Origin of the sequence: Aeromonas sp. R10-1 (assembly GCF_040908465.1) — a bacterium.
Lineage (GTDB): Bacteria > Pseudomonadota > Gammaproteobacteria > Enterobacterales > Aeromonadaceae > Aeromonas > Aeromonas caviae.
The window spans coordinates 173,015-400,554 of record NZ_JBFODT010000024.1 but is presented as its reverse complement, the minus strand read 5'-3'; the positions used below and the strand labels follow the sequence as shown (position 1 = coordinate 400,554).

Annotated in this window: 193 protein-coding genes, 5 tRNA genes, 2 other RNA genes and 1 pseudogene (2 of these 201 running past the window's edge); 105 read left to right on the top strand and 96 right to left on the bottom strand. The window is 61.5% G+C overall.

The genetic code is table 11. The features are described from left to right. Positions 1-306, top strand: the 3' portion of a protein-coding gene (gene clpS / locus AB5Y93_RS13255) for an ATP-dependent Clp protease adapter ClpS (RefSeq protein WP_005325410.1). The gene continues 12 nt to the left of window position 1, outside the view; 306 of the gene's 318 nt are visible here — the last part of the coding sequence; the start codon falls outside the window, past its left edge; the stop codon is at positions 304-306. 60 nt (positions 307-366) lie between these two features. Then, positions 367-2,619 (top strand): ATP-dependent Clp protease ATP-binding subunit ClpA, encoded by a 2,253-nt coding sequence (clpA, locus tag AB5Y93_RS13250; protein WP_010674511.1) that lies wholly within the window; start codon positions 367-369, stop codon positions 2,617-2,619. Between the two features lie 69 nt (positions 2,620-2,688). Here the strand turns inward: clpA and infA are convergent, their stop codons facing one another. The 3 genes from infA to aat all read right to left on the bottom strand — a co-directional run bounded on the left by infA (position 2,689) and on the right by aat (position 4,396). After that, positions 2,689-2,907 carry a translation initiation factor IF-1 gene (gene infA, locus AB5Y93_RS13245; RefSeq protein ID WP_005300033.1) on the bottom strand — a complete coding sequence of 73 codons (219 nt, stop codon included), beginning with the start codon at positions 2,905-2,907 and terminating at the stop codon, positions 2,689-2,691. 68 nt (positions 2,908-2,975) lie between these two features. Continuing rightward, positions 2,976-3,692, bottom strand: a complete 717-nt coding sequence (locus tag AB5Y93_RS13240) for an arginyltransferase (protein ID WP_039039006.1) — start codon at positions 3,690-3,692, stop codon at positions 2,976-2,978. Then, positions 3,689-4,396, bottom strand: a complete 708-nt coding sequence (gene aat / locus AB5Y93_RS13235; RefSeq protein WP_029314435.1) for a leucyl/phenylalanyl-tRNA--protein transferase — start codon at positions 4,394-4,396, stop codon at positions 3,689-3,691. Before aat ends, AB5Y93_RS13240 begins: the two co-directional genes overlap by 4 nt. Before the next feature lie 17 nt (positions 4,397-4,413). On the opposite strand from aat, the gene AB5Y93_RS13230 reads away from it, so the two are divergent. After that, positions 4,414-4,884: a glycine zipper 2TM domain-containing protein gene (locus AB5Y93_RS13230; RefSeq protein WP_368229566.1), complete on the top strand. Its 471-nt coding sequence runs from the start codon at positions 4,414-4,416 to the stop codon at positions 4,882-4,884. Between the two features lie 83 nt (positions 4,885-4,967). Here AB5Y93_RS13230 and AB5Y93_RS13225 read toward each other — a convergent pair whose 3' ends face one another. From AB5Y93_RS13225 to ald, 3 genes are all read right to left on the bottom strand, one after another. After that, positions 4,968-6,209 (bottom strand): diguanylate cyclase, encoded by a 1,242-nt coding sequence (locus AB5Y93_RS13225; protein WP_029314438.1) that lies wholly within the window; start codon positions 6,207-6,209, stop codon positions 4,968-4,970. Positions 6,210-6,267: 58 nt separating this feature from the next. Further along, entirely contained in the window at positions 6,268-7,218 is a 951-nt protein-coding gene (trxB, locus tag AB5Y93_RS13220) for a thioredoxin-disulfide reductase (RefSeq protein WP_048207535.1), read from the bottom strand. Positions 7,219-7,401: 183 nt separating this feature from the next. Further along, positions 7,402-8,517 (bottom strand): alanine dehydrogenase, encoded by a 1,116-nt coding sequence (gene ald / locus AB5Y93_RS13215; RefSeq protein ID WP_368229564.1) that lies wholly within the window; start codon positions 8,515-8,517, stop codon positions 7,402-7,404. Between the two features lie 150 nt (positions 8,518-8,667). Here ald and lrp point away from each other — a divergent pair, with 150 nt between their 5' ends. The 7 genes from lrp to purF all read left to right on the top strand — a co-directional run bounded on the left by lrp (position 8,668) and on the right by purF (position 17,726). Then, positions 8,668-9,159, top strand: a complete 492-nt coding sequence (gene lrp, locus AB5Y93_RS13210) for a leucine-responsive transcriptional regulator Lrp (protein WP_005300047.1) — start codon at positions 8,668-8,670, stop codon at positions 9,157-9,159. Positions 9,160-9,348: 189 nt separating this feature from the next. After that, positions 9,349-11,853, top strand: coding sequence for a DNA translocase FtsK 4TM domain-containing protein (locus AB5Y93_RS13205; protein ID WP_368229563.1), 2,505 nt, complete (start codon positions 9,349-9,351; stop codon positions 11,851-11,853). Positions 11,854-11,930: 77 nt separating this feature from the next. Further along, positions 11,931-12,539 carry an outer membrane lipoprotein chaperone LolA gene (gene lolA, locus AB5Y93_RS13200; RefSeq protein WP_368229561.1) on the top strand — a complete coding sequence of 203 codons (609 nt, stop codon included), beginning with the start codon at positions 11,931-11,933 and terminating at the stop codon, positions 12,537-12,539. A 67-nt stretch (positions 12,540-12,606) separates the two neighbouring features. Then, positions 12,607-13,944 (top strand): replication-associated recombination protein A, encoded by a 1,338-nt coding sequence (locus tag AB5Y93_RS13195; protein WP_368229560.1) that lies wholly within the window; start codon positions 12,607-12,609, stop codon positions 13,942-13,944. A 280-nt stretch (positions 13,945-14,224) separates the two neighbouring features. Next, positions 14,225-15,520, top strand: coding sequence for a serine--tRNA ligase (gene serS / locus AB5Y93_RS13190; protein WP_039039009.1), 1,296 nt, complete (start codon positions 14,225-14,227; stop codon positions 15,518-15,520). A gap of 175 nt (positions 15,521-15,695) precedes the next feature. Further along, the gene (locus AB5Y93_RS13185; protein ID WP_010674522.1) at positions 15,696-16,187 is read left to right on the top strand and encodes a CvpA family protein; all 492 of its coding nucleotides are present in this window, start codon (positions 15,696-15,698) and stop codon (positions 16,185-16,187) included. Positions 16,188-16,205: 18 nt separating this feature from the next. Beyond that, positions 16,206-17,726: an amidophosphoribosyltransferase gene (gene purF / locus AB5Y93_RS13180; protein ID WP_010674523.1), complete on the top strand. Its 1,521-nt coding sequence runs from the start codon at positions 16,206-16,208 to the stop codon at positions 17,724-17,726. A gap of 89 nt (positions 17,727-17,815) precedes the next feature. Here the strand turns inward: purF and AB5Y93_RS13175 are convergent, their stop codons facing one another. Together AB5Y93_RS13175 and ascF are read right to left on the bottom strand one after the other, a co-directional pair. Next, positions 17,816-19,246, bottom strand: a complete 1,431-nt coding sequence (locus AB5Y93_RS13175) for a 6-phospho-beta-glucosidase (RefSeq protein ID WP_368229559.1) — start codon at positions 19,244-19,246, stop codon at positions 17,816-17,818. Positions 19,247-19,277: 31 nt separating this feature from the next. Next, a complete protein-coding gene (ascF, locus tag AB5Y93_RS13170; RefSeq protein WP_368229558.1) occupies positions 19,278-20,732 on the bottom strand; it encodes a PTS cellobiose/arbutin/salicin transporter subunit IIBC in 1,455 nt (484 codons plus the stop codon). Positions 20,733-20,985: 253 nt separating this feature from the next. On the opposite strand from ascF, the gene AB5Y93_RS13165 reads away from it, so the two are divergent. Both AB5Y93_RS13165 and AB5Y93_RS13160 read left to right on the top strand, forming a co-directional pair. Continuing rightward, complete coding sequence (locus AB5Y93_RS13165; RefSeq protein ID WP_042863778.1) at positions 20,986-21,996, top strand: LacI family DNA-binding transcriptional regulator; 1,011 nt, start codon at positions 20,986-20,988, stop codon at positions 21,994-21,996. A gap of 93 nt (positions 21,997-22,089) precedes the next feature. Continuing rightward, on the top strand, positions 22,090-22,848 hold the full coding sequence (locus AB5Y93_RS13160; protein WP_368229557.1) for a tRNA-(ms[2]io[6]A)-hydroxylase: 759 nt from the start codon (positions 22,090-22,092) through the stop codon (positions 22,846-22,848). A 138-nt stretch (positions 22,849-22,986) separates the two neighbouring features. Here AB5Y93_RS13160 and AB5Y93_RS13155 read toward each other — a convergent pair whose 3' ends face one another. From AB5Y93_RS13155 to pspF, 6 genes are all read right to left on the bottom strand, one after another. After that, positions 22,987-23,772: an ABC transporter ATP-binding protein gene (locus tag AB5Y93_RS13155; protein WP_039039015.1), complete on the bottom strand. Its 786-nt coding sequence runs from the start codon at positions 23,770-23,772 to the stop codon at positions 22,987-22,989. An 82-nt stretch (positions 23,773-23,854) separates the two neighbouring features. Next, complete coding sequence (locus AB5Y93_RS13150) at positions 23,855-24,853, bottom strand: oligopeptide/dipeptide ABC transporter ATP-binding protein (RefSeq protein ID WP_010674529.1); 999 nt, start codon at positions 24,851-24,853, stop codon at positions 23,855-23,857. Positions 24,854-24,932: 79 nt separating this feature from the next. Next, positions 24,933-25,826 (bottom strand): ABC transporter permease subunit, encoded by an 894-nt coding sequence (locus AB5Y93_RS13145; protein ID WP_010674530.1) that lies wholly within the window; start codon positions 25,824-25,826, stop codon positions 24,933-24,935. Between the two features lie 89 nt (positions 25,827-25,915). Further along, the gene (locus AB5Y93_RS13140; RefSeq protein WP_010674531.1) at positions 25,916-26,875 is read right to left on the bottom strand and encodes an ABC transporter permease subunit; all 960 of its coding nucleotides are present in this window, start codon (positions 26,873-26,875) and stop codon (positions 25,916-25,918) included. Between the two features lie 61 nt (positions 26,876-26,936). After that, on the bottom strand, positions 26,937-28,532 hold the full coding sequence (gene sapA, locus AB5Y93_RS13135; RefSeq protein ID WP_010674532.1) for an ABC transporter substrate-binding protein SapA: 1,596 nt from the start codon (positions 28,530-28,532) through the stop codon (positions 26,937-26,939). Positions 28,533-28,668: 136 nt separating this feature from the next. Beyond that, a complete protein-coding gene (gene pspF, locus AB5Y93_RS13130) occupies positions 28,669-29,709 on the bottom strand; it encodes a phage shock protein operon transcriptional activator (protein WP_010674533.1) in 1,041 nt (346 codons plus the stop codon). Between the two features lie 196 nt (positions 29,710-29,905). Here pspF and pspA point away from each other — a divergent pair, with 196 nt between their 5' ends. From pspA to hutW, 12 genes are all read left to right on the top strand, one after another. Next, a complete protein-coding gene (pspA, locus tag AB5Y93_RS13125; protein WP_010674534.1) occupies positions 29,906-30,586 on the top strand; it encodes a phage shock protein PspA in 681 nt (226 codons plus the stop codon). 3 nt (positions 30,587-30,589) lie between these two features. Beyond that, positions 30,590-30,826 (top strand): envelope stress response membrane protein PspB, encoded by a 237-nt coding sequence (gene pspB / locus AB5Y93_RS13120; protein ID WP_005300084.1) that lies wholly within the window; start codon positions 30,590-30,592, stop codon positions 30,824-30,826. A gap of 106 nt (positions 30,827-30,932) precedes the next feature. Further along, positions 30,933-31,337, top strand: coding sequence for an envelope stress response membrane protein PspC (pspC, locus tag AB5Y93_RS13115; protein WP_010674535.1), 405 nt, complete (start codon positions 30,933-30,935; stop codon positions 31,335-31,337). 72 nt (positions 31,338-31,409) lie between these two features. Then, the gene (locus AB5Y93_RS13110; RefSeq protein ID WP_368229556.1) at positions 31,410-32,816 is read left to right on the top strand and encodes a YcjX family protein; all 1,407 of its coding nucleotides are present in this window, start codon (positions 31,410-31,412) and stop codon (positions 32,814-32,816) included. A 49-nt stretch (positions 32,817-32,865) separates the two neighbouring features. Further along, positions 32,866-33,909 carry a YcjF family protein gene (locus tag AB5Y93_RS13105; protein ID WP_368229554.1) on the top strand — a complete coding sequence of 348 codons (1,044 nt, stop codon included), beginning with the start codon at positions 32,866-32,868 and terminating at the stop codon, positions 33,907-33,909. A gap of 166 nt (positions 33,910-34,075) precedes the next feature. Beyond that, complete coding sequence (gene phhA, locus AB5Y93_RS13100; protein WP_368229552.1) at positions 34,076-34,870, top strand: phenylalanine 4-monooxygenase; 795 nt, start codon at positions 34,076-34,078, stop codon at positions 34,868-34,870. Positions 34,871-34,911: 41 nt separating this feature from the next. Continuing rightward, positions 34,912-35,250: a 4a-hydroxytetrahydrobiopterin dehydratase gene (locus AB5Y93_RS13095; protein ID WP_010674539.1), complete on the top strand. Its 339-nt coding sequence runs from the start codon at positions 34,912-34,914 to the stop codon at positions 35,248-35,250. A gap of 142 nt (positions 35,251-35,392) precedes the next feature. Then, positions 35,393-36,940, top strand: coding sequence for a transcriptional regulator TyrR (gene tyrR, locus AB5Y93_RS13090; protein WP_010674540.1), 1,548 nt, complete (start codon positions 35,393-35,395; stop codon positions 36,938-36,940). A gap of 198 nt (positions 36,941-37,138) precedes the next feature. Then, on the top strand, positions 37,139-37,681 hold the full coding sequence (locus tag AB5Y93_RS13085) for a YfiR family protein (RefSeq protein WP_368222647.1): 543 nt from the start codon (positions 37,139-37,141) through the stop codon (positions 37,679-37,681). Beyond that, positions 37,678-38,919 carry a diguanylate cyclase gene (locus AB5Y93_RS13080; RefSeq protein WP_368229550.1) on the top strand — a complete coding sequence of 414 codons (1,242 nt, stop codon included), beginning with the start codon at positions 37,678-37,680 and terminating at the stop codon, positions 38,917-38,919. The genes AB5Y93_RS13085 and AB5Y93_RS13080 overlap by 4 nt, the downstream gene beginning before the upstream one ends. A 33-nt stretch (positions 38,920-38,952) precedes the next feature. Next, positions 38,953-39,441: an OmpA family protein gene (locus AB5Y93_RS13075; RefSeq protein ID WP_010674543.1), complete on the top strand. Its 489-nt coding sequence runs from the start codon at positions 38,953-38,955 to the stop codon at positions 39,439-39,441. A 276-nt stretch (positions 39,442-39,717) separates the two neighbouring features. Continuing rightward, complete coding sequence (gene hutW, locus AB5Y93_RS13070; protein WP_368229615.1) at positions 39,718-41,073, top strand: heme anaerobic degradation radical SAM methyltransferase ChuW/HutW; 1,356 nt, start codon at positions 39,718-39,720, stop codon at positions 41,071-41,073. A gap of 55 nt (positions 41,074-41,128) precedes the next feature. Here the strand turns inward: hutW and xseA are convergent, their stop codons facing one another. Together xseA and AB5Y93_RS13060 are read right to left on the bottom strand one after the other, a co-directional pair. After that, on the bottom strand, positions 41,129-42,493 hold the full coding sequence (xseA, locus tag AB5Y93_RS13065; RefSeq protein WP_368229549.1) for an exodeoxyribonuclease VII large subunit: 1,365 nt from the start codon (positions 42,491-42,493) through the stop codon (positions 41,129-41,131). Positions 42,494-42,599: 106 nt separating this feature from the next. Continuing rightward, positions 42,600-43,508 carry a DMT family transporter gene (locus AB5Y93_RS13060; RefSeq protein ID WP_324041747.1) on the bottom strand — a complete coding sequence of 303 codons (909 nt, stop codon included), beginning with the start codon at positions 43,506-43,508 and terminating at the stop codon, positions 42,600-42,602. A gap of 376 nt (positions 43,509-43,884) precedes the next feature. Between AB5Y93_RS13060 and AB5Y93_RS13055 the strand changes: the two genes are divergently transcribed. The 7 genes from AB5Y93_RS13055 to AB5Y93_RS13025 all read left to right on the top strand — a co-directional run bounded on the left by AB5Y93_RS13055 (position 43,885) and on the right by AB5Y93_RS13025 (position 54,365). Further along, positions 43,885-47,091 (top strand): alpha-amylase family glycosyl hydrolase, encoded by a 3,207-nt coding sequence (locus AB5Y93_RS13055; RefSeq protein WP_368229547.1) that lies wholly within the window; start codon positions 43,885-43,887, stop codon positions 47,089-47,091. Between the two features lie 798 nt (positions 47,092-47,889). Continuing rightward, positions 47,890-48,525, top strand: a complete 636-nt coding sequence (locus AB5Y93_RS13050) for a YitT family protein (protein ID WP_010674548.1) — start codon at positions 47,890-47,892, stop codon at positions 48,523-48,525. Positions 48,526-48,790: 265 nt separating this feature from the next. Next, complete coding sequence (guaB, locus tag AB5Y93_RS13045; RefSeq protein ID WP_010674549.1) at positions 48,791-50,254, top strand: IMP dehydrogenase; 1,464 nt, start codon at positions 48,791-48,793, stop codon at positions 50,252-50,254. Between the two features lie 84 nt (positions 50,255-50,338). Further along, complete coding sequence (guaA, locus tag AB5Y93_RS13040; RefSeq protein WP_042863789.1) at positions 50,339-51,928, top strand: glutamine-hydrolyzing GMP synthase; 1,590 nt, start codon at positions 50,339-50,341, stop codon at positions 51,926-51,928. 799 nt (positions 51,929-52,727) lie between these two features. Next, a complete protein-coding gene (locus AB5Y93_RS13035; RefSeq protein ID WP_319899638.1) occupies positions 52,728-52,991 on the top strand; it encodes a hypothetical protein in 264 nt (87 codons plus the stop codon). A 128-nt stretch (positions 52,992-53,119) separates the two neighbouring features. Beyond that, complete coding sequence (locus AB5Y93_RS13030) at positions 53,120-53,767, top strand: DUF5343 domain-containing protein (protein ID WP_368229545.1); 648 nt, start codon at positions 53,120-53,122, stop codon at positions 53,765-53,767. A gap of 1 nt (position 53,768) precedes the next feature. Further along, positions 53,769-54,365, top strand: a complete 597-nt coding sequence (locus tag AB5Y93_RS13025) for a Swt1 family HEPN domain-containing protein (RefSeq protein ID WP_319899640.1) — start codon at positions 53,769-53,771, stop codon at positions 54,363-54,365. Positions 54,366-54,647: 282 nt separating this feature from the next. On the opposite strand, the gene AB5Y93_RS13020 is transcribed toward AB5Y93_RS13025, so the two are convergent. The 5 genes from AB5Y93_RS13020 to AB5Y93_RS13000 form a co-directional block, all read right to left on the bottom strand. Then, positions 54,648-55,475, bottom strand: a complete 828-nt coding sequence (locus AB5Y93_RS13020; RefSeq protein ID WP_368229544.1) for a bifunctional transcriptional activator/DNA repair enzyme AdaA — start codon at positions 55,473-55,475, stop codon at positions 54,648-54,650. 51 nt (positions 55,476-55,526) lie between these two features. After that, the gene (locus AB5Y93_RS13015) at positions 55,527-56,291 is read right to left on the bottom strand and encodes an SDR family oxidoreductase (RefSeq protein WP_264786671.1); all 765 of its coding nucleotides are present in this window, start codon (positions 56,289-56,291) and stop codon (positions 55,527-55,529) included. Between the two features lie 420 nt (positions 56,292-56,711). Then, positions 56,712-57,083, bottom strand: a complete 372-nt coding sequence (locus AB5Y93_RS13010) for a DUF6616 family protein (protein WP_368229542.1) — start codon at positions 57,081-57,083, stop codon at positions 56,712-56,714. Beyond that, complete coding sequence (locus AB5Y93_RS13005; RefSeq protein WP_368229541.1) at positions 57,080-57,862, bottom strand: HEAT repeat domain-containing protein; 783 nt, start codon at positions 57,860-57,862, stop codon at positions 57,080-57,082. The genes AB5Y93_RS13010 and AB5Y93_RS13005 overlap by 4 nt, the downstream gene beginning before the upstream one ends. Next, entirely contained in the window at positions 57,859-58,389 is a 531-nt protein-coding gene (locus tag AB5Y93_RS13000) for a MarR family winged helix-turn-helix transcriptional regulator (protein ID WP_368229539.1), read from the bottom strand. The genes AB5Y93_RS13005 and AB5Y93_RS13000 overlap by 4 nt, the downstream gene beginning before the upstream one ends. Positions 58,390-58,649: 260 nt before the next feature. Here AB5Y93_RS13000 and AB5Y93_RS12995 point away from each other — a divergent pair, with 260 nt between their 5' ends. Both AB5Y93_RS12995 and AB5Y93_RS12990 read left to right on the top strand, forming a co-directional pair. Continuing rightward, positions 58,650-60,020 (top strand): leucine-rich repeat-containing protein kinase family protein, encoded by a 1,371-nt coding sequence (locus AB5Y93_RS12995; protein WP_180907277.1) that lies wholly within the window; start codon positions 58,650-58,652, stop codon positions 60,018-60,020. A gap of 110 nt (positions 60,021-60,130) precedes the next feature. Beyond that, a complete protein-coding gene (locus AB5Y93_RS12990) occupies positions 60,131-60,778 on the top strand; it encodes a thiopurine S-methyltransferase (protein WP_039039037.1) in 648 nt (215 codons plus the stop codon). 284 nt (positions 60,779-61,062) lie between these two features. Here the strand turns inward: AB5Y93_RS12990 and AB5Y93_RS12985 are convergent, their stop codons facing one another. Continuing rightward, complete coding sequence (locus AB5Y93_RS12985) at positions 61,063-63,837, bottom strand: insulinase family protein (RefSeq protein ID WP_368229538.1); 2,775 nt, start codon at positions 63,835-63,837, stop codon at positions 61,063-61,065. A 162-nt stretch (positions 63,838-63,999) separates the two neighbouring features. On the opposite strand from AB5Y93_RS12985, the gene sixA reads away from it, so the two are divergent. From sixA to AB5Y93_RS12970, 3 genes are all read left to right on the top strand, one after another. Next, on the top strand, positions 64,000-64,467 hold the full coding sequence (sixA, locus tag AB5Y93_RS12980) for a phosphohistidine phosphatase SixA (RefSeq protein WP_368229536.1): 468 nt from the start codon (positions 64,000-64,002) through the stop codon (positions 64,465-64,467). Positions 64,468-64,600: 133 nt separating this feature from the next. Beyond that, positions 64,601-64,807: a DUF1107 domain-containing protein gene (locus tag AB5Y93_RS12975; protein WP_005324080.1), complete on the top strand. Its 207-nt coding sequence runs from the start codon at positions 64,601-64,603 to the stop codon at positions 64,805-64,807. A 185-nt stretch (positions 64,808-64,992) separates the two neighbouring features. Beyond that, positions 64,993-65,913 carry a DMT family transporter gene (locus AB5Y93_RS12970; RefSeq protein ID WP_039039040.1) on the top strand — a complete coding sequence of 307 codons (921 nt, stop codon included), beginning with the start codon at positions 64,993-64,995 and terminating at the stop codon, positions 65,911-65,913. 50 nt (positions 65,914-65,963) lie between these two features. Here AB5Y93_RS12970 and AB5Y93_RS12965 read toward each other — a convergent pair whose 3' ends face one another. Next, on the bottom strand, positions 65,964-67,580 hold the full coding sequence (locus tag AB5Y93_RS12965) for a peptide ABC transporter substrate-binding protein (RefSeq protein ID WP_368229534.1): 1,617 nt from the start codon (positions 67,578-67,580) through the stop codon (positions 65,964-65,966). A gap of 373 nt (positions 67,581-67,953) precedes the next feature. Here AB5Y93_RS12965 and fbp point away from each other — a divergent pair, with 373 nt between their 5' ends. Then, entirely contained in the window at positions 67,954-68,988 is a 1,035-nt protein-coding gene (gene fbp, locus AB5Y93_RS12960) for a class 1 fructose-bisphosphatase (protein ID WP_029314452.1), read from the top strand. Between the two features lie 599 nt (positions 68,989-69,587). Here fbp and mfd read toward each other — a convergent pair. Both mfd and AB5Y93_RS12950 read right to left on the bottom strand, forming a co-directional pair. Further along, the gene (gene mfd, locus AB5Y93_RS12955) at positions 69,588-73,052 is read right to left on the bottom strand and encodes a transcription-repair coupling factor (RefSeq protein WP_270807389.1); all 3,465 of its coding nucleotides are present in this window, start codon (positions 73,050-73,052) and stop codon (positions 69,588-69,590) included. 42 nt (positions 73,053-73,094) lie between these two features. Then, positions 73,095-73,670, bottom strand: coding sequence for a PilZ domain-containing protein (locus AB5Y93_RS12950; protein ID WP_042863798.1), 576 nt, complete (start codon positions 73,668-73,670; stop codon positions 73,095-73,097). A 76-nt stretch (positions 73,671-73,746) separates the two neighbouring features. Here AB5Y93_RS12950 and AB5Y93_RS12945 point away from each other — a divergent pair, with 76 nt between their 5' ends. Genes AB5Y93_RS12945 through lolE form a run of 3 tightly spaced genes read left to right on the top strand, consistent with a single transcriptional unit; the run spans position 73,747 to position 76,962 of the window. Then, positions 73,747-74,982: a lipoprotein-releasing ABC transporter permease subunit gene (locus AB5Y93_RS12945; RefSeq protein WP_368229532.1), complete on the top strand. Its 1,236-nt coding sequence runs from the start codon at positions 73,747-73,749 to the stop codon at positions 74,980-74,982. 40 nt (positions 74,983-75,022) lie between these two features. After that, positions 75,023-75,721 (top strand): lipoprotein-releasing ABC transporter ATP-binding protein LolD, encoded by a 699-nt coding sequence (gene lolD, locus AB5Y93_RS12940; RefSeq protein ID WP_010674567.1) that lies wholly within the window; start codon positions 75,023-75,025, stop codon positions 75,719-75,721. Further along, the gene (gene lolE, locus AB5Y93_RS12935; protein WP_103243212.1) at positions 75,721-76,962 is read left to right on the top strand and encodes a lipoprotein-releasing ABC transporter permease subunit LolE; all 1,242 of its coding nucleotides are present in this window, start codon (positions 75,721-75,723) and stop codon (positions 76,960-76,962) included. Before lolD ends, lolE begins: the two co-directional genes overlap by 1 nt. 130 nt (positions 76,963-77,092) lie before the next feature. Here the strand turns inward: lolE and yfbR are convergent, their stop codons facing one another. Together yfbR and AB5Y93_RS12925 are read right to left on the bottom strand one after the other, a co-directional pair. Continuing rightward, a complete protein-coding gene (gene yfbR, locus AB5Y93_RS12930; protein ID WP_010674569.1) occupies positions 77,093-77,683 on the bottom strand; it encodes a 5'-deoxynucleotidase in 591 nt (196 codons plus the stop codon). 84 nt (positions 77,684-77,767) lie between these two features. After that, positions 77,768-78,202 (bottom strand): YccF domain-containing protein, encoded by a 435-nt coding sequence (locus AB5Y93_RS12925; RefSeq protein WP_368229531.1) that lies wholly within the window; start codon positions 78,200-78,202, stop codon positions 77,768-77,770. Positions 78,203-78,632: 430 nt separating this feature from the next. Between AB5Y93_RS12925 and tig the strand changes: the two genes are divergently transcribed. From tig to ppiD, 6 genes are all read left to right on the top strand, one after another. Next, on the top strand, positions 78,633-79,943 hold the full coding sequence (tig, locus tag AB5Y93_RS12920; RefSeq protein WP_010674572.1) for a trigger factor: 1,311 nt from the start codon (positions 78,633-78,635) through the stop codon (positions 79,941-79,943). Positions 79,944-80,029: 86 nt separating this feature from the next. Further along, positions 80,030-80,653, top strand: a complete 624-nt coding sequence (gene clpP / locus AB5Y93_RS12915; RefSeq protein WP_005324106.1) for an ATP-dependent Clp endopeptidase proteolytic subunit ClpP — start codon at positions 80,030-80,032, stop codon at positions 80,651-80,653. Positions 80,654-80,723: 70 nt separating this feature from the next. Next, the gene (gene clpX, locus AB5Y93_RS12910; protein WP_010674573.1) at positions 80,724-81,998 is read left to right on the top strand and encodes an ATP-dependent protease ATP-binding subunit ClpX; all 1,275 of its coding nucleotides are present in this window, start codon (positions 80,724-80,726) and stop codon (positions 81,996-81,998) included. 139 nt (positions 81,999-82,137) lie between these two features. Then, a complete protein-coding gene (lon, locus tag AB5Y93_RS12905) occupies positions 82,138-84,492 on the top strand; it encodes an endopeptidase La (protein ID WP_368229530.1) in 2,355 nt (784 codons plus the stop codon). Between the two features lie 240 nt (positions 84,493-84,732). Further along, positions 84,733-85,005, top strand: a complete 273-nt coding sequence (gene hupB, locus AB5Y93_RS12900; RefSeq protein ID WP_005315375.1) for a nucleoid-associated protein HU-beta — start codon at positions 84,733-84,735, stop codon at positions 85,003-85,005. A gap of 149 nt (positions 85,006-85,154) precedes the next feature. Further along, positions 85,155-87,068, top strand: a complete 1,914-nt coding sequence (gene ppiD, locus AB5Y93_RS12895) for a peptidylprolyl isomerase (RefSeq protein WP_042016078.1) — start codon at positions 85,155-85,157, stop codon at positions 87,066-87,068. A 283-nt stretch (positions 87,069-87,351) separates the two neighbouring features. Here ppiD and AB5Y93_RS12890 read toward each other — a convergent pair whose 3' ends face one another. The 5 genes from AB5Y93_RS12890 to AB5Y93_RS12870 form a co-directional block, all read right to left on the bottom strand. Continuing rightward, entirely contained in the window at positions 87,352-88,944 is a 1,593-nt protein-coding gene (locus AB5Y93_RS12890) for an ABC-F family ATPase (protein ID WP_010674576.1), read from the bottom strand. 209 nt (positions 88,945-89,153) lie between these two features. Next, entirely contained in the window at positions 89,154-90,809 is a 1,656-nt protein-coding gene (locus AB5Y93_RS12885) for a cation acetate symporter (RefSeq protein WP_010674577.1), read from the bottom strand. Next, positions 90,806-91,117 carry a DUF485 domain-containing protein gene (locus AB5Y93_RS12880; protein ID WP_039039049.1) on the bottom strand — a complete coding sequence of 104 codons (312 nt, stop codon included), beginning with the start codon at positions 91,115-91,117 and terminating at the stop codon, positions 90,806-90,808. Before AB5Y93_RS12880 ends, AB5Y93_RS12885 begins: the two co-directional genes overlap by 4 nt. A gap of 107 nt (positions 91,118-91,224) precedes the next feature. After that, positions 91,225-91,851: a 3'-5' exonuclease gene (locus AB5Y93_RS12875; protein ID WP_368229529.1), complete on the bottom strand. Its 627-nt coding sequence runs from the start codon at positions 91,849-91,851 to the stop codon at positions 91,225-91,227. A 2-nt stretch (positions 91,852-91,853) separates the two neighbouring features. Then, positions 91,854-93,641: a putative nucleotidyltransferase substrate binding domain-containing protein gene (locus AB5Y93_RS12870; RefSeq protein WP_368229527.1), complete on the bottom strand. Its 1,788-nt coding sequence runs from the start codon at positions 93,639-93,641 to the stop codon at positions 91,854-91,856. A 157-nt stretch (positions 93,642-93,798) separates the two neighbouring features. Between AB5Y93_RS12870 and AB5Y93_RS12865 the strand changes: the two genes are divergently transcribed. Continuing rightward, positions 93,799-94,605: a crotonase/enoyl-CoA hydratase family protein gene (locus AB5Y93_RS12865; RefSeq protein ID WP_368229525.1), complete on the top strand. Its 807-nt coding sequence runs from the start codon at positions 93,799-93,801 to the stop codon at positions 94,603-94,605. 67 nt (positions 94,606-94,672) lie between these two features. Here the strand turns inward: AB5Y93_RS12865 and AB5Y93_RS12860 are convergent, their stop codons facing one another. Continuing rightward, a complete protein-coding gene (locus tag AB5Y93_RS12860; RefSeq protein WP_043156472.1) occupies positions 94,673-96,172 on the bottom strand; it encodes a sodium:alanine symporter family protein in 1,500 nt (499 codons plus the stop codon). A gap of 373 nt (positions 96,173-96,545) precedes the next feature. Here AB5Y93_RS12860 and AB5Y93_RS12855 point away from each other — a divergent pair, with 373 nt between their 5' ends. Both AB5Y93_RS12855 and AB5Y93_RS12850 read left to right on the top strand, forming a co-directional pair. Next, entirely contained in the window at positions 96,546-96,914 is a 369-nt protein-coding gene (locus AB5Y93_RS12855) for a GNAT family N-acetyltransferase (RefSeq protein WP_368229613.1), read from the top strand. Positions 96,915-96,932: 18 nt separating this feature from the next. Then, positions 96,933-97,742 carry a zinc-dependent peptidase gene (locus AB5Y93_RS12850; protein ID WP_069651179.1) on the top strand — a complete coding sequence of 270 codons (810 nt, stop codon included), beginning with the start codon at positions 96,933-96,935 and terminating at the stop codon, positions 97,740-97,742. Between the two features lie 78 nt (positions 97,743-97,820). Here the strand turns inward: AB5Y93_RS12850 and AB5Y93_RS12845 are convergent, their stop codons facing one another. The 8 genes from AB5Y93_RS12845 to AB5Y93_RS12810 all read right to left on the bottom strand — a co-directional run bounded on the left by AB5Y93_RS12845 (position 97,821) and on the right by AB5Y93_RS12810 (position 109,633). Continuing rightward, positions 97,821-98,417 (bottom strand): GPR1/FUN34/YaaH family transporter, encoded by a 597-nt coding sequence (locus tag AB5Y93_RS12845; protein WP_039039055.1) that lies wholly within the window; start codon positions 98,415-98,417, stop codon positions 97,821-97,823. A 908-nt stretch (positions 98,418-99,325) separates the two neighbouring features. Beyond that, a complete protein-coding gene (locus AB5Y93_RS12840) occupies positions 99,326-102,220 on the bottom strand; it encodes a DUF748 domain-containing protein (RefSeq protein ID WP_368229524.1) in 2,895 nt (964 codons plus the stop codon). Between the two features lie 283 nt (positions 102,221-102,503). Beyond that, positions 102,504-102,917, bottom strand: coding sequence for a MerR family DNA-binding transcriptional regulator (locus AB5Y93_RS12835; RefSeq protein ID WP_010674587.1), 414 nt, complete (start codon positions 102,915-102,917; stop codon positions 102,504-102,506). A gap of 54 nt (positions 102,918-102,971) precedes the next feature. Then, entirely contained in the window at positions 102,972-103,943 is a 972-nt protein-coding gene (locus AB5Y93_RS12830) for a hydroxymethylglutaryl-CoA lyase (protein ID WP_368229523.1), read from the bottom strand. Then, entirely contained in the window at positions 103,940-105,904 is a 1,965-nt protein-coding gene (locus tag AB5Y93_RS12825) for a biotin carboxylase N-terminal domain-containing protein (RefSeq protein ID WP_368229522.1), read from the bottom strand. Before AB5Y93_RS12825 ends, AB5Y93_RS12830 begins: the two co-directional genes overlap by 4 nt. A gap of 109 nt (positions 105,905-106,013) precedes the next feature. Then, the gene (locus tag AB5Y93_RS12820; RefSeq protein ID WP_124244116.1) at positions 106,014-106,862 is read right to left on the bottom strand and encodes an enoyl-CoA hydratase-related protein; all 849 of its coding nucleotides are present in this window, start codon (positions 106,860-106,862) and stop codon (positions 106,014-106,016) included. A gap of 9 nt (positions 106,863-106,871) precedes the next feature. After that, positions 106,872-108,488, bottom strand: a complete 1,617-nt coding sequence (locus tag AB5Y93_RS12815) for a carboxyl transferase domain-containing protein (protein ID WP_368222857.1) — start codon at positions 108,486-108,488, stop codon at positions 106,872-106,874. Further along, the gene (locus tag AB5Y93_RS12810) at positions 108,485-109,633 is read right to left on the bottom strand and encodes an isovaleryl-CoA dehydrogenase (RefSeq protein ID WP_368229520.1); all 1,149 of its coding nucleotides are present in this window, start codon (positions 109,631-109,633) and stop codon (positions 108,485-108,487) included. The genes AB5Y93_RS12815 and AB5Y93_RS12810 overlap by 4 nt, the downstream gene beginning before the upstream one ends. A 256-nt stretch (positions 109,634-109,889) precedes the next feature. On the opposite strand from AB5Y93_RS12810, the gene AB5Y93_RS12805 reads away from it, so the two are divergent. From AB5Y93_RS12805 to AB5Y93_RS12755, 11 genes are all read left to right on the top strand, one after another. Then, a complete protein-coding gene (locus AB5Y93_RS12805; protein WP_368229519.1) occupies positions 109,890-111,401 on the top strand; it encodes a CoA-acylating methylmalonate-semialdehyde dehydrogenase in 1,512 nt (503 codons plus the stop codon). Positions 111,402-111,482: 81 nt separating this feature from the next. Further along, a complete protein-coding gene (locus AB5Y93_RS12800; RefSeq protein WP_368229518.1) occupies positions 111,483-112,640 on the top strand; it encodes an acyl-CoA dehydrogenase family protein in 1,158 nt (385 codons plus the stop codon). A gap of 118 nt (positions 112,641-112,758) precedes the next feature. Continuing rightward, on the top strand, positions 112,759-113,550 hold the full coding sequence (locus tag AB5Y93_RS12795; RefSeq protein ID WP_010674596.1) for an enoyl-CoA hydratase: 792 nt from the start codon (positions 112,759-112,761) through the stop codon (positions 113,548-113,550). A gap of 78 nt (positions 113,551-113,628) precedes the next feature. Beyond that, on the top strand, positions 113,629-114,729 hold the full coding sequence (locus AB5Y93_RS12790) for an enoyl-CoA hydratase/isomerase family protein (protein WP_214004858.1): 1,101 nt from the start codon (positions 113,629-113,631) through the stop codon (positions 114,727-114,729). A gap of 27 nt (positions 114,730-114,756) precedes the next feature. After that, positions 114,757-115,677 (top strand): 3-hydroxyisobutyrate dehydrogenase, encoded by a 921-nt coding sequence (gene mmsB, locus AB5Y93_RS12785; RefSeq protein ID WP_368229516.1) that lies wholly within the window; start codon positions 114,757-114,759, stop codon positions 115,675-115,677. Between the two features lie 71 nt (positions 115,678-115,748). Beyond that, positions 115,749-116,510: an SDR family oxidoreductase gene (locus tag AB5Y93_RS12780; protein ID WP_323949836.1), complete on the top strand. Its 762-nt coding sequence runs from the start codon at positions 115,749-115,751 to the stop codon at positions 116,508-116,510. 365 nt (positions 116,511-116,875) lie between these two features. Next, complete coding sequence (gene arcD / locus AB5Y93_RS12775; protein WP_223919928.1) at positions 116,876-118,312, top strand: arginine-ornithine antiporter; 1,437 nt, start codon at positions 116,876-116,878, stop codon at positions 118,310-118,312. 92 nt (positions 118,313-118,404) lie between these two features. Beyond that, positions 118,405-119,193: a sulfite exporter TauE/SafE family protein gene (locus AB5Y93_RS12770; RefSeq protein ID WP_042014760.1), complete on the top strand. Its 789-nt coding sequence runs from the start codon at positions 118,405-118,407 to the stop codon at positions 119,191-119,193. Positions 119,194-119,295: 102 nt separating this feature from the next. After that, positions 119,296-119,392, top strand: an RNA gene (gene ffs, locus AB5Y93_RS12765) — signal recognition particle sRNA small type. A gap of 84 nt (positions 119,393-119,476) precedes the next feature. After that, positions 119,477-120,595, top strand: coding sequence for a tyrosine-type recombinase/integrase (locus AB5Y93_RS12760; RefSeq protein WP_368229515.1), 1,119 nt, complete (start codon positions 119,477-119,479; stop codon positions 120,593-120,595). An 88-nt stretch (positions 120,596-120,683) separates the two neighbouring features. Further along, positions 120,684-121,526, top strand: a complete 843-nt coding sequence (locus AB5Y93_RS12755) for an OST-HTH/LOTUS domain-containing protein (protein WP_368229514.1) — start codon at positions 120,684-120,686, stop codon at positions 121,524-121,526. A 158-nt stretch (positions 121,527-121,684) separates the two neighbouring features. Here the strand turns inward: AB5Y93_RS12755 and AB5Y93_RS12750 are convergent, their stop codons facing one another. Further along, on the bottom strand, positions 121,685-124,300 hold the full coding sequence (locus AB5Y93_RS12750) for a phage/plasmid primase, P4 family (RefSeq protein WP_368229512.1): 2,616 nt from the start codon (positions 124,298-124,300) through the stop codon (positions 121,685-121,687). Between the two features lie 815 nt (positions 124,301-125,115). Between AB5Y93_RS12750 and AB5Y93_RS12745 the strand changes: the two genes are divergently transcribed. From AB5Y93_RS12745 to AB5Y93_RS12730, 4 genes are read left to right on the top strand one after another with little or no spacing between them, the layout of a single operon-like run. After that, positions 125,116-127,092, top strand: coding sequence for an N-6 DNA methylase (locus AB5Y93_RS12745; RefSeq protein WP_368229511.1), 1,977 nt, complete (start codon positions 125,116-125,118; stop codon positions 127,090-127,092). Then, positions 127,089-128,534: a restriction endonuclease subunit S gene (locus AB5Y93_RS12740; RefSeq protein WP_368229510.1), complete on the top strand. Its 1,446-nt coding sequence runs from the start codon at positions 127,089-127,091 to the stop codon at positions 128,532-128,534. The genes AB5Y93_RS12745 and AB5Y93_RS12740 overlap by 4 nt, the downstream gene beginning before the upstream one ends. Next, positions 128,531-129,793 carry a PD-(D/E)XK nuclease family protein gene (locus tag AB5Y93_RS12735; protein ID WP_368229509.1) on the top strand — a complete coding sequence of 421 codons (1,263 nt, stop codon included), beginning with the start codon at positions 128,531-128,533 and terminating at the stop codon, positions 129,791-129,793. The genes AB5Y93_RS12740 and AB5Y93_RS12735 overlap by 4 nt, the downstream gene beginning before the upstream one ends. Positions 129,794-129,810: 17 nt before the next feature. Continuing rightward, positions 129,811-132,984, top strand: coding sequence for a type I restriction endonuclease subunit R (locus AB5Y93_RS12730; protein ID WP_368229508.1), 3,174 nt, complete (start codon positions 129,811-129,813; stop codon positions 132,982-132,984). Between the two features lie 262 nt (positions 132,985-133,246). Here the strand turns inward: AB5Y93_RS12730 and AB5Y93_RS12725 are convergent, their stop codons facing one another. Beyond that, positions 133,247-133,582 (bottom strand): hypothetical protein, encoded by a 336-nt coding sequence (locus tag AB5Y93_RS12725; protein ID WP_201968993.1) that lies wholly within the window; start codon positions 133,580-133,582, stop codon positions 133,247-133,249. A 272-nt stretch (positions 133,583-133,854) separates the two neighbouring features. Here AB5Y93_RS12725 and radC point away from each other — a divergent pair, with 272 nt between their 5' ends. From radC to AB5Y93_RS12695, 6 genes are all read left to right on the top strand, one after another. Next, positions 133,855-134,322, top strand: a complete 468-nt coding sequence (radC, locus tag AB5Y93_RS12720) for a DNA repair protein RadC (protein WP_073350485.1) — start codon at positions 133,855-133,857, stop codon at positions 134,320-134,322. Continuing rightward, positions 134,319-134,687, top strand: a complete 369-nt coding sequence (locus AB5Y93_RS12715; RefSeq protein WP_216992233.1) for a DUF2787 family protein — start codon at positions 134,319-134,321, stop codon at positions 134,685-134,687. Before radC ends, AB5Y93_RS12715 begins: the two co-directional genes overlap by 4 nt. A 5-nt stretch (positions 134,688-134,692) precedes the next feature. Next, positions 134,693-134,833: a hypothetical protein gene (locus AB5Y93_RS12710; RefSeq protein ID WP_164470740.1), complete on the top strand. Its 141-nt coding sequence runs from the start codon at positions 134,693-134,695 to the stop codon at positions 134,831-134,833. 717 nt (positions 134,834-135,550) lie between these two features. Further along, a complete protein-coding gene (locus AB5Y93_RS12705; protein ID WP_201912428.1) occupies positions 135,551-136,108 on the top strand; it encodes a recombinase family protein in 558 nt (185 codons plus the stop codon). 138 nt (positions 136,109-136,246) lie between these two features. Then, the gene (locus tag AB5Y93_RS12700) at positions 136,247-137,695 is read left to right on the top strand and encodes a hypothetical protein (RefSeq protein WP_368229505.1); all 1,449 of its coding nucleotides are present in this window, start codon (positions 136,247-136,249) and stop codon (positions 137,693-137,695) included. A gap of 82 nt (positions 137,696-137,777) precedes the next feature. Continuing rightward, positions 137,778-138,956 (top strand): hypothetical protein, encoded by a 1,179-nt coding sequence (locus tag AB5Y93_RS12695; protein ID WP_368229503.1) that lies wholly within the window; start codon positions 137,778-137,780, stop codon positions 138,954-138,956. A gap of 287 nt (positions 138,957-139,243) precedes the next feature. Here AB5Y93_RS12695 and AB5Y93_RS12690 read toward each other — a convergent pair whose 3' ends face one another. Further along, the gene (locus AB5Y93_RS12690) at positions 139,244-139,426 is read right to left on the bottom strand and encodes a hypothetical protein (protein ID WP_021230269.1); all 183 of its coding nucleotides are present in this window, start codon (positions 139,424-139,426) and stop codon (positions 139,244-139,246) included. Positions 139,427-139,695: 269 nt separating this feature from the next. On the opposite strand from AB5Y93_RS12690, the gene ffs (AB5Y93_RS12685) reads away from it, so the two are divergent. From ffs (AB5Y93_RS12685) to AB5Y93_RS12660, 6 genes are all read left to right on the top strand, one after another. Further along, positions 139,696-139,789: signal recognition particle sRNA small type (ffs, locus tag AB5Y93_RS12685), an RNA gene on the top strand. A gap of 97 nt (positions 139,790-139,886) precedes the next feature. Continuing rightward, on the top strand, positions 139,887-140,396 hold the full coding sequence (locus AB5Y93_RS12680; protein ID WP_368229501.1) for a hypothetical protein: 510 nt from the start codon (positions 139,887-139,889) through the stop codon (positions 140,394-140,396). A 408-nt stretch (positions 140,397-140,804) separates the two neighbouring features. Further along, positions 140,805-141,986, top strand: a complete 1,182-nt coding sequence (locus tag AB5Y93_RS12675) for an efflux RND transporter periplasmic adaptor subunit (RefSeq protein ID WP_368229500.1) — start codon at positions 140,805-140,807, stop codon at positions 141,984-141,986. Between the two features lie 76 nt (positions 141,987-142,062). Next, the gene (locus tag AB5Y93_RS12670; RefSeq protein WP_368229498.1) at positions 142,063-145,230 is read left to right on the top strand and encodes an efflux RND transporter permease subunit; all 3,168 of its coding nucleotides are present in this window, start codon (positions 142,063-142,065) and stop codon (positions 145,228-145,230) included. Positions 145,231-145,273: 43 nt separating this feature from the next. After that, on the top strand, positions 145,274-146,734 hold the full coding sequence (locus tag AB5Y93_RS12665; protein WP_368229496.1) for an efflux transporter outer membrane subunit: 1,461 nt from the start codon (positions 145,274-145,276) through the stop codon (positions 146,732-146,734). Positions 146,735-146,915: 181 nt separating this feature from the next. Further along, on the top strand, positions 146,916-147,962 hold the full coding sequence (locus AB5Y93_RS12660; protein ID WP_368229494.1) for an AraC family transcriptional regulator ligand-binding domain-containing protein: 1,047 nt from the start codon (positions 146,916-146,918) through the stop codon (positions 147,960-147,962). A gap of 273 nt (positions 147,963-148,235) precedes the next feature. Here AB5Y93_RS12660 and AB5Y93_RS12655 read toward each other — a convergent pair whose 3' ends face one another. Then, positions 148,236-148,913 carry a nitroreductase gene (locus tag AB5Y93_RS12655; RefSeq protein ID WP_088822002.1) on the bottom strand — a complete coding sequence of 226 codons (678 nt, stop codon included), beginning with the start codon at positions 148,911-148,913 and terminating at the stop codon, positions 148,236-148,238. A 255-nt stretch (positions 148,914-149,168) separates the two neighbouring features. On the opposite strand from AB5Y93_RS12655, the gene AB5Y93_RS12650 reads away from it, so the two are divergent. Continuing rightward, the gene (locus tag AB5Y93_RS12650) at positions 149,169-150,038 is read left to right on the top strand and encodes a LysR family transcriptional regulator (RefSeq protein ID WP_368229492.1); all 870 of its coding nucleotides are present in this window, start codon (positions 149,169-149,171) and stop codon (positions 150,036-150,038) included. A 199-nt stretch (positions 150,039-150,237) separates the two neighbouring features. Here AB5Y93_RS12650 and AB5Y93_RS12645 read toward each other — a convergent pair whose 3' ends face one another. Continuing rightward, positions 150,238-150,738, bottom strand: coding sequence for a DUF1993 family protein (locus tag AB5Y93_RS12645; protein ID WP_088821982.1), 501 nt, complete (start codon positions 150,736-150,738; stop codon positions 150,238-150,240). Positions 150,739-151,225: 487 nt separating this feature from the next. Next, a pseudogene (locus AB5Y93_RS12640) lies at positions 151,226-151,336 on the bottom strand (IS5/IS1182 family transposase); the annotation flags it as partial. Positions 151,337-152,223: 887 nt separating this feature from the next. Between AB5Y93_RS12640 and AB5Y93_RS12635 the strand changes: the two are divergent. Further along, positions 152,224-153,252 (top strand): MBL fold metallo-hydrolase, encoded by a 1,029-nt coding sequence (locus AB5Y93_RS12635; RefSeq protein ID WP_368229490.1) that lies wholly within the window; start codon positions 152,224-152,226, stop codon positions 153,250-153,252. 182 nt (positions 153,253-153,434) lie between these two features. On the opposite strand, the gene yjfF is transcribed toward AB5Y93_RS12635, so the two are convergent. From yjfF to AB5Y93_RS12610, 5 genes are all read right to left on the bottom strand, one after another. Further along, entirely contained in the window at positions 153,435-154,442 is a 1,008-nt protein-coding gene (gene yjfF / locus AB5Y93_RS12630; protein ID WP_010674604.1) for a galactofuranose ABC transporter, permease protein YjfF, read from the bottom strand. Next, positions 154,435-155,454, bottom strand: coding sequence for a galactofuranose ABC transporter, ATP-binding protein YtfT (gene ytfT / locus AB5Y93_RS12625; RefSeq protein WP_010674605.1), 1,020 nt, complete (start codon positions 155,452-155,454; stop codon positions 154,435-154,437). The genes yjfF and ytfT overlap by 8 nt, the downstream gene beginning before the upstream one ends. A gap of 1 nt (position 155,455) precedes the next feature. After that, positions 155,456-156,964, bottom strand: a complete 1,509-nt coding sequence (gene ytfR / locus AB5Y93_RS12620; RefSeq protein WP_201972167.1) for a galactofuranose ABC transporter, ATP-binding protein YtfR — start codon at positions 156,962-156,964, stop codon at positions 155,456-155,458. Between the two features lie 85 nt (positions 156,965-157,049). After that, positions 157,050-158,009 carry a galactofuranose ABC transporter, galactofuranose-binding protein YtfQ gene (gene ytfQ / locus AB5Y93_RS12615; RefSeq protein ID WP_368229489.1) on the bottom strand — a complete coding sequence of 320 codons (960 nt, stop codon included), beginning with the start codon at positions 158,007-158,009 and terminating at the stop codon, positions 157,050-157,052. Between the two features lie 283 nt (positions 158,010-158,292). Next, on the bottom strand, positions 158,293-159,258 hold the full coding sequence (locus AB5Y93_RS12610) for a LysR family transcriptional regulator (RefSeq protein ID WP_368229487.1): 966 nt from the start codon (positions 159,256-159,258) through the stop codon (positions 158,293-158,295). 117 nt (positions 159,259-159,375) lie between these two features. On the opposite strand from AB5Y93_RS12610, the gene AB5Y93_RS12605 reads away from it, so the two are divergent. Further along, positions 159,376-160,227, top strand: a complete 852-nt coding sequence (locus tag AB5Y93_RS12605; RefSeq protein WP_368229486.1) for a type 1 glutamine amidotransferase domain-containing protein — start codon at positions 159,376-159,378, stop codon at positions 160,225-160,227. Between the two features lie 62 nt (positions 160,228-160,289). Here AB5Y93_RS12605 and AB5Y93_RS12600 read toward each other — a convergent pair whose 3' ends face one another. Further along, positions 160,290-161,168 (bottom strand): LysR family transcriptional regulator, encoded by an 879-nt coding sequence (locus AB5Y93_RS12600; RefSeq protein ID WP_336581152.1) that lies wholly within the window; start codon positions 161,166-161,168, stop codon positions 160,290-160,292. Positions 161,169-161,329: 161 nt separating this feature from the next. Between AB5Y93_RS12600 and fdhD the strand changes: the two genes are divergently transcribed. After that, positions 161,330-162,115 carry a formate dehydrogenase accessory sulfurtransferase FdhD gene (gene fdhD / locus AB5Y93_RS12595; protein ID WP_045524794.1) on the top strand — a complete coding sequence of 262 codons (786 nt, stop codon included), beginning with the start codon at positions 161,330-161,332 and terminating at the stop codon, positions 162,113-162,115. Continuing rightward, positions 162,099-164,396 (top strand): FdhF/YdeP family oxidoreductase, encoded by a 2,298-nt coding sequence (locus AB5Y93_RS12590; RefSeq protein ID WP_368229484.1) that lies wholly within the window; start codon positions 162,099-162,101, stop codon positions 164,394-164,396. The genes fdhD and AB5Y93_RS12590 overlap by 17 nt, the downstream gene beginning before the upstream one ends. Before the next feature lie 81 nt (positions 164,397-164,477). Here the strand turns inward: AB5Y93_RS12590 and AB5Y93_RS12585 are convergent, their stop codons facing one another. Beyond that, a complete protein-coding gene (locus AB5Y93_RS12585; protein WP_368229483.1) occupies positions 164,478-166,052 on the bottom strand; it encodes a diguanylate cyclase in 1,575 nt (524 codons plus the stop codon). Positions 166,053-166,153: 101 nt separating this feature from the next. Further along, the gene (locus AB5Y93_RS12580) at positions 166,154-167,071 is read right to left on the bottom strand and encodes a LysR family transcriptional regulator (protein ID WP_128297473.1); all 918 of its coding nucleotides are present in this window, start codon (positions 167,069-167,071) and stop codon (positions 166,154-166,156) included. A gap of 163 nt (positions 167,072-167,234) precedes the next feature. Between AB5Y93_RS12580 and AB5Y93_RS12575 the strand changes: the two genes are divergently transcribed. After that, positions 167,235-168,668 carry a glycoside hydrolase family 1 protein gene (locus AB5Y93_RS12575; RefSeq protein WP_368229481.1) on the top strand — a complete coding sequence of 478 codons (1,434 nt, stop codon included), beginning with the start codon at positions 167,235-167,237 and terminating at the stop codon, positions 168,666-168,668. Between the two features lie 95 nt (positions 168,669-168,763). Here the strand turns inward: AB5Y93_RS12575 and AB5Y93_RS12570 are convergent, their stop codons facing one another. Next, on the bottom strand, positions 168,764-169,522 hold the full coding sequence (locus tag AB5Y93_RS12570; RefSeq protein ID WP_368172818.1) for an SDR family NAD(P)-dependent oxidoreductase: 759 nt from the start codon (positions 169,520-169,522) through the stop codon (positions 168,764-168,766). 130 nt (positions 169,523-169,652) lie between these two features. Here AB5Y93_RS12570 and AB5Y93_RS12565 point away from each other — a divergent pair, with 130 nt between their 5' ends. Further along, the gene (locus AB5Y93_RS12565) at positions 169,653-170,588 is read left to right on the top strand and encodes a LysR family transcriptional regulator (RefSeq protein WP_043156112.1); all 936 of its coding nucleotides are present in this window, start codon (positions 169,653-169,655) and stop codon (positions 170,586-170,588) included. On the opposite strand, the gene AB5Y93_RS12560 is transcribed toward AB5Y93_RS12565, so the two are convergent. Further along, on the bottom strand, positions 170,568-171,578 hold the full coding sequence (locus AB5Y93_RS12560; RefSeq protein ID WP_368229480.1) for a helix-turn-helix domain-containing protein: 1,011 nt from the start codon (positions 171,576-171,578) through the stop codon (positions 170,568-170,570). The two genes, AB5Y93_RS12565 and AB5Y93_RS12560, sit on opposite strands and share 21 nt — an antisense overlap. Positions 171,579-171,809: 231 nt before the next feature. Here AB5Y93_RS12560 and AB5Y93_RS12555 point away from each other — a divergent pair, with 231 nt between their 5' ends. The 3 genes from AB5Y93_RS12555 (at position 171,810) to AB5Y93_RS12545 (ending at position 175,886) form a co-directional block, all read left to right on the top strand. After that, positions 171,810-173,846, top strand: coding sequence for a glycoside hydrolase family 3 N-terminal domain-containing protein (locus AB5Y93_RS12555; RefSeq protein WP_319872727.1), 2,037 nt, complete (start codon positions 171,810-171,812; stop codon positions 173,844-173,846). 169 nt (positions 173,847-174,015) lie between these two features. After that, positions 174,016-174,873 (top strand): deoxyribonuclease IV, encoded by an 858-nt coding sequence (gene nfo, locus AB5Y93_RS12550; protein WP_041215226.1) that lies wholly within the window; start codon positions 174,016-174,018, stop codon positions 174,871-174,873. Positions 174,874-174,908: 35 nt separating this feature from the next. Then, positions 174,909-175,886, top strand: coding sequence for a Gfo/Idh/MocA family protein (locus tag AB5Y93_RS12545; RefSeq protein ID WP_368229479.1), 978 nt, complete (start codon positions 174,909-174,911; stop codon positions 175,884-175,886). Positions 175,887-175,971: 85 nt separating this feature from the next. On the opposite strand, the gene AB5Y93_RS12540 is transcribed toward AB5Y93_RS12545, so the two are convergent. Then, positions 175,972-176,856, bottom strand: coding sequence for a LysR substrate-binding domain-containing protein (locus AB5Y93_RS12540; RefSeq protein ID WP_039039086.1), 885 nt, complete (start codon positions 176,854-176,856; stop codon positions 175,972-175,974). Between the two features lie 103 nt (positions 176,857-176,959). On the opposite strand from AB5Y93_RS12540, the gene AB5Y93_RS12535 reads away from it, so the two are divergent. From AB5Y93_RS12535 to AB5Y93_RS12520, 4 genes are all read left to right on the top strand, one after another. Next, positions 176,960-177,940 carry a TDT family transporter gene (locus AB5Y93_RS12535; RefSeq protein ID WP_368229478.1) on the top strand — a complete coding sequence of 327 codons (981 nt, stop codon included), beginning with the start codon at positions 176,960-176,962 and terminating at the stop codon, positions 177,938-177,940. A gap of 220 nt (positions 177,941-178,160) precedes the next feature. Continuing rightward, a complete protein-coding gene (locus AB5Y93_RS12530) occupies positions 178,161-179,150 on the top strand; it encodes a lipid A biosynthesis (KDO)2-(lauroyl)-lipid IVA acyltransferase (protein ID WP_045524804.1) in 990 nt (329 codons plus the stop codon). A gap of 154 nt (positions 179,151-179,304) precedes the next feature. Next, positions 179,305-180,300 carry a lauroyl-Kdo(2)-lipid IV(A) myristoyltransferase gene (locus AB5Y93_RS12525; RefSeq protein WP_368229611.1) on the top strand — a complete coding sequence of 332 codons (996 nt, stop codon included), beginning with the start codon at positions 179,305-179,307 and terminating at the stop codon, positions 180,298-180,300. Positions 180,301-180,394: 94 nt separating this feature from the next. Beyond that, a complete protein-coding gene (locus AB5Y93_RS12520; protein WP_029314478.1) occupies positions 180,395-181,255 on the top strand; it encodes a PA4780 family RIO1-like protein kinase in 861 nt (286 codons plus the stop codon). Positions 181,256-181,315: 60 nt separating this feature from the next. Here the strand turns inward: AB5Y93_RS12520 and AB5Y93_RS12515 are convergent, their stop codons facing one another. Continuing rightward, positions 181,316-182,194 carry a pirin family protein gene (locus AB5Y93_RS12515; RefSeq protein ID WP_266139658.1) on the bottom strand — a complete coding sequence of 293 codons (879 nt, stop codon included), beginning with the start codon at positions 182,192-182,194 and terminating at the stop codon, positions 181,316-181,318. A gap of 243 nt (positions 182,195-182,437) precedes the next feature. Here AB5Y93_RS12515 and AB5Y93_RS12510 point away from each other — a divergent pair, with 243 nt between their 5' ends. Continuing rightward, entirely contained in the window at positions 182,438-184,840 is a 2,403-nt protein-coding gene (locus AB5Y93_RS12510; protein ID WP_124244738.1) for a DNA polymerase II, read from the top strand. Positions 184,841-184,971: 131 nt separating this feature from the next. Here AB5Y93_RS12510 and AB5Y93_RS12505 read toward each other — a convergent pair. The 7 genes from AB5Y93_RS12505 to AB5Y93_RS12475 all read right to left on the bottom strand — a co-directional run bounded on the left by AB5Y93_RS12505 (position 184,972) and on the right by AB5Y93_RS12475 (position 187,476). Further along, positions 184,972-185,048: transfer RNA gene (locus tag AB5Y93_RS12505), tRNA-Val, on the bottom strand. Between the two features lie 39 nt (positions 185,049-185,087). Then, a tRNA-Val gene (locus tag AB5Y93_RS12500) sits at positions 185,088-185,164 on the bottom strand. A 121-nt stretch (positions 185,165-185,285) separates the two neighbouring features. Next, a tRNA-Val gene (locus AB5Y93_RS12495) sits at positions 185,286-185,362 on the bottom strand. 17 nt (positions 185,363-185,379) lie between these two features. After that, a tRNA-Val gene (locus AB5Y93_RS12490) sits at positions 185,380-185,456 on the bottom strand. 11 nt (positions 185,457-185,467) lie between these two features. Next, positions 185,468-185,544 (bottom strand) — tRNA-Val (locus tag AB5Y93_RS12485). Between the two features lie 194 nt (positions 185,545-185,738). Beyond that, positions 185,739-187,118, bottom strand: coding sequence for an MATE family efflux transporter (locus AB5Y93_RS12480; RefSeq protein ID WP_029314480.1), 1,380 nt, complete (start codon positions 187,116-187,118; stop codon positions 185,739-185,741). Between the two features lie 151 nt (positions 187,119-187,269). Then, entirely contained in the window at positions 187,270-187,476 is a 207-nt protein-coding gene (locus AB5Y93_RS12475; RefSeq protein ID WP_010674629.1) for a YaeP family protein, read from the bottom strand. Positions 187,477-187,609: 133 nt separating this feature from the next. Between AB5Y93_RS12475 and AB5Y93_RS12470 the strand changes: the two genes are divergently transcribed. Beyond that, a complete protein-coding gene (locus AB5Y93_RS12470) occupies positions 187,610-188,221 on the top strand; it encodes a riboflavin synthase (RefSeq protein WP_039039091.1) in 612 nt (203 codons plus the stop codon). Between the two features lie 102 nt (positions 188,222-188,323). Then, complete coding sequence (locus tag AB5Y93_RS12465) at positions 188,324-188,614, top strand: YciI family protein (protein ID WP_029314482.1); 291 nt, start codon at positions 188,324-188,326, stop codon at positions 188,612-188,614. A gap of 77 nt (positions 188,615-188,691) precedes the next feature. Here the strand turns inward: AB5Y93_RS12465 and AB5Y93_RS12460 are convergent, their stop codons facing one another. The 4 genes from AB5Y93_RS12460 to AB5Y93_RS12445 form a co-directional block, all read right to left on the bottom strand. Then, positions 188,692-188,895 (bottom strand): CPXCG motif-containing cysteine-rich protein, encoded by a 204-nt coding sequence (locus AB5Y93_RS12460; RefSeq protein WP_005336871.1) that lies wholly within the window; start codon positions 188,893-188,895, stop codon positions 188,692-188,694. A gap of 136 nt (positions 188,896-189,031) precedes the next feature. Beyond that, complete coding sequence (gene hxpB / locus AB5Y93_RS12455) at positions 189,032-189,691, bottom strand: hexitol phosphatase HxpB (protein ID WP_010674632.1); 660 nt, start codon at positions 189,689-189,691, stop codon at positions 189,032-189,034. Positions 189,692-189,819: 128 nt separating this feature from the next. Next, positions 189,820-190,998 (bottom strand): formate-dependent phosphoribosylglycinamide formyltransferase, encoded by a 1,179-nt coding sequence (purT, locus tag AB5Y93_RS12450; RefSeq protein WP_041211381.1) that lies wholly within the window; start codon positions 190,996-190,998, stop codon positions 189,820-189,822. 73 nt (positions 190,999-191,071) lie between these two features. Further along, positions 191,072-191,962 (bottom strand): DMT family transporter, encoded by an 891-nt coding sequence (locus tag AB5Y93_RS12445; protein WP_041211382.1) that lies wholly within the window; start codon positions 191,960-191,962, stop codon positions 191,072-191,074. 226 nt (positions 191,963-192,188) lie between these two features. Here AB5Y93_RS12445 and AB5Y93_RS12440 point away from each other — a divergent pair, with 226 nt between their 5' ends. Beyond that, complete coding sequence (locus tag AB5Y93_RS12440; protein WP_368229476.1) at positions 192,189-192,776, top strand: FMN-dependent NADH-azoreductase; 588 nt, start codon at positions 192,189-192,191, stop codon at positions 192,774-192,776. Between the two features lie 91 nt (positions 192,777-192,867). Here AB5Y93_RS12440 and AB5Y93_RS12435 read toward each other — a convergent pair whose 3' ends face one another. The 4 genes from AB5Y93_RS12435 to AB5Y93_RS12420 all read right to left on the bottom strand — a co-directional run bounded on the left by AB5Y93_RS12435 (position 192,868) and on the right by AB5Y93_RS12420 (position 195,247). After that, a complete protein-coding gene (locus AB5Y93_RS12435) occupies positions 192,868-193,047 on the bottom strand; it encodes a hypothetical protein (RefSeq protein ID WP_182953690.1) in 180 nt (59 codons plus the stop codon). Positions 193,048-193,208: 161 nt separating this feature from the next. Then, on the bottom strand, positions 193,209-193,397 hold the full coding sequence (locus tag AB5Y93_RS12430; RefSeq protein ID WP_043155974.1) for a DUF4250 domain-containing protein: 189 nt from the start codon (positions 193,395-193,397) through the stop codon (positions 193,209-193,211). Next, a complete protein-coding gene (locus AB5Y93_RS12425) occupies positions 193,394-193,864 on the bottom strand; it encodes a MarR family winged helix-turn-helix transcriptional regulator (protein ID WP_010674639.1) in 471 nt (156 codons plus the stop codon). The genes AB5Y93_RS12430 and AB5Y93_RS12425 overlap by 4 nt, the downstream gene beginning before the upstream one ends. A 150-nt stretch (positions 193,865-194,014) precedes the next feature. After that, positions 194,015-195,247: a UPF0149 family protein gene (locus AB5Y93_RS12420; RefSeq protein ID WP_368229475.1), complete on the bottom strand. Its 1,233-nt coding sequence runs from the start codon at positions 195,245-195,247 to the stop codon at positions 194,015-194,017. Positions 195,248-195,518: 271 nt separating this feature from the next. On the opposite strand from AB5Y93_RS12420, the gene AB5Y93_RS12415 reads away from it, so the two are divergent. Further along, the gene (locus tag AB5Y93_RS12415) at positions 195,519-196,388 is read left to right on the top strand and encodes a S1 RNA-binding domain-containing protein (protein WP_042014378.1); all 870 of its coding nucleotides are present in this window, start codon (positions 195,519-195,521) and stop codon (positions 196,386-196,388) included. A 1-nt stretch (position 196,389) separates the two neighbouring features. Then, the gene (locus AB5Y93_RS12410) at positions 196,390-196,701 is read left to right on the top strand and encodes a DUF1289 domain-containing protein (RefSeq protein WP_368229473.1); all 312 of its coding nucleotides are present in this window, start codon (positions 196,390-196,392) and stop codon (positions 196,699-196,701) included. Positions 196,702-196,746: 45 nt separating this feature from the next. On the opposite strand, the gene AB5Y93_RS12405 is transcribed toward AB5Y93_RS12410, so the two are convergent. The 6 genes from AB5Y93_RS12405 to minC form a co-directional block, all read right to left on the bottom strand. Then, the gene (locus tag AB5Y93_RS12405; RefSeq protein ID WP_010674643.1) at positions 196,747-197,070 is read right to left on the bottom strand and encodes an HI1450 family dsDNA-mimic protein; all 324 of its coding nucleotides are present in this window, start codon (positions 197,068-197,070) and stop codon (positions 196,747-196,749) included. A gap of 284 nt (positions 197,071-197,354) precedes the next feature. Next, positions 197,355-198,062 (bottom strand): monofunctional biosynthetic peptidoglycan transglycosylase, encoded by a 708-nt coding sequence (gene mtgA, locus AB5Y93_RS12400; protein WP_080767838.1) that lies wholly within the window; start codon positions 198,060-198,062, stop codon positions 197,355-197,357. Between the two features lie 53 nt (positions 198,063-198,115). Further along, entirely contained in the window at positions 198,116-198,442 is a 327-nt protein-coding gene (locus AB5Y93_RS12395; RefSeq protein WP_029314491.1) for an HI1450 family dsDNA-mimic protein, read from the bottom strand. A gap of 180 nt (positions 198,443-198,622) precedes the next feature. Next, positions 198,623-198,892, bottom strand: a complete 270-nt coding sequence (minE, locus tag AB5Y93_RS12390; RefSeq protein WP_010674646.1) for a cell division topological specificity factor MinE — start codon at positions 198,890-198,892, stop codon at positions 198,623-198,625. Positions 198,893-198,894: 2 nt separating this feature from the next. After that, positions 198,895-199,707 (bottom strand): septum site-determining protein MinD, encoded by an 813-nt coding sequence (gene minD, locus AB5Y93_RS12385; protein WP_010674647.1) that lies wholly within the window; start codon positions 199,705-199,707, stop codon positions 198,895-198,897. A gap of 18 nt (positions 199,708-199,725) precedes the next feature. After that, entirely contained in the window at positions 199,726-200,451 is a 726-nt protein-coding gene (gene minC, locus AB5Y93_RS12380; protein WP_042863824.1) for a septum site-determining protein MinC, read from the bottom strand. 106 nt (positions 200,452-200,557) lie between these two features. On the opposite strand from minC, the gene AB5Y93_RS12375 reads away from it, so the two are divergent. After that, a complete protein-coding gene (locus tag AB5Y93_RS12375; RefSeq protein WP_151028228.1) occupies positions 200,558-200,836 on the top strand; it encodes a YcgL domain-containing protein in 279 nt (92 codons plus the stop codon). Then, the gene (locus tag AB5Y93_RS12370; RefSeq protein ID WP_368229471.1) at positions 200,833-201,795 is read left to right on the top strand and encodes a lytic transglycosylase domain-containing protein; all 963 of its coding nucleotides are present in this window, start codon (positions 200,833-200,835) and stop codon (positions 201,793-201,795) included. The genes AB5Y93_RS12375 and AB5Y93_RS12370 overlap by 4 nt, the downstream gene beginning before the upstream one ends. A gap of 166 nt (positions 201,796-201,961) precedes the next feature. Here the strand turns inward: AB5Y93_RS12370 and AB5Y93_RS12365 are convergent, their stop codons facing one another. The 3 genes from AB5Y93_RS12365 to AB5Y93_RS12355 form a co-directional block, all read right to left on the bottom strand. Then, positions 201,962-203,332, bottom strand: coding sequence for an L-serine ammonia-lyase (locus AB5Y93_RS12365; protein ID WP_039039104.1), 1,371 nt, complete (start codon positions 203,330-203,332; stop codon positions 201,962-201,964). 284 nt (positions 203,333-203,616) lie between these two features. Then, on the bottom strand, positions 203,617-204,999 hold the full coding sequence (locus tag AB5Y93_RS12360) for an L-serine ammonia-lyase (RefSeq protein WP_010674652.1): 1,383 nt from the start codon (positions 204,997-204,999) through the stop codon (positions 203,617-203,619). Between the two features lie 156 nt (positions 205,000-205,155). Then, the gene (locus AB5Y93_RS12355) at positions 205,156-205,440 is read right to left on the bottom strand and encodes a pyrimidine/purine nucleoside phosphorylase (protein ID WP_162624626.1); all 285 of its coding nucleotides are present in this window, start codon (positions 205,438-205,440) and stop codon (positions 205,156-205,158) included. Between the two features lie 268 nt (positions 205,441-205,708). On the opposite strand from AB5Y93_RS12355, the gene AB5Y93_RS12350 reads away from it, so the two are divergent. Beyond that, positions 205,709-206,953, top strand: a complete 1,245-nt coding sequence (locus AB5Y93_RS12350) for a dicarboxylate/amino acid:cation symporter (RefSeq protein WP_041215213.1) — start codon at positions 205,709-205,711, stop codon at positions 206,951-206,953. Positions 206,954-207,061: 108 nt separating this feature from the next. Here the strand turns inward: AB5Y93_RS12350 and AB5Y93_RS12345 are convergent, their stop codons facing one another. After that, positions 207,062-207,460 (bottom strand): MerR family DNA-binding transcriptional regulator, encoded by a 399-nt coding sequence (locus AB5Y93_RS12345; protein ID WP_010674655.1) that lies wholly within the window; start codon positions 207,458-207,460, stop codon positions 207,062-207,064. A gap of 132 nt (positions 207,461-207,592) precedes the next feature. On the opposite strand from AB5Y93_RS12345, the gene AB5Y93_RS12340 reads away from it, so the two are divergent. Continuing rightward, positions 207,593-208,759, top strand: coding sequence for a thiolase family protein (locus AB5Y93_RS12340; RefSeq protein WP_109112698.1), 1,167 nt, complete (start codon positions 207,593-207,595; stop codon positions 208,757-208,759). Between the two features lie 61 nt (positions 208,760-208,820). Here the strand turns inward: AB5Y93_RS12340 and AB5Y93_RS12335 are convergent, their stop codons facing one another. The 11 genes from AB5Y93_RS12335 to AB5Y93_RS12285 all read right to left on the bottom strand — a co-directional run bounded on the left by AB5Y93_RS12335 (position 208,821) and on the right by AB5Y93_RS12285 (position 221,117). Beyond that, positions 208,821-210,062, bottom strand: coding sequence for an EAL and HDOD domain-containing protein (locus tag AB5Y93_RS12335; protein WP_368229470.1), 1,242 nt, complete (start codon positions 210,060-210,062; stop codon positions 208,821-208,823). 116 nt (positions 210,063-210,178) lie between these two features. Continuing rightward, on the bottom strand, positions 210,179-211,435 hold the full coding sequence (locus AB5Y93_RS12330) for an outer membrane protein transport protein (RefSeq protein ID WP_324040488.1): 1,257 nt from the start codon (positions 211,433-211,435) through the stop codon (positions 210,179-210,181). 251 nt (positions 211,436-211,686) lie between these two features. Further along, positions 211,687-212,958 carry an outer membrane protein transport protein gene (locus tag AB5Y93_RS12325; protein WP_041211385.1) on the bottom strand — a complete coding sequence of 424 codons (1,272 nt, stop codon included), beginning with the start codon at positions 212,956-212,958 and terminating at the stop codon, positions 211,687-211,689. Positions 212,959-213,366: 408 nt separating this feature from the next. Next, entirely contained in the window at positions 213,367-214,110 is a 744-nt protein-coding gene (locus AB5Y93_RS12320; RefSeq protein ID WP_368229468.1) for a DUF3379 domain-containing protein, read from the bottom strand. Next, positions 214,103-214,693 (bottom strand): sigma-70 family RNA polymerase sigma factor, encoded by a 591-nt coding sequence (locus AB5Y93_RS12315; protein WP_080769901.1) that lies wholly within the window; start codon positions 214,691-214,693, stop codon positions 214,103-214,105. Before AB5Y93_RS12315 ends, AB5Y93_RS12320 begins: the two co-directional genes overlap by 8 nt. A gap of 30 nt (positions 214,694-214,723) precedes the next feature. Further along, positions 214,724-216,202 (bottom strand): hypothetical protein, encoded by a 1,479-nt coding sequence (locus tag AB5Y93_RS12310; RefSeq protein ID WP_368229610.1) that lies wholly within the window; start codon positions 216,200-216,202, stop codon positions 214,724-214,726. A gap of 62 nt (positions 216,203-216,264) precedes the next feature. Beyond that, positions 216,265-217,725 carry a tetratricopeptide repeat protein gene (locus tag AB5Y93_RS12305; protein ID WP_368229466.1) on the bottom strand — a complete coding sequence of 487 codons (1,461 nt, stop codon included), beginning with the start codon at positions 217,723-217,725 and terminating at the stop codon, positions 216,265-216,267. 21 nt (positions 217,726-217,746) lie between these two features. Further along, positions 217,747-218,709, bottom strand: coding sequence for a VWA domain-containing protein (locus tag AB5Y93_RS12300; protein WP_368229464.1), 963 nt, complete (start codon positions 218,707-218,709; stop codon positions 217,747-217,749). Beyond that, the gene (locus tag AB5Y93_RS12295; RefSeq protein ID WP_368229463.1) at positions 218,706-219,263 is read right to left on the bottom strand and encodes a DUF4381 family protein; all 558 of its coding nucleotides are present in this window, start codon (positions 219,261-219,263) and stop codon (positions 218,706-218,708) included. Before AB5Y93_RS12295 ends, AB5Y93_RS12300 begins: the two co-directional genes overlap by 4 nt. After that, the gene (locus tag AB5Y93_RS12290) at positions 219,248-220,138 is read right to left on the bottom strand and encodes a DUF58 domain-containing protein (RefSeq protein WP_368229462.1); all 891 of its coding nucleotides are present in this window, start codon (positions 220,136-220,138) and stop codon (positions 219,248-219,250) included. The genes AB5Y93_RS12295 and AB5Y93_RS12290 overlap by 16 nt, the downstream gene beginning before the upstream one ends. A gap of 28 nt (positions 220,139-220,166) precedes the next feature. After that, complete coding sequence (locus AB5Y93_RS12285; protein WP_221437004.1) at positions 220,167-221,117, bottom strand: MoxR family ATPase; 951 nt, start codon at positions 221,115-221,117, stop codon at positions 220,167-220,169. A gap of 183 nt (positions 221,118-221,300) precedes the next feature. On the opposite strand from AB5Y93_RS12285, the gene fadI reads away from it, so the two are divergent. The 5 genes from fadI (at position 221,301) to AB5Y93_RS12260 (ending at position 226,803) form a co-directional block, all read left to right on the top strand. Next, the gene (gene fadI, locus AB5Y93_RS12280; protein WP_039039117.1) at positions 221,301-222,611 is read left to right on the top strand and encodes an acetyl-CoA C-acyltransferase FadI; all 1,311 of its coding nucleotides are present in this window, start codon (positions 221,301-221,303) and stop codon (positions 222,609-222,611) included. After that, the gene (gene fadJ, locus AB5Y93_RS12275; protein ID WP_368229460.1) at positions 222,611-224,758 is read left to right on the top strand and encodes a fatty acid oxidation complex subunit alpha FadJ; all 2,148 of its coding nucleotides are present in this window, start codon (positions 222,611-222,613) and stop codon (positions 224,756-224,758) included. The genes fadI and fadJ overlap by 1 nt, the downstream gene beginning before the upstream one ends. Positions 224,759-225,020: 262 nt before the next feature. Next, entirely contained in the window at positions 225,021-225,161 is a 141-nt protein-coding gene (locus tag AB5Y93_RS12270) for a TIGR02808 family protein (RefSeq protein ID WP_010674670.1), read from the top strand. 188 nt (positions 225,162-225,349) lie between these two features. Continuing rightward, on the top strand, positions 225,350-225,907 hold the full coding sequence (locus AB5Y93_RS12265; RefSeq protein ID WP_010674671.1) for a YaeQ family protein: 558 nt from the start codon (positions 225,350-225,352) through the stop codon (positions 225,905-225,907). An 11-nt stretch (positions 225,908-225,918) separates the two neighbouring features. Continuing rightward, positions 225,919-226,803, top strand: coding sequence for an AEC family transporter (locus AB5Y93_RS12260; protein ID WP_368229459.1), 885 nt, complete (start codon positions 225,919-225,921; stop codon positions 226,801-226,803). Between the two features lie 200 nt (positions 226,804-227,003). Here the strand turns inward: AB5Y93_RS12260 and AB5Y93_RS12255 are convergent, their stop codons facing one another. Beyond that, positions 227,004-227,540: the 3' end of an MFS transporter gene (locus tag AB5Y93_RS12255; RefSeq protein WP_319905261.1), read on the bottom strand. 693 nt of this gene lie beyond the right edge of the window; 537 of the gene's 1,230 nt are visible here — the last part of the coding sequence; the start codon falls outside the window, past its right edge; it ends in the stop codon at positions 227,004-227,006.

Below are 227,540 nucleotides of genomic sequence, written 5' to 3'. Positions count from 1 at the left end.
AAAGAACTCTTTGCTAATGAAGAGATTGCAGAGGCAGAGAAAACGAAGCTGCAACCGCCACCCATGTACAAGGTCGTCCTGAACAACGACGACTACACACCGATGGAGTTCGTGGTGGAGGTGCTGCAAAGGTTCTTTGGTATGGATCTGGAGAAGGCCACTCAGGTGATGCTGAGCGTGCATTATAGTGGTAAGGGAGTCTGCGGCACATTTACCGCCGAGATTGCCGAGACCAAAGTGGTCCAGGTCAACACCTATTCACGTAACAACGAACATCCACTGCTATGTACCATGGAAAAGGCTTGAATCTGATGACTTGATGGCGATAACGACACCGCATTGTTGCTGTACTGAGGGGAGGTGCCTATGTTGAACAAAGATCTAGAAAAGACGCTGAACGAGGCTTTCAAACTGGCCCGTGACGAGCGCCACGAATTCATGACCGTCGAGCACCTGTTGTTGGCCCTGCTGGATAACAGTTCAGCCCATGAGGCGCTGAGTTCATGTGGTGCGGATGTGGAACAGATGCGCAAAGAGATCCGCGCCTTCATCAATCAAACGACCCCGCTCATCCCCCGTGACGACGAAGACAGGGAAACCCAGCCGACGCTGGGCTTCCAGCGCGTGCTGCAACGTGCCGTCTTCCATGTCCAGTCGTCCGGCAATACCGAGGTGAGCGGTGCCAATGTCCTGGTTGCCATCTTCAGCGAACAAGAGTCCCAGGCCGCCTATTTCCTGAAAAAAGCCGAAATAAGCCGCCTGGATGTGGTGAACTTCCTGTCCCACGGGGTGCGCAAGGACAACAAGCCCGAGAGTGGTGGCAACAATGCGGAATCTGATGACGAGGTATCCTCTGCCCAGATAGAAAGCTTTGCCACCAACCTCAACCAGCTGGTGCTGGAGGGGCGCATCGATCCGCTCATCGGCCGTGATCAGGAGCTCAATCGCACCATTCAGGTATTGTGCCGCCGCCGTAAGAACAACCCCTTGCTGGTCGGGGAAGCCGGTGTGGGCAAGACCGCCATCGCCGAAGGGCTTGCCTACCGTATCGTCAAGGGGGATGTGCCCGAGGTGATTGCGGGTAGCACCATCTACTCCCTGGACATGGGCTCCCTGCTGGCGGGCACCAAGTATCGTGGTGACTTCGAGAAGCGCCTAAAGGTGCTGCTCAAGCAGATCGAACGTCAGGAGGGGGCCATCCTCTTCATCGACGAGATCCACACCATCATTGGCGCTGGTGCGGCTTCCGGTGGCCAGCTGGATGCGGCCAACCTCATCAAGCCGCTGCTCTCCAATGGTTTGCTGCGCTGCGTGGGCTCCACCACCTACCAGGAATATGCCCAGATCTTCGAGAAGGACAGGGCCCTGGCTCGCCGCTTCCAGAAGATCGACATCGTCGAACCCACAGTAGACGACACCACTCGCATTCTGATGGGACTCAAGAGCCGTTATGAGTCTCACCATGGCGTGCGTTACACCGTCAAGGCGATCCGGGCGGCGGTAGAGCTTTCCGCCAAGTACATCAATGATCGCCATCTGCCTGACAAGGCCATCGACGTCATCGACGAAGCGGGTGCAGGGCAACGCCTCTTGCCCGTCAGCAAGCGCAAGAAGGTGATCAATGTGCCGGAAATCGAGGCCATTGTTGCCAAGATTGCCCGTATACCAGAGAAATCTGTCTCCTCCTCCGACAAGGAGGTGCTGAAGAATCTGGAGCGCAATCTCAAGATGGTGGTGTTCGGGCAGGACAAGGCCATCGAGGTGCTGACCGATGCCATTCGGTTGTCACGTTCAGGGCTTGGCAACGAACGCCGACCTGTGGGCTGCTTCCTGTTTGCCGGCCCGACCGGGGTGGGCAAGACCGAAGTGACCCAGCAACTTGGCAAGGCGCTCGGGGTCGAGGTATTGCGATTTGACATGTCGGAATACATGGAACGCCATACCGTGTCCCGGTTGATCGGGGCTCCTCCCGGTTACGTGGGATTCGAGCAGGGAGGGCTGTTGACCGACTCCGTCCTCAAGCATCCGCACTCCGTCGTGCTGCTTGACGAGATCGAGAAGGCGCACCCGGATGTCTTCAACCTGCTGCTGCAGGTGATGGACAACGGCACCCTGACGGACAACAACGGGCGCAAGGCAGATTTTCGCAATGTGATCCTGGTGATGACCACCAACGCAGGGGTTCAGGAAACCCAGCGCAAGTCCATCGGCTTCCAGCAGCAGGACATGAGCCACGATGCCATGGCGGTGATCAACAAGACGTTCAGTCCGGAGTTCCGCAACCGGCTCGATCACACCATCTGGTTCAACCATCTCGACATGGGAGTGATCCATCAGGTGGTCGACAAGTTCATCGTCGAGCTGCAGGTTCAGCTGGATGCCAAGGGCGTTTCACTGGAGGTGTCTGAAGAGGCGCGCCACTGGTTGGCAGAGAAAGGGTATGACAGGGCAATGGGAGCAAGACCCATGGGCCGGGTCATTCAGGAGCACCTCAAGAAGCCCCTGGCCAACGAGATCCTGTTCGGTTCCCTGGTCGATGGCGGCATTGTGAAGGTCGAGCTGGTGAACAACAGCCTCAGCTTTGATTTTCAGGTCAACGTTGAAGCTGTCTCTCACTGACTGTGAGCAAGGCCGGAAATGACAAAAAACCCCAACCGAGAGGCTGGGGTTTTTTGCTGAATTCCTGGCTTAGCGAGAGCGGAAAACAATACGTCCCTTGGAGAGATCGTACGGAGTCAGAGCCACCGTTACTTTGTCCCCAGTCAGGATACGGATGTAGTTTTTGCGCATCTTGCCGGAAATATGAGCGATAACCACGTGACCATTTTCCAGTTCCACACGGAACATGGTATTGGGCAAGGTTTCGAGAATGGTACCCTGCATCTCAATACTGTCTTCTTTAGCCATTGAATCCTCTTGATAAGCCACAACAAAAAACCGCTGGATCATGCCGGATTTAAGGCTATGTGTAAAGTTTACTCGGGCTTGGTGTCGATTTTTTTCCATTCGCCCTGTACCAGCAGCTCATGGGGCAGGTATTGGCGCTTGTAATTCATCTTGCGGCACTCCTCCACCAGATACCCCAGATAGAGCCACTGACGACCGGTACGTCTGGCCAGTTCCAACTGGCTCAGGATGGCGAAGGTGCCGAGCGACCGGTCGGCATAGTCGGGGTCGAAGAAGGTGTACATGGCGCTCAGAGAGTGGGGAAGCAGGTCCGTGGTGGCCACGCCGATGAGGCGTGCCTCCTTGCGCATCTCCAGATAGAGGGGGGGCATCCAGTCGCAGTGCAGGAACCCCTTGTATTGGGTCCGGCTCGGTGGATACATGCTGCCATCCCGATGACGCTCACGGATATAGCGTTCATAGAGCTGGTAATACTCGGGCTTGTCGTCATAGCTCAGTACGAGTTCGAGATCCCGGTTCAACTGGCGGATGCGTTTCTGCCCACGGCTCGGGGTGAAGCGTTCACTGTGTATGCGCAAGGATTGACAGGCGCTGCAGGCGGGGCAGTGAGGACGATAGATGTCGTTGCCACTGCGCCGGAATCCTGCCGTCAGCAGCCGTTCGTACCCGGCGGCGTTGAGCAGTTCATGGTCCATCAGGACCAGCAACTGCTCCTGCTCGTGACCGAGGTAGCTGCACGGGTGCCTGGGGGTCAGCCCGACCTTGAGGATCACTTCTTCACTCATAGGCTGATTCTCCTCGGTTGCCAGCATCCCTCTTGCAACGGTTGCCGGGTCAGGGTGGCCAGGGTGGTCAGAAAGCGCTGCCTTGGCCACTCCTGAACGCCCAGTGTGGCCAGAAAGTCGTTTTGCATCTGGCAGTCGATGAGGGCACCGCCGTGCCCTGCAAAGTGGCGACAGAGGGCCACCATGGCCAGTTTGGCGCCATTGTCGATGCGGCTGAACATGGATTCACCACAAAAGAGTCGGCCCAGGGAGAGGCCATAGAGACCTGCCTGCAACTGATCATCCTGCCAGATCTCGATGGAGTGGGCATGACCGAGGCGATGAAGGCGCCGATAGGCGTCGATCATGGGGGCACTTATCCAGGTGCCGCTGGCGGTGCGACGGGGTGCGGCGCAGGCTGCAATGACGTCATCAAAGGCGCGATTGATGTAAATCTCGAAGGGGGTGCGGCGCAAACACTTCTGCAGGCTGCGGCCGATGTGGAGTTCCTCGGGCACGATGACTCCCCTGGGATCCGGTGACCACCACAGCAGTGGCTGATGGGGTTCATTCCATGGAAAGATCCCGCTGTGGTAAGCTGCCAGCAATCGAGTGGGGGAGAGGTCTCCCCCAATCGCGAGCAGCCCGTTGGGCTCTTCCAGCGCATGGCTGGGGGAGGGAAACCAGCACAGCTCATCATCCAGTTCGGTAAGATAGCGAGACATAAGGCAGAGGTTCATAGATGAAGGCCATTATCCTGATAGTATCCAGCTTGCTTGGCTTTGTCACGGCACCGGCCTGGAGTGCGGTGTATGAACGCAACACGGCGCGTCCGGTGGAGCAGGTGGTCTTCGGCCAGGTGGATGCGGTGCGCAACATCACCCAGCGCCAGATGGTGGAATCAGAGCATTCCGGCTGGAAAACGCTGGGAGGGGCCGTGCTTGGCGGGCTGCTCGGCAACCAGTTTGGCGGTGGGCACGGGCGGGAGATTGCCACTGCGGTCGGGGCACTGGCGGGAGCGGCGGCGGTGCAGCAGTTTCAGTCAGGGGGCAGCGTGGTGGATAACAAGCTGGTGGAGCTGCTGATCCGCAACGAGCAGAACGGGCTCATCAACGTGATCCAGGATTACGATCCGGCCATGGTCTTTGCGCAGGGCGACAAGGTGCGCATCCTCTATTTCAGCGATGGGGTGCGAGTCGATAAGACCTATTGAACGGTGAAGAAGGGATTGACCCGGCGGCCGCCACACAAGGGGCGCCGGGCGGTACTACACGGAGTGCCTCTGCTGATGCTTGCTCAGACGTCCTGACAGACTATCTTGTCTCGCCCGGTATTCTTTGCCTGATACAACTGGCGATCTGCCTCGCTCAGCGCCTCGTCCATGGAGAGCCGCCCGACATTGATGACGCCGAAACTGGCGCGTACAAAGAGCGATATCTCCCGCGACAGCGGTTGCTGGCGCATTTGCAGACGAAGCCCTTCCAGCCGCTTGAGCAGCACGGGTACGGGGCAGTGGGGCACCATCAGGGCAAATTCTTCGCCACCGAATCGGGCTATCATGGCATCCGGGAAGAACTGGGTGAGCAGCCTGGCCAGGTGACAGAGCAGCTGATCGCCGATGGCGTGCCCCCAGTGATCATTGACCTGCTTGAAGTGATCCACATCGAGCACGCACAGGGAGAGCTGCGCCTGATGGCGCTGATGCTCCTCGAACCACTTTTGACCCTCGTTGAACCAGTAGCGTCTGTTGTAAAGCCCGGTCAGGTAGTCTCGGTTGGCCGATTCCTGGATGTTGTTGAACTGCTCAAGGGCCTCCAGGTTGTGGCTGACCCGGCACTGCAGCTCCTCGGGTTCAAAGGGCTGATTGAGAAAATCATTCGCCCCTTGCTTGAGGTAGCGTGCCGAGAGGCCGTGTTTGTCCGACACCGAGATGCCGATGATGGCGAGCTGCTGCTTGCTGTAGCGCTCGCGCAGCATTCGCACCAGGCTGATGCCATCGATCTCCGGCATGTAGTAGTCCACCAGCATCAGGCGAATGGCGGGGTGCTGCTCGAGCTGCGCCAGCGCATCGCGGGCTGAATTGGCCTCGTGCACCTGCAACAACTGCTTGCGCAACTGGGCCGCGGTGCGGTGACGGGAGGTGCGTGAATCGTCGACCACCAAGACTTCGATGGCCTGGTTGAGGTAGAGGCGGTGCACCAGACCGACGGCATATTGCAGGGAGTGACGTGAATCCTTCATCACATAGTCCAGCACCCCGGCCTCCAGCCAGGCTTCCCGCTTCTCTTCGCTGATGTCGGCCGTCAGGATCACCACCGGCAGCCCACGCTCCCTCAGCACATTGACAGCTTCTCCGCCGGGGGCGTCCGGCAGGGTGAGATCCACCAGGGCGACCACATAATCTTCCCCATGGCAATCGCGAGCCCCTTCAAGGGTATCGAAGGCGTCGATTTCCAGCCCGGTCTGCTGCGCAATGGCTTGGGTCAGCATGCGGCGTACCGTCAGGCTGTCTTCCACTATCATTATTTTTCGTTTCATCCTGCTCCTTGCAATAAAAAAGGGCATGCCAACTGGCATGCCCTTTATATCCTTCCGATTATTGTGCGTCCAGATATCGCTCTGCATCGAGGGCGGCCATGCAGCCGGTTCCTGCGGAGGTGATCGCCTGGCGGTAGACGTGGTCGGCCACGTCGCCGGCGGCGAACACGCCCGGGATACTGGTCTGGGTGGCGAACCCTTCCAGTCCGCCACGCACTTTCAGATAGCCGTTTTCCATCGCCAGCTGCCCTTCGAAGATCTGGGTGTTGGGCTGGTGACCGATGGCGATGAAGACCCCCATCAGCGGCAGCTCGGAGGTGGTGTCATCCCGGGTGCTGCGCAGGCGCACACCGGTGACGCCCATGTCATCACCCAGTACTTCGTCCAGGGTCTGATGGGTGTGCAGGACGATATGGCCGCTCTCGACCTTGTCGTTGAGGCGCTTGATCAGGATCTTCTCGGCGCGGAACTCGTCGCGGCGATGGATGAGGTGCACCTTCTTGGCGATGTTGGCCAGATAGAGTGCCTCTTCCACGGCGGTGTTGCCGCCACCGACCACGGCCACTTCCTGGTTGCGGTAGAAGAAGCCGTCACAGGTGGCGCAGGCGGAGACGCCGCGGCCCTTGAAGGCCTCTTCGGAGGGCAGACCCAGGTATTTGGCGGAGGCGCCGGTGGCGAGGATCAGCGCATCGCAGGTGTATTCACCGTTGTCGCCCTTGAGGCGGAAGGGACGCTCGGTCAGCGTCACTTCATTGATGTGATCAAAGAGGATGCGGGTATCGAACTTCTCTGCATGCTCTTTCATGCGCTCCATCAGGGCCGGGCCGGTCAGCCCTTCCGCGTCCCCTGGCCAGTTTTCCACTTCGGTGGTGGTGGTCAGCTGACCCCCTTGCTGCATGCCGGTGATGAGCAGGGGATTGAGGTTGGCGCGAGCGGCATAGACGGCCGCAGTGTAACCTGCCGGACCGGATCCCAGGATCAGCAGTTTGCTGTGAGTGACTTGGCTCATGATGTGATTTCCGAGACGTGATGAGTTTGCGCGATTGTAGGTAATTCGTGATCAGTGGTCAAAGGCCAGCGCATCGATTGGGGCAATCGCCAACAAGAGGGGTGAGCCGGGGATGGCAGGCATAAAAAAACCGCCCATCGCGGGCGGATTTTCACTCATCTACCTCCCTTTGCGGGGACGCGATCAGTTCAGCAGGGTCAGGGGATCCGTGTAAGCCAGGTTGTGGGCCACGGCAACCTCCTTGCAGGTGATTTTGCCCGCCATAACGTTCAGGCCGTGCAACAGGTGGGAATCGGCGAGCAGAGCGTTGCGATAGCCCTGTTCGGCCAGCTTGATGATGAAGGGGAGGGTGGCGTTGTTCAGGGCCACGGTGGAGGTCCGCGCCACGGCCCCCGGCATGTTGGCCACGCAGTAGTGCACCACCTCGTCGACGATGAAGGTGGGATCTTCATGGGTGGTGGCATGGGAGGTCTCGACACAGCCGCCCTGGTCGATGGCCACGTCCACGATGGCCGCACCGGGTTTCATGCGAGCAATGTGGTCACGGCTGACAAGTTTTGGCGCAGTGGCGCCAGGCACCAGCACGCCGCCGATGACCAGGTCCGCCGCCAGCAGATGGCGCTCCAGGGTCTCGCGGTTGGAGTAGACCACCTTGGCAGCCCCTTGGAACTCGCTGTCGAGACGGCGCAGGGTATCGACGTTGTTGTCGAGGATGGTGACGTCGGCACGCAGGCCGACGGCCATGCGGGCTGCGTTGGAGCCCACCACACCACCACCGATGATCACCACCTTGGCCGGTTCCACGCCGGGCACACCACCGAGCAGCACGCCGCTGCCGCCACGGGATTTCTCCAGTGCCTGGGCACCGGCCTGAATAGACATGCGTCCGGCCACTTCCGACATGGGGGCCAGCAGGGGCAGACCGCCACGACTGTCTGTGACGGTTTCATAGGCGATGCAGACGGCACCACTGTCGATGAGATCCTGGGTTTGGGCCAGGTCCGGCGCCAGATGCAGATAGGTAAAGAGGGTCTGGCCGGGACGCAGCATGGCCCGTTCCACTGCCTGGGGTTCCTTGACCTTGACGATCATCTCCGCCTTGGCGAAAACTTCGGCAGCGGAGGCCAGGATCTCGGCTCCGGCAGCCAGATAATCTGCGTCACTGAACCCAATGCCATTTCCTGCGCCGCTTTGGACGAAAACAGTATGGTTTCGTGCTGTCAGTTCACGTACACTGGCCGGAACCATGCCTACGCGATATTCATGGTTTTTTATTTCCTTAGGTACACCGATAATCATGCTATCCCTCGTCTATCGATTGGTGGTTTATGTTGCCTAGATGTTAAGCGACATTTGCGCCTAGTATATTCAGGTATTGACAGGATTTGTGACCATTATTATAAAATGACTGGTGATTCTTACCAAAAAATAGCCAAAGGATGGAATTAAATGATGGAAGCTAAGAGTCGGCTAAAGGATTTGGACAGGATTGACCGCAACATTCTGAATGAACTGCAAAAGGATGGCAGGATTTCGAACGTTGAGTTGTCCAAACGAGTTGGCCTGAGTCCCACACCGTGTCTGGAACGGGTTCGTCGCCTGGAGCGACAAGGGTATATCGAAGGATATGCCGCCATTCTGAACCCTCATTATCTGGACGCGTCTCTGCTGGTGTTCGTGGAAATTACCCTCAATCGTGGCGCCCCCGATGTGTTCGAGCAGTTCAACAAGGCTGTTCAGGTGCTCGAAGAGATCCAGGAGTGCCATCTGGTGTCCGGTGATTTCGACTATCTGCTCAAGACCCGCGTCAGCGACATGTCCGCTTACCGCCGCCTGCTGGGTGAAACCCTGCTGCGTCTGCCGGGCGTCAACGACACCCGCACCTACGTGGTGATGGAAGAGGTCAAACAGAGCAGTCGTCTGGTGATCAGCACCCGATAAGCGGGGTTGTGCTGTGACTTGCAAGTTCCATGACGAGTCACGATAGTCAGAAACGAGCGGCCGGTCCGCTCGTTTCTTCTTATAGAGAGTTTCAGGCCCGCCCTCAGGCACTGGCTGACAATCGGTGGGCTTTTCAGGGATACTAGGCCCCCTATCCCCGCATTCATGTTTTCACAAAGGAGCCGGAGTTTGGCCGATAAAAAGCTGTTTACTCCTTTATCAGGTACACAACGGATCTTCGAGGCCGTCTTGATCGCCATCACCCTGATGGCTGCCTATCTTTTGCTTGCCCTGCTGACCTACCATCCCGCCGATCCCGGCTGGTCGCAAACCTCCTGGCAAGGGGAGGTGAAGAACCTCGCGGGCAGCGCCGGTGCCTGGCTCGCCGACATCACCATGTTTACCTTCGGGGCCTTCTCCTATCTGGTGCCCCCTCTGGTGGTGCTGCTTGGCTGGAGCCTGTTCTGGCGCCCGAGCAAGCTGCTGGAAGTGGATTACCTCACCCTGTCGGTACGGATCATCGGCTTCGTGCTGACGGTGCTTGGCATGTCCGCCATCGCCAGCATGAACTTCAACGACTTGCAGAACTTTTCCGCCGGCGGCCTGGTGGGGGATGTGATCGCCTCCGCCGTGGTGCCGCTGTTTGGCGGCGTGGGGGCCAACCTGATGCTGCTCTGCTTCGTGGCGACCGGCATCACCCTCTTTACCGGCTGGTCCTGGCTCACCATCGTCGAGCGCATCGGTGCAGCCTGCACCGGCTCTGTCAGCGCCATCTACCATTTCCCCACCACTCTGGGCCGCTGGCTCACCGGTGGCTGGCGCCAGCCCCGCTATGAGGGGCCGGATCCCCTGCTGGAAGGGGGCGTGGGCAGCTTCGATCAGGAAGAGGATGACGAAGACCCCCACGGCAGCTGGACACGCAACCCCAAGGCGAAGAATCGCGCTCAAAAGACAAAAGCTGACGAATGGCTGCCGGAGCTTGACGAAGACACCTTCCAGTTCGATCCGCAGTTTGACGACGAAGAGGACGAGGCTCCGACGCCTGCCGCCAAGGGCAAGCGCGTGGCCAATGGCCGTCCGCGTCCCGCCGTGCGCCAGGAAGAAGATGACCTCGACTTGCCCTGGGCGGAGGGGGATGACGAACCCGATGCTCCCGTTGCCGCTGCGCCGGTGAAAGCCAAGCGCCGTCCCCAGCCCGGTCTGGCCCCTTTGCCGAGCATCGATCTGCTGGACAGGCCGCCCGCCAAGACCCAGATGATGAGCAAGGACGAGCTGGAGCGCATGGGCCGGCTGGTGGAGGCGAAGCTCGCCGATTACAACGTGCAGGCCAAGGTGGTGGGCGTCTATCCCGGTCCCGTCATTACCCGCTTCGAGCTGGACCTGGCGCCGGGCATGAAGGCGAGCAAGATCACCAATCTTTCCCGGGATCTCGCCCGTTCTCTCTCTGCCAGCAGCGTGCGGGTGGTAGAAGTGATCCCGGGCAAGACGTTCGTCGGGATCGAGCTGCCCAACCGGGTACGCCAGACCGTCTACCTGCGGGAAACCCTCGACTGCGAGGCGTTCGCGGCCAGCCGCAATCCGCTCACCATGGGGCTGGGTCAGGACATCGCGGGGGAACCCGTGGTGGTGAACCTTGCCAAGATGCCTCACCTGCTGGTGGCCGGTACCACGGGCTCGGGCAAGTCGGTGGGGGTGAACACCATGATCATCTCCATGCTCTACAAATCCTCCCCCGAGGACCTGCGCTTCATCATGATCGACCCCAAGATGCTGGAGCTCTCGGTCTACGAAGGCATTCCGCATCTGCTGACTGAGGTGGTCACCGACATGAAGGATGCCGCCAACGCCCTGCGCTGGTGCGTAGGCGAGATGGAGCGTCGCTACAAGCTGATGTCCGCGGTCGGGGTGCGCAACCTCAAGGGGTACAACGACAAGGTGCTGGCCGCCATCGAGGCGGGAGATCCCCTGGTCGACCCACTGTGGCGTCCGGGCGACTCCATGGATCAGATGCCGCCGGAGCTGGAAAAACTGCCCCACATCGTGGTGGTGGTGGACGAGTTCGCCGACATGATGATGATCGTCGGCAAGAAGGTGGAGGAGCTGATCGCCCGTATCGCCCAGAAGGCGCGGGCGGCTGGTATTCACCTTATCCTCGCGACCCAGCGTCCGTCGGTGGATGTCATTACCGGCCTCATCAAGGCCAACATCCCGACCCGTATCTCCTTCCAGGTGTCGAGCAAGATCGATTCGCGCACCATCCTGGACCAGGGGGGCGCCGAATCCCTGCTCGGCATGGGTGACATGCTCTACATGCCTGCCGGCACCTCCAACCCCACCCGTGTCCACGGTGCCTTCGTCGATGACCACGAGGTACACAAGGTGGTGGCGGACTGGAAACTGCGTGGGGAGCCGGATTACATCGACGAGATCCTCTCCGGCGAGTCGGACGGCGAGGGCGGCGGTGGCGACTTCGGCGGGGGCGGCGATGAAGAGCTCGATCCCCTGTTCGACGAGGCGGTGGCCTTCGTGGTGGAATCCCGCCGTGGCTCCACCTCCAGCGTCCAGCGCAAGTTCAAGATCGGTTACAACCGGGCGGCCCGTCTCATCGAGCAGATGGAAAACCAGGGCATCGTCAGCGCCCCGGGCGGCAACGGCCAGCGCGACGTGCTGGCACCGCCGCCGGTTCGTGACTAAGCCTAACTCCTGTATCATTCTGGCCATGCCCTCTGCGGGCGTGGCCTTTTATCGAGAACCTCCCTATGAAGAGCCTGATGAAAAAACAACTGTTGATGGGTTCCATTCTGCTGGTCGCCAGCAGCCAGGTGTGGGCCGATGCGGCCAGCGATCTCAAGGAGAAGCTCTCCTCCGTCAATGTCTTCTCCGCGACGTTTGCCCAGACCGTCTATGACAGCAAGGGCAAGGAGCTGCAAAAGGCGAGCGGCTCCCTGCTGGTGCAGCGACCCAACCGCTTCAACTGGCACACTACCTCCCCGGACGAGAGTCTGATCGTGGCCGATGGCAAGGATGTGTGGGTGTACGACCCCTTCGTCGAGCAGGTCACCGCCCTCAAGATCAAGGATGCGGTGCTCAACACCCCCTTCGTGCTCATCGCGGGCAACGACAATAGCCTCTGGAAGAACTATGACGTGATCCAGGAAGGGGATGTCTATACCGTCACCAGTCGCAACAAGGACGAGCTGATCGCCTCCTTTCGCATCACCTTCGACCGTCAGAACAACATCAGTCGCTTCGACGTGAAAGAGGCCCAGGGCCAGTGGAGCGAGTTCACCCTGAGCAGCTTCAACCGCAAGCCGGTGCTCAAGGGCAACGAATTTGTCTTCAAGATCCCGAAGGGGGTCGAGTTGGACGACCAGCGCTGATGAGCCAGCCGTTACCGGCGTTATCGTCTGACCGGGCGTCATGGACGATCGGTCAGATGCAAGGTCAATGCAGATGAGCAATTTATCCCTGGATTTCTCCTCGGACTTTCGTCCGCTGGCGGCCCGGATGCGGCCGCAAACCCTCGAGCAGTACATCGGCCAGCAGCATATCCTGGGGCTGGACAAGCCCCTGCGAAAAGCGATCCTGGCGGGGCACTGCCACTCCATGATCCTCTGGGGCCCCCCCGGCACCGGCAAGACCACACTGGCAGAATTGGTTGCCCACTACTGCCAGGCGGAGGTGGAGCGGCTCTCGGCGGTCACCTCCGGCATCAAGGAGATCCGCGCGGCCCTCGACAAGGCGAAGGAGAACGGCTGGCGCGGGGTGCGCACCATCCTGTTCGTGGATGAAGTCCACCGCTTCAACAAGAGCCAGCAGGATGTCTTCCTGCCCCACATCGAAGACGGCACCATCACCTTCATCGGCGCCACCACCGAGAACCCCTCGTTCGAGCTCAACAATGCGCTGCTCTCCCGGGCCCGGGTCTATCTGCTCAAGAGGCTGGAGGAGCAGGACATCCTCGCCATGATCGATCAGGCGATGCAGGACCCGCGCGGTCTCAATGACCCTAGCCTGCGCTTTGCCCCCGGGGCCAAGGAGGCGCTGGCGAAAGCCGTGGACGGGGACGGGCGCAAGTCTCTGAACTACCTGGAGCTCCTGGCCGACATGGCCGAGGCCGACAGCTCAGGGGCGCGGGTGATCGACAGTACCCTGCTCGCCGCCGTGGTGGGGGAGCACGTGGCCCGTTTCGACAAGGGCGGCGATCACTTCTACGACCTCATCTCGGCGGTGCACAAGTCCATTCGCGGCTCGGCGCCGGATGCGGCCCTCTACTGGTATGCCCGCATGGTGAGCGCCGGCTGCGATCCCCTCTACATCGCCCGCCGCTTGCTGGCGATTGCCTCGGAAGACGTGGGCAACGCCGATCCCCGTGCCATGCAGGTGGCGCTCTCGGCCTGGGACTGCTTCCATCGCATCGGTCCGGCGGAAGGTGAGCGGGCCATCGCCCAGGCCATCGTCTACCTCGCCTGCGCCCCCAAGAGCAATGCGGTCTACACCGCCTGGAAGGCGGCGCTTCACGACGCCAAGAACCTGCCGGACTTCGAGGTGCCGCCGCACCTTCGCAATGCCCCGACCAAGCTCATGAGCGAGCTGGGCTACGGCGCCGAGTATCGCTACGCCCACGACGAGCCGGGGGCCTATGCCGCCGGCGAGCAGTACTTCCCCCCGGAGCTTGCCGGCAAGCAGTACTATCAGCCCACCGAGCGAGGCCTTGAGAAGCAGATAGCCCAGAAGCTCGACTATCTGCACGAGCTGGACAAGCAGAGCCCGCGCAAGCGATAGGAAAGACCTTCAAGCCCCTTGCCCGGAAAGCGCACGGCAAGGGCATCAGGGGAGGGGGGCCCGGCAAAAACGGGCGCAATAGTCCCTGTTCGGGCGGGGGGGCGGTCTGCTACACTGCCCGTCTGACCCCGGTTGTCTTGGCCTTGCACCATCTTCTTGATTTCGAAGGCCCGATTCCGAAGGCAAAGGGGTGCGCCAACCGATGTTAACTTCCGGATCTGTTTTCCAACCCGGTCACGATGACCCGGGCCCAGATCCCATTAAAAAAAGTAGGTAAACCATGCTGGATCCCAAATATCTGCGCAGCGACATCACCGAAGCTGCCGCTCGTCTGGCGACACGTGGCTACGTTCTGGACGTAGCGGCGGTCAATGTTCTGGAAGAGAAACGCAAGGATCTGCAGTCCCGCACCCAGGAGCTGCAGGCCGAGCGCAACGCCCGCTCCAAGTCCATCGGTGAGGCTGCCCGTCGTGGTGAAGATGTTGCCCCCCTCAAGGCCGAGGTGACCAAGATCAACGACGAGCTCGAGACCAGCAAGGTCGAGCTGGAGGCCCTGCTGGCCCAGCTCAAGGGGATCGCCGACGCCATCCCCAACCTGCCGAGCGAGACCACCCCGGTGGGCCGTGACGAGAACGACAACGTGGAGGTCCGCCGCTGGGGTACCCCGCGTGAGTTCGATTTCCCTGTGCGCGATCACATCGATCTGGGTGAGGCGGCCAAGGGGGTCGACTTCAAGAACGGCGTCAAGCTCTCCGGTGCCCGTTTCGTGGTGATGAAGGGCCAGATTGCCCGTCTGCACCGCGCCCTGGCCCAGTTCATGCTGGACCTGCACACCCTGCAGCACGGCTACACCGAGTGCTACGTGCCCTATCTGGTCAACCCGGACAGCCTGTACGGTACCGGCCAGCTGCCCAAGTTCTCCCAGGACCTCTTCAATACCGGCATCGAAGGGGAAGGGGAAGACGAAGGCAAGGTGCGCAAGTTCTCCCTCATCCCGACCTCCGAAGTGCCGCTCACCAACATGGCCCGTGACGAGATCTTCGACGAGCAGGAGCTGCCCATCAAGATGACCGCCCACAGCCCCTGCTTCCGCTCCGAAGCGGGCTCCTACGGTCGTGATACCCGTGGCCTCATCCGCATGCACCAGTTCGACAAGGTCGAGATGGTGCAACTGGTGCACCCGGAAAAATCCTGGGATGCCCTGGAAGAGATGGTGGGTCACGCCGAGAAGGTGCTGCAACTGCTGGAGCTGCCGTATCGCGTGATGGCGCTTTCCACCGGTGACATGGGCTTCTGCGCCGCCAAGACCTACGATCTGGAAGTGTGGCTGCCGGCCCAGAACACCTATCGCGAGATCTCCTCCGTCTCCAACTGCACCGACTTCCAGGCGCGCCGCATGCAGGCTCGCGTGCGTATCGACGGCAAGCCGCAGCTCATTCACACCCTGAATGGTTCCGGTCTGGCGGTGGGTCGTACCCTGGTGGCCGTGCTCGAGAACTACCAGCAGGCAGATGGCCGCATCGCCATCCCGGCTGCGCTGCAATCCTACATGGGCGGCCTGACCCACATCGGGTAAGCGCTCGTTGCAGACGACAACGCCATGGCATGCCATGGCGTTGTGCATTCTGGGCCCGGGAAACCCGCCGCAAGGGGAAGGGATAGCTCCCTTCGGGCCTGTAACACAATTTTATCAAGCATTGCGCAATCGTTTTTGTTAGACTGCGCCGCAATTTCGCAGGACATCTTTTTCTATGGTCTGGATTGATTACGCCATCATCGGCATCGTCGGTTTCTCCGCCCTCATCAGCCTGGTGCGCGGCTTTCTCAAGGAGGCCATGTCTCTGGTCACCTGGTTCGTCGCCTTTTTCATTGCCAGCCATTTCTATCCCGATCTCGCCGTCTATTTCACCTCTTTCTCCGATGCCATGGTTCGCAACGGTCTGGCCATCGCCGCCCTGTTCGTGGCGACCCTGATCCTCGGCAGCGTGGTGAACTACGTGGTGGGCCTGCTGGTGGAAAAGACCGGGCTTTCCGGCACAGACAGGGTGCTCGGGGTCTGTTTTGGCGCCATTCGCGGGGTGCTGATCGTCAGCGCCCTGCTGTTTTTCATGGACACCTTCACCAGCCTCTCCCAGAGCGACTGGTGGGTGGCGTCCAGGCTGGTGCCGGAGTTCAAGCCGGTGATCCAGTGGTTTTTCGGGTTCATGATGAACTCGTCCAGTTTTCTTCAACAGGTACAGTGACTTCGAGGTAGCAAAGACATGTGCGGTATTGTCGGTATAGTTGGCACCACCCCCGTCAATCAGGCCCTCTACGACGCCTTGACGGTGTTGCAGCACAGGGGACAGGATGCCGCCGGGATCGTGACCATTGACAGTGGAAACTTCCGGCAACGCAAGGCCAACGGTCTGGTGAAGGATGTGTTTGAAGTGCGCCACATGCAGCGCCTGAAAGGGAATATCGGCATCGGACACGTCCGTTATCCCACCGCAGGCAGCTCCAGTGCGGCAGAGGCACAGCCGTTTTACGTGAACTCTCCCTACGGCATGGTGCTGGCCCACAACGGCAACCTCACCAACGCCAAGGAGCTCAAGGAGCAGCAGTTCAAGGTGGCCCGCCGCCACATCAACACCACCTCGGACTCCGAAGTGCTGCTGAACGTGCTGGCCCACGAGCTGGACTTGTGCGACAAGATGGCGCTGCGCCCGGAAGATATCTTCTCGGCGGTGCGCAAGGTGCACCAGCAGATCCGCGGCGCCTATGCCGTGGTCTCTCTGGTGATCGGCCACGGCCTCATCGGCTTTCGCGACCCCAACGGCATTCGCCCGCTGATCCTGGGTCGCCGGGTCGACGAGCAGGGGCAGGTGGAGTACATGCTCGCCTCCGAGAGCGTGGCCCTCGACGCCATCGGTTTCGAGACGGTGCGTGACGTCGCCCCGGGCGAGGCCATCTATATCACCGAGCAGGGCCAGCTCTTCTCCGAGCAGTGTGCGGAGAACCCGCAGATGAACCCCTGCATCTTCGAATACGTCTACTTCGCCCGTCCCGACTCCTTCATCGACAAGGTCTCCGTCTATGCCGCCCGCCTCAACATGGGTCGCAAGCTGGGCCAGAAGATCGCACGGGAGTGGGATGATCTCGACGTGGACGTGGTCATCCCCATCCCCGAGACCTCCTGCGACGTGGCGCTGGAAATCGCCCACACCCTGGGCCTGCCGTACCGTCAGGGCTTCGTGAAGAACCGCTACATCGGCCGTACCTTCATCATGCCGGGCCAGACCCAGCGCAAGAAGTCGGTGCGCCGCAAGCTCAACGCCATCAGCTCCGAATTCAAGGGCAAGAAGGTGTTGCTGGTGGACGACTCCATCGTGCGGGGCACCACCTCCGAGCAGATCATCCAGATGGCCCGTGAAGCGGGGGCAGCCAAGGTCTACTTCGCCTCGGCCGCACCGGAAATTCGCTTCCCCAACGTCTACGGCATCGACATGCCCACCGCCAACGAGCTCATTGCCCATGGTCGTGAAGTGGAAGAGGTGTGCAAGCTTATCGGTGCCGACGGCCTCATCTTCCAGGATCTGGAAGATCTGGAAGAGGCGGTGCGGGAGATCAACCCCGAGCTGCGCCACTTCGAGACCTCGGTCTTCAACGGTCACTATGTGACCTCCGACGTGGATCAGGGTTATCTGGACCACCTGAACGCCCTGCGCAGCGACGACAACAAGGCCGTGCGCGAGTGGCAGGAAGGGACCAGCAACCTCGAGATCTTCAACGAAGGCAGTTAAACGTTTTCAGATTGCCAGCGTGATGAACAACAGGGGGGCCTCGGCCCCCCTGTTGCATGGATGCGCCTTGCGGCGAAACTGAGGGGGCCTCAGGCCAGATCCTCCCCGTTGCTCGCGATCACTTTTTGGTACCACCAGAACGACTTCTTGCGCCGGCGGGCCAGGGTGCCATGGCCGGCGTCGTCCCTGTCCACATGGACGAAGCCATAGCGCTTGCTCATCTCGCCGGTGGAGGCGGAGACGAGATCGATGCAGCCCCAGCTGGTGTACCCCATCAGGGGCACGCCGTCCTCGATGGCGTCCCCCATGGCCTCGATGTGGGCGCGCAGGTAGTCGATGCGGTAGTCGTCCTCTATCTCCCCTTGCTCGTTCATTTCGTCCACCGCCCCCAGGCCGTTTTCCACCAGGAAGAGCGGCTTCTGGTAGCGATCGTGCAAGGTGTTGAGGGTGATGCGAAGGCCCAGGGGATCGATACCCCAGCCCCACTCGCTCACCTCGATGTGGGGATTGCGCAGGGACTTGACCACGTTGGCCTCGCTGGTGTTGCCCGCATTCATGTCGGCGGCGGCGCAGCGGGAGGCGTAGTAGCTGAAGGAGACGAAATCCACGGTGTGCCTGAGGATCTCGTCATCTTCCGGCCCCTTCACCAGGGTGACCCCCTTGTCACGAAACACCCTCTGCGCATAGGCCGGATAGGCGCCCCTGGCCTGCACGTCGATGAAGAGGAGGTTCTCCCGATCTTTCTGGAGGGCGGTCCAGACGTCGGCGGGCTTGCAGGAGTAGGGGTAGAAGTTGCCCCCCGCCAGCATGCAGCCCACCTGGTTGGCCGGGTTCACCTCGTGGGCGATCCGGGTCGCCAGGGCGCTGGCCACCAGCTCGTGGTGGGCGGCCTGATACTTCACCTGATCCTGGTGTTCCCCTTGCTCGAACACCAGCCCCGCCCCGGAGAAGGGGCTGTGCAGCAGGATGTTGATCTCGTTGAAGGTGAGCCAGTACTTCACCAGGCCGTCGAACTGCTCGAAGCAGGTGCGGGCGTAGCGGGTGAAAAACTCCACCATCTGGCGGTTGCGCCAGGAGCCGTACTCGGTCACCAGGTGCATGGGCACATCGAAGTGGCACAGGGTCACCAGGGGCTCGATGTTGTACTTTCTGCACTCCTCGAACACCGCGCGGTAGAAGGCGATGCCCTCGGCATTGGGCTCGCGCTCGTCCCCCCTGGGGTAGAGACGGGCCCAGGCGATGGAGGTGCGAAACACGGTGAAGCCCATCTCGGCCATCAGGGCGATGTCCTCCTGATAGCGGTGATAGAAGTCGATGGCCCCGTGGCTTGGGTAGAACTCGTCATCTTGCAGGGTGATGCGCTTCTCCTGGCCGAGTTTGACCGCCATGCGGCGCGGGCCATGGGGGATCATGTCCACCGTGGTCAGCCCCTTGCCCCCCTCGAGATAGCCGCCCTCCGCCTGATTGGCGGCCAGGGCACCGCCCCAGAGAAAGCCCTCGGGAAATCTTGTTAACGACATTGGTTACCTCTTGTCATGTCTGAATGGGGTGTCACAGCCCGGCCTGCGCCTGGCTGGTGGCGACGGGTTGCACGGGCTCGGCGCGGGGAGCCGGGCTCTCGACCGGGATGTCCTCGAACCCCATCACCAGGGTCAGCACGAAGGAGAGCACCACCGAGAGGGCCATCACGCCGAACACCCAGGCGATGGTCATGGGGTTGGCCGGATCGAAGAACTGCACGCTGGTAAAGAGCCCGGGGGCGGCCATGGAGTGGCTGGCGAGCCCCGCCATGCCGGCGACGGCGCCGCAGACAAAGCCGCTGATGAGGCTCGCGATGAGCGGACGCTTGAGGCGCAGGGCCACACCGTAGAGCGCGGGTTCGGAGATCCCCGCCATGATGGCGGAGGCGGCCGCCGCGAGCGCCGTCTGGCGCAGTTCCGGGTTACGGGTGCGCCAGGCCACCGCCAGGGACGAGCCGCCAAGAGAGAGATTGGCGCCGATTTCGGAGGGCATGACCATGCCTTCCTTGCCGGTCTCGGCGATGGTCTGGATGATGGTCGGGGTGAAGACGCGGTGCATGCCGGTCATCACCAGCAGGGGCCAGAGCGCCCCCATGATGGCCACCGACAGCCAGCCCAGGTAGTCGTGGACCGTGTAGACCAGGCCGGAGATGGCGGTGCCAATCCAGATGCCGACGGGGCCGATGAAGAGGATGGCGAGCGGTGCGGCGATCAGCACGATCAGCATGGGTTTGAGGAAGTTCTTGGTGACCGCCGGGGTGATGCGGTCGACCCAGCCCTCGATGTAGGAGAGGCACCAGGTCATCACCAGCGCCGGAATGACGGTGTAGGTGTATTTGACCGCGGTCACCGGGACCAGGGCGAAGGTCACCTGCTCCCCCTCGGCGGCTCTGGCCATCAGCTCGATGAAGCTGGGGTGCACCAGCACGCCAGCGATGGCGATGGCCAGGGACATGTTGGTCTTGAACTTGACGGCGGCGGAGGCGGCCACCATCAGGGGCAGGAAGAAGAAGGCCCCATCCCCGGCCACCGTGAGGATGGTGAGGGTCGAGGAGCCTTTCTCCAGCACGCCGGTCATCTCCAGCACCATGGCCAGCAGCTTGAGCATGGAGCCGCCGATGATGGCCGGGATGAGGGGGGACATGGTGCCAATCAGGGCGTCGAGGATGGCAGCGCCCATGCGGCGCAGGCTCCAGCCAGCGGAAGCCTCCGCAAGCGGAGTCTGCCCGCCGCTCTGGGGCAGCAGGGCCAGCACCTCGCGATAGGCGTGGGAGACGGTGTTGCCGATGATCACCTGACACTGGTTGTCCGCCTGCACCACCCCGAGCACGCCCGTGATGGCCTTGAGGGCAGGGCCATTGACCCGGGCGGGATCGCCCAGCACAAAGCGCAGCCGCGTCATGCAGTGGGTCACGGCGACGACGTTGTCGGCGCCGCCGAGTGCGGTGATGACGGTACCGGCCAGAGCCGCATAGTTTTTTGACATCGAGGTAGATCCTTTTCACCAAGTGGGCCTGCTCGCCCCCGCCGCCGCGAAGGGCGGGAACGCGCATGAAACCGAATGTGGAACCGGTTCCACATAGAGTGCGCGGCCTGAGCGCGGGAGACAAGCACCTTGTGCAGCGAGCGTCCGGATCCGTGAATGGGATCACTGAACCCGGGCCAGCACACCATTCGTGCGACGACAAGCCGGGGGCGGTGCAGTACACTGCGCCCCGTAACGAGCAAGGGAGAACACAATGACGACGATGCTGGAGGTGGCAAGGCGGGCAGGGGTGTCGAAGGCGACGGTCTCCCGGGTGTTGTCGGGCAATGGTTACACCAGCCAGGAGACCCGGGACCGGGTGCAGCAGGCCATCGAGGAGTGCGGCTATCGCCCCAACCTGGTGGCGAGGCAGCTGGCGACCAGGCACACCCGGACCCTGGGACTGGTGGTCACCAACACCCTCTACCACGGCGTCTACTTCGGCGAGCTGCTCTCCCAGGTGGCGCGGATGACCGAGGATCGGGGGCGCCAGCTCATACTGGCGGACGGCAAGCACAGCGCCGACGAGGAGCGCCAGGCAATCCAGTATCTGCTCGATTCCCGTTGCGATGGCGTCATCATCTATCCGCGCTTTCTTGGGGTGGAGGAGATGGACGAGATCATCGAGCAGCATGAGCAGCCCATCATGGTGCTCAACCGGCGTCTGAGCCGCCATCCGGCCCACTGCGTCTATGCGGACCAGCAGGCGGCGGCGGAGGCGGTGGTGGACAAGCTGGTGGCCATGGGGCACAGGGAGATCGCCTTCATCGCAGGCTCTGCGGATTCCCCCACCGGCGCCGAGCGCCTGGCCGGTTACCGACAGGCGCTGATCCGGCACGGCATCCCGGTGCAGGAGACCTTGATCGCCCCCGGCAAATGGACCCCCGCCTGTGGCGCGGCCGCCGTCTCGACCTTGCTGGCGCGAGGCGCTCGCTTCAGCGCCCTGGTGGCCAGCAACGATGACATGGCGATCGGGGCCATCAAACGGCTGCACGAAGCCGGTGTGATGGTGCCTGACGAGGTTTCGGTGGTGGGGTTTGACGACATTCCCCTGGCCCCTTACGTCATTCCCGCGCTGTCGAGCGTCAAGATGCCGGTGAACGGGATGATCCAGGAGACCATCAACCGCCTGATCACCATGGTGGAGGAGGGGAGCCGGGACGCACTGCCCGCCTTCAGCGGCACCCTGATCCGCCGCGACTCCCTCAGGCGTCTGACGGGCTGAGCCATGATGGCGGTGGGCAGGCCGGGCGGGATCCGTTAGCATAGGCCCCCCGGCGCCAGGCGCCGCGTGTCGTATCAACAGATGAGAGTTCAGATGGATGACCTGTTAGCCCCCGTTCGCCAGTTCCTGTATTGCGAGACCCCGGATGAGTGGGTGGAAATGGCGCGGGATCCCGCCCAGTTGCCGACCCTGCTTATCGATCACGCCAACTGCGAGAACAAGGCGGCACTCACCGCCCACAGCCTGGTGCGCCGCTACTGCCTGCCCAAGGAGAAGCGTCACCTGCTGCCCAAGCTGACTTTCTACCGGGAGCTCGATGCCTTGCCGGAGAAGGCGGAGATCCTCGGCAAGCGCACCATGGGCGAATCAGACAGGAGCGTGTTTGCCGAGCTGGAGCGCAATCCCCTGCTGTTCCCCATGGTGCGCCTCATCCAGGAGGAGCTGCACCACTTCGAGCAGGTGCTGGAGATCATGGCCGCACGGGGCATCCCCTATGGTCCCGTCACCGCCTCCCGCTATGCCCGCAGCCTGCTGACCCATGTGCGCACCTACGAGCCGGCGGCCGTGGTGGACAAGATGATCATCGGTGCCTATATCGAAGCGCGATCCTGCGAGCGTTTTGCCAGGCTGGCCCCTCATCTGGACGAGGAGCTTGGCCGCTTCTATGTCTCCCTGCTGCGCTCGGAGGCGCGTCACTATCAGGACTACCTGGCCCTGGCACAGACGTTCGCAGACGAAGACATCAGCGAGCGGGTGGCCTTCTTCGGTCGCCTGGAGGCCGAGCTCATCTATTCGCCGGATCCGCAATTCCGGTTCCATAGCGGACTGCCTGTCAGATCTGACAGTTGTTGAGGTGACGGGGGCTGCCTACCATTCCCCTGTTCCTACTACGAGCGACGCAATCACTTTTTGAGCGCAATCCCCCGGCGACTGATGAGACATCAGGCCGGGTTTTTTTATGTCTGGCGCAAGGGGAAACGCGCCGCGGGATCAGCGGCGGTATTCGTTGTTGTAGTTCTGAATGAGGCGGCGGGTGACGTCGTGCTGGGGATCGGCGAAGACCCGCAAGGTCTTGCCGCGCTCCACCACACGGCCTTCGTGCATCACCAGCACCTCGTCGCTGATGTGGCTCACGATCCCCAGATCGTTGGCCACCAGCACATAGCTCAGCCCCATGGTCTCCTGCATCTCCAGCAGCAGGTTGATGATCTGGGAGCGTACCGAAATATCCAGGGTCGAGAGTGCCTCGTCCGCCACCACTATCTTGGGATTGAGGATGAGCGCCCGTGCCAGCCCCACCCGCTGCTGCTGGCCGGCGGAGAGCATCTGGGGATAGAAGAGGGCGTGGTCGGGCAGCATGCCCACCATGCGCAGGGTCTGGATCACCTTCTCCCGGCGCTCCTCCTCGCTCAGGGCCGTGTTGAGGCGAAGGGGGGTCTCCAGGATCTGGCCGACCCGGATTTTCCGGTTGAGGGAGGTGTTGGGGTCCTGGAAGATCATCCGCAGCAGCTTGCAGCGTGTCTGGTAATCGCCGTGGACCATGGGTTGCCCCTCGATGGCGATCTCCCCGCCACTCGGTTCAATCATGCCCGCCAGAATGCGGGCCAGGGTGCTCTTGCCCGAGCCCGCCTCCCCGACGATGGCCAGGGTCTGGCCCACCTCGAGATCGAACGAGAGGGGCTTTATCGCCTCCACCGCGCGGCGCCTGAACAGGCCGGTGCGGTTCTGGTAGGTCTTGCACAGGCCCCTGACCTGCAACAGGGAAGGTTCGGTCACGACGTGGTCTCCTTGGGTGCGCTCGCCGGATAGAGGGGCTGACAGGGCGGGCAGGTGCCCCGGATCAGGGTCTGGTGCCGGTTCATTTCTTCGGTTCTTCCATGTTGAGGGGGAAGTGGCAACTGAACTGATGCCCCTTGACCTTGCTCATCAGCGGCGTCTGCACGCACTGCTTCTGGGCGTAGGGGCAGCGTGGGCCGAGGCGGCAGCCGATGGGCAGATGCTGCAGCGGCGGTATCACCCCGGGCAGGGTCTCGAGCCGGGACTTGTGGCGCACCAGTTTGTCAAAGTCCGGGATGGACTTGAGCAGGGCATCCGTATAGGGGTGGTGAGGGGATTCCAGGATCTGGTCCCGGGTCCCCACTTCCACCATCTGGCCGCAATACATGATGTTGAGGGTGTCGGTCAGGTTCGCGATGGCGGCGATGTCGTTGCTGATGATGAGGATGGTGGTATTGCCCAGCTTGTTCATCTTGTCCAGCAACCGCAGGATCTGGGAGTGGGTGGTGGACTCCATGGCGCTGGTGGGCTCGTCCGCCACCAGCAGGCGCGGCTGGTTGGCGATGGCCATGGCGATCATCACCTTCTGGCACATGCCGTCTGACAGCTCGTGGGGATAGGCCCGCATTACCTTGCGGTGATCCTTGACCCCGACCCGGTGCAGCAGGGCGATGGCCCGCTTCTTGCGCCACTGGAAGCGCTGCCAGAACTTGCCGGTGAAGGCGCTGGTGGGGATGGCCTCTTCGAGCTGGGTGCCTATCTCCTCCGAGGGGTCGAGGCAGCTGATGGGGTCCTGGAAGATCATCGCTATCTCCCGCCCCATGATGCGGCGCCGTTCCTTGGGCGCCATGGTCAGCAGATCCATGTCGTTGAAGCGCATCCGGTCGGCGCGCACCGTCCAGTTGTCCTTCTGGATGCCGACGATCACCTTGGCCACCAGGCTCTTGCCCGAGCCGGATTCCCCCACCAGCCCGCGGATCTCCCCCTCGTTCAGGGTCAGGCTGACTCTGTCCACCGCCTTGACCTTTCCCTGGGGGGTGTCGATTTCGATGGTGAGGTTGCGTATGTCGAGCAGGGGCATCAGCAATGTCTCCCGTTCAGGGCGCAGCCGGGTCGCTCAGGGCGTCCGGGGGCGGGGATAGATAACAAGGCTGGCAACATCAGTCGTTCCCCTCTTTGAGTGCTTCGCGAATGCCTTCGCCCACCAGGTTGGTCACCAGCACGCTGAACAGGATGGCCATCCCGGGCAGAGTCACCGTCCAGGGGGCCAGATAGATAAGATCGCTCGAATCGGCCAGCATGGCACCCCACTCCGGCTGAGGAGACTGGGCCCCGAGACCGAGGAAGCCCACCGCCGAGATGTCCAGGATGGCGGCGGAGAGGGTGCGGGTGGTCTGGGTCACCAGGGTCTCGACGATGTTCGGCAAGATGGCCAGACGCATGATCCGCTGGGGCGGAGAGCCGTCGAGGCGGCTTGCGATGATGTACTCCTTCTGCATCTCGGCGTGGACCGCGTTGTAGGTCGCCCGGATGAAGGGGGGGATCAGCGCTAGGGTGATGGCGATCAGGGTGTTGAACAGACCCGGCCCCAGGATGGCCACGACGATGATGGCCAGCAGCAGGGACGGGATGGAGAGCAGGGTATCGAGCAGGTGATGGAGCACGCTCGACTTCACCCCCTTGCTCATGCCGCCGAGGATGCCGATGGCCGAGCCGATGACCAGCGCGATGAGCACCACCAGCAGGGCGTTGCCGAAGGTGAGCCTAGCCCCGGCCACCAGACGGGAGAGGATGTCGCGCCCCAGATCGTCGGTTCCCAGGAAGTAATCGATGTTGCCACTGTTGGCCCAGGAGGGGGCGAGCAGCAGGTGGTTGCTGTGCTGATCGTCGATGCCGTAGGGGATCACCAGGGGACCGATGAGGGTCACCAGCAGCAGCAGCCCGAAGCACCAGAGCCCCGCCATGGCCAGCGGGTTGCGCCGGTAGGAGGCCCATGTCTGCTCCAGGGGGGAGAGGATCTTGAGCTCCGGATAGATGTTCGATTTATCGTGCATGATGCAGGCTCCCGTGCTGGTCGCAAGGGGATGGGCACGCCTGTGCGCCGGTGGCCCATGGGCCGCCGTGGTTTATCCACAGACCGCAATCAATCTTGTCTTGCATAGAGTTCTTTACGCCGTGCCGGATACATGATGGTGGTCAGCAGATCGGTGCTGACGCTGATGAAGATGACGAAGCTCGCCACCACCAGGAAGGCGCCGCGGATGGCGGCATAGTCCTGCAGCGCGATGCTGCTCACCAGCCAGCGGCCGATGCCGGGCCAGTCGAACACCACCTCGGTGATCATGGCGGAGGTGAGCACGCTGCCAAGTTGCAGCCCCAGCAGCGGCAACACCGGGGGCAGGGCGTTCTTGAGCCCGTGACGCCAGACGATCTGGCGGCGGGAGAGTCCGCGGCTGGCGGCGGCCTTGATGTAGTTCTGTTTCATCACGTCGATGAGGGAGCTGCGCACGTGGCGGATCACCTCGGTGGTGGGCACCACGGCCAGCACCAGGGAAGGCAGTACCAGATGGCGCAGGGCGTCGTGCAGGGCCGCCTCCCGCCAGGGCTCCTGGCTCATCAGCACATCGACGATGGCGATCCCGGTGATGGAGGGCACGTCGTAGAGCAGGCTGATCTGGCCGGAGGAGGGGAGCCAGCCAAGATCCAGGGAGAAGAACATCACCATCAGCAGCCCCAGCCAGAAGACCGGGATGGCATAGCCGACGAGGCCGGCGGCCATGATGGAGAGGTCCGGGCTGCGCCCCTGATAGAGGGCCGCGAGGGTGCCCAGAGGGATGCCCACCAGCAGCGAGATGGCGAAGGCGGCGAGGCAGAGGGTCAGGGTCGCCGGGAAGTAGTGACGGATCTCGTCGAGGACCGGCTGGCCGGAGACGCTGGAGAGCCCGAAATCCCCGGCGGCGATGCGCTGGAGGAAGTCAGGATAGCCGTGCCAGAAATCCAGCACCTGGGTGATGAGGCGAAACTCCAGGAGGTAGGCCCCCAGAGTCAGCACCAGGAGGGTGATCACCAGCAGGGTGATGCGGCGCAGGATATAGAAAAACATGCTTATGCCTCCTGGGGACGGTGCGCCGATGGCCCGACGATGGAGTGGTTATCTGTCATGGTCACTCCCGATGGGCCTGGTTGAAGGTGGTGCCGCCAAAGGGCATCAGGGTCAGCCCCTGAATGTCGCTGCGACTCACCTGGGTTCTCAGGGCATGGGCCAGGGGAATGAGCGGCAACTGCTCGTTGAGCAGGGACTGGGCATAGTAATAGTTGCGCAGGCGGAAGGCGAGCTGCGGGGTGGTCACCGCATCGTCCAGCAGCTGATCAAACGCCGGGCTGCACCAGCGGCTGTAGTTGTTGCCCCGCTCGACGGCGGCGCAGCTCAGCAACTGGCGGAAGAAGTTGTCCGGATCCGCGTTGTCGGCGATCCAGCCCGAGAGCAGGCTGTCATATTGTCCATGGGCGAGCCGGGTCTCGATGACCGGCCAGGCCTGCTGCACTATCTTGAGGCTCACCCCAATCTTGGCGAAATCGCTGCGCATCAGTTGCGCCGTTTTGAGGCCGTCCGGGTTGTAGGGACGGGCGCCGGGTTGCACCAGCACCTGCATCTCGAAGCCGTTGGGGTAGCCCGCGTCCTTGAGCAACTGGCGAGCGAGCTTGAGATCCGGCTTGCGCTGGGGCAGGGAGGGGTTGTAGCCCCATGAGAGGGGCGGCAGCAGGCTGGCGGCGCTCTGGCCGGTCTCGAAATAGACCGCCTGCAGCAGATTCTGCACATTGATGGCGCTGGCGAGGGCCTGGCGCACCTGCACCTTGTTGAAAGGGGCCTTGCGGGTATTGAGGGCGAGGAAGGCGACGTTCATCCCCGACTGCACCGACAGATCCAGGTGGGAGTCTTTGTCTATCACCGACAACTGGCTGGCAGAGGGGGTGCTCATCACGTCGCACTCGCCGGTCAGCAGCTTGGCAAGGCGCTTGGAGGATTTGGGGGTGATGTCGTAGATGAGCTGCTCCATTCTGGCCTCGCCGCCCCAGTAGCCGGGGTGACGCAGGTAGCGCACGAACTCGTTGTGGCGATACTCCTTGAAGCTGAAGGGGCCGGTGCCGATGGGGCGGCTGTCCAGCAGCGCCGGAGTGCCGGCCTTTAGCATCTGCTCCCCGTACTCGGCGGAGAGCACGATGGCGTAGTCGCTGGCCAGGGTGGCGAGGAAGGAGGCATCGGGGCGGTTCAGCTCGAACACCACCTCATAGGGCCCTTTCTTGTAGACCCGCTTGATGAGGTTGCCGAGCCCCAGGCTGTAAAAATAGGGGTACTCGCCGCCGGAGACGGCGTGGAAGGGGTGGTGTTCGTCCAGCAGACGCTGCCAGGTGAACAGGACGTCGTCGGCATTGAAGTGACGGGTCGGGCTGAACCAGGGGGTTCGGTGGAAGGTCACTCCCTTGCGCAGGGTCAGGGTATAGGAGAGGCCGTCCTCGCTGCTTTGCCAGCGGGTGGCGAGCCCCCCTTCGATGCCGAGGGTGTTGGCATTGACCTCGAGCAGGCGATCGTAGATGGGGCGGGCACTGGCATCCAGGGTCGCATCCGAATTGGCAAGCTGCGGGTTGAAGGTTCGGGGTGCCCCTTCGGCACAATAGATGAGCCCGGTTTTGGAGGCTTCATCGCGTTTCTGACAGCCGCTGACCAGGACCAGGAGACCAAGCAGCAGGGGGGTGAGCATTCTCATGTTGGAACCATGTTTTCAGACAAAGTTGCCCGCCAGGGGGCGGGCGCGTTGCGGGGGGCGGCCGGGCAGGCGCTCCCGTCGGGGGTGACGTGCGCCGCGTTATCCGCGCGCACAGACCCGGTGCCAGGCATCAGCCCGCCTCCTGGTTGCCACTGTTGTCATCCCCGTCCAGCAATTGATATTTGCGCAGCATCCCCCGGAACTGGTGATAGCTCAGGGCCAGCAACTGGGCTGCTTTGCGCTGATTATACTGGGATTGCTGCATCGCTTGCTTGAGTAAATTAATCTCGTACTCCGCCACCGCCCCTTTGAGATCCAGCGGCAGGGTCGGGGCCGTCTCTGCCGAGGTCGGCGCGTCCGTGGAAGGGGCGGCGTCACCTCGGGCACGGGGGCGCCAGGGGGAGTCAAAGGGATTGAGCACCAGCTCCGCCAGCGGCAGCTGGGGGTTGCCCTGGCGATAGAGGCTGCGCTCCACCACGTTCTTGAGCTCCCGCACGTTGCCCGGCCAGGGGTAATCTTGCAGCAGCTGGGTCGCCTTGCGCGAGAAGCCGGCAAAGAGCGGATACCCCAGCTCCCGGGTCATGCCGTGGGCGAAGTGCTCCGCCAGCATCAGGATGTCCTCGCGCCGCTCCCGAAGGGGGGGCAGGGTGATGACGTCGAAGGCGAGCCGGTCCAGCAGGTCGTGACGAAACCGTCCTTTCTGTGCCAGTGCAGGCAGATCCTCGTTGGTGGCGCACACCAGCCGCACATCCACCTTGAGGGGCTTGGCGCCGCCCACCCGCTCGAACTCCCCGTACTCGATGACCCGCAGCAGTTTTTCCTGCACCCGGGCGCTGGTGGTGGCCAGTTCGTCGAGGAACAGGGTGCCGCCGTCGGCCCGCTCGAAGCGCCCCTGATGACGCTTGGCGGCGCCAGTGAAGGAGCCCGCCTCGTGGCCGAACAGCTCGGTTTCCAGCAGGCTCTCGCTCAAGGTGGCGCAGTTGATGGTGACAAAGCTTTGATCCCAGCGATCCGAGAGATAATGTAGGCGGTGGGCGATGAGCTCCTTGCCGGTCCCACGCTCGCCGATGATGAGCACGGGCTTGCGCAGCGGCGCGAGGCGCGATGCCTGCTCGATGATTTCTAGAAATGCGTTGGATTCACCCAACAGACTTTCCGTGGCCGTGGTCATCCCTGCCCCTGTGAGTTGAAAAATCTGGTTAATCTTACCAAAAGTTGGTTATTTTAATCATCACTTGTTTCCCCGGGACTTGAACTGCATTCTGAGTGCCCATATAAATCAACTAGTTAAATGTTGTTCCAGATTGGCACACAAGTTGCCATTGTCAATGGAGACACAACCCGATGCCTATCACAGGAGTACAATCATGAGCATTTTTTCTCGCCTGGCCGACATCATCAATTCCAATCTGACGGCCCTGCTCGACAAGGCGGAAGATCCCCAGAAGATGGTGCGTCTGATCATCCAGGAGATGGAAGATGAACTGGTGAAGGAGCGCTCCAATCTGGCCCGCTTCCTCGCGAATCAAAAAGAGATCGGCCGTCAGGTGAGCCGCCATCAGGAGCGGGTCGCCGAGTGGCAGGGCAAGGCCGAGCTGGCCTTGACTAAAGGGCGCGAAGATCTGGCCCGTGCCGCCCTCATCGAGAAGAGCAAGCAGGCGGAGCTTGCCGACGCCCTGTCTCGGGAACAGCAGGCGGTGGACAGCGGCATCGAGAAGCTGGGGGAGGAGATCCGTCAGCTGGAAGCCAAGCTGGAAGACGCCCGTGCCCGCCAGAAGGCGATGGCCATTCGCAGCGAAGCCGCCAGCAGCCGCCTCAACGTGCAAAGCCAGGTGGCCCGTGGCGACAGTCAGGCCGTGGTGAGCAAGTTCGAGCGCATGGAGCGCCGCATCGACGAGATGGAAGCCCGCGCCGATCTGGGGCAGTCCGACAAGGCGCTCGCCCAGCAGTTTGCCGAGCTGGAAGCGGACGACCAGATCAGCCGCGAGCTGGAAGCCATGCGCCAGAAGCTGGGCCAGCACAATCCGGCACCGAAACAGGGAGAGTAACAGATGGAAGATCTGCTGGGTGTATTGATGGTTCCCATGGTGGTCTTCATGGTGGTGGTGGCCCCCATCTGGCTGGTGCTGCACTACCGCGCCAAGGGACGCATTGGCGCCGGTCTTGCCGATGGTGAGCGTGAACAGCTGCAGGGCTTGCTGGTGCGTGCCGAGAAGATGCAGGAACGGGTCGGCGCCCTGGAGTCGATTCTGGATGCCGAGGTTCCTGGTTGGAGAAACAAGGTATGACGGTTTTCAATGAGAGATGTCATGACTGTGGCAAAAAGCCGGAGCGGGCCGAAACCGTATTGGCGTCGATTCTGGATGCGGAAGCCCCCGGTTGGAGGAACAAGGTATGAACAGTGTCAGTCGTGAAGGGCGCAACTTGTACCGGGATCCCCAGCGGGGCAAGATTGCCGGGGTCTGTGCCGGTCTGGCAGAGTACTTCGGGGTGGAGACCTGGATCGTGCGGCTGCTGGCCATCAGTGGTCTCATCTTCGCCGGTTTCATTACCTTCACCGCCTATATTGCCGCCTGGTTCTTGCTCGACAAGAAGCCGGTCACCCTCTACTCCCAGGAAGATGCCGAGTTCGCAGAGGTGCGGATGAAGGCGCGCAGCTGGCAGGCAGGCGTCACACCTCATCAGGCCCTTGCCCGCATCGGCCAGGAGCTGGATGCACTGGAGCCCAGGGTGCAGCGCATCGAGAAGCTGGTGACCTCCAAGGAGTTCACCCTGCAACGGGAGTTCAGCAAGCTCTAGTCGTGCCGGGCCGCGAGGATACCGCCTCACGGCCGTCTCTCTGATGTGATCACAAGGAGAAGAAGACCCGCCTTGATACGCAACAAACTCGAACACTCCTGGTCGGTGCTCCAGCACAAGGCCGTTGACGCGGTGAACCGGGCTCGGGATCGCCACATCAGGCTGGCGGTCACCGGCCTCTCTCGCAGTGGCAAGACCGCGTTTATCACGGCGCTGGTCAATCAACTGGAGCACGCGGCCATCGACGGTCGTCTGCCACTCTGGGACGCCCAGCGCCAGGGACGCATCCTCGGTGCTCGCCGGGTGCCCCAGCAAAACGCCCACATTCCCACCTTTCCCTATGAACGGGGCCTCGATGCCCTGTTTGGCGATCCGCCCGCCTGGCCCGCGCCGACCCGGGGGGTGGCCGAGGTACGCCTCGAGATCCGTTATCGCACCCGCCATCCGCTGCGTCGGCACCTGGGGGAGATCTCCACCCTCTATGTGGATCTGGTGGATTATCCCGGGGAGTGGCTGCTGGATTTGCCGCTGCTGGATCTGAACTACGAGCAGTGGAGCGAGCAGGTGCGGGAGCAACTGTGCCGCCCCGAGCTGCAAGCCCTGGCGGCAGGCTGGTTGACGCCGCTCTGGCAGGCAGATCAAGCCTTCGAGGAGCGGGCCGCCAGCGAACTGGCCGCCCGCTACACCGATTATCTGCACGCCTGCAAGCAGGGGCTCGGGCTTCACCTCATCCAGCCCGGGCGTTTCGTGTTGCCCGGCGAGTATGCCGGTGCGCCGCTGCTGCAATTCGTGCCCTGGGTCTGGGAGATGCCCACACACTCCCCCGAAGACGGCACCCTCTACGCCACCTTCAAGCAGCGCTTCGAGCAGTACAAGCAGCATCTGGTACAGGGCTTCTATGAGCAGCACTTTGCAGGCTTTGATCGCCAGATCGTGCTGGTGGACTGCCTGGCGCCCCTCAATGCCGGTGCCGCGAGCTTTGGTGACATGCAGCAGGCCATCGCCCGCATCATGGAAAGCTTCGCCTACGGCAAGAGCAACTGGTGGCGCCGCCTCTTCTCCCCGCGCATCGACAAGCTGCTGTTTGTGGCGAGCAAGGCCGATCACGTCACGCCGGAGCAGCACGGGCCTCTGGTGTCGCTCCTGCAGCACCTGGTGAGCCGTGGCCGGGGTCAGGCCCGCTTCGAGGGGATAGAGACAGAATGCCTGGCGCTGGCCGCCATCAAGGCCACCGAGGTGGGCAAGGGGGTGGCCGACGGACGGGAATTTCCCGCCATTCGTGGCACTACCCTCTCGGGCGAACCCTTGCTGCTCTTCCCGGGGGAGGTGCCTGCCCAGATCCCGCCTGCGCAGTGGTGGAAAACTCAAGGGTTTGATTTTCAGGCCTTTCGCCCGTTGCCCATGAGCGCCCATCAGGCGCTCCCCCATATCCGGCTCGATGCGGCGCTGGAATTCCTGCTCGGGGATCACCTCGAATAACGGGTGGGTGGCCCGCTGTGCTCGAGGGGCGCCCACAGGAGAGAATGCGATGAACGATCAGACAAGATGGCGCACCGATGACGCCGCTCCCCTGCAAGGCAAGGTGACGCTGGAGCCCGCGCCCTCGGTGGCAAACGAAGCGCAGCCACCGGCCCCGGCCCGGCGGCTGGAAGTGGAGAGCTTCGAGCCTCTGGACGCGCTGGACGAGCTCACCGTGGTGGAACCCGCGCTTAACGTCAGGCCTCGGCGCCGCCATCGTCTGCTGGCCTGGGGGCTGGGTGGGGTGGGGCTGTTGTCCCTTGGCCAGTTTGGCGCTTTTCTGGTGGATCAGTTTGCCGCCTCCCCCTTCTGGGGCGGCGCTTGGTTGCTTGCCTCCGGCCTGGTGGCGGTGGGCACCGCCGGGGTGGCGGGGCGCGAATGGCTGCGGCTGCGCACCTTGAAGCGGCGCCAGGATGTGCGCTCAAGAGCCGAGGATCTGCTGTCCCATCAGGGGGTCGGTCAGGGGCAGGCCTTCTGCGAGGCCCTGGCCGAGAAGAGCGGTGACAAGGGGCGGGAAGGGTATCGTACCTGGTTATCCCAGCTTGACGAGAGCCACAGCGATCGGGAAGTGCTGACCCTCTACAGCCAGCTGGTGCTCACCGAGCGGGACAAGCTGGCCCAGGCCCGCGTCGCGAAATGGTCGGGGGAGGCCGCCGTGCTGGTGGCCCTGAGTCCGCTCGCCACCGTCGACATGATGCTGATGCTCTGGCGCAACCTGCGGATGATCGAGGACATCGCCGATGTCTATGCCATCGAGCTCGGCTACTGGAGCCGCATCCGCCTCATTCGTCAGGTGTTTCGCAACATGCTCTATACGGGGGCCACCGAGCTGGTGACCGAGGTAGGGATGGATCTGCTGGGCGCCGAGCTGACCGCCAAGCTCTCCGCCCGCGCCGCCCAAGGGGTCGGGGCCGGGTTGCTCACCGCGCGCCTCGGGATGCGTACCATGGAAGCCTGTCGTCCGCTCCCCTGGTGTGCCGACGAGAAGCCGAAACTGGGCGAGCTGCGCAAGCGGCTGATCGGCCAGTTGGCGGGTTATCTCAACAAGTCGTGAGGTGGCTGGCACCCGACATGGATGTCACAAATTATTTACAATTGTCAAAAGTAGCCGACCCCGGGGTCGGCTGCTTTTTTGAGGGGCAAACCGTTACAGTGATCCCATGACTCAACGGCCAGTGACCGCCCGGATGGCGGCTGGCACCCGAAGGATGGGAGCACTCATGGCAAGTCTCTACACGGCCCGCCAACCGGATGGGCAGGGCCGGGTCCACTACACGTACGAGGAGCACGGCACCTGGCGGATCCTGATTGGACGCCAGCTTGCGGTGCTCGATGGCAAGGCCTGCGACGAATACCAGACCGGGTTGGCACGCCTCGACCTGCCTCTGGACCGCATCCCCCAGCTGGGCGAGATCAACGCCGCCCTGATGCCCGCCACCGGCTGGTCGGTGGCGGCGGTGCCGGCCCTCATCTCCTTTGATCACTTCTTCGCGCTGCTCGCTGATCGCCGTTTTCCCGTCGCTACCTTCATTCGCCGCCGGGACGAGCTCGACTACCTGCAAGAGCCCGACATCTTCCACGAGATCTTCGGCCACTGCGCCATGCTGACCAACCCGGCCTTTGCCCACTTCACCCACCTGTATGGTCGGCTCGGACTCCATGCCAGCAAGGAGGAGCGGGTCTATCTGGCGCGGCTCTACTGGTTCACGGTGGAGTTCGGTCTCCTGCAGGGGGAGGAGGGGCTGCGCATCTACGGCGGCGGCATTCTCTCCTCCATCGGCGAGACCGCTTATGCCCTCTCGGGAAAGCCCGAGCTGCAACCCTTCGATCTGCTGGAGATCCTGCGTACCCCCTATCGCATCGACATCATGCAGCCGACCTATTTCGTGCTGCCTCGTCTCGATACCCTCTATGGTCTGGAGGGGCAGGGGATCATGGCGGCCGTGGCCGAGGCCCGTCGTCTTGGCCTGCGTCCACCCCGCTTTGCCCCCGTTGCCGGCAAGCAGGCGAGCTGACCCGTATTCATTCCCACGATGTTTCATGAAAGGAGTCCCGAATGACTGAACTGGCGAGTCAACGATGCGAGGCGTGCCGCGCCGATGCCCCCAGGGTGAGCGATCAGGAGCTGGGGGAGCTGATGCACCTCATCCCAGACTGGCAGCCCCTGGTGGTCAACGGCGAGCTGCAACTGCGTCGTGAATTTGTGTTTCGCAACTTCAAGGAGGGGCTGGCGTTCACCAACCGCCTCGGAGAACTGGCGGAGGCGGAGTTCCATCATCCGGCGATCTTGCTCGAATGGGGCAAGGTGACCGTGAGCTGGTGGACCCACAAGATAGGCGGCTTGCATCGCAACGACTTCATCATGGCAGCCCGCACCGACGGGCTGATGAAGTAACCGCCGTCTGGCGCCAGCACAGACAGGGCCTGCCCGGTGAAAGCGGGGCAGGCCCGCATTTTTGTGGGGGAGCGCTCGCACTGGCGGGATCGAGTCTGTATTATCCCGTTATTCAGAATGTTAGCTAGGAAGTGTGTGCCGAATGCGTCTTGAAGTCAGCTGTGAAGACCGTCTGGGCCTGACCCGGGAATTGCTCGACCGACTGGTGGAGCACAACATCGATCTGCGCGGCATCGAAATCGATACCTCAGGCATCATCTATCTCAATTTCCCCGAGCTGGAGTTCCGTGACTTTCAGCATCTGATGCCGGAAATTCGCCGCATTCCCGGCGTCTATGACGTCAAGACCATCCCCTACATGCCCTCCGAGCGGGAACACCACGAGATAGAGGCCCTGCTCAAGGCGCTGCCGGACCTGGTCTTCTCCCTCGACAGCAAGGGGCGGGTGACCCAGGCCAACCAGGCCGCCCTCACTACCCTGGCGTTGCCACCGGACGAGGTGCGCGGCGTGGCGATCGCCTCCCTGGTCAAGGGCTTCTCGTTTGGCCGCTGGCTGGAGTCGGGGGAGATCAAGCCCCAGACCTGCAAGCTGAGCCTCGGTGGCGAAGAGTACCTGGGCGATCTGATGCCGCTGTTCGTGGCCGAAGAGAAGGGCAAGCAGGCTCTGGCCGGCGCCGTGGTGGTGCTCAAATCCGCCCGCCGGGTCGGCATGCACTTCAGTGCCCTGCACGCGGTGGAAGTGGGGGGCTTTGAGCACCTCCAGGCCGAGAGCCAGAAGATGAAAGAGGTGCTGGCCCAGGCAGCCAAGCTCGCGATGCAGGACGCCCCCTTGCTCATCGTGGGGGAGACCGGCACCGGCAAGGAGTTGCTGGCCCGGGCCTGCCACGGCGCCAGCCTGCGCTCCAGCCACCCCTTCATGGCGCTCAACTGCGCGGCCATGCCGGACAACGTGGCCGAGAGCGAGCTGTTCGGCTATGCCCCCGGCGCCTTTGGCAACAACACCGAGGGCAAGCGCGGAGTGCTGGAGCTGGCCAGCGGCGGCACCCTGATGCTGGACGAGATCGGCGACATGTCCCCCCATCTGCAGACCAAGTTCCTGCGGGTGCTGCAAGATGGCGTGTTTCGCCGGGTCGGTGACGAGCAGGAGGTGAGGGTCAACGTGCGCTTCATCTGCACCACCCAGAAGCAGTTGCTGGATCTGGTTCATGAAGGGAAGTTTCGCGAAGATCTCTACTACCGCCTCAATGTGCTTAGCCTCAATCTGCCGCCGCTGCGCGAGCGCAAGGCGGACATCATGGCCCTGGCCCAGCAGTTCGTGTCGCGCTTTGCCAGCGAACTGCAGCGCCCGCGTCCGCGCTTTACCCGCAACATGGCCGAGTACCTCACCGCCTACCGCTGGCCCGGCAACGTGCGCCAGCTGCGCAACTGCCTCTATCGGGCCATGACCCTGCTGGAAGGGGACGAGATTGGACCCGAGCACGTGGACTTGCCGGTGGCGGCCGATGCCATGCCGCTCATCGACGAGTGGTTCGAAGGGGGGCTCGACGAGGCGGTGAAGCGTTTCGAGAGCCGCCTGCTGGAGCGGCTCTACCCGGCGTTCCCCTCCACCCGCCAACTGGCCAAGCGGCTCGGTGTCTCCCATACTGCCATCGCCAACAAGCTGCGCGAATATGGGATTGGCAAGAAGTAGTGTCGATGGACGGTGTCTGCCTGGGGCATTGAGCGCCTTGCAGGCACGGCTGCGACACCTGGTGACGCAACCGTGCCACTTGCCTCTGGGGGCTGGCCACCCGGCTGGTAAGCTCGGTGCGGTGCCATGCAGGCACTCTCATCATGGGCGTCGGGTGACCCCGGCGCCGACCTGGACACTCTCGCGGGCACCATGCAGATGTTTTGTTACCTCCGGTTACTGATGTGGCTGGCGCCACTGTGCTGCATGCTGATGCTGGCAAACCAGACCATGGCGGCAACCTCCGCCGAGGCGCGCAGTGACATGGTGCGCCAGACCGTGCTCGATATCCTCAGTTACACCCGCTGGCCCAGCGAGCCCGCCAGACTTCGGCTCTGCATCACGGCACCGACGGAATATGCGTCATCCCTTCTGACCATCGAACGGCAGGCCAATGGCCGACCGGTGGAGGTCCATCGCTACGACATGGACGACGAGTCGCTGATCCAGCGCTGCGATGTCATCTATCTGGGGGTGCTGGCACCGGCGCAGCGCCTCTCCCTGTTCGAGCGCCTGCGCGGTCACGCCATCCTCAGCATCAGCGAGCAGAGCCGCGAGTGCATCGCCGATGCGGTCTTCTGTCTGCAGGCCGGGGAGGAGAGGGTGCGTTTTCGGGTCAATCTGGATGCGCTGGCCCGCAGCGGCGTGCGAGTGCACCCGGCCGTGCTCAAGCTGGCGCGAGCCGATGAGGAGGTGCGATGACGGTCCATCACGCCACTCCCCGGCTTACCCTGCGACAGAGTCTGGGGCGCACCCACATGATGATCTCCCTGACTGCCGTCTGCATGGCCGGGCTGTTTCTGACCGTCACGGCGCTGCTGGCGCTGCGCCTTTATGCGGATCACAACCTCAAGCTGGTGGCGCGGGCCATCAGCTACACCACTGAGGCGGCCGTGGTCTTCCATGACAAGGAGGCGGCACTGGATGCCCTGGAGACCATCACCTCCCGGGAAGACATAGCCAGCGCCAGCATAGTGCTGCCGGACGGCCAGGTGCTGGCGAGCTGGCGCCGGGACATCACTACCCCCTGGACCACCCTGGAGCAGCACCTGGCCCGTCTGATCCTGCCGGGGCCCGTGGCGCTCCCCATGGTGCGCGAGCACAAGGAGATAGCCAGGGTGCATCTGGTCGGTCACGGCCAGTACCTGTTGCGATTCCTGTTGCAGACCTTGCTGGCTACCCTGGTGTGCCTGCTCATCAGTATTCTCGGGGCACTCCATGTGGCGCGCCGGATGCAACGCTCCATCACGGCACCCCTCAAGGCCCTGACCGAGGTGGCTTACAATGTCAGCCGCCAGCGGGCCCTCAAGGAGCGGGTGCCGGCGGCCAATATCGCCGAGCTGCACGAGCTGGGCGAGGATTTCAATTCGCTGCTCGATGAGCTGGAAGCCTGGCAGGCCCACCAGAAGCGGGAGAACGCCAGCCTGCTGCATCAGGCAACCCATGATCCCCTGACCGGTCTGCCCAACCGCGCTCTGTTCGAGGCTCGCATGGAGCAGGCCATCCAGGCAGGCAACAAGGGGCATGAAGGTTTTGCCCTGCTCTATCTGGATTGCGATCGTTTCAAGCAGATCAATGACAACCTGGGCCACAGCATCGGCGACGAAGTGCTGATCGCCGTGGCGCGGCGGGTGCAGCATCAGCTCAGGCCCCTGGATCTGGTCTGCCGGCTGGGGGGAGATGAGTTCGTCATCCTCCTGACCCCGATCCATGGGGAGGACGAGGTGCGCGAGGTGATAGGGCGAGTGCAGCAGGCCATGAACACCCCCGTGGTATTGAGTGACGGTCGCCATCTCGGGGTGGGGATCAGCATCGGCTCTGCCCGCTATCCCGAGCAGGGGAAGACGGCGGATGCCCTGCTGCAATGGGCAGACGACGCCATGTATCAAGCCAAACGACAACGCAGGGAGGAGAGAGAAACACGAAAAACGAGCACGTGAAGTTGAACCGGAAATAGTGAAAGGATGATAAGAATGCGCATGTTGAACCCGATCAAAGCGGGCCTGGTGGCACTGTTGCTGAGTGTGCTGGCGGCGTGCCAGAGCCCTCCCCAGGGGCTCACGGCGGAGCAGATCGCCGCCTTGAAGGAGCAGGGATTTCACCTGACCGACGAGGGATGGACCCTGGATATCTCCAACAAGGTGCTGTTCGCCAACAATGTGGGGGCCCTCAACCCCGAGACCCGCCAGGTGGTGGAGAAACTCGGCAAGGCCCTGATTGAGGTAGGACTGAACCGGGCCCGGGTGGACGGTCATACCGACTCCAACGGTGATGAGGCCTACAACCAGCAACTCTCCCTCAAGCGGGCACGGTCGGTGGCCGATGTCCTGGTGTCGGTGGGTATGCCACAGGGGAACCTGGATATCCGCGGCCGCGGAGAAGAGGCGCCCATCGCCGACAACGCGACCGCTGCCGGGCGAGCGGAAAATCGCCGGGTTGCCATCATCATCGGCAATGGCTGACCCCCGTCAGCCGGTATCGGCGCGGCGCTCCCGTCAGGAGCCTTGAATCAACCGCCTGATCCTGTGTGTGCCACCACTCTCCAGTGGGAGAGTGGCTCTCTTCCCTTGTTGTTTCACGCTTTCCTTGCCTGACGCGCTGTTGCCCTGATGGGGACAGAGTGACGGCTCAATCCTTCCCGACTTGATCCAGCACAAATACCTACAACTGATATTCGTTATCATTTGCGTTATTTACGCAGGGTAACCCCAGTGACGACTCTCCAGCTTTCTTCGACCATGACGGGGCTTTGCACCCCGGATCCCCTCAAATTCGCCTTCACCGCCAAGACGTCGGCCCATGCCAGCCGGGGAGGGACCGCCCCCCTGATGCTAGACGATACCGGCTGGCAAGCCTGGTGGCAGCTGGAGAGCGAGGCCAAGGCCCGAGCGCTCTATATCCATATCCCGTTTTGCCGCAAGCGCTGCAGTTTTTGCAACTTCTTCGAAAATGGCGCCAATCCGGCGCGCATGAGCCGCTACATGGAAGCACTCTGTGGGTCGCTGCACCTGGCAGCCGAGACGCCGCTCGTCCAGAGCCAGCCTTTCTCGGCGGTCTATGTGGGGGGCGGCACGCCGACCGACATGGCGGCGGGCGATCTCGCCCGCCTGGCCAGCGCCATCCGCCGTTTTCCCCTGACCGTGGATGCGGAGCTGACCCTGGAAGGGCGGCTCAACGGCTTTGATGACGAGAAGTGGCAGACGGCCCTGGCGGGTGGCTTCAATCGCTTCTCGTTCGGCGTGCAGAGTTTTGATACCCGCGTGCGCCAGCAGGCGGCCCGCTTCGATGACAGGGAGACCTTGCTGGCCCGGCTGGCGGCGCTGACCCGCCACAACGAGGCGGTGATCGTGGCGGATCTCATCTTCGGTCTGCCGGGTCAGTATGAGGCCGTGTGGAGCCAGGATATCGCGGATGTGATGGCGAGCGGGGTGCACGGGGTGGATCTCTATCAACTCATCTCCATGGCGGGCACCAACCTGGCGCGCGCCGACGAGAAAGGCACCCTGGGCTGGGCCGCCGATGGCCAGCAGCGGGCAGTCATGTATGCCGACGGGGCCCGGACACTGGAGGCGGGGGGTTGGGAGCGGCTCTCCTGCAGCCACTGGCGGCGCACCGATGCCGAGCAGAGCCGCTACAACCAGATGGCCAAGTGGGGCGCCGAGATCCTGCCCTTCGGCGCAGGGGCGGGGGGCAATATTCACGGCCACGGCCTCATGTATGGCCGGGATCTGGCGTCCTGGCATGAGGCGCAGGCGAAGGGCGTGCGTGCTCCCGGCATGGTGATGAGGCCCAATCCCGATGCCCGTCTCGACGGGTTGCTGCGAGGTGGGCTCGACACCGGATGGCTGGCGTTGTCGCAATTGCCACAGGGGCTGGTCTCCCACCTGATGCCGCTCTTTGAGGCCTGGCAGCGACACGGGCTGGCACGGCTCTCGGCCGAGCGTCTCGCCCTCACCCTGGCGGGGCGTTTCTGGAACGTGAATTTGCAGGCCGGGTTGTTCGAGTATCTGAGGTGCAATCCACCGGGGGGGAGCAAGGGGGGCGAGAAACCATCCGGCCACCCGGGCAAGATGGCCGGTCATGCCCTGGTATAACGGGCTATCGGAGCACAGAAAGGTGGCGGGGGCCTGGTGCAAGCCCCCACTTTTGTCAGCAGTTGTCGACCTCGTCCACCCGCACCCGCAGCGCTCCCTCTGCGAGGGTGGTGATCAGGGTCTGGCCTGCATTGACCTGGGATGCGCGGCGGATCACCTCCCCGGAGGGGGTGCGCACGATGGCGTAACCGCGCCCCAGGGTGGCCAGCGGGCTGATGCCGTCGAGGCGGGCTCCCAGCATGGCGAGGCGGTGGCGGGCGAGATCCTGGCGTTTTGCGATGAGGGCATGGAGGCGCTCCTCGGCAAGCTGGTGACGACGTTTGCCGATGGCCAGCCGCTTTTCGGGGCTTCTGGCCTGCAGGCGCATGGCGAGGCCCGCGAGGCGCCGCTCCCCCTGGTGCAGGCGATCACGCAGGTGCTGCTGCAAGCGGCGGTCGAGCTCGTCGAGGCGCTGGGACTGCTGCTCCAGCCGTCGCTTGGGATCCTGATGATCGAGCCGCTTCTGCAGCAGGACGAAGCCATGGCGGGCGGCGACCTGGTGACGGCTCATGGCCTGGGTAAGCCGCTGGCGCAGGTGCACGAGGCGCTGGGCACGGGTGCTCCTGTCAGGCGCCACCAGCTCGGCGGCGGCAGAGGGGGTGGGGGCACGAAGGTCGGCGGCAAAGTCGCTGATGGTGACGTCCACCTCGTGCCCTACGGCGCTCACCACGGGGATGGCGGAGCCTGCGATGGCCCGTGCCACCGCCTCTTCGTTGAAGCACCAGAGATCTTCAAGGGAACCGCCGCCGCGTCCGACGATGAGCACATCCACCTCGGCGCGGCGATTGGCAAGCATGATGGCCGAGACGATCTGGGCGGTGGCGGCGCTCCCCTGCACCTGGGTCGGGTAGATGAAAACGGGCAAGTCCGGGGCGCGGCGTTCAAGCACCGTCAGCATGTCGTGCAGGGCGGCGCCTGTGGCGGAGGTGACCAGCCCGACGGCGCGGGGTTCCCGGGGCAAGGGGCGCTTGCGCCCTTCGTCAAAGAGCCCTTCGGCCCCGAGGCGGCGCTTGAGCTCCTCGAAGCGCAGGGCCAGCATGCCATCCCCGGCGGGCTGCATGGACTCGATGATGAGCTGGTAGTCGCCCCGGGGTTCATAGAGGGAGACTCGCGCCTGCACCAGCACCTGCATGCCATCCTGGGGACGGAACGGCACCCGGCGGTTGTTGCCCTTGAACATGGCGCAGCGCACCTGGGCCGACATGTCCTTGAGGGAGAAGTACCAGTGGCCGGAACTTGGCATCGCGAGGTTCGAGAGCTCGCCGGTGAGCCACACCAGCCCCAGATCCTGCTCCAGGATCATGCGCACGGCGCTGTTGAGGCGGGTGACGGTGAAGATCTGCTGTTGTCTGCTCTGACTGGCGGGTTCGAGGTGATTCAAGGCTGGCCCTGCTGTGGTGTCCGCCGGGGCGGGAGAAACGATGGGGGTCATCTTACCCCAGTTGCGCCCATCTGCCGAGCCATGGGCCCGGCAGATGACGCGGAGCCTAGGCTTGTGCCTTGGCCGACTTGACGGCTTTGGCGGGGCTGGTCACCAGCCAGACCGCGAGACAGACGATGGCGCCGCCTGCCACGAAGCCGCCGGTGAGGGTTTCGCCGAGCACCAGGTAGCCCCACAAGATGCCAAAGGGGGGGATGAGGAAGGTGACCGTGAGGGAGCGCAGGGGCCCGATGTCGGCGATCAGCCGAAAATAGATCAGGTAGGCGAAGGCGGTGCAGAGGAAGCCGACCGCCAGCACGCTGGCCCAGACGTCAGGTTGGGCCCAGTCGACGGCGGGGCAGGTCACCAGGGTGTAGCCGAAGAAGGGGAGCAGGAAGAGGCAGGCGCCGAGCTGGCTGCCAAAGGCCACCAGCTTGGCATCCAGCCCACCCCGCTCGGTGATCCAGCGCCTCGTCAGGAAGCCGGCGCAGCCGTAGCAGGCGGTGGCGATGAGGCAGGCCAGCACCCCGATGATCAGATTGCCGGAGAGGTTCACTTCGCCCGTGGTAGTGATGAGGGTGATCCCCATCAGGCCCAGCATGACGCCAGCCCATTTGCGCCAGGTCAGCGTCTCGCTGAAGAAGGAGAAGCCGATCAGGGCCCCCATCAGCGGGGTGGTGGCGTTGAGGATGGCGGAGTAGCCAGCGGGCAGCCAGAGGGCGGCGATGGCGTACATCAGGAAGGGGACGCCGGAGTTGATGATGCCAAGCACCATGGCGGACTTGAGCTTGCCCTGGAACCGCATGGGGGTGCGCAGCAGAAGCAACATGGCGGCGAGGCCGATGAGGGCGAAGAAGACCCGCAGGAAGGTGGTGTTGACCGAGCCGAACGCCGGCGCCGCGATGCGCATGAACAAGAAGCTGGCACCCCAGATGGCTGCCAGCGCGAGCAATCTCCCGTAATCCGATGGTCTCATCGTTTCTCCCTGAATGAACCGCCCTGTTGCCCGAGATGGCAAGAGGGATTGCATCATGGGGGCAAGTGTCCCCGATGGCAACGGCGCCGTGCAGGAGGCAGGGGCTGACCCTGTGCCCGAGGTGGTCGCGGAGGGCGGCCATCTTGCTCTCCCCGATGGGGGTGCCCCTCACTTCTGCGCCAGGAAATGAAAGCGCTATCAATCACATACAGCCCATGACGAGGTCGACAGTGGTCACATTTTGCGCGTGTTGGCCATGAATTGGCCATGGGGGACTCTAGACTGGTCGGGCTCATCTGAAGGCGGGACGTTGCGGATGGGGGAATGCCGGGACACACCGGCATCACACACAAACAATGAAAATAAAGGACTATCAATGGCTAGATGGATACTCGCGGCCGGATTGTTGGGAACCCTGATCACGGCGCCGAGCACGGCGGCGGAGTGGTTCTTCCGGGGCACTGCGAATGGATGGGCGGCGACCGCCATGACGTCGACGGACGGCGTCAATTTTGATACCTGTCAGCGCTTCGTGAGCGGGGATGCCAGCGGCGGCCCGCGCTTCAAGATAGACAGGTACGGCAACTGGCAGCAGAGCTACCCGGCGGCCGACTACGGGGTCAATGCCAACACGGCGTACCAGATCCGCATCAACGCGAGCACCCAGGCGGTGAGCGCGACGGCGGTGGCCAGTTGCGAGGCCTCGGGGTTTGCCAGCACCTTGCCGCAGCTCAACGTGCGCGGCACCTTCAACGGCTGGGCCAGCCTCCCCATGACCCTGGTAGGGGATCACCTGTGGCAGGTGGAAGCCTACATGGATGGCAAGGCGAGCCAGCGCCTCAAGTTTGATCAGGCTGGCGACTGGGCCGTCAACTTTGGCGACAGCAACGGCGACGGCGTGCTGGAGAAAAGTGGCGGCGACATCTTCTGGAGCGCCGTGGGCACGGTGCGCATCCAGGTCAACGACCAGACCCTGGCCTACAGCATCACCCCCCTTGGGGATGACAACCAGCCGCCGCTCGCGGTCATCACCCCGGGGGGGACGGTGAACGTGACCCAGGGGGCGTCACTCACCTTGAGCGGCAGCGACTCCACGGATCCCGACGGCCAGATCGCGAGCTATCTGTGGAGCAGCGGCGAGACCACGGAGAGCATCGTCGTCAACACCACCCAGACCGGCACCTTCACCTATGGCCTTACGGTCACCGACGATCAGGGCGCCAAGGGCAGCAGCAGCGTGAGCGTGGTGGTCGGGGCAGGACAGAGCAGCGACAGCTGGTACTTCCGGGGCACGGCCAACAACTGGGGGCTCACCCCCATGACCAGCGAGGATGGCACCACCTTCTGCACCGAGCAGGCCTTTGGCAGCAACAACCCCCGCTTCAAGATTGACCACAAGGGGGACTGGACCGAGGCGTATCCGGCCCAGGATTACCTGGTCAGCGCCAACACCAGTTATCGCATCTGCTTTGACAGCCTGCGCAAGGCCATCGAGGTGGAGACGCTGGCCGGGGCCGATCTGCAGGCCCCCACGGTGACGGCCACCCCGTCCCCGGGGAGTTATGTGGACAGCCAGTCCATCACTCTGGGAGTGAGCGACGATCAGGACAGCGCCCCCGCCGTGCATTTCACGACGGACGGCAGCCAGCCCACCACGGCATCGGCCCGTTATGCAGGCCAGCCCCTGGTGGCGAGCGACAAGGGGAGCGGCACCGATCTGGTGATCCGCACCCTTGCCATCGACGCCAGCGGCAATCAGCGCGAGCAGCGCTTCGAGTACCGTATCGGCGAGCAGGGGGTGGCGAGCGGCGATTTTCGCGCCGAGAGCATCTACTTCCTGCTGACTGCCCGCTTCTATGATGGCGATGCCAGCAACAACTACTACAACCGGGATCGCTACAAGGCGGGGGATCCCCAGTGGCGTGGCGACTTCAAGGGGTTGATCGCCAAGCTCGACTACATCAAGGATCTCGGCTTCACCGCCATCTGGGTGACGCCGCCGGTGGAGAACCGCTCCGGCCTCGACTACCACGGCTACCATGCCTACGACTTCTACCGGGTCGATCCCCGTCTGGAGTCGCCGGGGGCGGGTTACCGGGAGTTCATCCAGGCGGCCCACGCCAAGGGGCTCAAGGTGATCCAGGACGTGGTGCTCAACCACTCGAGCCAGTACGGCCTGCGCGGCAAGACCTGGATCGATCGCCTGCCCGTCAAATACTACGTACCGGCGGGGTCGAGCCAGGGACTCATCAACAATGGTCCCTATCAGGGCAATCTTGGGGACTACGCCAGTGCCAACCGCTGTGACGACGACAACCCGGCGGCGCCCGACTGGTACAAGGCCCGCTGCCAGTCCGATCCGGCGGGCACCCAGCCCCTGGTGGACCCCAAGACTGGCGCCACCGTGCCGAGCGCAGGCTACAACCCCAACCGCTTCTTCGGCATCGACGCCCAGACCCTGGATCCCGCCTGGTATCACCTGGACGGTTTCATGTCCGGCGGTGACTGGGAGAGCCCGCTTGCCCTGCAGCGCAAGCACATGGCGGGGGACTGCATCGACTTGGCCACCGGCAACCAGAACGTCAAGGACTACCTCAACGGCGCCATTCGTCAGTACCTCGACATGGGGGTCGATGCCATCCGTATCGATACCTTGAAGCACATCGAGCGGGACGAACTGCTGACCTATGTCCACGACTGGCAGGCCCACAAACCGGGGCTGTTCGTCTTTGGCGAAAACCTGGTCAAGGGCACCGGCTGGGGCTCTGAGCTGGCCAACGACAATGCCTCGGCGGTGATCCGCCCCTGGTGGTATACCCGCACCACACCGAACCCGGCCGATCCCCGTGCAGGGGGCGATTCCGGCCTCTCTGTGCTGGACTTCTCCCTCTTCTCCACCTTCCGTGACAACGTCACCCGGGGGAACTTTGGCGGGGTAGGGGGGATTTTCGCCATGGACTGGGTCTATGGGGATGCCACCAAGCTCATCACCTTCTTCCAGAACCACGACGTGGGGCCGGACAACGACTTCAAGTACCGCTACGGCGGGGAAGAGGGCAATGCGGCCATGACCTACAACCTGCTCTGGACGGCGCGGGGGATCCCGACCCTCTACTACGGGGAGGAGGTGATGTTCCAGGCGGGCAAGCCCCAGGACATCGACGGGGCCACCATGACGGTGGATCAGACCGGTCGTGCCTACTACGGAGATGTGCTGGACAACCCCGCTACCCCGAGCCACCCGCTCTATCAGCACATCAAGCGCCTGAACCAGATCCGCAAGGCGGTGCCCGCCCTGCAAAAAGCGCCCATGAGCCAGGTGAACGAGTGGGGGAGCGGCATCAGCTTCGTGCGTGATCTGAGCGCCCAAGGGAGCTACGCCGCCGTGGGCCTTGCGGCCAACTCGGCCCAGCAGATAAACCTGAGTGGCCTGAAGAACGGCACCTACACGGACGCGGTAACCGGTGCGAGCCAGAGCGTCAGCAACGGCAGCCTGAGCTTTGCGGTGCCCGCCTATTCGGCGCGGGTCTGGGTACTGAACGGCCCGGGCAAGGTCGGTGCTGACGGCAAATACCTCAAGTAAGGAAGCCCTGTCACAGGGTGCAGCGAGTCGGCCTTCGGGCCGACTTTTTTATTCTGCCTTCTGCCTATGCCTGAATGGATGCCCCATCCTGATGGGACTCTGGCTGCGGAGGGGCTGGTGAATGGGCAGACCTGTGGACTCGCGACCAGCACACTCATGGGCAGGGGGCTAGAGGGAAGGGAAGTGGTGCATCCGCCGCCCGAGTCACTCCATGCTCTGCATATTGCAGTGTTCGTGGCAGTGAGCAAAGCGGTGCCCATGTCGCCTTTGCGCCGCGGTGCAAGGCAAACTGTGCCACTCAGTTGCTCTATGATGGTGCAAGCGCACTTGATTGGTGCGTTCCATCCACATCCCCCCCTGGAGCCCACCCCGAAGAAACACGCCGTATCGCCCCCGGATTTCCCCCATGACAAGCATCATCCATGCTGAAAAGCGGCATCGTATCGACATGATCTGCCGAAAAACCGGGCTGTGAAGGGGATACCACGAGGCCTTTCTCGGTGACTCGGGTAAACATGCTGCGCCACTGTGGTGACCGATCACTGAAGTGGTGCATTCGACCTGCATATTGCGCATTTATCGGAATTTAAATCCGATTATTTATGGTATCGCGGACTCTTGTTTTGATTGGCGCTCTTTTTGCTGTGCCTTGTCATCCCCATGATGGCGAGATCAGGGGGCGGGGGACGCAAGATTGGGGGTGGGGAGGGCAAGGTGAACGGGTCGCCGCCATCAGCCCCAATGCGGCCTGGTTGTCGGGCAACGGATGCCACCATCAAATCGGATCTAAGGAGTCATATGGAAGGTGAAATGACCATGCAGCCAGCGGCCGCGGGCAGGGGGCTGGCCCATACCCTCAAGGACGATGTCTACGGCATGGTGCTCGGGGTCATGTTTATCGCCGTGGGGCTCAATCTGCTCAAGTGTTCCGGCATGATCACCGGCGGCATCGCGGGCATCGCCCTGCTGATCGCCCATGTCAGCACCCTGCCCATCGGCGTGCTCTTCTTCCTGGTGAACCTGCCCTTCATGGTGTTCTGCTACGTCACCATGGGGCGCGCCTTCACCCTCAAGACGCTGATCGTCAACGTCGCCCTCTCGGCGGCCACCCAGGCGGTGCCGCTGCTGCTGACGGTGAGCTATGTCCATCCCCTGTTTGCCGCCCTGGTGGGGGGAACCTTCCTCGGCATGGGGGTCTTGTCTCTGGCGCGCCACAATGCCTCCGTGGGGGGCACCGGCGTGGTGACGCTCTGGCTACAACGGCGCACCGGCATCAATGCGGGAAAGAGCCAGATGGTGCTGGATGTGCTGGTGTTTGCGCTCTCTCTGCTCACCCTGCCGCTTCCCCTGCTGCTCTGGTCAACCCTGAGTGCGCTGGCCATGAACGCCATGCTGATGAACTGGCACAAGCCGGGCCGCTATCAGGGGAACTGACCGCCGGTCTGGCTGACGGCTGTGAGGGGAAAAAAGGCCGTTCCGGGAGACTGGCAGCAGAAAGGGGCTCAACGGCAAAAAAGATCATCTTGTCGGGAAAAACGGCATGGTTACGGCTGAATTTATTGGTTTTTTGCCCTGTTGGTGGCGTTAAATCGGGCTACGCCATAAAAAATTCAAAAAACTTCTTTACCACTGCCCAATGCATGAGTAAAATTTGTCGGCAATATTTTACACCCCCACTCCTCAACGGTGAGATATTGCCATGCTCAGGATTGCCAAAGAAGCGCTGACCTTCGACGATGTACTGTTGGTTCCAGCCCACTCCACTGTTCTCCCCAATACCGCCGACCTGCGTACCAAGCTCACGTCTGCGATCACGCTGAATATCCCGATGATCTCCGCTGCCATGGACACAGTGACCGAAGCCCGTCTGGCTATCGCACTGGCCCAGGAAGGCGGTATCGGCTTCATTCACAAGAACATGTCCATCGAGCAGCAGGCTGCCGAAGTGCGCAAGGTCAAGAAGTACGAGAGCGGCGTGGTCAGCGACCCCGTTACCGTGCGCCCTGACATGACCATCGCCCAGATCAAGGAGCTGAGTCACAAGAACGGTTTCGCCGGTTACCCCGTGGTGACTGACGGCAACCAGCTGGTGGGCATCATCACCGGCCGTGACGTGCGCTTCGTCATCGATCTCTCCCAGACCGTCGAACAGATCATGACCCAGAAAGATCGTCTGGTGACCGTGCGTGAAGGGGCCCCTCGTGAAGAGGTGGTGGCCCTGATGCAAAAGCACCGCATCGAGAAGGTGCTGGTGGTCAACGGCGACTTCAAGCTCAAGGGCATGATCACCGTGAAGGACTTCCAGAAAGCCGAGCGCAAGCCCAACGCGTGCAAAGACGAGCGTGGCCGTCTGCGGGTCGGTGCCGCCGTCGGTGCCGGTGCAGGCAACGAAGAGCGCGTCGCCGCCCTGGTGGAAGCCGGTGTGGACGTGCTGCTGATTGACTCCTCCCACGGCCACTCCCAGGGCGTGCTGGATCGCATCAAGGCGACCCGTGAAGCCTATCCTGACCTGCAAATCATCGGCGGCAACGTCGCCACCGCCGCTGGCGCCAAGGCGCTGGTGGAAGCGGGTGTCAACGCCGTCAAGGTCGGTATCGGCCCGGGCTCCATCTGTACTACCCGTATCGTGACCGGCGTGGGCGTGCCCCAGATCACCGCCATCTCCGACGCCGTCGACGCTCTGGAAGGCACCGGCGTGCCGGTGATTGCCGATGGCGGCATCCGCTTCTCCGGTGACGTGGCCAAGGCCATCGCCGCGGGCGCAAGCTGCGTCATGGTGGGCTCCATGTTTGCCGGTACCGAAGAGGCGCCGGGCGAGATCGAGCTCTATCAGGGCCGCTCCTTCAAGTCCTACCGCGGCATGGGCTCTCTGGGTGCCATGTCCAAGGGCTCCAGCGACCGTTACTTCCAGACCGACAACGCCGCCGACAAGCTGGTGCCGGAAGGGATCGAAGGGCGCGTGCCGTACAAGGGCCGCCTCAAAGAGATCATCCACCAGCAGATGGGCGGCCTGCGCTCCTCCATGGGTCTGACCGGCAGCGCGACCATCGACGACATGCGCACCAAGGCCGAGTTTGTGCGCATCTCGGGCGCCGGGATGAAAGAGTCCCACGTTCACGACGTGACCATTACCAAAGAAGCCCCCAACTACCGGATGGGCTGATGAAACGGGGCTCTGCGCCCCGTTTTTCCACCCTTTTTTTATCCCGTGCTTTTTGTGACAACATCAGCCTGATGCAGGAATAAAATGACTAAAGACATTCACGCCCACCGTATCCTTATCCTGGATTTCGGTTCCCAGTACACCCAGCTCATCGCCCGTCGCGTCCGTGAAATCGGCGTCTACTGCGAGCTGTGGGCCTGGGATGTAACCGAAGAGCAGATCCGCGAGTTCAACCCGAGCGGCATCATCCTCTCCGGCGGCCCGGAATCCGTGACCGAGGCGGGCAGCCCGCGCGCCCCCGAGTACGTGTTCAACGCCGGTGTGCCGGTGTTCGGCATCTGCTACGGCATGCAGACCATGTCCGAGCAGCTCGGCGGCAAGGTGCAGTCCTCCAACCTGCGTGAATTCGGCTACGCCCAGGTCGAAGTGCTGGGCCAGTCCGGCAAGACCAGCGCTCTCTTGCGCAACATCGAAGACGCCATTGCCGACAACGGCAATGCCCTGCTGGATGTCTGGATGAGCCACGGCGACAAGGTCACCGAGATCCCCGCCGGCTTCACCACCATCGCCCAGACCGCGACCTGCCCCCATGCCGCCATGGCCGACGAGGCCAAGCGCTTCTACGGCGTGCAGTTCCACCCGGAAGTGACCCACACCCGTCAGGGTGCCCGTATGCTGGAGCACTTCGTCAAAGACATCTGCGGCTGCGAATGCCTCTGGACCCCGGCCACCATCATCGATGACGCCGTCGCCCGCATTCGCGAGCAGGTGGGTGACGACGAGGTGATCCTGGGCCTCTCCGGCGGCGTGGACTCCTCCGTGGTCGCCATGCTGGTGCACCGCGCCATCGGCGATCGCCTGACCTGCGTCTTCGTCGACAACGGCCTGCTGCGCCTGAACGAAGGCCAGCAGGTGATGGACATGTTCGGCGATCACTTCGGCCTGAACATCATCAAGGTCGATGCCGAAGAGCGCTTCCTCTCCGCCCTCGCGGGGATCGACGAGCCGGAAGCCAAGCGCAAGACCATCGGCCGCGTCTTCGTCGACGTGTTCGACGACGAGTCCAAGAAGCTCAAGAACGCCAAGTGGCTGGCCCAGGGCACCATCTACCCGGACGTCATCGAATCAGCTGCCAGCAAGACCGGCAAGGCCCACGTCATCAAGTCCCACCACAACGTCGGCGGCCTGCCGGAAGAGATGAAGATGGGTCTGGTGGAGCCGCTGCGCGAGCTGTTCAAGGACGAAGTGCGCCGTGTCGGCCTCGAACTCGGCCTGCCCTACGACATGCTCTACCGTCACCCCTTCCCGGGTCCGGGTCTGGGCGTGCGGGTGCTTGGCGAAGTGAAGAAAGAGTACTGCGACTTGCTGCGCAAGGCTGACGCCATCTTCATCGAAGAGCTGCGCAAGGCTGACCTCTACAACCAGGTCAGCCAGGCGTTCGCCGTCTTCCTGCCGGTGCGCTCCGTCGGCGTCATGGGTGATGGCCGCAAGTACGACTGGGTCATTGCGCTTCGCGCCGTCGAGACCATCGACTTCATGACCGCCCACTGGGCCCACCTGCCGTACGACTTCCTCGGCCACGTGTCGAACCGCATCATCAACGAGATCAACGGCATCTCCCGCGTGGTGTACGACGTCTCCGGCAAGCCGCCCGCAACCATTGAGTGGGAATAAAAGGCGTGGGAATAAGCGGCTAACGCCTCTCCCTGCGATCACGCAAAACTGTCAAAAAGGCGCCCTTGAGGCGCCTTTTCTTTTTCCAATCGTTTGCGAGAAAATTTTGCTCCTGGCGAAGGGGATAGAGGCCCTGTTGCCAACGTTGTCGTGGTGAGTGCCCGAGTCGATCGGAAGAGCGCCATCCATCGCATCCACACAAGGCGGCAGGCTGTGGTTTCTCCGGGCAGGGGAGCATGCCCTGTCCGTCAGGAACTGCGCGGGCAATTGGAGCCGGATACCCGCCGTTTCGATACTCCATCTTGATGCAAGAGGGTGATGCGAGCGGCTGATACGCCCCCCCCAAGACGGGGTCATTTCTTGATCTGGCTTGGGAAATGCCCACCTTCCGCTTTTTCTTGTCGCTCTCACTCGCTAGGATAGCCGTCTGGGTATGGCCTCTTTGGAGTCACCTATGAGTCAAGCCAGAGCAACAGTGCAGGTCAAAGGCAGCAAACTGGAGGCTGCCGGGCGGTAGCTTGGCTGCTATTCAGGAATGGCACGGGCACGCAGAACGCCTGTGGGGGGCGTAGTGAATTAAAGTGGATAGTACCAACAGGACTCTTCTGTGCGGATGTTGTATTGATGCAAGCGCATCACACTTCAGGCCTGTTCATGAAGGCGGAGTTATGCGGGAGTCTGTTATTGGCTTAGTACCGTCTCCTATCTAATCGCTGTAGGGCTTCTTAACCTATGCGCACTTCAGCCAGCCGTTGGAGCAACAAAAATTGTTTTTTTCCATTAACATAACGGAGAAGTCATGGAGCATTTTGCAATTGGTATTGTTTCAGTGGCGTTCGCGGTACTATTTCCTGCCATGTATTACATCAATTTTCAGGTCCGCCGTTTAGGCGCTTGGTCAAAGCGTGAGCAAGGCCCTAAGGATCGCATAGGCTTCTTTCTACTCATTGGCACAATTTTGGGGTTTATCATTGGTTGCTTCACTCAGCCGCTTTGGAATAAAGGTATCGAGTGCAAAGCTGCCGGTCAGCCTGTTGTGTCATGTGTCTTCGTTCTAAAGTGAGAATACAAGTATCGATCTGTGGTTTCGGAACATCCTTCAGAGGTCCAACTCGGTAGTTAACATGGGCTCTGTGCGATCAAGCAATGTAGCGCTGGTTACCTATACATTAGAGGTTTTAGGAGATTTCTATGGCTGAAAATTTACCTTATAGCAATTCTGTTGGCACTTTAGAAAAAATGTTAGAGAAAATTAAGTCAGCATCTGTTCCTGAGAGATTTACGCAAGACTTTGTTAATACGAAACTAGCTATGAAAGGTGGGTCGGCGAATGCCTGTATTCCTATTTTAAAAAAGATGGGGTTGGTAAATAGTGATGGAACCCCAGCAGACTTATATAAGGAATTTAGGAACCCTAAAAAATCACGGCATGCAGTAGGAAAAGCATTCAGACGACTCTATGAACGCCTTTATGAAATGAATGAGTATATTCATGACTCGGAAGATTCCGATGTGCTTGGATTGATAGTTGAATGCACTGGCGGAGAGAAAAACTCAACGGTGACAAAACAAACATTAGCCACCTTTAATATGTTAAGAAAACATGCTGACTTTGAAGGGGAAGATAATGAAAATGACGTTGAGTCTACGGTAAATAACATTCAGCCGTCAATTGAAAAAGCGTTGATTGATGTGCAGTCAAACCCCCAGCGCTCACATTCTCAGAGCCGTGGAATTAATCTCTCATACACCATAAACCTAAACTTGCCTGCTACCAAAGATATTGAAGTTTTTAATGCAATTTTTAAAAGCTTAAAGCAACACTTACTGGATCAGTGATATGGCATTTGAAGATAAAGTTAAGTCTTTCGGCATGACTAACATGTTGATTGAAGCTGATTTGGAGCAAATCGAGAAGAGGTTTAATGTTGTTTTAAATGAAAAAATAAAAAATCAAAAAACAGAAACAACAGAAATAGAAATTTCATACTTTCCTCAATTCGAGGAGAACTTAAGAAAAGAGGCTGGTGAAATGGCCAGGAATTATGAGCTATTTTATTGTCTTGAAAAAACAATCCGAAAACAAATATCGGAAATGCTTGAGTCATACCATGGAGATAAATGGTGGCATGATAAAGTAATACCTCAGCATATAATTGGTGAGGTGAAAAAGAGAATTCTTCGTGAAAGAGAATCTGGTATAACACCCAGATCGTCCGATGAGCTCGACTATACAAATTTTGGTGAGCTTGGTGAAATAATAAAAGCTAACTGGGGTGTTTTTGCTAGTGTATTTAATAACATAAAGGCAGTGGAGAAAATAATGTTCAACTTAAATACATTACGAAATCCAATTGCTCATTGTAGTTTTTTAGCTGAAGATGAAACGCTTAGGCTAGAACTTAGTTTACGCGATTGGTTTCGATTGGCAGAATAAATTTTATGGCAAAAACCAGGTGCGATATTTCTATGCAACCTTACAAGTAAAAGTTAGATTGTTTTAGAAAAAATTGTTTTAGAAAAATAAGAACACTTCACTCCTATGAGCGACAGCACGGTTGGTCATCATACCCCGTTGCAGAGTCAGCAAAGGGGGGCTATCACCGCTTCACATCTTTTATTGAACCACCGTTTAATCCCTGTACAGCTTCCTGAGCAGTCTGGTGGTTTGTTATCTCATGGCCAAGACGGTCCTGTTTTCCGCATAACGGGCAGGTGCTCACTCATACCTCGCCGCTTCCCAGGCGTGTATCGCCTGTTTGCGGGTCTCGCCCCAGTGATAGCCGCCGAGTTTGCCGTTTTGCTGGATGACTCTGTGGCAGGGGATCATCAAGGCGACGGGGTTGGCGCCCACCGCCAGCCCCACGGCGCGGGCAGCCTTGGGGTTGCCGACGGCGCTTGCCACCTGGGCGTAGCTCACCACCTTGGCGGGCGGGATCGCGAGTAGCGCCCGCCAGACGCTGATCTGAAAGTTGGTGCCGCTCACGTGCAAGGAGATGGGGCGATCCGGCGCCTTGCTGCCATCGAACATGGTGTGGATGACGCTTTGGGTGCGTGATGGCGCCTCCCTCAGTTCTGCTTCGGGCCAGCTGTGGGCGAGGGCGGTCAGCGGCGCCTCTGGGGCTTGGTCATCGAGAAACGAGAAGTTGCACACCCCTCGCGGGGTCAGGGCGACGAACGCCTGGCCGAAGGGGGTGTCGTGCACCCCGTGATCGATCACCAGCCCGGCCCCGCGCTGCTTGTACTCCCCCGGCGTCACCGCTTCGAGCTGCACGAAGTGATCATAGAGCCGCGAGCCGCTGCTCAGGCCCAGGGTATCGGCCACCTCCAGCAGCGGGCGCGACTCCTGCAGCAGCGCCTTGGCCCGCTCCAGAGTCAACACTTGTAGATAGCGTTTGGGCGTCACCCCGGCCCAGCGGCTGAAGAGCCGCTGGAAGTGAAAGGGGCTTAGGTGAACGTGCGCCGCTATCTCGTCCAGGGTGGGCTGGCGCGCCACCTGGCTTGCGATAAAACGGATGGCATCGGCGATGCGGGCGTAATCAGACATAGGGCGCTCTCACGATAGGTTGGCAGCCGCAGGATCTTGGGTGCGACAAGGTCATGTGCGACAAATAGATACCCCACCATCGGCCAGCAGGGCAATGCCGGTGGTAAAGCTGGATGCATCGGAGGCGAGATAAAGTGCCGAGCGGGCGATCTCCTCCGGTTGGGCCAGCCGTTTGAGGGCGTGGAGTTGTTGCACAAAGGCGAGACTCTCCGGTGTATCGGTAAAGGCCCGCCCCATGGGGGTGTCGGTGCCCCCCGGCAGCAGGGCGTTGACCCGCACCCCTTGTGCCCCATATTCGGCGGCCAGCACCTGGGTCAGACCGATGAGGCCCGCCTTGCTCGCGGCATAGGCCGCCATGCCGGGCAACCCCAGGGTATGGCCGACGAAGGTGGAGGTAAAGATAAGGGAGCCGCCCCCGCGTGCCTGCATGGCGGGGATCTGGTACTTGGCCCCCACAAAGGCACTGGTGAGGTTGGTATCCAGGGTCTCTTGCCACTGCGCCAGTTCAAGCCCCGGCACGCTGCCCGGTGTCCCCGTGGTGCCGGCGTTGTTGAAGGCGATATCGAGTCCGCCGAAACGGGTCAGCGCAAGATCCACCAGGGCGCGGGCATAGGTTTCGCTTTTCACATCCCCCGCCAGGCTCACCGCCTGGCCCCCCTCATGGCGGATCTCCTCCACCAGCGCATCCAGCTCGGGCTGGCGGCGGGCACCCAGGACGACGCTGGCCCCCTCCCTTGCAAACAGGATGGCGCTGGCGCGACCGATACCGGAGCTGGCTCCCGTGATGATGGCGACCTTGTTGGACAGTAATGACATGGCAGTTCCCTCGCGAGATGTGCATGGCGCCAGGTGGCGACGCTCATGCAGGGTTGGCAGACAAGTGGATGGGTTCAACCCCCTCCTGGTTCAAACCTCCTTTGGTTCAACCCCCTCCTGGTTCAAAGCTTTGGGGGGGTTGAAAGCACTGTTGGTTTGAAAGCACTATGGCGGCGAACCTTTGTCACGACGACCCGGATCTTGCTCACTTGTCCCATCGGCGATGGCTCATCAAGGCATCAGGAGATATCAGCGTTTTTTAAAGGGAGTGGGAAGGAAGTGGGAAGGGAGCGGGGCTGTGGCGCCGCTTTCCCAGGTGGTGGTGACCTGGGTTTGCAAGGGCTGGGCATGGAAAACAGTGCCACCGGTGTCGGCGGCACTGACGCAAGGCCTGATGGGATAACGCTCTTTTAGGGGTTATCAGGCCAGGGCGGGGCTGGATGTGGCGGCGCAGGGCAGGGCGGCCAACTGTGCAAGGTGCTCGCCCAGGGAGACACCGGCGCCGGTGGCGTTGACCGTCTCGAAGTAGTCGTGCCAGCCCGATGCGGCTATTCCCTGGACGAGGGCATCGATGGCTGCGGCATCCGGCCCGCGCCAGATGGCGAAGAAGGGGTGGGGCGCGCCATGGAGGGTGGCAGCATCGGTCTCGCCCAGGGCGATGGGCTCCACCCCGAGGGCGGCGAGGTTGGCCATGCCTGTGCCAATGGCCTCGAAGAACTGCTGACGAGCCGTCTGGCTCAATGCCTGCCAGGCGGGAGTGGGGGTGTAGAGCTCTGCCAGATAGTGGGTCATAGGGGTTCCTTCGGGAGTTGGCCCTTGCGCAAGGTGCGCAAGGCGCGTTGACAAATCCGGGTTGTCGCGGGACTGGGGCTTTCGCGAGACCAGCGCGCGCAGAGGTCAGTGACCCACTGTGGCCTGTCTTTGCTCGCATCGTTCAGCCAGTTGGCAACGGAGTCCTGCACATAGGGGGCGGGATCGGCCTTGAGGGGCTCGAGCAGCATCAGGGCTTGCTCCGGCGCTTGTCGCAGGGACGCAAGATGGGTACACCAGACGCCGCGGGGCCGGGTCGCTTCGCTTGCAAAGCGTCGCAGTCGCTCGGACGGCTCCGCCGTCCAGGGCACCAGGGCGGCAATGGCCACCTCGAGCTGCGCAGCAATGGTCGTTCGCATTGCGAGCCAGGCCCACTCGCGCACCCCAAAGTGCGGGTCATCGGCGAGGGGGCGAATGAGGGCCAGGCGGTCGCTGAGCGACAGCCCCTCGCTCGCGCCCACCATGAAACAGGCCCAGCCCCGCACGGTATCGGAGGGATGACGGCTGAGCGCCGCAAGATCCCTCGTGCCGCTCTCGGTCAGGAGCAGCCTGGCGGCCAGCGCCATGCGCCGGGTAATGCCCTCCCCGGATGCGGCGTGCATCGATGCCAGCGCCTGGGGCCCGAGCGAAGGCAGGGTGCACTGCATCAGGGCGGCAAAATCCACCGCCAGGCATTCGGTCAGGTTGCTTGCCTCAGCCTCTCCCCGGTTGAGCTGGGCGAGGCGTGAGGGGGCGATATCCGTGATGCGGCTGCGTGTCATGGGTGCTCCTCTGTGGCGGCCTCAGTGCAGCCTGTCCGGGATGAGAGGACATTGAGCCAGGCCCGCTTGAGCAGGGCGCTCAGGGTCTCTCGCTCTGCCTGATCGAACCCGGCAAACAGGGAGCCTATCCACTGGCTGTGCTCATCGAGCAGGTGTTGCGCCAGGGCCTGGCCCTGCTCTGTCAGGCGCACCGAGATCTTTCGCCTGTCCTGGCTGTCGCTGTGGCGACCCAACAGGCCGTCCCGTTGCAGCCCGTCGAGCAGGCCGGTGATGGTGGCCCGTGTGACCCCCGCCTTGTCGGCAAGCTCGTGGGGAGCCAACCCTTCTGGCAGGTCGCGCAGCAAAAACAGCAGCACGAACTTGCCTTCGGAGAGGCGGTGAGGGGCCAGGCGCGCCGCGCACGCCTGATCGATGGCAGCGGCGAGGGTCAACACCTCAAAGCAGACGCGCATGTTTTGGGTGTCCGCGTGTCCGCGGCGCTCTGCATCCTCGAGCAGGGCGAGGTGTTTCTGTTCCAGCGTGATCATGATGGTGAGTCTCGAATGACTTTGTATGGCGCCATACTATATGGCACCAACCAAATGTTCAACCACCCAAGCGCGCGACCGGAATGGTCCATGGCAACGGGGAGCGGGAGTGTGGCGATGAGGGGCCCTTGCAAGAGCAGGCGTTGCAAGAAAATCGGCCATCTTTGGCCGTCATTCCCTATAATGCCCCTCCTTTGTGGTCTGGGGGGAGTGCCCCGCAGTGAGCCACCGCAAGCCCGAATGTTGATAGAGACGATCCCATGCATACCCTGGAACAGCTTCGCGCAGGCGAACTCTGCGGCGCCCGCCACCTCAAACTTGCTGAAAACCTCGCGGTGTTCCCTCCCGAGATCCTGAGCCTCAAGGAGACCCTGGAGGTGCTGGATCTCACCGGCAACCAGCTGAGCGAGTTGCCTGACGCGCTGGCCGAATGCAAGAAGCTGCGCATCCTCTTCTGCTCCGAGAACAACTTCACCGAACTGCCCGAGGTGCTGGGGCGCTGCCCAGCGCTCACCATGGTGGGCTTCAAGGCCAACCGCATCGCGACCGTCCCGGCCGCCTCCCTGCCCACCAGATTGCGCTGGCTGATCCTGACCGACAATGCCATCGAACGACTGCCGGACGAGCTGGGGCAGTGCGACGCCCTGCAAAAGCTGATGCTCTCGTGCAACCGGCTCGCTGGGCTTCCCGAGACTCTTGCCGGTTGCCACCGTTTGGAGCTTTTGCGCATCGCCGCCAACCGCCTGCCAGCGCTGCCGAGCTGGCTGCCCTCGATGCCGCGTCTGTCCTGGCTGGCCTTTGCGGGCAACCCTTTCTGTGATGAGCAGGTGTGTCTGAACGGCACATCGGAGTTCACTACCGAGATCCTCTGGCAGGCGCTCTCACTGGGGGATGTGCTCGGGGAGGGAGCATCCGGCGTCATCTATCGCGCCGAGTGGGCGAGTGCCGAAGGGCCCGGGGCGGTGGCGGTCAAGCTCTTCAAGGGGGCCGTCACCAGCGACGGCTTGCCCCTGAGCGAGATGACTGCGTCCCTGGCCGCCGGTCGCCATCCAAACCTGGTCGGGGTGATGGGGAGAGTGAGCGATCATCCCTCCGGCATCCCGGCACTGGTGATGCCCCTGATAGACCCCGCCTTCGCTACCCTGGCGGGGCCCCCGAGCCTGGACTCCTGTACCCGGGATGTCTATGGGGAGGATCTGAACTTCACCCCGGCCCAGGTGATGGTCATGGTACAGGGGGTGGCTGCGGCCGCCCGGCACCTGCACGAGCGGGGCATCCTCCACGGCGATCTCTACGCACACAACCTGCTGTACTCCTTGCAGCCCGCGATGCCTCACTCGCCGCAGGAGGCGCCGGGCCGGGTGCTGCTCGGTGACTTTGGTGCCGCCTCCTGTTACGACCGCGCCGATGAGGTGCTGGCCGGGCGGCTGGAGCGCCTGGAAGTGCGGGCCTTTGGCTGCCTGCTGGCCGAGCTGCTGGCGCGCTGTGATGGGGGGGACGCCGACCTCGACCCCCTTCATCGACTGGCCGGGGAGTGTGGCTTTGAAGTGCCTTCCCGGCGACCCACCTTCGCGCAGATCCTGACCCGGCTGGCAGCGATGGCGACAAGCCTGCCTGGGGTCGTGGCCTGAGGCCTGCCCATCGTGGGCTTTCTCGTGCACAGGGGCGGGATCATGGGGCTTGCGCCACTTCGGTGAAGTTGTGATAGTGATGCACCATTGCAGATGACGAGAGGAAGATGATGGAAGCTGCATTTTGGCACCAGAAGTGGAAAGAGAACCGGATTGGCTTTCATCAGGCAGATTTCAACCGCTGGCTGCAATCCTGGTGGTCGGCCCAGCAAGGGAGCGACCCCGTGCTGGTGCCCCTTTGCGGCAAGTCCCGGGACATGCTCTGGCTGCGTGAGCAGGGGCATCCGGTGGATGGCTTCGAGCTCTCCGAGCTCGCCATTACCCAGTTTTTTGACGAGAACAACCTGAGTGCAGAGAGAAGCGAGGTGGGTCCCTATCAGTGCCACCGGCACGAGGATCTGCGCATCTATCAGGGGGACTTCTTCGCCGCTCCGGAGCTTGGTCAGCGTTATCGCCTGGTCTATGACAGGGCGGCCCTCATCGCCTTGCCGGGCGCCATGCGCCGCCAGTATGCCGCCCTGATGAGCCGCCTGGTGGAGGCGGGGGGGCAGGTGTTGCTGGTGACCCTCGAATATCAGCCCGAGCAGCAGCAACAGCCGCCGTTCTCGGTGGGGGAGATGGAGGTGCGCACCCTGTTTGAGCGCGACTTTGGTGTCGAGGTACTGGGCCGGGGGGCGGAGCTGGATCACCCCAGGGTGCTCTCGGGGCAGCTCTCCTATTTCGACGAGGTGGCTTACCGGCTGATCCGCCGGGGCTGAGAGGGCGCGAGGCCGATGCCAAGGAGGGAAGTGGCGCTTGTTTTACCTCCTTTGACATAGATCAACGTGGAAAATCAGGGAAATGCCTAAGATGAGGCTGTTTCTCAATCACTGCTGGTGCCGACCGGTGAGCTCTGGTTTGAACGCCGGTCGAACATCAACCCAGTGTCTGATTTTCACGCTCATGTTCACTTTTGGCGGCTCTGGTCGCAATTGATTATGGTTTTTCCAGCCGACCCCACGGGGTCGGCTTTTTATTGCCTGCGCGTTGCCAACAGGGGAGGTCAGCCTTCGAAGGTGGCGGCGTTGAGCCGAAATGCCCTGGGATCGTCGACAAACTGGCCGGTGATCCGCTCGTCGTGCTCGTGGCCCAGGCCATAGCTGCAGAGGATGAGGCGATCCGAGGTGCGGGATCTCAGCTGGGTGATGAAGCGCACCAGATCGGCACGGCTGAGCCTGCCCACCTCCTCGCGTACCCGTTCGCGCTGATCAAAACCCAGATCCTTGTTGCCGATACTGACCCAGAGCCGCTGGCCGCGGCTGCGCAGGTTGGCATCCCGCTCGCTGAGCTGGGCCTGCAACCCCGCCTTGCTCTCCTGCCACTGCTGCTCGGTGAACTCCAGCATGGCCAGCGGGAAGAGATCGATGAACTCCTCCACCGCATCCAGCAGGATCTGCGGCCCTGCCACCGGCGACTGGATATAGAAGATGAGACCGGGATGGCGGTTGAGGGGCAGGTTGCCGGCTCCCACCACGTAACCGAGCTGCTGGCGGGTGCGCAGCTCGTGGAAGAAGGTGGATGACATGATGTGGTTGGCCAGGGTGAAGCAGGCGAGATCCCGCGCTCGGGTGGTGCGCGACTGGTAGTAGACCAGCAGCGCCGAGTCCTCGTGATCGCACCCCTGCTCGCGAATGAGGGTGCCTCTGTCCTGGATGGAGATGAGGGGGCGGCGGGTCTCGGCGCTGGGCTGGCTGTTGGCACCGAGGTGGCGCTCCAGCAGGGCCGCGAGTTCGAGGGCTTCGGCGGCCGTCCAGTCTCCGTGTACCAGGGCCTCCAGATGCACCCTGGCAAAGAGCTCGGAGACGAAGCCGGGCATCTCCCCGAGTTCGACGGTGCGCAGGTGGCGCAACAGCTGCTCGAAGGGCGGGTTGTTGGGTTGCAGCAAACTGGTGAGCTGGTTGAACAACTGGGAGATGGGGCGGGTCTTGGACTGGTTCTCCCAGTTGCGGATAAGCTGCTCCTTGATCTCGCTAAAGCGGGCCGGATCCGGATACCCCAGGGTGCGGTTGCCGAGGATCATGTCGAGCAGCAGCGGTTGCTTGTCGGCAAAGCCGCTGAGGTTGATGGTAAAGCCCCCCTGATGGGCATAAATCTGGTAGCCAAGGCCCGCGAGCTCCGCCGGGTAGGTGAGGGCGTTGAGGTGATCCGTGAGCAGTTCCACGGCCAGACGCGCCATGGCGATGTGACGCGGGCTCTTGACCGCATGTTCGCTGTCGACGGAGATATAAAGGCTGCCCTTGGGCACGCTGAACTGATGCTCGTGCAGGTGCCAGAGCCGGAAACCGGGCCTGTCGATGAGGCAGGACGGCATGTCGGCGGGCAGCGCCGGCAGACGGGCGTCGAGGCGGGTGCTGATGAAGGGGTTGGGCGCCGGCAGGTGCAGGGCGGGATCCGGTTCACTCTGCTGCCAGCGGATCTTCTCGGCCTCGCTGATGCTCTGGACGCTGTAGGGTGTCTGGTACCAGCGGGCGAGGCGATCCGTACTCACTTCCGGGGCCTGGATGGTCACCCGCAGGTTGTGGGGGGTCAGCTTGGCGAGGAAGCGCCGGATCAGCGGCTCATCGAACTCGCGCATCATGTAGTCGCCGTAGAGCAGATCGTCCGGCCCGTAGCTGAACAGGTTGAGCACGAGGCCGGAGACGGTGTCGAGGGCCCGGCCCCGCTCCTGGAAGCGGAAGGCGGATTCCAGCACGCTGCGCTTCTCCTCATAGCGCCAGGCCTGCACCCCGTCGCGCTCGATGAGCTTCAGATAGCCAAACAGAGCGGCGATGATCTCGTCCACATGCTCAAGCCCAAGGGGGGTGAGGCCAAAGCTCACGCCAAAGTCCTTGAAGTTGGCGCCGCTGATGCCGCCGCCGGCGGCGAGCTGATTGACCCAGCCTCGCCCCTTGAGCAGAGAGAGCAGGCTGCCTTCCCCCTCATAGCCGATGAGGTGGCTCAGGAAGGTGAGGGGTTTTTTGTCGTAATACTCATCCACGCACGGCAGCGGGAAGGTCAGCGCCAGCTTGCGGGTCTCCTTGACCGGGGTCAGCTGGATGCGAATGCCGAGATCATCGAGCCGATAGAGAGGATGGCTCAGTACCGGAGGGCCGAGGCGGCGATCCGGAATGGCACCAAAGAAGCGATCACACCATGTCAGCTGGGTCTCGATGGGTGCCGGTGAAAGCATGACCAGCGCCATGCGATCCGCACTGTAGTGGGTTTCGTAGAACGCAATGAGGTCCGAGCGCAGATCCCGGCCGGGGAGATCCGCCAGGGTATCGAGGTTGCCCACCGAGAATTTGGAGAAGGGGTGGTCCGGATTGACCGTCTCCTTGTGCACCTGGTAGCTGCGGCGCACATCGTCCTGCAGCTTGAGGCGGTACTCGGAGTCCACCGCGTTGCGCTCCTTGTCGACCCACTCCGGTGCAAAGGTGGGGCAGATGAAGAACTGGGAGAACCGGTCGAGCCCCGCCTCGAAGAAGCCGTTGTCGATGTCGAAGAAGAAGTTGGTGAACTCGGTACCGGTCCAGGCGTTGTTGCTGCCCCCGTGACGGCTCATGAATTGCTGGTATTCACCGGGTTTTGGGTAGGTGCGGGTACCGAGAAACAGCATATGCTCGAGGAAATGGGCCATGCCCTGGCGATCCGCAGGATCGTCGAAGTGGCCGGTATTCACCGCCAGGGAGGCGGCGGATTTGTCGGTCTCGGGATCACAGATCAGCAAGACCCTGAGCCGGTTTGCCAGCTCCAGATAGTGATACCGCCGATGGTCATTGGGACTGGCATATGGGCTCATTGGGGAGGGGCTCGCGGTGAATTTATTTGAATTTAAACATGATTATCGACCCCGCTATCTTGCGAGGCAAACCCTTTTCTGAGAGGTGGCGCAATTGTTTCCCCCGGCATGGCGGGGTAAGATTCCCCCGCTATTTAAACAGGCCCCCTGGGCGAGGTTGTAATGAAAATCTACATCATGCGTCATGGCCAGGCTGGCATGAACGCAAAGACTGATGAACAGCGTCCACTGACCGAGCAAGGCATCGAAGAGTCCATCCACATGGCGGGCTGGCTGGCTCCCCAATTGGCAGGCTCCCTGAACCTGGTGATCCACAGCAACTATCTGCGTGCCAGACAGACCTGGCAGGCCATCGCACCCGCGTTGCCCAAGGCCCTCAAGGTCGAGGAGAGCGGCGACATCACCCCCTACGGGGATCCGGCTTTCGTGGCAAGCTACCTCACGGAGCTGGCGGCGGAGCATGACAACATCCTGATGGTCAGCCACCTGCCGCTGGTGGGGTATCTGGTCCAGAGTCTCTGCCCGGCGGCAGGGGCCCCCATGTTCGCGACGTCCGGGCTGGCCTGCATCGAATGGCAAGATGGCAAAGGAGTCTTGCTCTGGCTGGAAGGACCGCATACAATACGGTAAAAGTTAATAATAAGTTACAGTTTGGTTTTTTGGGGAAGAGAGAGTCGAATTTTCCGGTTTTTTATATAAATTTAACGGAATTATTTCGCATAAGCTGCTGTCATACGGATACAACTTCAAGAGGTTGCAAACGATGAGAGTGTTCAAGAAGTACCTGCCACTGATGGTGGCAAAACATGTCAAAACCTTCTTCAAAGGGCGGATTTACATCCACGGCAGGGGGCGCTTCGATTTCCAGTCGGGCTTGCTGATGATGCCATTGCAAGCCGACATTCCCCATCGCCAGACGGTGCTCGAGGTCAATGAACTGATTTCAAGGCTCCACATGGATGCCGCCTGAGGCGCCTCAGGCTGACCCTGGTCCCTCTCATGCCCGCCCCTGTGCGGGCATGATTGTTGATGGCGCCTGGGCGCGGCGCCAACCGTTCGCGTCATGGCGCTTCTTCCTGCGTTGGCAGGCTTGCTTATCCTGATTGCCTCTCTATACTCGCGCGCAATACCCGCCTTTTTATTCTGGATATCGCAATGCCCCTTGCCTTCCTGTTTCCCTTCTCCTGCATGGCCATCTGGGCCGGCAATGGCATCGTCAGCAAGCTGGCGGTCGGGGTGTTGTCTCCTGCGGCGCTCGCCTGGTCGCGCTGGATGGTGGCGGCCCTGGTGCTGACCCCGTTTCTGGCTCACCGGGCCTGGCGCGAGCGCCGCAAGCTGCGGGCCGGTTTCTCGAAGCTGGCTGTGCTGGCCCTGCTCGGGATGGTCTTGAACCAGACCTTTGGCTATTACGCGGCCCAGACCCTGGGGGCCACCGAGATTGGCCTGATGATGGGGCTGACCCCCTTGATGACGGTACTGCTCAGCATCTGGTTGCTGCGCGAGCGGCCCACCTGGGGGGCGCTGCTGGGAGGCGCCATCTCCATTCTGGGGCTGGCGATTTTGCTGGGGCAGGGGGATCCGGCCCGGCTGCTGACCCAGGGCATCCATATCGGTTCCGTTTACATGCTGCTCTCGGCGGCCACCTATGCGCTCTACAGCGTGCTGCTCAAGCGCTGGGATCTGGGGCTGGACAACTGGTCCATGCTCTACGGTCAGGTGCTGTGCAGCCTCCTGTTCCTCACCCCCTTCTATCTGCTGGTGGACGGGCACTGGCCCGATGGCAGCGCCCTCTGGCTCATCCTCTATGCGGGGATCCCGACCTCGGCCCTCTCGCCCTGGCTCTGGATGCAGGGCATTGCCCTGCTCGGGGCGAGCCGCACCGCCATCTTCATGAACCTGTTGCCGGTGATGACGGCCGCCCTTGCCATCAGCTGGCTCGGGGAGCGGCTCACCAGCTATCACCTCATCGGTGGCGGCATGACCCTGATGGGGGTGCTGCTGGCGCAGTTGCTGGTGAGGCCCGTGACGGTGCGAAGACGCGCCCGGCTCGCGGTGGCGGGCTGTCAGGAAAAGTAGGATAAAAAAAGACCGCCCTCGAGGCGGTCTTTTTGGTTCGGTGCTCAGCGTCACTGCGCCGTCAGATAGAGATCCTTGGCATAGACCAGGTCTTGCGGGTTCTGGTAGGGGTAGCCCTTGACGTTGGGTTTGAGCAGCCGTGATTTCACGTAGAAGTAGACAGGGGCAATGGGGGCCTCCTCGTCGATCAGCACCTCGGCCTGCTGATAGAGGCGGTTGCGCTCGGCGGGGTACTTGGCGTCATGGGCCTTGGCCAGGAGGGCGTCGTACTCCTTGTTGAACCACTTGCCGCTGTTGGCGCTGCTGCTGGAGGTCATGATGTCGAGGAAGGTGGAGGCATCGTTGTAGTCTCCGTTCCAGGAGTAGCGGCTCACCCCGAAGTCACCCTCGTTCAGGGCTGACACCATGGTCTTCCACTCCATGTTGTTGAGCTCCGCCTTGACCCCCAGGTTGTGCTTCCACATGGAGGAGATGGCGAGCGCTATCTTCTTGTGCCCCTCGTTGGTGTTGTAGAGGATGTCCACCGTCAGCGGCTTGTCAGGGCCGTAACCCGCCTCGCCAAGCAGCGCCTTGGCCTGCTTGATGCGCTCTTCCTTGCTCATCAGCTCGCTGGCGGGGCGTTTGAGCTCGAAGCCGTCCACGCTCGGCGGGGTCAGGCTGAAGGCGGAGAGCTGCCCCTGTCCCAGGATCTTCTCCGTGATGGTGTCCCGGTCGATGGCAAGAGACAGTGCCTTGCGCACCCTGACGTCGTCAAAGGGTTTGCGCTGGGTGTTGAAGACGTAGTAGTAGGTGGCGAGCATGGGGGCGCTCACCAGCTCCTCCGGGCTCTGGCGCTTGATCTGCTGATACTGCTCCAGGGGATAGGTGGTGTAGTGCAGCTCGCTCGCACGATAGCGGTTGTAGGCCGCGGTATCGGAGACGATCTCCAGATAGATCACCTTGTTCAGCACGGTGTGCTCGTTGTCCCAGTAGTGGGGGTTGCGCTCGGCGATGAGGCGCTCGTTCGGGGTCCACTCCTTGAGGGCGAAGGCGCCGTTGGAGACGATGTTGGCCGGTTTGACCCACTCATGACCGAACTTCTCGATGGTGGCCTTGGGCGCCGGGAAGGTGGTGTAGTGGGAGAGGGTCTTGAGGAAGAAGGGGACCGGGTTTTTCAGGGTGATCTGCAGGGTGTAGTCATCGAGCGCCTTGATCCCCAGGGCATCCGGGCTCTGCTTGCCCTGCACCACGTCGCTGGCATTGGCGACGCCGGTCAGCTCGATGAACCAGGCGTAGTTGGAGGCGTTCTTGGGGTCCGCCGCCCGCTGCCAGCCATAGACGTAGTCCGCCGCCGTCACCGGCTCACCGTTGGACCATTTGGCATCGGGTCTGAGCTTGAAGGTGTAGACGGTGCCCGTGGCATCGAGCTCGTAGCCAAGGGCGCCCGCCGCCTGCAGCTTGCCGTTGCCATCCAGGGTATAGAGCCCCTCGAACAGATCGTTGACGACGTCGCTGCCCGCGCTCTCTTCCACCATCTGGGGATCGATGGAGGCAGGCTCGGTGCCGATGTTGCGCACTAACACTTGCTGGGCGGCTGGCAGAAGCTGGGTGCCTTCAGGCACCTGGGCGGCGAGGACGGGGAGGGTGAGCAGAGCGGCAACCGCCCCGGCGATAAGCGACTTTTTCATTGAATATCCTTATGTTTTTTTGCTTCCAAAGCGCAGCCAGTGTGCGGGATTGGGGGGCAGATCTCAAGAGGGGAGCCTCTGGCGCAACATTGCCGGGCGCCAGGGGGAGCAAGGCGGGCAGCCGCGTCGGCCCGGATGCATTCTTGTCACGAATTAACCCCCAAAAAGATGCCGGATGACACCCTTGTTTCACGCCGAAAGCCCGTGGTGGCGCGGTTTTCTGGCGATTTAAAGAACGGCTTAATTCGCTGCAAAAACAAAAAACAGGCGTTACATTGGGTTACAAAACAACGCTGCCGGGGATCGGCACTTTTTTTGCCGACACTTGCAAACGTTTTCAACGGCCAACGGAAACGATCTTAAAGGAACAAGAATGCGAAACATGATCACCATGGGCGAGTTCATCGTCAAAAAGCAGGCGGACTACCCGACCGCGACCGGCGAGCTGACCTCCTTGCTCAGCTCCATCCGCCTGGCCGCCAAGGTGGTGAACCGGGAGATCAACAAGGCGGGTCTGGCGGACATCATCGGCTCCATCGGCGCCGAAAACGTGCAGGGCGAGGTGCAGCAGAAGCTGGACGTCTATGCCAACGAGCGCTTCAAGGCGGCGCTGGAGGCCCGTGGCGAGGTGTGCGGCATGGCCTCTGAGGAGGAGGAGGACTTCGTCTCCTTCGATTCCGAGCTCTCTCGTCACTCCAAGTACGTGGTGCTGATAGACCCCCTCGACGGCTCCTCCAACATCGACGTCAACGTCTCGGTCGGGACCATCTTCTCCATCTATCGCCGGGTCAGCAAACCGGGCGCCGGGGTCACTCTGGAGGACTTCCTGCAGCCGGGTCACCGTCAGGTCGCGGCGGGCTACGTGGTCTACGGCTCCTCCACCATGCTGGTCTACACCACCGGCTTTGGGGTCAACGGCTTCACCTATGACCCCTCCATCGGCTGCTTCTGCCTCTCCCACGAGAACATCCGCATTCCGGAGGAGGGCAAGATCTACTCCATCAACGAGGGCAACTACATCAAGTTCCCGGACGGGGTGAAGAAGTACCTGAAATACTGCCAGGAGCGTGACGAGGCGACTCACAGGCCCTATACCTCCCGCTACATCGGCTCCCTGGTGTCGGATTTCCACCGCAACCTGCTCAAGGGGGGCATCTACATCTATCCGTCCGGCACCAACTCCCCGAACGGCAAGCTGCGCCTGCTCTATGAGTGCAACCCCATGGCCTTCCTGGTGGAGCAGGCCGGTGGCAAGGCGTCCGATGGCTTTGGCCGCATCATGGACATCCAGCCTACCGCTCTGCACCAGCGCACCCCCTACTTCGTCGGGTCCACCAGGATGGTGGAGCGGGCCGAGGCCTTCATGCGGGAGTTCTCCGCCCACGAGGATCCGGCCAACCAGGGCTGAGCCCGGGCCAGCGTCCCTTCGTCACGGGAGCCGTCAAGGCTCCCGTTTTTATTGGCGTGCAGGTGGGTTGAATCAGGTTGATATGCTGACGGGCTGACGGGCTGACGGGCTGACGAACTGACGAACTGACGAACTGACGAACTGACGAACTGACGAACTGACGAACTGACGAACTGACGGACTGACGGACTGACGGGCTGACGGGCTGACGGACTGACGGACTGACAGACTGACACGGCGCCTCGGTTGTCGCGGTGCAATGGCTGGTGGCCCCCTTGCCGGGATACCTGGTCTGGATACGTGGGCGGGATAAATACGGCACGGGCTATCTGTGGGGTTCGCGAGGCGCGTGGAGCCTGTCTGTTGCCCACAATCATCCCCACATCCATCTGTTTTTCAGATGGGTGATGACTCAATGTATCGCATCAGTGGATGGGTTTGGCGGTAAAATGGTGCTGCCAGGAGGGCGAACCGAGGCGTCGGGGACAAGAAGGCGGGCCGGGGGCGAGATGCCGCCCCTTGCCAGCAACGAAACGGGAGCCCTGGGGCTCCCGTTGTTGTAGGCGGCAGGTCGCGCCCTGCTGACGTCATGCTTCCCCTCAGGGGGTGGCATGGCGGGCGAGATCCGCCAGCAGGCCGTCCACCAGTTTGAGGCGCATGGCCCTGTCCTGGGTCGGTACCTGGAAGCGCAGCCGGGTCGGCCCGTCCATCTTGTAGATGCGCGGCTGCTCCGAGAGCAGCTTGACCAGATAGGCCGGGTTGACGCGGGTTTCCTGGGTGAAGTCCAGATAGCCGCCGCGCTCGCTCATCTCCACCCGGCGAATGCCCAGCGCCGTGGCGCGCTGGCGGAAGGCGGCCAGCTCCATCAGCGTCTTGGTCGGCTCCGGCAAGAGGCCGAAGCGATCGATGAGCTCCACTTTGAGCTCCCGCAGCTCCTGCTCGTCGGCGGCACTGGCGATGCGCTTGTACATGGAGAGGCGCATGTTGACGTCCGGGATGTAGTCGTCCGGGAGCAAGGCGGGCAGACGCAGCTCCACCTCGGTATGCTGGCTCATGAGCTGCTCCAGCGACGGTTCCTTGCCATGTTTGAGCGCCTCCACCGCTTGCTCCAGCATCTCCATATAGAGGGTGAAGCCCACCGATTCGATCTGGCCGCTCTGATCGTCGCCGAGCAGCTCGCCCGCGCCCCGGATCTCCAGATCGTGGGTGGCGAGCGCAAAGCCGGCACCGAGATCTTCGAGGGACGCGATGGCCTCCAGCCGCTTGGCCGCATCCTTGGTCATCAGCTTGGGATGGGGGGTGAGCAGGTAGGCATAGGCCTGGTGGTGGGAGCGACCGACCCGGCCCCGCAGCTGGTGCAGCTGGGCCAGACCGAGATGATCCGCCCGGTCCATGATGATGGTGTTGGCGCTCGGCACGTCGATGCCGGTCTCGATGATGGTGGTGCACACCAGCAGGTTGAAGCGCTGGTGGTAGAAGTCCGACATCACCCGCTCGAGCTCCCGCTCGCGCATCTGGCCGTGGGCGATGCCGATGCGCGCCTCCGGCACCAGCTCGGCAAGATCGGCGGCGCACTTCTCGATGCTCTCCACGTCGTTGTGCAGGTAGTAGACCTGGCCGCCACGCTTCAATTCCCGCAGTACCGCCTCGCGCACCACCGCAGGTTCGTGCTGGCGCACGAAGGTCTTGATGGCGAGCCGCTTGGCGGGCGGGGTGGCGATGATGGAGAGATCCCGCATGCCGGACATGGCCATGTTGAGGGTGCGGGGAATGGGGGTCGCGGTGAGGGTGAGGATATCCACGTCGGCGCGCAGCGCCTTGATCTTCTCCTTCTGGCGCACCCCGAAGCGGTGCTCCTCGTCGACGATGAGCAGCCCCAGATCCTTGAAGGTGAGCTCGGCGCCCAGCAGCTTGTGGGTGCCGATGATGATGTCCACCTTGCCCTCGGCCATCTCCTTCATCACGGCGCTCTGCTCCTTGGCGGAGCGGAAGCGGCTCAGCACCTCCACCCGCACCGGCCAGTTGGCGAAGCGGTCGCGGAAGTTGTCGTAGTGCTGCTGGGCGAGCAGGGTGGTGGGCACCAGCACGGCCACCTGCTTGCCGCCGTGCACGGCCACAAAGGCCGCCCGCATCGCCACTTCGGTCTTGCCAAAGCCCACGTCGCCGCACACCAGCCGATCCATGCTCTTGGCCTGGCACATGTCGCCGAGCACGGCGTTGATGGCATTGAGCTGATCCTCGGTCTCCTCGAACGGGAAGCTCGCGGCAAACTGGCGGTAGGCCTCCCGGTCGTGTTTGAAGGCAAAACCGTGACGGGCTGCCCGCATGGCATAGACATCCAGCAGCTCGGCCGCCACGTCCCGCACCTTTTCCGCCGCCTTGCGCCGCGCCTTGACCCAGGCCTCGCCGCCGAGCTTGTGGCTGGGCGGGTTGTCGGAGCCGGTGTAGCGGCTGATCAGGTGCAAACTGGTGACCGGCACGAACAGCTTGTCGCCGCCGGCGTATTCCAGGGTCAGAAACTCGGTGGGCAGGCCGCCTGCGTCTATGGTCTCGAGCCCCAGGTAGCGACCGACCCCGTGATCCAGGTGCACCACCGGCTGGCCCTGGGTCAGCTCGCCCAGGTTTCGGATCACCGCATCCGAGCTCAGGTTCTTGTTCTTGTCCCGCTGGCGCTTGCTGCGGATCTTGCCGCCGAGCAGCTCGGCTTCGGTGATGAGGGCAAGGGGCGTCTGGCCGGGCTCTTGCAGCAGGAAGCCCCGCTCCAGGGGACAGACCAGCAGCCCGTGGCGCGCATCGCTCACCAGGAAGGCGTCGAGGGAGGCAAACTCCCGGGGTTGCAGGTTGATCCGTGCGAGCAGATCCCCGAGCCCCTCGCGCCGCCCCTCGGACTCCACCGCAAACAGGGTGCGCCCGGCAAAGCCTTGCAGGAAGCCGTCAAGGGCCAGCAGGGGCTGCTCCTTGCTGTGGTCGAGCTGCAGATCCGGCAGGGGGGCGAGGGGCAGATCGTGCTGACCCGCTCCGCCGTCAACGGTCGCCTCCTGCAGACGCACGGCGCCATAGTCCCCGAGGGCGGCGAAGAGCTGCTCCACCGGCAGATAGATCTGCTGGGGCGGCAGCAGGGGACGGGTGTTGTCCCAGCGTCTGTCTTCATAGCGCTGGCCGATGTCGTTCCAGAAGCGCTGGGCCGCGGGGTAGATCTCCCCCACGGTGAGCAGCAGGGTGTTTTCGGGCAGGTAATCAAACAGGCTGGCGGTCTGCTGGAAGAAGAGCGGCAGGTAGTATTCAATGCCGGCGGGCCAGCGCCCCTTGCTCACCTCCTGATAGACGGAGCCCTCGGCGCGGGAGATCTCGAACTGTTCGCGATACTGGCCACGAAACAGCTCGATGGCCCCCTCGTCGGTGGGAAATTCCCGTGCGGGCAGGAGGCTCACCGACTTCACCGGCTCGCTGGAGCGCTGGGTCTCGGGGTCGAACGGGCGGATGGAGTCCACCTCGTCGTCGAAAAAATCAATGCGATAGGGGCGGCTGCTCCCCATGGGGAAGAGATCCAGCAGGGAGCCGCGGGCGGCGAATTCGCCGTGCTCCAGCACCTGTTCCACCGCCACGTAGCCCGCCTCCGCCAGACGCCCGCGCAGCTGCTGCAGGTTGAGGCGCTGGCCGCTTGTGACCATCAGGCTGTATTTGTCGAGATAAGCCTGGGGCGCCGTGCGCAGCATCAGGGTGGAGATGGGCACGATGAGCACGCCGTGGCGCATCTGCGGCAACTGGTAGAGGGTCTCGAGGCGCTGGGAGATGATGTCCTGGTGGGGAGAGAAGCTGTCGTAGGGCAGGGTCTCCCAGTCCGGGAACAGCAGCACCGGGCAATCCTGATCCGCCAGCAGGAACCCCAGTTCCTGTTCAAGGCGCAGGGCGCTCGGGGTATCGGCGGTGACCAGCAGGACGGGTCTTCGGGCTTCCCGGGTGAGGCGGGCGGCAACCAGAGCCAGGCTGCTGCCGACCAGCTGGCCGAACGTTGTCTTCTGGCCCGCTTTGGCGGGCAAGGCGGGGAGGGTCATTGGCATCATCGGAGTCTTTTACTGTTGGCGTTCTTTTGACATGGACCTGGGTTAGCGCTGACGTTCCTGGGCACGCAGCTTGAGCTGTTTCGACTGCACATGCAGGCTGGCGCGCACCAGCAGCTCCCGGTCATCCTCGCGGATGCGCACGTAGTCGAGCACCACGTGGGTGCCGTGCTCTCCGGCGTCCCGCTGCACGACCTCGCCGTAGCAGTAGACGGCGGAGGCCTCTTCCCGCAGGAAGATCTTGAGCCGCACGATCTGGTGCAGGGCGGGGGCCTCCCCGTGCCCCTGGTGGGGGTGCAGGTAGGTGAGCTGCCCGGCGCCAAAGCGCAGGGTGTGGAAGCGGTGCTCGGGGTGATCCTGGGCCGCCAGCACATAGCCCATGATCATGTCGATCTTGCGGGACTGCTGGTTGATGATCTCCACCAGATCGTGCATGGACTCGTTCTGACTGCGCAGCAACCGGCTGCTCACCAGATCGATGGAGGTAATGGCGGAGGCGATGCGAAACGGCTCGGGCAACTCGGCCTCCAGGGCCTCCAGCGTCGGCAGACGAAAGTCGGCCGGCATGGGGATCACATTGACCGGCGTGGCATGGGTGACGCTGAAGAACTGTTCCTGCATGGAGGCTATCCCTTGTTGTCATAGACGGTTTCCCTTTATTATCCGGTATCTTATTTCGTTGGCAACGTAGATATCCTTGAAGACCGGACTTTTTCAGCCACTGTCGCTGGCCATCGGCCTGCGTTATGCAGGCTCGCGACGCAGTAACCGCTTCGTCTCCTTTATCTCCCTGTTCTCCACCTTTGGCATCGCCATCGGGGTCGCCGCCCTGATGGTGGTGATCTCGGTGATGAACGGGTTCGAAGGTCAGCTCAAGGGGCGCATCCTCGGGGTGATCCCCCATGTGGTGGTGACCAATCAGGCCGGACGCATCGAGGCCGAGCCCGAAGGTCTGCCCGATCTGGCCCGCCTGCCCTACGTGGTAGCCACGGCCCCCATGCTCGACAGCGAAGGCATGCTGCAAAGCCCGGGCCAGCTCACCGGCGTGAGCGTGCAGGGGATCGATCCCGCCCGCTGGCCAAAGGATGACATCCTGCACGCCCAGATGCTGGGAGGGCGCCTTGACAGCCTGCAGGCCGGTGAATACCACATCGTGCTGGGGCAGGGGGTGGCCAGCCGCCTCAAGGTCTCTATCGGCGACCAGGTGCGTCTCATCCTGACCGAAGGTACCCGCTTTACCCCCTTTGGCCGGGTGCCGGCCCAGCGTCTTTTCACCGTCTCCGGCATCTTCGGGGTCGGCGCCGACGTGGACAGCCAGGTGGCCCTGATTGCCCTGGGGGATGCCCAGCGCATGCTGCGCCTGCCCGCAGACAAGGTGGGCGGCATTCGCCTCTGGCTGGACGATCCCTTCGCCGCCGACGAGGTGGTGAAGACCGCGTTGCCGGACGGGCTGGAGTGGCAGGACTGGCGCCGCGAGCGCGGCGAGCTGTTCCAGGCGGTGGCCATGGAAAAACGGATGATGGGGCTGATGCTGGTGCTGATCATCGCGGTTGCCACCTTCAACATCCTCTCCGCCCTGGTGATGGTGGTCACCGACAAGGAAGGGGAGGTGGCCATCCTGCGTACCATGGGCATGAGCGAATCCGGCATCGTCAAGATCTTCATGGTGCTGGGTGCGTCGAGCGGCCTCATCGGCGCCCTGTTCGGGGGGCTGGCGGGGCTGGCGCTCTGCTTTGGCCTCAATCCTCTGCTCAATGCCCTTGGGCTCAACCTCTATATGGCGGCGGGGGGCAGCGGTCTGCCGGTCATCGTCGAGCCGGGCCAGGTCATGACCATCCTGCTGGGTGCCGTGCTGCTGAGTTTCAGTGCCACCCTTTACCCGGCCTCCCGCGCGGCCCGGGTCAAACCGGCGGAGGCGCTGCGTTATGAATAATTCATCTTCTGTTGTTACTGGTGCAAGTGGAGCCCCCGTTATGAATCAATCCGTCTCCTGCGAGCCGCTGCTGCGCTGCCAGGCCCTCAACCATGTCTACAAAGAGGGCAATCTGGAGACCCAGGTACTCAAGGGGATCGAGCTGGACGTCGCCCCCGGGGAGATGCTGGCGGTGGTGGGGAGCTCGGGCTCCGGCAAGACCACCCTGCTGCACCTGATGGGGGCGCTGGACAACCCTTCCAGCGGCGCCGTGCTGTTCAAGGGGCAGGACATCCATGGCTGGGACAGCCGCACCCAGGCGAGATTTCGCAATCAGGAGCTGGGTTTCGTTTACCAGTTCCACCACCTGCTCTCGGAATTCAGTGCGCTGGAAAATGCGGCCATGCCGCTGCTGATCGCCGGTGAGTCGGTGGCCAGCGCCACCGAGAAGGCGAGCAAGATGCTGGGGCGGGTGGGGCTCTCCCACCGTCTCAACCACAGACCGTCCGAGCTCTCCGGTGGTGAGCGCCAGCGGGTGGCCATCGCCCGTGCCCTGGTCAACGAACCCAGCCTGGTGCTGGCGGACGAGCCCACCGGTAACCTAGATCATGCCAGCGCCACCGCCGTCTATGAGCTCTTGTGCGAGCTCAACCGCGAGCTTGGCACCGCGTTCGTGGTGGTGACCCATGACTTGAGCCTGGCCGCCAAGCTCCACCGCCGGGTCACCCTGGTGAGCGGCATCATGGCGGAGGTCGCCTGATGTTCAAGCCGCTGCCCCTGTTCCTGGGCCTGCGTTACAGCCGCTCCCGCCGCCGCAACGGCTTCATCGCCTTCATTTCGGCCTCCTCCCTCATCGGGATCGCCCTCGGGGTGATGGCCCTCATTCTTGGCCTCTCCGCCATGAACGGGTTCGAGCGGGAGCTCAAGAACCGGGTGCTCTCCGTGGTCCCCCACGGCGAGCTCATCGGCATGGAAGCGCCGCTGCCTGACTGGCCGCGGCTCAGGGACTACCTGCTGGCCCAGCCCGGGGTGGAGGCGGCTGCCCCCGTCATTCGCCTGGACGGCCTGCTGGAGCACGGCTCCGCCCTCAAGGGGGTCCAGCTGCGTGCGGTGCTGCCGGAGCTGGAAGCCAATCTCTCCGATGCGGGCAACTTCATGACGGGTCGGGGTCTTCGCGAGCTGCAGGCGGGTGAACACGGGGTCATCCTCGGCAAGATCATCGCCGACAAGCTGGGGGTCAAGACGGGAGACACCGTCACCCTGCTGCTGCCCCAGGCGGGTGATGCCGCCGGCATCAAGAACCCGAAACGGGAGGTGCTCACCGTGGTAGGGCTGCTCGAGATCGGTGGCCAGCTCGACGGCCTGCTCGGCTTCATGCACCTGGCGGACGCCCAGGCCATCACCGGCATGGGCAGCGCGGTGGAGGGGTTCAGCCTCAAGGTGAGCGACGTGCTCAAGGCCCAGTCCATCACGGTGGCGGCGGCCCAGAAATTCCCGCACTACGTCTATATCAGCAGCTGGATGAGCCGTCAGGGTTATCTCTATCAGGACATCCAGATGGTGCGCACCGTGATGTACGTGGTGATGCTGATGGTGGTGGCGGTGGCCTGCTTCAACATCGTCTCTACCCTGGTGATGGCGGTGAACGAGAAGCGCAGCGAGATCGCCATCTTGAAGACCATGGGGGCGAGCCCGGGCCAGATCCGGCTTACCTTCGTCATCCAGGGGATGGTGAACGGGGTGGCGGGAGCCTTGCTAGGCGCCCTGCTGGGCGGCCTGCTCTCCAGCAAGCTGACCCAGATCCTGAGCGCCATCGAAGGGGTGATCGGGCACCGTTTCCTCAATCCGGACATCTACTTCATCGACTTCCTGCCGACCGAGCTGCACATGCAGGACTTGCTCATCGTGACCGGCGCCGCCATCCTGATGAGCCTGGTGGCGACCCTCTATCCCGCCTGGCGGGCGAGCGGCCTGGTGCCGTCCCGGGAACTGGGGCATTGATGCCCATGGATGTGATAACGGGCCCTGCGGGGCCCTTTTTATTGTCACTCTTTTGTGGGGACACCCCCGACGTGGCGGTTATCGAGGCAATACGCAGGAGGAAATGATGCCTGGTGCCGTGTTGATGGCATCAATGGGCATTCAACTCATCGAGAGGCAGTGAAAAACTCCCCACGAAGACATCGATGAAGTAGCGCATGGCGGGGTTCATCCTGGCGTCCAGCATCTGCTCGAGGCGCTTTCGCGCGGGCTCGAACTCCCGGTTGCCGACGCTCAGCTCCTCCAGACACTTGGTGTAGGCACAGAGGGTGTCTGCATCCTTCACCAGGCTGGTGAGGGCCTCGTCCTGGGCGCCGGAGTCGAGCAGGGGGCGAAAGTCCTCGACCAGCTCAGGCGGCAACATGCCCAGCAGGCGCTGCTCGGCGGCAAGCTCAATCTTTTTGTATTCGCGGGCGATTTCGGGATTGAAGTACTTGACCGGGGTGGGCAGATCCCCGGTCAGCACCTCGCTGCTGTCGTGGTAGAGGGCCATGACGGCGGCCCGGTCGGCATCCACCTGAGCGCCGAACAGGCGATTGCTGATAAGGCCGAGGGCGTGGGCCACCATGGCGACCTGCAAGCTGTGCTCGGCGATGTTTTCGGGCTGGATGTTGCGCATCAGGGGCCAGCGGTAGATGAGGCGCATACGGGCGAGGTTGGCAAAAAAATGGCTGGGCAGCATGGAAGACCTCGAATGGGGCAATGAAAAAGGGCAGACCCTAGTCTGCCCTTTTTTCCACCCGCAAGGATAGCCTGAGATGGGCCGTCAGCGGATGTAGCGGCCCGATTCGGCCTCGTGGTTGGTCACTATCATCTGGCCGATGGGGGCCAGGCTGATGAGGGCCAGCTTGAGGTGCTGGATGCCGAACGGGATGCCGACGATGGTGACGAAACAGGCCAGCGCCGAGGCGATGTGGCCGATGGCCAGCCAGACCCCGATGAGCACAAACCAGAGAATGTTGCCAATCAGCCCCAGGGCGCCGGTGCCGATGTCGCTCTGGCCCGTCATGCTCTTGCGGCTCACCGCCTGCTTGCCAAACGGGAAGAAGGTGAAAGTGCCGATGACGAAGCAGGCGCGTCCCCAGGGGATCCCGATGAGGGAGATGAAGCAGAGCAGCCCCGCCAGCCACCAGGCCAGCCCCATGAAGACGCCTCCCAGCACGAACCAGAGCAGATTGAAGAAGAAGCGGAAAAAGGACATGTGGGTGACTCCAGCAGCACGTGAATTGGCTGTCACCATAGCGAGCCCTGCCGGGGGACGCAATGGCACAGGCGAGAAGGTGGACAATTTGGGTCGCAGCACGCCATTTTTGTGCCTGATTGGCGGCGGATGGCGATCAAAATGGCCCGTTCGCCGTGAAAAAGAGTGAGCCAGTGCAAATTATTGCGGATGGAATGCTTGAACTCGGTGCAAGGCTTCCCCATATAGGAGAAAGTCTTGCGCAAATTGTGCTGTCTGTGCCCCGGATGGGGGATGTGCGGCTCGACGCGACCACTGCACGCCGCTATAATGTCGCGTCATATTTTCTCATCACAAAGACAGTCGTTGTCTTTATAAACAGGAAGACTCCGGGCTTGCCCGGGGGCAATAAAGGGTCAGCACTCAGTGCTGAGTTGAACGAGGTAAAAGAATGCAAGTTTCTGTAGAGACAACCCAGGGTCTGGAACGCCGTCTTACCATCACTGTACCGGCCGCTACCGTTGACGCCGCCGTGCGCAAAGAATTGAATGGCCTGGCCAAAACCCGTCGCATCGACGGTTTCCGTCCTGGCAAGGCTCCGGTTGCCATCATCAAGAAGATGTTCGGTGCCATGGCTCACGCCCGCGTTGCCGATGAAATGATGCAGAACAACTTCATCAAGGCCATCATCGAGAACAAACTGAGCCCGGCTGGCGCCCCGACCATGGATCCGAAAGAGATCAAAGAAGGTCAGGATTTCGAATTCACCGCCACTTTCGAAGTGTATCCGGAGTTCGAAGTTGCCGGTCTGGAGAGCATCAAGGTCGAGAAGCCGGTTGCCACCGTGAAGGACAGCGACCTGGAAAACATGATCGACACCCTGCGCAAGCAGCACGCCACCTGGACTGAAGCCGCTGTGGCTGCCGCCAATGGCATGCGTGTGACCATGGACTTCGTCGGTTCCATCGACGGTGAAGAGTTCGACGGTGGCAAGGCTGAAGGCTTCACCCTGGAACTGGGCGCTGGCCGCATGATCCCGGGCTTCGAAGACGCCATCCTGGGCAAGAAAGCGGGCGACGAGTTCACCATCGAGGTGACTTTCCCGGCTGACTACCACGCCGAAGCCCTGAAGGGCAAGGCTGCCAAGTTTGCCTCCAAGCTGCACAAGGTTGAAGAGCAGGTGCTGCCCGAGCTGACCGAAGAGTTCGTCAAGCGTTTCGGCATCGAGAGCGGCAGCGTTGAAGAGCTGAAGGCAGAAGTGCGCAAGAACATGGAGCGCGAACTGGCCCAGGCCCTGAAAAACAGCGTGAAAGAGCAGGTACTGAACGGCCTGGTTGAAGCCAACCAGATCGATCTGCCGAAGGCTGCCGTTGCCCAGGAAATCGACACCCTGCGTCAGCAGGCTCTGCAGCGCTTCGGTGGCTTCCAGGGCGGCAACGCCCCCGAGCTGCCGGCCGAGCTGTTCCAGGCCCAGGCCGAGCGCCGTGTCCGCGTTGGTCTGCTGCTGGGTGACGTCATCCGCACCAACGAGATCAAGGCTGACGACGCCCGTGTGACCAGCATCATCGAGTCCATGGCCACTGCCTACGAAGATCCGAAAGAAGTGATCGAGTACTATCAGCAGAACGAGCAGATGCTGAACGGCGTGCGCAACCTGGCCATTGAAGATCAAGCCATCGATCTGATCCTGTCCAAGGCGCAAGTCACCGAGAAAGAAGTTGCCTTCGACGAAGTGATCAACAAGTCCGGTGCCGCTGCCTAAGAACATTTGACTTAAGGTCAAAACTGTTAAGTATAATGGCTCGTGTGATCTCCACTCGGGCCATTTTATTTTAGGGACAATGCCTTATGTACAAGAACTATAACGATGTGACTGAATCCCCACGCAATGCGCTCATCCCGATGGTGGTAGAGCAAACCGCGAAAGGGGAGCGTTCCTACGACATCTATTCCCGTCTGCTGAAAGAGCGGGTGATCTTCCTGACCGGTCAGGTCGAGGATCACATGGCGAACCTGGTGGTGGCCCAACTGCTGTTCCTGGAGTCCGAGAACCCGGATCAGGACATCAGCATCTACATCAACTCGCCGGGTGGTGCCGTCACTGCGGGTATGTCCATTTATGACACCATGCAGTTCATCAAGCCGGACGTGAGCACCGTCTGCATGGGGCAGGCCTGCTCCATGGGGGCCTTCCTGCTGGCCGGTGGCGCCAAGGGCAAGCGTTTCTGCCTGCCCAATGCCCGAGTGATGATCCACCAGCCGCTGGGCGGCTTCCAGGGGCAGGCTTCTGACATCCAGATCCATGCCCAGGAGATCCTGAAAATCAAGAATACCCTGAACGATCGTCTGGCGTTCCATACCGGTCAGGACATGGCCACCATCGAGCGCGACACCGACCGTGACAATTTCATGTCTGCCGAGCAGGCCGTTGCCTATGGTCTGGTTGACGGCATCCTGAGCCAGCGCGGCTGAGCAGGGTACCCCGTCCTGTTGTAAACTCAACAGGACGATCCATCCTCTATTGATAAAACGAGGTCGCTGAATGACAGAGAAACGCAAGGGTGAGGGCGACAAGCTGCTGTATTGCTCTTTCTGCGGCAAAAGCCAGCATGAAGTGCGCAAGCTGATCGCTGGCCCTTCCGTCTACGTATGTGATGAGTGTGTCGAGCTGTGCAACGACATCATCCGCGAAGAGATCCGCGAGATCTCTCCCAAGCGCGATGGTAGCGAGCTGCCGACCCCTCATGAAATCCGCGCCCATCTGGACGACTACGTGATCGGTCAGGAGTACGCCAAGAAGGTGCTGGCGGTGGCTGTCTACAACCACTACAAGCGTCTTCGCAGCGGCAGCGAGTCCGGTGGCGTGGAGCTGGGCAAATCCAACATCCTGCTGATTGGCCCCACTGGCAGCGGCAAGACTCTGCTGGCCGAGACCCTGGCTCGTCTGCTTGATGTGCCCTTCACCATGGCCGATGCCACCACCCTGACCGAAGCCGGTTACGTGGGCGAGGACGTGGAGAACATCATCCAGAAGTTGCTGCAAAAGTGCGACTACGACGTGGAGAAGGCCCAGCGCGGTATCGTCTACATCGACGAGATCGACAAGATCTCCCGCAAGTCGGACAACCCCTCCATCACCCGCGACGTCTCCGGGGAAGGGGTGCAGCAGGCCCTGCTGAAACTGATCGAAGGCACCATCGCCTCCGTGCCGCCCCAGGGCGGTCGCAAGCACCCGCAGCAGGAGTTTTTGCAGGTCGACACCTCCAAGATCCTGTTCATCTGTGGTGGTGCCTTCGCGGGTCTGGACAAGGTGATCGAGCAGCGCTCCGTCAAGGGCACCGGCATCGGTTTTGGCGCCGAGGTGAAATCCAAGAATGCCAAGGCTACCCTGAGCGAGAACTTTGCCAAGGTGGAGCCGGAAGATCTCATCAAGTACGGTCTCATCCCCGAGTTCATCGGCCGTCTGCCGGTGGTCGCGACCCTGACCGAGCTTGACGAGGCTGCCCTCATCCAGATCCTGAAAGAGCCGAAAAACGCGCTGACCAAGCAGTATGCCGCGCTGTTCGCCCTGGAAGAGGTGGAGCTGGAGTTTCGTGACGACGCGCTCAATGCCATTGCCCGCAAGGCCATGGAGCGCAAAACCGGTGCCCGGGGTCTGCGTTCCATTGTCGAGGCCGTACTGCTCGACACCATGTATGACCTGCCCTCCCTGAAAGGGGTCAGCAAGGTGGTGATCGACGAGACGGTGATCAAGGGAGACTCCGCGCCTCTGATGATCTACGACAATCCCGAGACTCAGGCCGCAGCCTCAGAGTAACTGTCTGATTTTTAATCACATAAAGGGGCTTTTTGCCCCTTTCATGCTTTTTACGGCCAAGGCGATTGAATCTCATCTTTGCGCCCCCATATACTCAGCCAAGCCTTTGCCAACGGTATAACAAGCCGAGAGGACATATATGAACCTAGAGCGTTCAGAACGCATCGAGATTCCCGTCCTGCCTCTTCGTGACGTGGTGGTCTATCCCCACATGGTCATTCCACTCTTTGTGGGGCGGGAAAAATCCATTCGCTGTCTGGAAGCGGCCATGGAGCAGGACAAGAAAGTCCTGCTGGTGGCCCAGAAGGATGCGTCGACTGACGAACCGACGGTGGAGGAAATTTTCTCCGTCGGGACAGTGGCCAATATTCTGCAGATGCTCAAGCTGCCGGACGGCACCGTCAAGGTGCTGGTGGAGGGGGGCCAGCGTGCCCGCCTTGAGCGGATGATCGACGATCGCGACTTCTTTGTCGGGGAGGCCCAGTACATCGCGTCCGCCCCCATCGAGGAGAAGGATCAGGACGTGCTGGTGCGCTCTGCCATCGGCCAGTTCGAAGGTTACATCAAGCTCAACAAGAAGATCCCGCCCGAGGTACTCACCTCGATTTCGGCGATTGACGATGCGGCGCGCCTGGCCGATACCATGGCTGCCCACATGCCGCTCAAGCTCGAAGATAAGCAGAAGGTGCTGGAAATCGCCTCCGTGTCCGAGCGCATCGAGTTTCTGATGGCCATGATGGAGTCGGAGATCGACCTGTTGCAGGTCGAGAAGCGCATCCGCTCCCGGGTCAAGAAGCAGATGGAGAAGAGCCAGCGGGAGTATTACCTCAACGAGCAGATGAAGGCCATCCAGAAAGAGCTGGGTGAGCTGGAAGACAGCCCGGATGAATTCGAAGCCCTCAATCGCAAGATTGAAGAGGCCGGGATGCCGGAGGATGCCCGCGAGAAGGCCCAGGCCGAGCTCGCCAAGCTCAAGATGATGTCCCCCATGTCGGCGGAAGCCACCGTGGTGCGCAGCTATGTGGACTGGATGGTGCAGGTGCCCTGGAAGACCCGCTCCAAGGTCAAGAAAGACCTGGGCAAGGCCCAGGAGGTGCTGGATGCGGATCACTATGGCCTGGACAAGGTCAAGGATCGCATCCTCGAATACCTGGCAGTGCAGGCGCGTGTGAACAAGCTCAAGGGCCCCATCCTCTGCCTGGTCGGGCCTCCCGGGGTGGGCAAGACCTCCCTGGGCCAGTCCATCGCCAAGGCCACCGGCCGCAAGTATGTGCGCATGGCCCTGGGGGGGGTGCGTGACGAGGCGGAGATCCGTGGTCACCGTCGTACCTACATCGGCTCCATGCCCGGCAAGCTCATCCAGAAGATGGCGAAAGTCGGCGTGAAGAACCCGCTGTTCCTGCTCGACGAAATCGACAAGATGAGCTCGGACATGCGTGGCGATCCCGCTTCCGCCCTGCTGGAGGTGCTGGATCCCGAGCAGAACAGCAGCTTCAACGATCACTATCTGGAAGTGGATTATGACCTGTCGGACGTGATGTTCGTGGCCACCTCCAACTCCATGAACATCCCGGGTCCGCTGCTGGACCGGATGGAAGTGATCCGTCTGTCCGGTTACACCGAGGACGAGAAGCTCAACATTGCCAAGCAGCACCTGGTGGCCAAGCAGATCCAGCGCAACGGCCTGAAGCCTTCCGAGATCGCCATCGAGGATTCGGCGCTGATCGGGGTGATTCGCTACTACACCCGCGAGGCGGGTGTGCGCAGCCTGGAGCGTGAAATCTCCAAAATCTGTCGCAAGGCAGTCAAACGTATCCTGCTGGACAAGAGCATCAAGCATGTTCAGGTCAACCAGGAGAACCTCAAGGAGTTCCTGGGGGTACAGCGCTTTGACTATGGCAAGGCCACCGACCAGAACCAGATTGGTCAGGTGTGCGGGCTGGCGTGGACCGAAGTGGGGGGCGATCTGCTCACCATCGAGACCACCAACATGCCGGGCAAGGGCAAGCTCACTTACACCGGTTCCCTCGGTGACGTGATGCAGGAGTCCATCCAGGCGGCCATGACAGTGGTGCGGGCCCGTGCCGAGAAGCTGCGTATTAACGGCGACTTCTACGAGAAGCGCGACATCCATGTGCACGTGCCGGAAGGGGCGACCCCGAAAGACGGCCCGAGCGCCGGTATCGCCATGTGTACCGCCCTGGTCTCCAGCCTCACCGGCAACCCGGTGCGTGCCGACGTAGCCATGACGGGTGAAATCACCCTGCGTGGCGAGGTGTTGCCCATCGGTGGTCTCAAGGAGAAACTGCTGGCGGCCCACCGTGGCGGCATCAAGCGTGTGCTGATCCCGAAAGAGAACGAACGTGACCTCGAGGAGATCCCGGCCAACGTCAAACAAGATCTTGAAATCTATCCGGTTCGCTGGATTGATGAGGTGCTTGCACTGGCGTTGCAGGACAATCCGCAAGGTTTCGAACGCGTTTCTGTCGTGTAAATGTTGATGCGCCGCAAATTTGGCGCATTCGGGGGGTGGTTAAGGCTTGCATGCACCGGACAACGGAAGTAGCCTTGACCACCGATCGGGTACTCATGATGAGTCGCAATGCGTGATGTGGCGCGGGTTTGCGCCAGATTGTCACTTGCAACTGATCAGGAGGCTTGTTATAAAACCTCCACTTGTTGTGGCCAGGGAAATCAGCGCCGCAGCGATGTTCGATAAAAGGGGAATATAAGAGTGAATAAATCTCAACTGATTGACAAGATTGCAGACGGTGCTGATATCTCCAAAGCTGCCGCTGGCCGTGCGCTGGATGCCTTCATCGATGCCGTGGGCGAAGCCCTGAAAGAGGGTGACCAGGTTGCTCTGGTTGGTTTCGGTACTTTCGCCGTTCGCGAGCGTGCAGCCCGTTCCGGCCGCAACCCGCAAACTGGTGCGACCATCGAAATCGCTGCCGGTAAAGTTCCTGCCTTCAAAGCCGGCAAGGCCCTGAAAGACGCGGTCAACTAAGCCGGTCGCTGATATCTATCGGCACCGTCCTTGGTCTCTGACCAGACAAGTGAGAGGGCTCTCCCTCATACTGCTTGACCAAGGCGCATCGCAATCGGTGCGCCTTTTCATTATTTACGCCCATCGAGTTCGGGAGCATAAGTACAAACATGATGTTGGATAAACTACGCGAAGGGGCGCAGGGCAAGGTAGCCAAGGTTATCTTGGGCCTGATCATCCTCTCCTTTGCCTTGGCCGGCGTAGGCAGCTACCTCAATGGCCCGGCACGTACCGCCCCCGCCACCGTCAACGGCAATGACATCAGTGCCCCCGCACTGGAGAATGCCTACCGCAATGAGCGGGCCCGCATGGAATCCCAAATGGGTGAGGCCTTCAACCAGCTGGCCGCCAATCCCGATTACATGAAACAGTTCCGCCGTGGCGTGCTGGACCGTCTGATCGATCAGGCGCTGATCGATGACAAGGCCCGCTCCCTGGGTCTGCGCGTCAGCGATGAGCAGATCAAGCAGGCCATCGTCGCCATGCCCGAGTTTGCCGAGAACGGCAAGTTCAGCAATGACCGCTACCTGCAGCTCATTCGCCGTGCCGGCATGACCCCCGAGATGTTCCGCGACTCCCTGCGCCAGGACATGGTGCGCCAGCAATTGATGGGCGCCGTGCTGGGATCGGAGTTCGCCCTCAAGGGTGAAGCCGAGCAACTGGATCGTCTCTACAACCAGACCCGTGACCTGCGCCTGATCCGTCTGGCCGCTTCCGCCTATGTGGACGGAATCGAGGTGAGCGATGCCGAGGTGGAGCAGTTCTACAAGGCCAACAGCGCTCGCTTCATGAACGACGAGACGGTCAAGGTCGACTATCTACTGCTCGATGCCGCGAACCTTGGCAAGAACATCAAGGTCACCGAGCAGGATGCCCAGGATTACTACGACCAGCATCAGGATCTGTTCCAGCGTCCCGAGCGCCGTCAGGTGGCGCACATCCTGATCCCGTTTGGCAAGGATGAAAAGGCCGCCGAGCAGAAAGCCGAGGCCGTGCTGGCCAAGGCCAAGGCAGGTGACGATTTCGCCGCGCTGGCCAAGGCCGACTCCTCCGATACCTTCTCTGCGAAGAAAGGCGGGGAGCTCGACTGGTTCGAAAAAGGGGTGATGGATCCTGCCTTCGAGAAAGCCGCGTTCGCGCTGGCCAAGGCCGGCGATCTCTCCGCCGTGGTGAAGAGCCCGTTCGGCTTCCACATCATCAAGCTGCTGGGAGTCGAGCCTGCCAAGACCAAGCCCTTCGTGGACGTGATGAGCGATACCATCGCCCGTCTGCAGTCTGAGAAGGCCAAGGAGCAGTTCTTCGCCGAACAGCAGAAGATGGCCGACAGCAGCTTCGAGAACCCGGACTCCCTGGACTTGACCGCCGAAGCCATGGGCCTCCAGGTGCAGTCCACCGGCTATTTCAGCCAGGCCGATGCGCCGGCACCGCTCAATGATCCCAAGGTGCTCTCCGTGGCGTTCTCCGAACAGCTGCGCGATGACAACACCAACTCCGACGTGATCGAGCTGGCCGACGGCAAGGCGCTGGTGCTGCACATCATGGGTCACCAGCCGAAGGCGGCCAAGCCGCTTGCCGAGGTGAAAGAGCAGGTGATCACCGCCATCAAGCACGACAAGGCCAGTGAAGTGGCCCGTGGCAAGGCCCAGGGTCTGCTGGACAAGCTCAAGGCCGGTGAGAACGTTCAGGCCGACCTGACCGCGCTGGGTCTGAAAGTGGATACCCATACCGGCGTATCCCGTTTCGCCCAGGAGATGGATCAGAACCTGGTGACCCAGGCGTTCCGCATGCCCCATCCGACCGATGGCAAGCCGAGCGTCGAGCTGGTGACCGAAGCCAACGGTGATCGTGTGGTGGTGGCGCTGGACAAGGTCAACGTCATCAAGGAGCCGTCCCAGATGGTGAGCCTGCTGCAAGGTCAGCTGGGTCAGGGCAAGGCACAGGCCGACTACAAGTCGCTGATCGACGAGCTGCGCAAGGCGGCCAAGATCGAATACTTCACCGACGTGGAAGCCACTGTCGAGTAAGTCAGCCTCACGGCCCCAAGTGTGAAAACGGCTCCATGATGGAGCCGTTTTTTTGTGCCATCGACAGCCCGGCAGAGCGGGCGGGCGCAGGAGGGAAGGGGCCAGGCACGGGCTTGTGCTGCCTATCCTGGCTGGGGATGAGCGGGACAGGTGTATGACAGCGCGCTGTACTCTTGCTCTCCTTATCCCCAATCCTTCTCTTGCTGTGGGGCGTGATAAAGGAGGCATAAAAAAACCGGCGCACGAGGCGCCGGTTCTGATCGCTTTGCTTGAAGGCGGGGGATTACACCACACCCTGGGTGCGCAGGTAATCCTCGTAGGTGCCGCCGAAGTCGCGGATGCCGTCTTCGGTCAGCTCCAGGATGCGGGTCGCCAGGGAGGAGACGAACTCGCGGTCGTGGGAGACGAAGATCAGGGTGCCCTTGTACATCTCCAGCGCCAGGTTCAAGGATTCGATGGATTCCATGTCCAGGTGGTTGGTCGGTTCATCCATGATCAGGATGTTGGGGCGCTGCATCATCAGCTTGCCGAACAGCATCCGGCCCTGTTCACCACCGGAAAGCACCTTGACCGGCTTCTTGATGTCGTCCTGGGAGAAGAGCAGACGACCCAGCACGGAGCGCACCGCCTGCTCGTCTTCGTTCTCCTGCTTCCATTGGGCCATCCAGTCGAACACATTGAGATCGGTGTCGAAATCTTCGGCGTGATCCTGGGCGTAGTAGCCGATCTGGGCGTTCTCGGACCACTTGATGGTGCCGGTATCCGGTGCCAGGGCACCGACCAGCGTCTTGATCAGGGTGGACTTACCGATCCCGTTGGTACCCAGGATGGCGACCTTCTCGCCCACTTCCAGCATCATATTGAGCCCCTTGAACAGGGGACCGTCGCCATAACCCTTGGAGACGCCTTCGATCTCCAGGATGTTGCGGTAGAGCTTCTTGTCCTGCTCGAAGCGGATGAAGGGGTTCTGACGGCTGGATACCTTTACTTCCTCAATCTTGATCTTGTCGATCTGCTTGAGGCGGGAGGTAGCCTGGCTGGACTTGGAGGCGTTGGCGCTGAAGCGGGAGACGAAGGATTGCAGATCGGCGATCTGGGCCTTCTTCTTGGCGTTGTCGGCCAGCAGGCGCTCGCGGGCCTGGGTGGCTGCCAGCATGTACTCGTCGTAGTTGCCCGGGTAGACCCGCAGCTCGCCGTAGTCCAGATCCGCCATGTGGGTGCAGACGGAGTTCAGGAAGTGACGGTCGTGAGAGATGATGATCATGGTGCTTTCACGATCGTTGAGCACCTGCTCCAGCCAGCGAATGGTGTTGATGTCCAGGTTGTTGGTCGGTTCGTCCAGCAACAGGATGTCGGGGTTGGAGAAGAGCGCCTGCGCCAGCAGTACCCGCAGTTTCCAGCCCGGGGCCACTTCGCTCATCGGGCCGTTGTGCTGCTCGATGGGAATACCGGCACCCAGCAGCAGCTCGCCTGCGCGGGATTCGGCGGTATAGCCATCATATTCGGCGACCAGGCCTTCCAGCTCGGCGGCCTTCATGTAGTCGTCGTCGGTGGCTTCCAGGTTGGCGTAGATGGCATCGCGTTCGGCGATGGCGGCCCACAGCTCGGTGTGGCCCATCATGACCACGTCCAGCACGCGCATCTCTTCGTAGGCGAACTGATCCTGGCGCAGCTTACCGATGCGCTCGTTGACATCCAGGCTCACATTGCCGCCGGTGGGTTCGAGATCGCCGCCGAGGATCTTCATGAAGGTGGACTTGCCACAGCCGTTGGCACCGATGAGGCCGTAGCGGTTGCCGCCGCCAAACTTGACGCTGATGTTCTCAAACAGCGGCTTGGCGCCGAACTGCATGGTGATGTTGTTGCTTGAAAGCACTGGAATGTCCCGGTTGGTCTGTCAAATGGCGCGCATTATGGCACAGATCCCCCGAAAGTTTTAGCAGGAACTGTGATCTGGCTCCATTGCGGGGGGGAAGGTTTCACGACCAGGCCGGCAACGGGCTCCGGCTTCTCTTGCAGAGGGGAGGCGAGGGGCGGTCATGAAAAAAGCCGGCACTGGGCCGGCTTGGATGCGTGGGATGCCACTTAGTGGGCGGAGGCGCCGGAGGCACCGAGCCCGGTCTGGGATCTGACGAACTGCGGGAAGAACTTCGCATGCTCGTCGGAGGCTGCCTGGGACTTGTCAGTGACCGAGAAGAACCAGATCCCGATGAAGGCCAGCCCCATGGAGAAGAGCGCCGGGTATTCGTAGGGGAAGATCGCCTGGGCATGGCCCAGTACTTTCACCCAGACGGTGGGGCCCAGGATCATCAGGGTCACGGCGCTGATGAGACCGAGCCAGCCGCCATAGACGGCGCCACGGGTGGTCAGGCGGGACCAGAACATGGAGAGGAAGAGCACCGGGAAGTTGCAGCTCGCCGCGATGGAGAACGCCAGGCCCACCATGAAGGCGATGTTCTGCTTCTCGAACAGGATGCCAAGGCCGATGGCGACCACACCCAGTACCAGGGTGGTCATCTTGGATACGCGCAGCTCGTCGGCCTCGTTGGCCTTGCCTTCCTTGATGACGCAGGCATAGAGGTCGTGAGAGACCGCGGAGGCCCCCGCCAGGGTCAGCCCGGCCACGACCGCCAGGATGGTGGCAAACGCCACGGCGGAGATGAAGCCCAGGAACAGGCTGCCGCCCACCGCATCGGCCAGATGGACCGCCGCCATGTTGGTGCCCCCCAGCAGGGCGCCGGTGGCGTCCTTGAAGTCCGGGTTGGTGCTGACCAGCAGGATGGCGCCAAAGCCGATGATGAAGGTGAGGATGTAGAAGTACCCGATGAAGCCGGTGGCATAGAACACCGATTTACGGGCTTCCTTGGCATCGCTCACGGTAAAGAAGCGCATCAGGATGTGGGGCAGACCTGCGGTACCGAACATCAGGGCCAGCCCAAGGGAGATGGCGGAGATGGGGTCGGCGACCAGGCCGCCCGGGCTCATGATGGCCGCACCATTGGCATGCACCTTGACCGCTTCGCTGAACAGGGTACCGACGTCGAAGTTGACGGACTTCATCACCATGATGGCCATGAAGGAGGCACCGGAGAGCAGCATCACCGCCTTGATGATCTGTACCCAGGTGGTGGCCAGCATGCCGCCGAACAGCACGTAGAGCACCATCAGGATGCCGACCAGCACCACGGCCACGTGGTATTGGAGGCCGAACAGCAGTTCGATGAGCTTGCCGGCACCGACCATCTGGGCGATGAGGTAGAGGGCGACCACCACCAGGGAGCCGCTGGCGGAGAGGCTGCGCACCGAGGTCTGCTTGAGGCGGTAGGAGGCCACGTCGGCAAAGGTGTACTTGCCGAGGTTGCGCAGCCGCTCCGCGATCAGGAACAGGATGATGGGCCAGCCCACCAGGAAGCCGATGGAGTAGATGAGACCGTCGTAGCCCGAGGTGTAGACCAGGGCGGAGATGCCGAGGAAGGAGGCGGCGGACATGTAGTCACCGGCGATGGCCAGACCATTCTGGAAGCCGGTGATGCGCCCGCCGGCGGCGTAGTAGTCGGAAGCCGAGCGGTTGCGCTTGGAGGCCCAGTAGGTGATGAACAGGGTCGCGGCCACGAAGATCACGAACATCACGATGGCCGAGATATTGAGGGGTTGGCGTTGCACCTCGCCGCTGATGGCGTCGGCCGCCAGCAAGGGGGTGGAGATCAGACCTGCCAGCGGCAGTAGAAACTTGCCTTTCATGATTGCGCTCCCTTGAGGATCTTCTGGTTCAGTTCGTCGAACTCGCCGTTGGCACGAAATACGTAGATACCGGTCAGCACGAAGGCCGATACGATGAGACCAATCCCGACCGGGATGCCACGGGTGATGCTGGAGCCTTCGCTCAAGGGGGTGCCAAGCCAGCCCGGTGCAAAGGCGATGAGCAGGATGAACGCCAGGTAGAGCCCCAGCATCAGGATGGAGAGGGTCCAGGCAAAACGCTGGCGTTTGGCGACCAGTGCCTGGAAGTTGGGATCTTGCTGGATCCGAAGATACGGTTGCTGTTCCATTGCAGTTCTCCATGACAGTGAATGTCAGCGGTGGATGAGGGGTTCCCTACCGGACAGCACGGCTGTCCATGTAAGCAAAATGTGAATTAAATGTTATTTCCGAACAATTAGACTTTGGGATAAGCCAGCGGGCCGCCCTGATGCAGGCGTACAAAGACAAGGGCGGCGGTGACGGCATCGCTCAGGGCGTCGTGGGGGGGCAGGGCTGGCAGCGCCAGATGGCGACAGATCGCGGCCAGGTGCAGATCGATGGCGGCATCGGGATAGCGGCGATAGAGGTGATCGTGATAGAGGCGGCTCACCTCGATGCCGCGCTGGGGCAGGGTGAGCCCCCACAGCCGTTGGCAGGCGAGGTTGAGAATGCGCAGGTCATAGGCGATGTGATACCCCACCAGCTCACGGGGGCCGATGAACTCCAGCAGCGCGCGCAGCGCGGGCTCCAGTGCCATTCCCAGTTGCAGATCCTGATGGCGCAGGCCGTGGATCACCACGGACCCGGCGCTCAGGCTGGCGGGAGCCTGGACCCGGATGGCAAGGGCATCGCCCGTTTCTATCCGGTTGCCCCGGATGCGCACCGCCCCGATGGAGACGATCTCCGCCAGCGCCGGATCCAAGCTGGTGGTCTCGAAGTCCAGCGCCACCCACTCGTCGTCAGCAGGGCGGGCAAAGAGCGGGGCAAACACCCCCTCCCGAAACGTCCTGCCAAGCCAGCGGCGGCGCCAGTGCATCCACATCGCTATTGCCTAAGACGAAAGTGCAAGGTGAGCCATTGCTGGAACTTCTTCACCTGGTGCAGGGCATGGCGCAGCAGATCCCGCTCTGCGGGGCCGAGGTCTGCCACCCGCACCCGTCCGTCTCCCTCCTGCAACTGGCTGCGCAGCCGAAGCCGCATGAACAGCCGGAAGGCCTCCGCCAGATTGGTGCCATAGTCCCGGCTGAGGCGTCCCTGGCCCACCAGGGCCTCGATGCGTCCTGTGGTCGAGGTCTCCAGGATCCCCGCCTCCAGGGAGAGTACCCGGACGCCGTGGACAAGGGGGAAGAGGCCGCCCCGCTTGAGATCCAGCCCCTCCGGGGCTTGCTCCAGTCTGCCAAAGAGGGTGAGGGGGGCGTGAAAGGCGACGGCGGCCCTTGCCATCTCCGCCAGCAGATCCGGCCGGTCGGCGAGGCAGGCCCGCAGGTGGCGGGCGACGGGGGCGAGCCGGGCGCGATCTCCCGTGATGGCCTGGGCATCGGCCAGGGTGGCGAGCCAGAGCAGATCTGCTTCGCTGGCGCGCACACAGGCCTGCTCTATCCCTTGCAGCCAGCCGTCAAGCGGCTTCACCCAGGCCGGGTTGTTGACCATCACCCTGCCCGGGCAAGGGGGATAACCCAGGCGCGCCAGCAGGGCGCTGAAGGCGGCCAGATCCGCCGACTGGGTGGGCCACGGCAGGCCATCCGGCAGGATCAGGGCATTGTCCTGATCGGTTTTCTGGATCTGCTCGCCACGCCCCTCCGACCCCAGCATCAGCAGGCACACCTGCTCTTGCTGCGCCGCGGGGATCACCAGGGAAAAGGCCTTGGCGATCAACTGCTCGTTGATGGTGGCGATGAGCTTCATCAGGAACAGGGTGTGGATCCCCTGGGCAAACAGGGAGCGAATGAGTTGCTGCTGCTCCCGGGCGACCGCCTCGAGGGCGGCCGGGGAGTCGGCGCGGGCGATGCGCAGGGTCAACACATGGGAGTGGGTGGAGAAGAGCCCGAGCACCTGGGTCAAATGCAGGATGCCTGCCACCTCCTGCCCCTGCCAGATGACCAGGCGCTTGATGCGGTGGCGGGTCATCAGCAGCAGGGCATCGAACAGATAGCTCCCCAGTGGCAGACCCGTCAGCGGGGTGGGGGTCAGCACCGCCAGCGGCGCACTGAGCGGCAATCCCTTGAGGGTGAGGGCGTGGAGCAGGGTCTTGCGGGTGGCCAGGCTCAGGCTGCCGTCTGCTCCGGGATAGAGCAGGCAGTCGGTGCCCCTGGCCACCATGGCCTCGGTGGCGGCCAGGAGCGAGAGGCTGCTTTCCACGATGAGCGGCGCCTGCAGATGGTCGGGAGCGATGCGGGTCAGGATGAACTCCGCCAGGTTCTGCTGCCCGAGCTGACTGCGCCGCTCCTGCTCCCGCTGGCGCTCCGCCAGGGTGGCGGTGAAGTAGCGGGCGATATGGGGGTGCGCGTCGCACAGGGCCAGAAAGACGGGGCGGGGAATGAGCTGGCAGAGGGTATCTTCCAGGGCGGCGAAACGGTGGCGGCAGTGCCCGTCAAACTGGGCACGGACGTCGAACATGTCCCCCTCGCCATAGTCCCCAAAGGATTGATGGGGGGCAGACTCTTCCACGGCCCCCTTGATGATGAGGTAGAGCCCGGCGGGCTCCTCCCCGGCGTGCTGCACCGTCTGGCCCGCGCGAAAGTAGCAGATGCTGAGGTGCTGACCGAGCCGCTGGCGTGCCTCCTCGTCCAGGTCGTCGAACGGTGGACGGGCAAAATTGAACAGAAGTGACATGACAGGCTCCACCGTGACCATGGGGCCAGTCTGACAAAGGCTCCACCACCGGGCCAGCCGACTTTAGTCGCAGGCCCGGGGCGGCCTCCCTGTACCTGCCCATAACACTCTGGTAACGTTGTGGTATGACCAGTTGAATCAAAGGACGAAGACGAAGATGGAAAAGCCAAGGGTCAAATGGGGGTTTCAGGAGGGGATCGCCGAGGTGATGCTCTGTCGGGGGGACAAGCTCAACGCGCTGGATCGGGCCATGTTCGACGCCATCGACGAGACGCTGAACGCAGTATCCCGGCAAAAAGGGCTGCGGGCCGTGATCCTGCACGGGGAGGGGCGGGCGTTCTGCGCCGGGCTGGATGTGAAATCCATGCTGAGGCAGCCGGTGGCGGCGCTGGAGATCCTCAAGCGCGAGGCGGACGAGGCGACCAACCTGGCCCAGCGGGTGGCCTATGGCTGGCATCAATTGCCGGTGCCCGTGATTGCGGTGACCCAGGGGGTCTGTTTTGGCGGCGGCCTGCAGATAGCGCTCGGCGCCGATTTTCGCTTCAGCACCCCGGATTGCCGCTTCTCGGTGATGGAGATCAAGTGGGGCATCATCCCCGACATGAGCGGCAGCGTCACCCTGCGCAACCTGATGGGGATGGATACCGCCATGGAGCTTGCCATGAGCGGGCGCGAGCTGGAAGCCAGCGAAGCCAAGTCCCTCGGCCTGGTGAGCCGGGTGTGCGCGGATCCTCTGGAAGAGGCGCGGGCCTTTGCCCGGACCCTGATCACCAAGTCGCCGGATGCGCTGGCGGGGATCAAGCAGCTCTACACCCAGGCCTGGGCTCGCAGTGACGAGGCCATGCTCAAGGAAGAGACCCGGTTGCAGAGGCAGATCCTGGGGCGCCCCAACCAGTGGCGGGCGACCCTCAACAGCCTGCTTCGCTGGCGCCTGCCATTCGGACCCCGCCGCAACGCGCTTTGAACCCCTCACCCATGCAACGCAAATGAAAATGGCAGCCGAAGCTGCCATTTTGCATTGTGCCGTCTGATTACTTGGCAACGGTATCCGGGTCCGCCTCGAAGGGGTGGCCGGTTTGCTCGCGCATCAGGTTCACTTCGGCGCGGTTTTCAATCCAGTAGTCCGCGTTCTTGATGCCGAGCTTTTCCGGGTGGAACACGGGATCCAGACCCTTGGCCAGCTGTGCCTCGTAGTCCTTGAGGCAGGCGAAAGCCGGCTTTTGCAGCATCAGGATGGCACCGATGTTGAGCCAGGCCATCAGGCCGACCCCGATGTCACCCAGGCCCCAGGCCAGATCGGCGGTCTTGACGGTGCCGTAGACGGTGGCAGCCATCAGCGCAATCTTCAGCAGGAAGGTGAGCCAGGGGCGGTTAATCTTGCGGTTGACAAAAGCGATGTTGGTTTCGGCGATGTAGTAGTAGGCCACGATGGTGGTGAAGGCGAAGAAGAACAGGGCGATGGCGACGAAGTAGTTGCCAAAGCCTGGCATCATGCTTTCCATGGCGGTCTGCACATAGCCGGGGCCTGCCGCGATGCCGGCGATGCCGGTGTAGAGGGCGGCACCGTCCGGGCCCTGCACGTTGTACAGGCCGGTGATGAGCAGCATGAAGCCGGTGGCGGAGCAGACGAACAGGGTGTCGATGTAGACGGAGAACGCCTGCACCAGGCCCTGCTTGGCCGGGTGGCTCACCGCCGCGGCGGAGGAGGCGTGGGGGCCAGTCCCCTGGGCGGCTTCGTTGGAGTAGACCCCGCGCTTGACACCCCACATGATGGCCAGACCCAGAATGGCGCCGAAGCCGGCTTCCATCCCGAAGGCACTCTTCCAGATGAGCAGGATCACGCCCGGCAGTTGGCCGATGTTCAGGGCGATGATGACGCAGGCGACGATGATGTAACCCAGTGCCATGAAGGGCACCACGGTACTGGCGAAGTTGGCGATGCGTTTGACGCCGCCGAAGATGATGAAACCGAGCAGCAGCGCCAGACCGGCGGCGGTGACGTTCGGATCGATGTCAAAGGCGGTCTGCAGGCTGGAGCCGATGGAGTTGGCTTGCACGCCCGGCAGCAGCACGCCGCAGGCGAAGATGGTGGCGATGGCGAAGGTCCAGGCATACCACTTCATGCCCAGGCCCTTCTCGATGTAGAAGGCCGGGCCGCCGCGGTATTCACCGTTGATCTTCTCCTTGTAGACCTGACCCAGGGTGGACTCCACGAAGGCGGAGCTGGCGCCGAGGAAGGCGACCATCCACATCCAGAACAGGGCGCCCGGGCCGCCGAAGGTGATGGCAGTGGCCACACCGGCGATGTTGCCGGTACCGACGCGACCGGCCAGGGTCATGGAGAGTGCCTGGAAGGAGGAGACACCGGCATCGTTGCCCTTGCCCTGAAACATCAGGCGTATCATGCCTTTCAAGTGACGCAGTTGCAGGAAACGGCTGCGCAGGGAGAAGTAGAGGCCCACCCCCAGACACAGATAGATGAGCGCAGGGCTCCAAATCACGCCATTGATGGCATTGACGATCTCATTCATGTACAACAACTCCTTTGTTGCGCTGTCTTGGCGAGGTCTGTGCCTCGCTGCCCTAACATTGAATTATATGGTGACCAAGGGGGTCACTCTGGGTTGTGCGGGACTTTCGACTGGTTAGTCCGCGGGATTTAACATATCGGTTTGTTCAGGGCCTTCCTAGTGAAAAGTGTTGTGACTTTGTTAATTTGTGAATTGACATTAACAAATGGTGAATGGAACTGGACAAGATTCGGTACATACCCATCATCTGCCGCTTTGCCATGCCCAGAGGGCTGATTGAGGTAATGCAAATAGGAGGCCAGGAGTGGCAACAAGGGAAAACAGATACATCATTCGCCTCGCCGGGGAGGCGGATGGGGCCGGATTGACGGGGTTGTTTGCCCAGCTGGGCTACCCCAACCCTGACGGGGCGGTCAGCGCCAGGCTGGCCCAGCCCGATCCGGCGCGGGAGGTACTGGTGGCCCTGTGCGAGGGGATCCCGGTGGGGGTGCTGGTGTGGCATCGCCTGCAGCCCATGCACCTTGCACCAGCCTGGGGCCTGATCTCGGCGCTGGTTGTCGATGAGGGTGCAAGGGGAGGGGGCATCGGGGCCCTGCTGCTGGTGGCGGCAGAGCAACGGGCAGCCGCTATGGGGTGCGGCCAGCTGGAGCTCTCCAGCAGCCTCAAGCGCGAAGGGGCGCACCGATTTTATCTGGCGCAAGGGTATTGCGAGCGTCCGAAACGTTTTGTGAAAGCTGTCTGATTGGCAAGAGGAGTCCGTGTGTTCTGGTCCAGGTTGAAAGAGGTATTGGGTGGTGCATCTCCCCGGGAGCCCCGTCTCCCAGAAGAGCAGGAGTGGCGCGAGGCGCTGGCGGCGGTGCCCATCTTGCAGGGGCTTGAAGAAGAAGAGGCGCAGAAGCTGATGGAGCTGGCGCGCCATTTTCTCTCGCGCAAGACCCTCACCCAGATCGGGGTGGAACTGACGCCCCGCCAGCAGGGGGTGCTGGCCCTGCAGGCAGTGCTGCCCATCCTGCACCTGGGGTTCGATTGGTATCGAGGTTTCCACGAGGTGATCATCATCCCCGAGCCCGTGACCCGTCGTCAGGAGGTGCAGGACGAGTTCGGGCTGGTGAGCGAATTTGAAGAGGAGAACGCCGGTGAATCCTGGCCCCAGGGGCCACTGGTGCTGGCCTGGAGCGAATTGCAGCAGGACGGGGACTGGGACGGATTCAACCTGGTGATCCATGAGCTTGCCCACAAGCTCGACATGCTGGGAGGGGATGCGGACGGTGCACCGCCCCTGCCGCGGGGCATGGATCCCCAGCAATGGACCCGGGCGCTGCAAGGTGCGTTTGACGAGATGAACGATCAGTTGACCAGAGAGGAGGTGACCGAGATAGACCCCTACGCCGCCTCGCACCCCGCCGAGTTCTTCGCGGTGTGCAGCGAGAGCTTCTTCACCGATCCGTTGCGTCTGCGTGCCGTCTACCCCGCGGTCTATGACCAGTTCGCCCGCTTCTATGGCCAGGATCCCGCAGGCCGCTACCCGGCCACCCGATTGCTGGCTGGGGATCCCGGGGCGCAGGGCTGACCGGCACTGTGTCCGGGCGGCAGAAACACAAAAGGCACCCGAGGGTGCCTTTTTCGTGACAGCGATGTCGCCGGGTGCTTAGGCAGCGGCTTTGAGCTCGACGGGAGCGGCTTTCTTCTGCTCGCCGATGGGCAGCACGGTGCGACCGAACTGCTCGTTGATCACGGTGGCCATGGCCAGGTAGATGGCGCTGGCGCCGCAGATGATGCCTTCGAAACCGGCGATGGTGCCGATCAGGGTGCTGCCGGTGAAGTCACGGGCGGCCAGCAGGAAGAACAGCACGGTCAGGGAGGCGAACACGAACTGCTTCACGCGGGGGAAGTTGACGGTCCCGATCAGCATGAACAGGGTGAACATGCCCCACATCAGCAGGTACCAGCCCATGTAGGCGTGGGGGGTGGCCTCGGCCAGACCCATCGTCGGCATCACCAGCAGGAACACCAGGCTCCACCAGAAGGTGCCGTAGGAGATGAAGGCGGTGACACCGAAGGTGTTGCCACGCTTGTACTCCATGATGCCGGCGATGATCTGGGCCAGACCGCCATAGCACAGACCCATGGCCAGGATCATGGCGCTGATGGGGAAGAAACCTGCGTTATGGATGTTCAGCAGAATGGTGGTCATACCGAAACCCATCAGACCCAGAGGGGCAGGGTTGGCCAATTTTTCGCTCACGTGGTGTTCTCCAACAATAGAGGTGGGGTTGATAAAAGACGCGCGATTTTAGGCAGGCTCAGGGTCCCGGGCAAGGGGGGGACACACAGAAATGGTAAAAAAAGAACACGAAAGTTTAAGTGGCCAACCATTCGTGCCATTCAGGTAGACGAGCGGTGAATGAAAAACGTTTTCAACGTTGCAATTTTGTATAAAAGGCACCTTGGCATGAAAGTCGGCAACGATGATGGTGACTGGGATTGGTGAGGGAAACGCGCCCCGGATGGTCGCGTCATGGCGGCTTGATTGAAAAATGAGTTCATATGCCATCAGACAGGAGTGTTTACCTCCTGTTTGTAGCCCATCGGCCTCCCGTATCGCTTGCCATCGCAGTGTCCGTTGCGCTCCCCATTTTCTCGTCAACCCCGCGCTCGCCACCGTGTTCCCTACATAAGGGCGGGGCGCCAGAGAAACTCGCAAGCGCGCCGTGTTGACTGCCACGGGCGAAAGGGGCGCAAGATTAACGGGCAGGATCAGAGGCTGCCCTTGTCAAAAAGCCAGAGGCGGGATGGGCCATGGGCCCAGATGACAAAAACCGAGACGCAAGAGGTTGGGCCAAGGGATTGCCCTGTGGCCGGAGGCTTCAACATGCAGACACGGCAGCTCCTGTGAAGACGCTTCGAAATGTAAGGGGGGCGCGGGGTTGGCCCTGTGGCGTGCGCGAGAGGGTGTTCAGGATTGGCCCGATTAGACACTGTCTATCTGATCGGGCCATCTATTTTGACATGCCGACATGCTGGATAAAGGGATAACCGGATTGTTCGGGACGGCTAGCGAGAGACATATCCTGATGGAAGGGGTCAGGGGAGGGAGCCCCTCGGGCCATGTGCCGTCGGGGCAAACAAGAGGGGTATCCGGCGGGCGCCGGATCAGTTGTCCAGGGTCAGCACCACCTTGGCTTCCTTGTCCGTCTCCTTCACCTGGCTGTCGAGCACGAAGAGGCGCTCCGGCGCGATGCCCTGGGTATCCACCAGATACTCCTTGGTGTTCTGGGCGCGGCGCATGGCGAGGTTTCGCAGGGACTTGGCGGTGATGAGCTGCTGATCCCGCAGTAGGAGCACCGCCTGGGCGCGCAGGGCCTCGCTCCCTTCATCGAGTTGCAACCGGTTGGCCAGATCCCCGAGATCTTCGTTGAACTTGGCTTCATAGGCCTCTGCCAGTGCGGATTGCATGGCGGGATCCTGCTCCAGCAGCGTCAAATCCACCGGGCTGCCGGTGGTCTTGGCCAGCAGCCGCTCAAGCTTCTGGCGCTGGAGGATGGGGCGCTCTTCGTTGAAGTTGACCTTGCCGCGGATGTTCATGCTGAGCTTGGGCCTCTCCTTGAGGGCCTGGGCGAGGGTGGTCAGCTTGGTCTGCTGGGTCGGGGTCAGGGCGGGATCGCCAGGCAGGAAGGGGAGCTCGTCGAGATCCTTGGTGCCCCCCGTCAGGGACGCAAGCAGGGAGAAGGGGGATGTGATGGCCTTGCCGAGGGTATTGCCGAGCACGTCCCAGAAGATGTTGCCCAGGCTGAAATCAGGCTGATCCAGATTGCCCTTCACCTTGAGGTTCATCTTGATGACGCCGTTCGAATCGCTCAGCAGGGCGATGGCGAGGCCGAGGGGCAGATCCTTGGCCTGCTCGCTCTTGACCTTCTCCCCGAGTTGCAGCTTCTTGATGGTGATGTCGTTGTCCCCCTCCAGCCGGTTGCCCTGCAGCTTGTAGTTGAGCTTCATGGAGAGCTGCCCCTTGTCGATGGCATAGCCTGCATAGGTGCTGGAGTAGGGGGTGAAGGTGGTGAGCTCCAGATTGTTGAAGGCCACGGCCACGTCCAGCACGGGATCCTCGATGAGCAGGTTGGCGCCCCCCCGGATGGTGACGGGGGCATAGCGGTCCACCTTGCCGTTGAAGGCGAGCTCGGAGCGCTGCCCCGGGGTGTTGCTGATATGGCGGCTCTGGCCGTCAAGGGAGGCGATGTCCACCACGAACTCCGGGCTCAGGCTGCGATCGGCGAAGCGCAGGTTGCCTTGGGCGGTACGGATCTGATCGATGACGATGTGCGGGGCGGGGGCGCTCTCCCTGGCGTTCGCGGCGGGTTGCGGCAGCAGCAGTTGCTGCACGTTGGTGATCCCCTCTTCGTTGATCTCGATGCGGGCATAGGGTTTGCTGAGCAGGATGTCGGCGATACGCAGTTGCTGGCTAAGGCCATCATAGTGCAGACCGCTCAGTTGCAGATTCTCTATCTGGAGCAGGCGCTGGTTGTCGGCCCGATCCAGCACGTTGAGCCCCGCGACCTCGAGTCCACCGCTTATCTCCAGCTTGCTGATGGCCCCCTGGCGGTCGGTGGCCAGGTCCAGCCTGGTGCGGCTGGCAAGCTCGCCGTCCCGCACGCTGATACGCAGCAGATCCTGCAGGTAGGGTTGAGCCAGGGTCAGCGGCAGCCCCTGCTGGCGGATGGCGCCGTTCAGGGTGAAGGGGGTCAGCCCCAGGGTGCCGTCAAACGCCACCGTCGTCCTGGTGTCGAGGGCTGCGTTGAGGGTGAGGGGGCTGGGTTGGGCGGCCTGGCTGCCAAGGGGCCCCAGGGTGAGGGCGAGGGCGGAGATGGCCCGTTTCAGGGGCTTGCCGCTGGTGGCTTCGGTCAGGGTGAGGCTGCCCTGGTCGATGCGGGTCTGCTTGAGGGCCCATTGCCAGGGCTTGGCGGGGGTGGCCGGTTGTTTGCCCCCCTTGGGGGTCTTCTGGGGGATCAGCAGGTCCGCGAGATCCAGTTGTTGCTGGTGGTCGAGGACGGCGGTGATGGCCGGGCTCTTGAGGATGGCGGCATCGAGCTCAAGGCGCTGCTTGTTGCCATCGATGCGGATCCCGGTCAGTGCCAACTGCTTGAAGCGGGCAAATTCCTCCCCCTTGTTGCGTGTGAGCTGCCAGTTGGCCAGGGTCAGCTTGCCCTTTGACAACTGCCAGTCCAGTCCCTGCTTGCCCTGGGTGAGGCGATAGGCGAGCTCGGCGCTGGCCTCCCCTTTGGCGAGGGTCGCCTTGAGATAGGGGGCCCAGAGGGGGGCGAAGGGGGCGATGGCCACCTTGCCAAGGCTGAGGTTGCCCTTGCCGGCGCCGCTCATCATGTCGAACTCCCCTTCGGCCTTGAGGGGGCTCTTCTCGTTGACGGTGGCGTTCAGGCGATAGGGGTTGAGCACCCCCTCTGCGGTGGAAAAGCCGGGCAGGTGCAGGGTGAGCTTGTCCAGGGTGAGGGGCGGCACCCACCCCGGGCGGTTGGGCTTGCGGCTGTCCCGGTAGCTGAGCCGGCCCTGCTCGACGGACAGCTTGCCGATGGTCACCAGCACGGGCTCGGCGCTAGCTGGCGGCGTTTGCTCCGGCGCAGGGGCGAGCAGGGAGGCCAGTGCATCGGTCAAGTTGAAGCGTGCCTCCCCCTTGAGATCCTCGAGGCGCACCAGATCTGCCCTGGGGGCGGTCAGGGTGGCCTCTTCCAGTACCAGGGCGCGCTGCTGCCAGCTCGCTTTCAAGGCGGGAATGAGCTTCAGCTCTTCAAATGACACCAGCGTTTGCTGCTGGTCATCGAGCAGGGCGCTGGGCCCCAGCACGAGGGAGGGGGAGCGGATCCCCACCTCTATCTTGCCAAGGGAGAGGTGCAGACCGTAATGGGTGGCAAGCCAGCCGGGGAGATGGCGCTGGATGAGGGTCGGCGCCTGCCAGAGCAGGATGGTGATGCCGATGAGCAGGAGCGCGAGAAGATAGAGGGCATAGCGCAGCAGACGAGCGGGCAGAGGCTTGAGCATGATGGTCTCCATTTGATGCGCATATGGTAGCAATTAATCGTGCCCGGTTCATGGGAAGGACTCATGAGGTGCGCCGCACTCTGACCGGGCTGGGGAATTATTGTGCGACCAAGGCCGGATTTTCCCCGTTTGCCCCACCTCGCCGCTTGCCCAAACCGCCCAGTCTGTCCGGCATGCCGTGACGGGCGATGTGGGGAACAAGGGGGTTGCCGGGTCAGGGCCTGCCACTGCGGATATCCACTGGAAAACCGGGATACCGGGGGCGAGATACCCCCAGAGTCTGTCAATCCCCGTCGGTTTTCAAGCCGCCGAGGGAGTGGATGCAGCGCTGCTCGGCGGCATCGAGCTCGGCCATCACCATCTGGATGTCCTCCAGTTGCTGGCGCAGGGAGTGGCGTCTGGCCTCGATGAGCTGGATCATGGAGTGAAGCTGCATCCGGCTGGAGCGGTCGGTGTCGTACATGTCGAACAGCTCGCGGATCTCCGCCAGGCTGAACCCGAGGCGCTTGCCGCGCAGGGTCAATTTCAGGCGGATCCTGTCCTTGTGGCTGTAGATGCGGGTCTGCCCCTCCCGGGTCGGGGTGATGAGCCCCTCGTCCTCGTAATAGCGGATGGTGCGGGGGGTGATGTCGAACTCCTGGGCCAGCTCCGAGATGCTGTAGGTCCTCTCCTTGCCACTGGCGTGTCTGGCTCTCATGGTGCGCCCTCCTGATGAGCTGGCGGGGTCCTGGCCCCGCGGCAAGGGCCGGGGTCATGATGCATGATGGCCTCCCGGGGTGCGCTGCTCGCGCTCTTGTGCTAGGCGCCGTCCCCTCCCGTGCAGTGCCTGGCCGACCCGGGAGCCGTTGGGGCGCCCCAGCAGCTCGCTCACCCACTGGCCGGTGGCGGCCAGCTGGTCGAGATCGACGCCGGTGCTCATGCCAAGGCCGTGCAGCAGATAGACCACCTCTTCCGACGCCACATTGCCGGAGGCGCCGGGGGCATAGGGGCAGCCGCCGAGCCCGGCCACCGAGCAGTCGATGGTGCGGATGCCGCGCTCGAGCGCCGGCAGCAGGTTGGCCAGCCCCTGGCCATAGGTGTCGTGAAAATGAACAGCAAGCCGGCCCGCCGGGATCTCGTGCAGTACCGCATCCAGCATGGGAGCCACGGTGCCCGGGGTGCCGACGCCGATGGTGTCGCCGAGGGATATTTCGTGGCAGCCCAGATCCAGCAGCCGCTCGGCCAGGGCGGCGACCCGTTTCGGGCGGGTCGGGCCGTCGAACGGGCAGGCGATGACGGTGGAGAGGTAGCCGCGCACCTTGATGCCGAGGCTGCGCGCCTCCTGCACCAGGGGAGCGAAGCGCACCAGGGACTCCTCCACGTTGATGCCGATGTTGGCTCGGGTGAAGCCGTCCGAGCAGGCGGTGAAGAGACCTATCTCGTCGGCGCGTGCGGCGACGGCGGCCTGCAGACCCTGCAGATTGGGCACCAGGGCGCCATAGCGGGTCGGCCCCCTGCGCGGCAGGGCGTTGAACAGTGCGGCGGAATCCGCCATCTGCGGCACCTTTTTGGGCGACACGAAGGCCCCCACCTCGATGCGCTGCAACCCGCTCTCGGCCAGGCGGGCGATGAGCGCCAGCCGCTGCGCCAGGGAGAGGGTCGCAGCTTCATTTTGCAGGCCGTCCCGCGGCCCCATCTCCACCAGGCTGACCTTGTCGTCCCGGTTCTCGTGCGTGTGGCTCATGAGCGCTCCTCCTGCGCGGTATGGTCCTCGGCAAAGCGCACCAGCACGGCGCCCTGGCTCACTTGTTCCCCCTGGCGGCACTGCAGGGCCTCAATCACCCCGTCCCGGTCGGCCTTGAGGACGTGCTCCATCTTCATCGCCTCCAGTACCAGCAGGGGTTGCCCCTTGCTGACCGGCTGGCCGGCCTCGACCTGCAGCGCCACCACGATGCCGTGCATGGGGGCCAGGATGCCCGGGACATGGCTCGTGTCGTGATCATGGTGGAGCTGATGATGCTGATCATCGAGCAAGAAGCGGATGCGTCTGCCCGCCAGGTGCAGCAAATAGGCGCCCTCGCCGAGGGGCTGCACCGGATAGCGCTGCCAATGTCCACTCTGGCACAGGCGGATCTGATCTGACCCGAGTTCAAACGGGATCTGCTCGCCCTGCCAGAGCAGGGCGCCCCCTCGCTCGGCGAGGGTGAGAGTGCGGGTCTCCTCGCCGATGCGCACCGTGGCGCAAAAGCGGCGGGTGGGGCCCAGCCGAAAGCCTGCGGCCTGCTGCCAGGGGGAGGCATCGCGCTCGCAAGTGGCGAGCCAGAGGGTGGCGAGGGGCCAGGCGAGCGCCGGAACGGGCAGGGTGTCGGTGGGAATGGGCCACTGGGTGTGGTGGCGCATCGCCAGCACCTCTGGCGCTTCGCACAGGCGCTGCAGGAGCGGGCCGTTGTGCACCAGAGGGCCAAGATCCAGGGCTGCCAGGGCATCGGCCAGGGTGGCAAAGGCTTCGCTGCGGCTCGGTGCGTGGGCGACGAGCTTGGCGATCATGGGGTCGTAATAGGGGCTCACCCCATCGCCGGCGGTGACGCCGGTGTCGATGCGCACCCCCTTGGGCCAGGTGAGCCAGTGGATGGGGCCGCTCGCTGGCAGAAAACCGGCGGCCACGTCTTCGGCGTAGAGGCGCGCCTCCACCGCGTGGCCACGCAGCACCACCTGTTCCTGGGTGAGGGGCAGCGGTTTGCCCTCGGCCACCGCCAGCTGCCAGGCCACCAGATCCTGGCCTGTGATGGCCTCGGTAACCGGGTGCTCCACCTGCAACCGGGTGTTCATCTCCATGAAGAAGAACTCCTCCCCGCATAGCAGAAACTCGATGGTGCCGGCCCCCCGATAGGCGATGGCCTTGGCCGCCGCCACGGCCGCCTCGCCCATGGCGCGGCGCAGGGCAGGGGAGATGTCGGGGGCGGGGGCCTCCTCGATCACCTTCTGGTGGCGGCGCTGCAAGGAGCAGTCCCTGTCCCCCAGATAGATGGCGTTGCCAAGGGCATCGGCAAAGACCTGCACCTCCACGTGACGGGCGCGGGGGAGATAGCGCTCCAGCAGCACATGGTCGTCGCCAAAGGCGGCACTCGCCTCCCGCTTGACCGCCGCCAGGGCGTCGTCAAAGTCGGCCAGCTGATCGACCCGGCGCATCCCCTTGCCACCGCCGCCACTGGCCGCCTTGATAAGGAGCGGGAAGCCCACCTGGCTCGCCTGATCGCGCAAAAAGTCGGGATGCTGATCCGCGCCGTGATAACCGGGCAGCACGGGGACGCCGGCTGCCTGCATCAGCCCCTTGGCCCCCGACTTGTCCCCCATGGCGAGGATGGCGGCGCCGCTTGGGCCGACAAAGCGCACGCCCCGCTGCTCGCAGGCGGTGGCAAAGTCGCTGTTCTCGGACAGGAAACCGTAGCCCGGGTGGATGGCGTCGGCATTCGCCTCTTTGGCAATCTTGAGCACCTTGCCGGTGTCGAGGTAGCTCTCCCGGGCAGGGGCCGGCCCCAGATGCCAGGCCTCGTCGGCTTCGCGCACATGCATGGCACGGGCGTCGGCGTCCGAGTAGAGGGCGATGGTGTGAATGCCGAGGCGCCGTGCTGTCTTGATGATGCGCACGGCGATTTCACCGCGATTGGCGATCAGCAGGCGCTTGATGGGAGTGTGATGGGTCATGCTGACTCCCTGCTGTTCAAGGTGCACAAGTGCGAAGCGTGTTGATCCACACTGCAGTTATATTGACCACCGCTGGCGATCAGCAGGTGCTTGATGGGGTGGTATTGAGTCATGCTTCGTCCTTGAAACGGGGGCGCCAGGTTGGGGGGCGTTTGTCGAAGAAGGCCTGGATCCCCTCCTGGGCCTCGAGGCCGACCCGTACCCGGGCGATGGTCTCGACGGTCTGCTCTTCGTGCTGGTGGCCTGGGCGCCCTTCGAGGGCGGCCAGCAGCCGCTTGGTCTCCTTCATCGCCTGGGGGCCGTTGCGACACAACCGCAGGGCCATGGCGCGTCCCTCCGCCAACAACTGATCAGGCTGGCTGAGCCTGTGCACCACGTTGAGTCGGCAGGCGGTGATGGCATCGAAAGGCTCTGCGCTCAGCATGTAGCGGCGGGCCTGGCGCATCCCCATGGCGCGCACCACGTAGGGGCTGATCACCGCAGGCACCAGTCCCAGGGTCACCTCGGAGAGGCAGAAGCGGGCATTTTCGCTGGCCAGCACGATGTCGCAGGCGCAGACAAGGCCTAAGGCTCCGCCGTAGGCGGCCCCCTGCACCAGGGCCACCGTGGGGAAGGGCAGCTCGTCCAGTGCCTGCATCAGGTGGGCCAGCACCCGGGCGTCCTCGCGATTCTTGTCAAAGGCGCGGGGGTCGAACGCTTCCCCTGCCATCTTGCGCATCCACTCGAGATCGGCGCCCGCGCAAAAATGCGGCCCCTCGGCGCGCAGCAGCAGCACGTGGGGGCGGTCGGCCAGCGGCTGGCTGTGGGCCAGCTCGTCGAGGCAGTCGAGCAGCCCCTGCATCAGGTCGGCATCGAGGGCGTTGTGACGGGCCGGGCGGGCGAGCACCAGCTCGATCACCGGGCCGTGGCGCTCAAGGCGAAAATGGGCAAGGGGATCGTTGAAGAGCGGGTCTGACATATGAACTCCTTACATCCGGAAGATGCCGTACTGCAGAGGGCCCGGCTCGGCCCCCTGGCAGGCCGCCAGCGCCAGGGCCAGCACGGTGCGGCTCTGGGCCGGGTCGATGACGCCGTCATCCCACAGGCGAGCACTGGCGTAATAGGGGTGACCCTGGCGCTCGTATTGCGCGATCACCGGGGCGCGAATGGCGGCCGCCTCCGACTCGCCCAGAGTCTTGCCCTCGGCGGCGAGCTTGTCCCGGCGCACCTGCACCAGCACCCCGGCCGCCTGCTCGCCCCCCATGACGGAGATGCGGCTGTTGGGCCAGCTGAAGAGAAAATCCGGTTCATAGGCGCGCCCGCACATGCCGTAGTTGCCGGCGCCGAAGCTGCCGCCGACGATCAGGGTGATCTTGGGCACCCGGCTGCAGGCCACGGCGGTCACCAGCTTGGCGCCGTGCTTGGCGATCCCCTCTTTCTCCGCCGTACTCCCCACCATAAAGCCGGTGATGTTTTGCAGAAACAGCAGCGGGATCCCCCGCTGGTTGCAGAGCTGGATGAAGTGGGCTCCCTTCTGGGCGCTGTCGCTGTGCAGCACGCCGTTGTTGGCGAGGATCCCCACCTGCATGCCCTCAATGCGGGAAAAACCCGTCACCAAGGTAGTGCCGAACAACGCCTTGAATTCGTCAAACACAGAGCCATCCACCAGCCGGGCGATCAATTCTCGTGCGTCAAAGGGGCGCTTGAGACTGGTGCCCACCAGGCCGTAGAGCTCCTCGATGGGGTAGTGCGGCTCATCATAGGAGGGAGCGGATGGGGCGGGTGACGCCGCCGTCTGGTTGTCCCCCAGGTTGCTTACCAGGGTGCGGGCGATGGCCAGGGCATGGGCATCGTCCCTGGCCATGTGATCCGCCACCCCGGAGTGGACGCAGTGCACCTCGGCGCCGCCCAGGGCTTCTGCGCTGATCTCCTCGCCGGTGGCGGCCTTGACCAGGGGCGGGCCCGCCAGAAAGAGGGTGGCCTGTTCCCTGACCATAATCGACTCGTCCGCCATGGCGGGCACGTAGGCGCCCCCGGCGGTACAGAGCCCCATCACCACCGCCAGCTGGGGGATGCTCTGGGCCGACATGCGAGCCTGGTTGTAGAAGATGCGGCCAAAATGCTCCCGGTCGGGGAATACCTCGTCCTGCATGGGCAGGAAGGCGCCGCCGGAATCCACCAGATAGAGGCAGGGGAGGCGCAGCCGCTCGGCGATGGCCTGAGCGCGCAGGTGTTTCTTCACCGTGAGCGGGTAGTAGGTGCCGCCCTTCACGGTGGCGTCATTCACCACCAGCATGCACAGGCGCCCCGAGATCCGGCCGATGCCGGTGATGAGGCCGGCGGCGGGCACCGGTTCGTCATAGACCTGCCAGCCAGCCAACGCCGACAGTTCGAGAAAGGGGGAGCCCGGGTCCAGCAGCTGGTCGATGCGCTCGCGGGGCAGCAGCTTGCCGCGGGCCTGATGGCGGGCGTTGTTGGCCGCGCCCCCGCCCTGGGCTATCTCCTCCAGGCGGGTATTCAGATCGTCGACCAGTGCCTGCATGGCGGCCCGATTGGCCTCATAGTCGGGGCTCGCGGTGTCGAGGCGGGAGTGGATCCTGCTCATGCGCTCTCTCCCATCAGCTCGCGGCCGATGAGCCAGCGGCGGATCTCCGAGGTGCCGGCGCCGATTTCGTAGAGCTTGGCGTCCCGCAGCAGGCGGCCGGTGGGGTATTCGTTGATGTAGCCGTTGCCGCCGAGCAGCTGGATGGCATCGAGGGCCATCTGGGTGGCGTTCTCGGCAGCAAACAGGATGGCGGCGGCGCAATCCTTGCGGCTGGTGCGGCCCTGATCGCAGGCGCTCGCCACCGAGTAGACCAGCGCCCGGCTGCTGACGAGGCGGGTATACATGTCGGCGAGCTTGCCCTGCACCAGCTGAAACTCGCCGATGGCCTGGCCGAACTGCTTGCGCTCGCGCACATAGGGGAGCACCACGTCCATGCTGGCCTGCATGATGCCAAGGGGCCCGGCCGCCAGCACCACCCGCTCGTAGTCCAGACCGCTCATCAGTACCTTGACCCCGCCGTTCAGGGGGCCCAGCAGGTTCTCCTGCGGCACCCGGCAGTTGTCGAACACCAGCTCGCAGGTACTGGAGCCGCGCATGCCGAGCTTGTCGAGCTTCTGGGCGGTGGAAAAACCGGGAGTTCCCGCCTCGACGATAAAGGCGGAAATCCCTTTGGGCCCGGCGGCGGCATCGGTCTTGGCATAGATGACGAAGGTGTCGGCATCGGGCCCGTTTGTGATCCACATCTTGTTGCCGTTCAGCACGAAGTGATCCCCCTCGCGCACCGCGGTGAGGCGCATGCTGACCACGTCGGAGCCGGCACCCGGCTCGCTCATGGCCAGCGCCCCCACGTGTTTGCCGCTGACCAGATCAGGCAGATATCTCGCCTTCTGATCAGGGGTGCCGTGGCGGTGGATCTGATTGATGCAGAGATTGGAGTGGGCGCCGTAGGAGAGGCCGACCGAGGCGCTGGCGCGGCTCACCTGCTCCATCACCAGCACATGGGCCAGATAGCCGAGGTTCACCCCGTCATACTCCTCCGCCACCGTGATGCCGTGCAGCCCCAGCTCACCCATCCGAGGCCAGAGATCCCGGGGGAAAGCGTTGCTCTGATCGATCTCGCTGGCGCGCGGTGCGATCACTTTCTGGCAGAAAGCCTCGACCTGTTCGGTCAGGGCCTGGAGGGTTTCATCCATCAGGGCATGCATCCGTGCTCTCCTTGGTGCAGTGGACTGCCGATTTCCCCTGCCATCAGGGTGATGACTGGTCAGTCCATTCGTGATTCAAGTTTACGTTAGCGTAAACGTAAATGAGTTGTTAGTCTAAGGTAAATTCGATGGCAGCCCGTCGCAAGGGCTACCCGGGCAGAGGAGCGCAAGGAGTGAACAGGATGTGCAACAGCAACATGGATGTGGCCGGCCTGCAGTGGCCTGCCATCGCCTGCCAACGGGCTAGGAGGGGGGCATGAGCCAGCATCACACCCAGTACGGGGATCTGCCGCTCTACATCGGTGGCGAGGCGTGTCCGTCCGCAAGCGACGAGTGGATCGAGGTGACCGACCCGGCGGACCAGCATCTGCTGGCGCGGGTGCCGAAAGCTACCTCTGCGGAAATTGAGCTGGCGGTGCGCACCGCTCACGACGCCTATCTGCTGTGGCGAGAGGTGCCGACCTCCGAGCGGGCCCGGGTGATGTTCAACTACCAGCATCTGTTGAAAGTGCATCACGACGAGCTGGCGACCCTGCTGGCCCAGGAAACCGGCAAGAACCTGGCGGACGCCAAGGGGGACGTCTGGCGCGGCATCGAGGTGGTGGAGCAGGCCTGCGCCATTGCGAGCCAGACCCTGGGGGAGACCATGGGCAACGTGGCGCGCAGGGTCGACGGCCACTCCTGGGTGCAGCCTCTCGGGGTCTGCGTCGGCATCACGCCGTTCAACTTTCCGGCCATGATCCCGCTCTGGATGTTCCCGCTGGCGGTGGCCTGCGGCAACGGCTTCGTGCTCAAGCCCTCCGAGCAGGATCCTCTCACCCCCATGCGCCTGGCCGAGCTGTTTACCGAGGCGGGGGCCCCCAGGGGCATTCTGTCGGTGGTGCATGGCGGCGCCGAGCAGGTGGATGCGCTGCTGGCCCATCCCGATGTCAAGGCAGTCAGTTTCGTGGGCTCGGCCCGGGTCGGCGGCCACGTATATCGCAGCGCCACGTCGCAGCTCAAGCGCGCCCAGTGTTTTGTCGGCGCCAAGAACCACATGGTGATCATGCCGGATGCCAACAAGGCGCAGGTACTCGGCAACCTCGTGGGAGCGGGAGTCGGCGCCGCCGGTCAGCGCTGCATGGCCATCAGCGTGGCGGTGTTCGTGGGGAACGCCAGGGAGTGGATCCCCGAGCTCGCCGCCGAGTTCGCCAAGGTGAAACCCGGCGTCTGGCACGACCCCGAGGCGGCTTATGGCCCCCTCATCAGCCCGGAGGCGAAAGTCAGGGTGGAGGGGCTTATCGAGGCGGGGATTGCCGAGGGAGCCGAGTGCCTCTTGGACGGCCGTTTTTGCGACGTACCCGGCTACCCGGTGGGCAACTGGGTGGGACCGACCCTGTTTCGCGGCGTGACCCCCGAGATGCGCATCTACAAGGAGGAGATCTTCGGGCCCGTACTGGCCTGCCTCGAGGTGGAGAGCCTCGACGAGGCGCTTGCCCTCATCAACGCCAACCCCTACGGCAACGGCACCTCCCTCTTCACCGGCTGTGGCGCCGCCGCCCGCAAGTTTCGCCACGAGGTGGCGGTGGGCCAGGTGGGGATCAACGTGCCCATCCCGGTGCCGCTGCCGTTCTTCTCCTTTACCGGTTGGCGCGGCTCCTTCTACGGGGATCTGCATGCCTACGGCAAGCAGGCGGTGCGTTTTTACACCGAGACCAAGACGGTGACGGAGCGCTGGTTCGACGAAGACATTCCCAGCGGCCCCAATATGACCATTCAGCTGCGCTGACGGCAGGGGTTGCCCACTTTGCCCGGGCGCCCCTATTGACAGCAACGGATCGACGGAACAAGTACAAAGGAAGCGAACAAGATGGATTTTACCCTGACCGAATCCCAACGGGCCTGTGTCGAGTCGGCCGGCGCCTTCGCCGATCTGGCGCTCAAACCCCATGCCGCGCACTGGGACAGGGAGCACGAGTTCCCCATCCCCACCATCAAGCAGGCGGCGGCGCTGGGCCTGTGTGGCCTCTATACCCCGGAGCAGTATGACGGTCTGGGCCTGAACCGGCTCGATGCCAGCCTCATCTTCGAGCGCCTCGCCATGGGCTGCACCTCCACCACCGCCTATCTCACCATCCACAACATGGTGAGCTGGATGCTGGGCAGCTGGCTGCCTGCCGAGGTGGCCGAGGAGTGGGTACCTCGGCTGGCCAGCGGCGAGCTGCTGGGATCCTACTGCCTCACCGAGCCAGGGGCGGGCTCCGACGCTGCGGCCCTCAAGACCCGCGCCGTGCGCGATGGCGAAGAATACCTCCTCGACGGCAGCAAGGTGTTCATCTCGGGCGCCGGCAGCACAGACGTGCTGGTGGTGATGGCCCGCACCGGTGGCGAGGGGGCCAAGGGGATCTCTGCCTTCATGGTACCGGCCCAGACCCTCGGCGTGAGCTACGGCAAGGCGGAGGAGAAGATGGGCTGGAACAGCCAGCCGACCCGGGAGGTGAACTTCAATGCCGTGCGCATTCCCGCTCGCTTCCGGCTGGGGGAGGAGGGGGAAGGGTTCAAGTTCGCCATGCAGGCGCTCGATGGGGGGCGCATCAACATCGCCAGCTGTTCTCTGGGCACAGCCCAGCAGGCCCTGGACGACGCGTTGGAGCACGTGCGCCAGCGTCAGCAATTCGGGCGTCCGATCAGCGAATTCCAGAGTGTGCAGTTTCGCCTGGCCGACATGGCCACCGAGCTCGCCGCCGCCCGCCTGCTGGTGCGCCAGGCGGCCGCCAAACTCGATGAGGGCAGCCCGGACAAGAGCGCCTGGTGCGCCATGGCCAAGCGTTATGCCACCGATGTGGGGCACCGCATCTGCGACGACGCCCTGCAACTCTTTGGCGGCTATGGTTATATCCGCGAGTATCCGCTTGAGCGCTATCTGCGCGACACCCGGGTGCACCGCATTCTGGAAGGGACGAATGAAGTGATGCGGCTCATCATCGCCCGCCGCCTGCTGGCCGACCCCGGCCTGTCGCTGGAGTAGCGGGAGGGGCCTGCTCTGAGGACGCAGTCGGCGCGTCCTCAGGCTTTGTGAGCCAGGTGCAGGTTGGCTCCATTCAACCCTGTCATCATGGGGCAGTTTTTTTGACAAGGACAACGCAATGACAAGGATCAGGCTCGAATATCACGGCCACGTGGCCTACATCACCCTCGATCACCCACCCGCCAACACCTGGACGCTCGCCAGCCTGAAAGCCTTCTTGCAGATGATGGTGGAGCTGGATGGTCGCCCCGACGTGGTGGCCCTGGTGATCCGCGGTGCCGGAGAGAAATTCTTCTGCGCCGGCGCCGATCTCAAGATGTTCGCCGACGGCAGCCTGGCGCATGCCCGCGAGGTGGCCGAGGCCTTTGGCCACGCCTTCGAGGCGCTGGCCCGCTTTCACGGGGTCAGCATCGCCGCCATCAACGGTTATGCCATGGGAGGGGGGCTCGAAGTCGCGCTGGCCTGCGACATCCGCATCGCCGAGCAGCAGGCCAAGCTGGGGTTGCCGGAGGCCTCGGTGGGCTTGCTGCCCTGCGCCGGCGGCACCCAGCGCCTCACCGAGCTGGTGGGGCCGGGCTGGGCCAAGCGGATGATCCTCTGCGGCGAGAAGGTGAGCGCCACCCTGGCCTACGAGATGGGGCTGGTGGAGGAGGTGGTGACCGAGGGGCACGCCTGGGAGGCGGCGCAGCAGATGGCCCAGCTGGTGGAGCGCCAGAGCCCGAGCGCCCTGCGTGCCTGCAAACAGCTCATCAATCAGGGGCGAAGCACCCACAGGGACGCGGCGCTGCCACTCGAGCGCAGCCTCTTTCTCGCCCTGTTTGACGATGCCAACCAGCGCGAAGGGGTGGCGGCCTTCCTGGAGAAGCGTGCCCCGCGCTGGCGTTACGACCAATCCAAACCGAAAGAGTGAGGGAGTGAAGGATGAATGAGGTAATGATGGCGACCCGCCATGTCGCAGGGGCAGATACCCGGTCTGCGGGGGCTGCCCATGAGTGAGCCCGTGCGCATCGAGACCCGCCCCACGGCGGATGGCCGCCGCATCGGCATGCTGACCCTGGACAGCCCCGCCTCCCTCAACGCCCTGAGCCTTGAGATGATCCAGTTGTTGCAGGCTGCGTTGACCCGCTGGGAGCAGGATCCGGCCATCGTCTGCGTGCTGCTGCAAGGGGCTGGCGAGAAGGCATTCTGCGCCGGTGGTGACATCCGCTCCTTTTATTACCGCAAGCAGGAGGCGAGCCACTCTGAATTGTTCGGCTATGCCAGCGACTTCTTCCTGCAGGAGTACCAGCTCGATCACCACATCCACTGCTACGGCAAGCCCCTTGTCTGCGTGGCGGACGGCATCTGTATGGGGGGCGGCATCGGTCTCTTTGCCGGGGCCGGTTTTCGGGTGGTGACCGAAAAGAGCCTGTTCGCCATGCCGGAGGTGACCATCGGCCTCTATCCGGACGTGGGGGCCAGCTGGTTTTTGAGCCGGATGCCGGGGCGGCTCGGGCTCTGGCTCGGCCTCACCGGTGCCCGCTTCAACGGGGCGGACGCCATCGGCCTGGGGCTCGCGGATCATGCCATGGCGAGCCGCGAGCGGGCGGAGCTGCCGGCGCGCCTCGCCGCCCTCGACTGGTCCGCAGGCGACCCCGGCGAGCAGATCGAGGCGCTGCTCACCGATTTGCAGGAGGCCCCTGGTCAGGCATTGCCGCCTCCCGTACTGCTGCCCCACCAGGAACGCATCGATGCGCTGTTGGCCGGCCGCTCCCTGCAAGGGGTGCTGGCACGCCTCGAGGACGCCGAGCTGGACGAACCGGGGCTGGCTCAGGGGCGGGAGACCTGCCTTCGCGGCAGCCCCATCAGCCGTGCCATCCTCTGGCGCCAGTTCTGGCAGGCACGGCGCCAGTCCCTGGCCGAGGTGTTCGCCGACGAGTTGGCCCTCTCGGTCAACTGCGTACTCAAAGGGGATTTTGTGGAAGGGGTACGGGCCCTGCTCATCGACAAGGACAAATCACCCCGCTGGCAGGCCCCGCAGGTAGGGGAGGCCTGGCTGGATGTCTTCTATCGCTGGCCCGAGGGTGACAACCCCTTGCGCCCCCGCTGACGTGCGATCACACACAAGGAGCACACCATGACAAGGATTGGGTTTATCGGGCTTGGCAACATGGGGGGCCCCATGGCCGCCAACCTGGCCAGGGCGGGGCACAGGGTGCAGGTGTTTGATCTGGTGCCCGAGAGCCTGACCCGCGCCATCGAGGCCGGCTGCATTGCCGCCGGGAATGCCCGGGAAGCGGTGAGCGGCTGCGAGCTGGTCATCAGCATGCTGCCGGCGGGGGAGCACGTGCGCAGCCTCTGGCTGGGGGAGAGTGTCGGTGAGCGGGGCGGCCAGGATCTGCTGGCGGCCCTGTCGCCCGGTGCCCTGGTCATCGACTGCTCCACCATAGACGTGGCCTCGGCCCGTCAGGTGGGGGCGGCGGCGCAGGCGCGCGGCATCCGTTTTCTCGATGCCCCCGTTTCGGGAGGGGTGGCCGGTGCGGCGGCGGGCACGCTTACCTTCATCGTCGGCGGCGAACAAGCGGATTTTGAAGCGGCCAGACCCGTGCTCGCCTGCATGGGGCAGAACCTGTTTCACGCCGGGGCCCTCGGCGCCGGCCAGATCGCCAAGATGTGCAACAACATGCTGCTCGCCATCCACATGGCCGGCACCGCCGAGGCGCTGGCGCTCGGGGTCAAGGAGGGGCTGGATCCCGCCGTGCTCTCCACCATCATGGGCAAGAGTTCGGGCAACAACTGGAGCCTCGAGCGCTACAACCCCTGGCCCGGGGTGATGGAGAACGTGCCGGCATCCCGTGGGTATACAGGGGGCTTTATGACCCGGCTGATGGTCAAAGATTTGGGGCTCGCCATGGCGTTGGCGGAACATGCCCACAGCGCCGTGCCCATGGGGGCCCTGGCCCGCAACCTCTTCAACCTGCACGCGAGCCTGGGCCAGGAGAACAAGGATTTCTCCAGCATCCTCGAGCTCTATCGGGACAAAACAGCGCCGAGTTAAGGGCCGCTATCTACCTATTTACCCGATAGTCTTTGACTCGACAGTCACCGGCCATCTCACCAGGAGCATTTATGGATATCACACGGAAAGTCATCGCCATCACGGGGGCGGGCAGGGGGCTAGGCCGCGCCATCGCCCTGAGTCTGGCGGAGCAGGGGGCGCAACTTGCGCTCATCGACGTCAACCGCACCGATCTGGAGGTGACCGAGGCGGAGGTGCGCAGCCGTGACGGCCGCTGCGCCCTGTTCGTCTGCAACGTGGCAAGCGAGCCGGAGGTCGAGGCGACCTTCGCCGCCATCAAGGATCAGTTCGGCGCCCTGCACGGCCTCGTCAACTGTGCCGGCATCCTGCGCGACGGTATGCTGATCAAGGTGAAGGAGGGGGCACTGACGGAGAAGATGAGCCTGGCCCAGTGGCAGTGCGTCATCGACGTCAACCTCACCGGCACCTTCCTGTGCGGGCGCGAGGGGGCTGCGCTGATGGCCACCGGCGGGGAGGGGGGCGTCATCATCAACATCTCCTCCATCGCCCGCGCCGGCAACATGGGCCAGAGCAACTATGCCGCCAGCAAGGCGGGGGTGGCCTCTCTGGTGGTCACCTGGGGGAAGGAGCTGGCCCGTCACGGCATCCGGGTGATGGGCATCGCCCCCGGCGTCTTTGCCACCGACATGACGGCGGCGATGAAACCCGAAGCCATGGCCCGCATGCAGCAGGCCATCCCGGTGGGCACCCTGGGGCAGGCGGCGCAGCTGGCCCAGACGGTGCAGTTCATCCTTGCCAACGACTATCTGTCGGGGCGGATGATCGAGCTGGACGGCGGCTTGAGGCTCTAGTCCCCCCTGCATATACCCTCTCTGACGCCCCTCCTGCAGGGGCGTTTTTACAGGGGACAGGCCCCAGTGCAAGGGTGCATAGCCATGCAGGTCCGGCTTTTGAAAAGCGTGGCGGCATCATGAAAAGTCGTGAAATATCAACGGGTCTTTCTTAATTTGAACCAGCTCACAGGCACCCCGGGTCAGTGCTGTAAAATTGCGCGCGGTCAAGGCGGCTCATGATTGACGGCAAGAGGGATTGCGGCCGGCATAGTCATGCAATATAGTTGCCGCCTTTTTCACGGGGTACGGATTTCTAGCCCCTCCCATGTCGCGCGCTGTATGAATACGGATGCTCAGCCGCCGCCTAATAAAACAGGTTTGAGATGGACAAGAAACTGGGGCTGGGTGCCCTCATTTCGCTGGTGATCGGCTCCATGGTCGGTGCCGGGGTTTTCAGTCTGCCGCAAAACATCGCAGCGCACGCCAGTGCCGGGGCCGTCGCCCTGGGATGGGCCATCACGGGGATCGGCATGATCTGCCTCGCCCTGGTCTACCAGAATCTCTCCATGCGTCGACCGGATCTCGATGGCGGCATCTTCAGCTACGCCAAGGCAGGGTTCGGGGATTTCGTCGGCTTCAACGCCGCCTGGGGTTACTGGCTGTGCCAGCTGCTGGCCAACGTCTCCTACGCCATCGTGGTGTTCAGTGCGCTGAGCTACTTCTTCGACACGCCGGACAAGGTCATCTTCGGTGACGGCAATACTCCGGTCGCCATCACGCTCGCTTCCCTGCTCATCTGGTCGGTGCATGCCCTGGTGCTGCGCGGCATCCAGGTGGCGGCGCTGGTGAACATCGTCACCACCATCGCCAAGATGGTGCCCCTCATCGTCTTCTGCGTAGCCATCCTGCTCGCTTTCAACATGGAGACCTTCACCCTGGATCTCTGGGGGCAGGGGAGTCCCGAGCTCGGCTCCGTGATGGATCAGGTCAAGTCCACCATGAAGGTGACCCTCTGGGTCTTCATCGGCATCGAGGGGGCCGTGGTGGTCTCCGCCCGTGCCCGCCATCGCAAGGACGTGGGCCGCGCCACCGTGCTGGCGCTGCTCGGCGCCCTGGCGCTCTACGTCATGGTGACCCTGTTCTCCCTGGGGGTCATGAACCAGCCGCAACTGGCGGCCCTCAAGAACCCCTCCACCGCCATGATCCTGGAAGCCGTGGTCGGCCCCTGGGGCGCCTGGCTCATCAACATCGGCCTGGTGATCTCGGTGATGGGGGCCCTGCTGAGCTGGACCGTGCTGGCGGCGGAAGTGCCCTACATCGCGGGCAAGACCGGGGTCTTCCCGGCCTGGTTCGCCAAGGAGAACAAGAACGGCTCCCCCAAGGTGTCGCTCTGGTGCTCCACCTGCCTGGTGCAGATCTTCCTCATCATCATCTACTTCCAGAACAGCACCTATCTGGCGTTGGTGAACATCGCCACCTCGGCGGCCCTGGTGCCCTATGTCTTCTCCGGTGCTTACGGCCTCAAGCTGGCGTTGAAAGGGGAGACCTACGCGGGCCAGCCCCATCAGCGCAAGCGCGACCTGCTGCTGGCCCTGGTGGCCACCGTCTATGGCTGCTGGCTGGTCTATGCCGCCGGGGTGGAGTACCTCTTGCTGGTGGCGCTGCTCTACAGCCCGGGGATCTTCATCTACTGGAAGGCGCGCCAGCACCACGGCCTGCGCAGCCTCAATCGGCTGGAGCAGGGGATGACGGCAGCCCTGCTCGGCTGCGCCGTGCTGGCGTTCTACAAGGTGATGGACGGTACCATTCCCCTGCATTAATCGGCACAATAAAGGGATGGCAAGATGCCATCTCTTTTTTTATGGGCAATGGCGGTCAAGTTGACCGCTGTTTCGTTATTGAAGGAATGTTTATGCTGTTTGTGGGCTATCTGGTGTTGGGGGCCTTCGCGGGCATGCTGGCCGGGCTGTTCGGTATCGGCGGCGGACTCATCATCGTCCCCGTGCTGGTCCTGAGTTTTCACGCACAGGGCGTGGCGCCGGAGATCATCACCCATCTGGCCCTCGGCACCTCGCTGCCCACCATGATCTTCACCGGTTTCAGCTCCCTGCGTGCGCACCAGGAGGCAGGAGCGGTGGACTGGGGGATGATTCGGCGCCTGGGCGCCGGCATGCTGGTCGGTGCCTGGCTCGGCGGCATGACCGCCAACCTGCTCAGCGCCAGCACCCTCAACATCATCATCGGCTGCTTCGCCTGGACCATGGCCCTGCAGATGGGGCTCAATTTGAGGCCAAAAGCGGAGCGACACATGCCGGGCCCCCTTGGTACCGGGATCGCCGGCACCGTCATCGGCTGGATGTCGGCCTTGTTCGGCATCGGTGGCGGCTCGCTGACCGTGCCTTACCTCACCTGGAATTCGGTGCCCATGCGCAACGCCGTGGCCGCCTCCGCCGCCTGCAGCATGCCCATCGCCCTGGCAGGCAGCCTCAGCTACCTCTATGCCGGTTGGGGAGACGCCGATCTGCCCGAGTGGAGCGTCGGATTCATCTATCTGCCAGCCCTGCTTGGCATCGTGCTCACCAGCACCCAGTTTGCCCGTCTGGGCGCCAGACTGGCACACAGAATGTCACCCCGGCGGCTCAAGCAGGCCTTTGCCCTGCTCATGTTGCTGGTGGGTGCCAAATTCATGCTCTTTAGCTGAACCCTTGGCCAGATTGTTGAAAAATAAGGCGAACGGCTCGTGGTGCGGTAGAAAGCCATTGCATTGAGGGGCCAGTTTGCCTATTCTCCTCGCCGGTGGTCCTATTGGTCCTCTCGCATTGATAACCCGTCGACCTGGTCAGGACCGGAAGGTAGCAGCCAAGGCGGGGGACTCGAGTGCCGGGATGTGGCTGGTAGGGCCACCACTTGTTTCTGCAATTCAATAAGTTAGCTTCCTAAAGCCCTTGGTCATCCACTTTGTGTGGACGACGAGGAGCTCATCAATGAATCTCTGGCTCAGTCCCCACGGCATCTGGTATTACCGGAAAGTCACCACGCTCCCCTGTGGTCGCCGCAAAGAGATCAAAAAATCCCTGCATACCCGAGACAAACTTTGTGCACGTCACAAGGTGACCCAGCTGCTTGCCTGCGTGCGTTCCAGACCGAAATCTGGCGTTGAGCCTGCTGAGGCATCAGAGACCCCACCAAATCAATCGAGCACCAAGCCGGTGGCTCGGGCGGTTAAACCACTTGCTCCGCTCCTGTCAGTCCTGAGTGACCGCTATCAGAAGGAGAAGGCCCTATCCTGGGCTCCCAAAGAGCGAAAGAACCAGAAAAACTATCTCGGCTCCTTTATCGAGGCACTGGGGGATCGCCCTGTGACCGGCTACAGGAAGGCTGACGTGGTCATGTTCAAGGATGGGCTACTGAACTCGGGTAAGAGTCCGGCCACCATCAACAAGTACCTCCAGAAGCTCTCCCTGTTGTTTAGCTGGCTGGCTAACCATCAGGAGGGGATCGTCAACCATTTCGCTGGGCTCAAGTTGCAGCGGGTCAAAGAGACCAAGGCCAGAAGTGGTTACACGATGGAGGAGAGGCAGAGGTTCGTCCAATGGGCGAAAAGGCAGGAGCCCTATCGCCGCTGGATAGCCCTGTTGGGGCTCTACACGGGGGCCCGAGCCAACGAGATCTGCCAGCTCTATGCCGATGATGTTGTGCTGGTGGATAACATCTGGTGTATCAAAGTGCAGGCAGGTAGACCAGACCAGAAGCTCAAGACAGACAACAGCAAACGGCTCATTCCGATCCATTCGGCGGTGCTGGAGGCTGGCTTCCTGGCGTTTGTGCAAGAGAGGGTGGGGGGAAGGCTCTTCGTCGAACTGCCCCATCGCCAAGACGGCTACAGCCACCTTTGGGGGCAGTGGTTCAGCCGCAACCGGCCGGTGCCTAAAGATTTCCACAGTTTGAGACATACGGTAGCGACAATTCTGAAAGATAAAGGTATTCCTCTTCAATTTGCTGCCGCGATCTTGGGTCATACCAATGGTGCCATCAGTTACGACAGATACGGTGGTGGAGTAGCAGTCGAGAAGTTACATGCCGCTATCGAAGCTGCACTATGAACGCGTTACATTGGTGAACATCTAGTAGGTACTTCAATTCAAATAGCCACGGTTAGCTGGATGCTAATGAGAACAAGGAAGAGCTCCGTTGGAACACAATAGGCCTGATACGGCACAATCTGATTTGAATGACTTGAAAGAGCAAATTGCGTTGGAGTACGGGCGATGTCTCCTCCAGCTACAGCAGTTTGAATTGATGCTCAAAGCAGCCCTGCCCACTATGAAGGTGAGCGGATTTTCGGATGAGCTGGTTGGCAACATTGAACGCTATCGCCAGTTTTTAGTTGGAAAGACGCTGGGGCATTTGGTTGGTCAGTGGAGCCAGAGAATTATGCTGGGCGATGAGCAAGAAATTGATGATGCCCTACACAACCGAGCGTACATCAGCATCAGCGTTGGTCTGGAGGACGGGGAGTGGATGAGCGAAAAGCTCAAACAATTGGTCGAGTTGCGAAATGAGCTGGTGCATCATTTCCTGTCACGCTTTACGTTGAACTCGGAGGCCAGTTGCCAAGAGGCAATAAGTTATCTGTCTACTGCAGCCAGTACCATCAAGAGCAATAGGGATACGATACAATCCCTCCTGATCGCTTTTGAAGAAAGTAAGAAGAGACTGCTTGAATTTATTAACTCACCAGTCGGAGAGAGTCTCTATTTGTACGGCATCATCCCGGGTGAATCTGTCGAGAATTGGGAAAATACCACCATTATCCAACAGCTGAAATTTGAAGAGCATTCCTTAGCCAAGAACGGCTGGGTACAGTTAAACGAAGCCATTTATAGCATTGGCCAACGGTGGCCAGACTTATCTCCAAAGCTGTACGGATGTAGTAGTTGGCGGGAGGTCATTCATTGTTCCCAGCTCTTCGAAGTAGACAAGCGGCTATCTCCCACAGGTGGAGTGACTTGGTATCGCACACGCCGAACCTAAATTGATACAGCATGATGCTTTAGCAACCATCATTCCATCGATACCGATTTCCACAGCTTACGTTATGACGTTGAAGGTGCACAGAGTACCGCCTCAGTATGGGGCAGTGATGTGGGCCATAACCGACAACGAAAAGGGGCCCGCAGGCCCCGAAAATGTTATTGATTTGATGCAAGACGGAGCGTAGGGGATGCACTTGGATAAGCATCAAATGCATCATCGCGTAACACAATCCCAATAATTGCAGCCTTGTTACGGTAGCGTGTTGCTTCGAAACCCTTATCCACAAGTTTTTTCTTCAGGATGATTTTACTCATGGTCCACTCTCTGTCCTGCTGAGCCCAGCGGCTAAAAGCAGCGTAGATCTCATCCATGGTGCATTTGTAGTTACTGCTTGGCTGAGTGCACTCTTCCAAAAAGCGTCCCACCAGATCGGATTCGGCACGGTAGCTCTCGACATCGGCTTTAATGCTGGCTGGCATCGACCGTTTCAGCCCTTGTGCCAACCACATCTGGGTGCCTTGGATGGCCCAGTTCAAGATACCTGGCAGTTCATCCTGAAGCTTCTGCATCAAGTACGGATCTAATTGCTCTCCTGTGAACGCTGCATTGAAGGGAATCATCATCATTCGTCGCCACATGCCTGGGCTGGTATCCCGGATCACAGGCTTGTGGTTCCCCACCATGACAAGTGAGAAGCGGGGACGGAACTCCATCTCGCTCTTGGCATAAGGGGCCCTAGCGACAATGATGTCGTCACCCGTCATGGCTTTCACTAGGTTCTCATCCATGCGAGATCCCTCTGGTAGCTCATTAGCTACTACCAGTCGGGCGTCCACCAGCTTGGTCAACGATGGGTTCGGGCCGGTACTGGCATTGCGGTTAAACAGCAAGACGTTACTGTTGATCTGCCGACTATAGTCCCCGAGCAGTTGCTGGATGACCGACATGAAGGTGCTCTTACCATTACAGCCATTACCATAGAGGAAGAACAACAATTGCTCGTCGGTACGGCCCGTTATCCAGTAGCCCACACAGCGTTGCAGGAAGGTGGCCAGTTCGGCATCTCCACAGGTGATTTCACTGATGAATTGCTCCCAGCGTGGACAAGTAGCCCCCGAGATATAGACAGCAGGGCTGGCACTGGTCAGCAAATGGGCTCGACGAGCAGCAAGGAAACATCCAGAGTTCAGATCGATAACCCCGTTACCGACACCAAGTAGCATGGGGTTGGCGTTGAGCTCGGCGAGTTTTATCTGCAGCATCGGTTTGGCTAACTCCAGCATGTTCTGGATGCTCGCCCGACTGAGGCAACGGGTGCCATAGCTGCGAACCATCTTGCCCCATTCCATAGCCTTCTCGTCATCCTTCTCTTTGGCAGTATCGAGTAGCTGCTTTGCAATCTGGTGGAGTTCTTCTCCTACTTGTTTGGCCATGAGCAAAGGGGTTTGGTTGTCCAGTTCCCAGTAGGTCCCATTGAAGCAGAGGAAACTGCCAAACTCGGGCACATACTTGAGGTCATGGCCGCATAGTTCAACAAGCCGTTCAGCGTTTCGGCTGTCATGGAACTCGACTGCCAAGATGGACTGACGGGGGACAATTGTGACGGATTCTGGTTGCAGAGCATCATCTTGTGTACCCGTGGCTTCAACTACAAGTTCTCTCAGAGTAAATGCTGCTACCAGCTCCTGCAGAGGGAGTGGATTGTCGCCGTGCAGATACTCGTCGATGTCCTTCACACTATCTGGCAGCTTGACCTGAGTCAGTTTGAGGCCGAGCCGAGCCACCTTGGTGCGGTACTTGTCGCCAGCTTCGTCAGTGTCGAAGAAGGTCATGACATCTCGGTCGGCCAGTTCACGTCCAAGCCACTCCAACTGGGCCTGTGACAGTGTCCCGATGGTTGCTAGTGCGGGACCTGGCCAACCGGCATCCACCAGCGACAGCCGGTCATTCTCTCCCTCGACCAGGGCGACAGGGCCGGGGGCATTTAGACTCTCTTCCCCGTAAAACTGAACCCCGTTAAGCCAGTTGCGGCTCGGCAGTTGGAACTGGTGCTGCTTGTTTGGGTCCTTGAAGGTGAAGCGACTGACTTGTCCGTTGCGGTCGAAGTGCGGGAACACATAGACACCGCTCGGAAAGAAGTCATGAAGTTGGTCAGGGGCATTCTTGCGGGGCTTGACCAGACCGGATGCCAGCCGTTCTTCTTGGGAAAAGCCAGCATCCCGCAACGCTTTGTTCAGGCCACCGGAGAAACCGATGTCCAGCCCTACTAGCACCTCCTCAGAATGGCCACGGAGTTCCACCAGCTCCTCAATGTCCAGACGAGTTTGATAGTGGCGGGCAGCCAGATTGAATAGCTCCTGCAGGCGAGCTGGTGGAGCTGTGTAGACCGGTTGTTCCAAAGGTACGACCTTGGGTGTAGTGGGACTAGCCTCCAGTTCTCCCAGTAGCAGCAGGCGAGCAGCATCGTAGACATTTGGGGCTTGCTTGTATTTGACGATGAGGTCGAGGACATCACCATTCTCTTCACAGCTAAAACAGTGAAAGCTATTTGTTTCAGGATATAAGGTGAAACAATCGTTATGTCCGCATAGTGGGCAACTGCGATCATCCAGTCGATAGATCTCACCAAGTTGTTCTACGTCTTGCCCTGTAAGGGCTGAAGTGACATCAAGAATAGAGAATTTAGTCTTGATATCGGCAAGTTCGAAGTTGAGCGGGTAGCCTGCTTCGGCCAAAGCGAACTCGAGATCGCAATTTGTATGTTGAGACATGATTTCTCTCCAGTTTGACAATCAATTAATAACTCATTGTTTGACTGGCTAGATCTGCCATCTCAAAGGCTGATCGGCGGTCCGTCTACGTTCGAACAAAGGGTTGCCAGATGCTGAGGTAGTGGCCACCAGGAATCCATCATGGGAGCTGGCTTCATGGCCACGGGGACGTAAATTACCCAACACAAGGTCGAAATATACTCAGGGATGGATACACAACAAGAGTGAAAGCATTGCTTTTGCTGCCTTTATACTGTTTTTGAGATCAAACCTCAGAAACGGAGGGTTTGCAATTTGAGGTCAGATTTGATAATCCTAGCCTTCTTCGCTCGGCTTCAAAAAAGCTGCATATACAAAAACGAGATGCAGCGTTCTAGTTAGGGTAAGGGTTTAGCCGTAGAAGCCCCTCAACTTACACCTATGAGTCCCTTCTGCTTTTTCCATGTATTCGACACTTTCCCCGTGCCAAAACGAGATGTAAGCCCTCAGGTTTACGTGCCAGTTTTTTAGCATATTTATTAACTTTTTCATGTGGTTAACTAAATGAAAGGTTCTCTTAATTAGCCCGAAAATCGGCAGCGGGTATGTCTTTTAAGGCTGATTTCGCTTTGTTAATGGGGATGTAGGTCAGCACAAAATCGGCGTGTCAGTATGAAAATACGGCAGGGTGTTCGGTTTGGTGGTCAAAGTGGGGAAGAAAGGGTTGAGGATAACGGTTGGGATCACGCCCATAGCTAGTCCCCTGTGGTAAACTGCCCGCATTTCCGTTTGGTCCTGAATATGCCTCGGCAGTTCCCCGTATTTTGAGAATTCCAATGACTACCAATATCTCTTCCCTGGCTAGCCTGATCTGGTCGGTTGCCGATCTGCTTCGCGGTGATTTCAAACAGTCCCAGTATGGCCGCATCATCCTGCCTTTTACCGTACTGCGTCGTCTTGAGTGTGTACTGGCACCGAGCAAGGCCCAGGTGCTGGCCATGGTAGATACCACCAAGGCCATGCCGGAGCTGGCCAAAGAGAAGCTGCTGCTCAATGCCAGCGGCCACGCCTTCTACAACAGCTCTCCGCTGGAGCTGGCCAAGCTGGGTGAAACCCATGTGGGTGATAACCTGGATGCCTATGTGCGGGCCTTCTCCAAGGATGCTCGTGAGATCTTCGAGCACTTCAACTTCGATGCCAGCATCAACCTGCTGGAAGATGCCGACCTGCTCTACAAGGTGGTTCGCTCCTTTGCCAACGTGGATCTCTCCCCAGAAGCGGTAGATAACTACCACATGGGTCTGGTGTTTGAAGAGCTGATCCGCCGCTTTGCGGAAAGCTCCAACGAGACAGCCGGTGAGCACTTTACCCCTCGCGATATCGTGCGGCTCACCACCTCCCTGGTGTTTGCCGGTGATGATGAGGCTCTCGGCAAGCCGGGCATTGTGCGTTCCATCTATGACCCCACCGCGGGGACCGGTGGTTTTCTCTCTTGCGGCATGGAGTATCTGCATGAGCTGAACCCCGCCGCACGGCTGGCCACCTTCGGTCAGGAGCTCAACCCCGAGTCCTACGCTATCTGTAAGGCCGACATGCTGATCAAGGGGCAGGAGATCAGCAACATCAAGCTGGGCAATACCCTCTCTGATGATCAGTTGCCCTACAAGACCTTCGATTACTGCCTCTCTAACCCGCCATTCGGGGTTGACTGGAAGAAGGTTGAAAAGCAGGTGCGGGATGAGGCGGCTAAGTTGGGTTTTAACGGCCGCTTTGGCCCAGGCTTGCCACGGGTATCTGACGGCTCCTTGCTATTTTTGATGCACCTTATCGCCAAGATGCAACAACCCACGGCCGAGTGTGTGGGCTCCAAGATCGGGATTATCCTTAACGGTTCACCGCTCTTTACTGGTGGCGCGGGCAGTGGCGAGAGCGAGATCCGCCGTTATATCCTCGAGCACGACCTGCTGGATGCGCTGGTGGCCTTGCCCACCGATATGTTCTACAACACCGGCATCGCCACCTATATCTGGGTGCTATCCAACCATAAACCGGCGGAGCGTAAGGGCAAGGTGCTGCTGATCAACGCCAGTGACCTGCACAGTCCTATGCGTAAATCATTGGGCTCCAAGCGCAAGCAGCTGAGCGACGAGGCGTTAAGCGAGATTGTCAGTCTCTACAGCCGCTATGAAGAGAGCCCGATTGCCAAGATCTTCCCTACCACTGCTTTTGGCTATCGCCGTCTGACCATCGAGCGACCGCTGAAGCTGGCTTTCTATCCGCAGGATGCCGAACGTCTTGCCAGCCTTACTGCCGATAAAGGGTGGGCCAAGCTCGATGACTCCCTGCAATCCGCAATCCTGACTGCCTTGGGCCAGTTCCCTGAGGCCAAGTTGCTTTCTCGCGACAAGTTCAAAAAGCAGCTGACCAAACTGCTGGGTGAGGTCAAGCTGCCTGCTCCGGCCTTTAAGCTGCTGGTGAGCCATCTGGCCGAGCAGGATGATGCCGCTGAAGTGTGTAAAGCCAAGGGCGAGCCGGAAGCCAACCCGGATCTGCGGGATAACGAGAATGTTCCGCTTGGCGAGGACATTCACGACTACCTCAAACGAGAAGTGTTACCTCATGTGCCGGATGCTTGGATTGACACCAGCAAAATTGATCCATTGGACGGTCAGGTGGGTTATGTCGGCTACGAGATCCCCTTCAATCGCTACTTTTATCAGTATCAACCACCTCGTGATCTGGCGGCTATCGATGCCGATCTCGATGCGGTGGCTAAGGAGATTATGCAACTGTTGTCAGAGGTGCATTCATGAGCGAAAAAGTTGCAATATCTCTGCAGGGGCTAGCGGGTAAATATCAACCCTATCCGGAATATAAGGGTTCTGGCGTGGAGTGGTTAGGGAATATTCCTAGTCATTGGCAAACTAGTAAATTGCGCTATATGTTTACCTTTGGTAAGGGGCTGTCTATTACCAAAGAAAATCTGCATGATGATGGAATTCCTTGCGTTAACTATGGTGAGATACACTCAAAATATGGGTTCGAAGTTGACCCAACACAGCATCTGTTAAAATGTGTCGATGAGAGTTATTTAAAGACATCCCCCAAATCATTGCTGAAAATTGGTGATTTTGTTTTTTCAGATACATCTGAAGATCTCGACGGCTCTGGTAACTTTACTCAGTTAACCAGCGATGTTATGACTTTTGCTGGGTATCACACTATAATAGTTCGCCCAATTGATAGACACGGTTATCGTTTTTTTGCCTATCTCTTTGACTCAAAAGAGTTCCGCACAGCTATTCAACATGCAGTTAAAGGTGTCAAGGTTTTCAGTATAACACAGGCGATTCTTCGAGGGGCAGATATTTGGTTACCATCATCTGAAGAAAGACAACAAATAGTAACTTTCCTCGACCACGAAACTGCTCGGATTGATCAGTTGATTACCAAGCAACAACAGCTTATAGAATTGCTTAAAGAGAAGCGACAAGCGGTGATCACCCAAGCTGTGACTAAGGGATTGAACCCCAAGGTTCCTATGAAAAATGCTGGTGTCGAGTGGCTCGAACAAGTGCCAGAGCATTGGACGGTGACTACACTACGTAATTTGATTCGAGCAGAGGCTGTAATCCTTCAAGATGGTAATCATGGTGAGCTACATCCCACAGCTTCAGAATATGTCGATGATGGAATTCCATTTTTAATGGCGAATAATGTTCGAGATGGAAGAGTAAATCTTACTGATTGTAAACGAATCTCAAAGAACAGAGCTGATATGCTTAGAATTGGCTTTGCTAAAGCTGGGGATATGCTATTAACCCACAAGGGTACTGTGGGTGAGGTGGCAATGATTCCTGCAGATATATCAGAGCCGTATTGGATGCTTACTCCACAAGTAACTTATTACCGGTGGACTGAAGATAAATTTGATGCGGCATTCTATATGTACCAATTCCAGTCGAAATCGATATTGACGCAGTTAGATATTATCGGTTCTAAGCAATCAACCCGAGCATATGTAGGACTTATAGCTCAAGGAGATCTAGTCGTCACAGTTCCTCCCATAATGGAACAAAGAGCAATCCGAGAGGCGCTTAGAAAACATGCAGAACGATTCGACAGAATGTTCGCGAGAGCAACTGGTCTGATTGAGTTATTACAAGAACGCCGCACCGCCCTTATTTCTGCCGCCGTGACCGGCAAGATCGATCTGCGTGGCTGGACACCGCCAGCAGAAGAGGCTGCAGCATGAGTTCAATGCCGCAAACCGAGGCGACTGATGCCATTGCTCCAGCCAGCAATGACGAACAGTACCGCTGGCTAACCGAGCTGATTTTCGATAGCAAGGAACTCGATAAGCTGGGGGGCATGGTCTCCGAGTTCAATCTGTTTGAAGCGATGGGGATGGTGCGTCAGGAGATCCGCCACTCCCATTTTCTCGGCACCCTCTTCAATCCCCGCGAGCCCCATGGCTTGGGCTCCCGCTTCTTTGAATCGCTGCTTTCAAGGTTGCTCTATGACTTGCCGGATCGGCGTAGTGGCGAAGTCTCTCTGCTCGATATCGATCTCTGCGATTACGACGACCTGCAGGTGTTTCGCGAGCAAGATCGTATCGATCTGCTGCTGGTGAGCGAGCAAAACCGTCAGGTCTTTGTTATCGAGAACAAGATTGATGCCGGTGAGCACGGCAATCAGCTGGAACGGTATGAGCAGGCCGTAAACCGCCGCTACCCCGAGCATCGCAAGGTCTTTGTCTTTTTGACCCTAGATGGCAGTGAGGCCAGTCGCGATGGCTGGTTAAACCTGAGCTATGCCCAAGTGATTGAATGCCTGAGTGAACTGGTCACCGATTATGGCCACCAGATCCCGCCATCAGCCCGTATCGGCATTGAGCACTACATCACCCTATTCAAGCGATATTTTATGGAAGATACCGAGATTGCGGAGCTCTGCCGCCGCATTTACAAGAAGCACCAGAAAGCCCTGGATCTGATTTTTGAGCACAGACCTGCGGATGGTGATGGCCGAACCGAGCGCCGAGATTGGGCGAAAGATGTTATCGCTCTTGTCGCAGAGCCGCACGGTTGGGAGATCGATAGTGAGACAAGAACCATGGTTCGTTACGCCCATTTGCCGTGGGATGACGGGAAGGGGATGCGTTCTTCAAACTGGACCAAAAGTGGCCGCGTTGTGCTGTTTGAAATCCAGAGCAATACCGACAAGCTGGAGCTGAAACTGCTGATTGGCCCAAGCAGTGATACTGCGTTGCGTAACCATTTGTTTGGCTGTGTTGAGCAGAGTGGTGTTGCAGCGCTGTCAACGCGAAAACTGCGGCAAAGCCCGCAATGGAGCCAGGTCTACTCACTGCGTCTGCTCGATAAAAAACACACTGTCGATGAGCCTGAGGAAGAGGCGTGCAAAAAACAGATCGACAAGAAGCTACAGCATTTCTGGTCACACGACTGGCCCCTGCTGAAAGAGACCATGGACAAGGCGATTGAGACCTTGTAGCGAGGATGGCGATAACAATGGATAACAAAGCACGGGAAAAGGCATTTCAAGACCATATCATCGCGCAGCTAGCCGCTTCGGGTTGGCTGGTGGGCGAGTCGTCTCACTACGACAAAGAGCGAGCCCTCTATTCGGAAGACTTGATCGCCTTTGTGCAAGAGAGCCAGCCTGAGGGATGGCAGAAATACTGCAAGACCTACGGCGAGCAGCCGGAACGCCACCTGCTGGATGGTGCGGTGCGTCAGTTGAAACGCAGTGAAGGGGGAACCCTGTGGTTGCTGCGTAATCAGATTGAAGATCGCGGCCATCGGCTCAAGGTGGCCAGCTTCAAGCCTGATCATGACTTGAATCCCGAACTGCTGGCTCGCTATCAAGCCAACCGGCTGCGGGTGGTGCCCGAGTTGGTCTATAGCCCCCATGGCTATGATGGCCGTATCGATCTGACCCTCTTTTTGAACGGCATCCCGGTAGCGACACTGGAGCTCAAATCTTGCTTCAAGCAGTCGCTGGAGAATGCCAAGAAGCAGTATCGGGAAGATCGCTTGCCCAAGACCAATGGGCGTGATGAACCACTACTGAGTTTTCGCCGCGGGGCGCTGGTGCACTTTGCAGTGAATCAGTTCGAGGTGGCGATGACCACCAAGTTGGCGGGCGACTCGACTTTCTTCCTGCCATTCAATCAGGGCACCCGTGAGGGTGGTGCGGGCAATGATCAGCCCTTGCCAGTGAATGGTGAGGAGGGCATTGCTACCGGTTATCTGTGGCAAGAGATTCTGCAACCGGATAACTTCCTGCGGATACTGAGCCGCTATCTGCACCTTGAGGTCAAGGTGGAAGAGGATGAGCTGGGGCGGCAGAAGAAGAAAGAGACGATGATCTTCCCTCGCTATCACCAGTGGAAAGTGGTTCAGAATTTGTTGACCACTGTGGGGCAAGAGGGGGCTGGTCAGAAGTACCTGATCCAGCATTCGGCGGGGTCTGGTAAATCCAACTCGATTGCCTGGTTGACCCATCAGCTGGCCTCGCTATACCTGGATAAAGGAGAGAAGCTGTTCAATTCGGTGATCGTGATTACCGATAGAACGGTGCTCGACAGTCAGTTGCAAGAGACTATCGCCCAGTTTGACCATGCTGATGGGGTGGTGAGCCGCATCAATCGTGAAGAGGGAGATGGCTCCAAGTCAGCACAGCTGACCGATGCACTGGCCAGCGGCACGCCCATCATCATCGTCACCATTCAAACTTTCCCGCACGTACTCAAGGCTATTCAGGAGTCGACCACGCTGAAAGGCTCTCGCTTTGCGGTGGTTGCCGATGAGGCTCATTCAAGCCAGACCGGCAGCACGGCGCGTCAGTTGCGTGAAGTCTTGATGGCCGAGCAGCTGGATGGGGAAGAGGAACTCAGTGGCGAAGATGTGATGAACATGACGCTGGCCGCTCGCGGTGGCAGCCAGAACATCAGCTACTTCGCCTTTACGGCAACCCCGAAGGGTAAAACGCTGGAGCTGTTTGGCCGCCCAGCGAACCCGGCGATGCCGCTTGGCCCGGATAACAAGCCCAAGCCATTTCATGTTTACTCCATGCGTCAGGCGATCGAGGAGGGTTTTATCCTCGATGTGCTGAAGAACTACACCAACTATTCGCTTGCTTACAAACTCGCCATGAAGGCAGAGGAGGCTGATAAGGAAGTGGATGCCAAGAAGGCTCGCATCAGGCTATCCAAGTGGGTGCGGCTACACCCGCACAATATCGGCCAGAAAGTGGCGATCATCGTTGAGCACTTCCGCACCAACGTGGCCAATCTCCTTGGAGGGCAGGCCAAGGCGATGGTTGTGACGTCGAGTCGACTGGAGGCGGTTCGCTACAAGCTGGCGTTCGACAAGTATGTAACAGAGCAAGGCTATGGTGCTATTCGTGCCATGGTGGCGTTCTCTGGCGACATCGAAGAGGAAGGGCAGAGCTTTAACGAGCGGAACATGAACCCCGAGCTTAATGGGCGGGACATGCGTAAGGCATTCGATACCCAGGACTATCAGGTGATGCTGGTGGCCAACAAGTTTCAGACCGGTTTCGATCAGCCCAAGCTGTGTGCCATGTATGTGGACAAGAAGCTGACAGGAGTGGATTGCATCCAGACCCTTTCTCGCCTCAACCGCACCTATCCCGGCAAGGAGAGCACCTTTGTGCTCGATTTTGTGAATGATCCGCAGGATGTGCTGGAGGAGTTCCAAAAATATTTTGAGACAGCCACCCTCGATACCGTCTCCGATCCCAATCTGGTCTATGACCTGTTCCACAAGCTGAAAGCGACGGGCATCTTTACTTGGAGCGAGGTGGAGGCGTTTAGCGATGCCTATTTCGATCCCAAGCGTGGGGCCGAAGCCTTGCCTGGTTATATCAAACCGGCAGTCGAGCGGTTCACCAAGCGTTACAAGCTGGCCAGTGAAGCTGTGCGGGAGTGTCGCCAGATGCTCAAACGCATCGAGCGTGAAGGCGGGTCTGCGACTGACAAGGTAAATGCCGAACGGCGGGTCAAAGAAGCGACCGAAGCCAGGGGCGAGCTGGATCTCTTCAAGAAAGATCTCAACAGCTATGTGCGGTTCTATGAGTTTGTCTCCCAGATCACCGCCTTTGATGACGAATCATTGGAGCGGCTCTGCGTGTTCGCCCGCCACCTGCTGCCGATGTTGCGTCAGGAGGTGCTGGAGGAGGACGAGATTGATCTCTCTCAAGTGTTGCTGAGCCATTACAACCTCAAGGCCAAGCGAACTCAGGATCTCAAGCTCAAAGCTGATGCAAGCGGCAATGGTTTGCAGGGCATCTCGGCGCTCGGCAGTGCCAAAGCAAAAGAAGAGAAGAAAGACTTCCTCTCTCACATCTTGGAGCAATTGAACGATCTGTTCGGTACAGAGGTGACTGATGGGGACAAGCTGGATTGGCTGCAGGGGATGGCCAGCAAGATTGCGGAAAACCAGCCCTTGATGGATCAGGTGCGAAATAACCCCCGCGACGCCATCATGCTGGGTGACTATCCCAAGGCGGTTGATGCGGCTGTGATCGAGCGGATGGATATTCAGAACGGCATGTCGCTGGACTACCTCTCTCGACCCGAGGCGGCCAACCGTATCCAGAGCCTACTCCTGGATATCTTGCTCAAAGGCTTGCAGGGGGGATTGAGCCATCAGAATTAAGTGGGGTTAATTGGCACCATGGTTCCCCAGCCTAATAACAGGAGGGGGAAGAGGTGATTATGGTCAACTGCCGATTTTGAGGCATATCTATGAACTTTTCTTATCATCGGTAGCATAGAGAAGATCGTATTAATGCATAGAAATCGGCAGATTAATTACCTCGCTTAGTGTTGCAATCGGTTGGGTAATCTTAACTGTTGAATGAACAAGGGGTCCCGAAGGACCCCTTGTGGTTATAGCAAGCAGCTCAAGTAATTTGGCGTTATCTGACGCAATGATAGATAGTATCTGCAACGCATCTCAATACCGGTAATGGAGCCATATCGGTAGCCATCGTATTCTGGGCAACACCGCCATCAACGCCATAAAAGTCCATGATTTCATGGATTTTGGCAATCTGCTGCGGTGTTACGTTTAATTCACCGAATAGACGGCCCTGAATCGGATTTTCATCACAAGGCACAATCCACAATGCTTGTGTGCCAGCATGGTCACAATCTGAAAAAAGAATATTCAGCTTGTGTTGGCCGGGCAAACTTTGCGCCAGTGTGCGACTCATTAACAAATAGCTGCTGTGTGCTTCGTGTTGATAACGCATAGGTGTTTCCTCATGGTTGGTTTCGTTTGGCTTATATCGATTGCCGTAAGTCGAATGTGTTGCCAAACACCATGTGGATTAAACAGAACCCTGTTTTACCTGGAATTATCAACCCAAGTAATTAATAACATTGCTTGAGGTATATTGACAAGAGGGTGCTGGGTGAGTCATCACTGGGCTTATACCTGAATGTCCAGTATTTAATTTATCAATAATGCGGAGTGTTCTTGGCATAAGTAACTCGTGTATCCAAACGACGCGAGGTTACTGTTATGACACACCACTATGATGATCACCCCGGACAGGGCGATCACATCATTAATCAAGCTTTGGCCATTCTGGAGAGCCGACAGCGGCATCTGGGCCATGCCTTCACTCAGCCCAAAGCGGCCGCAGACTTCCTTCGGCTCAAGATGGGTGAATACGAGCGGGAAGTGTTCGCCGTCATGCTGCTCGACAATCAGCATCGGCTACTCGATTACCAAGAGCTGTTCTTCGGCACTATCAATGCTGGCACCGTTCACCCCCGTGAGGTGGTCAAGGCGGCTCTCAACAAAAACGCCGCAGCGGTCATTCTGGCCCATAACCATCCCTCTGGTATGGTCGATCCCTCGGATGCCGACAAGGCTGTCACAGCTCGTCTCAAGGAGTTGCTCGAGATGGTTGACGTGCGAGTGCTCGACCACTTTGTGGTGGGACAGCACGACATCGTCTCGTTTGCCGATAGGGGGCTGCTATGACCCCATCCAAACAGCTACAGGCTCTGTTTGACAAGATCATCGGCAGCTACCCCGATGCCACTGCCCTGACCCTCAACTTCCGAAGTCCCGATTATTCCGCCGACACTGGTGGTTACCGTCCGGTCGAAATTCGTCTGGAGAAACGGACTGGGAGTTGGGGGCTCCTCTATGTGACGGAGTTCTGCTATGTCACCGATGAGCTGACTAAGTCGCTGGATTTCGACTTCGCCGCCGGGGTGTTCTACGACCCCTGGTGTGGAGAACGGCCGTTGGCCACAACCATGGACCTCTACCGGATCTGGGAGAGGAACTTTCTCACCTATTACCGGATGGAGGTTTACCACTTGGATATTTCCCAAGAGTGACTGTTATGAACGACTTCACGAAAGCCCTGCTGCTCGATGCCTTGAAAGCGGCATTGACGGCATTTGCATCGGTCATCGTCAACGCGATGATGGCTCGCTATATGCCACCACACTTCTACAACATGAATGGAGATGAATACCAATGAAGAAGATGATCCTGAGTTCCTTGGCCCTGGCAGTATTGACCAGTGGCACTCTGTTTATTCACCAGCAACGTAAGGTCAAGAAGGCTGAATTGGCTAAGGTATTGCGGATGCCTGGTAGCACAACACATCATTAAGTCGAACCTGCAACCTACATATGTACCATTCAGATCATAACGAGTCCGTTAATTCGTCAAGATGGGGCGAGGCTACCTGCATGGTACATATGTACCATTCAGATCATAACGAGTCCGTTAATTCGTCATGATGGTGCGAGACTACCTGCATGGTACATATGTACCATTCAGATCATAACGAGTCCGTTAATTCGTCATGATGGTGCGAGACTACCTGCATGGTACATATGTACTATTCAGGTCATAACGAGTCCGTTAATTCATCATGATAGTGCGAGACTACCTGCATGGTACATATGTACCATTCAGATAAAAATGAGTCCCTTTGTCATTAGGCTCCTCGGCGAGTAGCTCTAACATATGTAGTAAACAGATATCTCTGGCCCTTGATGGGCACCAAAAAACCCCTTGCGGGCCCTCCATCACGGAGTGGCCCGTTTTCATTTGTATCACTGGCACAGGTCAATAGACCAAGCCCGTGTGACGCGAGCGAAAGTGCCACTTTTTGCCGGTCATATGGGTTCCTTTCGACCTTCTGACCGGTCGCGTCAGTGTACCTTGCCCTATTGACCAGGAGGAGACCATGGCACTGGTGGGATATGCACGTGTCAGCACTGTGGGGCAGAGCCTGGATGCCCAGCTTCAGGCACTGGCCGAGTGCAGCAAGATATTTCAGGAGAAGGTGAGCGGGGCCAAGGATGATCGCCCGCAGCTCTCGTTGATGCTGGATTTTGTTCGTGAGGGAGACGTGGTGATGGTGACCAAGCTGGATCGCTTGGCTCGCAACACTCGCCACCTCTTGGAGATCTCGGAGTACCTGCACGCTAAGCGGGTTGCTCTGAGGATTTTGAATCTGGGTATCGATACCTCGACACCTACCGGAAAACTGATGCTGACCATGATCGGTGCCATCGCCACGTTTGAGCGGGAGTTGATGCTGGAGCGTCAGGCAGAAGGGATCGCTATGGCAAAACAGCGTGGGGTCTACAAAGGTCGCAAGCCGACCGCCATGGCTAAAGGGGAGGAGGTGCTGTCACTCGCTGAACGGGGAATAGCCAAGGCAGAGATAGCACGTCGAACGGGGATCAGCCTATCCAGTGTGCAAAGAATACTCAGGCAGTTAGAGGGAAGATCAATGTAATCAACAAGATAAAGTCATCATTAGTGCGTGAAAGCGCTATCAATCACACAAATCTTAGCTGCGATTTATTAGCATGCCTCCTTTGGAGTCAAATAGTGCTCGGTGTGCTGATAATAAAAAAGACAAGGAGAGAAATAGATGTCAGTTCGTTCACTGGTGAGTATGGGTGTATGCATAGCTCTGACTGCTTGTGGCGGTGGTGGTGGAGATAGCGGTGGCACCCCGACCCCTCCTAAACCCAAGGCTGCGATCTCGGGGAAGGCGATCGATGGGTATGTCCAAGGGGCCTCTGTCTATCTGGACCTGAACTTCAATCGGCAATGGGATGAGGGAGAACCTAAGAGCACCACATCTGGGGCAGGTGATTATCGTCTGGAGCTGACAGAGGCTCAGCAAGCGTGTGCTCAATACGTGCCCTTGGTTGTCGATGTGCCTGTGGGGGCCGTGGACCAGGATCTGGGGCCTGTTGAGAAAGCTTATCAGATGGTACTACCGCCAAAGTTCAAGCCGATCACGCAAGATGATTTCTATCATGTGACGCCGCTGACCACTGTGCTGTGGAGCTCAGTAGAAAAGGAGTTGGCTGCTGGTGGGGCTCTGACTTGCCAGAGTGTGATGGAAAATCAGCAAAAGCGTGAGCAGCTGATGCAGTCACTGAAACAGGCTGTGGATCGGGTGGTGTATCACTACAACATCCCCGAGAATAAACTGTTTGATGACTTTATCGCTACCGGTGATGACGAGACGGCGATCAAGGCCCAAGAAATCGTACGCGGGCTACAGAAGTCATTCAGCGCCAGTGAAGAGCTAAAGCATGCCCATCCTGATGCGTTCTATGCCTACGTGGATTACCACCAGGGGGATTATAGAGACCACGATAATGCCTATCCGCAGGCTTGGTATCGTGATCAGGGAATCTATTGGACCAACAAGAGCCGGACTGAACTGGTCAAGGTCAGCGATGACTTCAGCCAAGACATCAGAACCATCATCTATGGCGAGAAGACCAGCGTAACGGGCAATGGTTATCGCTATAGCAACAGCTACGAGTTTGAGTCTCGTGGTGGTGACGACGCGCCCTATACTTGCGATATCAAGGAGACCGTTTCCACGACGGCAGATGGGAAGGAGTATGAGCTGGTGAACTTGGCCGGAGGTGAGGCAGGCATCTTTGCCGACTGCATCCCTGAGAGTTTGGCTGGAGCGATTACTGGCCGCTATGCGACGGTCGGTTACAAGGATGCCGAAGCTGACTATGGCAGCCAGTTTGTCTATTTCCTCGGTGGCTCTAACAGCTTCCCCTTCCTGAACGATTGGGTAGGGATGGCGGATGATCATGCAACCCGCAACATGAGCGAACTGGTCGCTGCCTTTGAGAAACTACCGTACCGCTATGATGACAAGACGCCGGAGCCGGATGCTGGTGCTTGGTTCAAGAAACAGACCGTGACTGACAGCAACAAGGTCACCACCACTATCAGCTATGACAACCAAGGGCGTTACCGCAAGTTCACCGTCTTTGCTGATGGGACGCACAAAGAAGAGTGCGGCACTGATGGCGTGACATGGGGGGAATGTATTAATTGACGTTTAAATATGAGCCCGCCAAGGGCTCTTTTTGATGATTGAAAGGTTGTGTTGTCATAATGCAAGAAGGGTATTTCACTAAATGAAATCTAAATTCATACTATCATTTTTATTTATTACTTTTATTCCCATGGCCTATGCTACTAAAGAATCAGAAGAGTTCATGAGTGCCAAATATGAATGGGATAATTGTGGTGATGCGAGTAGTGATCAATGCATAGATGCCTTTCAACGGTATCAGGCTGCCAGCAATGCACTAAGCCATTCAGTTTTAACTAAAATGCAGGATGCAAATGAGAGAGCATTACAGGCCCAAGTAGATGATAAGCTACAACAGATTTTAGTTAGTGAGAATATCAAAGTATCTCAAGTAACAGAGAAGCCTAATGGTGATAGTATTAATCAGCCAGACCATGGTGAAACAGGAAAAAGCGATCGTGATTCTATAACTACAGTAGATAAATCTACGGAAAAAGATAATGTTGATAGAGTTGTTAAGGGAGGAAGTGATCCTGCTTTAGTGTTGACTCATGAAATTCAAGGGCGGCTTTTTGATCTTTTTGGTGATGAAGGGGAGTTTATTTATTTTGATTCCGATCTCAGGAAAGCTCTAGAATCGTCAAGTTTAGATCAGTTATCTACAATGATTAAATATCCGTTACGCATTACTGGAACTGAATGGGGGGCGATTGCTATCACTAATCCAAATAGCTTAAGGGATAACTATTCTCGTATTTTTACTAAAGAGGTTGTTAATGCTATTTTGAAAACAAATCCTAATGGAATTGTATCGAGTAGTGATGGTATCCATTATTCTGACGGTAACAACTCTAATGCGAGTGTCGGAGTCATAGCGTTATATGTTGACAAAAAACTAGCGTATAAAATTGGTTCTATAAATCTACCACTTACAGCAGAACGTAAGCATTCAAAGGATGAAACAGGCATCACATATCAATGTGAGACTAAAAAGCACATGATATTGATCGACTCGATGCCTAACAACTTGTATCGATATCGCTCTTGGAATAAACCAAGAAAAATTACAGAAAAACCAGATGTAGAGATAAAAGATCCAAAAGCATGGCGCCCTCAAGGCACAGGGGCTTGTAGTTATACACTATGGGATTTTTCTCGGGGTAATATAAGCTACCAAATTGACGAAGGCTCTCCATGTGGAGAACAATCCATCCCCGATAAAAAGGGTTCTGTTAGAGTCTATATTGGTGGGGCAGAGAAACTAAGTCTTCCCTGCCTTTGATATAGCGAGTTTATCCTGAAGGGGCCTTGATGGGGCACCTTCAGATTTACAAGTTTGTATTGGAGTAAGGATGTAACGATGCTTGGCTCGGCAACCACGGCACTATGATTGTATCCTGGTTACGCCAGCCATCCGCCTGAATCCAAACTCTCCTGCTCGATAGAACACATGAACGCCAGCCTGTTCTGAACAGCTCGGGCAGCTTTTGAGTTTCTGCCCGTTTTGATGGAACACAACTGAATGGTTGAGGGGCTGGCCACAAGAACACTGGTCGGTCATCGATGAACTCACTTCCGGCGGTTGTCGGTTTCTTTGGCTACCCCTTTGAAGGGCTCCCCACCTTGTTTCTGCTCGATAAACTTGCCGCTATCCGTATCACGTTTCGTCCAGTTCCCATTAACCGGGTTCTGAACTTGGGTACGGTCGTTGACGGAACCTTGTCGATAGCCTTTGCCTGTGTTCGTAGCCATATGTCACCTCGGGTTTAAGTGAGACCCAAAGTTACCATTAGATTTCATTTTGCTCAATATTGGGTTGATTGTTGAGCTGTTGAGGGAGGGGATGGGGCCTGTAATGAGGTGCTTGCAGTGTACGGGAGAGGGCGGGTAGGATTGGCCTGTTTGTTACCAATTTAAGCATGTCCACTTGATGTGGATGACCGTACTTCCGGCGGATTCTCGCTTGTTGAGGTTTCAGAACACTATGATGGCAATCAGTTCCATCCCCAAGTGCCTGATTTATTTGGGCTCGCATTGATAACTCGTCAACCTGGTCAGGACCGGAAGGTAGCAGCCAAGGCGGGGGACTCGAGTGCCGGGATGTGGCTGGTAGGGCCACCACCTGTTTCTGAAGATCAATAAGTTAGCCTCCAATACCCCCTTCAGACCTCTTGGTAATCCACTTTATGTGGATGGATCAGGAGTCTTCATAGTGAATCTCTGGCTCTCTCCGCAAGGTATCTGGTACTACCGCAAGGTGACAGTGCTTCCCTGTGGTCGCCGCAAAGACATCAAGAAATCTCTCCGTACTCGGGACAAGCTGGTCGCACGTGAACAAGTGGCTCAGTTGCTCATCTGTGCGCGTTCTCGGGTAAAGCCTGAGACTGTCCAGCCAGAACCTCAGCCAAGCTCCCTGCCGGAGCCTCAGCGGCTACAGCAACAGACACCATCTGCGACCAAGCCAGCCCCTCAGTCAGTCCCTGCGGCTCCTTCTGCCATTGCATCCCCTGTACTTTCAGAACTCAGTGAGCGTTACCTGAAAGAAAAGGCGTTGTCCTGGGCACCAAAAGAGCTCAGCAATCAGAAGAACTACATCGGTTACTTCATCAAGGCGCTGGGGGATAGACCTCCCACGGCATACAGCAAGGCCGATGTGGTCAAGTTCAAGGACGAATTGCTGAATTCAGGGAAGAGCCCGACGACTATCAACAAGTATCTCTAGAAATTCTCTCTGTTGTTCGTCTGGTTATTGAACCACCACGAGAGGATCGTCAATCACTTCGCTGGACTCAAGCTACAGCGGGTCAAAGAGACCAAGGCCAGAAGTGGTTACACGATGGAGGAGAGGCGGAGGTCCGTCCAATGGGCGAAAAGGCAGGAGTCATATCGCCGCTTGAATCGCCCCTGCTTTTCTAGCTACTCGGCAGTTTCTATTAACGCAATCTTAATTTAACGCAATCTTAATTGTTTGGCGCGTTTGGCAAGTAAATTGGCGCGTTCTGCATATAGGTTATGTCTTGCCCCTTGTATTGTTCTGTTCTGCCTCAATTTGTGACCAATCTCCCGTTTTGGTGGCGATTTGGCCATCGGACATCACGTTTTTTCCTATTCCACAATTGGAATCATCTATATGAAAAACATACATATTTTACGGTATGACGCATCGCCTTTGTTGGTAGTGTTGACCTTGGGTACCCTGTTGCTTGCCGGTTGCAACGACAAGTCCGTCCCAGTATCGATGGCACCGCCCGAGGTGAGCGCGGCGCAGGTTGTGGTCAAACCGGTGACCCAGTGGGATGAATACAGTGGCCGTATTGAAGCGATTCAAAGCGTCGAACTGCGTCCCCGTGTATCTGGGTATCTCGAGAGCGTGAACTATCGGGAAGGTCAGGAGGTGAAACAAGGCGATGTGCTGTTCACTATCGATGCCCGCAATTATCGCGCCGAACTGGCGCGGGCCAATGCACAGTTCGCACGTGCGACCAGTGTGGCGGCGCAGAGCCGCAACGAAGCGCGCCGCGCCAAGGTGCTGGTCGCCCAACACGCCATTTCTACCGAGCTGTGGGAGCAGCGCAACGCTGCCGATAAGGCGGCCCAGGCCGATATGATGGCAGCTCAAGCTGCGGTCGATACGGCAAAGCTCAATCTGGAGTGGACCCAGGTACGCGCACCGATTGTCGGTCGGGCAGGGCGCGCGCTGGTGACCAAGGGCAACCTGGTTACGGCAGACGGCGCTGCGAGCGTGCTGACCACCTTGGTGTCGCAAGACAAGATGTATGCCTATTTCGACATCGATGAGAATGCCTTCCTGCGTTACACCCAGCGCGCCCGCACTGACCTCGGTGGCAACAGCGCCACGATCCCGGTTCAGGTTGGGCTCTCCAATGAGGAGGGCTTCCTCCATACCGGCGAGGTCGACTTTCTCGACAACCGGGTGGAGCGCAGCAGCGGCACCCTTCGCGTTCGCGCCATTCTGGATAACAAATATCGCTATTTGACCCCTGGTCTGTTTGCCCGTGTGCGCCTGCAAGGTGGCCGCATTCCCGATGCCGTGCTGATCGACAACAAGGCCCTGCTGACTGATCAGGACCGTAAATATGTCTATGTGGTCGACAAAGATGGCAAGGCTCAGCGCCGTGATGTGGTGCCGGGACGGGAAGCCGAGGGGCTTCGCATCATCGAGAAAGGATTGGTGGCTGGCGATCGCGTGATCATCGAAGGCTATCAGAAGGTGTTCATTCCGGGCATGCCGGTGAACGCCAGAGAGGTGCCGATGCAGGGCGCTTCAGCATTGACGGCGGCGATGAAATGACCACCCCAATGTCCACTGCGGCGCGTGTGCTGACGCGCCTGGTCTCTCTCGAACAGTCTGTTTAAGGACCTATTCCATGGACTTTTCCCGTTTCTTTATTGATCGGCCAATTTTTGCGGCTGTGCTGTCGATCGTGATCTTCGCTGCCGGATTGATCACCATTCCTAACTTGCCGGTGAGCGAGTATCCGGAAGTGGTGCCGCCGTCGGTAGTGGTACGAACCGTCTATCCGGGCGCCAACCCCAAGGTGATCGCTGAAACCGTGGCCACGCCGCTGGAAGAGGCGATCAATGGCGTCGAAGGCATGATGTATTTCAAGTCGGTGGCTGGCTCTGACGGCGTGCTGCAGATGACCATCACCTTCCGTCCGGGCACTGACCCCGACGAGGCCGCGGTCAAGGTACAAAACCGTGTGGCGCAGGCACAGGCTCGTCTGCCGGAAGATGTGCGCCGCCAGGGCGTGACCACCCAGAAGCAGTCTCCGACGTTTCTGATGGTGGTGCATTTGACTTCGCCAGGCGGCAAGTACGACACCCTGTACTTGCGTAACTACGCGCGTCTGCATGTGAAAGATGCGCTGGCGCGGATCCCGGGGGTGGGGGATGCCCAAGTGTTTGGTGGTGGTGACTATGCCATGCGCGCCTGGCTTGACCCGGACAAGATTGCCTCTCTGGGCCTGACGGCCAGTGATGTGGTCAGCGCCATGCGCGAACAGAACGTGCAGGTGTCGGCTGGCCAACTGGGTGCCGAGCCGATGCCAAACAGCCAGTTCCTCACGCTGATCAACGCCCAGGGGCGTCTGCGCAGCGAGCAGGAATTCGGCGATATCGTGCTGAAAAATGGCGATAACGGAGAAGTGGTGCGTCTGGCCGATGTGGCCCGCGTTGAGCTTGGAGCCGGCGATTACACCCTGCGCTCCCAGTTGGATGGCAAGAATGCGGTCGGTATAGGTATCTTCCAGTCGCCGGGCGCCAATGCGCTCGAGATCCGCGATGCGGTCATCAATGCGATGAACCAGATGCAGAAGACCTTCCCGTCTGATGTGAAGTATGAAGCTGTCTACGACACCACCATCTTTGTGCGTGATTCGATCAGTGCCGTGGTGGACACCCTGCTCGAAGCAGTATTGCTGGTGGTGCTGGTGGTGATCCTGTTCCTGCAGACCTGGCGTGCCTCGATCATTCCGCTGATTGCCGTGCCGGTGTCGGTGGTGGGGACCTTTGCTGCCCTCTATGTACTGGGTTTTTCCATCAACACCCTGAGCCTGTTCGGTCTGGTGCTCGCCATCGGGATTGTGGTGGACGATGCCATCGTGGTGGTGGAGAACGTCGAGCGTAACATCGAAGAGGGGCTCTCGCCGGTGGCTGCGGCGCATCAAGCGATGCGTGAAGTCTCCGGGCCGATCATTGCGATCGCGCTGGTGCTGTGCGCCGTGTTTGTGCCGATGGCGTTTTTGTCCGGTGTCACCGGCCAGTTCTACAAGCAGTTCGCCGTCACCATCGCCATCTCGACCGTGATCTCGGCCATCAACTCCTTGACCTTGTCGCCGGCGCTGGCTGCCCGTTTGCTCAAACCGCACGATGCGCCCAAGGATGGTCCGAGCCGACTGATTGACTACCTGCTGGGATGGTTGTTCCGTCCGTTTAACCGGGTCTTCAAGTCGAGCTCCGAGCGCTATGAGCGCAGCATCTCCCGTATCCTTGGTCGCCGTGGCGCCGTGTTTGTGGTTTATGCCCTGCTGCTCGGCGCGACCGGTGTGATGTTCAAACAGGTTCCGCCCGGATTTATCCCGACCCAGGACAAGCTCTACCTGATTGCCGGGGTAAAACTGCCGGAAGGTTCGTCGATTGCCCGCACCGACGAGATGTTGCACAAGGTCGCCCAGATCGCACAAGAGACCGACGGGGTGGCGCACACCATTTCGTTCCCGGGTCTAAATGCGCTGCAATTCACCAACACACCCAACACCGGGGTGGCGTTCATACCGCTCAAGCCGTTTGCTGAGCGTAATGGCCGCACTGCGGCACAGATCAATGCCGAGATAAACCAGAAGATCGCTGGTCTGCAAGAGGGCTTCGCCTTCTCGATGATGCCGCCTCCGATCCTGGGGCTCGGCAGCGGTAACGGCTATCAGATGTTTATCGAGGACCGTGGCAATTTCGGTTACGGCAAACTGCAAGAAGCCGTGCAGGCGATGCAGGGCACAGTAGCCCAGACACCGGGCATGGCGTACCCAATTACGAGTTATCAGGCCAACGTGCCGCAACTCGATGCCCATGTGGATCGTGTCAAAGCCAAGGCGCAAGGGGTCGCACTGACCGAGCTGTTCGATACCTTGCAGACCTATTTGGGCTCGACCTATGTGAACGACTTCAACCAGTTTGGTCGTACCTGGCAGGTGATTGCGCAGGCGGACGGGGCGTTTCGCGATAGCGTGGAGGACATCGGCAAGCTGCAAACCCGTAATGCCCGCGGTGAGATGGTACCGATCGGTTCGATGGTGACCATCAAGGAAACCTACGGTCCGGACCCGGTGCTGCGTTTTAACGGTTACCCCGCGGCCGATCTGGCCGGTGAGGCCGATCCGCGCATGCTCTCGTCAGCGCAGGTGATGGGCAAATTGACCGATATCGCCGGGCAGGTATTGCCGGTGGGGATGACCACCGAGTGGACTGACTTGAGCTATCAGCAGGCCACTCAGGGCAATGCCGCCTTTATTGTCTTCCCGGTGGCAATCTTGATGGTGTTCCTGGTACTGGCGGCACTGTATGAAAGCTGGACCCTGCCGCTGGCGGTGATCCTGATTGTGCCGATGACGCTGCTCTCTGCACTGTTCGGGGTCTGGATGACAGGTGGTGATAACAACGTCTTCGTTCAGGTGGGGCTGGTGGTGCTGATGGGGCTGGCGTGCAAGAACGCCATCCTGATCGTCGAGTTTGCCCGTGAGCTTGAGATGGACGGTCGTGGCATTGTCGAGGCTGCGCTGAAGGCATGCCGGCTGCGGTTGCGCCCGATTGTGATGACATCAATCGCCTTTATCGCCGGCACGGTTCCGTTGGTGCTCTCCACGGGCGCCGGGGCGGAAGTGCGCTCAGTGACCGGTATCACGGTCTTTGCCGGGATGCTGGGGGTGACGCTGTTTGGCCTGTTCCTGACCCCGGTGTTCTACGTGGCGTTGCGTAAGCTCTCCGGCCGGCCCTTGGTCCAGCATGGCGAGTCGACCTTCGTGGGCGATCCGCTCTGAATTCGGGCGCATTCCAACCTCTTTTTGGACGAGTGACTTTGCTATGTATGTGAACTCGAAAGCCAATCCATCCCGTCGCGTGCTCACAGTGAGCCTCGCCGCGCTGTTGTCAGCGTGCAGCGTCGGACCGGACTTTGAACGTCCGGCCCTGCCGGCCGTGAGCAGCTATGCCCGTTTGGATGCCACAGTGCGTCAAGAGCCGGCTCCTGATGCGGGGCCGGCGTTCTGGCGCGGATTTAACGACCCGGAGCTCACCAAACTGGTTGAGCTTGCCCTGCGTCATAACCACGATGTGCAGCTGGCACTGGCCAATTATCAGCAGGCCAATGCCATGCTGGGTAGCGCAAAGTACGACTTGCTGCCTACGCTCACCGCCAGCTCGCAGGCAAGCAATGAGCGCAGCAGTGCGAGTCAGCAGCCCGGCGTCGCGGCTGCCGATCGCGATTATCACCAATATCAGGGTAGTGTCGGCTTTAGCTGGGAGCTGGATCTGTTTGGCCGCGTGCGGCGTTCCGTGGAAGCGCAGCGCGCCGACACCCGTGCCAGTGCCGATGATATGGCTGCCATGCAGGTGGCGGTGGTGGGGGAACTGGCCCAGACCTACTTCCAGCTGCGCGGCTGGCAGGAGCAGCTGGGCATCGCCCGTGACAACGTCGCCAACCAGGCGCAAACCCTGTCGCTACTGCAACTGCGGCAAGGGGCGGGCATGGCCAGCGCGTTTGATGTGGATAGAAGCCGTGCCCAGCTCGAATCAACCCGCGCCAGCATCCCGCCACTGGAGGCGCAAATTGCGCTGGCCACTCACCGGATTGGCGTGCTGACCGGTAATGTGCCGGAGTCATTGATTAGCGAGCTGGCGGCGCCGGCAGCGCTGGCGCAGTTGCCTGCCAATGTGCCCATGCAGGCGCCCGGCGAGCTGCTTCGCCGCCGTCCGGATGTGGCTGCTGCCGAGCATCGCCTGGCCGCGTCGACAGCGCGCATCGGTGTGGCCACTGCCGATCTCTTCCCCCGATTTACCCTGGGGGGCTTGATCGGTACTCAGGCATTGGATGCCGGCTCTCTGTTTGCACGGGACAGCGAGACCCGGTCGCTGACACTCGGTGTTGATGGCTCATTCTTGAATGTTGGCCGCGTTCGCGCGCGTATCGCTGCCAGCAATGCGCAGGCAGCCGGTGAGCTGGCCAGCTATCAGAAGGCTGTCCTCACCGCGCTGGAAGAGACCGAGAATGCACTGGTTCAGGTGTCACGCAGTGAGCAGCAGCGCCAGCATCTGGAGCAGGCTGCTGCAGCCAGCATGCGTGCCGCCGAGACGGCCAAGGTGCGCTTCGACCAGGGCGCCATCGATCTGCTGGCGTTGCTGGATGCCGAAAACGTGCGTCTGCAAAGCCAGGATGCGTTGGCACAGAGTCGGGTCGGATATACCCTGGCCGTGGTGTCGCTCTACCGAGCCATGGCCGGCGGTTGGCCGGAATATGTGGCCGATGAGGCATCCAACAAAACCTGAGCAATGGGCCCTTGGGTGAGCCGATGACATGGCACCTTCACATATCAAGAACGTGAATGACAGCATGGTGTGATGTCAGATATTTTTTTGCTAAAAAGCGGCATTGGCCCACCAATGCCGCCAAGCGGTATCAGCGACCAGACAAGGTCACGTTATCTACTTTGATTGAGTACACCACACGATGATCGATCGTTTTCGAATTTCCAAACAGTGGATGCTGCGCATTGCAGAGCGGGGTCTCTCGTTAGAGATGTTGCAGCGCAAAGCCGGACTGCCTGAGCTGTTTTTCCAGCAAGAGAAAATCTATGCCTCCACGGCAGAGTTGTTTTCCCTGTGGAGCACGATCTCAGACCATTGTGGCGATGTGGCATTTGGTCTCACGTTGGGTGCAGATATGCGACTCGAGCGCAATCATCCGATGGCGATTGCGGCGGTGTGCAGCAGTTGTTTACGAGATGCTCTGCAGCGTCTGGCCCGTTACAAACGGGTCGTCTGCCCGGAAGAGATCCGTGTCGAGGTAAACGGCGATGAGGTGATCATTGACTCCCATTATCTGGCAACCAGTGAGCAACCGCCCCATATCATGATTGATATGGGCTTCTCTTGGATGACGGCCATGGCACGACACAGCTCTGACGGGCATATTCGCCCGCTGCACGTCGAATTGACGCGTGGCCCCGAACATCGCGCGTTGCTGGAGGGGCACTTTGGCTGTCCGATCACCTTCAATGCGTCGCGCAATGCGCTGGTGTTTCGCTCCAGCGATCTGGATTTTCCCTTTTATACCCACAACGAAGAGCTGCTCGCCGTGATTGCCCCGCAGCTCGATGCCGAGTTGCAGGAGCATGACCAAAACACCAGAATCACCTACGCGGTGAAACAGGTGCTGAAACGCACTCTCGCAGGTCGGCGTCCGACGCTGCAATCGCTGGCCAAGGAACTGGCGATGAGTACGCGAACTCTGCAACGGCGGTTGACCGATGAGGGCATCACTTTTCAGCAACTGGTGGAGGAGACCCGCCGCGAACTGGCGCGATCCTATTTGCAGACTGGCGCGATAGAGCCCAACGAGACGGCGTACCTGCTCGGCTACGAAGATTCCAACTCGTTTTATCGAGCGTTCAACGGCTGGGAGGGGGTATCTCCCGGTGAGTGGCTCGAGTTGCAGCGCAGAGTCGCCAGAGGTGCGGTAGTGTATGGTTCTGGAAGAGGGGCGTTTGAGGCTTAAAACGAACCGGCGTTTTTAGTCCAGGTAATGGTGAGACACTCGTATCGCGGCTTAGCGGCCGAATGAGTCGCTTTGGCCGCGCAGCTATCCAGAGTCCATAACAAGATCATCCTGGCCTTCTCGGTCTTTTGAAACGCACCTCCCTCCTCAATGACTGACAATATTCTCAACGGCCATTGGCTTCTACGTCTCCGACGAGCTTTCTCTATATTGAAAAATTCAGCCCACGAGTCCTGACGGAAAAGTGGGCTGAGCAATATAAAAACACTTCAATTACTGATGAAAAATGACACTCTCACTAAGGGGGGCTTTATTAATCCTGTATTGATTTGCGGGGTGAGTCATGTCGGGGTAACCCAGAGAGATGCCAAACAACAATTTCGATGACGTTTCAATACCGAGTTCTTTGCGAATGGTTTCGCCGTAAAAACCCAGCATAGTCTGAGGAACACCGCCTAAGCCGTGAGCAGTCAGAGATAGCAGAAGCGTCTGAGCGTACATACCTATGTCTCCCGCTACACGAACGTTATCGCCCACTTCTGGCATAAAAAGCAGCGCAACATGTGGCGCACCAAAGAATTCCAGGTTACGACGTGAGGCATGGCGACGCTGATCATAAGCATCGCGTTTAATGCCGATAGCCTGATAATAGGCCGCGCCTTGCTCTTTGTAACGTTCACGATAGACGCCAGGGAAATCATTGATGCCAAAACTGAAATCCGGCGTCAACTGTCCTGCGTCATCCGCCGCTAACATGGCCTTGCTCAGTGCATCTTTTTTTGAACCTGAGACAATATGCGTTTGCCATGGCTGAGTATTACAGTTTGAAGGTGAGAGCTGTGCATCCTCCAATACCGAACGGAGAATGCCTTCCGGTACAGGTTGAGGAAGAAAATGACGCACTGAGTGACGTTTACGCACGACATCCCGAAAAAGCATTGATTCAGACATAATGTACCTCTTATAAAAGTCAGGCATAAAAAATTTCTCTGTCTGACTAATGAATTTGACAACGAAAAATCCCGTGCCGGTGGACACCATATTCTCGACATGATTGCCGGGCCTCACAGTCTGCTACTGCGGATGGATGCCATTAATCACTTTAAAGTGTTCTGTTCGTCTAGCGTATGTCCGATATTTTACCCTTTGCAAAATGGAATGGAATGGCTAAAAATAAGAACTTAATGACCAAGTATGGAAAGAACAATGGATTTCAACGCAACCAAATTGTTCATCGCGGTAGTGAATGCAGGTAGTTTTTCCGCCGCAAGTGAAAGAACATCAGTTCCGATAGCAACTTTAAGTCGTAAAATTAATGAGTTAGAACAGGAGTTGAAAGTCCAACTCCTGGAGCGCTCGCGGCAAGGCGTTAAACCCACCTACAAAGGGCAACAATTCTTTGAGCAGGCCCGTCTGGGTGTGGAGTTACTGGAGGATGCACATAAGTCCGTCACTGCTGCCCACTCACTGCAGGGGAAATTGCGCTTGTCTATCCCACCAAATTTTTCATTGTGGTGGGATTTATTGATTGAATTTCAGCAACGTTACCCTGATATCACCGTATTCTGTCATTCCAGCGAAAGGGTCGTTGATTTGTTCGGAGACAGTATTGATGTTGCGCTCAGGCTTGGCGACCTGAATAGCGATGATGTCATAGCCAAATTACTTATGAATCTGGAAACGGTGTTTGTAGCAAGTCCTAAATTATTATCTGAACGCGGTACTCCTGAGACTCTCACAGAAATGGCCCAGCTTCCAGTTGCTGCCTGGGAGAGTCTGAATTATGGTTTTTTTGAATGGGCTTCTGGAGCCGAAAAAGTTAAATACGCCCCCTTCTTTTCCACTAATCATTTGCAGGCCATAATTCATTATGCTCTGAACGGTAAGGCTGTTGCTCAGTTACTGGATTTTTCAGCCAGGCCCTGGTTAGAAAGCGGTGAACTGATACAACTTTTGCCAAGCATAGCTACTCAAAAAATTCCGCTACACCTTGTATACTCTCGTCAAAAACATCCTTCAGTATTGGTGCGAGCATATATTGATTTTTGTACAGAATGGATTGGTAAGCTGGCCTAAAGTTATTGCTAACCCTGATTAACTATCAGAGTAACCTGCCATAATTACTTGTAAGTAGGTTTGGCGTAGAATGTTTGCAATATTACAAAAAGACCTATGGAAGACCTGAGCGCAGAACATAGGTAGAATGTGCTGACAAAGCTCCGGAGCATAGCTTTTCCGGAGCTGGGTTGATAATGAAACAGCGAGTGTTATTCCATTATCTTAGGAAAGGCAGCTTTCCGATATAATCCATCTTCCCGATCTTGACACCTTTATGTCGAAGGATCGCGTATGCTGTCACCATGTGAAAGTAAAAGTTGGGAACTGCGTGTTGGTAGAAATAATCTATACCAAGGAAAGCTCCGGCCCATCCCGGAGGGGCAACTATTCTTTCTTCCCAGCCTGAGAAGTCGCTTTCTTTCATCGATGTGACATATTCGATGGTCTTTTCAATGCTAGCTTTGAGATCCTGGATCGTTTCGTCAGCGTCTTCAAAAACCGGAGCCTGTTTACCGGTTAAGACTGAGGTGGCTAGTCTCGCAGTATCACACGCCATGTGTACCTGACTCGTGAAGGGTAACATATCTGGTGAAAGACGGGCGTTCAAAAGAACGTCTGGTTCAAATTTATTTTCCTCAGCATGCTTTTGTGCCTTATTGATAAGAAGTGATAGATTGCGGAGCGTTTTTGTGAACTGCGTTATTTGTGCATACATCATGAATGTCCTTTTGTATGTAGTGATGTGATGGCGCCCCAGCTTTTCGTAGATAGTTTGGAGCCCGATGGAATTAGTAGGTATGGGATCTAACCTTATATATCCACTCTCGGTTTTTTACCAAGGAATGTTGAAGCTTATCGCTGGTAGCGCATAGCTAGATATATAGTGTTGCATCAACGAGGTTCATTTTTAAATTCTGCTCCAATTCGAATGGATAAATTTAACCACTCTAAAAATTGAATGGAACCACTAAAAATAAAAACCTAATTCTCAATAATGGAAATTAGAGTGGGTTTTACTGCAACATAATTGCTCATCATGGCAGTGAATGTCGGAGGGCTGTTGATCAAATTCTTCGTGGGGTATCTGTTCCCCAAGCCTTCGTGAACACTTGTTCCAATAACTGGTGAGCAGGTAGACCAAGCCCTTTCATCTCGTTCATTTTCTCACACCTGTTAGGTGTCTCGCTCACCTGAGTATTGTTGTCGACGGTCTTGGCGCGCGTGCTGATACAGCTATAGTCCAGCGATTGCAAAGGCCCCGCCATCAATTGGAACAAGGTGTTGATGAAGTCTTCCATGGTTCGCAGCGACAACTTGAGCTGACTGCAATATGAAGATGCGATAACCATGTGTGAGCAATGGTAGGAGCGATTCAGTACGGTTGATGCAGTTAAGTGCTTGCTGTGTATCTCGAACAGATTTCTGAGGTGGTAAAATAACAACACCGCAGGGGCAGGGCGTAGGGGTTGATGTCACTCTATGTCAGCTTATGGGTAATTTTTATGTCAACTTATGGGTTATAAAACACTCGTAAGTCACTGATTTATGGTTGTGCGTTATGTCAACTTATGGTTTAGACGACATATTCAACAAGTTACAGCTAATACCCCCTTCAGACCTCTTGGTAATCCACTTCATGTGGATGAATCAGGAGTCTTCAAAGTGCATTTTCAGCTCTCTTCACATGCTATTTGCTCTACCGCAAGGTGAGCCTGTGCCCTATGGGCGTTTATCAGGCTTCAGACCGCGCCTGGCTCAAACTTCCTCTTGATCTTCAGCACTGTCCCCTTGAGATCATGCTTTCCCTCAGTCACCTCCCGTGGCCTCTATGGCCCAGCCATCTTCTGACTTTCAGCACTGCAAGCTCTTGCAGTACGCCATCTGACGCCTCCTTTTGTTGGCGCTGGCAGAGCAGGTGAGGCCATTTGCGTGACGCGACACCATGCCGGGGCCACGCGGCAACGCGAACCCCTCTGGTGGCGGGAGCCCGGGCAGGCTATCTTGCCGTTATTGGAGATGTCGGGAACCGATTTCATACCGTGCGACTCTCCCGTTCTGTTTTATGGATGGTGCGGCCCCGTGCAGGGGTTGCTCCCGACTCACCAGAGACCAGGCTGACAGGCGTGTCAGAATGCAGAACCCGTCAGCCTCTTTTCGCGCCCCTGAGGGGCGTCGTTTTCTGTGGTTGCTCAAAGGAGCCCTGATGATTGGCATGATCGCATCTCTACTCAAACCGGGCCTGCCCGAACACCCGGACTCCTCGCAATATCAGGGGGGGCGGTTCAACAATGCCGTGACACCCCAGGCGCGAAGCCTCTGGGAAGGGGCCAGGCTCTGGTGGGACTTCCTGTTCGCCAAGCCTGAGGGTACGGTGCCGGATCGCGCCATTCCGGTACAGGTCATAACCCGGGAGGGGCTCATCGCGGCGCCGGACAACAGCGTGTGGCGCCTCGGCCACTCCACTCTGCTGCTGAAGTTGCAGGGCACGTTCTGGCTGACGGATCCCGTGTTCAGCGAGCGGGCCTCACCGATGCAGTGGTTCGGCCCCAAGCGCTGGCATCAGCCGCCCATCACCCTGGAAGCGCTGCCCCCCATCGAGGGGGTGATCCTCTCCCATGATCACTACGACCATCTCGATCACGGGGCCATACTGGCGCTGCAGGAGAAGGTCGGCCACTTCATCACGCCCCTCGGGGTGGGGGCGCGCCTCATGGCCTGGGGGATTGCGAAGGAGAAGATCCGCGAACTGGACTGGTGGCAGCAGACCCGGGTGGGCGGTGTCACCCTGATAGCGACCCCGGCCCAGCACTTCTCCGGCCGGGGCCTTGGGGACGGCAACCAGACCCTCTGGGCCTCCTGGGTCATTCGCGGCGAGGGGGTCAACCTCTTCTTCAGCGGTGACAGCGGCTACTTCGACGGTTTCAAGGAGATTGGCAGGCGCTACGGTCCGTTCGACGTGACCTTCCTCGAGACCGGGGCCTACGACAAGCGCTGGGAGCTGGTGCACATGCTCCCGGCTCAGACGGCGCAGGCGTTTCACGATCTTGGGGGGAAATGGCTCTATCCGGTGCACAACGGCACCTTCGATTTGGCCATGCACCGCTGGAACGATCCGCTTGAGCAGATTGCCCGCCTGGCTGCGGAGCAACAGATCCCCCTGACCACGCCTGTCATGGGGGAGCCTCTGGATGTGCTGAACCCCCATGAGGGCAGCGCCTGGTGGTGCGATTGACCTGAGTGCCCTCCAAGGACGGTATCACCCCTCAAAGGGGCGCACGGGAGGTTGGGGCCGGGCCCTGTGAGGGCCCCCGCTGCCTCCCCATCCTCTGTGCCGGACCCGCGACGACCAGGCGGGGAGGGCGCACGGGAGCGCCTTGCCGCGTTATCTTCTGCCACCAGAGTCTTGCTGATACCTCACTCGGGCTGGGCGGCAACCTGGCGCTTGAAAGGACCTGGCTTGTTGGCCTTGCGGTGCTCCGAGACCAGGATCAGCAGGCGCTGCAGGGCGATGAAGCTGAACAGCAGCAGGCCGATGATGATCTTGGTCCACCAGGAGCTGAGGGTGCCGTCGAAGTTGATGTAGGTCTGGATCAGCCCCTGGATCAGCACCCCGAACAGGGAACCGAAGACGGTGCCCACCCCGCCGCTCAGCAGAGTGCCGCCGATGACCACGGCGGCGATGGCATCGAGCTCCACCCCGACGGCGGCGAGCGGATAGCCCGCCGAGGTATAGAGCGCGAACACGATGCCTGCCAGGGTCGCCAGGGTGGTGGAGAGCAGGTAGATGCGAATGGTGGTGTGGCGCACCGAGATCCCCATCAGGGCTGCCGAGGTGGCGTTGCCGCCGATGGCGTAAACGTTGTTGCCAAAGCGGGTGCGGTTGGCGAGCAGGATGCCGAAGACCACCACCGCCAGCATGATGAGGGCCAGCAGGCTCAGGCGACCGCCCCCCGGTATCTTCCACGACAGGCTCGACAGGTAGGTGAAGGTGGGGTGATCGATGGGCAGGGACTGCTCGGAGATGAGAAAACTGGCCCCCCGCAGGAAGAACATGCCCGCCAGGGTGATGATGAAGGCGGGGATCTTAAGGGTGTCGATGAGCCAGCCCATGAGGGCGCCAAAGCCTGCCCCGAGCACCAGCACCAGGGGGATAGCCAGCACGGGGCTGACCCCCAGCTTCCCGATGAGCGTTGCCAGCAGCACGCCGGTGAAGGCGATGACGGCCCCCACCGACAGATCGATGCCCCCCGAGAGGATGACGAAGGTCATGCCCACCGCCACTATTCCCAGAAACGCGTTGTCCGTCAGGATGTTGCAGATGATGCGGGTGGACATGAAGGCAGGGAAGGAGGCCAGGCAGAGCAGATAGCCCAGCACGAAGACCATGATGGTCACCATCAGGGGGAGGTTGCGTTTAAACATGGCGAGTCCCTCGCTGGAAGAGGTGGTTGAGGGCCGGTGACTGCATGACCAGCACCGCCAGCACCACCAGGGCCTTGACGATCTGGTTCCACTGGGGCTGGTAGCCGGAGAGCAGGATCCCGGTGTTCACCCCCTGGATGATCAGTATGCCGATCAGGGAGAGGGCGAGGTTGAAGCGCCCCCCCATCAGGGAGGTGCCTCCTATCACCACCGCCAGAATGGCGTCCATCTCGAGCCAGAGCCCGGCGTTATTGGCATCGGCACCCCGGATGTCGGCGGCGACTATCATGCCGGCGACGGCGGCCATCATGCCGCTCAACAGGTAGGTGGCGATCACCACCATGGGGGTGTTGAGCCCGGCGTTCTTGGCGGCCTTGATGTTGATCCCCACCGCTTCGATGAAGAGGCCGAGGGCGGTGCGCTTGGTCAGCAGCCAGAGCAGCAGCGCCATGCCCAGGGTGATGATGACCGGGGTGGGCAGATAGAAGAGGGAGCCGCTGCCGATCCAGGCGAGGGCGTCGTTGTTGAAGGTGATGATCTGCCCCTCGGTGATGAGCTGGGCGATGCCCCGGCCCGCCACCATGAGGATCAGGGTGGCGACGATGGGCTGGATCTTGAACACCGCCACCAACAGGCCGTTCCACAGGCCACACAGAAGGCCCACCCCGATGACGGCGGCGAAGATGACCGGCAGGCTGTGACCGCCGGTGGCCAGGCTGGCCATGGTGGCCCCGCTGATGGCCATGACGGCGCCCACCGACAGGTCGATGCCGCCGGTGGCGATCACCAGCGTCATGCCGAGGGAGAGCAGGGCCACCGGGGCACAGCGGTTGAGGATGTCGATGAGGCTGCCAAACAGCCGCCCATCCTGGATGTGGATGGCGAAGAAGTTGTCGGCGACCAGGGCATTGATGAGCAGCACGCACACCAGGGCGGCGCACTGGGCCGAGCCCGTGGGCCACTCCCTGCGGGCGCGCGACCCCTTGGCGAGGGGGAGAATGGATGACGTCATATCAGGCCTCACATGCAATGGCGTTCATGATGGCAGGGACGCTCAGGGCGTCCGTCGCAAGCTCTGCCACCTGTTTTCTGTCACGAAGGACGATCACCCGATCGGCATAGCCCACCAGCTCCTCGAGCTCGGAGGAGATGACCAGCAGGGCCAGCCCGTTGGCGCAGAGGGATTCGATGAGGCGGATGATCTCGGCGTGGGCCCCCACGTCGATGCCCCGGGTAGGCTCGTCCAGGATCAGGAACTGGGGTTTGGTAAGCAGCCAGCGGGCGAGCAGCACCTTTTGCTGGTTGCCCCCGGAGAGAAACTGGATGGGCTGCTCCGGTCCCGGGGTCTTGATGGCCAACTGCTCGATGAGGCGGGCGGTGATCTCGTCCTGTTCCTTGCGAGACAGGGGATGCAACCAGCCCCGCTGGGCTTGCAGGGCCAGCACCATGTTCTCCCGCACCGAGGCCGAGGCGATGATGCCGGCGCTCTTGCGATCCTCCGGGCAGAAACCAAAGCCGTTGGCGGCCGCCTGGCGTGCAGAGCGGATGGTCACCGGCTTGTCCCGCACCCGGCACTCGCCGCTGTCGCTCGGCACTATGCCGAACATCAGCTCGGCGGTCTCGGTACGACCGGACCCGAGCAGGCCGGCGAGGCCCACTATCTCCCCGGGCATGACGTCGAGACTGAAGGGGGCGATGACTCCCCGCTTGCCATAGTCCCTGAACGACACCATGGGCTGGTTGCTGCGCAGTGTCTTGCCCGCCCGCTTGAGGGCATTGTCGTCCAGCTCGCGTCCCAGCATCATCTTGACCAGCTCCAGTTGTGGCAGTGCCTGGGTGTCGCGGGTGCCGACCAGCTCGCCGTTGCGCAGCACTGTGATGCGATCGCTGATGGCGTAGACCTGATCGAGAAAATGGGTGATGAAGATGAGGCTCACCCCCTGATCCCGCAGGCGCGTCATCAGGGAGAAGAGCATCTGGACTTCGCTGGCATCCAGGCTCGCGGTGGGCTCGTCCAGGATCAGGATCCTGGCGGAGAGGGACACCGCCCGGGCGATGGCCACGATCTGCTGCATGGCGACCGAGTAGTGGTCGAGGGGCAGGGTGACATCCATCTCGAAGCCGTGGCTGGCCATGATGGCGCTGGCTTGCCGGGTCATGGCGCCCCGGTCGATGAAGCCGAAACGGCGGGGCTCATGGCCGATGAAGAGGTTGTCCGCCACCGACATGTTCGGCAGCAGGTTGACCTCCTGATAGACGGTGCCTATCCCCAGACGCTGGGCATGGGCGGTGTCCGTCGGGGAAATGGGGACGCCATCGAGTTCGATACGGCCGGCGTCTCGCTGATAGACACCGGTGAGGGTCTTGATCAAAGTGGACTTGCCGGCCCCGTTCTCGCCGAGCAGCGCCATGATCTCTCCCCGGCGCAGGGAGAAGTCCACCTGATGCAGGGCTCGTACTCCGGGAAACGTCTTGCATATTCCGCGGGCATTCAATACGACATCGTGAGTGTTCTCTGACATGAACATTGGCTCTCCGATATAGCGCGCCATACAAGTTCAATCACTTATATGGCGCGCTATGTGACAGTCTGGCGGGGGAGCGGGATTAATAACCCATGTCTTTTTTCAGCTCGAGCTGCGCCTCGGCACTCCCGGGCTCAAACAGTTTGGACTCTGTCTTGATATGTTTGGGGGGCAGGGTGCCATCTTTCTTATAGGCCAGCAGGGCATCGAAGGCCGGTCCCGCCATATTCGGCGTGAGCTCCACCGAGGCATTGGCTTCGCCTGCGATCATCGCCTTGAAAATATCCGGCACGCCATCGATGGAGATGATCTTGATATCCTTGCCCGGTTTCAGCCCGGCCTCTTTAATGGCTTGGATGGCGCCGATGGCCATGTCATCGTTATGGGCGTAGACGGCACAAATATTCTTGCCGCTATTTTCCGCCTTGATGAAGCTCTCCATCACTTCCTTGCCTTTGCTGCGGGTGAAATCGCCGGACTGCGTGCGGATGATCTTGATGGTGGGCACGGCCGAGACGGTGTCGAGGAAGCCCTTCTTGCGATCCAGCGCCACGCTGGCACCCACCGTGCCCTGCAATTCAACCACGTTGCACGGTTTGCCATCCTGCTGCTTGATGAGCCACTGGGCTGCCACTTCCCCTTCGTGGACGCTGTCGGCGGCGACCCCGGTCATGAAGAGACCGTCATCTTTTACCGTGATATTGCGATCCAGCAGGAAGACCGGGATCTCGGCCTCTTTCGCCTCTTGCAATACCGGCTCCCAGCCAGTCTGTACCACGGGGGCAATAAAGATGGCATCCACTCCTTGGGCAATAAAGGAGCGAATGGCCTTGATCTGGTTCTCCTGTTTCTGCTGGGCATCGGCAATTTTCAGGATGATGCCGCGTTTTTGGGCCTCGCTCTTGGCGACCGATGTTTCTGCAGCTCGCCACCCGGATTCAGAACCAATTTGCGAGAAGCCCACGGTCATCTCTGCAGAATATGCAGTGGCCGAGAGAATAAGGGTGCTGATAATGCTCGCCAGTTTCACATTTTTATACATATGACACTCCTTTGTGATGCATAGTGAAATAAACCGAAACACGTCAGGTTTTTATTGTACGGGTCAAGGTTATAGGCTCTTGAATTAAACGGCGGGAGGTGGCTCACAGAAAATTTTCAGCAGCACGATGCTTCATACAAACAGCAGAAGAGTTCATATATCGAGCCCTGCCTGCATTGTTTTTTATGCATATTTATTTAATTAGGCAACCATTGTGTCCAGAGTGCCACCTGCTTTTTGCCCCCGTTATCGGGGGCGCAGGCACGCAGATGAGGGGCCCTCGTCAACGAAGAGGGGGATATTCCCCTGGCACAGGCGACCCCTCTGGGCGCACCGCTGCCAGCAGATAATCCACGAAGGCCCGGACCCGGGCCGAGAGGTGACGGTGCTGTGGATAGAGGGCGTAGAAGGGGCGGGATCGCCCCGCAAAGGGGGTCATCACCTCGATCAGCTTGCCTTGCAACAGCGCCTCGGTCGCCACGAAATGGTAGATCTGGAACAGACCGCCCCCAGCCACCGCCCAGCCCAGGCCAGCCAGCACATCGTCAAGCACCCGCTGTCTGCTCTGAACATGAAGGTCGACAGGGTCCCCCTGCTCGTTCACGAACTGCCAGGGGAAGGGGCGACCCGTGCTCGGGGTGATGAACTGGATCAGATCATGTTGCGACAGCATCTCCAGGGCGGTTGGCGCGGGGCGGCGGGCGGCATAATCGGGGGCGCAGAAGACCCCGAGGCTGGCATCCTCCAGCTTGCGGGCGATGATCCGCCCATCGCGCGGCTCCCCCAGCCGGATGGCCAGATCGTAACCATCCTCCACGAAGTCGATGTTCCTGTTGGAGACATTGAGCTCCAGTTCGACCTCGGGATAGGCCGCCATGAAGCCCGGCAGCAGGGGCACCAGACGGTGGTGGGCATAGACGGTGCCCACGCTGATGCGCAGCACTCCTTTGGGGTGGTGCTGGCGACCGGTGATGGCCCGCTCGGCCTCGGCGATCTGCTCGAGCGCCTGCTGGCACTGCTCCCGATAGAGCTCCCCGTCATGGGTGAGGCGCACGCTGCGGGTGGTGCGATGGAAGAGTTTGACGCCGAGCCTGGCCTCGAGACGCTGGATGGAGCGGCTCACCGAGGCGGGCGTTACCCCCAGCATCTGAGCCGTGGCGGTAAAGCTGCCAAGTTCGGCTGCCTTGCAAAAGAGCTCTATGGTGCCGAGCTGGACGGGGTCGAAGGCACGGGACATATGTTCATCCATGTAAATAATCAAGTTCAATGGTGTGAGTTTATTCATCCTTGGGTAATCAGTAAATTGCTCATCGCGGGCGGCCCGGTGGCCGCCCGATCGATCACTGCCATCAAAAGGAAGATCACGATGAAGAACACCCTCAAGGCCGTGCTGGCCTCACTGCTGCTGGCGACCACCGCTGCGGCCAGCGCCGCCCCGAAAGGCGAGATCCTGGTGCTGCTCTCGAGCGAGACCGAACTGCCGCTGCAAGGGGGCAAGAGCCTGACCACCGGCTTCTACCAGAATGAACTGGGGGTGCCTGCCGCCGCCCTGCTGGAGGCCGGTTATACCCTGACCCCGGTGACCCCGAGAGGGAACCGGCCCGTTGTCGACAAACACTCCGTCGATCCCCAGTACTTTGGCGGCAACCCGCAGGAGATGGTGCGAATCGGCGCCGTCGTGGAGGGGCTGCTTGGCGCCGGCAAGGTGCTCTCCCTGAGGGAGGTGCTGGCATCCGGTCCCGAGCGCTATGCCGGCCTCTTCATTCCCGGTGGCCATGCGCCCCTCATCGATCTTGCCAAGGATCCCGAGGTGGGGACCCTGCTTCGCCACTTCCATGACAACCACAAACCCACGGCCGCCATCTGCCACGGCCCCATCGCGCTGCTGGCGGCGCAGGCGGATCCGGCCGGGTTCGAGCAGTCGGTCATTGCAGGCAAGGCGGACGGCGCCAGAGAGTGGATCTACGACGGTTACAGGATGACCATCTTCTCCGACAAGGAAGAGGCGGTGTTTGAAGGCTCCCTTGGGGGTGACACGCTGCGCTACTACCCGGCGAAGGCCATGGCCCAGGCCGGTGGCAGCATGCAGTTCGTGGCACCCTGGCAGCCTGGCGTTGTGATCGATCGCGAGCTCATCACAGGCCAGAATCCCTTCTCCGATCACGCCCTGGCGAGCGCCTTCATCGCGGCGCTGGACAAACAGCAAGGGGCAGGCTGACGCCAGGAGAGGCGCAAGTTCCCCCCTTGATCAGTGCAGGCAGCCCCCATGGGCTGCCTTTTTCATGCCCCAGCCTTGGCGAGAAACGCCTTCATGGCGGGGGTGACACTGTGTTTTCGGGTGATGAAGGCGATGGTGCCTGCGCTCGCATCGCTCAGGGGATGGCAGGGCAGTTTGAAGAGCTGCTGGGCGGTGGCGGCGATGCCGGCGCTGACCACGGCGCAGCCGAGGCCGTGGCTCACCCCGTTGACCAGGTGGAACAGGGAGTCGGTCTCCAGCACCACCCGCAGGCTGATCTGCTGGCGGGCGGCGGCCTCGTCCAGGTAGCGGCGAAACTGCATGGTGGTGCTTGGCAGGATCAGGGGGAGATCTTGCAGGTCCGCCAGGGTCAGCGGCCCGGTCGGGGCGCAGTGGGCAGGCAGGGGGCCCAGCAGGGCCATGGGGTTGGGGTGGCGAAGCTGGACGTCGAGGGCCCGGCGCTGATGCTCGGTGAGCAACTCGTCAAAGCCGAGCCCGATGTCGATGCGATGCAGATCCAGCTGCTCCATCAGGGTGGCATGGGTCATCACGCAGAGGTGCAGGCCCACCTTGGGGTAGGCGTCATTGAACCCCTTGAGCAGCGGCATGATGTCGATGCTCGACTGGGGCACGACGCCGATGCGCAGCGCGCCCGACAGCCCGCCCCGAAAGAGGCTGAGCTCCTGGCGCATGGTATCCTGTTCCTGAAGCATCCGCTCGGCGTGGTGCAGCACCACTTCCCCCGCCTGGGTCAGGGCTACGAACTGGCTGTTGCGCACCACCAGTTCGGTGCCAAGTGACTTCTCCAGGGCGGTGATGCTGGCCGACAGGGTCGGCTGGGTGATGAAGCAAGCCTTAGCCGCCTTGGCGAAGTGACGGTGCTGGGCCAGCTCATAGAAATAGTGCAACTGCTTGATATTCATCGTGGTAATGGCAGCAGGAAAAGGCAATGAGCGACAAATTTAATCAATCGACATCCCGATGGCAATAGAAGTTATCTATTGGTGAATAGATTTGTTTCATTGGTTTTGGCGCGGCGGCTTATCTAAACTTGAGGCCCGAATACAGCTTATAAGCGTCTCGCATGATCCCTTTCAATTCACGGTTGCCCAGTCTGGATGAGCTGGTGGAGGAGGTGGCCGTGTCCGTCAACATCAACGGCATCAACCATGCCGTCATGATGGCCACCCCGGACGATCTCGACGATTTCGCCATCGGTTTTCTGTTTGGCGAGGGGATCATCGGGGGCAACCACGATGTACACGATATCCAGAGCACCCCGTCCGAGCACGGCATCGTGCTCGATGTCACCATCGCCAACCGCTGTCTGGCTGTGCTGGGTCAACGCAAGCGCCGCCTGGCCGGTGCCAGCGGCTGTGGCATCTGCGGCGTGGAGGCCATCGAACATGCGTTGCCCGTGCTCACCCCGCTGACCCCGGGCGCCCCCTTCGACACCGCCTCTTTGCAGGATCTGCGGGAGCGCATCGTCCCCTGGCAGAGCAAGGCCCGCCAGAGCGGCGCCCTTCATGCCGCCCTGGCGCTGGATGATCGCGGCGAGATCCTGGCCTGCCGGGAGGACATAGGGCGGCACAACGCCCTGGACAAGCTCATCGGCATGCAGCTGCGCCAGCCGGTGCAGGCCGCCACCCTGGTGATCACCAGTCGCTGCGGCAGCGAACTCATTCACAAGGCGGTGCAATTTGGTGCCGCTCACCTCATCAGCCTTGCTTCCCCCAGCCAGCTCGCGGTGCGACTGGCCCTGAAGTACAACCTGACCCTGATCCATGTGCCCCGATCCGATGCCCCGGTCTGCTATGCCAGCCCCCGCGCCCAGGATCACGTTGGAGACTCCCATGTCCAGTCATATTGAAAAACCGGCCAAGGCCGGCGGCTTTTCCTCCTTGCAGTCCACCTTCAAGCAGGTGCTGCGCAGCCAGAAGACCCGCCAGAACATCAAGAACCTGCTGCGGGTCAACCAGACCGACGGCTTCGACTGTCCCGGCTGCGCCTGGGGTGACAACAAGCAGGGGGCCTTCCAGTTTTGCGAGAACGGCGCCAAGGCGGTGGCCTGGGAATCCACCGGCAAGACGGTGGGGGCCGATTTCTTCGCCGAGCATTCGGTGCGCCGTCTCGCCACCCAGAGCGACTACTGGCTCGAATATCAGGGGCGACTGACGGAGCCCCTGCGCTACAACCCGGCCACCGATCACTACGAGCCGGTGAGCTGGGATCAGGCGTTTGCCCTCATCGCCGACAAACTCAAGAGCCTGGCCAGCCCCGACGAGGTGGAGTTCTACACCTCGGGACGCGCCAGCAACGAAGCCTCCTACCTCTATCAGCTGTTTGGCCGCCTCTATGGCACCAACAACTTCCCCGACTGCTCCAACATGTGCCACGAGGCGAGCGGGGTGGGGCTTATCCAGTCCGTCGGGGTGGGCAAGGGCACCGTGGTGCTCGATGATTTCGACGCCGCCAAAGCCATCTTCGTCTTTGGCCAGAACCCGGGCACCAACCACCCGCGCATGATGAACGCCCTGCGCAAGGCGGCACGCCAGGGGTGCCAGATCGTCACCTTCAACAACCTCAAAGAGGTGGCCCTCGAGCGCTTCGCAAGCCCCCAGAGCCCGGCGGAGCTCCTGACCCCGGCGGCCACCACCATCAGCCACCAGTACCTCACGCCAAAACTTGGCGGTGACATGGCGGCCATTCGCGGCATGGCGAAATACATCCTGGAAGAGGAGGGGGGGCGCATCGATCTCGCCTTCATCGAGCAGCACACCGCGCACTTTGACGACTACCTGGCCCAGGTGAAGGCCACGGAGTGGACGCAGATCGAGGCGCAATCCGGCCTCGGTCGGGAGGCGATCACCCGGGCGGCGCAGATCTTCGCAAGCAGCGAGAGCGTGATCAGCTGCTGGGCCATGGGGATCACCCAGCACAAGCATTCGGTCGACACCATTCGCGAAATCGTCAACCTGCACCTGATGTGCGGCCAGATTGGCAAGCCGGGGGCCGGACTCTGTCCGGTGCGCGGTCACAGCAACGTGCAGGGCAACCGCACCATGGGGATCAACGAGAAACCCAGTGCCACCTTCCTCGATCGCCTGGAGCGCCGCTTCCCGGTGGGCTTCAAGCGCACGCCGGGGCACAACGTCTACGAGGCCCTCAAAGCCCTTCATGGCGGCAAGAGCAAGGTGCTCATCTGCCTTGGGGGCAACCTGGCAGCCGCCGCGCCGGATACCGAGTTCACCTATGAAGCGATGCGAAGGAGCGAGCTCAACGTGCAGATCAGCACCAAGCTCAACCGCAGCCACCTCATGGTGTCAAAAGATGCCCTGATCCTGCCCTGCCTGGGCCGTACCGAGCTCGATCAGCAGCGCACCGGGGTGCAGAAGATCACCGTGGAGGACACGTTCAGCATGGTGCACGCCTCCACCGGGATGAACGAGCCGGTCTCGCCGCTCTGTCTCTCCGAGATAGACATCGTGGCCCGCATGGCCGAGGCAACGCTTGGCTGCGATCGGGTGGACTGGCTGGCGCTGCGGGATGACTACGGGCTGCTGCGGGATCTCATCGAGGAGACCATCGCGGGCTTTGGCGACTTCAACCGCCGCATCGAGGAGCCCTGCGGCTTCCATCTGGAGAACAGCGCCGCCCTGCTGCGCTGGAACACCGCGAGCGGGCGCGCCGAATTCAGGGCGAGCCGTTTGCCGGACTCCATCCTGCCCGAGTGCACCAGCCACGCGGAGCAGATGGTGGACCAGCCCGTGCTGCTGCTTCAGAGCCTGCGCTCCCACGATCAGTACAACACCACCATCTATGGCATGGATGACCGCTATCGCGGCATCAAGGGGCGACGCAACGTGGTCTTCATGAACGAGGAGGATGCCAGGAGGCTGGGGCTCGCCGAGGAGCAGCGGGTGGACATGAGTGCGGTGTGCAACGACGGGCGCGAGCGGGTGGTGCGGGGCTTTAGCGTCATCTTCTACGAGATCCCGAAAGGCAACATCGCCGCCTACTACCCGGAGACCAACCCCCTGGTGGCCATCGAGAGCATAGGGGAGGGCTCTTTCACCCCCACCTCCAAATCGGTGCCCGTACTGGTGACCCCGAGCGCCGCCTCGGTCGAGAGCCTGGCCGTCACGCTCTGATCCCTCATATGGATACCGTCCGACCCCTGCCATGGCAGGGGTTTTTTATGGCCGGGCGGTGCCCGGCAAAGCCTGGGCCGATCAGCCCAGGGCCACCACCACGCAGTTTCGGCCCTGGTTCTTGGCATCATAGAGCGCCTTGTCCGCCTCCTTGAGCACGGCGGCGATGCTGGTGGCATCCGCTCCCCAGTGGGCGACGCCGAGGGAGATGGTGATGTGGCCAGCTACCTCCATGTCGTGGCTCGCCACCCGGGTACGCAGGCGCTCGGCGATCTTCTGCGCCTGTGCAAGGGAGACCCCGGGCAGCAGCAGCAGGAACTCCTCGCCGCCGCTTCGACACAAGGCGGCATCGGAACGCAGATCCTGCTGCATCAGGGTGGCGAGGGAGACGATGACGGCATCCCCCACGTCGTGACCAAAGCGGTCGTTGATGGCCTTGAAGTGATCGATGTCCAGGGCAATCACCGTCAGGGGCTGACGCTCGACCTCGTACTCGTCCAGCATCTGCTGCATGGCCCGGCGGTTGAACAGGCCCGTCATGGGATCGGTGTGGCTGTCGGTGTGCAGCTTGTCGATCTTGGTGTTGAGCAGCCCCAGCCCCTTGAGGATGGCCTGCTTCAACTGGGCCGCTTCGAAATACCAGGCGCGGATCCCCGAGATGCTGGTGGCGGCCCCCTGCTGATCCATGAGTCCGGCCCGGTTGGCCAGTTGCCGCAAGGGCCTGGCGATGATGGTGGCCGAGAGCCAGATGACGAAGAGAATGAAGAGGGTGACCGGGATCATCCCCTTGAGGATCTCCAGCATCTGTTCATCCAGACCGGCCAGGGTGGCGCTGCGGGGGCGCTGGGCCACCACCCCCCAGCCTGCGTCCGCCACCGGGGCAAAGCCTGCCAGCATCTCGCTGCCCCGGGAGTTGAGTACGCTTTGCGCGCCATCCTGCCCCTTGAGCACCGCATCCACCACCCGGTTCTTGCCAATCTTCTGGCCGATGCGCTCCGGGTTCGGGTGGTAGATGAGGGTGCGCTGGCGGTCCACCACATAAAGATAAGAACCATCCTGGTAGTAGTGCTGCCCCAGCAGGCTGGAGAGCACGCTGGCGGACTCCAGATAGATGGTGCCGGCGACATAGCCGAGGTAGCGCTTGTCTGCCGAGAAGATGGGGTGGGAGAGGCTGATGAGGTAGTTGCCAGTGAGGGAGACCAGGGGATCCGCGATGAGGGGCTGCTGGCTTGCCAGGGTCCGGCTCGCATTGGCTGAGGTGAGCTTGACCCCTTTCACATGCAATGCCTCGGGAGAGACGGCGACGATGACGGAGTCGGTGTTCACGATGGCCACCGAGTTGAAGGTGTTGGTCTGCTGGCGCAACTGGCCTGCCACCTCCTCGAGTCCATGGAGGTCGTTGCCCTGCAGCAAGGGGGCGAGCCGGGCCGCGCCATAGGCCAGCTGTCCCTGGGCCGAGCGCAGCATGGTCTCGGTGGAGGCGGCGAGCTTGGTGGCATAGACCCGGTTTGCTTCCAGGGTGCTGTCGATGAGCAGTTGTCTTTGTGCCTGATAGATGGCGTAAAAGCTGTTGCCAAAGGTAGCCAGCACGCCGATGACGGCCAGCGCAAGGATGAGGCGATGCAGATCAAACCTCAGCAGCCAGTGAGAGTGCATGAACGAAACGGATCCTTGTCGTGGCGTCGGGGCAGTGCGGCAATTTTAAGGGGGGTGACCGCCCAATGCCATCGTTAATGTGATTCTCGAATGGTTCCCTTTCATGGGGTATCCCGGGCGGCAGCCCCGTCCCCTGTCGTCATGAGGCCGGTGAGGGCGGGATCCGCCAGCTCCGCCACCGTCTGCCAGAAGGGGGCGACGAGGGGATTGTCGTTGCCCGGCGGGCGAATGAGCCCGATGATCCAGCTCGCGTCGGCCTCCCCGAGGGGCAGGGTCAGCACATCGGGATGCTCAATGGTGGTGGAGGAAGGGACCAGGGTCCAGGCGATGCCGGCCGCCGCGGTGGCGATGCCGGCGGCGAAGTCGTTCACGTACTGGATGTCCTGAAAGCGCAGGCCGCTCTGGGCGAGGTAATGGATGAACTGATCGTAAAAAGAGGGGGCCTTGTCCCGGCGCAGGATGGCGAGCGGCTTCTCCTGCAGATCGGCGAGCCCCGCTACCCCCTGATAGCCTGCGGGCAGCACGGCGACGAAATGGGCGCGCACCACGGGCAGTACCGGCCAGCCCTTGGGGGCGGGCAGGCGGCAGAAGCCGAGATCCAGGCGGCCCTCCGCCAGCGCCAGCAACTGGTGATGGGTGGAGAGATCGTTGAGCTCGATGGCGACCCCGGGGCGGCTGGCCCGAAAACGGGCGATGGCGGCGGGCACCAGCAGCTTGGTGGCGACCCCGAAGCCGATGCGCAGGGTACCCGCGTGGCCCGCCAGCACGTCGCGGGCGCTGCGGGCGAGCTGCTCGCTCTGGGCCACCAGGGTGCAGGCGTCGGCGTAGAGGGCGCGCCCGAGCACCGTCAGCCGGGTGCTGCCGGCGTTGCGCTCGAACAGCTCGCCACCAAGGTCCGCCTCCAGCCGGCGGATCTGCTTGCTCAGGGCCGACTGGGTGACGTGCTGGCGCGCCGCCGCCTGACCAAAGTGCAATACCTCCCCCAGGGTGACGAAGGCTTTCAGGTCTCTCAACTCCATGGTGCCTCGCTTGATTCCAGATGGGAATGATAGGTGGCCATAATTGTCATTGGACGGAATTCTAGAAGTGTTGGATGCTGGTGCCAACTCATTTCGGGCCCCTGTACGGGGCCGACGTATCACGGGATGGCCCCCGCCATCCGCGCAGAAGGAGCAACACCAGATGCATCATCACAAGTTCAATGACTTCCCGAACGGTTTCCTCTGGGGCGCCGCCTCCGCCGCCTACCAGGTGGAAGGGGCCTGGAACGAAGACGGCAAGGGCCCCTCGGTGTGGGATCTGTTCACCAAGCTACCGGGCAAGACCTTCGAGGGCAGCAACGGCGACGTGGCGGTGGATCACTACCACAGGGTCGAGGAAGACGTGGCGCTGATGGCCGAGATGGGGCTCAAGGCCTATCGCTTCTCGGTGAGCTGGCCGCGCATCTACCCGACGGGGCGTGGCGAGGTGAACGAGGCGGGGCTCGCCTTCTATGACAGGCTCATCGACGCCCTGCTGGCCCACGGCATCGAGCCGGTGCTGACCCTCTATCACTGGGATCTTCCCCAGGCCCTGCAGGATGAGTATGGCGGCTGGGAAGACAGGCGGATCATCGACGACTTCGAGCGCTATTGCGTGACCCTCTATCAGCGCTTCGCCGGCAAGGTGAAGTACTGGGTGTCGCTCAACGAGCAGAACTACAACCTGACCAACGCCTACCAGCTTGGCACCCATCCTCCCGCCGTGCAGGACAGGAAGCGTTTCTTCGCCGCCAACCACATCGCGTTTCTCGCCAATGCCCGGGTCATCAAGGCGTTTCGCCAGCACGTGCCAAACGGCCTGATCGGGCCGAGCTTTGCGTACTCCCCCGCCTATCCGGCCTCCTGCGCCCCGAGCGACATGCTGGCGTTCGAGAATGCCGAGGAGTTCACCAACCTCTGGTGGCTGGATGCCTACTGCTTCGGCCGTTACCCCCAGGCGGCGCTCGCCTATCTGCGGGAGACCGGCGAGGCGCCGGAGATCCTGCCGGGCGATCTCGAGCTCTTGCGCGAAGGCACCCCCGACTACATCGGGGTCAACTACTACTACACCCTGACCTTCACCGACAACCCCCTCGGCGGCCAGACGATGCAGCGCATCAACACCACGGGCAAGAAGGGCACTACGCCCTCCAGCGGCATTCCCGGCCTCTACAAGACGGCCCCCAATCCGCACCTTGAGACCAGCAACTGGGACTGGGCCATCGATCCCACCGGGATGCGCATCGCCCTGCGTCGGCTCTCCTCCCGCTACGCCCTGCCGCTGATGATCACCGAGAACGGCCTGGGGGAGTTCGACAAGCTGGAAGCCGGGGACAAGGTGAACGACGACTACCGTATCGCCTATCTGCACAGCCACCTCAAGGCGTGCCGGGAGGCGATGCAGGACGGGGTCGAGCTGATTGGATATTGCGCCTGGTCCTTCACCGATATCCTGAGCTGGCTCAACGGCTACCAGAAGCGCTACGGCTTTGTCTACGTGGACAGGGACGAGCAGGGAGGGTCTCTTCGTCGCATCAAGAAAGAGAGCTTCCACTGGTACAGCCAGGTCATTGCAAGCGGTGGCAAGACCCTGTAACGGACCCGGTGCGCCGCACCTCGTCTGCCCAATGCCGGAAGGCCCCCTCATCGGAGGGGGCCTTCCTTGTTTGTGCAGCTGACAACCATGACCGCCTAGATAAACATGCCGCCCGAGGCTTCGATGCGCTGGGCGGTGATCCAGCGGCAGTCATCGGAGAGCAGGGCGGCGATGGCGCCACCGATGTCGTCGGGCTGACCCACCCGGCCAAGGGCGGTCTGGCTCGCGAGAAAGTCGTTGACTCCCTTGTTGTCGCGCACCACGCCGCCGCCAAAATCGGTCTCGATGGCGCCGGGGGCCAGCACGTTGACCGCGATGCCCCTGGGGCCCAGCTCCTTGGCCAGATACTGGGTGAGCACCTCGACGCCCCCCTTCATGGCGGCATAGGCGGCATAACCCGGCATGGCGAAGCGGGTGAGACCGGTGGAGAGGTTGAGAATGCGACCGCCGTCTGCCAGGAGGGGCAGGAGCGCCTGGGTCAGGAAGAAGGTCCCCTTGAGGTGGATGTTGAGCAGGGTGTCGAACTGCTGCTCCGTGGTCTGCTCGAAGCTGGCATGAATGCCGATCCCGGCGTTGTTGACCAGGAAGTTGAAATGGGTGCGCTGCCACTCCCGGGCGAGCAGTTGCGTCACCTCCTCTGCAAAGGCCGCGAAGGTGGCGCTCTCTCCCACGTCCAGAGCCAGGGCATGGGCCCGAACGCCGAGGGCGCGGGCCTGGGTCACCACCGCCTCCGCCTCTGTGGCCTGGCTGCGATAGGTGATGATGAGGTCGACGCCTTTGGCGGCGAGGGCCAGGGCCCCGTGCTTGCCAAGGCCGCGGCTGGCCCCGGTGATGAGGGCTATGGGTCTGGTCATGGTATGACTCCTGTCAGGGTGGCGGACACAGGCTCGATACGAGCCGACCGGATCACTGTATTGTTCCTTTTAAACTGGATAAATAGCGTGATAATAGAATCACTGTTCCGTTTATCGAGACAATCAGACCATGGATCAACTGGATGCGATGAGAGCCTTCGTGCGGGTTGCCGAGCTGGAGAGTTTTACCCGCTGTGCCGAGCAGACGGGCATCCCCAAGGCGACCCTCTCTGCCGCCATCCGCCGGCTGGAGGAGCGCATGGGGACCCGGCTCCTGCTGCGTACCACGCGGCGGGTGCAGCTCACCACGGACGGCCAGCTCTGCTATGCCAGATGTCGGGAGCTTTTGGCGGACATGGAGGAGTTTGACGGTCTGTTTCGCCAGGGGGGGCAGATCTCGGGACAACTGCGGGTCGACATGCCAAGCCGGATGGCCCGCCACCTGGTGATCCCGGCCCTGCCGGACTTTCTGGCGCAGCATCCCGCCCTGCAACTGATGCTGAGCAGCACGGACAGGCGGGTGGATCTGGTGCGCGAGGGGTTTGACTGCGTGGTGCGGGTCGGGGGGCTTGAGCCCTCCAGCCTGGTGGCCAGGCCCCTTGGTCACTATCGCCAGATCAACTGTGCCAGCGCAGGCTACCTGGCTCGCCACGGGGTGCCCCGTACCCTTGGGGATCTGGCGGGCCACCGGCTGGTGCACTATGGTCCCGGGTTTGGTGCCGGGCAGGGGCGCAGCGAGCCCGGCTTTGAATACCTGGCGGAAGATGGCCGCCGCGCCCTGCTGCCCATGGCGGGGGCCCTCATGGTCAATGACAGCGAGACCTACCTGGCGGCGGCGCTGGCGGGGCTTGGCATCATCCAGATGCCGCGGGTGGGGGTCGAATCCCTGCTCGCGGGGGGCGAGCTGGTGAGCATCCTGCCCCAGTGGCAGCCGCCACCGCTCCCCATCCACGCCCTCTATGCCCATCGCCGCCAACTGGCCCCCAGGGTCCAGCTCTTCATCCACTGGCTGGCGGGGTTGCTCGCCGCCCATCTCGGGGGCGCCTCAGAGGCGGCTGCGCCTTGAGCGAAACTCCCTCGGCGAGAGGGCAAACGCCTCCCGAAAGAAGCGGGTAAAGCTGCTCTGGCGGGCAAAACCCAGGCGCTCCCCCACTGTCTGCAGGGGGAGGGCGGGATCCTGCAACAGGCGGCAGGCCTCCTCCCGGCGCACCCGCTCCAGCAGGCCCGAGAAGTGGCACCCTTCCTCCCGCAGATGGCGGTTGAGGGTCCAGCGGGTCAGTTTGAGGTGCTCGCACACCCCATCGAGCAGAGAGGAGGCCTCGGCGCTCTCTTGCCACAGCTGCTGGCGGATGAGTGCCATCACCCTGTCCCGGTAGCGGCTGCTTGGGCGAAGCTGGGCCATCTGCCGGTCGAGCTCCCCGAGCAGCAGGGGTTGCAGGGGCAGGTTGCACTGCCCGTGGGCGAGATCGAGCAAGGCGGCGGGAAAGCGCAGCTCGAAGGCCGCCCCCTGTTGCAACCGCCCTTCCAGCCAACCTGCCAGCTCACGCCACAGCCTGGGGCGTACCGGGGTGGGCAGCACCAGCAGCCCCTGGCCCGGGTGGTAGAACTGGAGCAGGGCATAGAGGTGGCAGAGGTTGGCCAGGCTGCTCAGGGCGATGACGTCCGGGTGATCGGACTCCGAGTGGTAGCTGATCCTGGCCTGTCCTTCTTCTTCTTGCAGGCGGATCTCGTCGCTCTCGCCGATGAGGGGGCGGTAGGCGAGGAAGAAGTGCAGGGCCTGGCGAAGGGTGGCGGCGTTGCAGCACAGGCTCGCCAGCGACATGAAGTCGGCAAAGAGACCCGAGAGCGAGGGGGGCGTCCAGTCGAGGGCCAGATCCACGTGGGGGGCTGCCCCGGCCAGCAGCCGGAAGTGGCGCTGGGCGTCGATCCTCCCATGGGGGAGCAGCAACTCTTCTCTGGCAATACCGGCTTCTTGCAGGAGCTGGGCCGGATCCCGTCCCTCTCTCTGACAGTGGTTGAGGCAGTGCAGGGCAATCCGGTTGGAGACGGTCTTCACGGCAAAAATCCTTGTCAGCGGTGGCCCACCATCATCGGCCAACGGCGGCGGATTGCCGTGAGCCAGCGCCGCTTTCATGTTTCAGATTTGTAACCAAGGGTAACCCTGCAACCCTTTTCACACTTTTCAATCCTGCTCCCAACCGGCAACTTCCTGCACCCGACGGGCAAGTGAGAGGGGCCGCTTTTGCATAGAGTGGCGACTCCTACACACACAAGGAAGATAACAACAATGAAACACCACTCGCTCTCCCGAACCCGTGTCGCCCTCGCCATCGGGGCCCTGCTGCTGGCAGGGTGCAACGACAACGACTCCACCCCCAAGCCCGAGCAGCCCGTTCTGGGCCACCGCACCGTCACCCTCATCGAGCAGGACGGCCTGCAATTCAAGGATCTCGATGGCAGCGGCACCCTGACCCCCTACGAGGACTGGCGCCTCGGCGCCGCCGAGCGAGCCCGGGATCTGGTGGGCAGGCTCACCCTGGCCCAGAAGGCAGGGCTGATGATGCACGGCACCCTGGTGCTGGACGGGGCGGGGCGGGTGAACCTCGCGGCCATGGACAAGATGCTGCGCGAGGACGGGGTCAACACCTTCATCACCCGCATGGCCGGTGATCCGGCGGCCATCGCCGCGGACAACAACACCCTGCAGGCCCTGCTGGAAGGGGTGGGATTCGGCATCCCCATGACGGTGAGCACGGATCCCCGCAACCACTTCACCCATGATCCCAACGCCACCAGCATCGGTGCCGGGGCCTTCTCCCAGTGGCCCGAGACCCTGGGGCTGGCCGCCATCGGTGATGCCGCCCTGGTACAGCGCTTTGGCGACATCGCCCGTCAGGAGTACCGTGCCGTCGGCATCCACGAGGCCCTCTCGCCCCAGGCGGATCTCGCGACCGAGCCGCGCTGGGGCCGCATCAACGGCACCTTCGGGGAAGACAACCTGCTCGCCAAGTCCCTGGTCAAGGCCTACATCGAGGGCTTCCAGCAGGGGAGCGAGGGGATAGGCAAGGAGAGCGTGGTCACCGTGGTCAAGCACTTCGCCGGGGCCGGTCCCCAGAAGGACGGGCTGGATGCCCACAACCCCTGGGGCAAGGAGCAGATCTACCCCGGCGGCCAGTTTGCCTACCACCTGGTGCCCTTCGAGGGTGCCTTCGAGGCCAGGGTGGCCGCCGTGATGCCCTATTACGCCATGCCCCTGGGCCTGACCCAGGATGGGCAGCCCGTCGAGGAGGTGGGGTTTGGCTTCAACCGACAGATCATCACGGATCTGTTGCGGGGCCACTTCAAGTTTGACGGCGTGGTGCTGAGCGACTGGGGCATCGTCAATGACTGTGACAGCCGCTGCGAGCAGGGGTTGACCCAGGATGAAGTCAATGCCGGGGTGAGCCCCTGGACCGTGCCCTTTGGCATGTCCTGGGGCGTGGAGAAGCTCACCAAGGCCGAGCGTTATGCCAAGGCCATCGACGCCGGGGTGGATCAGTTCGGTGGCGTGGAAGATCCGGCGCCCCTGCTGGCGGCGGTGCAGAGCGGTCTGGTGACCGAGGCGGCCATCACCACCTCGGCCGAGCGGATCCTGGAACAGAAGTTTGCCCTCGGGCTCTTCGAGAATCCCTATGTGGATGCCGAGGCCGCGGTGGCCCTGGTGGGCAAGGCCGAGTTCCAGCAGGAAGCCCAGGCCGCCCAGGCGGCGTCCCACGTGCTGCTGAAGAACGAGGGGGCCCTGCTGCCGCTGAAGGCGGACGGCAAGCGGGTCTATCTGCACAATGTCAACGCCGAGGTGGCCAGGGCCAACGGCTATACGGTGGTGACGAACCTGGCCGACGCGGAGCTTGCCATCGTGCGGGTCAACGCCCCGGGCGAGCAGGATCCCCGCTTCCCGTTTGGCAGCATCCACTTCGGTCAGCTCGGTTTTGCAAGCAATGATCAGGTGGTGCAGGAGACGGCCCATGAAGGGGTCTACCGCGGCGCGGATGACTATGCCGCCATCCAGGCCATCGAGCAGGCCGGGGTGCCCCTGGTGCTCTCCGTCTATCTGGACAGGCCCGCCATCCTGACCGAGGTGGCCCCGGCGGCCCGGGTGCTGCTCGCCAACTTCGGTGCCCTGGATCAGGCCCTGTTCGATGTCATGAGCGGCACCCAGAAGGCACGCGGCAAGCTCCCCTTCGAGCTGCCCTCGAGCTGGCAGGCGGTGCTGGCCCAGTCCCCGGACGTGGCCAAGGACTCACAAAGCCCGCTCTATCCCTACGGGGCCGGTCTGGCCTATTGACGGACAGGGATGTTCTGTCTCTCATCAAGGCGCCTGCGGGCGCCTTTTCCATTGCGCCCATCGACAATCCCGGTTTGGCGCAAGGGGTTGGCTTGGGCATAATGGCGCCCCGGCAACGGGTGCGGTGGCCAGCGCGGCAGGCACCCGGTCACAGTGCACAGGAGATGAGATGAAATTTATCGGAGCCCACGTCAGTGCGGCGGGCGGGGTGGAAAACACCATCGCCCGGGCCAAAGCCATCGGGGCCAACGCCTTCGCCCTGTTTACCAAAAACCAGCGCCAGTGGCAGGCGGCGCCCCTCTCCGAGGCCAGCATTCGCGCCTTCAAGGCCGCCTGCGAGAAGGAGGGCTTTCGCCCCGAGCAGATCCTGCCCCACGACAGCTACCTCATCAACCTGGGTCATCCCGACCCCGACGCCCTCGCCAAGTCCCGGGATGCGTTTCTGGACGAGATGAAGCGCTGCGAGCAACTGGGGCTGTGCTACCTGAACTTCCACCCGGGCAGCCATCTCAAGCAGATCCCCGAGGCGGTGAGCCTCAAGCTCGTGAGCGAGTCCATCAACTGGGCGCTGGAGCGCAGCGAAGGGGTGACGGCGGTGATCGAGAATACCGCAGGCCAGGGTACCAACCTCGGCTGGTCGTTCGAGCACCTGGCCACCCTCATCGACGGGGTAGAGGACAAGAGTCGGGTCGGCGTCTGCTTTGACACCTGCCACGCCTTCGCCGCCGGTTACGATCTGCGTACCCCCGAGGGGTGCGAGGCGGTGTTTGCCGACTTCGACCGCATCGTGGGGTTCGAGTACCTCAAGGGGATGCATATCAACGGCGCCAAGTGTACCTTCGGTAGTCGGGTCGACCGTCACCACAGCCTGCGGGAGGGCAACCTCGGCGAGGCGGTGTTCCACCACATCATGAACGACGACCGTTTCGACGGCATCCCGCTTATTCTCGAGACCATCGATGAGTCCATCTGGGGCGAGGAGATAAGCTGGCTGCGCAGCCTGGCCGGGAGCCCGCGCCCGGCGTGATGCCGGGGTCCACCATTGGGTAGCAAGGAGAGACGATGCACGACGAGACAAGGGCGCCCCTGCGCTTTGGCATTGCCGGGGCGGGGGCTATCGCCCGGCGTTTTTGCCGCGATGTGAACGGGCACGCCAGGGGAGCCGAGGTGGTGGCCATCGCCGCCCGGGACCAGGGACGGGCGAACGAGTTCGCCCGGGATCTGGGGCTGCCCCACGCCTATGGCAGCTATGAGGCCCTGGCCGCCAGCCCCGAGGTGGAAGCCGTCTATGTGGCGGTCATCCACCCGGAGCACGCGGGCCTGGTGAGGCAGATGCTGCTGGCGGGCAAGCACGTACTGGTGGAGAAACCGGCGGTGACCCGGGTGGCGGATTGGGACGCCCTGGTGGCGCTCGCCCACGCACGGGGCCTGCTGCTGCTCGAGGCCATGAAGGTGATGTGCTTTCCCGCCATGCGCGCCCTGTTGCAGCGCCTGCCCCTGCTGCCGCCGCCGCGCGAGCTGCGGGCGGCGTTCGGTTCGACCCAGCCCAGGGTGGGCAAGCTGTTCGATCCGGCGCTGGATGGCGGCGCTGCCTGGGACGTGGGGGTCTATCCCCTCTGGCTCCATGCCGCCCTCTGCCATCGGCTGGGGCTGGGCTGCCCCGCCCCCGAGGTGACGCTGACGCGGGCTCCGGGGGAGGTGGATCTCGTCGCCAGCTTCACGTTCGATGAGCCGTTTCGGGCCGAACTCGGGGCCTCCATCATCGAGGATCTCGAGCGGGAAGCGTCCTTGTCCGGGGAGGGTTGGCGCCTGGTCATCGAGGGCAAGTGGTGGAATCCCCAGCACATTCGCTGGCAAGGGGGGCCTGCCCCCGTCATCTGGCCGGCGGACATCTACCTGCCGGTGGAGGGGGGCGGCATGCAGCACGAGGCGGATCACTTCGCCGATTGCCTGCGCCACCGGCTGCTGGACTCCCCCTGGGTGCCCCAGGCCGTGACCCGGCAGGTGCTCGGCTGGATTGAAGGGGGACTCGCCGGCTGAGGCCGGGGAAGGGCTGAGGGCCGAGGGGAGTATCGGCTGAACGACAAGGGCGCCAATGGCGCCCTTGCTGCATCCGAAGGGCTTCTCACGCCAGGGTCTGGGCGCGGCAGAAGGCCAGGAAGCGGCGCAGGGCGGCGGAGTGGAACTTCTGCTTGTGCCAGACGAGGGAGAGCTGGCGGGGGAAGCGGCGACTCGGGGTGAGGGCCACCAGGCGCCCCTGTGCCAGTCGGTCCGCCACCGCGAGGCGGGAGATGAAGGAGATGCCGAGCCCCTTCTCCACCGCCAGCATCACCGCCTCCAGGGTATTGAGCTCTATCCCCGCCTGCCAGCGGGGCAGGTGGGGCTGGAGCTGCTGCTCGAACTGCTCACGGCTGCCGGATTGCGCCTCGCGCAGCACCCAGGTTTCCCCGGCAAGCCGGCGCAGGGGCAGCTCGAGCTGATCCGCCAGGGGGTGACCGGGGGCGGCGATGATGAGCATCTCGTCCTCCAGCCAGGGTTCGCTCACCAGGTCCGGGTGGTGGTTCTCCCCCTCGATGAGGGCGAGATCCAGTTCGAAGTGGGCGAGGGCATGGCACAGGAGGTGGGTGTTGGCGATGGTGACCCTGGGGGCGGCCCCCAGCTCCTGGGCCCCCTCCGCCAGCAGGGCGGGCAGCAGGTAGTTGCCGATGGTCTGGCTGGCCCCGAGGTGCAGCTGGCCGCTCGGCTCGGCATCGGGGCTGAAGAGCTGCTCTATCTCCTGCATCCGGGTCAGCAGCTCCTCGGCGGCCGGTTGCAGGAGGCGCCCCTCGCTGTTGAGCTGGAGCCTCGGGTGCACCCGGTCGAACAGGGGCGTGGCGAGCTGGCGCTCCAGCTCCTGCAGCGACTGGGAGACGGCCCCCTTGCTCAGGCAGAGTTCATTGGCGGCGCCCCCCAGGTTGCCGTGGCGGGCGATGGTGGCAAACACCTTGAGTTGTTGCAGGGTGAGCTTCATATCGTTTGATTTTCCTAAACGCTAAGTTCAATTCATTTAGATATCGTAAACGATAGACCCCCTTTATCCTATGCCCATCGTCATCATCAAGAGGGTATCCGCCATGATCGCAAGAACCCGCCGCTCCCTGGCCGCCGCCCCGACCCCCATGGCCGGTCTGGCACTCGGGATCGCCAGCCTCGGCTGGTGCTGGGAAAATGCCGGTCAGTTCGATGGCCGTCTGCAACTGCTGGGGGCCGCCATCGCCGCCGTGCTGCTCCTCGTCCTGACCTTCAAGTTTCTGATCCACCCGCGCCTGCTGTGGCAGGATCTCGCCCATCCCGTGGTGGGCAGCGTGGTGCCCACCTACGCCATGGGGACCATGGTGGTCTCCAAGGCGGTCGGCCTGCTCGCCCCGACCCTGGGGCAGGGGCTCTGGCTGTTTGCGGTCGTCGTCCACCTCGTCTTCCTCGCCACCTTCGTCTGGCACAGGGCCAAAGCGTTTGAAATCCATCACATGGTGCCGAGCTGGTTCGTGCCGCCGGTGGGGATCATCGTGGCTGACGTGGCCTACCCGGGCGGTCCCTTCGCATCCCTGGCCACCGGCCTGCTCTGGTTCGGCATGGCCTGTTACGGCCTGATGCTGCCGCTGATGCTCTATCGCCTCATCTTCAGCCACGAGGTGCCGGATGCCGCCAAGCCCACCATCGCCATCCTGGCCGCCCCGGCGAGCCTGTCGCTGGCCGGCTACCTCACCGTGAGCCAGGATCCCTCCCTGCTGCTGGTGGCGGTGCTGCTCGGGATCGCCGTGCTGATGACCGGCATCATCTACCTGGCCTTCATCAAGCTGCTGCGCCTGCCGTTCTCGCCGGGTTACGCCGCTTTCACCTTCCCCCTGGTGATCGGGGCCACCGCCCTGTTCAAGGTGAGTCACCTGCTGTCGCAGTGGCCACAGGCGGCCCGCTATGCCGAGCAGCTCCATCAGCTGGCCTATCTGGAGCTGGGTGTGGCCACCCTGGTGGTGGGTTACGTGGCCCTGCGTTACCTGATGTTCTTCCTGCCGGTCGTGCAGAATGACCTGCCGGGGCAGCCTGCACGCCGCTAGGCACAAGGTTTTCATCCCCCCTCGTCATCGACCCCGCCCGTGCGGGGTCTGCCGTTCGTGATGCAGTGACACAGAGGGGAATCAAATGAAGCAGATTGTTTTTGTCAATCCGTGAAGTGGCTTAAATAGTTGCCCATACAGGCGACATTCAGTTGGCGTTAACTGGTAATACCTGTCACGATGCGCGCCACTTTATCTTCCCACTGTTTTGTCGTGCCCCATGTCCTCATCTGATCCCGTGTTTGACGCCCGATTCCAGCCTCGTCTGCTGCACCCCCGTTACTGGTTGAGCTGGCTCGCCCTCGGCGCCATCGGTGTGCTCGCCTTCGTTCCTCCGCGCTGGCGGGATCGCCTGGCCGATGCTCTGACGCCCCTGGTATGCGCCATCTCGAAGAAGCAGATCTACATCGCCAGGACCAACCTCGCCATCTGCTTCAAGGAGAAGAGCGAGGCCGAGCGGGAGGCCATCCTGATGACCTCCATCCGGGTCGGCCTCAAGAGCCTGCTGGGCTTTGGCGAGTTCACCTGGCGCAGCCCCGCCCACGTGATGGGGCGGATCCAGGTCAGCGGCTGGGAGCATATCGAGGCGGAGCAGGCCGCTGGCCGACCGGTGATCCTGGTGGTGCCCCACAGCTGGCCCATCGACGCGGCGGGCTACTACTTCGCCCAGCGGGGCCTGCCCATGTGCACCATGATGAAGAGCGCCCGCAACCCGGTGTTCGACTGGCACATCAACGGCGCGCGGGCCCGGCACGGCTGCCGCGTCTATGAGCGCAGCGCCGGCATCAAGCCGGTGATCAAGGCGGTGAAATCCGGCCTGAGCTTCTTCTATCTGCCGGATCAGGATCACGGCCGGGAGGCGAGCCTGTTCGCCCCCTTCTTCAACCACCCCAAGGCGACGTTGCCGGCCCTGCCACGGCTGGTGAAGCTGACCGGTGCCCGGGCCCTGCCGGTGCTGGCCTGCTATGACGAGCAGGCGCACGGCTACCGGCTGGAGGTCGAGGCTCCCTACGCCGACTACCCGAGCGCGGATCTGATGGCGGATACCTGCCGCATGAACGACAGCGTGGAGCGCCAGCTCTGCCGCCACCCGGGCCAGTACATGTGGTTCCTCAAGATCTTCGACACCCGTGAGGATCAGGTGGGGCCGGATGGCCTCTACGAAGAGGGGATCCGGCGCATCCGCCGGGGCCTTGCTCCTCATCCCTGAGCCTTGCGCTCACCCGGTGCAAAAATGTGGCCCCAAGCGGGCCACTTTTTATTTCTAACTTGTCTGATCAGTGACTTGGCGCGGTGGCGCTGTGCAGGGCAGGGTAGAAAAAGTTGTCAGGATCACTAAAATGACGGTCTGTTTTGATGATTCGATGGCGACCATGTCCGCACAAGATCCGGTGTTTGATACCTCTTTTCATCCGCGCCTGCTGCACCCCCGCCTATGGGGCAGCTGGCTGGCCGTCGCCCTGCTCTCCCTGCTGGCCTGGGTGCCGGCAAGGGCACGGGACAAGCTGGCCGACTACCTGGCCCCCCTGCTGCTGCGCGTCTCCAGGAAGCAGGCCTACATCGCCGACACCAACCTCAAGATCTGCTTCCCCCATCTCGACGAGGCGGGCCGTCAGGCCCTGCTGCTGAAATCCATCCGGGTGGGGCTCAAGACCTTCCTGGGCTTTGGCGAGCTGACCTGGCGCAGCCCCGACTTCCTCAAGGGGCGCGTCAAGGTGAGCGGCTGGGAGCACGTGGAAGCGGAGCGGGCAGCCGGTCGCCCCATGATCTTCGTGGTGCCCCACACCTGGGCGGTGGACATGATTGGCCGCTACTTCCCCCTCCAGGGGATCAAGATGTGCACCATGATGAAAAGCCCCAAGGATGCGGTGTTCGACTGGTATATCAACCGCGAACGCAGCAAGGGCGGGCGTATCTACGAGCGCAGCGTCGGCATCAAGCCCGCCATCAAGGCCCTGCGCAGTGGCGACAGCTTCTTCTATCTGCCGGATCAGGATCACGGCCGGGAGGCGAGCCTCTTCGTGCCCTTCTTCAACCACCCCAAGGCGACCCTGCCGGCCCTGCCCAAGCTGGTGAAGCTGACCGGTGCCCGCGCCGTGCCCATTCTGGCCTGCTACGACGAGGATCAGGGGTGCTACCGGCTGGAGATCGAGGCGCCGTTCGATCCTTATCCCACCGAGGATCTGGTGGCGGACGTCAACCAGATGAACCGCATGGTGGAGCAGCAGCTTGGCCGCTTCCCCGAGCAGTACATGTGGTTTCTCAAGATCTTCGAAACCCAGGAGCACGATCAGGGCGAGGACGGTCTCTACGAGGCGGGGATCCGCCGCATCCGCCAGGGGCTGCCACCGGAACCTTGATCGACACGGCCCCCTTGCGGGCCGTTTCTGACAGGGGTGGCAGGCCACCAGCAAACAGGTGCAAACAAGGTGCAAATAGGGTAAAAGGGCGGTCATGAAAATTCCAAATCGAATCCAACCTCTGGTTGATGACGGCCTGGTGGACGATGTCATCAGCCGGCTGATGAGCGGCAAAGAGGCCGACGTCTATGTGGTGCGCTGCGGCGACGAGATCCGCTGTGCCAAGGTCTACAAAGAGGCGTCAAAGCGCAGCTTCAAGCAGGCCGTGGTCTATCAGGAAGGGCGGCGGGTACGCAGCAGCCGCGATGCCCGCGCCATGGAGAAGGGCTCCAAGTACGGTCGCAAGCAGCACGAAGAGGTGTGGCAGAACACCGAGGTGGATGCCCTGTTCAAGCTGGCGGCGGCCGGGGTGCGGGTGCCCAGGCCCTATGTCTGCCTCGATGGCGTGCTGCTGATGGAGCTCATCACCGACGCCGACGGCAACGTCGCCCCCCGTCTCAACGACGTGGCCCTGACCCGTGAGCAGGCCCTGGTGGATCATGGCAAGGTGATCCGCTACGTGGTGCGCATGCTCTGCGCCGGGCTCATTCACGGGGATCTCTCGGAGTTCAACGTGCTGGTGGATGAAGAGGGGCCCGTCATCATCGACCTGCCCCAGGTGGTGGATGCTGCCGCCAACAACCAGGCCAGGGCCATGCTGGAGCGGGATGTCGACAACATGCGCAACTACTACGGCATGTATGCCCCCGAGCTGCTCAAGACCCGGTATGCCCGGGAGATGTGGTCCTTGTTCGAGGATGGCAAGCTGGGCCCCGAGACCGAGCTCACCGGCCTGTTCGAAGAGAGCCGGGAGGCCATCGATCTGGATGGCGTGCTGCACGAGATAGAGAGTGCCCAGGAGGAGGCCATGGCCCGCCGGGCCAGGTTGCAGGCGGAGCAGGAAGAGGAGTCCTGACGGGCCTTCATCCCAATCAACAAGAGCGCCATGGGCGCTCTTTTGTTTTGGAACCCTGGCTCAGAGCCCGGTCAGGGGCGGCGCCTTGAGACGAGGCCCCTGGTAACCCGTCACCTCGCCAAAGCGCGGATGACCGCTCTCCCAGTCGGCGGCGGCGGTGCGAATGGCCTCCTTGTCGACGCTCACGAAGTTCCACCAGATCTGCAGCGGTCTGGGCAGGGGCTCGCCGCCGATGAGCAGCAGCCGGGCACCCGGGCGCAGGGTCAGCACCACCTCCCGGTTGCCGGGGGGCAGGTAGAGCAACTGCTCCGGGGCCAGGGCCTCCCCTGCGACGATGGTCTCCCCTGCGAGGGGAAAAAGGCCGTGCTCGAAGGCGGGATCCAGGGGGAGGGTGATCTCGCCTCCCTCGGGGGCGTGCAGATCCAGCCCCAGAATGGGGGAGAAGTGCAGGGTGGGGGCGCGCTGGCTGCCGTGCTCGCCGATGAGCAGGGTGAGGGTGATCTCCCCTTGCTGCCAGCGGGGGAGCGTCGGGTAGTGATCGAAGCGGGGCGGGGTATGCTGATCCGCCTCGGGCAGGGCTATCCAGAGCTGGGCGGCGTGCAGATCGGGCTGGTTCGGGACCGACTCCTCGGTGTGGGCGATGCCCCGTCCTGCGGTCATCAGGTTCACCTGGCCCGGACGGATCACCTGCTTGCTGCCCAGGCTGTCCCGGTGGAGGATCTCCCCCTCCAGCATCCAGGTGAAGGTCTGCAGGGCGATGTGGGGGTGGGGCCCCACATCCATGCCGGGGGCGCCGGGGGCAAAGCGGGTCGGGCCGATATGGTCGAGAAAACACCAGGGCCCGATGGTGCGCCGCTCCTTGACCGGGATGGCGCGAGCCACCGGGATGCCGCCCACATCGGTGAGGCGGGAGGCAATGCGTTGCCACTGTTGTGTCATGGGGTGCTCCTTGTCGAGGAAAAGGTTGGCGTACGTGCGCGCAGGTGGCTGCGTCTGCAGGGGGACGGACATGCCGTCTCGCCCGGTGCCGGTGAGTGATGCCGAGGTTACTATGCCCCAATCCGGCGCCGGATGGCAAAGACGGGGCACAGCGCCTGCCCTGAGGGCCCAGCCCGGCAATTGCAGCCGGGTACTGTATGAACGTACAATAGTCCCATCCCACTCTTGAGCCCGACCATCTGCATGACCGACATCCAGCCCCTCCCTCCCGTGACCCCGCCGCTCGACGGCTTCATCCTGACCCGCCATGGTCGGGATGTGCAGGGGCGTACCGAGATCGTGATGTGGCTCTGGAGCGCACAGGGACCGGTACGGGTGGTGGTGCCGGGGCAGGAGCCGGTCTTCTTCCTGCCGGAGCGCCACCTGGAGGAGGCGGCAGAGCTCTTCAAGGGGGCCGGGGTGAGGGGGCGTTTTCGCCGCCTCCCCATGCACACCTTCGAGGGGAGCCGGGTGGTGGGCTGCTACTTTGCCACCCTGAGCGCCTTCCACCGCGCCATCGAGCTGCTGCTCATCCGCGGATTGGAGCACTTCGAGGCGGATATCCGCCTGCCCGAGCGCTTTCTCATGGAGCGCTTCATCACCGCCGGGATGCGCTTTGACGGCAAGGCGAGGCGCAAGGGGGGCAGGCAGGGTTACTGGGAGGTAAACGAGGCGCGCTGTGCGCCGCAGGCGGTGACGCCGACCCTCTCCTGGGTCTCCCTGGACGTGGAGTGCGCCATGGATGGCACCCTCTTCTCGGTGGGGCTTCATAGCGAAGAGGACGCGCGGGTCATCATGATTGGTGCCCCGGAGCCGGACTCGCAGGACTGGGAGACCCCCGTCGAGTGGGTGGCGGACGAGCCAGCCCTGCTCGCTGCCCTGGAGGGCTGGTTCAGCCTGCACGATCCCGATCTCGTCATCGGCTGGAACGTGGTGAATTTCGACTTTCGCCTGCTGCTGCGCCGCGCCGAACTCCACAAGCGGCGGCTGCGGCTCGGGCGCGGGCGGGAGCTCTGCTTCTGGCGCTCGTCCCGAAACGACCCCCAGAGCGGCAACGTCATCATCCCGGGGCGTATGGTGCTGGACGGCATCGATACCCTCAAGAGCGCCACCTGGCAGTTCCCGAGCTACAGCCTGGATGCGGTGGCGAGCGAGCTGCTCGGGCGGGGCAAGGACATTGAGGACGTGGCCAACCGGGGGGAGAAGATCACCGAGCTGTTCCACTCCGACAAGGAGGCGCTGGCCCGCTACAACCTGGAAGATTGCAGGCTGGTGTGGGAGATCTTCGATTTCTGCCACCTCATCCCCTTCGCCATCGAGCGCGCTTCCCTCACCGGTCTTGAGCTCGACCGGGTGGGCGGGTCGGTGGCGGCGTTCACCAACCTCTATCTGCCACGGCTGCACCGCGGTGGCTATGTGGCGCCCAACCTGCCGGCAGACGGCGGGCTCGCAAGCCCCGGCGGCTATGTGATGGACTCCAAGCCGGGGCTCTATCGCCACGTGCTGGTGCTCGACTTCAAGAGCCTCTATCCCAGCATCATCCGCACCTTCTGCATCGACCCCATGGGGCTGGTGGAGGGGCTCAAACACCCGGATAACGCCATTCCAGGCTTTCGCGGCGCCCTGTTCTCCCGAACCCGCCACTTCCTGCCGGATCTCATCGCCACCCTGTGGGCGGCGCGGGATCGGGCCAAGGCCGCCAGTAACAAGGCCCTCTCCCAGGCCATCAAGATCATCATGAACTCCTTCTACGGGGTGCTGGGGTCGGGGGGCTGCCGCTTCTACGACCCGAGGCTCGCCTCCTCCATCACCTTGCGGGGCCACGGCATCATGCAGCAGACCCGGGAATGGATAGAGGCAGAAGGGTTCGAGGTGATCTATGGGGACACCGACTCCACCTTCGTGCACCTGGGGAGCGATATCCGTCTCGAACAGGCGGACGAGATTGGCCAGCGACTGGCGAAGATGATCAATGACAACTGGGCCGCGCTGATCAGGCGGGAGTTCGACCTGCCGAGCCATCTGGAGATCCAGTACGAGACCCACTACCGCCGATTCCTGATGCCCACCATTCGCGGGCTGGAGAAGGGGAGCAAGAAACGCTATGCGGGACTGGTGGGCGAAGGGGAAGGGGAGCATCTGGTGTTCAAGGGGCTGGAGACGGTGCGCACCGACTGGACCCCCCTTGCCAAGGCATTCCAGACCCGGCTCTACGAAATGGTGTTCCACGACCAGGATCCCAGCAGCTATGTGCGCACCATGGTGGACGAGACCCGGGCCGGCCGTCACGACGATCTGCTCATCTACCGCAAGCGGCTGCGCCAGAAGCTCGAGGAGTATCAGAAGAACGTGCCACCCCATGTGCGGGCGGCGCGCCTGGCGGACGAGGAGAATCTGCGCCGCGGCCTGCCCCAGCGCTATCAGCACAGGGGCACCATCGCCTACCTGATGACCCTGAACGGCCCCGAGCCTTTGGAGTACCGGCGCAGCGCCGTCGACTACGAGCACTACATCGACAAGCAGCTCAGGCCCATCGCCGACGCCATCCTTCCCTTTGTGGGGGAGTCGTTCGAGCGGATCTGCGGCCAGCAGCTCGATCTCTTCTGACAACGCGAGGTAAACGCGGAAGCCATGGCACGACAATGGCGGCCCGCAGGCCAGGAGGCAGATGACGGGGGAGAGCGGGGGTCTGAGCCGACCAATGCAAAAAGCCCGCTATCAAGCGGGCTTTTCAAATCTGGTGCGTCCTAGTGGATTCGAACCACCGACCCCCACCATGTCAAGGTGATGCTCTAACCAGCTGAGCTAAGGACGCAGGGTGCGCAAGGCGACTTTGTGTGTCATTGCAGGGGAGTGGTGGGTTTAATTGGATTCGAACCAACGACCCCTACCATGTCAAGGTAGTGCTCTAACCAACTGAGCTATAAACCCACATCTGTGTTCAACCGGATTCGAACCAACGACATTGCCTACGCCATGTCAAAGTACTGTTCTAACCAACTGAGCTATAAACCCACATCAAATTCATATCTGCAATTTATTCAAACTGTTATGGTGCGTCCTAGTGGATTCGAACCACCGACCCCCACCATGTCAAGGTGATGCTCTAACCAGCTGAGCTAAGGACGCATAACAGAGTTTCGTGATGGTGCGTCCTAGTGGATTCGAACCACCGACCCCCACCATGTCAAGGTGGTGCTCTAACCAGCTGAGCTAAGGACGCATCACGAAAAGTGGTGGGTTTAATTGGATTCGAACCAACGACCCCTACCATGTCAAGGTAGTGCTCTAACCAACTGAGCTATAAACCCACTTCATAAACCGGGCTGAAGACCCGTTTTATCACGCCAGCACTGCTGGCGTGGTCGGCATACTACCCATGGCCCCCAAGGCTGTCAACAAGGGACATGCACAAAGGAGACTGTTTGCCCAGTTCTTGTGCAGCCTGTTGATTTTACAGGCGAGCCGTCCCAAAAGTGCGGCTCCCCGTGCCCCTGGCCGCGCCCTATTGCGCCCGGGAGAGGGCTGTGCAGGCCGCGGGGCTGGCGAAGCGGCCGTAGATGACGCGCAGCCGCGCGCCCAGCATCAGGGCGGCGGAGGTGAGACCGACGATGAAGCCTATCCAGAAGCCCTGCGGGCCCATGCGCGGTACCACCCAGTCGGTCAGCCCCAGGATCATGCCGGTGGGCAGACCCAGCCCCCAATAGGCGACGATGGTGACGTAGAAGATGGCCTGGGTATCCTTGTATCCGCGCAGGGCCGCCGCGGCCACCACCTGTACCGAATCGGAGATCTGGTAGATGGCGGCGAAGAAGAGCAGGGTGGCGGCGAGGCCGATCACCTGCAGGTCGTCGGTGTAGATCCCCGCGATGGGGTCGCGCAGCAGCACGGTGAGGGCGGCGGTCGCGGCGGCGACTCCCATGCCCAGCATCAGGCCGGTGCGGGCGGCGACCCTGGCCTGATCCGGTTGACCTTCCCCTATGTTGTGACCGACCCGGATGGTCACGCCGACACCGATGGAGAGGGGCAGCATGAAGACCAGGCTGGAGAAGTTGAGCGCAATCTGGTGACTCGCCACCGTCTCCGCACCGAAGGGGGCCAGCATCAGGGCCACCACGGTAAACAGGGTCACCTCGCAGAAGATGGCCATGGCGATGGGAAACCCCAGGCGAAACAGGCGCCAGATCCGGCTGCCGTTGGGGCGTGCCAGCTGGGCGAACAGGTTGATGCGCTTGAAGTGGGCAGAGCACTTCACATAGACGATCATCGCCAGCAGCATGGCCCAGAGCACGATGGCAGTGGCCACGCCGCAGCCGACGCCGCCGAGTTTCGGCATGCCGAAGTGGCCGTGAATGAAGATGTAGTTGGCGGGGATGTTGACCGCGAGCCCCACGAACCCGATCACCATGGTCGGCATGGTGTGGGAGAGCCCCTCACTGAAGTTGCGCAGCACCTGGAACATCACGAAGGCGGGCAGGCCCCACAGGATGGCGTGCAGGTAGCCGGCAGTCTTGGCCGCCATGACGGGATCCACGTCCATGAACTGCAGTGCCAGGGGGCTGAAGTAGAGTGCCACCATGGCGATGGGCGTGACGATGAGGGCGAGCCAGAAGCCCTGGTGCACGGCGGGGCGTACCTCGTCCTGCTTGCGGGCGCCGTTGAGCTGGGAAACGATGGGGGTGAGGGCCATGATGATGCCCTGCACCAGCAAGATGATCGGCAACCAGAAGCTGGACGCCACCGACACGGCGGCAAGATCCACGGCGCTCACCTGTCCCGCCATCACGGTATCGACGAAGTTCATGGCGATCTGGGCCACCTGGGCGACCAGAATGGGGCTGGCTAGACGAACGAGCTGCTTCGCCTCGGACCAATAACGTTGCACTGACACCTCCGAGTGGATCAGATAAAAGAGAAAGAGCGGACAAGAGAGATGGGCTTTTGCCTCCTCGTCCTGAGGAGACAAAATGCGGGGGTGTCATTCTAGCCTGAAAAACCGCCAACGGGGAAGGTCGGCGGCAGATTTGTAGCCGGGATCAGGCGTCTTCGTGATCGCTGATCAGCAGGTTGGCCGCGGCATAGGCCGCCTGCTCGCGCAGATCCGCTGGTACCCGCTCGTCGGAGGCCACGGCGTTGAGCGCCCGTATGCTGGCGGCAATGGCCTGGGGCACATAACCCTGCTCACCGGAGCCAATCTGGTTGTAGGCGATGCGAATGGCTTCACAGCATTGATATACCTGCATTTTTGTTTCCTCGTTCAGTCTGGATTGATTGGGGTCACTATAGCGATCGCGCTTCTCCTTGTCAGCCGGCACCCTTGTCTTGCAAGGTGGCCGGGGGTAACCTGCCGACAATTTTCACAGTCTGGAGAGACTCATGTTCACCGGCATCGTACAAGGGACCGCCGAACTGGTGGCCATCGATTCACTGCCCAATTTTCGCACCCACGTGATCCGCATGCCGAGCCCGGCCTGGGGCGAGGGGCTGGCCCTGGGGGCCTCGGTGGCCCACAACGGCTGCTGCCTGACCGTCACCCGGGTGGAGGGGGATCTGGTCAGCTTCGATCTGATGCAGGAGACTCTGCGCCTCACCAACCTTGGGCAACTGGTGGTGGGTGACAAGGTCAACGTGGAGCGGGCCGCCCGCTTTGGGGACGAGATTGGCGGCCATGCCATGTCCGGCCACATCATGGGGACGGCCGAGGTGACCTCGGTCATCGACACCCCCAACAACCGCCAGGTGTGGTATCGCCTCGATCCTGCGCTCATGAAGTACGTACTGACCAAGGGCTACATCGGCATCGACGGCATCAGCCTCACCGTGGGCGAGGTGCGCGCCAGCGAGTTCTGCGTCAACCTGATCCCCGAAACCCTGGCCCGCACCAACCTGGGCTGGGTCAAGGCCGGCTGGCGGACCAACATCGAGATTGACCCCCAGACCCAGGCCATCGTCGACACCGTGGAGCGGGTGCTGGCGGCGCGCCAGTAACCACCTGAGCGCTGCCCCCAGGGTTCGAAGAGGAGGGCGGCATCACGGGAAAGGCGCCCTCTTGTGGAAGAGGCGCCGCCCCAGAGCCTTGGAGACTTCCCTATGTTTGTCGTGACATTGACCTATGTGAAACCGCTGGCGGAGATCGATGCCCTGATCCCGGCCCACATTGCGTGGCTGGAGCGGCAGTATGCCGCAGGCCATTTTCTGGCATCCGGGCGTCGGGTACCCCGAGTCGGGGGCGTCATACTGGCGCAGGGCGTGAGCCGAGACGCCCTGGAGGCGATGCTGGCAGAGGATCCCTTCAAGCAGGCAGAGGCGGCCGATTATCAGGTGGTGGAGTTTGTTCCGACCATGACGTCGGCGAAGGCGGCGTGCTTGAGGGAGGCGTGATCCAGCCTGACGATGGCACCAGAACAAACGGGACCCACAGGGTCCCGTTTGTTTTTGTCTGTGTCTGGACAGGGGATTCAGAACAGCTGCTCGTCGTCGGCATCCACGAAGAGTTGCAGGCAGTCGCGGGCTTCATCCCGGTGCAGCCGCAGGTGGATGGGGTTGCAGCAGGCCATGCAATCTTCGTAGAACTCCTGATCCCCCTGGCTGGCATCCAGCTCGACCCGGGTGTGGTGGCCGCAGTGGGGGCAGACGATACGCTTGCTGGTGTATTCGATCATGGTGACCTCCTCGGGCCCGTGGGCCGTCTCTGTGCTCCTGCTGATTCTAGTCGCCACAGGGCGGCGCAACCGCGAGCAAGCGCACGTTTATGAGCGGGATAAAGGGAGGCTGGAGGTCAGTCCGCCAGGGTGTTGCCTACTTGACCCAGCCGGCCAGCATCTCTGCGTTCAGCTCGGCAAGAGAGCGCAGCTCGTGGTTGGCGATGGCCAGACGGGGATCGCCGACCAGCGCCGGGTCCGGCACGATCAGCGCCGTCATGGAGGCTGCCTTGGCCGCCAGCAGGCCGGTGAAGCTGTCCTCAATGGCGAGACAGTGCACAGGCTCGACGCCGAGCTTCTCGGCGGCGTGGATATAGACATCCGGGTGGGGTTTGCCAAAGCGCTCCACCTCGGCGGAGTGGACCGCCATGAAACGGTCCTGGATGCCGAGTTTGCCGAGCACCGCCTCGACCATGGCAAACGGGGAGGAGGTGGCGAGCCCGATCTTGAGCCCTTGGGCCTCGATGAGGTCGAGCGCTTCCAGCACCCCGGCCTTGGGTTGTCCCTCTTGCAGGATGAGCGCGATCACCTGATCCAGGATGCGCTGTACTACCTCTTCCTGGCTGGGGCTGCTCCAGGGGCGGATCCGGTACCAGTGGGCCACCAGCTGATCGATGCGCACCCCTATGGTGGAGTTGCAGTCCTCCTCGGTGTGGAAGTGGCCCAGTTCGGCGAAGACGGCCATCTGTGCCCGTTGCCAGAAGGGTTCCGAGTCGATCAGAACACCATCCATATCGAAGATCACGGCAGTTAACATCTTGTACTCCTGACATAGGTGAAGGGGGGATTATAAGCCCGGTGCTTCAATGGGAAAGGGGCAGTCACCTGCCCCTTGCGCCGGATCACGCAGATAAACGTTTGTTTTTGCGTGGTAAAGCGGATTGCCTAGAACAGTACTTCTACCCGGGCTGCCACCGTCTTGGCCTGCTCCACGGCTTCCTGGCAATCCTGCCCACGGGCGAGCGCCACCCCGAGGCGACGACGACCGGCGATCTCCGGCTTGCCAAAGAGACGCAACTGGGCACCGGGCACCAGGGCCAGTGCCTCGCCAATCCCCTGATAGCGGATATCCTGGCTGTGGCCTTCCCGCAGCACCACGGCAGAGGCGCTCGGACCGTACTGGGTGATGGTGCCGACGGGCAGCCCCAGGATGGCGCGCACGTGCAGGGCGAACTCGGAGAGATCCTGGGAGATCAGGGTCACCATGCCGGTGTCGTGGGGGCGGGGGGAGACTTCGCTGAACCACACCTCGTCACCCCTGATGAAGAGCTCGACCCCGAACAGACCGTAGCCGCCAAGGGCTTCGACCACCTTGGCCGCCACCTCCTTGGAGCGGGCCAGGGCCAGCTCGCTCATGGCCTGGGGCTGCCAGGATTCGCGGTAGTCGCCATCCTCCTGACGATGGCCGATAGGCTCGCAGAAGTGGATGCCATCGACCGCGCGCACCGTGAGCAGGGTGATCTCGTACTCGAAAGGAACGAAGCCTTCGACAATCACCTTGCCACGACCGGCACGGCCCCCCTCCTGGGCATAGGTCCAGCTTTCATCCAGCCTGGCGAGGTCGCGCAGCAGGCTCTGCCCCTTGCCGGAGGAGCTCATCACCGGTTTTACCACGCAGGGCAAGCCGATGGCCTCGACGGCGGCCACAAACTCCTCCTTGCTCTGGGCAAAGCGGTAGGCAGAGGTGGGCAGCCCCAGGGTTTCGGCGGCGAGGCGACGGATCCCCTCCCGGTTCATGGTGAGCTGGGTGGCGCGGGCATTGGGCACCACCTTGACCCCTTCCTGCTCGAGGGCGGCCAGGGTGTCGGTGGCGATGGCTTCAATCTCGGGGATGATGAGGTCGGGCTTGACCTCGGCCACCAGGGCGCGCAGGGCGGCGCCATCCAGCATGTCCAGCACGCGGGCCTGGTGGGCCACCTGCATGGCGGGGGCGTTGGCATAGCGGTCGGCGGCGATCACCTCGATACCGAGCCGCTGCAGCTCGATGGCGACCTCCTTGCCGAGTTCGCCTGATCCCAGCAGCAGGGCGCGGGTCGCAGTGGGGCGGGTGGCGGTTCCAAACATCTGATCTCTCCTGAGGTCGGTGGTCAGCAGGGCTGATCCGGGTGAGCAAAAAAAGAGGCACGCATGGCGTACCTCAGGAAGTGGGTGGGTGGGCGCGCTGCTCCAGATGGGTGAGCAGGGTGATGGCGCCGATGATGATGGCCGCCCCCAGCCACAAGCGACCGGGGGGCGCCCAGCCAAATACCAGCCAGCCGGCCAGCACGTTCATGGGCAGCTTGGCAAAATCGAAAGGTTGCACGAAGGAGGCCTCCGCCACGCTGTAGGCGCGGGCGATGGACATCTGGGCCAGTGCCGACAGTACGCCAGAGGCGGCCACCAGCAGCCACTGGGTTTCGCTCGGCCACTGCCATTCAGGGATCGCCAGCATGGCGTTGAACGGGGTGCTGAAGACGAGCAGGTAGACGACGATGGTGTGGGACGACTCGCTGGCTGCCTGATAGCGCACCAGCAAGGAGTAGCCTGCCCAGAAGAGGGCGGCCGCCACCGGCAGCAGGGAGGCCAGGGTGAAGTCGTCGGTCCAGGGGGCCAGGATCAGCATGGCGCCGACAAAGCCGGCCAGGGTGGCCAGGATGCGGGCCCGGCTCACTTGCTCTTTGAGAAAGAGGGCTGATCCCAGGGTGGCAAACAGGGGGGAGGTCATCAAGAGCGCGATCCCCTGCCAGATGGGGACGGGGACCGCCAGTGCCCAGAGCCAGAACTGGATGCCGGTCACCGCAAGGGCGACCCGCAGCAGGTGCAGGCGCAGCTGGTTCGTCATCAGGGACTGGCGCAGACCGTGGCGCACCAGCCAGGGCAGCAGGCAGACCAGGGCGATCAGATATTGGTGAAAGGCGACCTGGGTCGAGGGGAGGCCGAGCGTGAAGCTGACATACTGGCTCAGGCTGTTGACGGCGGCGAAGCAGAGGCCTGCCACCATCATCCAGACGGCGCCGGCAAAGGGGGAGTGCCTGCGGGAGGAGGTCATGAGATCCGGATCACGTACAAAAAGTGCGGCGGATCATAACGGCAATCGTTTGTCATGCCAAGGGTATGGAGTTTGATGAGCCCCTCTCTGCCGAGGAAATGCACAGACATCAAATTTTTTGAATGACTTGAGCATCTATTTTCGCTATCAGGCTTTAATGCCAGTCTTTATAGTGACCTCCATCGACAGCCTGGCTGTTCAATTGACAATCAAATGGAGTTTCACCATGGCCAATATCCTCGTTCTGAAGTCCAGCATCCTGGGCCAGTATTCCCAATCCAACGCCCTGATCGACGGCTACTTGGCCGAGCGCAAGGGTGACACCATCCAGGTACGCGATCTGGCGACCCTGAACCTGCCGGTGCTGGACGGCGAGCTGGCCATGGGCCTGCGTGGTGGCGAGAACCTGAACGAGCGTCAGCAAGCGGTGCTGGCCCAGTCCGACGAGCTGGTCGCCGAGCTCAAGGCGAGCGATCTGGTGATCATCGCGGCCCCCATGTACAACTTCAACATCCCGACCCAGCTGAAAAACTGGATCGATCTGGTGGCCCGTGCCGGCGTGACCTTCCGTTACACCGAGACCGGTCCGGTCGGCCTGGTGGAGAACACCCGCGCCCTGGTGGTCAGCCCCCGTGGCGGCATGCACGTGGGCAATGCCACCGACCTGGTGACCCCCTACATGCGTACAGTGCTGGGCTTCATCGGCATCACCGAAGTGGACTTCATCTATGCCGAAGGCATGGGCATGGGTCCGGAGGCGCAAGCCAAGGGGATCGAGCAGGCCAAGGAGCAGCTGGAAACCCTGGTTTACTGATGCGACTCGGGGCCTCCCCAGTATCCTGAAACAACAACGCAGCCCTCGGGCTGCGTTGTTGTTTTTGCGCAGGCATCACGCTCTGGCGTCGTTATTCGCGCAGGAAGTGGCGACAGCCGCTGCCTACCATCAGAAAGACCGCCACCAGGGAGGCCAGCAGCAGGGTGGTGAGCCACTGCTCGGCGCTGCTGGGGACCTGGGGAAAGAAGAGGCTGATCACCAGCAATGTGCAGAGGGTGATCAGGCTGGTTGGTCGAATGAGGCGCATCATGGGTCATCCTTGGCTGCGGGTGGTGAACAAGAGGCTAACCGCGGTCTGTGACAACAAGATGTATCCATACCTCTTGCGAACATCAACTGACCGGGTAGCCACCACCTTAGCAGCTTTTGCCGACGGAGCCAGCGGCATGGGTCGGGTTGTGATCCGGATCCCTATCTGAACTGCTTCTGATCTTCCTGATAGTGGAAATCGCCGCTGGCCAGCCTGGCGACCAGGGCCTCCTTGTCGAGATCCTGCGCCCGGCAAAGATCATCGAGATCCTCGTAGTGATCACGCAGCTGCATGTTGACCAGGCTCAGCAGCATGTTGACATCCATGGTGGCAAAGTTGTTCAGCTTCATGAGGGTTGCTCGTTGTCCAGCAGGTGAAGTTGTTCGATGGCATCGCTGACGCTCTGCAGGTGCAGGCGAATGCTCTGACGCGCCTCGGCCGGCAGATAGTCGGTGAGGGTGTGCTGCCAGCTTCCCGCCTCCGTCTTGAGCTGCTGGAACAGGGTGAGCCCCGCCGGGGTGAAGGAGACCAGGCTGATGCGCTTGTCCTGCACGCTGTTCTCGGTGAACAGGATGCCTTTCTCCACCAGACGATGGATCTCGCGGGAGATCCGTACCTTGTCCATGCCGCTCGCCTCCACCAGCTCCTTCTGGCTGATGGGGTAGTGGGGGCCGAGCACCATCATCAGGCGCCACTGGGGCACGGTGAGTTGGTACCGCTGCTGATAAAACTGTTCAAAGGTATCGCGCACCATCTCAGCGGCGTGAACCAGCTGATAAGGAGGGTAGTGCGCGAGCAGCTCAATGATCTTCGACATATGACATCCTGCTGTGGCGGCTGCATCGGGTGCAGTTTCTCTTGATACTTTGGCCTTGATGATACGTAACACAGGGGCATTTGTCTGACCAGTCACCAGAAAAATGTGCGTTTGCGCACGTGTTCTGTCATCGAATCGGCAATTGGGGTCTCAACTGGCCTGCTTGCCCGCACTCTTTCGCAGCCATATCAAGGCGTTGTGGGTCAGCCAGGCCTCGCGACTCTGCAAGGCGTAGAGCGCCGCCTCGTCACGGCTGCCTCCCTGCCAGCGGCGAGGCTCCTGCTTGGGCAAGCGGCGCTGGCCCAGCAAAGTGGCGGGCACATGGGGATTGACCTCCATTGCCGCCGCCAGATGAGGGCGCGCCGCCGCTTCCCCTTCGCAGACAAAGCTCATCAAGGCCTTGTTGTAGAGCAGCCAGCAGGAGGCTTCATCAAAGCGCACCAGCAGTTGTTGCAGGGCATCCCATTCCCCTTGCCAGGCATAGAGGGTGGAGAGGGGGTGGCGGCAAGCGGGCTCGTCGGCGCGACAGAGGGCGAGCAGGGCCAGGTACTCATCCCGAGCCTGCCCAAGCTGCCCAAGTCGCAGCAGACAATCGGCTCGACCGGCCCTGGCCGCGATCAAAGGGCGTGCCTCAGGGACCTGCCAGCCATGGCCCGCGTGGGCTTGCCAGAATGCCTCATCGAACAGGAGGTTGGCATCGGCAATGATGCGCTCGAACCAGCCAAGGCGAGGGAGGGGATCGCGGCTCTCTGCCGCCAGCTCGAACCACTGCTGCCACTGGCGAGTCTGCTCGTTGTCCAGGGTCGGGCTCTCTTCAGGCTCGGCCTCGTAGTGATCCTGGCCGAGCAGGAGGTTGAGGGCCGTCTTCATCTGCTGGCGTTGACGCTTGCAAAAATCGAGGAAGGGGAGCTCGCTGGCCGCAGCCTGGTGCAGCATCATGGCCATGGGCTTGTCGCGAAACAGGCAGAGCTCGGCCACCAGGCTGAAGCGATGGCGGGTCGCCGGATCGTTCAGGTCGGTCGGCGCCGGCCAGCAGGCTACCCCCTGACTGAAGCCATAGCTCCATTGGCCCAGAGGATGGCGCTTGTCAAACACCTGCTCCGGGTTGTCGGTAGAGAGGCGACACTGGCTCGGCAGGGCTAGCTGCGCGTCGTCGGCCTGGGCTTCCAGCTCGGCGATCAGGTGATGCAGCGCCTCGGCACTCTTCTCGTCCAGCGCCGTATCATGAGGCAGCAGGCCGGCCAGCGGATCTTGCCAGTCGGGGGCTACGGGCCCCGTCAGACGGGCGCACAGGAAGCCGTGCAGGGCGGGGTAACTCATCTCCTGCTGGCTGTGGGTCTGGATCCATTGATTGAGATGACGGGTTCGAGTGGCTGGGTTCATCGACGCTTCCTCTGGATTTGACGGCCGCGAAGTCTACCTAAAAGTGGGGTTATTTGCAGCAAAGGGGGAACTGAATGCTGCTAATATCGTCAATCTGGCCGCCCGGGAGCGGGAAAAGAGGTCAGACACAGGGGGGAGGGGCTAGGTCCTGCTGCCGCTCTGGGGTAACATGCGCGCCTGCATGACATAAATCGGCCCCGTCCTCTCTCATCCGACGGCGGCGATGCACCTCTATATGACGGGTCTTCCATGAGATGGGCCCATCCGGATATTGAAAGAAGAGATCACCATGTTACAGATTGGCAAGATGAACACCCTGACCGTCGTCGAGATCGAGGAGCGCGGCGCCTGGCTGGCGGCGGGGGAATACGGCGAGCTGCTGCTGCCCAGGCGCCAGTTGCCGGAAGGCGTCGCCGAGGAGAGCGAGGTGTCCGTCTTCCTCTATCTGGATGCGGATTGCGAGCCGGTGATCACCACTGACAAGCCCTTCGCCATGGTGGGGGACATCGTCGGTCTCAAGGTGGTCAACGCCAACAAGATTGGTGCCTTCCTCGACTGGGGCATGAAAAAGGATCTCTTCGTACCAAGCCGCGAGCAGAACAAGCCGATGCAGGTGGGCCATGTCTATCTGGTGCATCTGATGCTGGACAACGAAGGGCGCATGGTCGGCACCAGCCGTCTGGAGCGCTTCCTGCGCATCGACCCTCCTTTCAAGAGCGGTGACGAGGTGACGGTGCTGCCGGGGGAGCACACCCCCCTTGGCATCAAGGCCGTGGTCAATGGCCAGTACGCCGGCATGCTGTTCAAGAACGAGGTGTTCGGCCGCGTGATGACGGGCCGACCGCTGACCGCCTGGGTCAAGCAGGTGCGCGAAGATGGCAAGCTGGACCTGACCCTGCAAAAGCCGGGGCTGGCCCGGATGGATGACGCCGGCGCACGCATTCTGCTGCGCCTGCAAAAGCAGGGGGGCAGCCTTGCGGTGGGAGACAAGAGCGATCCTGACGTCATCTACAAGATGTTCAGCATGAGCAAGGGCACCTTCAAGAAAGCGATTGGCGGCCTCTACAAGCAGGGCAAGATCGTCATCGAGGAGCACAGCATCCGCCTCGTGGGCTCCGACACGCCGGCAGGGGACGAATAAGTTGCCGAGTCCCTGCATCGGTGACTGCCGGGCCAAAGAGGGGCTCTGCCTCGGTTGTGGCCGCACCCTGACCGAGATAGGCCAGTGGTCCGTCATGGACAGCGAGGCCCAGCTGACCCGCATGGCCGAGCTCGATGGCTCGAAGAGCACCCATGCCTGCCCGGGCTGCGGCGAGCCGGCGTTCTGCGCCGTGTCGGCGGGGGAACCCATCGAGCGCTGCTGGTGCAACCAGCTTCCCGCGTTGCCCATGAGCGATGCCAGCGCCTGCTGGTGTCGCCGCTGTCTGGCCAAGGCCATCGCGGCACGCCCCTGACTCGGGCATCGCAAAAAACGAAAAAGGCGCCTGGGGCGCCTTTTCTTATGCCTGTTGCTGGCGGTGCCAGCGGATATGCACGTCGTGCTCGCTCTGATCCCGGGGGAGCAGGAAGGTGGCGTAGATCACCTCGAACTCGTCCTGATGATCCAGCAAGCCGACCCAGACCTCGGCCCAACGTGCCATGTCCACCGGCTCGCCGAGTTCGGTTGACCAGTCGGCATTGGGCAGGGTTGCCTCCACCGCGCCACGTTGCTCGAACTCGAGGGTGATGTCGACGATTTGTTCGGGGGCCAGCATGTCGGCGGCCTGCTCCAGAAACTGATCATAGGCCCACTCGACCAGCTGATCCGGGCTACGTTGTTCCATGAAATCACTCCAGATACGTCCAGGTTCGCCACTTTAACAAGTATTGGGATGGGCAGCCAGCCCGGGGGCGGTGACGCCGTGCTGTCAAATGGCGGGATCAGGGGATAAGGTTAACAGAGCCGCCAGCAGGGGCGGCGTGACGGGGCGGCCTGGCAAGATGAAGCGACGACAGTACAGAAGGCAGATCAAGCGGCGGCGCGAAACCTGGTGGTGGCACTATCTGCCCCTTCATCGGGAAACCGTCGGCGGCCATCTGGGGCCCGCCTCTGATCCGCAGGATGGCGCTACTCTGTGCCGTGGACCCGGTTCAGGGTGACTTGCCCGAGTTGACCCATCTGACGACGGATCCAGGCCGAGCGCTGTTGCACATAGGGTGAGGGGGGCTTGACCCGATAACGCCAGGGATTGGGCAGGGCGGCGGCGAGCAGGGAGGCCTCGTAGCGGGTGAGGCGTATCGCCGGTTTGCCGAAGTAGTGCCTGGCGGCCGCCTCGGCGCCATAGATGCCGGGTCCGAACTCCACGATGTTGAGATACACCTCGAGAATGCGGGACTTGTCCCAGCCCAGCTCCATCAACAGGGTGAACCAGGCCTCTATCCCCTTGCGCAGGAAGCTGCGATCGCTCCACATGAAGAGGTTCTTGGCGGTCTGCTGGCTGAGGGTGCTGGCACCGCGCACCCGCCCGCTTTGCTGGTTGTGCCTGAGGGCCGAGCTGATGGCATCCATGTCAAAACCGTGATGTTCGGCAAAGCGCTGATCCTCGGCGGCGATCACCGCCAGTTGCAGCTCCCGGGAAATCTGCTCAAGCGGCACCCAGTCGTGCTTCACCTCGGCCACCTTGGCAGGGGGAAACAGGGCGCGTTCGAGGCGCCAGGTCCACATGGGAGGGTCGATGAAGCGCAGCAGCGCGACCGAGACGATGGTGCTCGCAAAGGCGGCCAGCAGCAGCTTGCCGAGCCAGCCCAGCAGTCGCCGTCTGCGCGAAGGCCTCACGGGCTCGGGCCCGCCGTCCCAGTCATAGTGGCCAGGATCATCGGGATCCGGAATTATTGGGGCAGCCATTCGATGTGGCAGAACTTCTCGTCGACACGGCGGGAGAGCAGCATGCGGGCAAACAGGTGCTCGTACTCTTCTTGTTCGTTGCCAAGGCCGACCCAGATCTCGGCATAGTCGGCGTCGCTCACCTCAAATCCCACGTCGGCCGCCCAGTCGTCGGCGGGATCGGTCTCCGCCAGCAGGCCGCGGTCGTTGAACTCCTGATTGAAGCGGACGATCTCCTGCTCGGGCAAGTTGTCGGAGGCCAGCTCCATGAAGAGTTCGAGGGCGGTGTCGAGCAGTTCCTCGACGCTGTGCATTTCGTCATTCAAAGACATAAAAGCCGTGTTCCAGATAAGGGGGGAGGGAAAGTCCGTCGGCAGCGCCTCGGGGTGCGCGGTATTCTAGCTGGCCCTGATGCCCTTGGCGAGATGCCGGGACGCCAGGCATTAAAAAACCGGATCCTGGGAAAGGATCCGGTCTTCATTGGGGGAAGGGGTCGCGCATGGTGCGTCAGCTCATCCCTTCTTCTGGTCGTCGGCAAAGGTGATGTTGAGCTCCAGCACCGACAACTCGTCACTCTTCTGATCAAGCTGGACGGTGATCTTGTCCGGGTCGATCTGCACGTATTTGCGGATCACGTCGAGGATGTCCTGCTTGAGCTGGGGCAGGTAATCCGGCCCCCCTCTGGATGAACGCTCGTGAGCCACGATGATCTGCAACCGCTCTTTGGCCAGTTGTGCGGTGTTCTGTTTCTTGTTGGAACGAAAATAATCCAATAATGACATGCTTAACTCCCGAACAGTCGGCTAAAGAAGCCTTTCTTCTCTTCTTCCAGAAAACGGAAATCCTTGGTGTCACCCAAGAGGCGGGCGACGGCGTCCTCGTAGGCCTGACCGGCATCGGACTCCTTGTCCAGAATGACCGGCTCGCCGGAGTTGGAGGCGCGCAGCACCGCCTGGGACTCCGGGATCACCCCGAGCAGTTTGATGGCCAGGATCTCCTGTACGTCCTGCACGCTCAGCATGTCGCCGCGGTTGACGCGGGTCGGGCAGTAGCGGGTCAGCAGCAGGTGCTCCTTGATGGGATCCTCACCGCGCTCGGCACGGCGGGACTTGGAGGCCAGGATACCGAGGATGCGATCCGAGTCACGCACGGAAGAGACTTCCGGGTTGGTGGTGACGATGGCCTCGTCGGCGAAATAGAGCGCCATCAGGGCGCCGGATTCGATACCGGCGGGGGAGTCGCAGACGATGTAGTCAAACTGCATCTCCGCCAGCTGATCCAGGATCTTCTCCACCCCTTCACGGGTCAGGGCATCCTTGTCCCGGGTCTGGGAGGCGGGCAGGATGAACAGGTTTTCGCAACGCTTGTCCTTGATGAGGGCCTGGTTGAGGTTGGCTTCCCCGTTGATGACGTTGACGAAGTCATAGACCACGCGCCGCTCGCAACCCATGATGAGGTCCAGGTTTCTCAGACCAATGTCAAAATCGATGACCACGGTCTTGTGGCCACGCTGGGCCAGACCGGTGCTCAGTGCCGCGCTGGTTGTCGTCTTGCCAACGCCACCCTTGCCCGATGTAACGACTATGATTCGCGCCATTCTCGCTTCCTTGTAACTCTATTTGATTCGGTCTATACGAAGTTGTTCATTGTCGAGCCGGATATGGACCGGCTCTTGTATCACGCCTGCAGGCAATGCATCGCTGAGCTGGAAGGTGCCCGCGATGGAGAGCAGCTCGGCCTGCAATTGCTGGCAATAAATGCGGGCCTTGGGATTGCCCTTGGCCCCTGCGATGGCTCGGCCACGCAGGGCACCATAAACATGGATGCTGTCATCGGCGATGACTTCGGCGCCAGGGCTCACCGAGCCCAGCACCACCAGCGAGGTGCCGGCTGCATAGATCTGCTGACCGGAGCGCACCGGGCCCACGTGGACCTTGCTTGCCTCCACGGGCGCTGGCACCGGGGGAACCGGTGCGGCCTCCACTGGCTTGGACTCAGGTACTGGCGGCGTCGGCTCAGGTTCTGCCTTGCGGCTCTTGCCTGACACCATGACGGCGAGGCCTGCCGCCTTGGCGGCCGTCTTCATCGCCTCGTCCCGCGCCCCCGTGATCCCGACCAGCACGAAGTCTTCCGACTCGACCAGCTCCCTGAGCTGTTCGAAATCGGGGATCGCCTCGAGGCGTTCCACATTGAGGACGAGGGGGGCACAATTAAAAAACTGGGGGGCCTGCGCGACCTTGGCCTCCAGCAGTTGTCGGATCCGGGCCGGATTGCCATCGCTGAGATGCAACACAGAAATAGTGAAGGTGGTCCCTTTCAATTCGTTATCGCGTTCAACCATGAATCTTCCCCGAACCGAGACGGTAATACGTTATTGTTATTCAATTCCTGATGTTATAGTTTGCCACCACCAGAGGCAATAAACCCGTCGGATTATATCAATTTCCATGTTGTGTGCAGTCTATAAAAGTCGCAAAAAAGCCGAGACCTATCTCTTTATTGAACGAAGAGAGGACTTTTCCCGCGTTCCCGAGGTGCTGATGAGTACCTTCGGGCATCCCGAACTGGTCCTGATGACCAAGCTGGACCCGGCCAAGCCCCTGGGGCTGGCCTCCACGGAGCGGGTGATGGCCGCCCTGAAGAGCCAGGGCTTTTATCTGCAGGTGCCACCGCCACCGGAAAACCTGCTGGAGCAGCACAAGGCGCAATTAAAGGGCGCACGATGAGGGCGGGGCGGCTGGCACTGCTGTTGTCAGGCGCCCTGTCGGGATCGCCGGTGCAGGCCGGCCCCGATTTTGACCAGTACGTGGCAAGCCTCAAAGAGCAGGCGCTGGCGGCGGGCATGTTGCCCGAGACGGTGAGTGCGGCCTTTGCGGATGTCCACCTTGTCGATGCCGCCATCAGGCACGACAAAAATCAACCGGAATTCAAACTGACCCTGGACACATATATTCCCCGGGCGGTGCCGGAATGGAAAGTCAAGCAAGCCCAAACCTTATATCGCCAGCATTTGCCGCTGCTCACAAAAATAGGCCGGGAATATGGGGTACAGCCCCGCTTTATTGTTGCCTTGTGGGGAATTGAAACCAATTTCGGCAAAATAACCGGCCATTATCCCCTTATCTCTTCTCTCTCGACCCTGGCCTGGGACGGTCGCCGTGAAGCCTTCTTCAAAGGCGAGTTGTTCGATGCCCTGCGCATTCTGGAGCAGGGACATGTGAACCCCGCCAACTTCAAGGGATCCTGGGCGGGGGCCATGGGACAGGTGCAGTTCATGCCCTCGTCATTCCTGCGATACGCGGTGGATCAGGACGGGGACGGCAAGAAGGATCTCTGGGGCAATCTGGCGGATGTATTTGGATCGGCTGCCAATTATCTGAGCCAGAACGGCTGGCGCGAAGACCAGACCTGGGGACGGCGGGTGAGGGTGCCAGAACGCCTGGACCCCGCCTTGCTGGGACTTGATACCCGCAAGTCCCTGGCGACCTGGCAGGCCCTCGGGGTTCGCCAGCAGGACGGCTCACCTCTGCCTGTGGTCGACATACAGGCCTCCCTCATCCGCCCTGACGATATTCACGGGCGAAGCTACCTTGCCTATGACAATTACCGGGTACTGCGTCACTGGAATCGCTCCCCCTATTTCGTGGTGGCCGTCGGCACCCTGGCCGATCGCATCGTGAAATAGCTCTCCCCCGTTCTCCTGTCACGGCGAACGGGTGGAGGTGATATGCCCGTCTCTTTTTATCCCTTGTCGGCCTCCCTTTATCCACGAACGCTGCCCTTTAAATCGCGACCCCCAAAAAAAAAAGCGGGAATATATCCCGCTTTTTTCATGTCATCGCGACTCGGCGTTAGTCGCAGGCAACCTGCATCACCTTGATGGCCAGGCCACCGCGGGAGGTCTCGCGGTACTTGGAGTCCATGTCCTTGCCGGTGATGTACATGGTCTCGATCACCTTGTCCAGCGACACGCGCGGCTTGGAGGTGCGACGCAGGGCCATGCGGGAGGCGTTGACCGCCTTCATGGCGGCGATGGCGTTGCGCTCGATGCAGGGTACCTGTACCTGGCCGGCCACCGGGTCGCAGGTCAGACCCAGGTTGTGTTCCATGCCGATCTCGGCGGCTTCACAGACATGCTCGGGGCTGCCGCCCATCAGCTCGGTCAGGCCGGCGGCGGCCATGGAGCAGGAGACGCCCACTTCACCCTGGCAGCCCACTTCGGCGCCGGAGATGGACGCGTTCATCTTGTAGAGCATGCCGACGGCGGCAGCGGCCAGATAGAAGCGGGTGTACTCGTCGCGGCCCACCGGCTGGATGAACTTGTCGTAGTAGGCCAGCACGGCCGGGATGATGCCGGCGGCGCCGTTGGTCGGTGCGGTGACGACGCGGCCACCGGCGGCGTTCTCTTCACTCACCGCCAGGGCGAACATGTTGACCCAGTCCACGATGTTCATGGGATCGTTGGAGAGGTTCTCGTTGGTGGTCAGCTGGCGGTAGAGCGGCGCGGCGCGGCGCGGTACGCGCAGCGGGCCGGAGAGGACGCCCTCGGTGCGGCAGCCGCGCTCGATCCCTTCCCGCATGGTGGTCCAGATCTTGCCGAGTTTCTTGTAGATCTCTTCCGGGGTGTTGAAGCACTTCTCGTTTTCCATCATCAGGGCGGAGATGGAGAGACCGCTCTGGCTGCAGTGGGCGATGAGCTCGGCGGCACTCTTGAAGGGATAGCTGACGGACATGTCGCCGCTGTCACCCTTGCCAAAGTTCTCTTCGTCGACGATGAAGCCACCACCGATGGAGTAGTAGGTCTTGCTGTAGACGGCGTCATCTTCGATGAAGGCGGTCAGCCTCATGCCGTTTTCGTGCAGGGGCAGGGCCTCGTCATGGAAGATCATGGCGCCCTTGGGGAAGCTGACGGTGTGGCAGTGCAGGCCGATGGGCAGACGACCGGTCTGCTCCACGCGGGAGATGAATTCGGGGATGGCGTCGATGTCGACGTTCTCCGGCAGGTTGCCCGCCAGACCCATGATGATGGCGGTATCCGTGTGGTGGCCTTTGCCGGTCCAGGAGAGGGAGCCATAGACATCGACCTGGATCCGGGTGATGTCACGGATCTTGCCGCCAGCACGCAGTTCATCCACGAACTGTTTGGCTGCCTTCATGGGGCCGACAGTGTGGGAAGAGGAGGGGCCAACACCGATTTTGAAGATATCAAAAACGCTGATCATGTAACAATTACCTCAGGGTAGAAGGGGGCGCCATGCCCACTCGCAGAAAAGGGATCCATGGGACGGGTCTGTCGTCACAAAGGCCAGGGAACCGGATAACCACAGTGTAACGGTTCAATGCCTAAAAAAAGTTGAAACAGATCTATTTTTGTTGAATTCGTGGCGCGAGTATAAAATTTATTTTGATGGTTATCCATTTTGTTAAGCGCCAGACAAACGTTTTGCAAAAAAATACCCGGCGATGCCGGGTATTCGAGTGCCATATGCGGCTTTATCACAGCGGCTTAACACTCGGTGATGTTGACGGCAAGGCCGCCCCGGGCGGTCTCCTTGTACTTGGTCTTCATGTCGTTGCCGGTTTCCCACATGGTTCTGATCACCTTGTCCAGTGAGACCTTGTGCTCGCCGGTGCCACGCAGGGCGAGGCGGGCGGCATTGATCGCCTTGACTGCGCCCATGGCGTTGCGCTCGATGCAGGGCACCTGCACCAGACCACCGACGGGATCACAGGTCAGCCCGAGATTGTGCTCCATGCCGATCTCGGCGGCGTTTTCGACGATGGCGGGGCTGGCGCCCAGCAGCTCGGCCAGGGCACCAGCGGCCATGGAGCAGGCCACGCCGACCTCGCCCTGACAGCCCACCTCGGCCCCCGAGAGGGAGGCATTCTTCTTGTAGAGGATGCCGATGGCGGCGGCGGTGAGGAAGTACTGCATCAGCAGCTCGTCATCCACCTTGCGCACGAAGCGATCGTAATAGTGCAACACCGCGGGGATGATGCCCGCTGCGCCGTTGGTCGGCGCCGTCACCACCCGGCCCCCGGCGGCGTTCTCCTCGTTGACGGCCAGCGCAAAGAGGTCCACCCACTCCATCACCATCAGCGGATCTTTGTTGAAATTGGTCTCGCCACAGAGCTGGCGATAGAGGGCGGGAGCCCGGCGCTTGACTTTGAGGCCGCCTGGCAGCACCCCCTCGCTCTTGCAGCCACGCTCCACACACCCCTGCATCGCCTGCCAGATCTTGCGAAGCCCGGCCTTGATCTCCGCTTCCGAGCGAAACACCTTCTCGTTGGCCAGCATCAACCCCGAGATGGAGAGGCCGCTCTCCTGGCACTGGGCCAGCAGTTCGGCGCCGCTCTCGAAGGGATAGGGGATGGGGTGGGCAGCATCGAAGCGGGCCGCCTCTTCCCGGGCGTTGGCGAAGTGACTCTCCTCGATGATGAAACCGCCCCCGATGGAGTAGTAGGTCTGTTCGAACACAAGGGTGTCACCCTCATAGGCGCGTAATGTCATGCCGTTGGAGTGGGCGGGAAGGGTCTTGCGTCGATTGAAGAGGATGGCGCCGATGCGGGGAAATTCGCTGGGTTGCTCGCCGCCAAGGCAGAGGGTCTGGGTCTGCTCTACCTGGGCGAGGAAGGCGGGAATGGCCTCGATGTCCACGGATTCGGGTTCAAATCCGGCCAGTCCCAGGATGATGGCCTTGCCGGTGCCGTGCCCCTTGCCGGTCTGGCCCAGTGAGCCGTAGCACTCGACGACGACGCGTCCGGTACGGGAGAGGAGTGCGTTCGCTTTGAGGGTCTGGATGAAGGCGCAGGCGGCCCGCATCGGTCCCACGGTATGGGAGGAGGAGGGGCCTATCCCGATGGAAAACATGTCGAAGACACTGATCATGACGTACTCCAATTATGGATTTCGTCTAAACATTGTAAATTTTTTGTAGTCGTTGAAAAGGGGGGAGATAGCGGGGTGTGATGGCGGTAGGGAAATGGGCGCGGGAGAGGCGCGCCATGGGGGAGCCGCTCGGCATCCCATGGCGCCCGTGATACATCAGTCGAGAAACTCGCACAGATAGGCGGAGGCGATCTTCACTTCCAGCTTGAAGGAGGAGTGACCGGCCACGTCGAAGGATTCCCCCTGCTGGTAGGTGTGCCACTCATCTTCGTCGGCCAGCTGGATGGTGAGGGCGCCCTTGATCACCGTCATGCGCTCCGGGGCGGCGGTATTGAACAGGTACTCGCCCGCTTCCATCACACCAACGGTAGATTTCTCACCTTTTTGCTCGAAACCGATAGATTTAACATTTCCGTCAAAATACTCGTTAACTTTCAGCATCTTTTCTTCCCTGTATGCACGTTTGCAGAGCCAACGTAGCACACTGTTTTGGATGTTGTCATGGTAAAAGGAGCAAAAACAGCCGTGTCTCTTTTGAGGCTTTACTTTCTCATAAAGTTATCAATGCATTTCGTTAACGGATTCTGATGTAAAACGGGGCGCAAATATGAGATAAAGCGCACCGCCAGAGCAATGGAGAGGATTTGACGCTCTGGGTGGTCATTTACGCTGTAAAAGTGTGAGTAATTGCTAAATAAAGGAACATTCTGTGTTAACAAAAGGATTAATCAAAAACATCGGCTTCCAGGTAGTGGTGGCCATGGTGCTGGGCGCGCTGGTCGGGGCGCTCATGGGAGAGCAAGCCACAGTGTTTGCGCCGCTCGGCACCCTGTTTATCCAGCTGATCAAGATGCTGGTGATCCCGCTGGTGGCGGTGGCCATCCTGTCCGGGGCCGCCAATCTGGGGGCCAGCCCCGCCGCAGGCAAGATTGGCGTCACCACGCTCGCCTTCTTCCTCGGCACCTCCGCACTGGCGGTGTTCCTGGCGCTGGTGATGGGTCAGGTGTTCAAACCTGGTGTGGGCGTTGACTTTGGCGCCACTGCGGCCATGTTCTCCGGCGACTACGCCGACAAGGGGGCACTGCCCGATGCGGTGGCCACCCTGCTTGGCATGATCCCGACCAACGTGTTCAGCGCCTTGAACGAGGCCAACATCCTGCAGATCCTGGTGTTCTGCATGTTCCTCGGCATCGCCCTGGCCAAGCAGCCCCGCGAGCGCGCCAAGCCGTTGGTGGACGGGCTCAACACCCTGGTGGACGCCTTCGTCTGGATGATCAACAAGGTGATGCTGATCGCCCCCATCGGCGTCTTCGGCCTGATGGCCGATGCCATCGGCACCTACGGCTTCGACGTGCTGACCCTGGTGCTCAAGCTGTTCGTCGTCTATGTCGCCGCCATCCTCATCTTCGGCTTTGTGGTCTATCCGCTGCTGATCGCGTTCTTCTCCAACACGCCGGTACGCAAGTACTTCTCCGCGATGAAGAAGCCGCAGATCGTGGCCTTCTCCACCGCCTCTTCCATGGCGACCCTGCCGGTCAACATGGAGACCTGCGAGCGCGATCTGAAGGTGACCAACGCCACCGCTTCCTTCGTGCTGCCGCTGGGCGCCACCATCAATATGAGCGGCAATGCCATCTATTACGGCCTGGTCGCCATCTTCTTCGCCCAGGTCTATAACATCGATCTTTCCATGGGTGCCTGGGCGGCGATCATCGTCACCTCCACCCTGGGTGCCATCGGTCAGGCCGGTGTGCCGGGCCCGAGCTTCCTGGTGGTTGCCGTGCTGCTGGCGGCCGGGATTCCCATCGAGGGTCTGCCGCTGCTGTTCGCGCTGGATCGTCTGTTCGACATGATCCGCACCGCGCTGAACATCACCGGCGATGCGGCCTGCGCCATCATCGTCGATCGCTACAGCCCGGATTACGATCCGAACCGCTGGAGCAAGGAGGCCTGATATCGGGTCGTCCACCGTGCATGACAAGAGGGAGGCTTCAAGCCTCCCTCTTTCATTTGTGTCTATTTGCTGGCGGTGATCCCCGCTTGCCTCGCCCGTCTGCGTGACTCAGGGGGAGAGGTGTGCCAGGGCCTGGCGGCAGCGCTGTTCGGCCGCCTCCAGCTCCAGCAGGACCATCTGGATATCTTCCAGCTGCTGCTGCAGGGTCTCCCGCTTGTCGGCCACCAGCCCCAGCATGGTCTGCAACTGGGAGCGGCTGCTCTTGTCCGCATCGTAGAGATCGAACAGCTCCCGGATCTCTGCGAGGCTGAAGCCCAGACGCTTGCCACGCAGGGTCAGCTTGAGCCGCACCCTGTCCTGACGGCTGTAGATCCTGTGCTGTCCCTGGCGGGTCGGGTTGAGCAGGCCCTGATCCTCGTAGAAGCGGATGCTGCGGGTGGTCACATCGAACTCGCGAGCCAGTTCGCTGATGCTGAAGGTGCGGGTGTCGTCCCTGGATTTGGTCATGGGGCTGTCTTGGCTGCCATCTGGTTGTCAATGCAGGCTGGCACCTTACCCAAACGTCAACTTCCCCGCAAGTCTTGTTCCTGTCGCGGTCGCGGCATATGTTATCCCGATGTAACAAGGAGAGTGCTATCGATGGATATCGTGATTGTGGCGGCCAAACGGACCCCCATGGGGGCCTTCCAGGGGGCCCTGAGCGTGCTCGGTGCCCCCGAGCTTGGCGCCTGCGCCATCCGCGCCGCGCTGGCGCAGGCCGGGATGACGGGGGAGCAGGTCAATGAGGTCTATATGGGCAACGTGCTGAGCGCAGGGGTCGGCCAGGCGCCAGCCCGCCAGGCAGCGCTCAAGGGGGGGCTGCCGGACAGCGTGCCCTGTACCACCATCAACAAGGTGTGCGGCTCCGGCATGAAGGCGGTGATGCTGGCGGCGGACAGCCTGCGCCTGGGGGAGGCCGAGGTCGTGGTGGCGGGGGGCATGGAGAGCATGAGCCGCGCCCCCTATCTGCTGGACAAGGCGCGCAGTGGTTTTCGCATGGGGCACCAGAGCGTGCTCGATCACATGTTCCTGGACGGTTTGCAGGATGCCTACGAAGGCCATCTGATGGGGCATTACGCCCAGTTGAGTGCCGATCGCAGCGGACTGACCCGGGCCGACATGGATGCCTTTGCCATCGCCTCCCTGGAGCGGGCGCTGACGGCGCAGCGCAGCGGTGCCTTTGCCGCGGAACTGGCTCCCGTCATGACCTCTGAGGATACCCTGCTGCTGGCCGAGGATGAGCAACCGGGCAAAGCCAGGCCCGACAAGATCCCCGGCCTCAAGCCGGCCTTCAGCAAGCACGGCACCATCACGGCGGCCAATGCAAGCTCCATCTCGGACGGGGCGGCTGCCCTGGTGCTGATGCGGGGCGAGACCGCTGCCCGGCTCGGATTGCCGGTGCTGGCCAGGGTAGTGGGTTACCAGAGTCACGCCGCCTTGCCGGCGGAGTTTACCAGTGCCCCCGTCGGCGCCATCGACAAGTTGCTGGCCCGGGTGGGATGGTCGGTGGAGGAGGTGGACCTGTTCGAGGTGAACGAGGCATTCGCCATGGTGAGCATGCTGGCCATGGCAGGGTGCGGCATTCCCCATCACAAGTTGAACGTGAACGGCGGGGCCTGTGCGCTGGGGCACCCTCTTGGCGCCAGTGGCGCCCGCATCCTGGTGACCCTGATCCATGCCCTGCGTGCCCGCGGGCTCAGACGAGGGGTGGCGAGCCTGTGCATCGGGGGAGGGGAGGCAACGGCCATCGCCATCGAGGCAGGCTGAATGCGTGGGTGAGAGTGCAGCGGGTTGATGGAATGACAACGTCCCTTCAAGAGGGACGTTGTCATGTCTGGCGGAAGTGGACCGGTTGCTCTTCCATGGCCTGAAGCTGCTGGTTGACCCAGGCGGTGGCGCTCAGATAGAGGTGGCTGACCTTCTCTTCGTTGAGGCCGAGCCGGACGGTGTTGGCGGCAACCCGCTGCCAGTCGGCTTTCTCGAAATCTTCACAGAACGCCAGGTAGAACCCGAGCTTGCCCTTGCGGGTGAGCAGGGCGGCACGAATGTCGTCGGTCAGGGGAATGGAGCCGAGCAGCTGATCCAGCGGTTCTCCCATGAGCACGTCCAGCAGGGAGAAGAGGCCGGTGACAAAGGCTTGCTGTGCCTGCTCTGCGGGCGCATGGGTCTGGGCCAGCAGTTCGCAGAACCGGGCTCTGATGAGGGACATCTGATGGAGCTCGGCGCTCTTTTCACTCCCCGCACTGGTGGCGGCGATCAGGGCGACGAAGCGCTTGAGCTGGGCGTGCCCCAGGGAACTTGCGGCCTGGCGAAACGAGGCGATGGGCTGGGGGAAGCGCTTGAGGTGGTTGATGTAGCGCAGCAGCTTGAGGGAGAGGGTGAGATCCTGGTTGAGCAGTTGCTCAATCTTGTCCAGATCCGGTTCGGTCTGATTGACCACCTCGAGCAGCTGCATCACCACCAGTTGGGCCGGCGGTATGGTGGGCTGTTGCACCATCTGGGGGCGGCTGAAGAAAAATCCCTGGAACAGGGTGACGCCGAGCTGCTTCATCCGCTCGAACTCGGCCTGATCCTCGACTTTCTCGGCCAGATAGGTGAGGGGCAGGTGGCGATGATTCGCCATGAAGTGCTCTATGCAGGGTTGCGGCGTGCTGCGCAGGTCGAACTTGATGATATGGATGTAGGGGAGGAACCTGTCCCAGTCTGAGACCATGGTGAAGTCATCCAGCGCCAACCGATAGCCCAGCCCATAAAGCTGGATCACTTTTTCCAGCAGCGCATCGTCGGGCTCGGCATCCTCCAGGATCTCGATTACCACCTTGTCACGGGGGAGGCATTCGGCCAATCCGTCCAGCAACAGGGAGTGGGGGAAATTGATGTAGCAGGGGTGATCTCCGATGAGCTGATCGATGTTCTGCTGCAAGAACTGCTCGGCAACCAGCCTGGAAGTGGCCTGCTGCGCGGAGACGGAGGGAAATACATTGTCCAGGCTGTCGCGAAACAGCAGCTCATAGGCTTGGGTGTTCAACTCCCGATCCAGAATGGGCTGCCTTGCTACATAGGAATACATGCATCTCTCCACCATGGTTACAGGCTTGATTCTATGGTGAAGCGGATCACTATGCCAGTGCCGACCGGTCGGGAAGGTCAACAACTGGCATACTATTTGTCAGGAAACCCGGAGTGTCAGAACAGGTAGTTGAGCTGCAGGCCGGCGAGCCAGGCATCCCCTTCCGAGGTGCCATTGAAGGTGGAGGTGGTCTGGGGGATGCCGGGCCTGAGCTGCATGGTTTCGCTCACGTCCACCTTCTTGCCGTCGATCAGGGTCAGCCCCAGATCCAGCGAGAGGTGGCGGTCAATCTGGTAGCCCACGCCAGCGCTGTACCAGACCCGATCCGAGTCGGGGATGGAGATGGTGCGGCGATCCGCCGGGACCGGGCTGCGGTCGTAGGCGATACCGGAGCGCAGTTGCCACTGGGGGGCCAGCTGGTAGGTCATCCCCAGGGCATAGCGCCAACTGTCTTCCCAGTGCTCCTCCTTGATGTGCATGGTGCCGTGGTGGTCGAGTTCGGATTCGAGCTGCACGAACTTGCTCCAGTTGGTCCAGTTGATGCTCGAATGCAGCGCCAGGGCCGGGGTGAGCTGATGGAACAGGGCCAGCTCGGCGGTGGCGGGCAAGGGCAGATCCAGGCTGCCGGTATCGGTGAAAGGCTGGCCCCTTTGATCGATGCCGATGGCGTCACCGGAGAGGGTCAGGGTCACGTCGTGGCGATAGGAGAGACCGACGCGGGTTGCCTGCGACAACTCAAGCAGGGTGCCCAGGTTCCAGCCCATGGCCCAGCCATCCCCTTTCAAGTGCTTGGCTATCTGGTTGTTGGAGGGGAAAGTGCCGCCCACTTCCCCTTCCCCCTGAATGGCGGAGAGACCGGCCCCGACGGACCAGACGCGGTTGATGCGATAGGCCAGGGAGGCCCCCAGATCCATGGTCTTGATGTCGGAGACGTTGCCGAAGTGACCGGCGTTGTAGTTGTCCGGCATCTTGACCCCGAGTCCGTAATAGGAGGTGGCGGCAAGTCCGAGGCGCCATTGCTCGCTGAGGGGCACGATGAGATAGGCGTTGGGCACCCAGGCGTCACCCGCAATGTCGTGGGCTCCGGCATCCAGGCTGACCGGCCCCTGGGGGGTAGGCACCCGGGTGGTGCCCTCTATGTTGACGTCGGGGTGCACATGGATGACGCCGCCGGAGAAGGCCAGGGTATCGAACCGGGTCATGGCGGCGGCATTGCGGGAGAGCACGCTGGCATTGTCGGCGATGGCGGCTTCACCCGCGAAGGCACGCCCCATGCCGGTGGCGGATTGCTCCGCGAGCTGGAAGCCGGCAGCCTGTACCTGGCTCGACAGCAGAAAGAGGGCTATAAGGGAGGGTTTGAACGTCGGATGCATGGTCTTTCCTCGGGATGAACTGGGTGTTCATTCTGTTATTCGGTTGGGGCCGGGATTTTATATGGTATGACCAGCAAGGCAACGGGGAGAGGGGAACGTGCGGCAAAACGGGATTAAATGCTGAAAGAAATCCCCATAACAGCTTGATAAAAAAAGAAAAGAGTACAGTTGTTTACTACAGCTGTGCGCTCAGTTGATGAAATTGGATAAAAAAAGAGCGCCCTGGGGCGCTCTCGATGATGATATGAAAATCAGAATTTCATGTTGAACTGGGCGGAAGCCAGCAGGGCGTTGCCGTGAGAGGTGCCCTTCCAGCGCAGCGCATCGCTGTGGTTGCGCAGGCCTTCGTTCACGTCCACTTCCTTGCCGTCCAGATAGGCCATGCCGAAGTCGAGGCTCATGTCCGGATTGATGTGGTAGGTGGCACCGGCGCTGTACCAGATACGGTCGGAGTCAGGAATGCTCAGGCTGCGGTATTCCGGCTCGATGGGGCTGTTGTCGTAGGCGAAGCCGATACGGGCTTCCCAGGACGGGTTGACGTACCAGGTACCGCCCAGGGCGTAACGGGCAGAGTCCTTGAACTTCTCGTCTTTTTGCAGACACACGCCGCCGGCGCAGTTGCTGCTGGTGGCCTTGAGCTCCTGGAAGGCGCTCCAGTCGGTCCAGTTCACGGAGTAGTGGACAGCGAATTGCTGGTTCAGGCGGTGGTAGCCTGCAAATTCGGCCTGGGCCGGCAGATCCAGCTTCAGGTTGCCATCGACGACGCGGTTGCCGGAGGTGGCACCCTGGAAGTCGCCGTCAAAGCTCAAGTCCACCTGGGAGCGGTAGGTCAGGGCGAGACGGTTGTTGTCGTTGATCTCGTACAGGGTGCCGACGTTCCAGCCAAAGCCCCAGGTGTCGCCCTTCAGGTGAGCCAGACGGGTATCGGAGTTGGCACCCGGAATGGCAGCGGAGAGCGCACCGGCATAACGGTTCAGCTCGGCGGCGGCGTAGACGGCATTGATGCCGGCACCGACGCTGAAGCTGGAGTTGATGCGATAGGCGATGTTGGGGTTGATGTTGAAGGTCAGCAGCTCGGTGTCACCGGCGCCAGCACCGGCCGCGAAGGTCTTGGAATATTCGGTGGAGAGGCCGTAGTTGGAGAAGAGGCCGATCCCCCAGGCCCACTGATCGTTCAGGGGCTGGATGAAGTAGGTGGCCGGCACGAAGGCATCGGGGGCGATGTCGCTCTCGCTGGACGGAGCCAGCTTGGTGGGGCCGGCATAAATGTCGCCAGCCACGTCCACGTCGGGCTTGATATAGGTGCCGGATACAGACAGTGCCATCTTGTCGAAGGTGGTCATGGCCGCCGGGTTGCGGGACAGCACGGCCGCGTTGTCGGCGATGGCTGCTTCACCTGCGTAGGCGCGACCCAGACCGGAGGCCGAGTGCTCGTTCAGCTGGAACGCGGCGGCGAAGGTCTGGGTGCTGGCCAGGGTCACGGCCGCAGCGATCAGGCTTTTCTTGAAAAAGGCAGTTGTCATAGTGTTCTCTCTTTGTAAGCAGATTTTCTGTCGACATCGCGGCTCTTTGGCGGCTATTGACGACATGATCTGTTGTTATGTCAGCTTCTTCCCATTCATTGCTGGCGTGATTCTATGGATCTGGTAGGAGGTAAGAAATCAGACCAGTGACAGCAGAATACATAAAAGTTTCCATTGTGTTAATCATTTGTTTTAACTTGCCGTTTTATTAGGCTGATTTATCTATTATTGGATAAATAAAGCACAAATGGTGCCGTTTGCGTCATTTAAAATAAATAGTAAAAATGTGACTTCGCGCGGGCAATGGGCGGGAACATGCGGGGATTTAGGGATGAACAGGCAGACAATGAGGATGTCTGCCTGTGATGTGGCTGAGGCGGAGGACGAGTCAGCCTGGGTCAAGGTCTGTTAAATGGACCAGTGCAGGCGTGACTCAAGCTGGCGGGCAACCGGGGCGAGGGGCTCCTGCATGTCTCCGATGAGCACCATGTTGGCCCCCTTGAGCGGCAGTATCTCCCCCTTGAGGGTCCCGTCTGCAAAATTGGACTGGATCGTCAGTGGCAGATGCTTGGGGACGAGGAACAGGGTGACCGGTCCCATCTTGCCCTGGAGCACCATGTGCAGGGCCGGTCCCTGGTAGAAGGCGCAGTGGTTGACATAGGTTACCTTCATGCCCGGCATCTCGCTCAGGGTGGCGCCATATTTCTCCATTTTTGCGTTGATGGTGTGCAGGCTGACCCGCTCATCCACCGCATGAATGAAGGGCTCTTCCCCATAAACGTGGGACATGGCGACTTGAGCCAGCGACAGGGTGTCCGGTGCCACAGGCCAGCTGATCCAGCGGGTGCTCATGCCGAGCAGGAAGGCGACCGAGGCCGCGATGGCCAGAGCGCGCCATTGCGTGCGTGCAGGAGTGACGGGCAGCGGGACCACCTGCTCCTCTTCGGCTGCCATCGCCTGCCTGAGCAGGATCCGCTCCGCAAGACCGGCCGGTACGTCCACTTCCAGGGTGCTGCGCACCTGGCGCTCGAGCTGCTGCATCTCGTCCAGATGCTTGCGATTGGCCGGTGACGCCTCGGCGGCTTTCAGGAAGGCGGGATCCCTGTCCGAGGGGTGAGTGATGGCCCGGCGGCGAAATTCAAGCTCATCCATTGGTGTGTCCTCTCTGTTGTTTCGCAGACTCCATGGCCTCTTTTATCTGGTTGCGGGCGCGAAACAGCCTTGTCATGACGGTGTTCTTGTTCAGGCCGAGTTGCTCGGCGATCTCCTCCCCGCTGAATCCCCCCAGTACCTGCAGCAGCAGCGGCTCCTGATACTCGGCAGGCAGGCGGGCGATGTGGCGCCTGAGCCATTCGTGCTCCATCTCCTGCTCGCTTGGCAGGACACCCTGATCCCGCAGGGGGTGCTCGTCGAGGTCGACGAGATCGAACTGCTTTCGCTCAAAGCGGCGGGCATTCTCCCGCCGCAATATGGTGATGAGCCACGCCTTGGCAGCCTTGTCGTCCAGCAGGGTATCTATCGCCTTCCAGGCGCGCAGGAAAGTCTCCTGCACCAGATCCTCGGCGATTTGCGGATCCCGGCACAGCCAGTAGGCGTAGCGGTAGATGTCCCCGTGCAGGGCGTGCACCAGGGCTTCGTACTTGGTTTGTTTATCTGCCATCTCCCCATAGACCGGAGAAGCGCAGGGATCCTTTCCCGTGTCGGCCCTTTTTCTTCTGAAAAAACCTAACGCCATAAAGGGGTGTCCTGTTTCATGAGGGGCGCATCATGCACGCATCCACGCCAGTATTCGAAGACCATAGGCTATCGCAAAGCTCTCCCAGGTGCACAACTCCCTGGCGAGCGCCTGCCTGGGCAGGTGTTCGCCAGGGACTCGCTTGGGGGAAAAACAGGCCCGATCCAGGTCGTCCAGCAGCGCCCCCATGGCGGGGTCGCGGTGACAGGGCAGCCTGGCCAGATGCAGACAGGGGGCGTCCCAGCGCAGGACGGCCCAGGTCAGCAGGGTTTCCCTGGCCTCGTCAGGAGAGCCCGTGGCGAGGGCCCGTTGCAGGCGATAGAAGGCGCGCCAGCGCGGCCAGCGGCGCATGAATGCCCGCAGCAGGATGGCCAGGAGCACCCAATAGAGATACTGGGTCCCCGGTGTGGGGGAGGCGGGAGTGGCGCTCTCCCTTGCCGTGAACACCAGAGGATGTGCGGGCAGGCGCGCCTCCTCGATGCGACCGCTCTGGGTGTTGAACCAGCGCAGGGTCTGGGGGGGCAGCACATAGCGCCCCGCCTCGTCGGCGGTCAGGGCCTGGCGCCACTGGCGCTCGAAGCGTAGCGCCCCCTCGGCCACGAATCGCTCCTGTTGCTGCTCGCCGTCCGGCTTCATGGAGAGGCCGGCGGGCAGGGGCGGGGCCGGCAAGGGGGGCAGGCGGTTGTCATCCCCCCCTTCCATCACCAGGGTGAGGGTGCGGATCACCGGCTCACCCACCCTGGCCTGCGCCGGGCTGAACTGCTGGCGCAACACCAGGCTGCTCGCCACCGGCTCCAGGGGGGCCTTGTCCACATTGATGAATAGGGTCGCCGCCCTGGCGGACAGCAGATCCCCCGCGTTGCCTGGCGCGGTCGCACCGGCCTGGTCCTGGTGCGGCAACCGCCCCTGAAAGCGGGGGGATTCGACGGGATGGAGCCCGGGCCCTTTGGCCTGCAGCAGCCATTTTCGCGTGAGACGCCCGGGCAGGCCGGGGCTGGCGGGAGAATCCCAGCGATCCTCGCCAAGGCGGCGAATGGTAAAGGCCGGGGTGATGGGCTCACCGAGGTTGGGGGCCTCCAGGTTGGCAGGCAGCCAGAGGGTTAGCTCATAGATGAAGGGCTGGCCGGGATAGAGATTCCCCTCATGGAGCACCCGGGCCTGCAGCTCGACCGGAGAGAATACCGGGTCTTGTGTCGGCATCAGGGTGCCGTCCAGGGAACGTGTCGGTACCGCCAGGGAGGGGGTGAGATCGGCGCCAAGGGGCAGGGAGGGCACCTGGCGCGGGCTGGTATCGAGCAGGTGCAGGGGGATCTGCCAGCGGGTCAGGCTGCGGCTCTGGGCACTGACCCGCTGGATGCTGACCCGCCCGACCGCAAACTGGCGCAGCAGCGGTTGCATGTTGAGATCCTCATCGCGGTGCAGCCCGTCGGCCTCGATGACGAGCAGCCAGTCGCGCTCGCTCGCCCCCGGCAACAGCTCGGCCTCGACAGGTGCGGCCTGCGCCCGCATGGCGCACAGGGCGAGCAGCAGCCAGCAGCCGAGCCGGGGGGAGAGCAAGCGCAGCACGAGGATCACCAGGGCTCCTCCACCTTGATCAGGGGGCGGCGCAGGGCCTCCTTGCGAAGGCGCTGCTCCAGCAGCAGCACGGGGGGCGCCGGGGGGCGGGGAGCCTCTGAGGCGCGGGCGGGGTCGGGAGTGTCGGCCTGCTCCGGGGCATTTGCCGAGGGCGCCGACTGCGGCGGGTTGGCCCGCAGCAAGGCCAGGTTGTGCAAGGCATCCCTGTGCCCAGGTTCAAGGCGAAGGGCGCTCAGATAGGCCTGCTCCGCGGCGGCAAGATCCCCGAGCCAGACCAGGGCATTGCCCCTGTTGTAGTGGGCGGTGGCGCTGTTTGCCCTGCCATAGGCGGCGACGGCCCTGGCGTAATCCCCGGATCTATACCAGGCGTTGCCTTGCCAGACCGGATCCTGGAAGGCGTTGGCCGCTTCCCGATAGTGTCCCTGGCGATAAGCCTGCCAGCCTGCTTCATCTTGTCGGGAGGCCGCCTGCAGGGAAGGGGGCGCGAAGCCAATGACGAGGATCACCAGCAGCCAGTGGGCGCCGATCCGCGCCAGCAGCGCCAGGGGGAGCAAGGAGATGAGCAGCCAGGGGCCGAGATCCCGGGATTGCCCCTGCGTCAGGGCTTGGCCCATGGGCAAGGGGGCAAAGCGGGGCTGGCCGGAATCAAGCCAGGCCAGCCTGCCTCCGGTGTTGGCGGCAAGGGCGGCCATGGCCTCCTCGTCGGGCGCCGGCAAGGTGTGGCCGATCGGGCTGCCGAGCTGCCAGCGCTCGGCAGCCACGCCGGGCAGCCGGGTCTCCTTGCCCCCGCTGGCCAGCAGGATGTCGAGCCGCGGGGCCGGGCCTGCCTTGCAGAACAGGTCGTTGAGGCAGGGCCAGAGGGCGGCGATGCGATCGCGCGCTGTCCCGGAGAGGTCGTCGGTCACGAGCAGCAGACGGGCGGACTGGCCCGGCGGGATCAGGGTGAGGGCCAGGGCCACGGCGCGCTCGGGGGCGCTGCCCTGGACAGGCATGATGGCCGGGCGCAGGTCCGGCAGCAGCAGGGCGATGGCCTGATGATCCCGGGTGGGAGGCATGGCGAGGTAGGCATCCCCGGCAAATAGAATGAGGGCGATGGGATGGGCCGCGTCCTGCCGCGCTATGTCGGCCAGCATCTCCTGCAATCCCAGCCTCACCCGGGTTGCCCGGTCCGGCGCCAGATCCTGCGTCAGCATGGAGTCGGAGAGATCCAGCAGCCAGATATCGAGGGCCGGGCTCGGCATGGGGAGACTCTGCTGGCGCAGGGCGGGGCCCGAGAGCGCGAGGATCACCGGCAGACAGGCAAGCCAGCGCCAGGGGATGGCCCGATGACGGCTCGGCAGCAGATAGGCCTGCATGGCCGGGGAGAGCAAGCCGGGATCGCGGCGGCGGCGCCACCCCTGCCACAGCCAGGGGAGCAGGGCCAGCAACCAGAGGGGGCGAAGCAAAGTCAGCTCCATGGTGCCACCGTCATGACCTGCCTACTCATGGGATGGCCTGTGTGACAGGGGGATGTGCCAGCGGGCTGGCCAGCAGAGCAGCAGCCAGGCCAGGGCCAGTGGCCAGGGGTAGAGCTCCTGGTGGGGCCGGGAGAGGATCTGGGGCCGGGCGAGGGGCTCCAGGGTGTCGATGGCCTGGTTGATGGCGGCGAGATCGCCCCGGTTGCGGGCGCGAAAATAGCGGCCTCCTCCCAGTGTCGCCAGCTGCTGCAACAGAGCTTCATCCAATTCGGCACTGGGATCGGCGTCCCCAGCGGGCCCGGCGAAGGTGTCGGGGTCGGCGCCCACCCCCAGGGTATAGAGACGGATGCCGGCTTTGGCGGCGAGCCTGGCCTCGGTCAGGGGATCCGCATTGCCCGAGGTATTGCGCCCGTCCGTCACCAGCAGCAGGGCGGTGGGGCGGGTGGGGTCGGCGTGCTGGCGTGCCAGCAGGATGGCTTCCCCCAGGGCAGTGGTGCGCCCCACCAGATCGAAGTCGAGCTCCCTGGCCAGGGTGAGCAGAGCCTCGGTCTCCTGGGTGAGGGGGGAGAGCAGATAGGCGTGATCGGCAAAGACGACAAGGGCGATACGATCCCCCGGGCGGGAGGCGACAAGGTTGCTTATCTGCTGGCGCACCGCGGCAAGCCTGTCCGTTTGCTCTCCGTCATCCAGCATGTCCTGGGTGCGCATGCTGTCGGAGAGATCGACCGCGAGGATGAGGTCCCGGCTGCTCTGGTAGTGAATGATCGGGGGCTCCTGCCACTGGGGGCGGCACAGAGCCAGTACCAGGGCGCACCAGCAGATCATCATGCGCCACAAGGGCTGCCCCGCCTGGGGCTGGAGCAGGGGAAAACCTCCGTGAACGAGCCGGTTTCCTCCCTTGCGCCCCTTCATGGGAGGCAGGCCGAAGCGCACCAGCAGCGGCAGGGCGAGGGCGAGGGAAAACCAGGGCCAGGCGAGGATCATCGCGTACCCTCCGGGGGAGGTGCCCCTCGCTTGCTTGTCGGGAATCGCGGCGCGCTGACGCAGTGTCGCCCCCAGGCGAGATAGGCGAGGCGCAATCTTTTGCGCTGCGCCTCATCGGGCACTCTGCCCCCATAGAGCCAGAGCGGCCACTGGGCGGCAAACCGGGAAAAATCGCTCCCCCCCTTGCTGTCCAGCCAGGCGAGCCAGGCCTCCCCTTGCAGGGGGGTCGCCTCGGGCCAGCGGGCCATGGCCGCTTCTCGCAGGGCATCCTGCAGCCTGGGGACGAGATCGTCTGCCTGCCAGTCTATCCGGTGCGCCCAGCGGCGCTGGCGCAACAGGGTGAGGGCCGTCGTGGCGATCAGGCAAGCGGCGATCGCCGCGATCAGCAGCCCCCCGAGGGCCATCAGGCGAGGATCTTGTGCAGGCTCGAGAGCGGGGCCTTGGTGGATGTCGCGCAGCTCGGCACGGATGGCTTGCAAGGCCTCACTGGACGAGGGCTGGCGATATGCATCCGGTGCGGGTACGCCTTGCTCCCCCCTCAAAACAGACGGCATCCGCCCTCCTGCCACTGGCGTTGCAGGGTGGCGCCGTTGTCGAGGCGATAGAGGCGCGTCACCAGGGGCAGTAACTGCTGGCGATAGGCCTCGGCCTGTTCGTCGGCCGCCCTCTGATAGCGAGCGCGAAAGCGGGGATCTTCTCCCGCGAGCCAACCGCTGTGTCTGCCTGCCTGCACTGCCAGCAGCCCCTGCTCGGGCAGGGCGGCTTCCAGGGGATCGCGGATCTGCCAGTAGTGGATGTCGTGGCGCAGGCGAAGGCGTTGCAACTGCTGGCAGAGGGCCTGGTCCGGTACCTGGTGATGGCTTATCAGGGTCAATCTGGCCCCGTGGGGCAGGGTGAGTCGTGCCAGGGTCTGGGCCAGCGTCCAGGGCGGGGGGGCGCGATCCAGCCCTGCCTCGTAATGGCGGCAGAGCGCTTCCAGGAGAGGCATGAGAGAGCCGCGCTGGTGCTCTGTGTGGGGGGCTGCGCCCTGGCAGATCAAGGTATTGGCCTGTTTCTCCCCCTGCCAGAGCAGGGCGGCGGCCAGCTCGCAGCCAAGGCGGGCCTTGAGCTGGGCGCGGGAGCCAAAGTACATGGCGGGTGAGAGATCCAGCAGCAACCAGTGGGCCTGATCCTGTTCTTCCCCGTAGAGGCGGGTGTGGGGGCGGCCGAGGCGGGCGGTGACCCGCCAGTCGATGTGACGCACTTCGTCACCGGCCTGATAGAGGCGAAGCTCCCTGAAATGGAGCCCGGGCTGGCGCCCGATACGCCCCTGGGCCGCCTGATGAATGCGAGCACGCTCGCCCTGGCGCGTCCAGAGGCGCACCGCCAGCAGTCGCTGGAGGGTGAGGGCGATGTCGGGGTGATCCCGGGGCTCGGCGACGGGGGTCATGGCGATAGGGCTGCCTGCGGGGGTCGGCTCAGGGGCATGGAATGGCATCCAGCAGCAGGGTGATGAGCGCCTCGCTATCGAGGTTGTCCGCCAGCGCCTGATAACTCGGGATGAGGCGGTGGCGCAGCACGGCTGGCGCCAGTTGCTGGATGTCTTCGGGCAATACGAAGTCGCGCCCGGCGAGCCAGGCCCGGGCCCGTGCGGCTCTTGCGAGGCCGATGCTGGCTCTGGGACTGGCCCCCACCGCGACCAGGGGGTCTAACTCGGGGCACAGGCCGCTGCCGGGGCGGGTGGCGCACACCAGTTGCACCAGATAGTGCTCGAGGCGCCCCTGCATCTGTACCCCTTGAACGGCGGTGCGGGCTTCCATCAGGTCGGACTGACTGAGGGTGACTGGCGGCGTCGGCAGGGCGTCGCCGCGGGCGTTGAGCTGGAGGATGGCCAGCTCCATGGCGGGGCTGGGGTAATCCACCAGCAGTTTGAGCAAGAAGCGATCGAGCTGGGCCTCCGGCAGGGGATAGGTCCCTTCCTGCTCGATGGGGTTCTGGGTGGCGGCGACCATGAAGAGGGAGGGCAGGCGCCAGCTCTTCTTGCCCACGGTGATCTGGTGCTCGGCCATGGCCTCCAGCAGAGCGGACTGCACCTTGGCCGGCGCCCGGTTGATCTCGTCCGCCAGCACCAGGTGATTGAACAGGGGGCCGGGTTGAAACACGAAACTTGCATCCTGGGGATGGAAGACCTCGCTGCCGGTGAGATCGGCAGGGAGCAGATCCGGGGTGAACTGGATACGGGCAAAGCGCCCCTCCACGGCGCCGGCCAGCGCCTTGACCGCCCGGGTCTTGGCAAGACCGGGGGCCCCCTCAATCAGCACATGTCCTTCACATAACAGAGCGATCAGCAGCCCCTCGATGAGGGGGCCCTGTCCCAGGATCTGGCTGCCCAGATAGTCTCCAAGTGCTCTGAACTCGGCCGCTGCCATGCGATAAACCCGTTGTTTTTATGGAAGTTGATCTTTTTATACCCCAGTTGGCTCACAAGGGCGAGGGAGGGTGGCAAGATGGGGACAATTTAGTTTCAATCAGCCGTATGAAAGTTGTGATTGGATTGTTAAGATGTGGCGCAATGAGGTCAGACCTCTGCCTTTTTAACCCAAGGAGCCAGGATGAAACAGCCATTGAAACTGACGACTCGCCAGGGCGAACGGATAGCCGTCGTGGCGGGTCTGCGCACCCCCTTTGCCAAGCAGGCCACCGCTTTTCACGGCGTGCCTGCGGTGGATCTGGGCAAACTGGTGGTGAGCGAGATGCTCGCCCGCACCGATCTCGACCCCAAGCTCATCGACCAGCTGGTGTTCGGCCAGGTGGTGCAGATGCCGGAAGCGCCAAACATCGCCCGGGAGATCGTGCTTGGCACTGGCATGAGCGTCAGCACCGATGCCTATAGCGTGTCGCGCGCCTGCGCCACCAGTTTCCAGGCGGTGGCCAATGTCACCGAATCCATCATGGCCGGCACGGTGGACATCGCCATCGCCGGTGGTGCCGACTCCTCTTCCGTGCTGCCCATCGGGGTCAGCAAGTCTCTGGCCCGCGCCCTGGTGGATCTCAACAAGGCGCGCAACCTCCAGCAGCGTTTCAATATTCTGCGCCGCCTGCGCCTGAAGGACCTGCTGCCGGTTCCCCCGGCCGTGGCCGAGTACTCCACCGGTCTCTCCATGGGGCAGACCGCCGAGCAGATGGCCAAGACCCACCAGATCAGCCGCGAGGCACAAGATGCGCTGGCCCACCGCTCCCACACCCTGGCGGCCGAAGCCTGGGCGCAGGGCAAATTGAATGGTGAGGTGTTCACCGCCCACGTGCCCCCCTACAAGTCGCCGCTGGAGCGGGACAACAACATCCGTGAAAGCTCGGATCTGGCGAGTTACGCCAAGCTCAAACCGGTCTTTGACCGGGCCCACGGTTCGGTGACTGCCGCCAACGCCACTCCGCTTACCGACGGCGCCGCCGCCGTGCTGATGATGCGTGAAGGGCGGGCCCGTGAGCTGGGTCTGGAGCCGCTGGGTTACATCCGCAGCTTCGCGTTTTCCGCCATCGATGTCTGGCAGGACATGCTGATGGGCCCCTCCTATGCCACGCCGCTGGCGCTGGACCGTGCCGGCATCACCCTTGGGGATCTCACCCTCATCGACATGCACGAAGCCTTTGCCGCCCAGACGCTGGCCAACCTCAAGATGTTTGCAAGCGCCGAATTTGCCCGTGACAAGCTGGGCCGGGATCAGGCCATCGGCGAGGTGGACATGGAGAAGTTCAACGTGCTCGGCGGCTCTTTGGCCTTTGGTCACCCCTTTGCCGCCACCGGGGCGCGCATGATCACCCAGACCCTGCATGAACTGCGGCGCCGGGGTGGGGGATTGGGGCTCAACACCGCCTGTGCGGCGGGTGGGCTGGGTGTGGCCATGGTGCTGGAGGTGGAATGATGAGTGCCAAGACTTTTTCTCTGGATATTCGCAAAGACGGCATCGGCATCCTCACCATGGATGTGCCCGGTGAGAGCATGAACACCCTGAAGGCCTCCTTTGCGGACGAGATCCGCACTCTGCTGGCCGAGGTAAAGGGGAACGGGGATCTGATCGGCCTGGTGATCGTCTCCGGCAAGAAGGACTCCTTCGTTGCCGGGGCCGACATCGCCATGCTGGCGGCCTGCACCAGCGCTCAGGATGCCGAAGCGCTGTCCCGGGCCGGACAGGAGGTGTTCGCCGAGATCGAAGCCCTGGGGATCCCGGTGATCGCCGCCATTCACGGCCCCTGCCTTGGCGGCGGGCTGGAGCTGGCGCTCGCCTGTCATGGCCGGGTGGTGACTGATCACGGTAAAACCGTGCTGGGCCTGCCGGAAGTGCAGCTCGGCCTGCTGCCGGGCTCCGGCGGTACCCAGCGCCTGCCGCGCCTCATCGGGGTGGCCAAGGCACTGGATCTGATGCTGACCGGCAAGCAGGTGCGGGCCAAACAGGCCAGGAAGCTCGGGCTGGTGGATGACATGGTGCCCCCGTCCATTTTGCTGGAAGCCGCCATCAAGCTTGCCAAGAAGGGCAAGCCGCGCCACCACCTGAAACGGGATCTGCAGGGCAAGGTGCTGGAGACCAACAAATTTGGTCGCAAGGTGCTGTTCGATCAGGCCCGCAAGGGGGTCAAGGCCAAGACCCGGGGCAACTACCCGGCGCCGGAGCGTATCATCGAGGTGGTGCGCATCGGCGTGGAGGAGGGGATGCAGGCTGGCCTGCTGGCCGAGGCCCGCCACTTCGGCGAGCTGGTGATGACGCCGGAATCCGCCGCCCTGCGCTCCCTCTTCTTCGCCACCACTGAGATGAAGAAAGAGGTGAGCTATCAGGGGGCCGAGCCGCGCAAGGTGGGTCATGCCGCCGTGCTGGGGGGCGGCCTGATGGGGGGTGGTATTGCCTTCGTCACCGCCACCAAGGCGGGGGTACCGGTGCGGATCAAGGATGTGGCGAGCGCCGGCATCGGCAATGCCATGCGTTACAGCTACGACCTCCTCGCCAGGAAGCTCAAGCGTCGCCAACTGCTGCGCAGCGAGCTGGAGAAACAGATGAGCCTGCTGACCGGCACCCTGGACTATTCCGGCTTCCACCGGGTGGACATGGTAGTGGAAGCGGTGTTCGAGGACATCAACCTCAAGCACCAGATGGTGCAGGACGTGGAGTGCGAGTGCGGGGAGCACACCGTGTTTGCCTCCAACACCTCCTCCCTGCCCATCCACCAGATCGCCTCGGCGGCGACGCATCCGGAGCGGGTGGTGGGGCTGCACTACTTCAGCCCGGTGGACAAGATGCCGCTCGCCGAGATCATTCCCCACGCGGGTACCAGCGCCGAGACGGTGGCCACCACCCTGGCCTTCGCCCGGGCCCAGGGCAAGACCCCCATCGTGGTGAAGGACGAGGCCGGCTTCTACGTCAACCGTATCCTGGCGCCCTACATGAACGAGGCGGCGCGCCTGGTGCTGGAAGGGGAGCCGGTGGAGGTACTGGACGGCGCTCTGCTCGACTTCGGTTTCCCGGTCGGCCCCATCACCCTGCTGGACGAGGTGGGGATCGACGTGGGAGCCAAGATCTCCCCCATCCTCGAAAAAGAGCTGGGTGGCGAGCAGTTCCAGGCGCCCAAGGCCTTTGACAAGCTGCTGGAAGACGATCGCAAGGGGCGCAAGAACGGCAAGGGCTTCTATCTCTATGGCAAGGCGGCTCCGCGCAACAAGCTCACCGGCAAGGAGGGCAAGAAGACGGTGGACGCGAGCGTCTACGACGTGCTGGGCGTCAAGCCCCAGGCCAAGCTGGCCAGGCAGGAGATCGCCGAACGCTGCGTGCTGCTGATGCTCAACGAAGCGGCTATGGCCCTGGATGGCGGCGTGGTGGCCTCGGCCCGGGATGGCGACATCGGCGCCATCTTCGGTATCGGCTTCCCCCCCTTCCTGGGCGGTCCGTTCCGCTACATGGACAGCCTCGGCATCGACTATCTGGTGGGGCGTCTTGAGCACCATCAGAAGCGCTTTGGCGACCGCTTCGCCCCCTGTGCGCGGCTGAAAGCGATGGCGGCGGAGCAGCAGACCTTCTACTGATGGCTCTCGACGGCATGCATCGAGCGAGGCGACCCCAAGGTCGCCTCGCTTTTTGTTGGGCGTACCTTTCCGGTTTGGGGCGAGGGCGCGAAGAAAAACGGGGCGGGGAGGGGTAAAACCTTGATCTGGCGCAAACTGGTGCCCCATTTATTACTTTGGTGGCATAGGACTCAGGCGCGGGTTGAGGTCAAATAGTCTCATCAGGAACGGGGGCGACCCCGTCACGAAAGGGACACCCATTTCACTGGATGAAGGACACACTATGAGTCTGCTTGAACACACCATCTGGACTGTATTGGGGTATGGGGCCATGCCCTTTATCTTCCTGAGCGGGTTCGTGGCAGTGGCAGTGACCTGCTGCCTGCTGCTCAATGCCTTCGGGGTCAAGTCCGCCGAGAAGTGAGTCACTCTCGTTCATGCCGCCAAATGCCAGTCTCACGACTGGCATTTGTTTTTTGTGTCTTCTGAAGCACTTGCCCACCCCTGATGGGGTAAAGGGAGCGCAAGACGGTCGAACCCGGCGGCCATTTTGATTACACTGACGCCCGGCATGTCCGCCCCCTTCTCTTTTATCAGGTATTCACGACTTCTATGGCGCTCAAGGCAACCATCTTCAAGGCCCAGATCAGCTTGTCTGACATGGATCGCAATCTCTATCAGGACTTCTCCCTCACCCTGGCCCGTCACCCCTCCGAGACCGACGAGCGCATGATGATCCGCCTCGCGGCCTTCGCCTGGCATGCCGCCGAGCGGCTGGAGTTCACCAAGGGGCTCTCAGCCGACGACGAGCCTGAGCTCTGGTGCAAGAACTACTCCGACGAGATTGAACTCTGGATTGAGCTGGGTCAGCCGGACGAGCGCCGTCTCAAGAAGGCATGCAACCGCTCTCGCCAGGTGGTGCTCTACCTCTATGGCGGTCGTGGCACCAGCGTCTGGTGGAAGCAGAACCAGGGCAAGCTCGGTCTGCACGACAACCTGAGCGTCATCGAACTCTCCGACAGCCAGACCCTGCCCCTGGCGGCCATGGTGGAGCGCACCATGCAGCTCACCTGTACCATCTCCGACGGCCAGCTCTGGGTCAGCAACGGCAGCCAAGAGGTGACGCTGGACCCCGTGGTGCTGATGGGACGCCCGGCCCGCGAACTGTAAACGGGATACCCATGTTCAGCGCCCTGCTCAATATCGTCATTCCCGTGTTTGCGGTGGTGAGCCTTGGCGCCCTCTATGGACGGCTGCGGCCGGGCGGGGCCCTGGGTTATGTCAACCGGGCCAATATCGAGCTCTTTACCCCGGCGCTGGTCTTCTCGGCCCTAGTGAAATACCCCCTGGATCTGGCGGCGCACCTGCCCCTTGTGGGGGCCGGTGCCCTGGTCATCCTGCTGCCCGGCTTGCTGCTCTCCCTGCTCAAACTCAAGGAGATAGAGCGGGCCGCGCTGATCCTGCCCGCTATGTTTCGCAACACCGGCAACCTCGGCATTCCGCTGATGGTGCTCGCCTTTGGCGAGCAGCAGCTCGGCGCCATCGTCATCCTCTTTGTGCTCTCCAACCTGCTCCACTTCTCGGTGGGCATGTTCATCCTCTCGGCCAGCAGCTCCCGCTGGGGCTGGCTGAGAAGCCCCGTGCTCTGGGCCGCCTTCGCCGGGCTGCTGGTGGCCAACCTGCATATCCCGCTGCCGGAATACCTGGTGACCTGCGCCGCCCTGCTCGGTCAGATAGCGGTGCCCCTGATGCTGTTTGCCTTAGGCATCCGGCTGATGGAAGGGGAGCTGGATCATCTGGGGCTGGCCATCAAGTGCAACCTGCTCTACCTGTTGGCGGGGGGCCTCTCCCTGGGGCTCGCCGTCTGGCTGCTGCCCCTGGAGCCTGCCTGGATCCCGCTGCTGACACTCTCGGTGGCACTGCCCCCGGCGGTATTGAATTACATCCTGTGCGAGCAGTACCAGTGCCAGCCCGACAAAGTGGCCAGTATAGTGCTCGGCGGCAATGCGCTCTCTGTGGTGGTGATCCCCTTTGCGGTCTGGTTGGCGCTGCATCTGGGGAGTTGACCCGGTTCTGTCTTCCTCTTCAAGGACGCCCGATGGCGTCCTTTTTATTGTTATCGTGCATGTCCGATGTTGTTTTGCTCATCAAGTACAGCCGAGCTTGCTCGCGTATCTGACAAGGTCTTGAAGCCGGTTTAGCCGGATAAGGCAGAGAGTGGAAGGGGGAGAAAGGGAATAAAACCGGGCGGCCTTGGCCGCCCGGTTTATTTATTGATGGCCGCTTGCTCGTGACCGCTTCTGCGTAGCTGGGTATAGAGACCAAACCCGGCCAGCAGGCCGGCGAGGGCCAGCAGCCACCAGATGGCGGTGGCAGGGCGGCTGCCCGCATCCCCCAGCATAAAGCCGATGAGCAGGTTGCCAAAGAGCGCCATGCAGCCCCCGGCGCTGGCATAGAAGCCGTAGTAGCTGCCGAGCTGCTCAGGGGGGGCGTAGCGGGGCAGTTGGGCGGCGAAGAGCGGGAAGCAGAGGATGGAGCCCAGAGAAAGCAGGGCCACCTGCGTCAACACGCCTGCCGTCGGCCAGGGTGCCAGCAGGGGCAGGGCGAGATAGCTCAAGCCCATCATGCCTATCCCCAGCCCCATGGCGAGCGGTACTCCCAGGCGGCGCTCCACCAGGCGGGAGGCCGGGAGCTGGAGCACGACACCGATCACCGCCGAGAGGGTGAAGACGCCGCCGAGCAGGTGGGTGGCGTCCGGCAGGCTCTGGATATGGGCGGGGAGGGCGAGATAGAGCTGGTGGAA

What these genes read in the sequence shown, in the direction of transcription:
- clpA (WP_010674511.1), top strand. Translation starts at nt 367, where the DNA reads ATGTTGAACAAAGATCTAGAAAAGACGCTGAACGAGGCTTTCAAACTG.
- infA (WP_005300033.1), bottom strand. Translation starts at nt 2,907, where the DNA reads ATGGCTAAAGAAGACAGTATTGAGATGCAGGGTACCATTCTCGAAACC.
- AB5Y93_RS13240 (WP_039039006.1), bottom strand. Translation starts at nt 3,692, where the DNA reads ATGAGTGAAGAAGTGATCCTCAAGGTCGGGCTGACCCCCAGGCACCCG.
- aat (WP_029314435.1), bottom strand. Translation starts at nt 4,396, where the DNA reads ATGTCTCGCTATCTTACCGAACTGGATGATGAGCTGTGCTGGTTTCCC.
- AB5Y93_RS13230 (WP_368229566.1), top strand. Translation starts at nt 4,414, where the DNA reads ATGAAGGCCATTATCCTGATAGTATCCAGCTTGCTTGGCTTTGTCACG.
- AB5Y93_RS13225 (WP_029314438.1), bottom strand. Translation starts at nt 6,209, where the DNA reads ATGAAACGAAAAATAATGATAGTGGAAGACAGCCTGACGGTACGCCGC.
- trxB (WP_048207535.1), bottom strand. Translation starts at nt 7,218, where the DNA reads ATGAGCCAAGTCACTCACAGCAAACTGCTGATCCTGGGATCCGGTCCG.
- ald (WP_368229564.1), bottom strand. Translation starts at nt 8,517, where the DNA reads ATGATTATCGGTGTACCTAAGGAAATAAAAAACCATGAATATCGCGTA.
- lrp (WP_005300047.1), top strand. Translation starts at nt 8,668, where the DNA reads ATGATGGAAGCTAAGAGTCGGCTAAAGGATTTGGACAGGATTGACCGC.
- lolA (WP_368229561.1), top strand. Translation starts at nt 11,931, where the DNA reads ATGAAAAAACAACTGTTGATGGGTTCCATTCTGCTGGTCGCCAGCAGC.
- AB5Y93_RS13195 (WP_368229560.1), top strand. Translation starts at nt 12,607, where the DNA reads ATGCAGATGAGCAATTTATCCCTGGATTTCTCCTCGGACTTTCGTCCG.
- serS (WP_039039009.1), top strand. Translation starts at nt 14,225, where the DNA reads ATGCTGGATCCCAAATATCTGCGCAGCGACATCACCGAAGCTGCCGCT.
- AB5Y93_RS13185 (WP_010674522.1), top strand. Translation starts at nt 15,696, where the DNA reads ATGGTCTGGATTGATTACGCCATCATCGGCATCGTCGGTTTCTCCGCC.
- purF (WP_010674523.1), top strand. Translation starts at nt 16,206, where the DNA reads ATGTGCGGTATTGTCGGTATAGTTGGCACCACCCCCGTCAATCAGGCC.
- AB5Y93_RS13175 (WP_368229559.1), bottom strand. Translation starts at nt 19,246, where the DNA reads ATGTCGTTAACAAGATTTCCCGAGGGCTTTCTCTGGGGCGGTGCCCTG.
- ascF (WP_368229558.1), bottom strand. Translation starts at nt 20,732, where the DNA reads ATGTCAAAAAACTATGCGGCTCTGGCCGGTACCGTCATCACCGCACTC.
- AB5Y93_RS13165 (WP_042863778.1), top strand. Translation starts at nt 20,986, where the DNA reads ATGACGACGATGCTGGAGGTGGCAAGGCGGGCAGGGGTGTCGAAGGCG.
- AB5Y93_RS13160 (WP_368229557.1), top strand. Translation starts at nt 22,090, where the DNA reads ATGGATGACCTGTTAGCCCCCGTTCGCCAGTTCCTGTATTGCGAGACC.
- AB5Y93_RS13150 (WP_010674529.1), bottom strand. Translation starts at nt 24,853, where the DNA reads ATGCCCCTGCTCGACATACGCAACCTCACCATCGAAATCGACACCCCC.
- AB5Y93_RS13145 (WP_010674530.1), bottom strand. Translation starts at nt 25,826, where the DNA reads ATGCACGATAAATCGAACATCTATCCGGAGCTCAAGATCCTCTCCCCC.
- AB5Y93_RS13140 (WP_010674531.1), bottom strand. Translation starts at nt 26,875, where the DNA reads ATGTTTTTCTATATCCTGCGCCGCATCACCCTGCTGGTGATCACCCTC.
- sapA (WP_010674532.1), bottom strand. Translation starts at nt 28,532, where the DNA reads ATGCTCACCCCCCTGCTGCTTGGTCTCCTGGTCCTGGTCAGCGGCTGT.
- pspF (WP_010674533.1), bottom strand. Translation starts at nt 29,709, where the DNA reads ATGACCACGGCCACGGAAAGTCTGTTGGGTGAATCCAACGCATTTCTA.
- pspA (WP_010674534.1), top strand. Translation starts at nt 29,906, where the DNA reads ATGAGCATTTTTTCTCGCCTGGCCGACATCATCAATTCCAATCTGACG.
- pspB (WP_005300084.1), top strand. Translation starts at nt 30,590, where the DNA reads ATGGAAGATCTGCTGGGTGTATTGATGGTTCCCATGGTGGTCTTCATG.
- pspC (WP_010674535.1), top strand. Translation starts at nt 30,933, where the DNA reads ATGAACAGTGTCAGTCGTGAAGGGCGCAACTTGTACCGGGATCCCCAG.
- AB5Y93_RS13105 (WP_368229554.1), top strand. Translation starts at nt 32,866, where the DNA reads ATGAACGATCAGACAAGATGGCGCACCGATGACGCCGCTCCCCTGCAA.
- phhA (WP_368229552.1), top strand. Translation starts at nt 34,076, where the DNA reads ATGGCAAGTCTCTACACGGCCCGCCAACCGGATGGGCAGGGCCGGGTC.
- AB5Y93_RS13095 (WP_010674539.1), top strand. Translation starts at nt 34,912, where the DNA reads ATGACTGAACTGGCGAGTCAACGATGCGAGGCGTGCCGCGCCGATGCC.
- tyrR (WP_010674540.1), top strand. Translation starts at nt 35,393, where the DNA reads ATGCGTCTTGAAGTCAGCTGTGAAGACCGTCTGGGCCTGACCCGGGAA.
- AB5Y93_RS13085 (WP_368222647.1), top strand. Translation starts at nt 37,139, where the DNA reads ATGTTTTGTTACCTCCGGTTACTGATGTGGCTGGCGCCACTGTGCTGC.
- AB5Y93_RS13080 (WP_368229550.1), top strand. Translation starts at nt 37,678, where the DNA reads ATGACGGTCCATCACGCCACTCCCCGGCTTACCCTGCGACAGAGTCTG.
- AB5Y93_RS13075 (WP_010674543.1), top strand. Translation starts at nt 38,953, where the DNA reads ATGCGCATGTTGAACCCGATCAAAGCGGGCCTGGTGGCACTGTTGCTG.
- hutW (WP_368229615.1), top strand. Translation starts at nt 39,718, where the DNA reads ATGACGGGGCTTTGCACCCCGGATCCCCTCAAATTCGCCTTCACCGCC.
- AB5Y93_RS13060 (WP_324041747.1), bottom strand. Translation starts at nt 43,508, where the DNA reads ATGAGACCATCGGATTACGGGAGATTGCTCGCGCTGGCAGCCATCTGG.
- AB5Y93_RS13055 (WP_368229547.1), top strand. Translation starts at nt 43,885, where the DNA reads ATGGCTAGATGGATACTCGCGGCCGGATTGTTGGGAACCCTGATCACG.
- AB5Y93_RS13050 (WP_010674548.1), top strand. Translation starts at nt 47,890, where the DNA reads ATGGAAGGTGAAATGACCATGCAGCCAGCGGCCGCGGGCAGGGGGCTG.
- guaB (WP_010674549.1), top strand. Translation starts at nt 48,791, where the DNA reads ATGCTCAGGATTGCCAAAGAAGCGCTGACCTTCGACGATGTACTGTTG.
- guaA (WP_042863789.1), top strand. Translation starts at nt 50,339, where the DNA reads ATGACTAAAGACATTCACGCCCACCGTATCCTTATCCTGGATTTCGGT.
- AB5Y93_RS13035 (WP_319899638.1), top strand. Translation starts at nt 52,728, where the DNA reads ATGGAGCATTTTGCAATTGGTATTGTTTCAGTGGCGTTCGCGGTACTA.
- AB5Y93_RS13030 (WP_368229545.1), top strand. Translation starts at nt 53,120, where the DNA reads ATGGCTGAAAATTTACCTTATAGCAATTCTGTTGGCACTTTAGAAAAA.
- AB5Y93_RS13025 (WP_319899640.1), top strand. Translation starts at nt 53,769, where the DNA reads ATGGCATTTGAAGATAAAGTTAAGTCTTTCGGCATGACTAACATGTTG.
- AB5Y93_RS13020 (WP_368229544.1), bottom strand. Translation starts at nt 55,475, where the DNA reads ATGTCTGATTACGCCCGCATCGCCGATGCCATCCGTTTTATCGCAAGC.
- AB5Y93_RS13015 (WP_264786671.1), bottom strand. Translation starts at nt 56,291, where the DNA reads ATGTCATTACTGTCCAACAAGGTCGCCATCATCACGGGAGCCAGCTCC.
- AB5Y93_RS13010 (WP_368229542.1), bottom strand. Translation starts at nt 57,083, where the DNA reads ATGACCCACTATCTGGCAGAGCTCTACACCCCCACTCCCGCCTGGCAG.
- AB5Y93_RS13005 (WP_368229541.1), bottom strand. Translation starts at nt 57,862, where the DNA reads ATGACACGCAGCCGCATCACGGATATCGCCCCCTCACGCCTCGCCCAG.
- AB5Y93_RS13000 (WP_368229539.1), bottom strand. Translation starts at nt 58,389, where the DNA reads ATGATCACGCTGGAACAGAAACACCTCGCCCTGCTCGAGGATGCAGAG.
- AB5Y93_RS12995 (WP_180907277.1), top strand. Translation starts at nt 58,650, where the DNA reads ATGCATACCCTGGAACAGCTTCGCGCAGGCGAACTCTGCGGCGCCCGC.
- AB5Y93_RS12990 (WP_039039037.1), top strand. Translation starts at nt 60,131, where the DNA reads ATGGAAGCTGCATTTTGGCACCAGAAGTGGAAAGAGAACCGGATTGGC.
- AB5Y93_RS12985 (WP_368229538.1), bottom strand. Translation starts at nt 63,837, where the DNA reads ATGAGCCCATATGCCAGTCCCAATGACCATCGGCGGTATCACTATCTG.
- sixA (WP_368229536.1), top strand. Translation starts at nt 64,000, where the DNA reads ATGAAAATCTACATCATGCGTCATGGCCAGGCTGGCATGAACGCAAAG.
- AB5Y93_RS12975 (WP_005324080.1), top strand. Translation starts at nt 64,601, where the DNA reads ATGAGAGTGTTCAAGAAGTACCTGCCACTGATGGTGGCAAAACATGTC.
- AB5Y93_RS12970 (WP_039039040.1), top strand. Translation starts at nt 64,993, where the DNA reads ATGCCCCTTGCCTTCCTGTTTCCCTTCTCCTGCATGGCCATCTGGGCC.
- AB5Y93_RS12965 (WP_368229534.1), bottom strand. Translation starts at nt 67,580, where the DNA reads ATGAAAAAGTCGCTTATCGCCGGGGCGGTTGCCGCTCTGCTCACCCTC.
- fbp (WP_029314452.1), top strand. Translation starts at nt 67,954, where the DNA reads ATGCGAAACATGATCACCATGGGCGAGTTCATCGTCAAAAAGCAGGCG.
- mfd (WP_270807389.1), bottom strand. Translation starts at nt 73,052, where the DNA reads ATGATGCCAATGACCCTCCCCGCCTTGCCCGCCAAAGCGGGCCAGAAG.
- AB5Y93_RS12950 (WP_042863798.1), bottom strand. Translation starts at nt 73,670, where the DNA reads ATGCAGGAACAGTTCTTCAGCGTCACCCATGCCACGCCGGTCAATGTG.
- lolD (WP_010674567.1), top strand. Translation starts at nt 75,023, where the DNA reads ATGAATCAATCCGTCTCCTGCGAGCCGCTGCTGCGCTGCCAGGCCCTC.
- lolE (WP_103243212.1), top strand. Translation starts at nt 75,721, where the DNA reads ATGTTCAAGCCGCTGCCCCTGTTCCTGGGCCTGCGTTACAGCCGCTCC.
- yfbR (WP_010674569.1), bottom strand. Translation starts at nt 77,683, where the DNA reads ATGCTGCCCAGCCATTTTTTTGCCAACCTCGCCCGTATGCGCCTCATC.
- AB5Y93_RS12925 (WP_368229531.1), bottom strand. Translation starts at nt 78,202, where the DNA reads ATGTCCTTTTTCCGCTTCTTCTTCAATCTGCTCTGGTTCGTGCTGGGA.
- tig (WP_010674572.1), top strand. Translation starts at nt 78,633, where the DNA reads ATGCAAGTTTCTGTAGAGACAACCCAGGGTCTGGAACGCCGTCTTACC.
- clpP (WP_005324106.1), top strand. Translation starts at nt 80,030, where the DNA reads ATGTACAAGAACTATAACGATGTGACTGAATCCCCACGCAATGCGCTC.
- clpX (WP_010674573.1), top strand. Translation starts at nt 80,724, where the DNA reads ATGACAGAGAAACGCAAGGGTGAGGGCGACAAGCTGCTGTATTGCTCT.
- lon (WP_368229530.1), top strand. Translation starts at nt 82,138, where the DNA reads ATGAACCTAGAGCGTTCAGAACGCATCGAGATTCCCGTCCTGCCTCTT.
- ppiD (WP_042016078.1), top strand. Translation starts at nt 85,155, where the DNA reads ATGATGTTGGATAAACTACGCGAAGGGGCGCAGGGCAAGGTAGCCAAG.
- AB5Y93_RS12885 (WP_010674577.1), bottom strand. Translation starts at nt 90,809, where the DNA reads ATGAAAGGCAAGTTTCTACTGCCGCTGGCAGGTCTGATCTCCACCCCC.
- AB5Y93_RS12880 (WP_039039049.1), bottom strand. Translation starts at nt 91,117, where the DNA reads ATGGAACAGCAACCGTATCTTCGGATCCAGCAAGATCCCAACTTCCAG.
- AB5Y93_RS12875 (WP_368229529.1), bottom strand. Translation starts at nt 91,851, where the DNA reads ATGTGGATGCACTGGCGCCGCCGCTGGCTTGGCAGGACGTTTCGGGAG.
- AB5Y93_RS12870 (WP_368229527.1), bottom strand. Translation starts at nt 93,641, where the DNA reads ATGTCACTTCTGTTCAATTTTGCCCGTCCACCGTTCGACGACCTGGAC.
- AB5Y93_RS12865 (WP_368229525.1), top strand. Translation starts at nt 93,799, where the DNA reads ATGGAAAAGCCAAGGGTCAAATGGGGGTTTCAGGAGGGGATCGCCGAG.
- AB5Y93_RS12860 (WP_043156472.1), bottom strand. Translation starts at nt 96,172, where the DNA reads ATGAATGAGATCGTCAATGCCATCAATGGCGTGATTTGGAGCCCTGCG.
- AB5Y93_RS12840 (WP_368229524.1), bottom strand. Translation starts at nt 102,220, where the DNA reads ATGCTCAAGCCTCTGCCCGCTCGTCTGCTGCGCTATGCCCTCTATCTT.
- AB5Y93_RS12835 (WP_010674587.1), bottom strand. Translation starts at nt 102,917, where the DNA reads ATGAGAGCCAGACACGCCAGTGGCAAGGAGAGGACCTACAGCATCTCG.
- AB5Y93_RS12830 (WP_368229523.1), bottom strand. Translation starts at nt 103,943, where the DNA reads ATGAGCCACACGCACGAGAACCGGGACGACAAGGTCAGCCTGGTGGAG.
- AB5Y93_RS12825 (WP_368229522.1), bottom strand. Translation starts at nt 105,904, where the DNA reads ATGACCCATCACACTCCCATCAAGCGCCTGCTGATCGCCAATCGCGGT.
- AB5Y93_RS12820 (WP_124244116.1), bottom strand. Translation starts at nt 106,862, where the DNA reads ATGTCAGACCCGCTCTTCAACGATCCCCTTGCCCATTTTCGCCTTGAG.
- AB5Y93_RS12815 (WP_368222857.1), bottom strand. Translation starts at nt 108,488, where the DNA reads ATGAGCAGGATCCACTCCCGCCTCGACACCGCGAGCCCCGACTATGAG.
- AB5Y93_RS12810 (WP_368229520.1), bottom strand. Translation starts at nt 109,633, where the DNA reads ATGCATGCCCTGATGGATGAAACCCTCCAGGCCCTGACCGAACAGGTC.
- AB5Y93_RS12805 (WP_368229519.1), top strand. Translation starts at nt 109,890, where the DNA reads ATGAGCCAGCATCACACCCAGTACGGGGATCTGCCGCTCTACATCGGT.
- AB5Y93_RS12800 (WP_368229518.1), top strand. Translation starts at nt 111,483, where the DNA reads ATGGATTTTACCCTGACCGAATCCCAACGGGCCTGTGTCGAGTCGGCC.
- AB5Y93_RS12795 (WP_010674596.1), top strand. Translation starts at nt 112,759, where the DNA reads ATGACAAGGATCAGGCTCGAATATCACGGCCACGTGGCCTACATCACC.
- AB5Y93_RS12790 (WP_214004858.1), top strand. Translation starts at nt 113,629, where the DNA reads ATGAGTGAGCCCGTGCGCATCGAGACCCGCCCCACGGCGGATGGCCGC.
- mmsB (WP_368229516.1), top strand. Translation starts at nt 114,757, where the DNA reads ATGACAAGGATTGGGTTTATCGGGCTTGGCAACATGGGGGGCCCCATG.
- AB5Y93_RS12780 (WP_323949836.1), top strand. Translation starts at nt 115,749, where the DNA reads ATGGATATCACACGGAAAGTCATCGCCATCACGGGGGCGGGCAGGGGG.
- arcD (WP_223919928.1), top strand. Translation starts at nt 116,876, where the DNA reads ATGGACAAGAAACTGGGGCTGGGTGCCCTCATTTCGCTGGTGATCGGC.
- AB5Y93_RS12770 (WP_042014760.1), top strand. Translation starts at nt 118,405, where the DNA reads ATGCTGTTTGTGGGCTATCTGGTGTTGGGGGCCTTCGCGGGCATGCTG.
- AB5Y93_RS12760 (WP_368229515.1), top strand. Translation starts at nt 119,477, where the DNA reads ATGAATCTCTGGCTCAGTCCCCACGGCATCTGGTATTACCGGAAAGTC.
- AB5Y93_RS12750 (WP_368229512.1), bottom strand. Translation starts at nt 124,300, where the DNA reads ATGTCTCAACATACAAATTGCGATCTCGAGTTCGCTTTGGCCGAAGCA.
- AB5Y93_RS12745 (WP_368229511.1), top strand. Translation starts at nt 125,116, where the DNA reads ATGACTACCAATATCTCTTCCCTGGCTAGCCTGATCTGGTCGGTTGCC.
- AB5Y93_RS12740 (WP_368229510.1), top strand. Translation starts at nt 127,089, where the DNA reads ATGAGCGAAAAAGTTGCAATATCTCTGCAGGGGCTAGCGGGTAAATAT.
- AB5Y93_RS12735 (WP_368229509.1), top strand. Translation starts at nt 128,531, where the DNA reads ATGAGTTCAATGCCGCAAACCGAGGCGACTGATGCCATTGCTCCAGCC.
- AB5Y93_RS12730 (WP_368229508.1), top strand. Translation starts at nt 129,811, where the DNA reads ATGGATAACAAAGCACGGGAAAAGGCATTTCAAGACCATATCATCGCG.
- AB5Y93_RS12725 (WP_201968993.1), bottom strand. Translation starts at nt 133,582, where the DNA reads ATGCGTTATCAACACGAAGCACACAGCAGCTATTTGTTAATGAGTCGC.
- radC (WP_073350485.1), top strand. Translation starts at nt 133,855, where the DNA reads ATGACACACCACTATGATGATCACCCCGGACAGGGCGATCACATCATT.
- AB5Y93_RS12715 (WP_216992233.1), top strand. Translation starts at nt 134,319, where the DNA reads ATGACCCCATCCAAACAGCTACAGGCTCTGTTTGACAAGATCATCGGC.
- AB5Y93_RS12710 (WP_164470740.1), top strand. Translation starts at nt 134,693, where the DNA reads ATGAACGACTTCACGAAAGCCCTGCTGCTCGATGCCTTGAAAGCGGCA.
- AB5Y93_RS12705 (WP_201912428.1), top strand. Translation starts at nt 135,551, where the DNA reads ATGGCACTGGTGGGATATGCACGTGTCAGCACTGTGGGGCAGAGCCTG.
- AB5Y93_RS12700 (WP_368229505.1), top strand. Translation starts at nt 136,247, where the DNA reads ATGTCAGTTCGTTCACTGGTGAGTATGGGTGTATGCATAGCTCTGACT.
- AB5Y93_RS12695 (WP_368229503.1), top strand. Translation starts at nt 137,778, where the DNA reads ATGAAATCTAAATTCATACTATCATTTTTATTTATTACTTTTATTCCC.
- AB5Y93_RS12690 (WP_021230269.1), bottom strand. Translation starts at nt 139,426, where the DNA reads ATGGCTACGAACACAGGCAAAGGCTATCGACAAGGTTCCGTCAACGAC.
- AB5Y93_RS12675 (WP_368229500.1), top strand. Translation starts at nt 140,805, where the DNA reads ATGAAAAACATACATATTTTACGGTATGACGCATCGCCTTTGTTGGTA.
- AB5Y93_RS12670 (WP_368229498.1), top strand. Translation starts at nt 142,063, where the DNA reads ATGGACTTTTCCCGTTTCTTTATTGATCGGCCAATTTTTGCGGCTGTG.
- AB5Y93_RS12665 (WP_368229496.1), top strand. Translation starts at nt 145,274, where the DNA reads ATGTATGTGAACTCGAAAGCCAATCCATCCCGTCGCGTGCTCACAGTG.
- AB5Y93_RS12660 (WP_368229494.1), top strand. Translation starts at nt 146,916, where the DNA reads ATGATCGATCGTTTTCGAATTTCCAAACAGTGGATGCTGCGCATTGCA.
- AB5Y93_RS12655 (WP_088822002.1), bottom strand. Translation starts at nt 148,913, where the DNA reads ATGTCTGAATCAATGCTTTTTCGGGATGTCGTGCGTAAACGTCACTCA.
- AB5Y93_RS12650 (WP_368229492.1), top strand. Translation starts at nt 149,169, where the DNA reads ATGGATTTCAACGCAACCAAATTGTTCATCGCGGTAGTGAATGCAGGT.
- AB5Y93_RS12645 (WP_088821982.1), bottom strand. Translation starts at nt 150,738, where the DNA reads ATGATGTATGCACAAATAACGCAGTTCACAAAAACGCTCCGCAATCTA.
- AB5Y93_RS12635 (WP_368229490.1), top strand. Translation starts at nt 152,224, where the DNA reads ATGATTGGCATGATCGCATCTCTACTCAAACCGGGCCTGCCCGAACAC.
- yjfF (WP_010674604.1), bottom strand. Translation starts at nt 154,442, where the DNA reads ATGTTTAAACGCAACCTCCCCCTGATGGTGACCATCATGGTCTTCGTG.
- ytfT (WP_010674605.1), bottom strand. Translation starts at nt 155,454, where the DNA reads ATGACGTCATCCATTCTCCCCCTCGCCAAGGGGTCGCGCGCCCGCAGG.
- ytfR (WP_201972167.1), bottom strand. Translation starts at nt 156,964, where the DNA reads ATGTCAGAGAACACTCACGATGTCGTATTGAATGCCCGCGGAATATGC.
- ytfQ (WP_368229489.1), bottom strand. Translation starts at nt 158,009, where the DNA reads ATGTATAAAAATGTGAAACTGGCGAGCATTATCAGCACCCTTATTCTC.
- AB5Y93_RS12610 (WP_368229487.1), bottom strand. Translation starts at nt 159,258, where the DNA reads ATGGATGAACATATGTCCCGTGCCTTCGACCCCGTCCAGCTCGGCACC.
- AB5Y93_RS12605 (WP_368229486.1), top strand. Translation starts at nt 159,376, where the DNA reads ATGAAGAACACCCTCAAGGCCGTGCTGGCCTCACTGCTGCTGGCGACC.
- AB5Y93_RS12600 (WP_336581152.1), bottom strand. Translation starts at nt 161,168, where the DNA reads ATGAATATCAAGCAGTTGCACTATTTCTATGAGCTGGCCCAGCACCGT.
- fdhD (WP_045524794.1), top strand. Translation starts at nt 161,330, where the DNA reads ATGATCCCTTTCAATTCACGGTTGCCCAGTCTGGATGAGCTGGTGGAG.
- AB5Y93_RS12590 (WP_368229484.1), top strand. Translation starts at nt 162,099, where the DNA reads ATGTCCAGTCATATTGAAAAACCGGCCAAGGCCGGCGGCTTTTCCTCC.
- AB5Y93_RS12585 (WP_368229483.1), bottom strand. Translation starts at nt 166,052, where the DNA reads ATGCACTCTCACTGGCTGCTGAGGTTTGATCTGCATCGCCTCATCCTT.
- AB5Y93_RS12580 (WP_128297473.1), bottom strand. Translation starts at nt 167,071, where the DNA reads ATGGAGTTGAGAGACCTGAAAGCCTTCGTCACCCTGGGGGAGGTATTG.
- AB5Y93_RS12575 (WP_368229481.1), top strand. Translation starts at nt 167,235, where the DNA reads ATGCATCATCACAAGTTCAATGACTTCCCGAACGGTTTCCTCTGGGGC.
- AB5Y93_RS12570 (WP_368172818.1), bottom strand. Translation starts at nt 169,522, where the DNA reads ATGACCAGACCCATAGCCCTCATCACCGGGGCCAGCCGCGGCCTTGGC.
- AB5Y93_RS12565 (WP_043156112.1), top strand. Translation starts at nt 169,653, where the DNA reads ATGGATCAACTGGATGCGATGAGAGCCTTCGTGCGGGTTGCCGAGCTG.
- AB5Y93_RS12555 (WP_319872727.1), top strand. Translation starts at nt 171,810, where the DNA reads ATGAAACACCACTCGCTCTCCCGAACCCGTGTCGCCCTCGCCATCGGG.
- nfo (WP_041215226.1), top strand. Translation starts at nt 174,016, where the DNA reads ATGAAATTTATCGGAGCCCACGTCAGTGCGGCGGGCGGGGTGGAAAAC.
- AB5Y93_RS12545 (WP_368229479.1), top strand. Translation starts at nt 174,909, where the DNA reads ATGCACGACGAGACAAGGGCGCCCCTGCGCTTTGGCATTGCCGGGGCG.
- AB5Y93_RS12540 (WP_039039086.1), bottom strand. Translation starts at nt 176,856, where the DNA reads ATGAAGCTCACCCTGCAACAACTCAAGGTGTTTGCCACCATCGCCCGC.
- AB5Y93_RS12535 (WP_368229478.1), top strand. Translation starts at nt 176,960, where the DNA reads ATGATCGCAAGAACCCGCCGCTCCCTGGCCGCCGCCCCGACCCCCATG.
- AB5Y93_RS12530 (WP_045524804.1), top strand. Translation starts at nt 178,161, where the DNA reads ATGTCCTCATCTGATCCCGTGTTTGACGCCCGATTCCAGCCTCGTCTG.
- AB5Y93_RS12525 (WP_368229611.1), top strand. Translation starts at nt 179,305, where the DNA reads ATGGCGACCATGTCCGCACAAGATCCGGTGTTTGATACCTCTTTTCAT.
- AB5Y93_RS12520 (WP_029314478.1), top strand. Translation starts at nt 180,395, where the DNA reads ATGAAAATTCCAAATCGAATCCAACCTCTGGTTGATGACGGCCTGGTG.
- AB5Y93_RS12515 (WP_266139658.1), bottom strand. Translation starts at nt 182,194, where the DNA reads ATGACACAACAGTGGCAACGCATTGCCTCCCGCCTCACCGATGTGGGC.
- AB5Y93_RS12510 (WP_124244738.1), top strand. Translation starts at nt 182,438, where the DNA reads ATGACCGACATCCAGCCCCTCCCTCCCGTGACCCCGCCGCTCGACGGC.
- AB5Y93_RS12475 (WP_010674629.1), bottom strand. Translation starts at nt 187,476, where the DNA reads ATGCAGGTATATCAATGCTGTGAAGCCATTCGCATCGCCTACAACCAG.
- AB5Y93_RS12470 (WP_039039091.1), top strand. Translation starts at nt 187,610, where the DNA reads ATGTTCACCGGCATCGTACAAGGGACCGCCGAACTGGTGGCCATCGAT.
- AB5Y93_RS12465 (WP_029314482.1), top strand. Translation starts at nt 188,324, where the DNA reads ATGTTTGTCGTGACATTGACCTATGTGAAACCGCTGGCGGAGATCGAT.
- AB5Y93_RS12460 (WP_005336871.1), bottom strand. Translation starts at nt 188,895, where the DNA reads ATGATCGAATACACCAGCAAGCGTATCGTCTGCCCCCACTGCGGCCAC.
- hxpB (WP_010674632.1), bottom strand. Translation starts at nt 189,691, where the DNA reads ATGTTAACTGCCGTGATCTTCGATATGGATGGTGTTCTGATCGACTCG.
- purT (WP_041211381.1), bottom strand. Translation starts at nt 190,998, where the DNA reads ATGTTTGGAACCGCCACCCGCCCCACTGCGACCCGCGCCCTGCTGCTG.
- AB5Y93_RS12445 (WP_041211382.1), bottom strand. Translation starts at nt 191,962, where the DNA reads ATGACCTCCTCCCGCAGGCACTCCCCCTTTGCCGGCGCCGTCTGGATG.
- AB5Y93_RS12440 (WP_368229476.1), top strand. Translation starts at nt 192,189, where the DNA reads ATGGCCAATATCCTCGTTCTGAAGTCCAGCATCCTGGGCCAGTATTCC.
- AB5Y93_RS12435 (WP_182953690.1), bottom strand. Translation starts at nt 193,047, where the DNA reads ATGATGCGCCTCATTCGACCAACCAGCCTGATCACCCTCTGCACATTG.
- AB5Y93_RS12430 (WP_043155974.1), bottom strand. Translation starts at nt 193,397, where the DNA reads ATGAAGCTGAACAACTTTGCCACCATGGATGTCAACATGCTGCTGAGC.
- AB5Y93_RS12425 (WP_010674639.1), bottom strand. Translation starts at nt 193,864, where the DNA reads ATGTCGAAGATCATTGAGCTGCTCGCGCACTACCCTCCTTATCAGCTG.
- AB5Y93_RS12420 (WP_368229475.1), bottom strand. Translation starts at nt 195,247, where the DNA reads ATGAACCCAGCCACTCGAACCCGTCATCTCAATCAATGGATCCAGACC.
- AB5Y93_RS12405 (WP_010674643.1), bottom strand. Translation starts at nt 197,070, where the DNA reads ATGGAACAACGTAGCCCGGATCAGCTGGTCGAGTGGGCCTATGATCAG.
- AB5Y93_RS12395 (WP_029314491.1), bottom strand. Translation starts at nt 198,442, where the DNA reads ATGTCTTTGAATGACGAAATGCACAGCGTCGAGGAACTGCTCGACACC.
- minE (WP_010674646.1), bottom strand. Translation starts at nt 198,892, where the DNA reads ATGTCATTATTGGATTATTTTCGTTCCAACAAGAAACAGAACACCGCA.
- minD (WP_010674647.1), bottom strand. Translation starts at nt 199,707, where the DNA reads ATGGCGCGAATCATAGTCGTTACATCGGGCAAGGGTGGCGTTGGCAAG.
- minC (WP_042863824.1), bottom strand. Translation starts at nt 200,451, where the DNA reads ATGGTTGAACGCGATAACGAATTGAAAGGGACCACCTTCACTATTTCT.
- AB5Y93_RS12375 (WP_151028228.1), top strand. Translation starts at nt 200,558, where the DNA reads ATGTTGTGTGCAGTCTATAAAAGTCGCAAAAAAGCCGAGACCTATCTC.
- AB5Y93_RS12370 (WP_368229471.1), top strand. Translation starts at nt 200,833, where the DNA reads ATGAGGGCGGGGCGGCTGGCACTGCTGTTGTCAGGCGCCCTGTCGGGA.
- AB5Y93_RS12365 (WP_039039104.1), bottom strand. Translation starts at nt 203,332, where the DNA reads ATGATCAGCGTTTTTGATATCTTCAAAATCGGTGTTGGCCCCTCCTCT.
- AB5Y93_RS12360 (WP_010674652.1), bottom strand. Translation starts at nt 204,999, where the DNA reads ATGATCAGTGTCTTCGACATGTTTTCCATCGGGATAGGCCCCTCCTCC.
- AB5Y93_RS12355 (WP_162624626.1), bottom strand. Translation starts at nt 205,440, where the DNA reads ATGCTGAAAGTTAACGAGTATTTTGACGGAAATGTTAAATCTATCGGT.
- AB5Y93_RS12345 (WP_010674655.1), bottom strand. Translation starts at nt 207,460, where the DNA reads ATGACCAAATCCAGGGACGACACCCGCACCTTCAGCATCAGCGAACTG.
- AB5Y93_RS12340 (WP_109112698.1), top strand. Translation starts at nt 207,593, where the DNA reads ATGGATATCGTGATTGTGGCGGCCAAACGGACCCCCATGGGGGCCTTC.
- AB5Y93_RS12335 (WP_368229470.1), bottom strand. Translation starts at nt 210,062, where the DNA reads ATGTATTCCTATGTAGCAAGGCAGCCCATTCTGGATCGGGAGTTGAAC.
- AB5Y93_RS12330 (WP_324040488.1), bottom strand. Translation starts at nt 211,435, where the DNA reads ATGCATCCGACGTTCAAACCCTCCCTTATAGCCCTCTTTCTGCTGTCG.
- AB5Y93_RS12325 (WP_041211385.1), bottom strand. Translation starts at nt 212,958, where the DNA reads ATGACAACTGCCTTTTTCAAGAAAAGCCTGATCGCTGCGGCCGTGACC.
- AB5Y93_RS12320 (WP_368229468.1), bottom strand. Translation starts at nt 214,110, where the DNA reads ATGGATGAGCTTGAATTTCGCCGCCGGGCCATCACTCACCCCTCGGAC.
- AB5Y93_RS12315 (WP_080769901.1), bottom strand. Translation starts at nt 214,693, where the DNA reads ATGGCGTTAGGTTTTTTCAGAAGAAAAAGGGCCGACACGGGAAAGGAT.
- AB5Y93_RS12310 (WP_368229610.1), bottom strand. Translation starts at nt 216,202, where the DNA reads ATGCGGGCGCAGGCCGCACCTGTCGAGGCCGAGCTGTTGCCGGGGGCG.
- AB5Y93_RS12305 (WP_368229466.1), bottom strand. Translation starts at nt 217,725, where the DNA reads ATGGAGCTGACTTTGCTTCGCCCCCTCTGGTTGCTGGCCCTGCTCCCC.
- AB5Y93_RS12300 (WP_368229464.1), bottom strand. Translation starts at nt 218,709, where the DNA reads ATGATCCTCGCCTGGCCCTGGTTTTCCCTCGCCCTCGCCCTGCCGCTG.
- AB5Y93_RS12295 (WP_368229463.1), bottom strand. Translation starts at nt 219,263, where the DNA reads ATGCCGTCTGTTTTGAGGGGGGAGCAAGGCGTACCCGCACCGGATGCA.
- AB5Y93_RS12290 (WP_368229462.1), bottom strand. Translation starts at nt 220,138, where the DNA reads ATGACCCCCGTCGCCGAGCCCCGGGATCACCCCGACATCGCCCTCACC.
- AB5Y93_RS12285 (WP_221437004.1), bottom strand. Translation starts at nt 221,117, where the DNA reads ATGGCAGCGGCCGAGTTCAGAGCACTTGGAGACTATCTGGGCAGCCAG.
- fadI (WP_039039117.1), top strand. Translation starts at nt 221,301, where the DNA reads ATGAAACAGCCATTGAAACTGACGACTCGCCAGGGCGAACGGATAGCC.
- fadJ (WP_368229460.1), top strand. Translation starts at nt 222,611, where the DNA reads ATGAGTGCCAAGACTTTTTCTCTGGATATTCGCAAAGACGGCATCGGC.
- AB5Y93_RS12270 (WP_010674670.1), top strand. Translation starts at nt 225,021, where the DNA reads ATGAGTCTGCTTGAACACACCATCTGGACTGTATTGGGGTATGGGGCC.
- AB5Y93_RS12265 (WP_010674671.1), top strand. Translation starts at nt 225,350, where the DNA reads ATGGCGCTCAAGGCAACCATCTTCAAGGCCCAGATCAGCTTGTCTGAC.
- AB5Y93_RS12260 (WP_368229459.1), top strand. Translation starts at nt 225,919, where the DNA reads ATGTTCAGCGCCCTGCTCAATATCGTCATTCCCGTGTTTGCGGTGGTG.